Annotated in this window: 195 protein-coding genes, 3 tRNA genes and 5 pseudogenes (1 of these 203 cut by a window edge); 70 read left to right on the top strand and 133 right to left on the bottom strand. The window is 73.3% G+C overall.

Features of this window, described 5'->3' with window-relative positions; translation table 11 throughout:
• From AB0F58_RS17935 to truB, 5 genes are all read right to left on the bottom strand, one after another.
• Positions 1 to 507, bottom strand: partial view of a pitrilysin family protein gene (locus AB0F58_RS17935; RefSeq protein WP_357143658.1) — the 5' portion only. Its footprint begins 903 nt before the window's first position; the window shows 507 of its 1,410 coding nt (coding positions 1–507); it begins with the start codon at positions 505 to 507; its stop codon lies off the left edge, out of view.
• A gap of 162 nt (positions 508 to 669) precedes the next feature.
• On the bottom strand, positions 670 to 3,030 hold the full coding sequence (locus AB0F58_RS17930; protein ID WP_357143655.1) for a polyribonucleotide nucleotidyltransferase: 2,361 nt from the start codon (positions 3,028 to 3,030) through the stop codon (positions 670 to 672).
• Between the two features lie 228 nt (positions 3,031 to 3,258).
• A complete protein-coding gene (rpsO, locus tag AB0F58_RS17925; RefSeq protein WP_043962418.1) occupies positions 3,259 to 3,528 on the bottom strand; it encodes a 30S ribosomal protein S15 in 270 nt (89 codons plus the stop codon).
• 190 nt (positions 3,529 to 3,718) lie between these two features.
• On the bottom strand, positions 3,719 to 4,648 hold the full coding sequence (locus AB0F58_RS17920; RefSeq protein ID WP_357143653.1) for a bifunctional riboflavin kinase/FAD synthetase: 930 nt from the start codon (positions 4,646 to 4,648) through the stop codon (positions 3,719 to 3,721).
• A 76-nt stretch (positions 4,649 to 4,724) separates the two neighbouring features.
• On the bottom strand, positions 4,725 to 5,609 hold the full coding sequence (truB, locus tag AB0F58_RS17915; RefSeq protein ID WP_357143651.1) for a tRNA pseudouridine(55) synthase TruB: 885 nt from the start codon (positions 5,607 to 5,609) through the stop codon (positions 4,725 to 4,727).
• Between the two features lie 234 nt (positions 5,610 to 5,843).
• On the opposite strand from truB, the gene AB0F58_RS17910 reads away from it, so the two are divergent.
• Positions 5,844 to 6,161 (top strand): hypothetical protein, encoded by a 318-nt coding sequence (locus AB0F58_RS17910; protein ID WP_357143649.1) that lies wholly within the window; start codon positions 5,844 to 5,846, stop codon positions 6,159 to 6,161.
• A gap of 39 nt (positions 6,162 to 6,200) precedes the next feature.
• Here AB0F58_RS17910 and AB0F58_RS17905 read toward each other — a convergent pair whose 3' ends face one another.
• The 10 genes from AB0F58_RS17905 to rimP form a co-directional block, all read right to left on the bottom strand.
• Positions 6,201 to 7,523, bottom strand: a complete 1,323-nt coding sequence (locus AB0F58_RS17905) for an MATE family efflux transporter (RefSeq protein WP_357143647.1) — start codon at positions 7,521 to 7,523, stop codon at positions 6,201 to 6,203.
• Positions 7,524 to 7,975: 452 nt separating this feature from the next.
• Entirely contained in the window at positions 7,976 to 8,185 is a 210-nt protein-coding gene (locus tag AB0F58_RS17900; RefSeq protein WP_357143806.1) for a DUF6186 family protein, read from the bottom strand.
• The gene (locus AB0F58_RS17895) at positions 8,185 to 8,592 is read right to left on the bottom strand and encodes a hypothetical protein (RefSeq protein WP_357143645.1); all 408 of its coding nucleotides are present in this window, start codon (positions 8,590 to 8,592) and stop codon (positions 8,185 to 8,187) included. The genes AB0F58_RS17900 and AB0F58_RS17895 overlap by 1 nt, the downstream gene beginning before the upstream one ends.
• Before the next feature lie 54 nt (positions 8,593 to 8,646).
• Entirely contained in the window at positions 8,647 to 9,720 is a 1,074-nt protein-coding gene (locus AB0F58_RS17890) for a bifunctional oligoribonuclease/PAP phosphatase NrnA (RefSeq protein ID WP_357143643.1), read from the bottom strand.
• Positions 9,717 to 10,199, bottom strand: coding sequence for a 30S ribosome-binding factor RbfA (gene rbfA, locus AB0F58_RS17885; RefSeq protein WP_357143641.1), 483 nt, complete (start codon positions 10,197 to 10,199; stop codon positions 9,717 to 9,719). The genes AB0F58_RS17890 and rbfA overlap by 4 nt, the downstream gene beginning before the upstream one ends.
• 147 nt (positions 10,200 to 10,346) lie before the next feature.
• Complete coding sequence (locus AB0F58_RS17880) at positions 10,347 to 10,640, bottom strand: DUF503 domain-containing protein (protein WP_357143639.1); 294 nt, start codon at positions 10,638 to 10,640, stop codon at positions 10,347 to 10,349.
• 87 nt (positions 10,641 to 10,727) lie between these two features.
• Positions 10,728 to 13,736, bottom strand: coding sequence for a translation initiation factor IF-2 (gene infB, locus AB0F58_RS17875; RefSeq protein ID WP_357143637.1), 3,009 nt, complete (start codon positions 13,734 to 13,736; stop codon positions 10,728 to 10,730).
• Positions 13,737 to 13,829: 93 nt separating this feature from the next.
• Positions 13,830 to 14,162 (bottom strand): YlxR family protein, encoded by a 333-nt coding sequence (locus AB0F58_RS17870; RefSeq protein WP_357143635.1) that lies wholly within the window; start codon positions 14,160 to 14,162, stop codon positions 13,830 to 13,832.
• A gap of 15 nt (positions 14,163 to 14,177) precedes the next feature.
• Positions 14,178 to 15,221 (bottom strand): transcription termination factor NusA, encoded by a 1,044-nt coding sequence (gene nusA / locus AB0F58_RS17865; RefSeq protein ID WP_357143632.1) that lies wholly within the window; start codon positions 15,219 to 15,221, stop codon positions 14,178 to 14,180.
• On the bottom strand, positions 15,218 to 15,886 hold the full coding sequence (gene rimP / locus AB0F58_RS17860) for a ribosome maturation factor RimP (protein ID WP_357143630.1): 669 nt from the start codon (positions 15,884 to 15,886) through the stop codon (positions 15,218 to 15,220). The genes nusA and rimP overlap by 4 nt, the downstream gene beginning before the upstream one ends.
• A 156-nt stretch (positions 15,887 to 16,042) precedes the next feature.
• Here rimP and AB0F58_RS17855 point away from each other — a divergent pair, with 156 nt between their 5' ends.
• The 4 genes from AB0F58_RS17855 to AB0F58_RS17840 are packed head-to-tail and all read left to right on the top strand — an operon-like array spanning position 16,043 to position 18,272.
• Positions 16,043 to 16,564 carry a hypothetical protein gene (locus tag AB0F58_RS17855; RefSeq protein WP_357143628.1) on the top strand — a complete coding sequence of 174 codons (522 nt, stop codon included), beginning with the start codon at positions 16,043 to 16,045 and terminating at the stop codon, positions 16,562 to 16,564.
• On the top strand, positions 16,561 to 16,989 hold the full coding sequence (locus AB0F58_RS17850; RefSeq protein ID WP_357143626.1) for a ferritin-like domain-containing protein: 429 nt from the start codon (positions 16,561 to 16,563) through the stop codon (positions 16,987 to 16,989). Before AB0F58_RS17855 ends, AB0F58_RS17850 begins: the two co-directional genes overlap by 4 nt.
• Positions 16,990 to 17,021: 32 nt before the next feature.
• On the top strand, positions 17,022 to 17,522 hold the full coding sequence (locus AB0F58_RS17845; RefSeq protein WP_357143624.1) for a nitroreductase/quinone reductase family protein: 501 nt from the start codon (positions 17,022 to 17,024) through the stop codon (positions 17,520 to 17,522).
• 42 nt (positions 17,523 to 17,564) lie between these two features.
• Positions 17,565 to 18,272: a nucleotidyltransferase domain-containing protein gene (locus AB0F58_RS17840; protein ID WP_357143622.1), complete on the top strand. Its 708-nt coding sequence runs from the start codon at positions 17,565 to 17,567 to the stop codon at positions 18,270 to 18,272.
• A gap of 33 nt (positions 18,273 to 18,305) precedes the next feature.
• Here AB0F58_RS17840 and AB0F58_RS17835 read toward each other — a convergent pair whose 3' ends face one another.
• Both AB0F58_RS17835 and map read right to left on the bottom strand, forming a co-directional pair.
• Complete coding sequence (locus tag AB0F58_RS17835; RefSeq protein ID WP_357143620.1) at positions 18,306 to 19,022, bottom strand: VIT1/CCC1 transporter family protein; 717 nt, start codon at positions 19,020 to 19,022, stop codon at positions 18,306 to 18,308.
• The gene (gene map / locus AB0F58_RS17830) at positions 19,019 to 19,876 is read right to left on the bottom strand and encodes a type I methionyl aminopeptidase (RefSeq protein WP_357143617.1); all 858 of its coding nucleotides are present in this window, start codon (positions 19,874 to 19,876) and stop codon (positions 19,019 to 19,021) included. Before map ends, AB0F58_RS17835 begins: the two co-directional genes overlap by 4 nt.
• A gap of 101 nt (positions 19,877 to 19,977) precedes the next feature.
• Between map and AB0F58_RS17825 the strand changes: the two genes are divergently transcribed.
• Positions 19,978 to 20,292 carry an STAS domain-containing protein gene (locus tag AB0F58_RS17825; RefSeq protein ID WP_357143615.1) on the top strand — a complete coding sequence of 105 codons (315 nt, stop codon included), beginning with the start codon at positions 19,978 to 19,980 and terminating at the stop codon, positions 20,290 to 20,292.
• Positions 20,293 to 20,314: 22 nt separating this feature from the next.
• Here the strand turns inward: AB0F58_RS17825 and AB0F58_RS17820 are convergent, their stop codons facing one another.
• The 3 genes from AB0F58_RS17820 to pcaF form a co-directional block, all read right to left on the bottom strand.
• Positions 20,315 to 23,974, bottom strand: a complete 3,660-nt coding sequence (locus AB0F58_RS17820; RefSeq protein ID WP_357143613.1) for a SpoIIE family protein phosphatase — start codon at positions 23,972 to 23,974, stop codon at positions 20,315 to 20,317.
• Positions 23,975 to 24,203: 229 nt separating this feature from the next.
• On the bottom strand, positions 24,204 to 24,755 hold the full coding sequence (locus AB0F58_RS17815; RefSeq protein WP_357143610.1) for a pyridoxamine 5'-phosphate oxidase family protein: 552 nt from the start codon (positions 24,753 to 24,755) through the stop codon (positions 24,204 to 24,206).
• A gap of 349 nt (positions 24,756 to 25,104) precedes the next feature.
• Positions 25,105 to 26,310 carry a 3-oxoadipyl-CoA thiolase gene (gene pcaF, locus AB0F58_RS17810; RefSeq protein ID WP_357143608.1) on the bottom strand — a complete coding sequence of 402 codons (1,206 nt, stop codon included), beginning with the start codon at positions 26,308 to 26,310 and terminating at the stop codon, positions 25,105 to 25,107.
• A gap of 250 nt (positions 26,311 to 26,560) precedes the next feature.
• Here pcaF and AB0F58_RS17805 point away from each other — a divergent pair, with 250 nt between their 5' ends.
• The 3 genes from AB0F58_RS17805 (at position 26,561) to AB0F58_RS17795 (ending at position 29,960) form a co-directional block, all read left to right on the top strand.
• Positions 26,561 to 27,193, top strand: a complete 633-nt coding sequence (locus AB0F58_RS17805) for a DUF998 domain-containing protein (protein WP_357143606.1) — start codon at positions 26,561 to 26,563, stop codon at positions 27,191 to 27,193.
• A 236-nt stretch (positions 27,194 to 27,429) separates the two neighbouring features.
• Positions 27,430 to 28,746 (top strand): dicarboxylate/amino acid:cation symporter, encoded by a 1,317-nt coding sequence (locus AB0F58_RS17800; RefSeq protein WP_357143803.1) that lies wholly within the window; start codon positions 27,430 to 27,432, stop codon positions 28,744 to 28,746.
• A 146-nt stretch (positions 28,747 to 28,892) separates the two neighbouring features.
• On the top strand, positions 28,893 to 29,960 hold the full coding sequence (locus AB0F58_RS17795) for an NADH:flavin oxidoreductase/NADH oxidase (RefSeq protein ID WP_357143604.1): 1,068 nt from the start codon (positions 28,893 to 28,895) through the stop codon (positions 29,958 to 29,960).
• An 82-nt stretch (positions 29,961 to 30,042) separates the two neighbouring features.
• On the opposite strand, the gene AB0F58_RS17790 is transcribed toward AB0F58_RS17795, so the two are convergent.
• From AB0F58_RS17790 to AB0F58_RS17760, 7 genes are all read right to left on the bottom strand, one after another.
• Complete coding sequence (locus tag AB0F58_RS17790; protein ID WP_357143602.1) at positions 30,043 to 33,603, bottom strand: ABC transporter ATP-binding protein; 3,561 nt, start codon at positions 33,601 to 33,603, stop codon at positions 30,043 to 30,045.
• A 100-nt stretch (positions 33,604 to 33,703) separates the two neighbouring features.
• The gene (locus tag AB0F58_RS17785; protein ID WP_357143600.1) at positions 33,704 to 34,543 is read right to left on the bottom strand and encodes a GNAT family N-acetyltransferase; all 840 of its coding nucleotides are present in this window, start codon (positions 34,541 to 34,543) and stop codon (positions 33,704 to 33,706) included.
• A 113-nt stretch (positions 34,544 to 34,656) separates the two neighbouring features.
• Complete coding sequence (gene ispG / locus AB0F58_RS17780) at positions 34,657 to 35,829, bottom strand: flavodoxin-dependent (E)-4-hydroxy-3-methylbut-2-enyl-diphosphate synthase (protein ID WP_357143598.1); 1,173 nt, start codon at positions 35,827 to 35,829, stop codon at positions 34,657 to 34,659.
• A gap of 9 nt (positions 35,830 to 35,838) precedes the next feature.
• Positions 35,839 to 37,089: a site-2 protease family protein gene (locus AB0F58_RS17775; protein ID WP_357143596.1), complete on the bottom strand. Its 1,251-nt coding sequence runs from the start codon at positions 37,087 to 37,089 to the stop codon at positions 35,839 to 35,841.
• Positions 37,089 to 38,300 (bottom strand): 1-deoxy-D-xylulose-5-phosphate reductoisomerase, encoded by a 1,212-nt coding sequence (gene dxr / locus AB0F58_RS17770; protein ID WP_357143593.1) that lies wholly within the window; start codon positions 38,298 to 38,300, stop codon positions 37,089 to 37,091. Before dxr ends, AB0F58_RS17775 begins: the two co-directional genes overlap by 1 nt.
• A gap of 161 nt (positions 38,301 to 38,461) precedes the next feature.
• Positions 38,462 to 38,800, bottom strand: a complete 339-nt coding sequence (locus AB0F58_RS17765; protein ID WP_357143591.1) for a hypothetical protein — start codon at positions 38,798 to 38,800, stop codon at positions 38,462 to 38,464.
• Between the two features lie 298 nt (positions 38,801 to 39,098).
• The gene (locus tag AB0F58_RS17760; protein WP_357143589.1) at positions 39,099 to 39,650 is read right to left on the bottom strand and encodes a GNAT family N-acetyltransferase; all 552 of its coding nucleotides are present in this window, start codon (positions 39,648 to 39,650) and stop codon (positions 39,099 to 39,101) included.
• Between the two features lie 51 nt (positions 39,651 to 39,701).
• Between AB0F58_RS17760 and AB0F58_RS17755 the strand changes: the two genes are divergently transcribed.
• The gene (locus tag AB0F58_RS17755) at positions 39,702 to 40,655 is read left to right on the top strand and encodes a YhjD/YihY/BrkB family envelope integrity protein (protein ID WP_357143587.1); all 954 of its coding nucleotides are present in this window, start codon (positions 39,702 to 39,704) and stop codon (positions 40,653 to 40,655) included.
• A 60-nt stretch (positions 40,656 to 40,715) separates the two neighbouring features.
• Here AB0F58_RS17755 and AB0F58_RS17750 read toward each other — a convergent pair whose 3' ends face one another.
• Positions 40,716 to 41,882 (bottom strand): alkaline phosphatase PhoX, encoded by a 1,167-nt coding sequence (locus AB0F58_RS17750; RefSeq protein WP_357143585.1) that lies wholly within the window; start codon positions 41,880 to 41,882, stop codon positions 40,716 to 40,718.
• 68 nt (positions 41,883 to 41,950) lie between these two features.
• A complete protein-coding gene (locus tag AB0F58_RS17745) occupies positions 41,951 to 44,176 on the bottom strand; it encodes an MMPL family transporter (protein ID WP_357143583.1) in 2,226 nt (741 codons plus the stop codon).
• A 61-nt stretch (positions 44,177 to 44,237) separates the two neighbouring features.
• Between AB0F58_RS17745 and AB0F58_RS17740 the strand changes: the two genes are divergently transcribed.
• Positions 44,238 to 45,047, top strand: a complete 810-nt coding sequence (locus tag AB0F58_RS17740; RefSeq protein WP_357143580.1) for a TetR/AcrR family transcriptional regulator — start codon at positions 44,238 to 44,240, stop codon at positions 45,045 to 45,047.
• 11 nt (positions 45,048 to 45,058) lie between these two features.
• A pseudogene (locus AB0F58_RS17735) lies at positions 45,059 to 46,662 on the top strand (NAD(P)/FAD-dependent oxidoreductase).
• Between the two features lie 94 nt (positions 46,663 to 46,756).
• Here the strand turns inward: AB0F58_RS17735 and AB0F58_RS17730 are convergent.
• A complete protein-coding gene (locus tag AB0F58_RS17730; protein WP_357143578.1) occupies positions 46,757 to 48,331 on the bottom strand; it encodes a Rieske 2Fe-2S domain-containing protein in 1,575 nt (524 codons plus the stop codon).
• A gap of 269 nt (positions 48,332 to 48,600) precedes the next feature.
• On the opposite strand from AB0F58_RS17730, the gene AB0F58_RS17725 reads away from it, so the two are divergent.
• A complete protein-coding gene (locus AB0F58_RS17725) occupies positions 48,601 to 48,822 on the top strand; it encodes a DUF2631 domain-containing protein (RefSeq protein WP_357143576.1) in 222 nt (73 codons plus the stop codon).
• A gap of 120 nt (positions 48,823 to 48,942) precedes the next feature.
• Here AB0F58_RS17725 and AB0F58_RS17720 read toward each other — a convergent pair whose 3' ends face one another.
• The 8 genes from AB0F58_RS17720 to AB0F58_RS17685 form a co-directional block, all read right to left on the bottom strand.
• The gene (locus tag AB0F58_RS17720; protein ID WP_357143574.1) at positions 48,943 to 50,490 is read right to left on the bottom strand and encodes a DivIVA domain-containing protein; all 1,548 of its coding nucleotides are present in this window, start codon (positions 50,488 to 50,490) and stop codon (positions 48,943 to 48,945) included.
• Positions 50,491 to 50,521: 31 nt separating this feature from the next.
• Positions 50,522 to 51,658: a 23S rRNA (adenine(2503)-C(2))-methyltransferase RlmN gene (rlmN, locus tag AB0F58_RS17715; protein WP_357143572.1), complete on the bottom strand. Its 1,137-nt coding sequence runs from the start codon at positions 51,656 to 51,658 to the stop codon at positions 50,522 to 50,524.
• A 104-nt stretch (positions 51,659 to 51,762) separates the two neighbouring features.
• A complete protein-coding gene (locus tag AB0F58_RS17710; RefSeq protein WP_357143571.1) occupies positions 51,763 to 53,055 on the bottom strand; it encodes a phosphatidate cytidylyltransferase in 1,293 nt (430 codons plus the stop codon).
• Positions 53,056 to 53,392: 337 nt separating this feature from the next.
• Positions 53,393 to 53,950, bottom strand: coding sequence for a ribosome recycling factor (gene frr, locus AB0F58_RS17705; protein WP_357143569.1), 558 nt, complete (start codon positions 53,948 to 53,950; stop codon positions 53,393 to 53,395).
• Between the two features lie 55 nt (positions 53,951 to 54,005).
• Positions 54,006 to 54,773 carry a UMP kinase gene (gene pyrH, locus AB0F58_RS17700; protein WP_091463267.1) on the bottom strand — a complete coding sequence of 256 codons (768 nt, stop codon included), beginning with the start codon at positions 54,771 to 54,773 and terminating at the stop codon, positions 54,006 to 54,008.
• A gap of 161 nt (positions 54,774 to 54,934) precedes the next feature.
• The gene (gene tsf, locus AB0F58_RS17695; RefSeq protein ID WP_357143567.1) at positions 54,935 to 55,762 is read right to left on the bottom strand and encodes a translation elongation factor Ts; all 828 of its coding nucleotides are present in this window, start codon (positions 55,760 to 55,762) and stop codon (positions 54,935 to 54,937) included.
• Between the two features lie 128 nt (positions 55,763 to 55,890).
• Entirely contained in the window at positions 55,891 to 56,778 is an 888-nt protein-coding gene (gene rpsB / locus AB0F58_RS17690) for a 30S ribosomal protein S2 (RefSeq protein WP_357143565.1), read from the bottom strand.
• Between the two features lie 390 nt (positions 56,779 to 57,168).
• Positions 57,169 to 58,431, bottom strand: a complete 1,263-nt coding sequence (locus tag AB0F58_RS17685; protein ID WP_357143801.1) for a hypothetical protein — start codon at positions 58,429 to 58,431, stop codon at positions 57,169 to 57,171.
• A 227-nt stretch (positions 58,432 to 58,658) separates the two neighbouring features.
• Here AB0F58_RS17685 and AB0F58_RS17680 point away from each other — a divergent pair, with 227 nt between their 5' ends.
• The 3 genes and pseudogenes from AB0F58_RS17680 to dprA form a co-directional block, all read left to right on the top strand.
• Complete coding sequence (locus AB0F58_RS17680; protein ID WP_357143563.1) at positions 58,659 to 59,018, top strand: YraN family protein; 360 nt, start codon at positions 58,659 to 58,661, stop codon at positions 59,016 to 59,018.
• 15 nt (positions 59,019 to 59,033) lie between these two features.
• On the top strand, positions 59,034 to 60,554 hold the full coding sequence (locus AB0F58_RS17675) for a YifB family Mg chelatase-like AAA ATPase (RefSeq protein WP_357143560.1): 1,521 nt from the start codon (positions 59,034 to 59,036) through the stop codon (positions 60,552 to 60,554).
• Positions 60,551 to 61,708 (top strand): annotated as a pseudogene (gene dprA / locus AB0F58_RS17670) (DNA-processing protein DprA); the annotation flags it as partial. The gene AB0F58_RS17675 and the pseudogene dprA, both read left to right, overlap by 4 nt.
• Before the next feature lie 160 nt (positions 61,709 to 61,868).
• On the opposite strand, the gene AB0F58_RS17665 reads toward dprA, so the two are convergent.
• Positions 61,869 to 62,210, bottom strand: a complete 342-nt coding sequence (locus AB0F58_RS17665) for a hypothetical protein (protein ID WP_357143558.1) — start codon at positions 62,208 to 62,210, stop codon at positions 61,869 to 61,871.
• A gap of 427 nt (positions 62,211 to 62,637) precedes the next feature.
• Between AB0F58_RS17665 and AB0F58_RS17660 the strand changes: the two genes are divergently transcribed.
• Together AB0F58_RS17660 and AB0F58_RS17655 are read left to right on the top strand one after the other, a co-directional pair.
• On the top strand, positions 62,638 to 63,768 hold the full coding sequence (locus tag AB0F58_RS17660; RefSeq protein ID WP_357143556.1) for a tyrosine recombinase XerC: 1,131 nt from the start codon (positions 62,638 to 62,640) through the stop codon (positions 63,766 to 63,768).
• Between the two features lie 234 nt (positions 63,769 to 64,002).
• A complete protein-coding gene (locus AB0F58_RS17655; protein WP_357143554.1) occupies positions 64,003 to 65,184 on the top strand; it encodes an aminotransferase class V-fold PLP-dependent enzyme in 1,182 nt (393 codons plus the stop codon).
• A 127-nt stretch (positions 65,185 to 65,311) separates the two neighbouring features.
• Here the strand turns inward: AB0F58_RS17655 and AB0F58_RS17650 are convergent.
• Positions 65,312 to 65,806, bottom strand: a pseudogene (locus AB0F58_RS17650) (M23 family metallopeptidase); the annotation flags it as partial.
• Positions 65,807 to 66,033: 227 nt separating this feature from the next.
• Between AB0F58_RS17650 and AB0F58_RS17645 the strand changes: the two are divergent.
• Positions 66,034 to 66,663 carry an SAM-dependent methyltransferase gene (locus AB0F58_RS17645; RefSeq protein WP_357143552.1) on the top strand — a complete coding sequence of 210 codons (630 nt, stop codon included), beginning with the start codon at positions 66,034 to 66,036 and terminating at the stop codon, positions 66,661 to 66,663.
• Positions 66,664 to 66,841: 178 nt separating this feature from the next.
• Here AB0F58_RS17645 and AB0F58_RS17640 read toward each other — a convergent pair whose 3' ends face one another.
• The 12 genes from AB0F58_RS17640 to proS all read right to left on the bottom strand — a co-directional run bounded on the left by AB0F58_RS17640 (position 66,842) and on the right by proS (position 75,127).
• Positions 66,842 to 67,165: a DUF2469 domain-containing protein gene (locus AB0F58_RS17640; protein ID WP_007075222.1), complete on the bottom strand. Its 324-nt coding sequence runs from the start codon at positions 67,163 to 67,165 to the stop codon at positions 66,842 to 66,844.
• Positions 67,162 to 67,974 (bottom strand): ribonuclease HII, encoded by an 813-nt coding sequence (locus AB0F58_RS17635; protein WP_357143550.1) that lies wholly within the window; start codon positions 67,972 to 67,974, stop codon positions 67,162 to 67,164. Before AB0F58_RS17635 ends, AB0F58_RS17640 begins: the two co-directional genes overlap by 4 nt.
• Positions 67,968 to 68,435 carry an NUDIX domain-containing protein gene (locus AB0F58_RS17630; RefSeq protein WP_357143548.1) on the bottom strand — a complete coding sequence of 156 codons (468 nt, stop codon included), beginning with the start codon at positions 68,433 to 68,435 and terminating at the stop codon, positions 67,968 to 67,970. The genes AB0F58_RS17635 and AB0F58_RS17630 overlap by 7 nt, the downstream gene beginning before the upstream one ends.
• A gap of 73 nt (positions 68,436 to 68,508) precedes the next feature.
• Positions 68,509 to 69,141 (bottom strand): signal peptidase I, encoded by a 633-nt coding sequence (lepB, locus tag AB0F58_RS17625; protein WP_357143546.1) that lies wholly within the window; start codon positions 69,139 to 69,141, stop codon positions 68,509 to 68,511.
• The gene (lepB, locus tag AB0F58_RS17620) at positions 69,138 to 70,010 is read right to left on the bottom strand and encodes a signal peptidase I (protein WP_357143544.1); all 873 of its coding nucleotides are present in this window, start codon (positions 70,008 to 70,010) and stop codon (positions 69,138 to 69,140) included. The genes lepB (AB0F58_RS17625) and lepB (AB0F58_RS17620) overlap by 4 nt, the downstream gene beginning before the upstream one ends.
• A 157-nt stretch (positions 70,011 to 70,167) precedes the next feature.
• The gene (gene rplS, locus AB0F58_RS17615) at positions 70,168 to 70,524 is read right to left on the bottom strand and encodes a 50S ribosomal protein L19 (RefSeq protein WP_357143542.1); all 357 of its coding nucleotides are present in this window, start codon (positions 70,522 to 70,524) and stop codon (positions 70,168 to 70,170) included.
• Positions 70,525 to 70,667: 143 nt separating this feature from the next.
• Positions 70,668 to 71,438, bottom strand: coding sequence for a tRNA (guanosine(37)-N1)-methyltransferase TrmD (gene trmD, locus AB0F58_RS17610; protein WP_357143540.1), 771 nt, complete (start codon positions 71,436 to 71,438; stop codon positions 70,668 to 70,670).
• Positions 71,439 to 71,479: 41 nt separating this feature from the next.
• On the bottom strand, positions 71,480 to 72,034 hold the full coding sequence (rimM, locus tag AB0F58_RS17605) for a ribosome maturation factor RimM (protein ID WP_357143538.1): 555 nt from the start codon (positions 72,032 to 72,034) through the stop codon (positions 71,480 to 71,482).
• The gene (locus AB0F58_RS17600) at positions 72,034 to 72,294 is read right to left on the bottom strand and encodes an RNA-binding protein (protein WP_357143536.1); all 261 of its coding nucleotides are present in this window, start codon (positions 72,292 to 72,294) and stop codon (positions 72,034 to 72,036) included. The genes rimM and AB0F58_RS17600 overlap by 1 nt, the downstream gene beginning before the upstream one ends.
• Positions 72,269 to 72,718, bottom strand: a complete 450-nt coding sequence (gene rpsP, locus AB0F58_RS17595; RefSeq protein WP_357143534.1) for a 30S ribosomal protein S16 — start codon at positions 72,716 to 72,718, stop codon at positions 72,269 to 72,271. The genes AB0F58_RS17600 and rpsP overlap by 26 nt, the downstream gene beginning before the upstream one ends.
• A gap of 274 nt (positions 72,719 to 72,992) precedes the next feature.
• The gene (locus tag AB0F58_RS17590) at positions 72,993 to 73,643 is read right to left on the bottom strand and encodes a DUF402 domain-containing protein (RefSeq protein WP_357143799.1); all 651 of its coding nucleotides are present in this window, start codon (positions 73,641 to 73,643) and stop codon (positions 72,993 to 72,995) included.
• A 77-nt stretch (positions 73,644 to 73,720) separates the two neighbouring features.
• Positions 73,721 to 75,127, bottom strand: a complete 1,407-nt coding sequence (gene proS, locus AB0F58_RS17585) for a proline--tRNA ligase (RefSeq protein ID WP_357143532.1) — start codon at positions 75,125 to 75,127, stop codon at positions 73,721 to 73,723.
• A 195-nt stretch (positions 75,128 to 75,322) separates the two neighbouring features.
• Here proS and AB0F58_RS17580 point away from each other — a divergent pair, with 195 nt between their 5' ends.
• Positions 75,323 to 76,498, top strand: coding sequence for a PP2C family protein-serine/threonine phosphatase (locus AB0F58_RS17580; RefSeq protein WP_357143530.1), 1,176 nt, complete (start codon positions 75,323 to 75,325; stop codon positions 76,496 to 76,498).
• A 78-nt stretch (positions 76,499 to 76,576) separates the two neighbouring features.
• Entirely contained in the window at positions 76,577 to 77,227 is a 651-nt protein-coding gene (locus AB0F58_RS17575; RefSeq protein WP_357143528.1) for a TetR family transcriptional regulator, read from the top strand.
• Positions 77,228 to 77,421: 194 nt separating this feature from the next.
• Here AB0F58_RS17575 and AB0F58_RS17570 read toward each other — a convergent pair whose 3' ends face one another.
• Positions 77,422 to 78,501 carry an amidohydrolase family protein gene (locus tag AB0F58_RS17570; RefSeq protein WP_357143525.1) on the bottom strand — a complete coding sequence of 360 codons (1,080 nt, stop codon included), beginning with the start codon at positions 78,499 to 78,501 and terminating at the stop codon, positions 77,422 to 77,424.
• A gap of 354 nt (positions 78,502 to 78,855) precedes the next feature.
• Between AB0F58_RS17570 and AB0F58_RS17565 the strand changes: the two genes are divergently transcribed.
• Complete coding sequence (locus AB0F58_RS17565; RefSeq protein ID WP_357143523.1) at positions 78,856 to 82,401, top strand: S8 family serine peptidase; 3,546 nt, start codon at positions 78,856 to 78,858, stop codon at positions 82,399 to 82,401.
• Positions 82,402 to 82,469: 68 nt separating this feature from the next.
• On the opposite strand, the gene ffh is transcribed toward AB0F58_RS17565, so the two are convergent.
• From ffh to AB0F58_RS17545, 4 genes are all read right to left on the bottom strand, one after another.
• Positions 82,470 to 84,032, bottom strand: a complete 1,563-nt coding sequence (gene ffh / locus AB0F58_RS17560; RefSeq protein ID WP_357143521.1) for a signal recognition particle protein — start codon at positions 84,030 to 84,032, stop codon at positions 82,470 to 82,472.
• Between the two features lie 216 nt (positions 84,033 to 84,248).
• On the bottom strand, positions 84,249 to 86,618 hold the full coding sequence (locus AB0F58_RS17555) for a [protein-PII] uridylyltransferase (RefSeq protein WP_357143797.1): 2,370 nt from the start codon (positions 86,616 to 86,618) through the stop codon (positions 84,249 to 84,251).
• An 88-nt stretch (positions 86,619 to 86,706) separates the two neighbouring features.
• Positions 86,707 to 87,045: a P-II family nitrogen regulator gene (locus AB0F58_RS17550; RefSeq protein WP_172900363.1), complete on the bottom strand. Its 339-nt coding sequence runs from the start codon at positions 87,043 to 87,045 to the stop codon at positions 86,707 to 86,709.
• A gap of 25 nt (positions 87,046 to 87,070) precedes the next feature.
• On the bottom strand, positions 87,071 to 88,441 hold the full coding sequence (locus AB0F58_RS17545; RefSeq protein WP_357143519.1) for an ammonium transporter: 1,371 nt from the start codon (positions 88,439 to 88,441) through the stop codon (positions 87,071 to 87,073).
• A gap of 237 nt (positions 88,442 to 88,678) precedes the next feature.
• On the opposite strand from AB0F58_RS17545, the gene AB0F58_RS17540 reads away from it, so the two are divergent.
• On the top strand, positions 88,679 to 89,395 hold the full coding sequence (locus AB0F58_RS17540; RefSeq protein ID WP_357143517.1) for a hypothetical protein: 717 nt from the start codon (positions 88,679 to 88,681) through the stop codon (positions 89,393 to 89,395).
• Between the two features lie 107 nt (positions 89,396 to 89,502).
• On the opposite strand, the gene AB0F58_RS17535 is transcribed toward AB0F58_RS17540, so the two are convergent.
• Entirely contained in the window at positions 89,503 to 90,291 is a 789-nt protein-coding gene (locus AB0F58_RS17535; RefSeq protein WP_357143515.1) for an aminoglycoside phosphotransferase family protein, read from the bottom strand.
• A gap of 80 nt (positions 90,292 to 90,371) precedes the next feature.
• Positions 90,372 to 91,568: a signal recognition particle-docking protein FtsY gene (ftsY, locus tag AB0F58_RS17530; RefSeq protein WP_357143513.1), complete on the bottom strand. Its 1,197-nt coding sequence runs from the start codon at positions 91,566 to 91,568 to the stop codon at positions 90,372 to 90,374.
• A gap of 148 nt (positions 91,569 to 91,716) precedes the next feature.
• Between ftsY and AB0F58_RS17525 the strand changes: the two genes are divergently transcribed.
• The 5 genes from AB0F58_RS17525 to AB0F58_RS17505 all read left to right on the top strand — a co-directional run bounded on the left by AB0F58_RS17525 (position 91,717) and on the right by AB0F58_RS17505 (position 96,807).
• Positions 91,717 to 93,426 carry an alkaline phosphatase D family protein gene (locus AB0F58_RS17525; RefSeq protein ID WP_357143511.1) on the top strand — a complete coding sequence of 570 codons (1,710 nt, stop codon included), beginning with the start codon at positions 91,717 to 91,719 and terminating at the stop codon, positions 93,424 to 93,426.
• 24 nt (positions 93,427 to 93,450) lie between these two features.
• Positions 93,451 to 93,903 (top strand): MarR family transcriptional regulator, encoded by a 453-nt coding sequence (locus AB0F58_RS17520; protein WP_357143509.1) that lies wholly within the window; start codon positions 93,451 to 93,453, stop codon positions 93,901 to 93,903.
• A gap of 107 nt (positions 93,904 to 94,010) precedes the next feature.
• Complete coding sequence (locus AB0F58_RS17515; RefSeq protein WP_357143507.1) at positions 94,011 to 95,630, top strand: MDR family MFS transporter; 1,620 nt, start codon at positions 94,011 to 94,013, stop codon at positions 95,628 to 95,630.
• 11 nt (positions 95,631 to 95,641) lie between these two features.
• Complete coding sequence (locus AB0F58_RS17510) at positions 95,642 to 96,136, top strand: universal stress protein (protein ID WP_357143505.1); 495 nt, start codon at positions 95,642 to 95,644, stop codon at positions 96,134 to 96,136.
• 155 nt (positions 96,137 to 96,291) lie between these two features.
• Positions 96,292 to 96,807 (top strand): DinB family protein, encoded by a 516-nt coding sequence (locus tag AB0F58_RS17505; protein ID WP_357143503.1) that lies wholly within the window; start codon positions 96,292 to 96,294, stop codon positions 96,805 to 96,807.
• 33 nt (positions 96,808 to 96,840) lie between these two features.
• Here the strand turns inward: AB0F58_RS17505 and AB0F58_RS17500 are convergent, their stop codons facing one another.
• The 3 genes from AB0F58_RS17500 to AB0F58_RS17490 all read right to left on the bottom strand — a co-directional run bounded on the left by AB0F58_RS17500 (position 96,841) and on the right by AB0F58_RS17490 (position 101,512).
• Positions 96,841 to 97,461 carry an HAD-IA family hydrolase gene (locus tag AB0F58_RS17500; RefSeq protein ID WP_357143501.1) on the bottom strand — a complete coding sequence of 207 codons (621 nt, stop codon included), beginning with the start codon at positions 97,459 to 97,461 and terminating at the stop codon, positions 96,841 to 96,843.
• Positions 97,461 to 101,060, bottom strand: a complete 3,600-nt coding sequence (gene smc, locus AB0F58_RS17495; RefSeq protein WP_357143499.1) for a chromosome segregation protein SMC — start codon at positions 101,058 to 101,060, stop codon at positions 97,461 to 97,463. Before smc ends, AB0F58_RS17500 begins: the two co-directional genes overlap by 1 nt.
• 257 nt (positions 101,061 to 101,317) lie before the next feature.
• Positions 101,318 to 101,512, bottom strand: a complete 195-nt coding sequence (locus tag AB0F58_RS17490) for a hypothetical protein (protein ID WP_357143497.1) — start codon at positions 101,510 to 101,512, stop codon at positions 101,318 to 101,320.
• A 391-nt stretch (positions 101,513 to 101,903) separates the two neighbouring features.
• Between AB0F58_RS17490 and AB0F58_RS17485 the strand changes: the two genes are divergently transcribed.
• A complete protein-coding gene (locus AB0F58_RS17485) occupies positions 101,904 to 102,941 on the top strand; it encodes a CAP domain-containing protein (RefSeq protein ID WP_357143495.1) in 1,038 nt (345 codons plus the stop codon).
• A 65-nt stretch (positions 102,942 to 103,006) separates the two neighbouring features.
• Here the strand turns inward: AB0F58_RS17485 and mutM are convergent, their stop codons facing one another.
• The 8 genes from mutM to rsmD all read right to left on the bottom strand — a co-directional run bounded on the left by mutM (position 103,007) and on the right by rsmD (position 108,416).
• Entirely contained in the window at positions 103,007 to 103,864 is an 858-nt protein-coding gene (gene mutM / locus AB0F58_RS17480) for a bifunctional DNA-formamidopyrimidine glycosylase/DNA-(apurinic or apyrimidinic site) lyase (RefSeq protein ID WP_357143493.1), read from the bottom strand.
• Positions 103,857 to 104,768, bottom strand: coding sequence for a ribonuclease III (gene rnc / locus AB0F58_RS17475; RefSeq protein ID WP_357143491.1), 912 nt, complete (start codon positions 104,766 to 104,768; stop codon positions 103,857 to 103,859). The genes mutM and rnc overlap by 8 nt, the downstream gene beginning before the upstream one ends.
• Entirely contained in the window at positions 104,765 to 105,751 is a 987-nt protein-coding gene (locus tag AB0F58_RS17470) for a phosphate acyltransferase PlsX (protein WP_357143489.1), read from the bottom strand. Before AB0F58_RS17470 ends, rnc begins: the two co-directional genes overlap by 4 nt.
• A 114-nt stretch (positions 105,752 to 105,865) precedes the next feature.
• A complete protein-coding gene (gene rpmF, locus AB0F58_RS17465) occupies positions 105,866 to 106,039 on the bottom strand; it encodes a 50S ribosomal protein L32 (RefSeq protein ID WP_088963525.1) in 174 nt (57 codons plus the stop codon).
• Between the two features lie 5 nt (positions 106,040 to 106,044).
• On the bottom strand, positions 106,045 to 106,608 hold the full coding sequence (locus AB0F58_RS17460; RefSeq protein ID WP_357143487.1) for a YceD family protein: 564 nt from the start codon (positions 106,606 to 106,608) through the stop codon (positions 106,045 to 106,047).
• A 112-nt stretch (positions 106,609 to 106,720) separates the two neighbouring features.
• Positions 106,721 to 107,218, bottom strand: coding sequence for a hypothetical protein (locus AB0F58_RS17455; protein ID WP_357143485.1), 498 nt, complete (start codon positions 107,216 to 107,218; stop codon positions 106,721 to 106,723).
• Positions 107,219 to 107,367: 149 nt separating this feature from the next.
• Positions 107,368 to 107,856, bottom strand: a complete 489-nt coding sequence (gene coaD, locus AB0F58_RS17450) for a pantetheine-phosphate adenylyltransferase (protein ID WP_357143483.1) — start codon at positions 107,854 to 107,856, stop codon at positions 107,368 to 107,370.
• Positions 107,853 to 108,416, bottom strand: a complete 564-nt coding sequence (gene rsmD / locus AB0F58_RS17445; RefSeq protein ID WP_357143481.1) for a 16S rRNA (guanine(966)-N(2))-methyltransferase RsmD — start codon at positions 108,414 to 108,416, stop codon at positions 107,853 to 107,855. Before rsmD ends, coaD begins: the two co-directional genes overlap by 4 nt.
• Before the next feature lie 337 nt (positions 108,417 to 108,753).
• Between rsmD and AB0F58_RS17440 the strand changes: the two genes are divergently transcribed.
• Positions 108,754 to 110,022 (top strand): cell wall anchor protein, encoded by a 1,269-nt coding sequence (locus AB0F58_RS17440; RefSeq protein ID WP_357143479.1) that lies wholly within the window; start codon positions 108,754 to 108,756, stop codon positions 110,020 to 110,022.
• A 145-nt stretch (positions 110,023 to 110,167) separates the two neighbouring features.
• On the opposite strand, the gene recG is transcribed toward AB0F58_RS17440, so the two are convergent.
• Entirely contained in the window at positions 110,168 to 112,366 is a 2,199-nt protein-coding gene (recG, locus tag AB0F58_RS17435) for an ATP-dependent DNA helicase RecG (RefSeq protein ID WP_357143477.1), read from the bottom strand.
• Complete coding sequence (locus AB0F58_RS17430) at positions 112,363 to 113,988, bottom strand: DAK2 domain-containing protein (RefSeq protein WP_357143475.1); 1,626 nt, start codon at positions 113,986 to 113,988, stop codon at positions 112,363 to 112,365. The genes recG and AB0F58_RS17430 overlap by 4 nt, the downstream gene beginning before the upstream one ends.
• Positions 113,989 to 114,223: 235 nt before the next feature.
• On the opposite strand from AB0F58_RS17430, the gene rpmB reads away from it, so the two are divergent.
• Both rpmB and AB0F58_RS17420 read left to right on the top strand, forming a co-directional pair.
• Positions 114,224 to 114,415 carry a 50S ribosomal protein L28 gene (rpmB, locus tag AB0F58_RS17425; protein ID WP_011905179.1) on the top strand — a complete coding sequence of 64 codons (192 nt, stop codon included), beginning with the start codon at positions 114,224 to 114,226 and terminating at the stop codon, positions 114,413 to 114,415.
• A gap of 185 nt (positions 114,416 to 114,600) precedes the next feature.
• Positions 114,601 to 115,854 (top strand): ATP-grasp domain-containing protein, encoded by a 1,254-nt coding sequence (locus AB0F58_RS17420; protein ID WP_357143472.1) that lies wholly within the window; start codon positions 114,601 to 114,603, stop codon positions 115,852 to 115,854.
• A gap of 155 nt (positions 115,855 to 116,009) precedes the next feature.
• Here AB0F58_RS17420 and AB0F58_RS17415 read toward each other — a convergent pair whose 3' ends face one another.
• Both AB0F58_RS17415 and AB0F58_RS17410 read right to left on the bottom strand, forming a co-directional pair.
• Positions 116,010 to 116,477, bottom strand: a complete 468-nt coding sequence (locus tag AB0F58_RS17415; protein WP_357143470.1) for a GNAT family N-acetyltransferase — start codon at positions 116,475 to 116,477, stop codon at positions 116,010 to 116,012.
• A 96-nt stretch (positions 116,478 to 116,573) separates the two neighbouring features.
• A complete protein-coding gene (locus AB0F58_RS17410; RefSeq protein ID WP_357143794.1) occupies positions 116,574 to 117,545 on the bottom strand; it encodes a thiamine-phosphate kinase in 972 nt (323 codons plus the stop codon).
• A 113-nt stretch (positions 117,546 to 117,658) separates the two neighbouring features.
• On the opposite strand from AB0F58_RS17410, the gene AB0F58_RS17405 reads away from it, so the two are divergent.
• Both AB0F58_RS17405 and AB0F58_RS17400 read left to right on the top strand, forming a co-directional pair.
• On the top strand, positions 117,659 to 117,892 hold the full coding sequence (locus AB0F58_RS17405; RefSeq protein WP_088980226.1) for an Lrp/AsnC ligand binding domain-containing protein: 234 nt from the start codon (positions 117,659 to 117,661) through the stop codon (positions 117,890 to 117,892).
• A 135-nt stretch (positions 117,893 to 118,027) separates the two neighbouring features.
• A complete protein-coding gene (locus tag AB0F58_RS17400; protein WP_357143792.1) occupies positions 118,028 to 118,615 on the top strand; it encodes a DUF3515 family protein in 588 nt (195 codons plus the stop codon).
• Positions 118,616 to 118,665: 50 nt separating this feature from the next.
• On the opposite strand, the gene AB0F58_RS17395 is transcribed toward AB0F58_RS17400, so the two are convergent.
• On the bottom strand, positions 118,666 to 119,760 hold the full coding sequence (locus AB0F58_RS17395; RefSeq protein WP_357143468.1) for a D-alanine--D-alanine ligase family protein: 1,095 nt from the start codon (positions 119,758 to 119,760) through the stop codon (positions 118,666 to 118,668).
• A 206-nt stretch (positions 119,761 to 119,966) separates the two neighbouring features.
• On the opposite strand from AB0F58_RS17395, the gene AB0F58_RS17390 reads away from it, so the two are divergent.
• The gene (locus AB0F58_RS17390) at positions 119,967 to 121,259 is read left to right on the top strand and encodes an ATP-binding protein (RefSeq protein ID WP_357143466.1); all 1,293 of its coding nucleotides are present in this window, start codon (positions 119,967 to 119,969) and stop codon (positions 121,257 to 121,259) included.
• A 40-nt stretch (positions 121,260 to 121,299) separates the two neighbouring features.
• Here the strand turns inward: AB0F58_RS17390 and AB0F58_RS17385 are convergent, their stop codons facing one another.
• Entirely contained in the window at positions 121,300 to 121,518 is a 219-nt protein-coding gene (locus tag AB0F58_RS17385; protein WP_357143464.1) for a hypothetical protein, read from the bottom strand.
• A gap of 616 nt (positions 121,519 to 122,134) precedes the next feature.
• Between AB0F58_RS17385 and AB0F58_RS17380 the strand changes: the two genes are divergently transcribed.
• Both AB0F58_RS17380 and AB0F58_RS17375 read left to right on the top strand, forming a co-directional pair.
• Entirely contained in the window at positions 122,135 to 122,986 is an 852-nt protein-coding gene (locus AB0F58_RS17380; protein WP_357143462.1) for a helix-turn-helix transcriptional regulator, read from the top strand.
• Positions 122,983 to 123,273, top strand: a complete 291-nt coding sequence (locus AB0F58_RS17375) for a DUF397 domain-containing protein (protein WP_357143460.1) — start codon at positions 122,983 to 122,985, stop codon at positions 123,271 to 123,273. Before AB0F58_RS17380 ends, AB0F58_RS17375 begins: the two co-directional genes overlap by 4 nt.
• Before the next feature lie 29 nt (positions 123,274 to 123,302).
• On the opposite strand, the gene AB0F58_RS17370 is transcribed toward AB0F58_RS17375, so the two are convergent.
• The 4 genes from AB0F58_RS17370 to AB0F58_RS17355 form a co-directional block, all read right to left on the bottom strand.
• Positions 123,303 to 124,109 carry a putative protein N(5)-glutamine methyltransferase gene (locus AB0F58_RS17370; RefSeq protein WP_357143458.1) on the bottom strand — a complete coding sequence of 269 codons (807 nt, stop codon included), beginning with the start codon at positions 124,107 to 124,109 and terminating at the stop codon, positions 123,303 to 123,305.
• Positions 124,110 to 124,267: 158 nt separating this feature from the next.
• Positions 124,268 to 125,446: a cystathionine gamma-lyase gene (locus AB0F58_RS17365; protein ID WP_357143456.1), complete on the bottom strand. Its 1,179-nt coding sequence runs from the start codon at positions 125,444 to 125,446 to the stop codon at positions 124,268 to 124,270.
• Between the two features lie 14 nt (positions 125,447 to 125,460).
• Positions 125,461 to 126,459, bottom strand: coding sequence for an NAD(P)H-dependent glycerol-3-phosphate dehydrogenase (locus AB0F58_RS17360; RefSeq protein WP_357143454.1), 999 nt, complete (start codon positions 126,457 to 126,459; stop codon positions 125,461 to 125,463).
• Positions 126,460 to 126,482: 23 nt separating this feature from the next.
• The gene (locus AB0F58_RS17355; RefSeq protein WP_357143452.1) at positions 126,483 to 127,238 is read right to left on the bottom strand and encodes a lysophospholipid acyltransferase family protein; all 756 of its coding nucleotides are present in this window, start codon (positions 127,236 to 127,238) and stop codon (positions 126,483 to 126,485) included.
• Between the two features lie 123 nt (positions 127,239 to 127,361).
• Between AB0F58_RS17355 and cofC the strand changes: the two genes are divergently transcribed.
• The 5 genes from cofC (at position 127,362) to AB0F58_RS17330 (ending at position 133,050) form a co-directional block, all read left to right on the top strand.
• Entirely contained in the window at positions 127,362 to 128,003 is a 642-nt protein-coding gene (gene cofC, locus AB0F58_RS17350) for a 2-phospho-L-lactate guanylyltransferase (RefSeq protein ID WP_357143450.1), read from the top strand.
• A gap of 27 nt (positions 128,004 to 128,030) precedes the next feature.
• The gene (locus tag AB0F58_RS17345; RefSeq protein ID WP_357143448.1) at positions 128,031 to 128,228 is read left to right on the top strand and encodes a cold-shock protein; all 198 of its coding nucleotides are present in this window, start codon (positions 128,031 to 128,033) and stop codon (positions 128,226 to 128,228) included.
• A gap of 201 nt (positions 128,229 to 128,429) precedes the next feature.
• Positions 128,430 to 130,622 carry an RNA degradosome polyphosphate kinase gene (locus AB0F58_RS17340; protein WP_357143790.1) on the top strand — a complete coding sequence of 731 codons (2,193 nt, stop codon included), beginning with the start codon at positions 128,430 to 128,432 and terminating at the stop codon, positions 130,620 to 130,622.
• 26 nt (positions 130,623 to 130,648) lie between these two features.
• Positions 130,649 to 132,184, top strand: coding sequence for a CYTH and CHAD domain-containing protein (locus AB0F58_RS17335; RefSeq protein ID WP_357143446.1), 1,536 nt, complete (start codon positions 130,649 to 130,651; stop codon positions 132,182 to 132,184).
• Positions 132,181 to 133,050, top strand: coding sequence for a bifunctional NUDIX hydrolase/histidine phosphatase family protein (locus AB0F58_RS17330; RefSeq protein WP_357143444.1), 870 nt, complete (start codon positions 132,181 to 132,183; stop codon positions 133,048 to 133,050). The genes AB0F58_RS17335 and AB0F58_RS17330 overlap by 4 nt, the downstream gene beginning before the upstream one ends.
• A 151-nt stretch (positions 133,051 to 133,201) precedes the next feature.
• Here the strand turns inward: AB0F58_RS17330 and AB0F58_RS17325 are convergent, their stop codons facing one another.
• The 3 genes from AB0F58_RS17325 to leuC all read right to left on the bottom strand — a co-directional run bounded on the left by AB0F58_RS17325 (position 133,202) and on the right by leuC (position 136,213).
• Positions 133,202 to 133,990, bottom strand: a complete 789-nt coding sequence (locus tag AB0F58_RS17325; protein WP_357143788.1) for an HU family DNA-binding protein — start codon at positions 133,988 to 133,990, stop codon at positions 133,202 to 133,204.
• 173 nt (positions 133,991 to 134,163) lie between these two features.
• A complete protein-coding gene (gene leuD / locus AB0F58_RS17320; RefSeq protein ID WP_357143442.1) occupies positions 134,164 to 134,751 on the bottom strand; it encodes a 3-isopropylmalate dehydratase small subunit in 588 nt (195 codons plus the stop codon).
• Positions 134,752 to 134,767: 16 nt separating this feature from the next.
• The gene (leuC, locus tag AB0F58_RS17315; RefSeq protein ID WP_357143440.1) at positions 134,768 to 136,213 is read right to left on the bottom strand and encodes a 3-isopropylmalate dehydratase large subunit; all 1,446 of its coding nucleotides are present in this window, start codon (positions 136,211 to 136,213) and stop codon (positions 134,768 to 134,770) included.
• 49 nt (positions 136,214 to 136,262) lie between these two features.
• Between leuC and AB0F58_RS17310 the strand changes: the two genes are divergently transcribed.
• Positions 136,263 to 136,949 (top strand): IclR family transcriptional regulator, encoded by a 687-nt coding sequence (locus tag AB0F58_RS17310; RefSeq protein ID WP_357143786.1) that lies wholly within the window; start codon positions 136,263 to 136,265, stop codon positions 136,947 to 136,949.
• Positions 136,950 to 137,187: 238 nt separating this feature from the next.
• Here the strand turns inward: AB0F58_RS17310 and AB0F58_RS17305 are convergent.
• The 4 genes from AB0F58_RS17305 to AB0F58_RS17290 all read right to left on the bottom strand — a co-directional run bounded on the left by AB0F58_RS17305 (position 137,188) and on the right by AB0F58_RS17290 (position 138,633).
• Positions 137,188 to 137,263 (bottom strand) — tRNA-Glu (locus AB0F58_RS17305).
• A 155-nt stretch (positions 137,264 to 137,418) separates the two neighbouring features.
• A tRNA-Glu gene (locus tag AB0F58_RS17300) sits at positions 137,419 to 137,491 on the bottom strand.
• 140 nt (positions 137,492 to 137,631) lie between these two features.
• Positions 137,632 to 137,703: transfer RNA gene (locus AB0F58_RS17295), tRNA-Gln, on the bottom strand.
• 126 nt (positions 137,704 to 137,829) lie between these two features.
• Complete coding sequence (locus AB0F58_RS17290; protein WP_357143438.1) at positions 137,830 to 138,633, bottom strand: fumarylacetoacetate hydrolase family protein; 804 nt, start codon at positions 138,631 to 138,633, stop codon at positions 137,830 to 137,832.
• Positions 138,634 to 138,785: 152 nt separating this feature from the next.
• Between AB0F58_RS17290 and AB0F58_RS17285 the strand changes: the two genes are divergently transcribed.
• The 7 genes and pseudogenes from AB0F58_RS17285 (at position 138,786) to AB0F58_RS17255 (ending at position 145,081) form a co-directional block, all read left to right on the top strand.
• Positions 138,786 to 140,132 (top strand): hypothetical protein, encoded by a 1,347-nt coding sequence (locus tag AB0F58_RS17285; RefSeq protein WP_357143436.1) that lies wholly within the window; start codon positions 138,786 to 138,788, stop codon positions 140,130 to 140,132.
• A gap of 109 nt (positions 140,133 to 140,241) precedes the next feature.
• Positions 140,242 to 141,167, top strand: a pseudogene (locus tag AB0F58_RS17280) (3-methyladenine DNA glycosylase).
• A gap of 301 nt (positions 141,168 to 141,468) precedes the next feature.
• Complete coding sequence (locus AB0F58_RS17275; protein ID WP_357143435.1) at positions 141,469 to 141,615, top strand: hypothetical protein; 147 nt, start codon at positions 141,469 to 141,471, stop codon at positions 141,613 to 141,615.
• The gene (locus AB0F58_RS17270; RefSeq protein ID WP_357143433.1) at positions 141,616 to 142,158 is read left to right on the top strand and encodes a MauE/DoxX family redox-associated membrane protein; all 543 of its coding nucleotides are present in this window, start codon (positions 141,616 to 141,618) and stop codon (positions 142,156 to 142,158) included.
• Positions 142,158 to 142,733 carry a TlpA disulfide reductase family protein gene (locus AB0F58_RS17265; protein WP_357143431.1) on the top strand — a complete coding sequence of 192 codons (576 nt, stop codon included), beginning with the start codon at positions 142,158 to 142,160 and terminating at the stop codon, positions 142,731 to 142,733. Before AB0F58_RS17270 ends, AB0F58_RS17265 begins: the two co-directional genes overlap by 1 nt.
• A 6-nt stretch (positions 142,734 to 142,739) precedes the next feature.
• On the top strand, positions 142,740 to 144,587 hold the full coding sequence (locus tag AB0F58_RS17260; protein WP_357143429.1) for an ABC transporter ATP-binding protein: 1,848 nt from the start codon (positions 142,740 to 142,742) through the stop codon (positions 144,585 to 144,587).
• Positions 144,584 to 145,081: a S26 family signal peptidase gene (locus tag AB0F58_RS17255; protein ID WP_357143427.1), complete on the top strand. Its 498-nt coding sequence runs from the start codon at positions 144,584 to 144,586 to the stop codon at positions 145,079 to 145,081. The genes AB0F58_RS17260 and AB0F58_RS17255 overlap by 4 nt, the downstream gene beginning before the upstream one ends.
• A 174-nt stretch (positions 145,082 to 145,255) precedes the next feature.
• Here AB0F58_RS17255 and AB0F58_RS17250 read toward each other — a convergent pair whose 3' ends face one another.
• From AB0F58_RS17250 to AB0F58_RS17215, 8 genes are all read right to left on the bottom strand, one after another.
• Positions 145,256 to 146,374, bottom strand: a complete 1,119-nt coding sequence (locus tag AB0F58_RS17250) for a cellulose binding domain-containing protein (RefSeq protein ID WP_357143425.1) — start codon at positions 146,372 to 146,374, stop codon at positions 145,256 to 145,258.
• Positions 146,375 to 146,462: 88 nt separating this feature from the next.
• A complete protein-coding gene (locus AB0F58_RS17245; protein WP_357143423.1) occupies positions 146,463 to 147,077 on the bottom strand; it encodes a GNAT family protein in 615 nt (204 codons plus the stop codon).
• Positions 147,078 to 147,125: 48 nt separating this feature from the next.
• Entirely contained in the window at positions 147,126 to 147,551 is a 426-nt protein-coding gene (gene arfB, locus AB0F58_RS17240) for an alternative ribosome rescue aminoacyl-tRNA hydrolase ArfB (RefSeq protein WP_357143421.1), read from the bottom strand.
• 143 nt (positions 147,552 to 147,694) lie between these two features.
• Positions 147,695 to 148,561: a trypsin-like peptidase domain-containing protein gene (locus AB0F58_RS17235; RefSeq protein ID WP_357143419.1), complete on the bottom strand. Its 867-nt coding sequence runs from the start codon at positions 148,559 to 148,561 to the stop codon at positions 147,695 to 147,697.
• A gap of 215 nt (positions 148,562 to 148,776) precedes the next feature.
• The gene (locus tag AB0F58_RS17230; protein WP_357143417.1) at positions 148,777 to 149,736 is read right to left on the bottom strand and encodes a VWA domain-containing protein; all 960 of its coding nucleotides are present in this window, start codon (positions 149,734 to 149,736) and stop codon (positions 148,777 to 148,779) included.
• Positions 149,733 to 150,800, bottom strand: coding sequence for a DUF58 domain-containing protein (locus tag AB0F58_RS17225; protein WP_357143415.1), 1,068 nt, complete (start codon positions 150,798 to 150,800; stop codon positions 149,733 to 149,735). Before AB0F58_RS17225 ends, AB0F58_RS17230 begins: the two co-directional genes overlap by 4 nt.
• 17 nt (positions 150,801 to 150,817) lie before the next feature.
• Positions 150,818 to 151,867, bottom strand: coding sequence for a MoxR family ATPase (locus AB0F58_RS17220; protein WP_357143413.1), 1,050 nt, complete (start codon positions 151,865 to 151,867; stop codon positions 150,818 to 150,820).
• A gap of 186 nt (positions 151,868 to 152,053) precedes the next feature.
• The gene (locus AB0F58_RS17215) at positions 152,054 to 152,554 is read right to left on the bottom strand and encodes a hypothetical protein (protein ID WP_357143411.1); all 501 of its coding nucleotides are present in this window, start codon (positions 152,552 to 152,554) and stop codon (positions 152,054 to 152,056) included.
• A gap of 387 nt (positions 152,555 to 152,941) precedes the next feature.
• On the opposite strand from AB0F58_RS17215, the gene AB0F58_RS17210 reads away from it, so the two are divergent.
• Positions 152,942 to 153,883, top strand: a complete 942-nt coding sequence (locus AB0F58_RS17210) for an endonuclease/exonuclease/phosphatase family protein (RefSeq protein WP_357143784.1) — start codon at positions 152,942 to 152,944, stop codon at positions 153,881 to 153,883.
• Between the two features lie 105 nt (positions 153,884 to 153,988).
• Here the strand turns inward: AB0F58_RS17210 and cimA are convergent, their stop codons facing one another.
• A complete protein-coding gene (gene cimA, locus AB0F58_RS17205) occupies positions 153,989 to 155,569 on the bottom strand; it encodes a citramalate synthase (RefSeq protein ID WP_357143409.1) in 1,581 nt (526 codons plus the stop codon).
• Between the two features lie 340 nt (positions 155,570 to 155,909).
• Here cimA and AB0F58_RS17200 point away from each other — a divergent pair, with 340 nt between their 5' ends.
• The 4 genes from AB0F58_RS17200 (at position 155,910) to AB0F58_RS17185 (ending at position 158,436) form a co-directional block, all read left to right on the top strand.
• Positions 155,910 to 156,464, top strand: coding sequence for a peroxiredoxin (locus AB0F58_RS17200; protein WP_357143407.1), 555 nt, complete (start codon positions 155,910 to 155,912; stop codon positions 156,462 to 156,464).
• Between the two features lie 3 nt (positions 156,465 to 156,467).
• Positions 156,468 to 156,998 carry a carboxymuconolactone decarboxylase family protein gene (locus AB0F58_RS17195; RefSeq protein ID WP_357143405.1) on the top strand — a complete coding sequence of 177 codons (531 nt, stop codon included), beginning with the start codon at positions 156,468 to 156,470 and terminating at the stop codon, positions 156,996 to 156,998.
• A 185-nt stretch (positions 156,999 to 157,183) separates the two neighbouring features.
• Positions 157,184 to 157,642, top strand: a complete 459-nt coding sequence (locus tag AB0F58_RS17190; RefSeq protein ID WP_357143403.1) for a PRC-barrel domain containing protein — start codon at positions 157,184 to 157,186, stop codon at positions 157,640 to 157,642.
• Between the two features lie 53 nt (positions 157,643 to 157,695).
• The gene (locus AB0F58_RS17185; RefSeq protein ID WP_357143401.1) at positions 157,696 to 158,436 is read left to right on the top strand and encodes a tyrosine-protein phosphatase; all 741 of its coding nucleotides are present in this window, start codon (positions 157,696 to 157,698) and stop codon (positions 158,434 to 158,436) included.
• Positions 158,437 to 158,496: 60 nt separating this feature from the next.
• Here AB0F58_RS17185 and AB0F58_RS17180 read toward each other — a convergent pair whose 3' ends face one another.
• The 5 genes from AB0F58_RS17180 to AB0F58_RS17160 form a co-directional block, all read right to left on the bottom strand.
• Complete coding sequence (locus tag AB0F58_RS17180; protein WP_357143399.1) at positions 158,497 to 159,969, bottom strand: hypothetical protein; 1,473 nt, start codon at positions 159,967 to 159,969, stop codon at positions 158,497 to 158,499.
• Entirely contained in the window at positions 159,969 to 160,412 is a 444-nt protein-coding gene (locus AB0F58_RS17175) for a hypothetical protein (RefSeq protein WP_357143397.1), read from the bottom strand. Before AB0F58_RS17175 ends, AB0F58_RS17180 begins: the two co-directional genes overlap by 1 nt.
• Positions 160,413 to 160,473: 61 nt before the next feature.
• Entirely contained in the window at positions 160,474 to 170,247 is a 9,774-nt protein-coding gene (locus AB0F58_RS17170; RefSeq protein WP_357143395.1) for an RHS repeat-associated core domain-containing protein, read from the bottom strand.
• A gap of 193 nt (positions 170,248 to 170,440) precedes the next feature.
• Entirely contained in the window at positions 170,441 to 171,538 is a 1,098-nt protein-coding gene (locus AB0F58_RS17165; protein ID WP_357143393.1) for a branched-chain amino acid aminotransferase, read from the bottom strand.
• 149 nt (positions 171,539 to 171,687) lie between these two features.
• Positions 171,688 to 172,719: a 3-isopropylmalate dehydrogenase gene (locus AB0F58_RS17160; RefSeq protein WP_357143391.1), complete on the bottom strand. Its 1,032-nt coding sequence runs from the start codon at positions 172,717 to 172,719 to the stop codon at positions 171,688 to 171,690.
• A 220-nt stretch (positions 172,720 to 172,939) separates the two neighbouring features.
• Here AB0F58_RS17160 and AB0F58_RS17155 point away from each other — a divergent pair, with 220 nt between their 5' ends.
• Positions 172,940 to 173,779, top strand: a complete 840-nt coding sequence (locus tag AB0F58_RS17155) for an FAD:protein FMN transferase (RefSeq protein WP_357143389.1) — start codon at positions 172,940 to 172,942, stop codon at positions 173,777 to 173,779.
• A 581-nt stretch (positions 173,780 to 174,360) separates the two neighbouring features.
• Positions 174,361 to 174,762 carry a hypothetical protein gene (locus AB0F58_RS17150; RefSeq protein WP_357143387.1) on the top strand — a complete coding sequence of 134 codons (402 nt, stop codon included), beginning with the start codon at positions 174,361 to 174,363 and terminating at the stop codon, positions 174,760 to 174,762.
• Positions 174,763 to 174,904: 142 nt separating this feature from the next.
• Here AB0F58_RS17150 and serA read toward each other — a convergent pair whose 3' ends face one another.
• The 5 genes from serA to AB0F58_RS17125 all read right to left on the bottom strand — a co-directional run bounded on the left by serA (position 174,905) and on the right by AB0F58_RS17125 (position 183,157).
• Positions 174,905 to 176,500, bottom strand: coding sequence for a phosphoglycerate dehydrogenase (gene serA, locus AB0F58_RS17145; protein ID WP_357143385.1), 1,596 nt, complete (start codon positions 176,498 to 176,500; stop codon positions 174,905 to 174,907).
• A gap of 405 nt (positions 176,501 to 176,905) precedes the next feature.
• Positions 176,906 to 177,919 carry a ketol-acid reductoisomerase gene (gene ilvC, locus AB0F58_RS17140; protein ID WP_357143383.1) on the bottom strand — a complete coding sequence of 338 codons (1,014 nt, stop codon included), beginning with the start codon at positions 177,917 to 177,919 and terminating at the stop codon, positions 176,906 to 176,908.
• Positions 177,920 to 178,041: 122 nt separating this feature from the next.
• Positions 178,042 to 178,557, bottom strand: coding sequence for an acetolactate synthase small subunit (ilvN, locus tag AB0F58_RS17135; RefSeq protein WP_357143381.1), 516 nt, complete (start codon positions 178,555 to 178,557; stop codon positions 178,042 to 178,044).
• Positions 178,558 to 178,639: 82 nt separating this feature from the next.
• Positions 178,640 to 180,496: an acetolactate synthase large subunit gene (locus AB0F58_RS17130; protein WP_357143378.1), complete on the bottom strand. Its 1,857-nt coding sequence runs from the start codon at positions 180,494 to 180,496 to the stop codon at positions 178,640 to 178,642.
• 231 nt (positions 180,497 to 180,727) lie between these two features.
• On the bottom strand, positions 180,728 to 183,157 hold the full coding sequence (locus tag AB0F58_RS17125) for a bifunctional diguanylate cyclase/phosphodiesterase (protein ID WP_357143782.1): 2,430 nt from the start codon (positions 183,155 to 183,157) through the stop codon (positions 180,728 to 180,730).
• A gap of 129 nt (positions 183,158 to 183,286) precedes the next feature.
• Between AB0F58_RS17125 and ilvD the strand changes: the two genes are divergently transcribed.
• Positions 183,287 to 185,134 carry a dihydroxy-acid dehydratase gene (gene ilvD / locus AB0F58_RS17120; protein ID WP_357143376.1) on the top strand — a complete coding sequence of 616 codons (1,848 nt, stop codon included), beginning with the start codon at positions 183,287 to 183,289 and terminating at the stop codon, positions 185,132 to 185,134.
• Here ilvD and AB0F58_RS17115 read toward each other — a convergent pair.
• Positions 185,113 to 185,583, bottom strand: a complete 471-nt coding sequence (locus tag AB0F58_RS17115) for an ABA4-like family protein (RefSeq protein ID WP_357143374.1) — start codon at positions 185,581 to 185,583, stop codon at positions 185,113 to 185,115. The genes ilvD and AB0F58_RS17115 overlap by 22 nt on opposite strands.
• Entirely contained in the window at positions 185,580 to 186,566 is a 987-nt protein-coding gene (locus AB0F58_RS17110) for a hypothetical protein (protein WP_357143372.1), read from the bottom strand. Before AB0F58_RS17110 ends, AB0F58_RS17115 begins: the two co-directional genes overlap by 4 nt.
• A gap of 94 nt (positions 186,567 to 186,660) precedes the next feature.
• Between AB0F58_RS17110 and AB0F58_RS17105 the strand changes: the two genes are divergently transcribed.
• From AB0F58_RS17105 to AB0F58_RS17095, 3 genes are all read left to right on the top strand, one after another.
• Entirely contained in the window at positions 186,661 to 187,386 is a 726-nt protein-coding gene (locus AB0F58_RS17105) for a TetR/AcrR family transcriptional regulator (RefSeq protein WP_357143370.1), read from the top strand.
• A gap of 201 nt (positions 187,387 to 187,587) precedes the next feature.
• Positions 187,588 to 188,523: an HNH endonuclease gene (locus AB0F58_RS17100; RefSeq protein ID WP_357143368.1), complete on the top strand. Its 936-nt coding sequence runs from the start codon at positions 187,588 to 187,590 to the stop codon at positions 188,521 to 188,523.
• A gap of 13 nt (positions 188,524 to 188,536) precedes the next feature.
• A complete protein-coding gene (locus tag AB0F58_RS17095; RefSeq protein ID WP_357143366.1) occupies positions 188,537 to 189,061 on the top strand; it encodes a GNAT family N-acetyltransferase in 525 nt (174 codons plus the stop codon).
• A gap of 56 nt (positions 189,062 to 189,117) precedes the next feature.
• Here the strand turns inward: AB0F58_RS17095 and AB0F58_RS17090 are convergent, their stop codons facing one another.
• Positions 189,118 to 189,477, bottom strand: a complete 360-nt coding sequence (locus tag AB0F58_RS17090) for a nucleotide pyrophosphohydrolase (RefSeq protein ID WP_357143780.1) — start codon at positions 189,475 to 189,477, stop codon at positions 189,118 to 189,120.
• A gap of 207 nt (positions 189,478 to 189,684) precedes the next feature.
• Between AB0F58_RS17090 and AB0F58_RS17085 the strand changes: the two genes are divergently transcribed.
• A complete protein-coding gene (locus AB0F58_RS17085; protein WP_357143364.1) occupies positions 189,685 to 190,188 on the top strand; it encodes a flagellar protein FlhE in 504 nt (167 codons plus the stop codon).
• A 103-nt stretch (positions 190,189 to 190,291) separates the two neighbouring features.
• Here AB0F58_RS17085 and AB0F58_RS17080 read toward each other — a convergent pair whose 3' ends face one another.
• The 5 genes from AB0F58_RS17080 to AB0F58_RS17060 form a co-directional block, all read right to left on the bottom strand.
• Entirely contained in the window at positions 190,292 to 192,301 is a 2,010-nt protein-coding gene (locus AB0F58_RS17080) for an FAD-dependent oxidoreductase (RefSeq protein WP_357143362.1), read from the bottom strand.
• 128 nt (positions 192,302 to 192,429) lie between these two features.
• On the bottom strand, positions 192,430 to 195,039 hold the full coding sequence (locus tag AB0F58_RS17075; protein ID WP_357143360.1) for a glycoside hydrolase family 2 protein: 2,610 nt from the start codon (positions 195,037 to 195,039) through the stop codon (positions 192,430 to 192,432).
• Positions 195,036 to 195,917 carry a carbohydrate ABC transporter permease gene (locus AB0F58_RS17070; RefSeq protein WP_357143358.1) on the bottom strand — a complete coding sequence of 294 codons (882 nt, stop codon included), beginning with the start codon at positions 195,915 to 195,917 and terminating at the stop codon, positions 195,036 to 195,038. The genes AB0F58_RS17075 and AB0F58_RS17070 overlap by 4 nt, the downstream gene beginning before the upstream one ends.
• Positions 195,914 to 196,918, bottom strand: a complete 1,005-nt coding sequence (locus AB0F58_RS17065) for a sugar ABC transporter permease (RefSeq protein WP_357143356.1) — start codon at positions 196,916 to 196,918, stop codon at positions 195,914 to 195,916. Before AB0F58_RS17065 ends, AB0F58_RS17070 begins: the two co-directional genes overlap by 4 nt.
• A 96-nt stretch (positions 196,919 to 197,014) precedes the next feature.
• Positions 197,015 to 198,301 (bottom strand): extracellular solute-binding protein, encoded by a 1,287-nt coding sequence (locus AB0F58_RS17060; protein ID WP_357143354.1) that lies wholly within the window; start codon positions 198,299 to 198,301, stop codon positions 197,015 to 197,017.
• 348 nt (positions 198,302 to 198,649) lie between these two features.
• On the opposite strand from AB0F58_RS17060, the gene AB0F58_RS17055 reads away from it, so the two are divergent.
• Positions 198,650 to 199,681, top strand: a complete 1,032-nt coding sequence (locus tag AB0F58_RS17055; protein WP_357143352.1) for a LacI family DNA-binding transcriptional regulator — start codon at positions 198,650 to 198,652, stop codon at positions 199,679 to 199,681.
• Here the strand turns inward: AB0F58_RS17055 and AB0F58_RS17050 are convergent.
• Positions 199,661 to 201,181: a GGDEF domain-containing protein gene (locus tag AB0F58_RS17050; RefSeq protein WP_357143350.1), complete on the bottom strand. Its 1,521-nt coding sequence runs from the start codon at positions 201,179 to 201,181 to the stop codon at positions 199,661 to 199,663. The two genes, AB0F58_RS17055 and AB0F58_RS17050, sit on opposite strands and share 21 nt — an antisense overlap.
• A gap of 181 nt (positions 201,182 to 201,362) precedes the next feature.
• Between AB0F58_RS17050 and AB0F58_RS17045 the strand changes: the two genes are divergently transcribed.
• Positions 201,363 to 201,743, top strand: coding sequence for a PH domain-containing protein (locus AB0F58_RS17045; RefSeq protein WP_357143348.1), 381 nt, complete (start codon positions 201,363 to 201,365; stop codon positions 201,741 to 201,743).
• A 138-nt stretch (positions 201,744 to 201,881) separates the two neighbouring features.
• Here AB0F58_RS17045 and AB0F58_RS17040 read toward each other — a convergent pair whose 3' ends face one another.
• Positions 201,882 to 202,805: a 2-hydroxyacid dehydrogenase gene (locus AB0F58_RS17040; protein ID WP_357143346.1), complete on the bottom strand. Its 924-nt coding sequence runs from the start codon at positions 202,803 to 202,805 to the stop codon at positions 201,882 to 201,884.
• Between the two features lie 18 nt (positions 202,806 to 202,823).
• Positions 202,824 to 204,461: a hypothetical protein gene (locus AB0F58_RS17035; RefSeq protein ID WP_357143344.1), complete on the bottom strand. Its 1,638-nt coding sequence runs from the start codon at positions 204,459 to 204,461 to the stop codon at positions 202,824 to 202,826.
• Positions 204,462 to 204,584: 123 nt separating this feature from the next.
• On the opposite strand from AB0F58_RS17035, the gene AB0F58_RS17030 reads away from it, so the two are divergent.
• Together AB0F58_RS17030 and AB0F58_RS17025 are read left to right on the top strand one after the other, a co-directional pair.
• Entirely contained in the window at positions 204,585 to 205,757 is a 1,173-nt protein-coding gene (locus AB0F58_RS17030; RefSeq protein WP_357143342.1) for a PQQ-dependent sugar dehydrogenase, read from the top strand.
• 84 nt (positions 205,758 to 205,841) lie between these two features.
• On the top strand, positions 205,842 to 207,374 hold the full coding sequence (locus AB0F58_RS17025) for a metallophosphoesterase (protein WP_357143340.1): 1,533 nt from the start codon (positions 205,842 to 205,844) through the stop codon (positions 207,372 to 207,374).
• A 100-nt stretch (positions 207,375 to 207,474) separates the two neighbouring features.
• On the opposite strand, the gene AB0F58_RS17020 is transcribed toward AB0F58_RS17025, so the two are convergent.
• From AB0F58_RS17020 to ligA, 8 genes are all read right to left on the bottom strand, one after another.
• Positions 207,475 to 209,850, bottom strand: a complete 2,376-nt coding sequence (locus tag AB0F58_RS17020) for a pyruvate dehydrogenase (protein ID WP_357143338.1) — start codon at positions 209,848 to 209,850, stop codon at positions 207,475 to 207,477.
• 104 nt (positions 209,851 to 209,954) lie between these two features.
• Positions 209,955 to 211,451 carry an Asp-tRNA(Asn)/Glu-tRNA(Gln) amidotransferase subunit GatB gene (gene gatB, locus AB0F58_RS17015; protein WP_357143336.1) on the bottom strand — a complete coding sequence of 499 codons (1,497 nt, stop codon included), beginning with the start codon at positions 211,449 to 211,451 and terminating at the stop codon, positions 209,955 to 209,957.
• Between the two features lie 162 nt (positions 211,452 to 211,613).
• The gene (locus AB0F58_RS17010) at positions 211,614 to 212,246 is read right to left on the bottom strand and encodes a DUF4276 family protein (protein WP_357143334.1); all 633 of its coding nucleotides are present in this window, start codon (positions 212,244 to 212,246) and stop codon (positions 211,614 to 211,616) included.
• The gene (locus AB0F58_RS17005; RefSeq protein WP_357143332.1) at positions 212,246 to 213,637 is read right to left on the bottom strand and encodes an AAA family ATPase; all 1,392 of its coding nucleotides are present in this window, start codon (positions 213,635 to 213,637) and stop codon (positions 212,246 to 212,248) included. Before AB0F58_RS17005 ends, AB0F58_RS17010 begins: the two co-directional genes overlap by 1 nt.
• 26 nt (positions 213,638 to 213,663) lie before the next feature.
• Entirely contained in the window at positions 213,664 to 215,139 is a 1,476-nt protein-coding gene (gene gatA, locus AB0F58_RS17000) for an Asp-tRNA(Asn)/Glu-tRNA(Gln) amidotransferase subunit GatA (RefSeq protein WP_357143330.1), read from the bottom strand.
• Between the two features lie 67 nt (positions 215,140 to 215,206).
• Positions 215,207 to 215,512, bottom strand: a complete 306-nt coding sequence (gatC, locus tag AB0F58_RS16995; RefSeq protein WP_357143328.1) for an Asp-tRNA(Asn)/Glu-tRNA(Gln) amidotransferase subunit GatC — start codon at positions 215,510 to 215,512, stop codon at positions 215,207 to 215,209.
• 222 nt (positions 215,513 to 215,734) lie between these two features.
• Positions 215,735 to 218,176 (bottom strand): bifunctional diguanylate cyclase/phosphodiesterase, encoded by a 2,442-nt coding sequence (locus AB0F58_RS16990; RefSeq protein WP_357143326.1) that lies wholly within the window; start codon positions 218,174 to 218,176, stop codon positions 215,735 to 215,737.
• A gap of 190 nt (positions 218,177 to 218,366) precedes the next feature.
• The gene (ligA, locus tag AB0F58_RS16985; protein WP_357143324.1) at positions 218,367 to 220,502 is read right to left on the bottom strand and encodes an NAD-dependent DNA ligase LigA; all 2,136 of its coding nucleotides are present in this window, start codon (positions 220,500 to 220,502) and stop codon (positions 218,367 to 218,369) included.
• A 136-nt stretch (positions 220,503 to 220,638) separates the two neighbouring features.
• On the opposite strand from ligA, the gene AB0F58_RS16980 reads away from it, so the two are divergent.
• Positions 220,639 to 221,127, top strand: coding sequence for a type II toxin-antitoxin system PemK/MazF family toxin (locus tag AB0F58_RS16980; RefSeq protein ID WP_357143322.1), 489 nt, complete (start codon positions 220,639 to 220,641; stop codon positions 221,125 to 221,127).
• Positions 221,128 to 221,277: 150 nt separating this feature from the next.
• Complete coding sequence (locus AB0F58_RS16975) at positions 221,278 to 222,090, top strand: hypothetical protein (RefSeq protein ID WP_357143320.1); 813 nt, start codon at positions 221,278 to 221,280, stop codon at positions 222,088 to 222,090.
• 99 nt (positions 222,091 to 222,189) lie between these two features.
• Here the strand turns inward: AB0F58_RS16975 and AB0F58_RS16970 are convergent, their stop codons facing one another.
• The 7 genes from AB0F58_RS16970 to AB0F58_RS16940 form a co-directional block, all read right to left on the bottom strand.
• Positions 222,190 to 223,191 carry an ADP-ribosylglycohydrolase family protein gene (locus tag AB0F58_RS16970; RefSeq protein ID WP_357143318.1) on the bottom strand — a complete coding sequence of 334 codons (1,002 nt, stop codon included), beginning with the start codon at positions 223,189 to 223,191 and terminating at the stop codon, positions 222,190 to 222,192.
• A gap of 139 nt (positions 223,192 to 223,330) precedes the next feature.
• Entirely contained in the window at positions 223,331 to 223,696 is a 366-nt protein-coding gene (locus AB0F58_RS16965) for a VOC family protein (RefSeq protein ID WP_357143316.1), read from the bottom strand.
• 148 nt (positions 223,697 to 223,844) lie between these two features.
• Entirely contained in the window at positions 223,845 to 224,849 is a 1,005-nt protein-coding gene (locus AB0F58_RS16960) for a methionine synthase (protein ID WP_357143314.1), read from the bottom strand.
• Positions 224,850 to 224,922: 73 nt separating this feature from the next.
• Positions 224,923 to 225,996: a tRNA 2-thiouridine(34) synthase MnmA gene (gene mnmA, locus AB0F58_RS16955; RefSeq protein ID WP_357143312.1), complete on the bottom strand. Its 1,074-nt coding sequence runs from the start codon at positions 225,994 to 225,996 to the stop codon at positions 224,923 to 224,925.
• A 149-nt stretch (positions 225,997 to 226,145) separates the two neighbouring features.
• On the bottom strand, positions 226,146 to 227,318 hold the full coding sequence (locus AB0F58_RS16950; protein WP_357143310.1) for a cysteine desulfurase family protein: 1,173 nt from the start codon (positions 227,316 to 227,318) through the stop codon (positions 226,146 to 226,148).
• 60 nt (positions 227,319 to 227,378) lie between these two features.
• On the bottom strand, positions 227,379 to 228,047 hold the full coding sequence (locus AB0F58_RS16945) for a class F sortase (protein WP_357143308.1): 669 nt from the start codon (positions 228,045 to 228,047) through the stop codon (positions 227,379 to 227,381).
• Positions 228,044 to 228,874: a DUF4397 domain-containing protein gene (locus AB0F58_RS16940; RefSeq protein ID WP_357143306.1), complete on the bottom strand. Its 831-nt coding sequence runs from the start codon at positions 228,872 to 228,874 to the stop codon at positions 228,044 to 228,046. The genes AB0F58_RS16945 and AB0F58_RS16940 overlap by 4 nt, the downstream gene beginning before the upstream one ends.
• Before the next feature lie 267 nt (positions 228,875 to 229,141).
• On the opposite strand from AB0F58_RS16940, the gene AB0F58_RS16935 reads away from it, so the two are divergent.
• Both AB0F58_RS16935 and AB0F58_RS16930 read left to right on the top strand, forming a co-directional pair.
• Positions 229,142 to 229,744 carry a sigma-70 family RNA polymerase sigma factor gene (locus AB0F58_RS16935; RefSeq protein WP_357143304.1) on the top strand — a complete coding sequence of 201 codons (603 nt, stop codon included), beginning with the start codon at positions 229,142 to 229,144 and terminating at the stop codon, positions 229,742 to 229,744.
• Complete coding sequence (locus AB0F58_RS16930) at positions 229,698 to 230,444, top strand: anti-sigma factor (protein WP_357143302.1); 747 nt, start codon at positions 229,698 to 229,700, stop codon at positions 230,442 to 230,444. The genes AB0F58_RS16935 and AB0F58_RS16930 overlap by 47 nt, the downstream gene beginning before the upstream one ends.
• 103 nt (positions 230,445 to 230,547) lie before the next feature.
• On the opposite strand, the pseudogene AB0F58_RS16925 reads toward AB0F58_RS16930, so the two are convergent.
• Positions 230,548 to 230,686 (bottom strand): annotated as a pseudogene (locus tag AB0F58_RS16925) (electron transfer flavoprotein subunit alpha/FixB family protein); the annotation flags it as partial.

Here is a 230,686-nt window from a genome sequence, read left to right as displayed (position 1 = left end):
GCCGCGCTCGGTCTCCACGTCCGCCGGCTCCAGCAGCGAGTCGGCGACCAGGTCGCACATCACGTCGATGGCCAGCGGCAGGTCCTCGTCAAGGACCCGGGCGTAGTAGCAGGTGTACTCCTTGGTGGTGAAGGCGTTCGTCTCACCACCCACCGCCTCGATCTCGGCGGAGATGTCCAGCGCGGTCCGCTTCCGGGTGCCCTTGAAGAGCAGGTGCTCCAGGAAGTGCGCGGCCCCGGACTGCGGGCCGGTCTCGTCCCGGGAGCCGACCGCCACCCAGATGCCGAACGAGACGCTGCGCATCGCGGGGATCGCCTCGGTGAGGACGCGCAGCCCGCTGGGGAGCACGGTACGGCGTACCGTGCCGCCCAGCGGGTCCTCGCTCAGCGTCCGGGTCACCGCCCGGGAGGACCCGGGCCGGTCGGGCTGGGTGGCTCCGGCGGCGCGGGCGCGGTGACCCGCTCCCCACCGGCCCGGGACGAACGGTGCGTGGTCGGCCCGACTCACAGGTACCTGACTCCTAGGACGAGGAAGGGATGGTCACCCGCCCTCCGACGGGACCAGCCCGGCTCGGCGAGCCGGGCTGGTCGACGGATCAGACGGATTGGTCGTGCCGAGCGGCGGGACCGACAGGACGGTCACGCCGTCGGCGTGGTCGGAGGGTACGGGTCAGCTGTGCCGGGTCCGACGACGCGGACGGTCGCCGCCCTCGCCACCCTCGCCGCGACGCGGGCGCTCGCCGCCCTCGCCGCCCTCGCTCCGGTCGCCACCACGGTCACCGCGCGGGCCCCGGTCACTGCGCTCCCGGGCCGGCGGACGCTCGCCGCCCTCGGGGGCGGCCGGCGCCTCGGTGCCCTCCGGGCGGACCTTGTCCAGGTAGATCTTGCCGCGGGCGTCGATGTCCGCGATCTCCACCTCGACCTTGTCGCCGACGTTGAGGAAGTCCTCGACCCGCTCCACCCGCTTGCCGTCGCCGACCTTGGAGATGTGCAGCAGGCCGTCCCGGCCGGGCAGCAGCGACACGAACGCGCCGAACGCGGCGGTCTTGACCACCGTGCCGAGGAACCGCTCCCCCGCCTTCGGCAGGGTCGGGTTGGCGATGCCGTTGATCCGGTCGACCGCCGCCTGGGCGGAGGGGCCGTTGGTGGCACCGACGTAGATCGTGCCGTCGTCCTCGATCGAGATCTCGGCGCCGGTCTCGTCCTGGATGGCGTTGATGGTCTGGCCCTTCGGGCCGATCACCATGCCGATCTTGTCGACCGGGATCTTGACGGTGGTCACCCGGGGCGCGTACTCCGACATCGTGGCCGGGGCCTCGATCGCCGCCTGCATCACGTCCAGGATGGTCTGCCGGGCCTCGTGCGCCTGCTGGAGCGCGGCGGCCAGCACGTCCGACGGGATGCCGTCGAGCTTGGTGTCGAGCTGGAGCGCGGTGACGAAGTCCCGGGTGCCGGCGACCTTGAAGTCCATGTCGCCGAAAGCGTCCTCGGCGCCGAGGATGTCGGTCAGCGTCACGTACTCGGTCTTGCCGTCCACCTCGTCGGAGATCAGCCCCATCGCGATCCCGGCGACCGGGGCCTTCAGCGGCACACCCGCCGAGAGCAGACCCAGGGTGGAGGCGCAGACCGACCCCATCGAGGTCGAGCCGTTCGAGCCGAGCGCCTCGGAGACCTGCCGGATGGCGTACGGGAACTCCTCGCGCGACGGCAGCACCGGGATCAGCGCCCGCTCGGCCAGCGCGCCGTGGCCGATCTCGCGCCGCTTCGGCGAGCCGACCCGGCCGGTCTCCCCGGTGGAGTACGGCGGGAAGTTGTAGTTGTGCATGTAGCGCTTGCGGGTCTCGGGAGCGAGGGTGTCCAGCATCTGCTCCATGCGCAGCATGTTCAGCGTGGTGACGCCGAGGATCTGCGTCTCGCCCCGCTCGAACAGCGCCGAGCCGTGCACCCGGGGCAGCACCCCGACCTCGGCGGTCAGCGGACGGATGTCGCGCGGACCCCGGCCGTCCATCCGGACCTGCTCGCGCAGCACCCGGTTGCGGACCTCGGACTTGCTCAGCGACCGGAACGCGGCGCTGAGCTCCTTCTCCCGGCCCTCGAAGCGCGGGCCGAGCTCCTCGACGACCTTGGCCTTGACCCGGTCCAGGGCCTCCTCGCGGTCGGCCTTGCCGGCGATCTTGAGGGCCTCGGCGACCTCGCCGCGGACCAGCTCGGCCACCGCGCCGAAGACGTCGTCCTGGTAGTCCAGGAAGACCGGGAACTCGGCGACCGGCTTGGCGGCCACCTCGGCCAGCTCGCTCTGCGCCCGGCACAGCTCACGGATGGCCGGCTTGGCGGCCTCCAGGCCGCTGGCGACGACCTCCTCGGTCGGGGCGGGCGCGCCGCCGGCGACCAGCGCCACGGTGTGCTCGGTGGCCTCGGCCTCGACCATCATGATCGCGACGTCGCCGTCGGCCAGCGCCCGGCCGGCGACGACCATGTCGAAGGTGGCCCGGCCCAGCTCCTCACGGGTCGGGAAGGCGACCCACTGGCCGTCGACGTGCGCCATCCGGGTCGCCCCGATCGGGCCGGAGAACGGCAGGCCGGAGAGCTTGGTCGACATCGAGGCGGCGTTGATCGCCACCACGTCGTACGGGTGCTGCGGGTCGAGCGCGAGGATGGTCTCGACGACCTGGACCTCGTTGCGCAGGCCCTTGACGAACGACGGGCGCAGCGGCCGGTCGATCAGTCGGCAGGTGAGGACGGCGTCCTCGCTGGGACGGCCCTCGCGGCGGAAGAACGAGCCGGGGATCCGGCCCGCCGCGTACATCCGCTCCTCGACGTCGACGGTCAGCGGGAAGAAGTCGAACTGCTCCTTCGGCTGCTTGCCGGCCGTGGTGGCGGAGAGGACGACCGTCTCGCCGAGCTGGGCGACGACGGAGCCGGCGGCCTGCCGGGCCAGCCGGCCGGTGGAGAAGGTGACCTCGCGGGTGCCGAGGGCACCGTTGTCGATCACGGCGGTACGGGATTCGGTGCCGAGTCGGTTCTCGGTCATGGGTGGGTCAAACTCCTCACGTCGGGGGGCCCACGACGCTCGGGAGCTGCTCAGACGGCCGGTCTTCGATCGAAGCGCCCGGGGCGGCGGATTCTCGCCGGTGATCCCGGGGGCCACTACCGGAGACCGGTACGCTGACCGGCCCCGTCTCGGGTGGTCGCGCGGCCCTGGATTGTGGTCTGGTGACGCCGAGCGGGGGAACGGCCGATGGGCCGTTCCCCCGTCACGTCATCGGCGCAGGCCGAGCCGCTCGATGAGCGACCGGTAGCGGTTGATGTCCTTCTTCTGGACGTAGTTGAGCAGCCGACGGCGACGGCCGACCAGCAGCAGCAGCCCACGACGGCTGTGGTGGTCGTGCTTGTGCACCTTCAGGTGCTCGGTGAGCTCGGCGATCCGCTTGGTGAGCACCGCGACCTGCACCTCCGGGGAACCGGTGTCCCCCTCGGCGGTCGCGTACTCCGCGCGGATCTTGGCCTTGGCTTCCTGGTCGAGCGCCATTTTCTCCCTGTTTCGATGGGTTGTTCGTCAGGCTCCGTCCGTCCCGTCCGGGACAGGAAGCGGAGGCGAACCTCGCACCCGCGGCGTCGAGCAGGCGCGCGAGGCCCCACGTCGTTGAACGACGTCTTCGCCAGACTACCAGCCTCCGGGGAAACCGCTCGTCGGAGGGCCGCCGGGCGCGTCCGGGCGGTCAGCCCAGCGCGGCACGGGTCCGGGCGACGTCCTCGTTCATCTGCGCGACGAGCGGCTCGATGGAGTCGTACCGGCGCTGCTCGCGCAGGTGCGCCACGAAGTCCAGGGCGAGCCGCTCCCCGTAGAGGTCCCCGGTGAAGTCCAGCGCGTACGCCTCGACCCGGCGCTCCCGGCCGGAGAAGGTCGGGTTGGTGCCGATGGAGACCGCCGCCGCGAGCGGCTCCGCCCCACCCCGCCGGATCAGCCGGGCGGCGTAGATGCCGTCGGCGGGCACCGCCGCGTACCGGTGGCAGAGCAGGTTGGCGGTGGGGAAGCCCAGTTCCCGACCGCGCTGGTCGCCCCGGACCACCACCCCCTCCAGCCGGTGCGGACGGCCGAGCGCCACCGCGGCGGCCGCGACGTCCCCGGCGTCGACGCAGGCCCGGATGTACGTCGAGGAGAAGACCGTGCCGTCTGCGGCGACCAGGGGGGCGCCCTCGACACCGAAGCCGAAGGTCCGACCGAGCCGCTCCAGCAGCGCCACGTCACCGGCGGCCCGGCGCCCGAAGCGGAAGTTCTCGCCGACCACCACCAGCGCGGCGTGCAGGTTCTCGACCAGGATGTCGTGCACGAACTCCTCGGCGGGCAGCCGGGAGAACTCGGGCGTGAAGGGCACCACGCAGAGCACGTCCACCCCGAGCGCCTCGACCAGCTCGGCCTTGCGCGCCGGCTCGGTGAGCACCGCCGGATGGGAGCCGGGGCGGACCACCTCGGCCGGGTGCGGGTCGAAGGTCACCACCACCGACCGGACGTCCAGCTCCCGGGCCCGGGCCACGGCGTGACCGATGGTGGCCTGGTGCCCGCGGTGCACCCCGTCGAAGACGCCGATGGTGACCACCGAACGCCCCCACCCACCGGGCACCGCCTCGTAACCCCGCCAGCGCTGCATCTCTCTCCTCCACCACCACCATGCCAGCAGTTGACTACCCCTCGCACCGCCCCCCGGGCCGGCGCGGTCCCCGGTGTCAGGCCGGGGCGAGCACGATCTCCGCGCGGGCCCGGCCGTCCCGTTCGCTGACGATGGCGAGCAGGTTCCCGGCGGGGCCGAAGACCGCGTAGGGGCCGACGATGCCGGTCGGCGCCAGCGGGCCCCCGTGCGAGAGCACCCGGGCCTCGTCGGGGGTGGCCTCCCGGCGCGGGAAGAACCGGTCGGCCGCCGCCGCGAGCGGTAGGGAGAGCACGTCGGGGGCCCGCTCCTCCAGCTCCGGCAGGGTCGCCGCCTCGGCCAGGGTGAACCCGCCCACCGCGGTCCGGCGCAGGGCGGTGAGGTGGCCGCCGACCCCGAGCGCGAGACCGGCGTCGCGGGCGATGGCCCGGATGTACGTACCGGAGGAGCAGGTGACGTCGACGTCCACGTCGACCAGGTCCGGCGTCTCCCGGCGGACGGCGAGCACGGCCAGCCGGGAGACGGTGACCCGACGCGCGGCCAGGGCCACGGTCTCGCCGTCGCGGACCCGCTTGTAGGCCCGTTGACCGTCGACCTTGATGGCGCTGACCGCGCTGGGCACCTGGTCGATCTCACCGGTGAGCGCGGCCAGGGCGACCCGGACCGCCTCGTCGGTCACCGCGGCAGCCGGGATGGTGGCGGTGACCTCCCCCTCGGCGTCGTCGGTGACCGTGGTCTGTCCGAGCCGGATGGTGGCGGTGTAGCTCTTCTCCGCACCGATCACGTACGTCAGCAGCCGGGTGGCCCGGTTGACCCCGATGACCAGCACGCCGGTCGCCATCGGGTCGAGCGTGCCGCCGTGTCCCACCCGGCGGGTACGGGCCAGTCGCCGGATCCGTGCCACCACGTCGTGCGACGTCATGCCGCCGGGCTTGTCGACCACGATCAGACCGTCTGCGCTCACGTCGGCCAAGCCTGCCAGACCGCCCGGGGCGGGTCCGCGCCGGACCGCCCACCCCGGCCACGATGCCCGGGTGACGTGGGGCACAGCCGGCGTCCCGTGTCGCCGGGCGTCCGGTTCCCCGGCTGGCCCGCCGGGGCGAGGCGGAAAAGGGGCAGCGTCGACGGGGGCGCGGTGCCATGATCAACCGCCCGTTCCCACCGGCGACGGGGACCGAACCGACCCTCGAGGAGCCCGATGCCCGGCAGGCACGACACCGACACCCGCGGTCCGCACGTGACGGTACGACCCGAGCCCCCCGCACAGCCGTCGTTGCTGCCCGACTGGATGCGTAATCCGCCGCCGCCCCGGGTCACCCTCGGCGACCGGGTCACCGCCACGCTGCTCCGGGTGCCGGGAGCACCCGGGATCCGGCGCGCCTGGTGGACGTGGCGGGACCGGCAACGGCTGCACGAGCGCTTCCCGAACTCCTTCAAGATCGTGGCGTTCTTCGTCTCCTGGACGCTCGCCCTGGTCCTGCTGCTCGGCGCGTACGGCCTCGTCGCGCTGCTCTGACGCCGGTCGGCCTGTCCCGCTCTCCTGCGCCGGGCGGGGTCAGCGGACGCCGGTGACCACCCAGCGTCCGGAGCGCAGCCGTAGCGCCAGCGCGACCAGCCGGATCACGACGAAGAGGGTGAGGCCCGCCCAGATGCCGCCGAGACCCAGGTCGAACGCGTAGGTGAGCCAGATCGCCGGCAGGAACCCACCGAGGCCGGCGCCGATGGCGACATTGCGCAGGTAGCGGACGTCGCCCGCGCCGATCAGCACCCCGTCGAGGGCGAACACGACGCCGCCGAGCGGCTGGATCACCACGAACCACGGCCAGATCGCCGCCGCCTGCTCGCGTACCTCGGGGTCGCCGCTGAACAGGGCCGGGACCAGGTTGGCGCCGACGGCGACGACCAGGGCGAACGCCAGCCCGCAGACGCCACCGAGCAGGGCGATCCGGCGGGCCAGCGCGCGGGCACCGGCCTCGTCCCCGGCGCCGAGCGCCGCCCCGACCAACGCCTGGGCGGCGATGGCGAGCGCGTCGAGCAGCAGCACGGTGAAGAACCAGAGCTGCACGACGATCTGGTGCGCGCCGACGGCCGCGACACCGAACCGCGCGGCGACGGCCGTCGCGGAGAGGAAGCTGGCCTGGAAGGCGACACCCCGGAGCAGCAGGTCCCGGCTGACCGCCAACTGGTTGCGGATGATCTGCGGACGGGGCCGCAGCGACACCCGCTCGGTGACCAACGCCGCGACGAACAGGACACCGCAGAGGGTCTGCGCGACGACGTTGGCGACCGCCGAGCCGACCAGCCCCATCCCGACCGGGTAGACCAGCAGTGGACAGAGCAGCGCGGAGAGCAGATTCGGGCCGAGCACGTACCACACCGGTCGCCGGGTGTCCTGGACGCCGCGCAGCCAGCCGTTGCCCGCGGCGGCCAGCAGCAGGCCGGGCGCGCCGAGGGCCGCGATCCGCAGCCACTGGGCGGCTGCGTCGGCCACCTCGCCCGTCGAGCCGGCCAGGGTACGCGCCAGCGGTCCGGCCAGCACCTGCATGCCGAGCGCGACGACCAGCCCGCCGGTGAGGGCGAGCCAGGACGACTGGACGCCCTCGGCCACCGCGGCGGCCCGGTCACCCGCGCCGAAGCGACGGGCCGACCGGCCGGTGGTGCCGTAGGCCAGGACGCTGCCGAGCCAGACGATCAGGGTGAGCACCGTCCCGCCGATCGCGACGGCGGCCAACGGCACCCGGCCGAGGTGGCCGACCACGGCGGTGTCGACCAGGACGTAGAGGGGTTCGGCGGCGAGCACGACCAACGCCGGCAGGGCCAGCCCGGCGATCCGCCGCGCCGACGCCACCGGCGCCGCGGGCACGGCAGGGGAGGTCACGGCCCGATCCTGACACGCCTTGCGTAATGATTACAACCCCGAACACCCCTTACCGCCGCCGGGACGGGGCGGATGGGTCACTGGCGGGTGTCCATGGAGGTCTGGAGGGCACGACGGGCCTGCTCGCGAGCCTCGTCGACGGTCTCGGGCTGGGGCTTGGTCGGCATGGCGGTTCCCTTCCAAGGCGGGCACGCGTCGGCGACGCGGCACACGTGGGTGTTCCTGCTGCACGCCCCGCCAGCGTCCGGGGGTGACCGGCTCGGCTGGCCCTGGGCAGCGTGGACCCGGGTCGGTTCGACCCTGGAGGGGAGGCGGTGTCCGGTGGGACCCACCACCAGTGGGCGGCGCCAGCAGTTCGCGCCGGCCCTCACCCAAGCTATCGTTAAGTTCCACATGGTGCCCGCTGTTCCCACCACGTGGGCACCCTCACGCGACGACGAGGGGCCGGCCGGTCACCGGGCGAAGAAGTGCCAGCCGAGCCACCACCAGAAGCCGAACAGGCCGATCCGCCCCACCGGCACCGAGCCGACCTCGTACTGCATGACGTACGCGCAGACGTCACCGAACGACGGCACCCGCGAGCCCTCCCGGCGGGCCGCCCACTCGACGACGGCGAACAGCACCAGCGAGGCCAGGAAGCCGCTGATCGCGAGGGTCCTCATCATCGCCGCACCAGCCCCCAGAACGCCGCCAGCCAGGCGAACCAGGCCGCCGCCCGGACCAGCGAGTCCTCCAGCAGGGGATCGGCCAGGCGGGAGAAGGTGGGGAAGTCGTCGCCGGCCGCCATGACGAAGGTGGCCCCCTCGAACACCCCGAAGATCACCACCGGCAGTACCCACCAGACCGTGCCGGGAGGCAACCGCTCCGGCGCGGGGCGACGCGGCACCCGGTGGCTCAGCCCGAGCCAGACCAGTACCCCGCCGGTGCCGATGGTGTAGAGGTTCGCCGACGTCGAGAAGGAGGGCAACTGACCGCCGACCAGGGAGAGAAGGGCCAGTACGGGCACGGCGACCACCGGACGGTCCCACGTCCGGGGCGCCTCGGCGGCAATCTCGTGGGGCTGCTCCATGCCGCGATTGTCTCCTTCCGTCACGGAGCGCGGGAAGGCCGACACTCCTCGCGGTCAGTCCCGGTCCACCGTCCGGATCAGCGCCGTGTCCAGTTCGGCCCGGATCCGGGCCACCACGTCCTGCGCGGTGCCCCGCCCGGTGAACCCGGCCGCGAAGCGGTGCCCGCCGCCGCCCAGGGCCACCGCGACCCGGCTGACGTCCACCGCGCCCTTGCTGCGCAGGGAGACCGCCCAGCCGTCCTCGGCGATCTGCTTGAGCACACCGCTGACGTCCGCCTCGGCGGTGCAGCGCACCGAGTCGATCAACGGTTCCAGCACGTACGGCCGCTGGTCGTGGCGGGCCAGGTCGGCCAGGGTGGCGTAGGTCCAGACGAAACCGTGCCCGCCCGCCGCCGCCGGTTCCAGCCGGGTCCGGGCGAGCACGTCGCCGTAGAGGCGGACCGCGCCGAACGGACGGGTGTCGAAGATCCGGCGGGAGATCTCCCCCGGCCGGATGCCGGTCGCGAGCAGCCGGGCCGCCATCCGGTGCACCTCCGGCGTGGTGGCGTCGAACCGGAACGAGCCGGTGTCGGTGGCCAGTGCGACGTACAGACACTCGGCGATCGCCGCGTCGAGCGGCACGTCGAGACGGGTCAGCAACTCCTCGGCCACCACCGAGGTCGCCGCGGCGCGCGGGTCGACCAGGTGGATGTCGCCGAACCCGGTGTGCGAGGCGTGGTGGTCGAGGACCACCGTCGGGGCCGTGACCGCCAGCCGGTCGACCAGCTCGCCCAGCCGGGACTCGCTGGCCGCGTCGAAGCAGAGGACCAGATCCGGGTCCGGGTACGCCTCGGCGGCCGGCACCAGCAGGTCGAGGCCGGGTAGGCCCCGGAAGGGTTCGGGCACCTCCGGCGGGCCGGGGAAGGTCGCCTGCACCCCGCGCAGCCCGAGGGTGCGCAGTCCCAGCCCGAAACCGAGCATGCTGCCCAGCGCGTCCCCGTCCGGGTTGACGTGACAGATCAGCAGCACCCGGGCGTCCGGGGTGAGCCGGCGCACCGCGTCGACGGCGGCGGCCCAGTCGGCGGCGGCCGGTCCGGACGGCTCACCGCCGAGTGCGTCGCCGGCCGGGGAGTCCGGATCGTCGGTCACCGCTGTTCCCGGGCGGCCGACGGCACGTCGTCGGCCCCGGTGTCGTCCCCGTCCTCGTCGTCCTCCTCGTCCACCCGGTACGGCTGGGCGTCCCCGGCGTACTGCGCCCCGGCGGCGATCCGCTGCACCTCGGCGTCGGCGTTGCGGGCCTGGGCGAGCAGGTCGTCGATGTGCTTGACGTGGTCCTGGACGTTGTCCAGGACGAAGGTCAGGGTCGGCGAGTGCCGCAGCCCGAGCGCCTTGCCGACCGTGCTGCGCAGCATGCCCTTGGCGCTCTCCAGCGCGGCGGCGGTGCCCGCCTGCTCGGCGGCGTCCCCGAGCACGGTGTAGAAGACCGTGGCATCGCGCAGGTCGGCGGTGATCCGGGCGTCGGTGATGGTGATCATGCCGAGGCGGGGATCCTTGATCTGGCGCACCACCGACGCGACCAGTTCACGCACCCGTTCGGCGTGCCGGCGTACCTTGGCCGGATCCGTCATCTCCGCCACCTCCACGGCATCGACGTCCCGGTCCGGACCGGGGCGCGAACGCCACCGGTGACCGGACCGGCCGATAATTCGAACACTACCCGCGCGACAATACGGTCACGCCCGAGCACCGGCGGCCTCGGCCACCGGCATCCGCCGTCAGTCGTCCACGCCGTGCAGACGCCGACGGACCGACAGCAGTTCCACCTCCGGGCGGCCCGCCACCAGACGCTCGCACGAGTCGAGCACCTCGCGGACGTGTGCCGCCTCCGCGGCCACCACGGCCACGGCAATCTCGGCTCGACCGTGCAGGTCGAGCGCTCCCACCTCGGCGGCCGACACCTCGAAGCGGCGCAGCGCCGCCACGATCGGCCGTACGTATGATCTCTTGATCTTGAGCGACCGGGAATCACCCGGCAGCAGCAGGTCGAAGACCGCGGTTCCGGTGAACATCGCCTCGGACGATACCCGCTCACCCGCCCCCATGATCAAGGGGTTTACGCCGGACCGGCGTAAACCCCTTGACCTGGTGTCCGAGCGTCAGCTACGAACCTTCTCGCGCATCTCGAAGGTCTCGATGATGTCGCCGACCTGGACGTTGTTGTAACCACCCAGGGTCAGACCACACTCGAAGCCCTCACGCACCTCGGTCGCGTCGTCCTTGAACCGCTTGAGCGAGCTGATCGTGAGGTTGTCCGCCACGACCGCACCGTCGCGCAACAGTCGCGCCTTGGCGTTCCGCCGCATGATGCCCGACCGGACGATGCAACCGGAGATGTTGCCGACCTTGGACGAACGGAACACGTCGCGGATCTCCGCGGTGCCCAGCTCGACCTCCTCGTACTCCGGCTTGAGCAGGCCCTTGAGCGCCGCCTCGATCTCCTCGATGGCCTGGTAGATGACGGTGTAGTACCGGATCTCCACGCCCTCGCGGTCGGCGATCTCGCGGACCTTGTTGGCGGCCCGCACGTTGAAGCCGATGATCGTGACCGCCTCGGACGAGGCGCTCGCGAGCATGACGTCGCTCTCGGTGATCGCGCCCACGCCCCGGTGGATGATCCGGAGCTGGACCTCCTCCGGGATGTCCAGGTTGAACAGCGCGTCCTCGAGCGCCTCCACGGAACCGGAGACGTCGCCCTTGAGCACCAGGTTGAGCGAGGTCTTCTCGCCCTCCTTGAGCTGCTCCATGAGCGTCTCGAGGGTGGCCCGGCCACGGGAGTTGGCGAAGGACGCCGCCCGCCGCCGTGCCTGCCGCTGCTCGGCGATCTGCCGAACGGTGCGGTCGTCCTCGGCTGCCAGGAAGGTGTCACCCGCACCCGGCACCGCGGTCAGACCGAGCACCAGCACCGGACGCGCCGGACCGGCCTCGACGACCTGGTTGCCGTTCTCGTCGAGCATCGCCCGGACCCGGCCGTGCGCCCCACCGGCGACGATCGAGTCGCCCGCCCGCAGGGTGCCCTTCTGCACCAGCACGGTCGCCACCGCACCACGGCCCTTGTCGAGGTGCGCCTCGATCGCCACACCCTGCGCCGGCCCGTCGATCGGCGCGGTCAGCGTCAGCGACGCGTCGGCGGTCAGCAGGACGGCCTCGAGCAGTTCCTCGATGCCGATGCCCGGCTTGGCCGCCACGTTGACGAACATCGTGTCGCCGCCGTACTCCTCGGCGACCAGGCCGTACTCGGTCAGCTGCTGGCGGACCTTGTCCGGGTTCGCCTCCGGCTTGTCGACCTTGTTGACCGCGACCACGATCGGCACGTCCGCCGCCTTGGCGTGGTTGAGTGCCTCGATCGTCTGCGGCATCACGCCGTCGTCGGCCGCGACCACCAGCACCACGATGTCGGTGACCTGGGCACCACGGGCACGCATGGCGGTGAACGCCTCGTGACCCGGGGTGTCGATGAAGGTCACCGCCCGGTCCTCGCCCTCGTGCGGGACGTGGACCTGGTAGGCGCCGATGTGCTGGGTGATGCCACCCGCCTCGCCGGCCACGACGTTCGCCTTGCGGATCGCGTCGAGCAGCTTGGTCTTACCGTGGTCGACGTGACCCATGACGGTCACCACCGGCGCACGGGTGACCAGGCGGTCCTCCGCGACCTCGGCGTCGAGGTCGATGTTGAACTGCGCGAGCAGCTCGCGGTCCTCGTCCTCCGGGCTGACGATCTGCACGTTGAAGCCGAGGTGCTCACCCAGCAGCAGCAGGGTGTCGTCAGAGCAGGACTGGGTCGCGGTGACCATCTCGCCCAGGTTGAACATCTCCTGGACCAGCGAACCCGGGTTGGCGTTGATCCTGTCGGCGAAGTCCGACAGCGAGGCGCCACGGGACAGCCGGACGACCTGACCCTGACCCCGGGGCGCGCCCGAGCTCATGGTCGGGGCCGACAGGTTGTCGAACTCCTGTCTGCGCTGCTTCTTGGACTTGCGGCCACGGGTCGGCCGGCCACCCGGACGCCCGAAGGCACCCGCGGCACCGCCGCCACGGCCACGACCGCCGCCACCGGGACGACCGCCGCCACCGGCCGGCGCACCGGGGCGGAACCCGCCACCTGCACCGGCACCGGCACCGCCGCCACCACCGGGACCGCCACGGAAGCCACCGCCACCGCCGCCACCACCGGGACCGCCACGGAAGCCACCGCCACCGCCGCCACCACCGGGGCCACCGCGGAAGCCGCCGCCACCGCCGCCACCACCGGGACGACCCGCGCCACCGCCGGGACGACCCGCGCCGCCACCCGGACCACCGGGACGACCGGGACGCTGGCTCGGCATCGAGGCCGGGCTGGGCCGGGGCGGCATGGAGGCCGGACTCGGCCGGGGCGGCATCGAGGCCGGACTCGGCCGGGGGCCGCCGGCGCTGTTCGCCGGCGGGCGCGGCTGGCCGCCGCCCTGGATACCGAACGGGTTGTTGCCCGCGCCACGGGCCGGCGGACGACCACCGGGGCCGGGACGGCCCGGAGCCGGGGCGCCGGTACGACCGGCAGCCGGCGAACCCGGGCGGGGCGGCATCGCACCCGGACCCGGCCGGGGGCCGGGACGGGTACCGCCGTCCGTCGGGGGCTCCCGACGGACGTTGTCACGCTGCTGCTGCCGGGCGGCCTGGGCGGCCTTGACCGCGGCCTCCTGGTCAGCCTTCAGCTGGGCGGCACGCGCCTCGGCGGCGGCCACCTCGATGTCGTGGGCACTCGCCGGCTTGGCGACCGGAGTCGCCGGGGGCGGCGGGCCGGGGACCGGCCCCTTCGGCTTCGGACCGGGCACCGCCGGCCGCCGGGGCGGCATCGGCTTGGCCGAGATCCGGGAATCGCCAGGGGTCGGCGGCGGGGTCGGGGTGGGCCTCGGGGCCGGGTTCGGGGTTGCCGCCGCCGGAGCGGACGGCGCCGAGCTCTCGGCCGACGCGACGAATGCGCCCCGCAGTCGTCGGGCGACGGGCGCCTCGACGGTGCTGGACGCGGACTTCACGAACTCGCCCATTTCCTTCAACTTGGCGAGAACTGTCTTACTCTCGACCCCGAGCTCCTTTGCCAGCTCGTGTACGCGGGCCTTACCTGCCACTGCACTCCTCACTCCGAGGTCGTGCGGGCAGCACCCGCAGCGACCTCACTCCTGCACTTGAAGCCTGGTCATTTCAGGGACTTCATCGTGTGCTCATGTCGGTCGTCCTACCTTGCTAGTGACTCCCGTCCGGTCGGGCTGACCGGACGCGGAGCTTGGCGCGTCGACACACTTCGCCAGCTCACTGTGATCGGGAACCCCGGCGACACGCAACGCACGCCCGAAGGCGCGGCGTCGTACCGCCAGCGCGAAGCAGGCCGGATCCGGGTGCAGGTTCGCTCCCCGACCCGGCAGCCTGCGGGCCGGATCGGCTCGGAGGCTGTGACCAGCCTCGTCGTCAATCGCGACGATCCGCAGGAGTTCACTGGCCGGCGCCCGTTTCCGGCAGCCCACACAGGTGCGCTCCGGCTGCGTGCGTCGTACCACTGAGGAAGTCTACCCCTAGCTGCTCGAGATCGCTCCGCCCGGCTCCGGGACGTGATCAGCACCGCGTCGTCCGGCCGGGGCAGACTGCTCGGCATCGGACCGAATGTCGATTCGCCAACCGGTCAGTCGGGCAGCAAGCCGGGCATTCTGCCCCTCTCGGCCGATCGCCAGCGAGAGTTGGAAGTCGGGCACGGTGACCCGCGCCGTCCGGGTGGCCAGGTCGACCACCTCGACCCGGAGCGCCCTGGCCGGTGACAGCGCGTTGCCGACGAAGGTCGCCGGGTCGTCCGACCAGTCGATGATGTCGATCTTTTCGCCGTGCAGTTCGCTCATCACCGCGCGGACCCGCTGCCCCATCGGTCCGATGCAGGCGCCCTTGGCGTTCACCCCGGGCATGGTGGAGCGGACCGCGATCTTCGTCCGGTGACCCGCCTCACGCGCGATGGCGCTGATCTCGACCGTGCCGTCGGCGATCTCCGGTACCTCCAGGGCGAAGAGCTTCTTCACCAGTCCCGGGTGGGACCGGGAGAGGGTGATCTGCGGACCCCGCATGCCCTTGGCCACGTGCACCACCACGCAGCGGATCCGCTCGCCGTGGGTGTACCGCTCACCGGGCACCTGCTCGGACTGGGGCAGCACGCCCTCCAGCTTGCCCAGGTCGACGCTGACGATGCCCTTCTCGGACCGGGCCTCGTGCGCCTGGACCACGCCGGTGACCAGGTCCCCGTCGCGTCCCACGTACTCGCCGAAGTGCACCTCGTCGGTGGCCTCCCGCAGCCGCTGGAGGATCACCTGCTTGGCGGTCATCGCGGCGATCCGGCCGAAGTCGTGCGGGGTGTCGTCGACCTCCCGCACCACGGTGCCGTCGGAGTCCAGCTCCTGGGCGTACACCAGGGCCTGACCGTTCTTGCGGTCGATCTCCACCCGGGCGTGCGACTGGGCACCCTCGGTGTGCCGGTAGGCGGTCAGCAACGCGGTCTCGATCGCCGCGAGGATCGTGTCGAACGGAATCTCCCGCTCACGCTCCAGTGCGCGCAGCGCCGCGAGGTCGATGTTCACCTCTCCTCGTCCTCCACATCATCTTCGTCGTCGATGTCGTCGATGTCGTCGCCGTCCTCGTCGGTGGCGTCGAACTCGTCCGCCTCGTCGATCTCGTCGAGGCGGTTGAACTCCACCTGTACCCGACCCGGGCCGAGTTCGGCGTAGGTCCACTCCGCGCGCTCGCCGTCCACGTCGAGCGCCACCCGCTCGTCGTCCGCCGCCAGCACCCGGCCGGTGACCTGACGGTCCCCCGGCTGTCCGGCGCGTTGTTCCGGCACGGTCATCCGGGCCGTCACCCGCACCAGCCGGCCCACGTTGCGGCGCCAGTGCCGGGGCAGGGTGAGCGGGCGGTCCACGCCCGGAGAGCTCACCTCGAGCTGGTACTCCCCCGCGACGATGTCGCCGCTCGCCTCCTCCGCCGCGTCCAGCGCCGCCGAGACCGCCCGGGAGACGTCGGCCACCGCGTCCAGGCTCACGCCCCGGTCACCGTCGACGATCACCCGGACCACGTGCCGGCGGCCGGCCCGCGAGACGGAGAGGTCCTCCAGGTCGTACCCGGCGGCCACCACCACCGGCTCGATCACGGCCCGCAGCCGGGACCGGCGGGCGGCGAGATCCCCGCGCGGCGCACCGGCGGGACGGGGTCTCCCCGTCGACCCGGTGGCACGGCCACGCTGCGTCATCTGGCGCACCCCTCTCAGCTCGACGGCACCCGGTCGGGCCGCCACGGCGGCACGCCACCGGCGCGATCCGCCTCCGGTGGCTGTGCAGAGCGTAACGCGCCGTCGGCCGGAGCGACCGGGCGGCGCACCGACGCCGTTGCCCGCGAACGGTAGCGGATGGTGTTGACTTGTCCGGTGGCGATCGGCAGAGCAACACAGCGCGACGGAACGGCCGGACATACCCGGCGGAAGGTACTTCGTACCGGAGCACTCCTGGCCCTCGGCGGAGCCACCGCGTCGGCGGCCGGCTGCGGACTCCTCGACCGGGACGGCCCCCCGCCACCGCCCGACCCGCTGACCCCCCTGGTCGACGGCGCGCTCGCCCTGGCGGCCCGGTACCAGGCCGCGATCGACGCCGACCCGGCACTCGCCGGGCGGCTGACCCCGATCGCCGAGGCGCACCGGGCGCACGCGACCGAGCTGGCCGCAGCGATCGGGGTGGCACTCCCGTCGGCCAGCCCGTCCGCGCCGGCCGGCGCTCCCACCGGGACCGCCGCGGTCCTGGCCGACCTGCGCGCGGCCGAGGACCGCGCACGCGCCGAGGCGGCGACGTTCTGCGCGGAGGCCCCCGCGGACCGGGCCGCCCTGGTCGGGTCGATCGCCGCGGCGCGCGCCACCCACGTGGAGGTGCTCCGGTGACCGCCGGGGAGGCGCTCGGCGCGGCGCTGACCGCCGAGTACGCGGCGATCTTCGCGTACGGCCCGATCGGGGTACGGCTCACCGGCGCCGCCCGGCGGGCCGCCCGGGAGGCCGAGGCCGCGCACCGACGCCGTCGCGACGACCTGGTGCTGCGGCTGAGCACCGGCAGTGGCGCCGTCCCGGCCGACCGGGCCGGCTACGCGCTGCCCTATCCGGTGACCGACGCCGCGAGCGCGCTGCGCCTGGCGGTCGAGGTGGAGGAACGCACCGCCGCGTACTGGCGGGCGGCGCTGGCGGCCACCACCGGGACGGAACGCGCCGGGGCCCTGACGGCGCTGACCGACTGTGCGTTGCGGGCGACCCGCTGGCGGAAGACCGCCGGCGTGACACCGGCGACCGTCCCGTTCCCCGGCCGCCCCTCCTGACACGGCCGGCGGTGGACGGCAGACTGGGCGGCGTGTCCGTACTGCGAAGTCTCGCCCGTCGTCTCGGGCACCGACGCTGGTTCGCCGCGGCCGGTCGCCTGCTCGTCCCCGCCGACCGGCTGGTCGGGCGGCTCACCCGGGGACGGGTGGTGGCGCTCGGGCTGATCCCGTCCCTGCTCCTCACCACCACCGGCCGCCGCTCCGGCCGGCCCCGCAGCAACCCGCTGCTGTACGTGCCGGACGGGGAGGCGTACGTGGTGGTCGGGTCGAACTGGGGGCAGCCGAGGCAGCCGGCCTGGACGTCGAACCTGCTCGCCGAGCCGACCGCCGGGGTGACCCTCCGGGGACGCCGGATCCCGGTGCGGGCCGACCTGGCCACCGGCACCGAACGGGAGCGGCTCTGGCGGCTGCTGGTCACCGAGTGGCCGGCCTACCGCACGTACGCCCAGCGGGCCGGTGACCGGGAGATCCGGGTCTTCCGGCTCGTTCCCACGGGCGCGCCGTCGACCGAGGAGGTCACCTCCGCCGGCTAGGGTGGGCCGGGACCGCGACGCACGCAGTGAGGTGATGGGCGGGTGGACCCGTACGACGACCCCCGGTGGCGGGTGGCGGAACGGGTGGCCGACGCGCTGAACCGTCGCTTCCCCGCCGACGTGCTCGCCGTGGCGGTGCACGGTCCCCTCGCGCACACCGACGACGACGGTGGCGGGACGGACGAGGTGGGCCTGCTGGTGGCCACCTACCGGCCCGACTCCGGTCCCCGGTCGACCAGCCGACGGGTCGACGGGGTGCTGGTGGAGCTGACCGTCACCGGGTCGGAGGAGTACCTGCGCGAGGCGCGGACCCTGTCGCCCCGCTGGCCGCTGACCGCCGACCGGTACGTCACCACCCGGGCGCTGCACGACCCGACCGGCTGGCTGCCGAAGCTGCGCGACGAGCACCTGGGGCGGCTGGCCCGGGCCCGGCCGGCCGAGTTCAGCGCCGCCGCCCGGCAGGCCTGGTACCGGGGTTCGGCGGCGCACGCCCGGGCCGCCCGGCTGGCCGAGTGGCACGAGACCGACCAGGCTCTGCTCATGCTCGCCGAGGCGCGGCTCGCCGCGGCCACCGTGTCCGGGCTGCTGAGCCGGACGTACTTCCGGGACGCCGGGGACGCGGTCCGCCGCACCGGTCTCGCCGGGGCGGACATGATCGAGGTGGGCACGGTGCTGCGTCGGCAGTCCGGCGAGCTGGCCGCCCGGGGACGGCCGGTGGACGGCACCGTCGACGACCTGCTCGACGGCTGAACCGCTGCCCCCGCCGACCCGTCGCCGGCAGGGTCAGCCGATCCCGCCCTGGACCCCGATCAGCGCCCCGATCAGGTACGTCGCCGCGGCAGCCGCCGCACCGAGGAGAAGCTGCCGCAGCCCGCTGGTCCACCACGGCCGGTAGGTGAACCGGGCGACGATCGCCCCGGCGGCGAAGAGCCCCGCCCCGCCCACCACGAGGGCCAGCCAGAGACTGGTGAACCCGACCAGGTAGGTCAGGAGCGGGACCAGCGCGCCGATCGAGAAGAAGACGAACGACGAGAACGCCGCCGTCCACGGGCTCGGCCGTTCGTCCGGGTCGACCCCCAACTCCTCCCGGACGTGCACCCGCAACGCCTCCTCCGGGTTGCGCCGGATCGCCTCGGCGACCTCCCTGGCCAGGTCGTACGGGAGACCGCGGGCGGCCCAGGCGTCGGCCAGTTCCCGGGCCTCCGCCTCGGGGTGCCGTTCCAGCTCCCGCCGTTCCTTGGCGACCTCGGCGGCCACCTGCTCGTTGGCGGAGCGGACGCTGGTGTACTCGCCGAGCCCCATGGAGATCGCGCCGGCCACCAGCCCGGCGGTGCCGGTGAGCACGACGGCACGGGGCGAGACCCCGCCACCGCCCACGCCCGCGATCAGGGCGATGTTGGTGACCAGGCCGTCCATCGCGCCGAAGACCGCCGGGCGCAACCAACCACCGGAGACGTCCGCGTGGTGCCCCTCGTGCAGGGCGGCGGGTGTGTCGGTCACGGCAGGGTCAGGATCTCGTGGCCGCTCTCGGTGACCACGATGGTGTGCTCGAACTGGGCCGTCCACTTCCGGTCCTTGGTGACCACGGTCCAGCCGTCGTCCCACATGTCGTACTGGTACGTGCCGAGAGTGATCATCGGCTCGATGGTGAAGGTCATCCCGGGCTCCATCACGTCGGTGGGGCGCGGGCTGTCGTAGTGCGGCACGTACAGGCCGCTGTGGAACGCCTCCCCGATACCGTGACCGGTGAAGTCGCGGACGACGCCGTAGCCGAACCGCCGGGCGTACGACTCGATGACCCGGCCGATGACGTTGATCTGGCGGCCGGGGGCGACCGCGCGGATGCCCCGCATCATCGCCTCGTGGGTCCGCTCGACCAGCAGCCGGACCTCCTCGCCCGCCTCCCCGACGCAGAAGGTGGCGTTGGTGTCGCCGTGCACCCCGCCGATGAAGGCGGTGACGTCGACGTTGACGATGTCCCCGTCGTGCAGCACGGTGGAGTCCGGGATCCCGTGGCAGATCACCTCGTTGAGGCTGGTGCAACAGGACTTGGGGAAGCCCCGGTAGCCCAGGGTGGACGGGTAGGCGCCCTGGTCGACGAGGAACTCGTGGACCACCCGGTCGATCTCGTCCGTGGTCACGCCGGGCTTGCAGTGCTCACCGGCGAGCTGCACCGCGCGGGCGGCGATCCGCCCGGCGACCCGCATCCGCTCGACGGTCTCCGGGGTCTGCACGTGCGAGCCGCGCCACTGCTGGGGCCGCTTCTTGCCCACGTACTCCGGTCGGCGGATGTGCGACGGCACCGGTCGCCACGGAGAGAGCGTTCCTGGGGTCAACGGCGCACGGGCGGTCATCCGTCAAGCCTATCGCCGCCTCCGGAGAGCCGACACGCAGCGGGCCGGGCACCGGCGGGCGGTTGTTGCCCCGGTCCGGGCACTGTGCCATGGTGGCAGGCGTGGATCAAGGAGGAAACGCTCCCGTCTTCACGGCCAGCGCGCAGGTCGACGGCGGCAACCTCCGGGTCGTCGTGACCGGTGAGGTCGACATGGCGACCGCCGGGACGATGCTCCAGACCGCGCTCCGGGAGCCGGCCGGGACGTTGACCCTGGACCTGCGGGCGGTCACCTTCTTCGACTCCGCCGCCATCCACGCCGTCGTCCAGCTCGCCCGGCGCTTCCCCGGCACGCTGACCGTGCTGCCGTCCCGCCAGGTGCACCGGGTGCTCGAGATCGCCGGTCTCGCCGGTCAGGACTGGTTCGACCGAAGCTGACCCGCCCGCCCGGCGCGCCGGGTCAGTCCGACAACCGCCGGCGCAGGGTCAGCTCGGTACCCGTCGCGGTACGGCTGACCGAGAGATCGCCGAGCGCGCGGATCAGGGAGAGCCCCCGGCCCCGGAACTCCGACCCGGAGGACTGCCGCCACTGACCGCTGTCCCGGACGGTGACGCTCACCGTCCGGTCCTCGATGGTCACCTCCACGTCGATCACCGGCTCCACCGGTGCCACCGGATGCTCGATCGCGTTCGCCGCCGCCTCGGAGACCGCCACGGTCAGGTCGAACAGGTCCGTCTCGCCGACGTCGTGGGCGACGAGGAAGTCCTCCACCCGCTTGCGCAGCGTGCTCAACCGGGTCGGGTCGGCGGGCAGCCGCAGCGCGAAGCGGTCCTGCTCGGTCGCCTCCAGCGCGAGCACCGCCACGTCGTCGCGGCGAGGGCTCTCCACGACCCGCCCGACGACGGTGTCCACCAGGTCGGCGACGTGCCCCTCGAAACCCGCCACGTCCGACCGGAGCTGCGCCAACCCGACGTCGATGCCGAGGTGCCGGTCCTCCACCAGACCGTCGGTGTAGAGGAGCAGCCGGCAACCCGGATCCAGCGTTCCGGTCTCGGTCCGGTACGACGTGTCCGGGATGGCGCCGACCGGCGGGCCCAGGGCGCGGTCGTGCAGGAACGCCACGTCGCCTCCTCTGATCAGCAGCGGGGACGGGTGGCCTGCGCTGGCGTACCGCAGCCGCCCGGTTCGGGGATTGAAACAGAGACAGACGACAGTGGCGAACGAGCGTCGCTCGACGGAGCCGACCAACCGGTTGAGCCGGGTCAGCGACTCGCCCGGGTCGAAGCCCTCCAACGCGTACGCGCGCAGCGCGTTGCGGAGCTGCCCCATGGCCGCGGCGGCCTGCACGCCCTTGCCCACCACGTCCCCGATGGCCAGCACCACTTCGTCACCGACCTCGACGACGTCGTACCAGTCGCCGCCGACCTCGACGTCACCGCTGCCGGGCAGGTAGCGGCTGGCCACCACCGCACCGGCCAGCTGCGGCAGGGTTCGGGGCAGCAGACTGTGCTGGAGGGTGGTGGCGATCCGGTGCTCGGCCTCGTAGAGCTGGGCGTTCTCCAGCCGTACACCGACCAGCCGGGCCAGTTCGGTCAGCGCGGCCCGATCGGCGTCCGCGCGGTCCCCGTCACGACGCCAGATCCGCAGCTCGCCGAGGGGTTCGCCGACGGTGCCGGCCAACGGCAGGACGACCGAGGGCTCCCCGGACGAGTCGCCGCCACCGTCCGCCTCGTACCGGGCCCCGGAGGCGGTGACCACGGCCCGCGCCGCGTCGACCAGGGAGAGCGCGTGCCGGGCGGCGACGGCGACCACGTCGGCGGTGGAACGGGCGGTGTTGACCGCCACCGCCGCGTCGGCCAGGGCCCGCAGTCGCCGGATGATCTGCCCGCGCAGCTGCCCGAGTTCGACGTTCGACCGGACCCGGGCGATCAGTTCCTGCCCGGAGATGGGCTTGGTCAGATAGTCGTCGGCGCCGACGGCGAGCCCGGCGACCGCCTCGGCCGAGCCGGCCCGGGCGGAGAGCAGCACGATCGGCACGTGCCGGGTACGCGGATCCGCCCGCAGGGCGGTGACCAGGCCGAAGCCGTCCAGCCTCGGCATCATCACGTCGGTCAGCACCAGGTCGAACAGGTCGCCCTCGATCGCCTCCAGGGCGGCCACGCCGTCGGCGACCGCGACGACCTCCCAGGAGGAGGAGAGCAGCCGGGTGACGTGCTCCCGCAGGTCGGCGTTGTCGTCGACGACCAGGATCCGGCCCGCCCGGCCGCGACCGGTCGTGCCCCCCGACGGGGCCGGCTGGGTGGACCAGAGCGCGGCTTCGGTGACGTACAACCGGGCCTGCCCGGAGTCGGGGAGCGGGACGGGAACGTCGACGATCCGGTCGGGCGGCAGGTGCGCGGAACCGAACGGCAGCGTGACGGCGAAGGTGCTTCCCCCGCCCACCCGGCTGGTCACGCCCACCTCGCCGCCGTGCATGTCCACCAGCTCGCGGACCAGGGCCAGGCCGATCCCGGTCCCCTCGTGGGTGCGGGAGCGGGCCCCGTACACCCGGTGGAACCGCTCGAAGACGTGCGGGAGCTCGTCGCCGGAGATGCCGACACCGGTGTCGGTCACCTCCAGCCGCGCACCGCCCGCCACCTCCCGGACCCGGACCCGGATCTCCCCGTCGAAGGTGAACTTCACCGCGTTGGAGACCAGGTTGAACACGACCTTCTCCCACATGTCCCGGTCGACGAAGACCGGCGCGGGCAGCGGCGGACAGTCCACGGTCAGCCGCAGCCCGGTCCGCTCGGTGGCGGAGCGGAAGGTGCTGGCCAGCCGGCTGGTGTAGTCGGCCAGGTCGGTGGGGCGGAAGTCGGCGGTGAGCCGTCCGGACTCCAGTCGGGCGAAGTCCAGGACGGTGTTGACCAGCTTGAGCAGGCGCAGCGCGTTGCGGTGCATCACGGTGAGCCGCTCGGTGTGGGCGGCCGGCAGGTCCGGGTCGGCGAGCATGTCCTCCAGCGGCCCGAGCACCAGCGTCAACGGGGTACGGAACTCGTGGCTGACGTTGGCGAAGAAGTTGGTCTTCGCCCGGTCGAGCGCGGCCAGTTCGGCGGCCCGGGTCCGCTCCTGCTCGCACGCCCGCTGCCGGGCGACGGCCCGGGAGACCTGTGCCGCGACGAGGTCGAGGAAGGTGCGGTACTCGGTGGTCAGCGGGAACCGCGTGGCGGTGCCGAGGACGAGTGCCCCGACGACCTCGGTGGCGGCGACGACCGGAAGGACCAGGGCCCGCGGGGCCGTCCCGGCCGGTACCGGGACGACCAGGTCGACGACGTCGACGGACCGGGCCTCGGCGCCGGCGAGCACCGCCCGGACCGCCTCCGGCAGCGCCTCGGCCGACGCCACCCGGTCGGGGTCCGTGCCGCCGCACCCGACCAGGGTGACCCGACCGGTCGGGTCGGTCAGGTAGAGCAGCCCCAGCGGGACGTCCGCCCGGTGCGCGTCGAGCACCTCGGCCGTGGCGCGGCCCAGGTCGGTGCCGTTCTCCACGTCGGTGAGCCGGGAGCCGAAGTCGGCCAGGGCCCGCAGGCGGCGTTCCCCGAGCACCCGGCCGGTGGTCTCGTTGACGATGCAGTACACCCCGCTGATCGAGCCGTCGTCGACGCGGATCGGATCGTAGGTGACGTCGAAGTAGACCTCTTCCAGGAAGCCGTGCCGGCGCAGCAGGAAGGGACGGTCCTCGGCCCGGTAGGACTCGCCGGTGCGGCGCACGCCGTCCAGCAGCGGTCCGAGATCGGGCCAGGTCTCGGTCCAGTGTTCCCGGGCGGGCTGGCCGAGGGCGTAGGGGTGCTTGGTGCCGATGGTCGGCAGGTAGGCGTCGTTGTAGAGGGCCCGGTGGTCCGCCCCCCAGAACATCACGATCTGGGCCTTGGAGGTGAGCATCATGGTGACCGCGTTGGCCAGCGCCGAGGGCCACTGCTCCGGACGGCCCAACGGGCTGTCGGCCCAGTCGAGGTCACGGATCCGGGCACCCATCTCGCCGCCGGCCGCGAAGGCGGCCGTCAGCTGGGGAGGCACTCCCCCGCCGGTGGTACCCCTCGACGGGCCACGCTCGTCCACGCCCCCCTGGGCCGAGCTCATGCTGCCTCCCGCTCCGGCCGTGTCCCGCGCGCCCCTGATTTCGTCACCCACCCGTGCCCCGCCTTGTACCCAGGCGGACCAGCAACGTAACGCATCGGCTTTCCGCGACGCTGGTTACCCGCACTCCGTCCCGACGTGACCGGCCGACCACGGATCGCCAGCCACCCCGGACGCTGCGCGAGCGCCCGGTCGGGACGTCACCCCGCCGGGTGGGCGGCGGACGGGACGGTCAGAAGACCGGCAGGCCGTCGATGCTGGCGGCGTTCTTCGTCGCCCGGTAGACCACCAGGTCCTCGGTCGTCCGCCGGGAGTGGTTGGCGAGCAGCATCTCCCGGTCGCCCTGGTACTCCATCAGGGGCACGGAGAACCCGCAGGAGTCGGAGACCCGGTCGACCTCGACGATCACGACCGCCCGGACGGCGTGCAGGTCCGGCGGGTCGGGAAAATCGGCGAGCCGGGCGGCGAAGTCGGGCGCCTCCACCGCGACGGTGCTGCCCCGCCCGTGCAGCCGCACGACCTTGGGCGGTCCGGCGAAGGCACAGAACATCACCGTGATCCGGCCGTTGTCCCTCAGGTGGGCGATGGTCTCCGCACCGCTGCCGTGGTAGTCGAGGTAGGCCACCCGGTGCGGTCCGAGGACCACGAAGGTGCCCCGCATGCCCTTCGGCGACACGTTGACGTGCCCGTCCACGGAGGTGGGGGCGGTCGCCACGAAGAAGACCGGCTGTGCCTCGATGAACGCGCGCAGCCGTCCGTCGATCTCGGGGTAGACCTTGCCCATGTCGTCCATGGTCCCACTGGTGCGCCGGCACCGGTGTCCCGTGCCCGCCGGGCGGGACCCGGGCACCCCCGCGTCGCCCTAATTGCCTTGCCGACCGATTGACACCGGGCGCATGATTGTCCTCGTGACCAGGCCCGATCCGGGCCACCGCCGGGCACTCGGACCCCGGCACCGCGGCGGCGCGGGGCGTCGGTCACCTCTCTCTCACCGGTACGGCGATGCGCCGTACCCGACAACCGCCCCGCGCCCCGCCCGGTCGGTGTGGGCCATCTCACCGGGCACCGCGCAGTCGGGCGGTGCTGTCAGTCGGCCGGCACCGGAGGACCGACGGGCCCAGGCGGTGCCGGCTCTAGGCCGCTGACTCCAGGATCAGGGAGATCCCCTGCCCGACGCCGACGCACATGGTGGCCAGGGCCCGCCGGGCCCCCCGGTGCCGCAGCTCCAACGCGGCGGTCAGGGCGAGCCGGGCTCCGCTGGCGCCGAGCGGGTGACCGAGCGCGATCGCCCCGCCGTTGGGGTTGACGTGCTCGGCGTCGGCCGGCAGGCCCAGCTCGCGCAGGACCGCGACGGACTGTGCGGCGAACGCCTCGTTCAGCTCGATCACGTCCACGTCGGCCAACTGGAGGCCGAGCCGGTCGAGCAGCCGGTGGGTCGCCGGCACCGGACCGATGCCCATGATCCGGGGCGGCACCCCGGCGGACGCGGCCCCGACGACGCGCGCCAGCGGGGTCAGCCCGTACCGGGCGACGGCCCTCTCACCGGCCACCAGCAGCGCCACCGCGCCGTCGTTGACGCCGGAGGAGTTGCCCGCGGTCACCGTTCCCCCCTCGCGGAACGGGGTGGGCAGGGCGGCCAGCTTCTCCAGGGAGGTTTCCCGGGGGTGCTCGTCGGTGTCGACCAGCCGGGTGCCCCGACGCCCCTCGGGGACCGTCACCGGCACGATCTCCTCGGCGAACCGTCCGGCCGCCTGGGCCCTCGCGGCGCGCTGCTGGGAACGGAACGCGAAGGCGTCCTGCTCGGCCCGGTCGATGCCGAACTCGGCGGCGACGTTCTCCGCCGTCTCCGGCATCGAGTCGATGCCCCACTCGCGCCGCATCAGCGGGTTGACCAGCCGCCAGCCGATCGTGGTGTCGTACACCTCGGCGGTACGGGAGTACGGGGTGGCCGCCTTCGGCATGACGAACGGCGCCCGGGTCATGCTCTCCACCCCACCGGCGACCACCAGTTCGGCCTCGCCGGCCAGCACGGCGCGCGCGGCGATGGCGAGCGCGTCCAGCCCCGAGCCGCAGAGCCGGTTGACGGTGCTGCCGGGGACGGTCGCCGGCAGACCGCCGAGCAGCGCGGCCATCCGGGCCACGTTCCGGTTGTCCTCCCCGGCCTGGTTGGCGCAGCCGAGCACGACGTCGTCCACCCGCTCCCAGTCCACCGTGGGGTGCCGGGCGACCAGCTCGCGGAGCACGTGTGCGGCCAGGTCGTCGGGGCGGACCCCGGCCAGCGCGCCGGCGTACCGGCCGATCGGGGTGCGGACTCCGGCCACCAGGTATGCCACGCTCATCGCTGCTGTCCTTCGGGGGTGGGAAGGGACGGGAAGGGTGCCGGGACGGGTCGCGGCGGCACCCGGCCAGGATATCGGCCCCGCGACCGGGGGCGGAGACCACGGAACCGGTGCCGGAGGGCCGGGAACGGAGCGCGGGACCGGCCGCCGGAACGGGTTAGATTGACCGCATGGGCCACGCCGTGACGACCACCGTGGGCCGCCGCCTGCCATCCGGCCCCCGGCCCCGGACCGTCGGGCCCGTCGAGGCGTGACCGAACTCACCCGACGGATGGCCGCCGCAGGCGCGGCCGGCGGCATGCTCGGCGGCACGGTCGCGGTCGTCGTCGCCGTGGCCGCCGGGCCCGGACCGGGCCTCACCGGGTACGTCAGCGAGGCGGGCATCGCCGACAGCGGGTACGCCCCGACGTACCGGATCGGTGTGTTCGCCCTCTCCGCCGCCCTGCTGCTGCTCGCCGTGGCGCTGGCGGCGGCGGCCCGGCCAGCCGCCGTGCTGCTGGCCGCCGGAAGCTTCTGCACGATGCTCTCCGGGGCGGTCACGTGCAGCGACGGCTGCCCATTGCCCCCGTTCGAGCGGGCCACCACCGCCGACCTGGTGCACGGCGGAGCGAGCGTGGTCGCGGTGGCCTCGGTGGTCTTCGCCATGCTGGCGGTCGTGCTGTGCTCCGCCGCCGGGCCGCTCCTGCGCCGGGTGGCCGCCGTCGGTGCGCTGGTCGCCCTGCCGCTGGCTGCCGCCGTCGGACTGGCGATGCTGGTCGTGGGGCGGGGCGCGACGGTCGGCGTGCTGGAACGGCTGCTGCTGGCGGAGATCGTCGGCTGGGGCCTGGCCACGGCCGCCCTCCTCACCCTCCCGCCTGCGGGTCGACGGGCCGCTGCGCGGTAGCAGGTATCCCCGGCAACCACCCCGGACGCAGGCGTGTAAGGAGCCTCACCGAGGCAGCTCCTTTCGCGGGCGGGTCGGGGCGGCGTATCGTCGCCAGGCGATGACCAACGTCTGGCACCTCACCGTCCGCCTGTACGTCGACCTCCGACGGCAGGCCAGCGGTGTCTGTCCGGCGCGGCTGCTCCCCTGACGCCGCTGCCGTTCCCCGACCCCTTGGACATCCCGTGCCTTCCTTCCTGCGCAAGTTTCCCTTCTCCCTGCAGATCCTGCTCGGCCTCGTCGTCGGCGTCCTGCTCGGCCTGGTGGCCCGCGCCAACGACCTGAGCTGGTTGACCAGCACCCTCGACACCGTCGGCGGGCTCTTCGTCCAGCTGCTCAAGCTGGCCGTGCCGCCCCTGGTCTTCACGGCCATCGTGGTCAGCGTGGTGAGCCTGCGCGGCGTCGCCAACGCGGCCCGGCTGGCGCTGCGGACCCTGCTCTGGTTCGGCGTCACCGCCCTGGCCGCGGTGGGCGTCGGCATCGGCCTCGGCCTGCTCACCAACCCCGGCCGGGGCGTCACCCTGGACGTCGCCGGAGCGACCGCCCCGGAGCGGACCGGTTCCTGGACCGACTTCCTCGCCGGGATCGTCCCGACCAATCCGGTCGGCGCGTTCGTCGAGGGCAACGTCCTCCAGATCGTCTTCCTCGCCCTGGTGGTCGGGGCGGCGGCACTGCTGGTCGGCCCGGCCGCCGAACCGTTCGTGGCGGTCAACCGGGCGCTGTTGGAGATCGTGCAGAAGGCCCTCTGGTGGGTGATCCGGCTCGCCCCGCTCGGCACCCTCGGCCTGATCGGCAACGCGGTCGCCTCGTACGGCTGGGACCTGCTCGCCCCGCTCGCCCGCTTCACCACCGCCGTCTACGTCGGCTGCGCGATCGTCCTGTTCGTGGTGTACCCGCTGGTGCTGGTCACCGCCGGCCGGCTCAACCCGCTGCGCTTCTACGCCGGCGCCTGGCCGGCCGTGCAGCTCGCCTTCGTCTCCCGGTCCTCGGTCGGCACGATGCCGGTGACCCAGCGTTCCGTCGAGCGCCTCGGCGTGCCCCGCGAGTACGCGTCCTTCGCCGTGCCGTTCGGCGCGACCACCAAGATGGACGGCTGCGCGGCGATCTACCCGGCGCTGGCCGCGATCTTCGTGGCCCAGGTCTTCGGCGTGGACCTCGCCGTCACCGACTACCTGCTGATCGCCTTCGTCTCGGTGGTCGGCTCGGCCGCCACGGCTGGCCTGACCGGCGCGATCGTCATGCTGACCCTGACCCTGAGCACGCTCGGCCTGCCCCTGGCCGGGGTGGGGCTGCTGCTCGCCATCGACCCGATCCTGGACATGATCCGCACCGCCACCAACGTGGCCGGGCAGGCCTTGGTGCCGACGGTCGTCGCCGCTCGTGAGGGCATCCTCGACCGGGACGCGTACGACTCCGCCGGGTGGCGGGACAGTGTGGACCCGGCCCGTCCGGACCGTCCCACCCGGGCGTCCGTCGACCGCCCGGCCGGCGACCTGGCCCCCACCCCCGCCTGACCACACCGCCTCGCCCAGACGGTCGCCACCGGCCCGCCGCCCCAGCCCCGACGGTCACCGCTGCGGCCGCCGGTCGCCGGGGCCCCGCAACGCAGAATGCGGTGACCGGGGACCCCCGCGACCACCCTCCCCCGAGAGGAACCGAGATGAGCGCTCTGTTCACCCCGCTGCCGCTGCGCGGCGTCACGCTGTCCAACCGGGTGGCTCTGGCGCCGATGTGCCAGTACCGCGCCGACGCCGACGGCCGGCCGAACGACTGGCACCGGGTGCACCTCGGCGCCCGCGCCGTGGGCGGCGCCGGCCTGGTGCTGACCGAGGCCACCGCCGTGGTGCCGGAGGGTCGGATCAGCCCGCAGGACACCGGCATCTGGTCCGGCGCGCAGGTCGACGCGTGGCGGCCGATCACCGCCTTCGTCACCCGGCAGGGCTCGGTGCCGGCCGTCCAACTCGCGCACGCCGGGTTCAAGGCCTCCACGTACCGGCCCTGGGCGCCGCGACGGGGCGGGGTGCCCGACGCCGACGGCGGCTGGACGCCGGTCGGCCCCGGCGCGGAACCCTTCGTGCCCGGCTACCGGACTCCCACCGCCCTGGACGCCGCCGGTGTCGAGGCGGTGGTCGGCGCGTTCGGCGCGGCGGCGGCACGGGCCGTGGACGCCGGCTTCGCGGCGGTGGAGATCCACGCCGCACACGGCTACCTGCTGCACGAGTTCCTCTCGCCACTGACCAACCGTCGTACCGACGGCTACGGCGGTGACCGGGCCGGTCGGATGCGCCTCGCCGTCGAGGTGGCCCGGACGGTACGCGCGGCGGTCGGCGAGGAGGTCCCCGTCCTGGCCCGGATCTCCGTCACCGACTGGGTCGACGGGGGCTGGACGGTCGACGACAGCGTGGTGCTGGCCGGGGAACTGGCCGCCGCCGGGGTGGATCTCGTCGACTGTTCCTCCGGTGGGGCCTCGCCGGACGCCCGGATCCCGGTCGGGCCGGGCTACCAGGTGCCGCTGGCCGCCCGGGTCCGCCGTGACGCGGGCGTGCCGACCGGCGCGGTCGGACTGATCGTCGAACCGGAGCAGGCGGAGCGGATCGTCGCCGACGGCGAGGCCGATCTGGTGCTGCTCGGCCGGGAACTGCTGCGCGACCCGTACTGGCCGCGGCGGGCGGCGACGAAGCTCGGCGCCGATCCGGGGTGGCCCGACCCGTACGCCCGCGCCTGCTGACCGCCCGGACCCGACCCGTACGCCCGCGCCTGCTGACTGCCCGGACCCGTGCCGGCCCGCCGTGGAGCGGGCCGGCACCGGGTCAGCCGGCCAGGTGGGACCACCGGTCGGCCAGGTCGTGCCAGGGGCCCTGGGCGGCCACCCGTCCGCCGATCAGCACCACCACGTGATCGGCCTGGACCAGGGCGGCCCGCTTGGACGTCGACCCGACCACGGTCACCCCGGACGCGCGCAGCGCCGACCAGAGCGCCAGCTCGGTGGTGACGTCCAGGGCGGAGGAGACGTCGTCGGCGATCAGCAGCTCGGTCCGGGGTGCCAGCGCGCGGGCCAGCGCGAGGCGCTGCAACTGCCCGCCGGAGAGCCGGGTGCCCTTGTGTCCGATCAGCAGCCCGAGGCCGCCACCGGCCGCCGCCAGGTCGTGATCGAGCTGTGCGGTGGAGACGGCGCCGGCCGCGTCCACCTCGTGCCCGAGCGTGATGTTGTCGGCCACCGTGCCGGAGAGCACCCGGGGCAGCTGACCGACGTAGCCGACCTGGTTGGGCCGCAGGAAGATCTCGGGTTCGGTGACCGGGTCCCCGTTCCAGGTCAGGCCGCCGGTGTGGTGCACGATGCCGGCCAGCGCCCGCAGCAGCGACGACTTGCCCGCCCCCACCGGCCCGACGACGAGCACCAGCTGACCCCGGCGCACGGTCAGGTCGACGTCGCGGACCGCGACCAGGCCGTCCTCGTGCACCGCCGAGAACCCGGTGAGCGTCAGCTCGCGCAACGGGTGTCGGGGGGCCGGCTCCGGCGCGGGCGCGGTGCCGGCGGACAGGTCGAGCCCGGGAACCGCCGTCGAGTACGCCGTCATGCCGGTCATCGCCGCCGTCCGTTTCGTCCAGACCCGGGCTGACGGGTACTGGGAGATCAGCGAGGCGGTGGTCCAGGCGAACCAGCGGGCGGCGCCCAGCGTGGAGACGGCCACCAGGGTCGCGCCCGCCGACAGCCCACCGGCGAGGAAGAGCGCCCACGCGCCGACCGGCAGCAGGCCGCTCATCACCGACGGCGTCGACCGGGACCACACCTGCACCTTGATCTCCCGCCGCTGCCGGTCGCTGCGGAGGGTGTCCAGGGTGGCGAGGTGATCGAGCACCGGGCCGGTGGCTCCGGCGAGCTTCACCGTCCGGGCCGCCGACAGCGACGACACCAGGGCGGTGGCGAAGGCCGCGCGGGCCGCCACGGTGGCCCGCGCGGAACGCTCCAACCGGGGCCCGAACAGCGTGGCCGCGAGCGCCGAGACCACCATCGTGCCGAGGAAGAACAGTCCCGGTACGACGCTGCCGGAGACCGCCGTCATCGCCACCACGAGCACCAGGCTGGTGGCGTTGTCCATCACGTTGTCGGCGAGCTGCACCACCCGTTCGGTGTCGCCGCCCTGGGCCACCACCTCGGCGGGGGTGTGCCCGCTGACCCGGCGCGCGCCGATCTGCCCGTACAGCAGCCGGGCGCTGATCCGCAGGCTCTGCCGGACCCACCACTGCGGGAACCACAGGTTGGTCAGGTACGGCACCGGCAGGGTGACCAGGAGCGCGGCGACGATGCCGAGGGCCGGCAGCCAGAGCGTGCCGACGTCGTCCACCACGCCCGCCCAGAGCCAGGGCAGCACCGCGCCGTCCAGCCCGAGGATCGAGGAGAAGGTGAACAGCGCCAGCGCGATCATGCCGTACCGGCCGTCGTTGACGACCAGGCGGAGGATCTCCCGTACGGTGCGGGCCGGTGGGGTCGCCGGCGCGGGTGGCGCGTCGGCCCTCGACACCGGCTCTCCGGCCGGCGTCGGGCGTTCCGCCACGGCCACCGCCGACCGGGAGGTGCCCTCTTCCCGACCCCGGGATCCGCCCCCGTCGGCCGTCGGGTCGCGCCGGCCGTCCGGACCGCCCCCGGCCGGGACCAGCACCCGTTCGCCGCCGCCGGTCGCGGCCGGCGGATCGTCGTACGTGCTGGTGTGGCTGGCGGCCAGCAGCCGGGCGAAGCGCTCCGACTCGTGCAGCGGCCCGGCCTCCACCACCGCGCCGTCGGAGAGCACCACCACCTCGTCGCATCGCCGGACCGAGGAGAGCCGGTGCGCGATGACGATGCCGATCCGGTCGGCGAGCAGGCGTTCGGTGGCCCGTTGCACCCGGGTCTCGGTGACCGGGTCGAGCCGGGCGGTCGCCTCGTCGAGGATCACCACGTGCGGGTCGCGGACCAGGATCCGGGCGAACGCGACGAGCTGCTCCTGGCCGGCGGAGAGGACGTACCCACCCTCGCCGAGCCGGGTCTGCACACCGTCGGGCAGCTCCGCGACCCAACCGTCGAGCCCCAACTCGTGCAGCGCGCGGCTGGCGGCGTCGAGCAGGTCCGGGTCGAAGAGGGCGACGTTCTCGGCGAGCGTGCCGGCGAGGATCTCGGTGCGCTGGGGCACCACGGCGACGAACCGGCGCAGCTGCTCGACGTCCAGGTCGAGCAGGTCCACACCGGCGAGGTGGACCGTCCCCCGGGGCAGCTCCACGGCCCGGGAGAGCACCTTGGCCAGCGTCGACTTGCCCGAGCCGGTGCGCCCGACCACCGCGTACGACCGTCCGGGGACGAAGGTGAGCCGCACGTCGCGCAGGGCCGGGCCGCGCGCGCCGTCCGTGGTCGGGTAGCGGAACGTCAGGTCCCGGATCTCCAGCCGGCCCGGGACCGGCGACCCTCCCCCGGTCGGCTCCTGCCGGGAGCCGGCGAGCAGCTGGACCCGGGCCCACGCGCCGAGGGCGGCCTGGAGCTGCGGCACCATCCGGGTGACCTGCTCGACGGTGCCGCCGAAGGCGAGGACGAGCAGCCAGATGGCGGTCAGCCGGGCGCCGTCGACGCGACCGTCCAGCAGGGCCCACCCGCCGGCGAGGACCACGCCGGCGATGCCGAACCGGGTGATCACGGTGGCCGTCGTGCTGACCTGGGCAGTGAGCCGCCACACCCGCTCGCCCTTGCGCAGCACCTGGGACGCCCGCTGGGCGAAGAGCCGCAGCACGTACGGGCGGGCCAGGGTGGTCCGGACGTCGTCCTGGCCGTGGATGGCCTCCTCCAGCACGGCGGCCAGATCGGACCAGGCCTCCTCCTCGGCCATCCGGGCCGGGGCGATCCGCGCGGTCGGGCGGCGCAGCATGAGCACCAGCAGCACGGTCAGCACCAGCATGCCGGTGCCGGCCGGCCACCAGACCAGCAGGGCGACCCCGGTGGAGAGCAGGCCGGTGGCCAGCGCCTGGGTGAGCCGGACGCCGACGTGGCGCACCTCCGCGCCGACCTGGTAGACGTCGCCGTCGATCCGGTCGAGCAGCTCGCCGACCGGGGTGCCCTCCAGGGTCGGCAGGTCCTGGCCGAACGCGACCCGGCACAACCGCCGCCGCACGTCGGCCGTCCAGTCGGCGGTCAGCCCCGCCATCACCAGGCTGATCACCAGGTCGGCGAGGACCACGGCGACCAGCGCGGCGGCGAGAAGCGTGAAGAGCGGACCGGAGCGGTGCACCAGCACCGGTCCGGCGAGTGCGGCGGCGGCCGCCTGGCCGGCGGCGCCGAGGACGATCAGAACGGCCACGAACGTCACCCGGCGGGGCGAGGTGACCCACAGGTCGCGGAGCAGGCGCATGGAAGGAGATCCTCCGGTCCCGGGTGGCGGAAGGTCCAGCCTCTCCGGCGGCGGGCGCCGGTTCAACGCATTTACGCCACCGGCAGAGGGCAGGCCCGGCTCAGAACAGCACGGTGGCGAGGGTGCCGACGGGCCGGAAGCCGCACCGCTGGTACACCCGGCGTGCGGGCAGGTTGAAGTCGTTGACGTACAGGCTCACCGTCGGCGCGACCCGGAGCAGGGCGTCGCGCACCACGGCCGCCATCGCGCCGGCGGCGATCCCCCGCCCGCGCCACTGCGGGTCGACCCAGACCCCCTGCACCTGGGCGGTGCGCCGGGTCACCACGGCCAGTTCGGCCTTGAACACCACCCGGCCGTCGACGAACCGGGCGTACGCCCGACCGGCGCGGACCAGTTCGGTCACCCGCCGCCGGTAGCTGCGACCGCCGTCGTCCACCAGGGGCGACACCCCGACCTCCTCGGTGTACATCGCCACCGCCGCCGGGAAGAGGAGTTCGACCTCACCGACGCGGACCTGGCGTACCTCCCGGTCCACCGGTACGCCGGGCAGCGCGTCCGTGGCCAGCAGGGGCTGGTTCGGGCGGACGTCCCGGGCCGGTCCCCAGGAGGCGGAGAGCCGGTCCCAGAGGCCGAGGACCGCGTCCGCCCGCCCGACGATCGACGAGCAGATCCGCTCCTCGCCGCCGAGCAGGTCGGCGAAGGCGGCGACGGCGGTCCGGTCGGCCAGCACCGGCGTCAGGTTCCCGCCCAGCCAGCAGATCGACTCCACGTGGCGGCGTGGGCCGTACCCGAGGATCCGCCCCTCGGCCCGCCACCAGGCCAGCCCACGGGCGGCGACCCGCTCGGCCACCTGCGCGCCCGCGTAGGGGTCGCGGTCGAGCAGCCGCTCGACCGAACGACGCTCCGACTCGCCCAACTGCCGCACCGGCACCGTCAGCACGGATACCAGCCTGCCAGATGCGGCCGTTGCCGCGCCGGTCGAGTGGGCGAGCCCGCCCGGACGTGGGGCGACCCGGCGGCGGTGGCCACCGGGCCGCTGCGGGTGGTCGTGGTTCAGTGGACGGTGACCGTCGCGCCGCCGACCAGGTCGCGCAGGTCGTCCGGCAGCTCCGCGCCCATCTCGTCGGCGATCCGGAGCGCCTCTTCGATCAGCGTCTCCACGATCTGCGCCTCGGGCACCGTCTTGACGACCTTGCCCTTGACGAAGATCTGCCCCTTGCCGTTGCCGGACGCGACGCCGAGGTCGGCCTCGCGCGCCTCACCCGGGCCGTTGACGACGCAGCCCATCACGGCCACCCGCAGCGGGACGGGCAGCCCCTCCAGGCCGGCGGTGACCTCCTCGGCGAGCTTGTAGACGTCCACCTGGGCCCGGCCGCAGGACGGGCAGGAGACGATCTCCAGGCCGCGCTCGCGCAGGCCGAGCGACTCCAGGATCTGGTTGCCGACCTTGATCTCCTCGACCGGCGGGGCGGAGAGCGAGACCCGGATGGTGTCGCCGATCCCCTCGGCGAGCAGCGCGCCGAAGGCGACGGCCGACTTGATGGTGCCCTGGAACGCCGGGCCGGCCTCGGTCACGCCCAGGTGCAGCGGGTAGTCGCAGCGCTCGGCGAGCTGCCGGTAGGCCCGGATCATCACCACCGGGTCGTTGTGCTTGACCGAGATCTTGATGTCCCGGAAGCCGTGCTCCTCGAAGAGCGAGCACTCCCAGAGCGCCGACTCGACCAGCGCCTCGGCGGTCGCCTTGCCGTACTTGGCGAGGAGCCGCTTGTCCAGCGAGCCGGCGTTCACGCCGATCCGGATCGGCACGCCCGCGTCGCCGGCCGCCTTGGCGATCTCCTTGACCTTGTCGTCGAACTGGCGGATGTTGCCCGGGTTGACCCGGACCGCCGCGCAGCCGGCGTCGATCGCGGCGAAGACGTACTTCGGCTGGAAGTGGATGTCGGCGATCACCGGGAGCTGCGACTTCCGCGCGATGGCCGGCAGCGCCTCCACGTCGTCCTGGCTGGGCACCGCCACCCGGACGATCTGGCAGCCGGCCGCGGTCAGCTCGGCGATCTGCTGCAACGTCGCGTTGACGTCGGAGGTGAGGGTGGTGGTCATCGACTGCACGGAAACCGGGGCGCCGCCGCCGACGGGCACCGGCCCGACCATGATCTGCCGGCTGGCGCGGCGGGGCGCCAGGGCCGGGGGTGGCACGACGGGCATACCGAGACTGACAGCGGTCACTTCAGGCACTCACCTTGAGAAGAGCGTGATCGGATTGACGACGTCCGCCGTGACGGTCAGCAGCGTGAACACGCCACCGACCAGGATCACCGCGTACGTGACGGGCATGAGCTTGAGGTAGTCGACGCGGCCCGGGTCGGCCCGGCCGAACCGGGCGTAGAGCCAGGACCGGACGCGCTCGAACCAGGCGATCGCGATGTGGCCGCCGTCCAGCGGCAGCAACGGCAGCAGGTTGAACACGCCGACGAAGAAGTTCAGCGAGATGAAGAGCAGGACGAACAGCTCCCAGGCGTCGTTGGCGACCGCCTCGCCACCGAGCCGGCTCGCGCCGACCACGCTGATCGGGGTGTCCATGTCCCGCTCGCCGCCGGTGATCGCCTCCCAGAGGGCGGGCACCTTCTCCGGGATGCGCTTCATCGCCTCGTACGTGCCGACGGCCATGTTGCCGGTGTACTCGGCGGTCGCCCCGAACGCGTCGACCGGGCCGTAGGTGACCATGTTCGGGGTGCTGGGGCGCAGGCCGACGCCGAGCGCGGCGACCGGCCCGACCGGACCGTCCGTGTCGTCCAGCGGCGGGCGCTGGGTGGTGGCGAGGGTGGCCCGGGTGGTGGCCGGCTGGCCGTCGCGGAGGTAGCCGATCTCGGCGGTGCTGCCCGGGGCGGCGGCCCGCAACGCGACGAGCAGCTGCCCGTAGTTGTCGATCGGGGCGCCGTTGAGCGAGGTGATCCGGTCGCCGCTGCGCAGTTGGGCCTGCGCGGCGGGGCTGGCCGGGTCGGCGGGGGTGCAGGCGCGGACGGCGTTCTCCGGCACCACGCACTCACCGAGCGCGATCACCGCCGGTTCCTGCCGGGCCTGCTCCTCGGTGGTCGGGAAGTCCGGGTTCGGCAGGCCCATGAAGACGGCCGCCAGCCAGAGCGCGACGACGGCGAGCGCGAAGTGGGTCGCCGACCCGGCGCTCATCACGATGGTCCGCTTCCAGACCGGGTACCGCCACATCACCCGCGGCTCGTCGGCCGGGTCGACGTCGTCGTCCTGCGGGGTCATTCCGACGATCTTGCAGAAGCCACCCAGCGGGATGCCCTTGATGCCGTACTCGGTCTCACCCCGCTTGACCGACCAGAGCGTGGGGCCGAACCCGACGAAGTAGCGGGTGACCTTCATCCCGAACGCCTTGGCGGTGACCATGTGCCCTGCTTCGTGCAGGCTGACCGAGACGAGGATGGCCAGCGCGAACAGGACCACCCCGAGCAGGTACGCCATCAAGCTCCTTCCACCGACGCCGCGATGATCTGCTGCGCGTGCGCGCGCGCCCAGGACTCCGCGCCGAGCACGTCCTCGACGGTACCTGGTTCGTCGAAGTCGGGAGCCTCCTCCAGCACCCGCTCCAGGGTGTCGACGATGCCCAGGAAGGGCAGTCGACCGGCGACGAAGGCGGCCACGCACTCCTCGTTCGCCGCGTTGTAGACGGCCGGGCGGCAGCGCCCCGTCTCGCCGGCCGCCTTGGCCAGCCGGACCGCCGGGAACGCCTCGTCGTCGAGCGGGGCGAACTCCCAGGTGTGGGCGGTGGTCCAGTCGACCGCCGACGCGGCGTCCGGCACCCGGTCGGGCCAGCCGATGCCGAGCGCGATCGGCAGCCGCATGTCCGGCGGGCTGGCCTGGGCGATCGTCGAGCCGTCGACGAACTCGACCATCGAGTGGATCACCGACTGCGGGTGCACCATCACGGTGATGTCGGCGTACGGCACGTCGAACAGCTCGTGCGCCTCGATCACCTCCAGCGCCTTGTTGACCATCGTCGCCGAGTTGATGGTGACCACCGGCCCCATGTTCCAGGTGGGGTGGGCGAGCGCCTGCTCGGGCGTGACCGTGGTCAGCTCGTCGCGCCGCTTGCCCCGGAACGGGCCGCCGCTGGCGGTGACGACCAGCCGCCGCACCTCGCCCCGCGTTCCGGACCGCAGGCACTGGGCCAGCGCCGAGTGCTCCGAGTCCACCGGCACGATCTGCCCCGGCCGGGTCACCGCGGCCCTGACCAGGGGGCCGCCGGCGACCAGCGACTCCTTGTTGGCGAGCGCGAGGGTACGCCCGGCGCGCAGCGCGGCGAGGGTCGGCGCGAGCCCGAGCGAACCGACCACCCCGTTGAGGACGACGTCACAGCGCCACTGCGCCAGGTCGGTCATCGCGTCCGGTCCGGCCACGATCTTCGGCAGCTTGAAGTCGCCGGTGGCCCAACCGCGCCGGCTCGCCTCGGCGTAGAAGGCGAGTTGGAGATCCTGGGCGGCGGACGCCTTGGCCACCCCCACCGCCTCCACGCCCAGTTCGAGCGCCTGGGCGGCGAGCAGGGCGACGTTGCCGCCGCCCGCACCGAGCGCCACCACCCGGAACCGGTCCGGGTTGCGCCGCACGAGGTCGATGGCCTGGGTGCCGATGGAACCGGTGGAACCGAGCAGGACGAGGTCCCGGGGAGAAGTCACCCGGCCATTGTTCCCCAGCCGCGCGAACCGCTTGCCGGGAGCCTCAGCCCTCCGGGTCGACCTGTTCCTCCGGGTTCTCCCCGTTCTCCTCCAGTGCCTCCTCGTCGAGGAGATCAGCCGGATCGACGGCGAACGCGAAGGGCCTCGTCATGGTGAAGGTACTACCGGCCGCCGCCGGAGGACCGGAGCACGGCGACATCGGGGATGAACAGGTCCCTGCCCGAGACCACGTTGATCTCGGGATAGACCCACAGGCCGGCCCGGCGGGCAGCACGGTGCAGGAGACAGGGCAGTTCACGTTCGACCGACTGGTGGTCGATTCCGGCGTGGGGTGTCACGACCACACTTCCGCTCAGGACCTCAACCTTGGGGCCGTTGGTCTCCGGCAACAGGTCGAGGGCGAGCTGGGCGGTCCACGGCTCGTCCCACCACCGCAGCACGTCGAACGACGGCTCGGTGGGCTGCGGGGCCGGCTCGGGCGCGAAGGCTGCCTGGGCCATCCGGGCTCACCCCCTCAGCGGACCATCCTGCCCACCCCAGCCTAGTCCTCGCAGCCCTCGCCACACCCTGTCGCACAGCGTGTCCGACCTGCGGCGGACGTGGCAGCCGGGACCGCCTCCTCGACCGTCACGCGGCGGCTGGGCATCCCGCCGCGAATCCTGGACGTGCCAACTCCCGGTTCAGGACCGGCAACCTCTTGCGGCGCTTCGTCGGCCGGGCGCGGGCACGGTGAGCGGCACCTGCCGGCGCGGCCCCACGCGTGCGGTCGGCCGACGCGACGCTCGTCGGCGCGGCCGGTCAGTGCGTCGTCGGGCGGTGCAGGACGAAGGCGTCGACCTCTTCGCCGCCGTACCAGTCGGTGCGCCGGCCGAGGTAGCTCATGCCGAGCCGGCGGGTGACCGCCTTCGACGCCTCGTTGCCCGGATCGGTCACCGCGTAGACCTGCGCGGTCGCGGTGTGCGCCCACTCCCGGTCGATCAGCGCCCGGGCCGCCTCGGTGGCGTAGCCGTTGCCCCAGTGGTCGGGGTGCAGGTGCCAACCCACCTCGATGTCGTCGGTCAGCGTCCGGTCGTCCGGGCCGGGCAGTTGCTTGATCATGGTCGTGCCGACCACCTGCCCGGTGCCGCGCCGTTCGACCGCCCAGATGTCGTACCAGCCGTCCCGGGAGCCCCGGAGCGCCCAGCGCCGCAGCACCTCGACCGCCTGCTCCGGGGCGCTCAGCGGCACCATGTTGCCGAACCAGCGCACCACCTCGGGCCGGGAGTACATGTCGTAGATGCTCGCCAGGTCGGCCGGCTCCCGCGTCCAGGAGCGGACCAGCAGGCGTTCCGTCTCGATGATCACCGCCATGACGGGGCAGCGTAATGCGTGCGGCGGCCGGCTGCGGGGAATTAGCCGGCGATGGGCAGCGGATGGCAGCGCGCGACACGGATCACCCGGGCGGCCTTCCGGCCGGTACGGGGGCGGGACCTGTCGCTGCACGCTGCCGCGATCACGTTCTACGGGGCGATCGCGGTGGTGCCGGTGGCGCTGCTGGCGATCTGGTTGACCGGGCTGGCCTTCGGGGCGGACCGGGTGCGCCGGCTCACCTCGTACGCGGTGGAGACCCTGCCCACCGAGATCGGCGCGAACCGGGCGGTTGCCGCGCTGGTCGACGGCGGCCTGGAGCTGACACCGATCTTCGCGCTCGCCTCCCTGCTGCCCGCGTCGCTGTACGGCGAGGGTCTGCGCCGGGCGTTCGTCTCGGTCGCCACCCCGCCCGACCCGGACGAGTCCATGGTCGGCTGGCGCGGCCGGCTCCTGCTGCTGCCGCTGCTCGCCCCGGCGCCCGCCCTGCTGCTGTCGATCCTGGTGGCGCTGCCGCTGACCACCCGGCTGGTCCGGCAGGGCGGGTGGGCCGGCGTGCTCGGCGTGGTGCTGTCGTTCCTGTCGGTGTGGCTGGTGCTCACGCCGGTGTTGCTCTGGGTGTTCCGGGTGGTCGGGCCGGCCACCCCGGACTGGCTCTCCGCGCTGGGGGTCGGCTCGTTCACCGCGGCGAACCTCTCCGGCTTCGTGCACGGTTTCGTGCTGTTCTGCTCGCTCCCCCTGGACCTCGGGGTGCCGTTCGGCGGGTTCGACCCGGTCGGCGCGGGCGTCGCCGTGCTGCTCTGGCTCTACCTCTTCCACGTGATCGTGCTCGCCGGCTACTCGGCCACCCTCGCCCTCTCCCGCTGGCGCACCGGCCGCTCGCGCCCCGACGGCCGTGCCATGCCCGGTGACGACGGCCGTGCCTCCTCCGCTGACGACGACCGTGCCCTGCCCGGTGACGACGACCGTGCCCTGCCCGGTGACGACGGTCGTGCCGCCCCCCGGTGACCAGGCCGGGCCGCAGGTGGCCTGGGCCGAGCGCCGACCACCGGAGGGCGTCGGCGGGGGTCAGGGGCGGAAGGGGCCGGTGACCTCGTAGGTGATGCCGTCGGTGCCGGCGATGCCGCCACCGGGGCCGCGCTGGGAGGAGAAGTAGAGGCGGCGGCCGTCCGGGGAGAAGGCCGGGCCGGTGATCTCCGACTCGGACTGTCCCGGCAGGCGCAGGAACGGGGCGACGATCCCGTTCGGCGTGATGACGTTGATCTCCATGTTGCCGCCGTCCTCGGCCACGTAGAGGTCACCGCCCCGGCTGCCGGTGATGTTGTCGACGTTGGTCAGCGTGGCGGTGCCGGGCGGCACCAGCGAGTCGTCGTACGACAGGTCGAGGCGCTGGTTGACCGCGTCGTACGCCCAGACCCGACCGTCGCCCTTGGTGGTGAAGTAGCAGACGCCCCGGTCGTACCAGCAGCCCTCGCCCCCGGCGAAGTGCTTCGCCGCGCCGACCTGCCGGCGGGTGGGGGTGGGGATGCCGTCCCGGTCGGGGACGTCGGCCCAGGTGACCGGGCCGGTGACCTGGTCGGCCGGGGCGCAGAGCACCTGGACCCGGCCGGTACGCAGGTCGCCCCAGGCGTCCGGCACGAACCGGTAGAAGCAGCCGTCCGACTCGTCCTCGGTCAGGTAGACCACCCTGCGGTCGGGGTCGCAGGCGGCGGCCTCGTGCTTGAACCGGCCCATCCGGCTGCGCTCCTCGGCCTCGCGGCTGCCGTCCGGCCAGGTCTCGTAGACCAGGCCGAGCGGCGTCTCCTCGCAGGAGAGCCAGGTGCCCCACGGGGTCGCCCCGCCGGCACAGTTGATGTTGGTGCCGGAGAGGATCCGGTACGCCGAGGCGATCGACCCGTCGGCCCGGAAGCGCACCGCCGACGCGCCGCCGAGCAGCGGGATCTCCGAGTTGGAGACGTAGATCCAACCGTCGGCGGTCGGGAAGCAGGCGCCGCCGTCCGGCGCCGGGTGCCACAGGTAGCCGGTGCCGGCCACGGCCCGGCCGGAGCGGCCGATGATCCGGCTGGTGAAGCCGGCGGGCAGTTCGACCCCGTTGGCGTCGACCGGGAGCAGGTCGCCGTACGGGCTGGGACCGGGCTGGGCGACGGCGGCGAAGGCCTGCTGCCAGAGGGCCCCGGCGAAGGTGGCGGTGCCCGCGCCGAGGACGGCGGCGCGCAGGACGGTACGACGCTCCACGGTTACCTCCAGAGATAAACGTCAATGCCCCGACGACACTACGGCCGTCGGGGCATTGATCGCAGTCCCTATCGGGTGAACGCCGCGTGACGATCACCGGTTGCGGCGGGCACGTCGTCCCCGGGCTCCGACTCGCGGATGCCGTAGCGGCGGTAGACCCGGCCGAGCGGGCCGGGGGCCCACCAGTTCCACCGCCCGAGCAGGCGCATGCTCGCCGGCACCAGCAGCGCCCGGACCAGCGTGGCGTCCACCACGATCGCCACGATCATGCCGATGCCGACCAGCTTGATGTAGGCCATCCCGCCGGTGGCGAACCCGGCCACCACGACGATCAGCAGCAGCGCGGCGGCGGTGATGATCCGCCCGGTGTACTGGAGCCCGGCCGCGACCGAGGCGGTGTTGTCGCCGGTCCGGTCCCACTCCTCGCGGACCCGGGACAGCAGGAAGACCTCGTAGTCGGTGGCGAGGCCGAAGAGGACCGCCAGCATGAAGATCGGGTTGCTCGGTTCCACGAAACCGGTCGGGGTGAAGCCGAGCAGGTCGGCGAAGTGCCCGTCCTGGAAGATCCAGACCACCACGCCGAAGGACGCGCCGATCGAGACCAGGTTCATCAGCACCGCCTTGATCGGCAGCACCACCGAGCCGAAGGCGAGGAAGAGCACCACCAGCGTGGCCACCGCCATCAGCAGCGCCATCCAGGGCAGTCCGGCGGAGAGGCTGTCCAGCAGGTCCCGGTCGGCGGCGGGGCGGCCACCGACGAGGACCTCCGCGCCGTCCGGTGCGGGCAGGTCCCGGATCGCCCGGACGGCGTCCTGGGCGACGTCGCCGGTCGGCTCTCCGGCGTAGGTGACGCTGAGCAGGGTCGAGGCACCCCGGTTGGCGGCGACGGTGACCCCGGTGATGCCGTCCACCCCGGCCACCCGGTCGGCGAAGGGCTGGACCTGCTCGGCCGGGGCGCCGGAGACCAGCACGTCGATCGGGGCGACCGTACCGCCCGGGAAGTCCTCGCTGATCCGGTCGGCGACCACCCGCGGCTCGGAGCCGATCGGCAGCACCCGCTCGTCGAAGCCGCCGAACTCCATCCGCAGCGACGGCACCGCGAGCACCGCCAGCAGCGCCACGACCCCGAGCAGGTAGGGCACCGGGCGGCGCATCACGCTGCGCGCGATCCGGGCCCAGGCGCCGCCGGCCACCGCCGGTCGGCCACGCCGCCGTCCCGGCAGCGGTACGCGCAGCGCGTTGATCCGCGGGCCGAGCACCACGAGCAGGGCCGGCAGCACGGTCAACGAGGCGAGCATCGCGATCAGGACGGCGGCCACCCCGCCGAGGGCCATGGAACGCAGGAACGCCATCGGGAAGATCAGCAGGCTGGACATGGCCAGTGCGATGATCACCCCGGAGACGAGCACGGTCCGGCCGGCGGTGGCCATGGTCCGGGCGATGGCCGATCCGACGTCGCGGCCGGCGTCCAGCTCCTCCCGGAACCGGCTGACCACGAAGAGCGCGTAGTCGATCGCCATGCCGAGGCCGATCAGCGTGATCACGTTGATCGCGAAGATCGAAACCTCGGTGACCATGTTCAGCAGGCGCACCGCGATGAACGCCCCGAGGATGGCCAGGCCGCCGACGAGCAGCGGGGTGAGCGCGGCGACCAGGCCCCGGAAGATCAGGATGAGCAGCACCAGCAGCACCGGCATGGAGAGGATCTCGGCCTTGGTGATGTCCTCGGTGGTCTGCTCGTTCGCCACGTGCAGGAACGGAACCGTGCCGCCGGTCTCGGCACGCACCCCGGGCGTCGCGAAGGCCGGGACGAGGTCGGCGTACGCGGCGGTCTTGTCGTCCTCGTCGGTGGCACGCAGCTGCACCAGGGCGTACGTGGCCCGCCGGTCGTCGCTGACCAGGGTGGGCGCCTGGGTTTCGTACCAGCTGGTGACCTGGCGCACCTCGGGGTGCTCGCGCAGCCGGGTGAGGGTCGCCGCGACCGGGTCCCGGAAGGCCGGCTGGTCGACGGTGGTCGCGTCGTCGGAGAAGAGGACGATCACGTCGGCGCCCTGCGGGCCCAGCTCCTCGGTGATCCGGGTCAGCGCGCGACTGGACTCGCTGGCCGGATCGTCGAAGCCACCCCCGGTCAACTGACCGAAGACCGCCGCCCCCCAGGTCGCGCCGACCACGACCAGGGCCAGCGCGGCGGCGAGCACCGCCCAGCGAAGCCGCACCACCATCCGCCCCCACCAGGCGAACATCGCGTCCCCCTCCACCGACCCGTCAGGTCGTACGATGTGATTGTCGATCATTCGAGTGAACGGCGTTAACTTACGCAACGGCGTTCTCGTCCGTCAAGGAGCCCTGCCCCGAATGACCCCACCGAGTCGGCGTGAACGCCTCCGCACGGCAACCGTCTCCGAGATCAAGGACGGGGCACGGCGGTTGTTGGTGACGGGAGGACTCGACGCCGTCTCGCTCCGGGCCATCGCGCGGGACATGGGCATGACCGCGCCCGCGATCTACCGCTACTTCCCCAGCCTGGAGGCGCTCATCGCCGGCCTGGCCGCGGACTTCTACGACGAACTGCGGCAGACCGTCGAGGCGGCCCGGGACACCGCCGGCGACGACCCCCTCGACCAGCTGCTCGCCATGAGCCGGGCGTTCCGCCGCTGGGGGGTCGGCAACCGCGCCGAGTTCACGCTGATCTTCGGCAACCCGGTGCCGGGGCTGGAGGAGTTCACCGACGCCTGCGGCGACGAGGACCACCCCGGCGCGCGGCTCGGCACGGTGTTCGTCCGCCCGCTGGCCACCCTCGCCGCGCACGCCGGCCTGCGGACCCCGCCCCGGGAGTTCCTGGAGGAGCACCTCGGTGACCGGCTCGCCCCGCTGCGACGCAGCCACGGCGACCTGTCCCTGGAGGTCGCATACGCCTTCCTCAGCGGCTGGACCCGGATCTACGGGCTGATCGCCATGGAGGTCTTCGACCACCTGCGCTGGGCGGTCACCGAGCCGGAGGCGCTCTTCGAGACCGAGCTGGCCGCCTTCGTCGCGCAGCTCAGCCCGGCCCCGGAGCAGCAGCTCGGTGCCGGGGGCGGGCAGCAGCTCGGCGCCGCCCCGGAGCGGTCCGGTGCGGCCGGGGCGACGGTCCGGGTCACCCCGCCGCGGGCCGGATCGCACTAGGCTGCCCGAGCATGACAACCGCGCTGCCGTCCCGAGCCGACGTCGTGATCGTCGGAGCCGGGCACAACGGTCTGGTCTCCGCCGTCCTGCTGGCCCGCGCCGGCCTGCGCGTGGTGGTGCTGGAGGCCGCCGACGTGATCGGCGGGGCCGCCCGGACGGAGAACCCGTTCCCGAAGGTTCCCGGCCTGCGGCACTCCACCGGCTCGTACCTGCTCGGGCTGATGCCGCCCGAACTGCTCGCCACCCTCGACGTCCGCATCCCGGTGCTGCGCCGCGACCCGCACTACTTCCTGCCCACCCCCGGCGGCCCCGGCTCGCCGTACCTGCTGATGGGGAGCGACCGGGCAGCCACCCGGGCACAGCTCACCGAGTTCTTCTCCCCCGCCGACGTGGCCGCCGACGACGCCATGCAGGCCGAGTTGGCCGCGCTCCGCGAGGATCTCGCCCCGGCCTGGCTCGCCGAGCCGCTGGCGGTGGAGGAGACTGCCGAACGGTACGTCCGCCCGGCCCTGCGGGAGACCTTCGTCGCCCTGGTGCGCGGTTCCGTCGCCGACTACCTGGCCCGGTTCGGCTTCCGCTCCGAACTGCTGGTCAGCATGTACGCGGTCACCGACGGGCTGTCCGGGCTGAACGCCGGTCCGGACGACCCGGGCACCGGGCACAACTTCCTGGTGCACAACATGTGCCGGCTCCCCGGCGCGGACGGCACCTGGATGATCGCCGAGGGCGGGATGGGCACCGTCTCCCGGACCTTCGCCGAGGCCGCCCGCGCCGCCGGGGCCAGCATCCACACCGGTACGCCGTCGCCGCCGTCCTCCTCGACGGCGGCGCGGTGGCGGGCGTCGCCCTCGCCGACGGCCGGACGGTCAGCGCGCCCGTGGTGCTGGGTGCCTGCGACCCGTACCGGCTGATGGGGCTGGTGCCCGACGGCGCGTTGCCGGCTCCGCTCACCGAGCGGATGACGGCGGTCCGCCGCACCGGCAGCACGCTGAAGGTGAACCTGGCGCTGACCGGGCTGCCCCGCTTCTCCTGCCTGCCGGCGGACGCGCCGAGCCCGTTCGGCTCCACCATCCACCTGCTCCCCGGGTCGGCCTCCCTGGTCGGCGGGGACGCCACCGCACCGATGACCGCGCTGCGCGGGATGTGGGCGGACGTACGGGCCGGGCGGCTGCCGGCGGAGCCCACCGTCGAGTGGTACCTGCACACCACCGTCGACCCGTCGTTGCGCGACGACGCCGGACACCACTCGTCGGCGCTCTTCGTCCAGTCCGTGCCGTACGAACTGGCCGGCACCACCTGGGACGACGCGCTTCCCGGCTACGTGGCGCACCTGGTCGCGCTCTGCGAGCGGTACGCCCCGGGCACCGGTGACCTGATCGCCGACGCGGTGCCGCTCGCCCCGCCCGGCATCGAGGCGCACTTCGGGATCACCGGCGGGCACATCCACCACGTCGACAACACGGTCTCGTTCACCGACCGGATGCCGTACGCCACCGGCATCGACGGCCTGTACGCCGGCAGCGCCGGCTGTCACCCGGCGGGCAGCGTGATCGGCGCGGCCGGCCACAACGCGGCCCGCCGCATCCTCAGCGACCTCGCCCCCTCGTCCGCCTGAGTCCCACGCCGACGGTCAGGACGTCGGCGGCGGTGCCGGGCACCGCGGTCGCCGTCCTGACCGCCTCCGGGAGCGGGAGCCGGTCGGGCGGCGGTCAGGCCGGAGTGGTCGGGGCGGTGTCGGCGCGGTGGGCGCGGATCTTGTGGCCGACGCTGGTCAGGCAACGTCCGCTGGCGAGGTCGAACTTCCAGCCGTGCAGCTGGCAGGTGAGCTGGTCGCCGTCGACCACGCCGAACCGGGTCAGGTCCGCCTTCAGGTGCGGGCAGCGCCGCTGCACCACCCAGTCACCGAGGGTGATGTCCTCGGCGTCGCTGCTGCGCTCGTGCTCGTCGTACCAGCCCTCGGCGTACTGCTGGCGCTCCCGGGAGAGGCACTTGAAGAACGAGTAGACGAACTCGTTGTACTGGCCGATCCGGGCGGCCGAGAAGCGGCAGGAGAGGAAGAGCGAGTTGACCCAGTCCACCTCGCCGATGTGCAACAGGTGCTCGACCAGGGCACGCTCGGTACGGAACCGGTACCGCACCTTCTCGTCCGCGTACGGGCGCACCTCCTTGCCGGGGAAGTCCACCACGATGGATTCAATGGTCTCGCCGCCCGAGCTGTCAGTGCCCACCAGGTCGAAGCGGACCGGGCCGCCGACCCCCTTGGCCAGGTAGACCGACTCCTCCAGCAGCGGCTCGACGCGCCGCTTCATCTCCTTCAACACGTCGATCTCCGGGTGCCGCCAGGACGCCTTCTCCGCCTCGATGACCGGGCGCTTGCGCTCCCGCATCTCCTCCAGGTGCGCGACCTTGTTCGCGAAGAACTCGTCGACCGGCACCGGATGGCTGGTCTCGCAGCTCTCCGCGGTGACCTCGGCGACGCTGCCCGGCAGCAGCACCACACCGTTGGTGCCGCCGACCTTGGCGTACTCGGAGAGGAAGACCGACTGGTCGGGGAAGATGTTCCCCTCGTCGCCGTGGATGTCGTTGAACTGCCACAGCTCGTCGTCGAGGAAGCAGGGCGGACCGGCGATCGGGAAGACGTGGTCGGCCTTCAGGTCGTCGATGTAGCGCCAGGTGCGGTCGAACTGCCGGTCGCGCTTCTGCTTGCCGAAGGCGGTCTTGGCGGCCTGCGGCAGTTCGTAGACCATCGGGTACCAGATCGCCCCGGAGAACTGGAGCAGGTGCGCGTGCACGTGCCCCAGCTCGGTGAAGAGACTCAGGTCGGTCGGGCGGGCGTCGTTCTGGTTGAGCAGGCGGACGCCGTCGTACTCGACCCAGAGCGAGGAGTCACCGATCGGCCCGTCGGTCGGGCTGGTCAGCGACTGGATCATGATCTTCAACCCGCCGTCGAGTTCGTGCACCTCCTCGTTGCGGGTCCGCAGGAAGCTGGTGAAGCCCAGCTCGCGCAGCTCGTCCTCCATCTCGGAGGTGGGGAACGCCGGCAGCAGCACGGTCGCCTTCTTCGACACGAACCGCTTCAGGTGCGCCGCGTCGAAGTGGTCCCGGTGCAGGTGCGAGACGTAGAGGTAGTCGACCTGGCCGAGAGTCTCCCAGTCGAGCTGGGAATTGTCCGGGAACGGGAACCACGAGGCGAAGTAGGCCGGGTTGACCCAGGGGTCGCAGAGGATGCTGCCCGCAGCCGTGTCGATTCGCATGCTGGCATGCCCCGTACCGGTCACTCGCACCGTACAGTCCCCCTCAAAACGACAACCAAGGTGTACGACAAGACGCTACCGGAGTGACTGTGGCCCCCGAACCGCGACGCCGGTAGTGCCCTTCCCCGGTCGCCGGGGTCCTTCGGGGCACCCGGAGCGTCTTCGTTCGGCAGGCTGACCGGCGTGGACCGACCGGGCGGCCGGGACGGGCGGGGGCGCCACCGGCCGGACCCTGCGCCGGGCCCGGTGCGGGGCGTGCCAGACTAACCGGAGATCCGATCGCGAGGGAAGGACCGACAGTGGCAGGAAGCGAGCCGGTAACGTCGCCAGACCAGCACAAGCCGGGGCACCGCAAGGCCGGTCAGATCGGCGCGGTCCTCACCGCGCTGGCGCTGCTGGCGATGATCTGCGGCAACCACGAGGGCAGGGTCGAGGACATCTTCCTGATCGTCGGTGCGGTGTTGCTGCTGCTGGTGGTCATCGGCGACGTGGTGCTGCGCCGCAACGGCCTGCGTTCCTGACCCACCGGCCCGGCGACCCACCGCCGGACGACGCGTGTCGAGGGCCCGCTCCCCTATCGGGGTGCGGGCCCTCGGTCGTTCCCGGGATGGCCTGCCCGACCGCGTCGACGGCCGACCGCGTCAACGGCCGAGCAGGATGTCCTGGACGTCCTTCAGTGCCGCGTCGACCTCCGCCTCGAAGTAACCGCCCGGAACGAGCGGGAAGCGCATGCTGTCGAGATCCTTCGGGTTGACCGGCATGGGGCCCCGGCCCGACATGCCGCCGAGCAGGCTGTCGAAGAACCGGTCCACCTGCTCCGGGTCGTACCCGCTGCCGAACCGCCGCGCCTGGAACCCGCGGCGGATCTGGTCCACCCGGTGCAGGTCACTCCCGGGGGGACCGGCCATCGGCGGCGGACCGCCCATCGGGGGGCCACCGGCCGGCTGGGCCGGCAGTGCCGGGGGCATTCCGGGCGGCGGGCCGGCCGGACCACGTCCACGCAGCTCCCGATCGGGCATCCGGATCTCGGCCGTCATGTCCGCCCGAGCCCGCCGTCCGGCCTCGAACCCGTCGAACCGCTCCTCGGACCCGTACCCGCCGGGGCCGGGGGGAAGGGCACGGGGCGGAGGGCCGGTGTGACCGGGCGGCGGGCCGGTGTGACCACGGGGCGCGTCGTAGTCCTCCCGGGGCGCGTCGAAGCCGCCCGGGAAGGCACCGGTCTGCTCGTCGTACCGGCCGTACCGGTCGGCCGGGTTCGGCTGGGCGGGCATCGACCGGGGCGGTAGCGGCGGTGGGACGACCCGCCCCCGCTCGTCGCGCATCGGCGGAGCCATGGGATCCGGCGGACCCATCCGGTCAGGCGGAGACAGCCGGTCGGGCGGACCCATCCGATCCGGCGGACCCATCCGGTCGGGCGGACCCATCCGATCCGGCGGACCCATCCGGTCGGGCGGACCCATCCGATCCGGCGGGCCACCCCGGTCAGGCGGGCCCATCCGATCCGGCGGACCCATCCGGTCCGGGGGTGCCATCCGGTGCTCGGGCGGACCCAGCCGGTCGGGCGGACCCATGCGATCCGGCGGACCCAGCCGGTCAGGCGGAGACAGCCGATCCGGCGGTCCCAGCCGGTCCGGGGGACCCATCCGATCGGGCGGACCCATCCGGTCCGGGGGTGCCATCCGGTGCTCAGGCGGACCCAGCCGATCCGGCGGTCCCATCCGGTGCTCAGGCGGACCCAGCCGATCCGGCGGACCCATCCGGTGCTCAGGCGGACCCATCCGGTGCTCGGGCGGACCCATCCGATCCGGGGGACCCATGCGATCGGGCGGACCCAGCCGATCCGGGGGACCCATCCGGTGCTCGGGCGGACCCATCCGATCCGGGGGACCCAGGCGGTCGAGGGGGCCCATCCGGTCACCGGCTCGGGCGGGGACGGCGCCGCCGCCGCGCTCCTCCAGCTCGGCGAGCTGCCGCTCGACCCGGTCCAGGTGGAGGTCGACCTGCCACTCGTCGTACCCGTTGAAGCGGACCCGGAAGACGACGTCGTGCACCTCCTGGGAGGCAACGGGCGCGCCGACGGGCTCACCGGCGAGGGTCGCCTCGACCCGGTCCAGGAAGGCGTCCACCTCGTCGACCTTGTAGCCCCGGCGGAGCGCCTTTCGCCGGAAACGCTGACCCTGACTCGCCACTATGTCTCCTGGTTCAGTTCGCTACGCCCCGTCACGCCGGCGCCCCGTTCTCCCCCTCGGCCGCGGCCAACTGCCCACACGCGCCGTCGATCTCGCGCCCGCGCGTGTCGCGCACGGTGGTGGAGACCCCGGCTTCGCGCAGCCTCCGGACGAACTCCCGCTCGACCGGTTTGGGACTGGCGTCCCACCGGCTGCCGGGGGTCGGGTTGAGCGGGATGAGGTTCACGTGCGTCAGCCTGCCGGCCAGCAACCGGCCGAGCAGATCCGCCCGCCAGGGCTGGTCGTTGACGTCCCTGATCATCGCGTACTCGATCGACACCCGACGCCCCGTCCGGGCCGCGTAGTCCCACGCGGCGTCCAGCACCTCGGCGACCTTCCAGCGCTGGTTGACCGGCACGAGCTCGTCGCGAAGCTCATCATCGGGCGCGTGCAGGGAGAGCGCAAGGGTCACCGAGAGGTCTTCGCTGGCCAGACGGCGGATGGCGGGCACCAGACCGACCGTGGAGACGGTGATGTGCCGCTGTGACAGCCCCAGCCCCTCGGGCGCCGGCGCGGTCAGTCGACGGATCGCCGCGACCACCCGGGAGTAGTTCGCCAGCGGCTCGCCCATGCCCATGAACACCACGTGCGACAGTCGGGCCGGTGAGCCGGAGACCACCCCGGAGGCGGCCACCCCGGCCAGGTAGACGGCCTGGTCGACGATCTCCGCGGTGGAGAGGTTCCGGGTGAGACCGGCCTGACCGGTCGCGCAGAACGGGCAGGCCATGCCGCAGCCGGCCTGGCTGGAGATGCAGACCGTGACGCGGTCCTGGTAGCCCATCAGGACACTCTCGACCAGGGAACCGTCGTGCAGCCGCCAGAGCGCCTTACGGGTCGCCCCGTCGTCGCAGGCCAGCTCGCGGACGGGGGTGAGCAGCCTCGGCAGCACGGCGTCGGCCAGCCGCGCACGGGTCGCGGCGGGCAGGTCGGTCATCCGTTCCGGGTCCCGGACCAGTCGCCCGAAGTAGTGGGTGGAGATCTGTCTGGCCCGGAAGGCCGGCTCCCCCAGCTCGGCGACGAGGGCCTTCCGACCCTCGAGGTCGAGGTCGGCGAGGTGACGTGGGGGCAGCGAGGCCCGGCGGGCAGCGGCGGCGTCCGGGTCGACCGGGATCATGGGAAGGCTCGTCATGGCTTGTCCAGTCTTCCACGCCCGCGCCGCTGCCGACCCGTCCGCCGGTGTCCGGCCGCCGTCTCGATCCCCGACCGGGACGGCAACCCGCCGTGATCCATGCCTCAGCTCACCATCGGCACGAAGACCGCGAGCAGCAGGTACGCCGTGGGCACGGCGAAGAGGATCGAGTCCAGCCGGTCCATCAGGCCGCCGTGACCGGGAAGCAGGTTGCTCATGTCCTTGATGCCGAGATCACGCTTGATCATGGACTCGGCGAGGTCCCCGAGGACCGCCGCGACCGACACGGCCACCCCGAACAGCGCTCCCCACCAGGGCGCCACGTCGAAGAGCGACCAGAGCAGCAGGGCGCTGCCGAGGGCCGCCGCGCCGACCGAGCCGTAGAAGCCCTCCCAGGACTTGCTCGGGCTGATCGTGGGGGCCATCGGGCGCTTGCCGAAGTTGGCACCGGCCGCGTAACCGCCGGTGTCGGAGAGCACCACCGCGGCCAGGGTGACCAGCACCCGCAGGTGACCGTCATCGGGCGCGGCGGCGAGCAGCGCGGCGAACCCGGCGAGGAACGGCACGTAGACGGCGATCAGGGTGGCTGCGGTCAGGTCGCGGCCCAGGCCGGTCTTGCCCTCGGCGAGCCGCCACACCAGGGTGGCCGCCACGGTGACCAGCAGTCCCAGGATCAGCGCGTCGGGCCCGGACCACCAGGCCAGTCCGACGGTGAGCACGCCACCGGCGATCAGCGGCACCATCGGCGGCCGGGCGTTGGCGCGGTGTACCGCCCGGCCCATCTCCCACATGCCGATCGCCACCGCGGCCACCAGCACGACGAGGAACGCCTCGATCACCGTGAACAGCGGCACCAGGATCAGTACGCCGAGGGCGAGCCCCACCCCGATGGCGGCGGGTAGGTTGCGGCCGGCCCGGCTGGAGCGGCCGTGCCCGGCGGCGGATCCGCCGCCCCGGATCGGGCGTCGCCGGCCGCGCCAGCGGCGGGGGCGTTCCGGCGCGGACGCCGGCCCTACCGGGACGGCGGGGCGGAACGGATCCTGCGCCGACGGGTCCGGATCCGGTTCCGGTCCGGAGGACGGGTCCGGCCCCGGCCCCGGGTGCGGGTCGGGCTCGGACGCTCCGCCGGGGTGGGACGGATCGGGGCCACCGGTCGGGGCCGGCCCGGTCGCCCAGGCCCGCTCGAAGTCCGGGTGGCCGGGCACGAGGGTGGGCTGGTCGTCCTGGCGCGTCTCGTCGCACTCCTCGGGAGTCCAGGTCACGACGGGCTGGTCGGCGTACGCGTGCCGGACCCCGCTACCGGGTTCCAGACCGCGTTCCGGCCACGGGAGGGCGGGACGGGCCACGCGGTCCCTGCCGCGGGGCTCGATGCTGCCGTAGGAGTCGAGGTGGGACATCACACGCCGAACGGGTGCGACACGAGTTCCACCACAAGACGCAAGACCAAGACCATCCCCTGCACGCGACTGTTCTCCGTCCGGTACTCCCGCCCGACGGCCGGGAGATCCCCACTGTTCACGCTCCGGCAGTGGCGAATCGAGCCGAGCCTACTGCACCTACGGGCCGCGCACTTCCGCAGACGAGGCCCGCCGCACTCCGGGTGCGGCCCCGACGTGGGCGGAGCAGACCCACCGGTGCCGGACAGCCGACGGCACCGGCGTCCCGCCGCCGGCAGGGCGGACGGCACACCGGTGCCGGACAGCGCGGACGGCCAACTGGCCGTCCCGGCGCCGATCAGACCTCGAGCAGCTCGGCTTCCTTGTGCTTGACCAGCTCGTCGACGGTGGCGACGTACCGCTGGGTGACGTCGTCGAGCTCCTTCTCGGCACGGCGACCGTCGTCCTCGCCGGCCTCGCCGTCCTTGACGATCCGGTCCAGCTCCTCCTTGCCCCGGCGGCGCACGTTACGGATCGCCACCTTGGCCTCCTCACCCTTCTGCCGGGCGACCTTGATCATGTCGCGTCGGCGCTCCTCGGTCATCTGCGGGAGCAGGATGCGCAGCTGGTTGCCCTCGTTGTTGGGGTTGACGCCCAGGTCGGAGTCCCGGATCGCCTTCTCCATCGCGTTGAGCTGGGAGTTGTCGTACGGCTTGATGATCGCCATCCGCGGCTCCGGAACGGCGATCGAGGCCATCTGGGTCAGCGGCGTGGGGGTGCCGTAGTAGTCGATGATGACCTTGGAGAACATGTTCGGAGTGGCCCGCCCGGTGCGGATCGCGCCGAACTCCTCCTTGGCGTGCTCGATGGCACGCTCCATCTTCTCCTCGGCCTCGAGGAGGGTGTCGTCGATCACCTGTCCCCTCGCCTCCTTCTTGTGCTCGTTGTGGGCCTGTCGTGTCGGTGGCCGGTCAGGCGGTGATCAGAGTGCCGATCCGTTCGCCGGCCACCGCACGGATGATGGTGTCCTCACCCTGGGCACCGAAAACCAGCATCGGCAGACCGTTCTCCATGCAGAGACTGAACGCGGCGGCGTCGGCCACCCGGAGGTTGCGGCGCAGCGCCTCGGAGAAGGTGATCGAGTCGATCTTGCTGGCGGTGGGGTCGAGGTTCGGGTCGGCGGTGTAGACGCCGTCCACGCCGTTCTTGCTCATCAGCACCACGTCGGCGCGAATCTCCAGCGCCCGCTGGGCGGCCACCGTGTCGGTGGAGAAGTACGGCATGCCCGCGCCGGCGCCGAAGATGACCACCCGGCCCTTCTCCAGGTGCCGGATCGCCCGCAGCGGGATGTAGGGCTCGGCGACCTGGGCCATCGTGATCGCGGACTGCACCCGCGTCTCGATGCCCTCCTTCTCCAGGAAGTCCTGCAACGCGAGGCAGTTCATCACGGTGCCCAGCATGCCCATGTAGTCGGCGCGGGCGCGGTCCATGCCACGCTTCTGCAACTCCGCGCCCCGGAAGAAGTTACCGCCGCCGATCACCACGGAGACCTGTACGCCTCGGCGGACCACGGTGGCGATCTGCCGGGCGATGGCCTGTACGACGTCCGGGTCGACGCCGATCGCGCCACCGCCGAAGACCTCGCCGGAGAGCTTGAGCACGACCCGCCGGGCCCGGCCGGGTGGCGGTGCCGTCGGATCGTCCTCCGCCCGGGTCCGGTCACTCACAACCTGCGTCATCCGACCGCCCTTCCCCTCGCGCACGTGCCGCGCGCCGCGTCCTGCGAACCTGCCCGATGTCGACCCTATGTGACGAGGAGGCCGCGGTGCCTGTGACGTACACCTGCGACCTCCTCCTCGACGTTCCTGCCCACCGGGCGCGGTCGCGCCCGGTGACCGGCTCAGGCCTGGCCGACCTCGAACCGCAGGAAGCGGGTCACCTCGATGCCGGCCTCGGCCAGCACCTGCTTGACCGTCTTCTTGTTGTCGGCGACCGACGCCTGCTCGACGAGGACGAAGTCCTTGAAGAAGGCGTTCACCCGGCCCTCGACGATCTTCGGCAGCGCGGCCTCGGGCTTGTTCTCCTCGCGGGCGGTCTGCTCGGCGATGCGCCGCTCCGACTCGACGACCTCGGCGGGCACCTCGTCCCGGGTGAGGTACTTCGGCCGCATCGCGGCGATCTGCATGGCGACGGCGCGGGCGTCCGACTCGGCGGCCTCGTCGGTCTTGCCGGAGTACTCGACGAGGACACCGACGGCCGGCGGCAGGTCCTGGCTCTTGCGGTGCAGGTAGACGGCGGTGCTGCCGTCCAGCTTGGCGAAGCGGTTCAGCACCAGCTTCTCACCGATCTTGGCGGACTGCTCCTGAACCAGGTCGGCGACGTTCTTGCCGTCGATGGTGCTGGCCAGCAGTTCCTCGGCGGTGGCGACGTCGCTGCGCTCGCCGTGCTCGACGAGCTGCTGGGCCAGGGCGACGAAGGCGTCGTTCTTGGCGACGAAGTCGGTCTCGCAGTTGAGTTCCAGCAGCGCCTTGCCGGAGTGCGCGACCAGGCCGTTGGCGGCGGTCCGGCCGGCCCGCTTGCCGACGTCCTTGGCACCCTTGACACGCAGGATCTCGATGGCCTTGTCGAAGTCGCCCTCGGCCTCGGTCAGCGCCTTCTTGGAGTCCATCATGCCGGCGCCGGTGAGGTCGCGGAGCTTCTTGACGTCCGCGGCGGTGAAGTTGGACATGGCTCTCTCTTCGGTGTTGAGGCTCGGTGGGATGGTCTGGGTCGCCGGTCGTCCGGACGCGGCGCCGGCGCGGCCGGCGGATCCGCCGCTCCGCCCGCCGGTACCCGGCGGGCGGAGCGGCGGCGTGGTCACTCCGCGGCGGCGGCGGCCGGCTGCTGCTCGGTGGCGGCCGGCTGCTCGGTGGCGGCGGGCTGCTGCTCGGCGGCGGGCTGCGACTCGTCGGCCTTCTTCGGCTCCTCGAGCAGCTCACGCTCCCACTCCGGCAGCGGCTCGTCCGCGCCGACGGTGCCCGCCTCGGGCTTCTCGTCCGCGCCCCGACGCCGGCCGGAGCGGGCGATCAGGCCGTCGGCGACGGCGGCGGCCACGACCTTGGTCAGCAGCTCGGCCGAGCGGATCGCGTCGTCGTTGCCCGGGATCGGGAAGTCGACCTCGTCCGGGTCGCAGTTGGTGTCGAGCACCGCGATGACCGGGATGTTCAGCTTCCGCGCCTCGTCGACCGCGATGTGCTCCTTCTTGGTGTCGACCACCCAGATGGCGGCCGGGAGCTTCTGCATGTCCCGCAGACCACCGAGGGTGCGGGTCAGCTTGATCTTCTCGCGGGAGAGCTGAAGGGTCTCCTTCTTCGTGTACCCGGCGGCGGTGCCGCTGAGGTCACCGAGGGCCTCGAGCTCCTTCATCCGCTGGAGCCGCTTGTACACGGTCTGGAAGTTGGTCAGCATGCCACCGAGCCAGCGGTGGTTGACGTACGGCTGGCCGACCCGGGTCGCCTGCTCGGCGATGGCCTCCTGGGCCTGCTTCTTGGTGCCGACGAAGAGGATGCTGCCACCCTCGGCGACCGTGTTGCGCACGAAGTCGTACGCCTTCTCGATGTAGTCGAGGGTCTGGCGCAGGTCGATGATGTAGATGCCGTTGCGCTCGGTCATGATGAAGCGCTTCATCTTGGGGTTCCAGCGCCGGGTCTGGTGCCCGAAGTGGACACCGCTTTCCAGCAGCTGGCGCATGGTCACGACGGCCATGGTGGGGTACTCCTCTAAAAGGTCCCTGGTTGACACGCCCGGCCGGCGGCCGGACGTCCTGGCGCCTGGTCGCCGGTCATGGTGGGCCCGATCGGCATCGGGACCAGGGGACCGTCGCTCCACGGGACGACCGTGGAGAGGACGCGCGAAGTCGACCGCGCGAGGCGGTCGCCAGTCGACAAGTGTACGCCCCCACCCACCCCCCTACCCCCGGGGTGTACGGAACGGGGCCGGTGGGGCCGTGTCGGCGACCGGCCCCGGCCGAGAGCGGTCAGCCGGGGCCGGACGCACGTGGGCGGGGCCGGGGACGCGCGCACCGCGGACGAGCCGGGGACGCGCGCACCGCGGACCAGCCGGGGACGCGCCGGGCAGGAGAGCCGGCGGGAGCGCTCAGCGGGCGGCGAGCGCGGCCGCGACGAAGAGCACCAACCCGACGGTCAGGTACGCGGTGGGCGGGCGAAGCCAGCCCCGGCTCCCGTCGGCCAGCGCCAACCCGCCGGTACGCAGCCCGTACAGACCCGCGCCGAAGATCGGCAGACCGCCGACCAGGAAGATCCCCACGACGACGTGGGACACCGGGGCCGGGTCGGCGGTCAGCCCGTGCAGCAGCACCCGCAGGGCGGGCACCTCGAAGGCCAGCACCACCAGGGAGATGAGGATCGCGAGCGCCGGGCGCCGGGTCCGGTAGACGCCGTCCCCGGCGACGGGACCGGGTCGACCGAGCGCTCCCACCGGGGGGTAGCCCAGCGGATCCGCGCCCGGCGGCAGGTCCGACCGGGGGACGACCGGCGGCATCGGGCCGGTCGGCATCTCCAGGGGGTGTGGCTGCTCGGCGGCCGGCCCCACCTCGACACCCCGGTCCAGGTCCAGCCCCCGACCGACGTCGGCGCTCCGGCCCACGTCCACACCGCGGCCGACGTCCACGCTCCGGCCCACGTCGGCACCGCGGCTGACGTCCACGCTCCGGTCCAGGTCGGCACCCCGGGCGGCGTCCACGTCACGGTCCAGGTCGGCGGGCCGACGGTCGAGGTCGATCCCGCGCCCGAGGTCGGCCCCGCGTGCGGCATCGACGTTGCGACCCGGATCCGGGCTCCGGCCGGTGTCGACCGACCGGCCCGGCTCGGCGACCCGACTCACCTCTCCGCTGCGGGACGGGTCGATGACCGGATAGCCGCCGAACGGGGACTGGCGCGTCGGATCCGGGACCCGAACCCGATCCGGTGTCTCGACGTCGTCGCGGAAGGAGTCGACGTCCTCCCGGAATGCCAGCTCGTCCCCGGCGGATCGGGCCTCACGGGAGCGGCGGGAGGCCCGTTCGCCCCGTAGGTCACTCCCGGTGACTCCGCCGTCGGTGGAGTCGGCGCGCCGGGAACGGGACGAACGGTAACTCTCCGCGTCCGGACGATCCACCCCCAGTGGGTCGTCCTCGTGGTACCGGCCCGGCTCGGCATACCGACCGGCCGGGGGGTCGGTCAGGTCGCCGTACCGTCGCTCACCGGTGTCACCACGCTGCTCAGGCGTCCGGAAGTCATCACCCCGGTAGCGATCATCGCCGCCGGCGTGCCACTCGGACTCGCCGTAGCCACGGTCACCGGAGTACCAACGCGAATCCTGATCTTCGGGAAAGCTCCGTCGTCCGTCCACGACCGGCACGGTATGTGACACGGGCCATCCCGCGCCATTCGCCGCTCCGAGATCACCTTCGCCTACCCCCACCGTCACCCGGAGTACAGATTCACCGGCTAGCCACCCGGGCTGACCGCCGGCTCGCCATAGCACGGCGGGGGCATGATCGTCCGGCTGTCCACAGCCGCCTCCGTCGTCCACAGGCGGGCCGGCCGGAGCTGCGGGAGCGCCCACGTCCGGGGCACCGTGCCGGCATGACGAGACGAAGCCAGGCGGTCGGCGCGTACGGCGAACGGTGCGCCGTCCGACACCTGATCGAGGCGGGGCTGCGCCCGGTCGCCCGCAACTGGCGCTGCCCGGAGGGCGAGATCGACATCATCGCCTGGGACGGCGACGTTCTCGCCTTCTGCGAGGTCAAGACCCGCCGCGACGACAGCTTCGGCAGCCCCGCCGAGGCGGTCGTGCCCACGAAGGCCCGTCGGTTGCGGGGGCTCGCGGTGCGGTGGCTGACCGAGACCGGGACGCGCGCGGACGACCTGCGATTCGACGTGCTCTCGGTGCACCTGTCCGCCGCCGGGGCCGCCCGCGTCGAGCACCTCAAGGGCGCGTTCTGAGATGGGTGGCCACCGATGAGCTACGCCAGGGTGCTCTGCGTCGGTCTGGTCGGGATGACCGGGCAGCTGGTGGAGGTGGAGGCCGACCTGGCTCCCGGACTCCCCGCCCTCGCGATCAGCGGACTGCCGGACACCGCCCTGCACGAGGCCCGCGACCGGGTCCGGGCGGCGATCGCCAACTCCGGCGAGACCTGGCCCAACCGCCGGATCACCCTCAACCTGCTACCGGCGACGCTGCCGAAGTACGGTTCGTCCTTCGACCTGGCCATCGCGGCGGCCCTGCTCGGCAGCGCCGGTCAGCTTCCGTTGCTGCCCCTGGAGGGGGTGGTACTCCTCGGCGAGTTGGGGCTCGACGGCGCGGTACGGCCGGTCCGGGGCGTCCTGCCGATGGTCGCCGCCGCGGCCCGCGCCGGCGTGACCCGGGTGATCGTGCCGGCGCCGAACGCCGCCGAGGCCGCCGTGGTCCCCGGGGTGCGGGTCCGCGCGGCCGACAGCCTGCACCGGCTGGTGGCCTTCGTCCGGGACGGCACCCCGCTGTCCGAACCGCCGCCCGCCGTGGCGACCACCACCTCGACCGGCCCCGACCTCGCCGACGTGGCCGGCCAGGGGTACGCCCGCCGGGCGCTGGAGGTGACCGCGGCCGGAGGCCACCACCTGGCGCTGCTCGGGCCGCCCGGTACCGGCAAGACCATGCTCGCCGAGCGACTCCCGTCGATCCTGCCGGCGCTGGACGACGAGGCTGCCCTGGAGGTCACCGCCCTGCACTCGATCGCCGGTCTGCTGCCACCCGGCGGCGAGCTGCTGCGCCGGCCGCCGTTCCAGGCTCCGCACCACACCGCGACCGTGCCGGCGCTGGTCGGGGGCGGTGCGGGACTGGCCCGGCCGGGCGCGGTCTCGCTGGCGCACCGTGGGGTCCTCTTCCTCGACGAGGCTCCGGAGTTCAGCCGGGGAGCGCTGGAGGCGCTACGGCAGCCACTGGAGGACGGGCGCGTCCAGCTCGCCCGCGCCCGGGGTGCCACCGAATATCCGGCGCGGATCCAGTTGGTGCTGGCGGCCAACCCCTGCCCGTGCGCCCGGCCGGTGGGGGACACCGCCTGCGAGTGCAGTCCGCTGGCCCGACGTCGCTACCTCGGCCGCCTCTCCGGCCCGTTGCGGGACCGGATCGACGTCCAGGTGACCGTGCCGCCGCTGCGCGCCGCGCAGCTGATGGGGACCGGCGAGGTGGCCGAGCCGTCGGCGGTGGTGGCGGCCCGGGTGGCGGCGGCCCGCGCGGCGGCCGCCGAGCGGTGGGCGGGCGCTGGTCACCGCCTCAACGCGGAGCTGCCCGGTCCGGTGCTGCGCCGCCCGCCGTTCCGGCTGCCGGCCCGGGACACCGCCGAGCTGCGCCGACGGCTGGACAGCGGATCGCTCTCCGCCCGGGGCTTCGACCGGGTCATCCGGCTGGCCTGGACCATCGCCGACCTGGACGGCCGGACCCGTCCGGGTCGGGACGACGTGTGGGAGGCGATCGGCCTCCGGACGGGAGACGAGACATGACCGACCACGACCGCCGGGACCGGCTGGCCCGGATCGCGCTGACCTGGCTCGTCGAGCCGGGCAGCTGGGCGGTGCACCGGCTGGTCGCCGACCTCGGTCCGGCCGCCACGCTCGACCTGTTGCTCGACGGGGGCGCACCGGACGACCGACTGCGGCAGGCCGTGACCGCCCGGGTCGGGTCCGCCGATCCCCGCGCGGTGTCGGCGGAGGCCCTGGCACGAAGTGAGCGGCTGGGGGCGCGCCTGGTCACCCCGGCCGACGCCGAGTGGCCGAACCGGGTCGGTGACCTGAGCCGGCTGGTGCTCTCCGGTGCCACCCGGCGGGTGGACACCGAGACGGCCCCGCCGCTGTGCCTCTGGGTGCGCGGCGGGTGGCCGCTCGACGAGGTGCTGGACCGGTCGGTGGCGGTGGTCGGGGCACGGGCCGCCACCTCGTACGGGGTCCACGTGGCCACCGAACTCGGGTACGGGCTCGCCGAGCGGGAGTGGACGGTGGTCTCCGGTGGGGCCTTCGGCATCGACGCCGCCGCGCACCGGGGGGCGCTGAACGCCGGTGGCGTCACGGTGGCGGTGCTCGCCTGCGGGGTGGACCGCCCGTACCCGATGGGCAACAGCGCCCTCTTCGACCGGATCGCCGAGACCGGCCTGCTGGTCAGCGAATGGATGCCGGGTGCCGAGCCGCTGCGTCCCCGGTTCCTGATCCGCAACCGGGTCATCGCCGGGGCCACCCGGGGCAGCGTGCTGGTGGAGGCGTCGGCCCGCAGCGGGGCGACGCAGACCCTGCGGCGGGCGCTCGCCCTCGGCCGCCCGGCGATGGTGGTGCCCGGTCCGGTCACCTCGGCCATGTCGGTCGGCGCGCACGAGCTGCTCCGGGACCACGAGACGGCCCGGCTGGTCACCGGTGTGCCGCACGTGCTGGAGGAGGTCGGGCGGATCGGTGCCGACCTCGCACCCCCGGCCCGGGGGCCGCATCGTCCCGGCGACCTGCTCGACGACGAGGCGGCGTTGCTGCGGGAGTCGCTGCCCCGCCGGGGTGTGCTGGGCCCCGACCGGCTCGCCGCCCGCGCCGGGCTGGACGTGAGGACGGCGCTGCGCAAGCTCTCCCTGCTCGAGGAGTTGGGCCTGGCCGTGCGTCGTGACGGCGGCTACGCGATCCCCCCGCGCCGCAGTGCGCCGGCGGTCCCCCGGGCCCACGCGGATGCCGCACTGGAGCCGGGTGGCCGCCCTGATCAGCCCGTCCCCGACCACCGGGGCGAGCGGGCGCCCGAGGGCCGGTCCGCGCACCCGCCGCCCGCGACCGGCTCGGAGCCGACGGTCAGTCCCCCTCCAGCCTGATCTCCACGTCGCGGCCCCGCATACACCGGCGGGTGAGCGCCGCCAGGCTCCGGATCCGGGCCATCTCCGCCGGGGAGGCGGCCACCTGGGCGAGGCAACGCAGCTCGGCCAGGAGCCGGGGCGCCTCCGGGGCACGCACGACGAGTTCCCCGGCGGGCTCGAAGCGGTCCAGCAGGGGCGTGCGTCCGCCACCGCGGGCCCGGACGAGCAGCCGCAGCAACACGTCGTCGGAGTCGTCCACCACCTCGACCGGCACGTACGAGGAACCGCGGGCCGATCCGGCGGACCGGACCACCCGGTAGAGCACGACATCCAGACCCATCCGGCCGCCTCCGCCCGTCGACGTCTGCCTGACCCGTACCGGACCGGCTCATTTCGACGAGCGGTCGGCACGACGACCACGTCACCGGCGAGCCGGAACGGCCCCACGACCCGGGACGCCGCTGTCGGCGACACCGAACGGTCGGGGCCGGCGGGTCCGCCGCGCTGCCACCCGCCTCCTGTCGACCGTAAGCTGAACCGGTGCAGGGGGACAACCACATCCCAGCGTGGTCGGCGCGCCGGTCTTCCGGCCCGGTGGTCGAGCCCGGCCACGACGGTGTGATCCCCGGGCGGCCGGTGACCGACGGTGCGATCCCCCGGCGGCCGGTGACCGACGGTCCGATCCCCCGGCGGTCGGTGACCGACGGTCCGATCCCCCGGCGGCCGGTAACCGACGGTGGCGTTCCCCGGCGGCCGGTGGCCGGACGGTGAGTCGCGCCGACGACGGCACCCGCGCCCTGCACGAGGCGCTGCCCCCAGCACTGCGCGACGTGGTGGACGAGTTCGCCGGGCACCTGTCCCAGGTGCGCGACCGCTCGCCGCACACCGTGCGGGCGTACGTCGCCGACCTGGTCTCGTTGCTCGACCACACCGTCCGGATGGGCGGTCGCGTCCCCGCCGACGTGGACCTCACGGTGCTGCGCAGCTGGCTGGCGAAGCAGCGGACCATGGGGGCGGCGCGCAGCTCACTGGCCCGCCGTGCCGCGTCGGCGCGGACGTTCAGCGCCTGGGCGCACCGGTCCGGGCTGCTGCCGGCCGACGTGGCGGCCACGTTGGCCAGTCCCCGGGCCCGACGGGAGCTGCCCACCGTGCTCCGCGTCGACCAGGCCGCCGCGCTGCTCGACGCGGCCCGCCGCACCCGTCCCGACCGGGAACCGGACGGCACCCCCATCGACGCGCCGGACGCCGTCACCCCCGCGCCCGAGCCGGCACACCCACCCACGCCGGCCGCCGACGTTCCCGCGCCCGAGCCGGCACACCCACCCGCACCGGCGTCCGGGCCGGCGGAGACGCCAGCCGGAGTCGCCGGCCAGTGGTCCGACGGGGACGACGAGGCCGTGCTGCTGCGGGATCAGGCCCTGCTGGAACTCCTCTACGCCACCGGGGTACGGATCAGCGAGGCGTGTGGGCTGGACACCGGGGACGTCGACCACGGTCGCCGGCTGATCCGGGTCCTCGGCAAGGGAGGTCGGGAACGGGCCGTGCCGTACGGACTTCCGGCTCAGCGCGCCATCGACGAGTGGCTGGGCCGGGGGCGGCCGGCCCTGGCCCGTCCCGGCTGCGGAGACGCCCTGCTGCTCGGCGCGCGGGGTGGACGGCTGCATCCCACCACCGCCCGCCGGATCGTCGCCGGGCACGCCGACGCCGCCGGGCTGCCCCACACCAGCCCGCACGACCTGCGGCACTCGGCGGCCACGCACCTGCTGGAGGGCGGTGCGGACCTGCGGGCGGTGCAGGAACTCCTGGGCCACTCCTCCCTGGCGAGCACGCAGATCTACACGCACGTGTCGGTGGAGCGGCTGCGGGCCGCCTACCGGCAGGCCCACCCACGCGCCTGACCGGCCGGCGCGGACACCGCCCGACGCGGCTGCCGACGGGCACGTCTCGGGTACCCGGCCCGCGTCGACCGGCACGTCGGCGGTGCTCCAGCAGAATGACCGGCACGACGTGACCGGCACGACGGCGGCGGTGGTCCAGCAGAAGTACGCCAAGGTTCAGGCGAACCGCACCGGCCGTCCCCGCCCTCGCCGCGAACCCGGAATCCCGGACCGGGCGCGGGCTACGATCACCGGGTGACCGTCCCGCAGCCCCCCGCCCCGCTGCCCGGCGCCCGGATGCTGTTCTCCCTCGACCCGGCGGTCTGCCACCTGAACCACGGTGCGTTCGGCACCGTCCCGCTCCCGGTGCAACGGGCCCAGCAGCGACTGCGGGACGAGATGGAGGCGAATCCGCACCGCTTCTTCTCCCGCGGGCTGGTCGAGCGGGTCGCACACGCCCGACGGCACGTCGCCGGCTTCCTCGGTGCCGACCCGGAGGGCAGCGCGCTGGTCGGCAACACCACCACCGGGGTGGCCGTGGTGCTCCAGTCGCTCGGCCTGCGTCCCGGCGACGAGGTGCTGGTCACCGACCACTGCTACGGCGCGGTGCTGCTCTCGGTGCACCGGGAGTGCCGACGGACCGGGGCGTCGTCCCGGGTCCTCCCGGTGCCGCTCGGCGCCACCGCCGAGGAGGTCGTGGAGACCCTCCGCGCGGGACTGCGGCCGGGGCGGACCCGGTTGCTCCTGATCGACCAGCTCAGCTCGGCCACCGCCCGGCTGTTCCCGGTCGCCGCCATCGTCGGCGTCGCCCGCGAGCAGGGGGTGCCGGTGCTGGTCGACGCCGCGCACGTGCCCGGCATGCTGCCGGTCGGCGTGGAGAGCATCGGTGCCGACTTCTGGGTCGGCAACCTGCACAAGTGGGGGTACGCCCCACGCGGTACCGCCCTGCTGGTGGTACGCCCGGCGTGGCGGGAACGGATCGAGCCCCTGACCGTCTCCTGGGAGCAGGAGACCGGCTACCCGGCGCGGGTCGAGTGGCAGGCGACCCTGGACTACACCAGTTGGCTCGCCGCGCCGGCCGGGCTCTACACGCTGCGCAGCCTCGGCGTCGAGCGGGTGCGCGAGCACAACGCCGCGCTCGCGGCGTACGGTCAGCGGGTGGTCGGGGACGCCCTCGGCGTGCCGCCGGTCCAGCTGCCGGACCCGGGCGGGCCCGGGGTGGCGATGCGACTCGTCCCGCTGCCGCCCGGGACGGCCACCACCGCCGAGGCGGCCAAGGCGCTGCGGGACCGGATCGCCGACCGGCTGGCCATCGAGGTCGCCGTGGCGGCGTGGGGCGGTAGCGGCTGGTTGCGCCTCTGCGGGCAGGTCTACAACAGCCCCGAGGAGTACGAGCGCCTCGCGGTACGCCTGCCGCCCCTGCTCGCCCAGCGCTGACCCCTGTCGCCCCACCCGGCCCGCCGGCCCACCCGCCCCACCGGCCCACCCGCCCCACCGGCCCACCCGCCCCGCCGGGAGAACGGGCCACCGGGAGCACGGAGCCCGGGGCCGGCGGGTCGACGCGGGGTAGCAGCCGCACCGGGACCGGCCCCAGCAGGGCGAGCGGGTCGAGGTACTCCTCGCCCCGGCGCAGACCCCAGTGCAGGCAGGCCGACGCCGGACATCCGGGGTGCCCCGGTGCCAGCTCTCCCAGCGGGGTGCCGGCGGTGACCCGGGCACCGGCCCGCACCGACGGCCGGACCGGCTCGTAGGTGGTGCGCAGCCCCTCGGTGTGCCCCACCGTGACCACGGGTCGACCGGCGACCATGCCCGCGAAGAGCACCACCCCGGTGCCCGCCGAGCGGACCCGGGCGCCCGGCGGGGCGGCCAGGTCGACGCCCCGGTGGCCGGGCAACCAGGGCCGGGGCGGCGGGTCGAAGTCGCGGACCGGAGGGGCCGGGCCGCCCAGCGGCCACCGGAAGACCGCTCCCGCGAGGGGTCGCGACGGACCGGGCACCGGCGGCGGTACGGGCTGACCGGAGGCCGTGGTCCGGACGACCGGGCCGGCCGCCGGGAGCATCGTCAGCACCAGCATCGCGGCCACCAGGGTGACCCGGGTCCGCGCCGGTTCGCGTCGCGTCAGATCCGTCACACCGGGCAGCGTGCCCGACGCGGAGGGTCGACACCAGCGGCAAGTGGTCGCCTGTGGATGGTCCGCTGCCCTGTGGACGAACACCCACGCCGTCCGACGATCTGCTATGCCGACCGCCGGAGCGCGGGGGACCCCGGCTCTTCTAGGCTGGTCGGATGGACCGCGACTGGTACGCCTGGCACGCCGACTACGACGACCCGGCCTCCCCGCTCTCCCGTCGCCTCGCCGAGGTACGGCGGCTGGTCGGCGCGGCCCTCGACCACGCGCCCGCCGGGCCGCTGCGGGCGGTCAGCCTCTGCGCCGGGCAGGGGCGGGATCTGATCCCCGTCCTGGCGGAGCATCCGCGCGGCGCCGACGTCACGGCCCGGCTGGTCGAGTTGGACCCGCGCAACGCCGAGCTGGCGGCCGGAGCCGTCCGGGCCACCGGGCTCACCCGGGTCGAGGTGGTATGCGACGACGCCGCGCGCACCGACAGCTGGGCGGATCTCGTGCCCGCCGAGATCGTCCTGGTCTGCGGCCTCTTCGGCAACATGAGCGACGCCGACGTCCGAGCCGTGGTCCGGCACTGCCGGCAGCTCTGCGCGACCGGCGGTACCGTCGTCTGGACCCGGCACCGGGACGCGCCGGACCTGGTCCCGACGATCTGCGACTGGTTCGCCGAGGAGGACTTCGCGCTGCTCTCCCTCACCGGGCCGGCGATCTCCAGCGCGGTGGGGGCGCACCGCCTCACCGGGCCGTCCCGCCCGCTGCCGTCCGGGGTGACCATGTTCGAGTTCAACCGGTGACCTGACCGGCGCCGGGGTGCGCCGGCCGACGCGCCGGGAGCGGTCACCCGACCACTGTGGAGCGGCGCTCCGGACCACGGCACCGGACTGCGGCACGCCCGGCGGCCACACCGGACGGGTCGGCCGGTGGTGGAGGGCGGGTGGGCCGGGGATCGGCCGGCGGGCCGGACGGGTGGCGTCAGCCGCCGAAGCCGGAGTCAGCGGGGAGGGAGATGTCCGGCTTCTCCAGTTCCTCGACGTTGACGTCCTTGAACGTCATCACCCGGACGTTCTTGACGAACCGGGCGGGGCGGTACATGTCCCACACCCAGGCGTCGTGCATCTCAACCTCGAAGTAGACCTCGCCGTCGGAGTTGCGCACGTGCAGATCGACCTGGTTGGCCAGGTAGAACCGGCGTTCGGTCTCCACCACGTAGGAGAACTGGCGGACAATGTCGCGGTACTCCCGGTAGAGCTGAAGCTCCATCTCGGTCTCGTACTTCTCGAGATCTTCCGCGCTCATCGCACTCCGCCCTCCATGACCACATCTTCCCCCACCGGTACCGGCGGTCGAGGCTGCTCGCCCAACGCCACGCCGACGGTACCCTCTGACCGCCCTGAACGCTCCATCGGCTCGTGGCCGTCGGCGACGACCGGCCGGCGGGAACGGGGTGGGCGCCCGTCCCGGCCGGACACCGCCGCCACGTTGACGTACGAGAAACGGTGCTCGGCGCACGGCCCGTGTTCCCGCAGCGCGGCGGTGTGCTCGGCGGTGATGTACCCCTTGTGGTCGGCGAAGCCGTACCCCGGGTGCCGCGCGTCCAGCTCCACCATGAGCCGGTCCCGGGTGACCTTGGCGAGCACACTCGCCGCCGCGACGCACGCCGCGACCCGGTCGCCCTTCCAGACCGCCAGTCCCGGCACGTCCAGGCCGTCGACGGGGAAGCCGTCGGTCAGCACGTACTCCGGCCGGGTGGCGAGCGAGGCGAGGGCCCGACGCATGGCGGCCAGGTTGCACACGTGCAGGCCCCGGGCGTCGACCTCGTCGGCCGGGATCACCACCACGGCGTACGCCAGGGCCCGGGTGACCACCTCCTGGTACACCCGTTCCCGGCTGGCCGGGGTGAGCAGCTTGGAGTCGGCCAGCCCGTCGATCTCGCCCCGTCGACCCTCCGGCAGCACCGCCGCGGCGGCCACCAGCGGCCCGGCACAGGCCCCCCGACCGGCCTCGTCCGCGCCCGCGACGTGCCGGAAGCCCCGGCGTTGCAGGGCCCGTTCGAGGGCATAGAGGCCGCCGTCGCGACGGACGACCGTACGTGGTGGCGTCAGCACGTCGTCTCACCTCCCAACACCCGGCTCAGCAGCGCCGGCAGGTCCGACGGGTAGTACCGCTCGGTGGTGGCTGTCAGCGCGTCCCGGGACCACCAGCGGTGCCCGGTGACGCTGGCCCGTTCGACGGCGTCGAACCCCGTGGTGTCCACCTCCCAGGTGGGCACCCGCACCAGGAAGAAGTCCTGCTCCTGGCGGTACCACGTGCCGTCGAACGGGAACTCGATCGTCTCCCGCCACACCGACGACCCCAGCTCTTCGGGAGCCAGCCGCAGCCCGGTCTCCTCGGCCAGTTCCCGGGCCGCACCGGCGGCGGGCTCCTCACCGGCGTCCAGCCCGCCACCCGGGGTGAACCAGTACCGGAAGTCGGGACGGGCCGGGTCGCTCCCCGCGAAGAGCAGGACCCGCCCGGCCGCGTCGACCAGCAGGACGCGTGCCGCGCGCCGGGGGGTGGGGACAGTCACCTCTCCAGCCTGCCAGACCGGCTGCGCCCCGCCTGCGGCCACCCTCGGTCCCGCCCGGACGACGCGGCGGACGTCAGGGGTTCGGGACGTCCTCGAAGCCGCTCGGCACGGAGAGCCAGGTAGCCCTGTTCACCGGCCAGAAGACGGTGAAGGCCCGCCCCACCACGTCGTCGACGGGGATGGTGGACTGGTCGATGTCCTGGAGCCGCTCCCAGTGCTCCAGCGAGTCGCCGGAGGCCGCCCGGTGGTCACCCATCACCCAGAGCCGGCCCTTCGGGATGGTGACGTCGAACTCCTGGTCCGCCGGCTTGTCCCGCCGTCCGTCCACCGAGTAGACGTACGGCTCGTCCAGCGACCTGCCGTTGATCATCAGCCGGTCCTGGTCGTCACAGCAGACCACCCGGTCGCCCCCGACGCCGATGACGCGCTTGATGTAGTCCTCGCCGTCCGGGTTGCCGCTCCACTCGGTCGGCGCCTTGAAGACGATCACCTCGCCGCGCTCCGGGGAGCGGAAGTCGTAGACCAACTTGTTGACCAGCACCCGGTCGTCGATCTGGAGAGTGTTCTCCATCGACGGCGACGGGATGAAGAAGGTCTGTAGCACAAAGGCGCGGACCAGCACCGCGACCAGGATCGCCACACCCAGGAGGACCGGCAGCTCCTTCCAGAAGGAACTGCGAGGCTTGTCGGTCTGCTCGTCTATCACGAGTGGAGCCTACGTCGCCCGACGCGCATCGATCGACCGGAACGCGCGACAACCGTACCCGCGCCCACCAGCGGGGCGAACGGCAGCAGCTGGCCGACCGGATCCGGCCCGGCCGGCGCGGGCGCGGCCACCACGGCGTCGACCTCGGCGAAGGTCTCCGGCACCGGTAGCGACGACCAGCGGGCGGACGGCCAGACCACCAGGAACGCCCGGCCCACCACGTTGTCGATCGGCACCGGCCCCTGGCAGCGGGCGTCCTGCGAGACCAGCCGATGGTCGCCCAGCACGAAGATCTGCCCCGGTGGGACGACCACCTCGTCGAACCGGCGGGACCGGCACTCCCGGGGGTTGGGCGGCAGGTCCAGCGGCGAGTCGCGCAGCACGTACGACTCGTCGAGCGCGACGCCGTTCACGGTCACCCGGCCCTGCGGGTCACAGCAGGCGACCCGGTCCCCCGGGACGCCGATCACCCGCTTGATGAAGTCCTTCTCGCCGGGACGGCTCACCCCGACCAGGTCGCCGAGGGTCTGACCGAGCTTGGCCAGGAACCCCGGCTCCGGCACCCCGTCCACCTGCGGCGCCCACCGGTCGGTGCCCCGGAACACCACCACCTCGCCGCGGGCCGGTTCGCGGAGGTCGTAGACGACCTTGTTGACCAGGACCCGGTCCCCGACCAGGAGGGTGTCCTCCATCGAGCCGGACGGGATGAAGAACGCCTGGAGCAGGAACGTCCGGATCAGCACGGCGAGGCAGAAGGCGACGATCAGCAGCAGTGGCAGCTCCTGCCAGAGCGGCATCTGCCGGCGGGACCGCCGGGACCGGCGCCGCCACGGCTCGACCGCGCCGTCCTCGTCCACCGATTGCACCACGTCCACTCCCCGCATCACGCCCAAAAAGGGACCGCCCGGGAACCTCGTCGAGGCTCCACGGGCGGTGGGGGTCCGTCAGCGCCGCTGCGCCCGCCCGACCAGCGTAGTGCTCGCGGGTCAGGGGACGTTCGGCGTGCCGGTCGGTGTGGCGGCGAGATCAGCTGGTCTGCTTCTCGCGCTTCTCCTTGATCTTGGCCTTCTTGCCCCGCAGCTCGCGCAGGTAGTAGAGCTTGGCCCGACGGACGTCACCACGGGTCACGATCTCGATCCGGTCGATCGCCGGGCTGTTGATCGGGTACGTCCGCTCGACGCCGACACCGAAGCTGATCTTGCGGACGGAGAAGGTCTCCCGCAGACCGTCACCCTGCCGGCGGATGACCACGCCCTGGAAGATCTGCACACGGGACCGGTTACCCTCGACGACCCGCGCGTGCACCTTGACGGTGTCACCGGCGCGGAAGTCGGGGAGGTCGGTCCGCTTGGACTGGGCGTCAAGGGCGTCCAGGATGTTCATCGCTGCAACCTCGTGAGGCTCACGGCGCACCGGTACTCGGCACGCGAACGGGTGATTCTGATCCTCGGGTGGTGGCCGGTGGAGACGACCCCGGTCGGGGATCCTCGTAGCCGCCCACGGCGCGAGCGGATACGGCAACCCCCCTACTCTGCCATATGCCCTCGTATGGCAGAGAACCCGGCCCGGTCGAGCGCAGCCCGGTCCTTCTCGTCCAGCTGGTCGACGACGGGGGCGAGCAGGTCCGGACGGCGTCGGGCGGTCCGGCGCAGCGCCTCGTCCCGGCGCCAGCGGGCGATCCGGCCGTGGTCGCCGGAGCGGAGGATCTCCGGCACCTCGTGGCCGCGCCAGCTCGGCGGCTTGGTGTAGACCGGCGCCTCCAGCAGCCCGTGCGCGTGGGACTCCTCGTCCAGCGAGCCGGCGTTGCCGAGCACCCCGGGCAGCAGCCGGGTGACCGCCTCCAGGATCACCAGCACCGCCACCTCGCCGCCGAAGAGGACGTAGTCGCCGAGGGAGACCTCGGTCACCGGCATCCGGGTGGCGGCGTGGTCCAGTACCCGCTGGTCGATGCCCTCGTACCGGCCGCAGGCGAAGAGGAGGTGCTCCTCGGCGGCCAGCTCGTGCGCCATGGCCTGAGTGAACCGGACCCCGGCCGGGGAGGGGACCAGCAGCCGGGGCGGCGGGGCCTGCGCCGGGGCGAGCGCGTCGAGCGCCTCGCCCCACGGCTCCGGCCGCATCACCATGCCCGGTCCGCCGCCGTAGGGCGTGTCGTCGACCGTGCGGTGCACGTCGTGGGTCCAGGTCCGCAGGTCGTGTACGGCCAGGTCGAGCATCCCCCGGGCGCGGGCCCTGCCGATCAGCGACAGGTCGAGCGGGGTGAGGTACTCGGGGAAGATCGACACGACGTCGACGCGCATGGCGGGGGTCGCTCCTGCGGGTGTCACGGGTGGCGCCGGCGTCACAGGTCGAGCAGTCCGCCCGGCGGGTCGACGACGACGCGCCCACCGGCCAGGTCGACCTCCGGCACGATCGCCCGGACGAACGGGATGAGCGCGCTACGCCCCTCGGGGCGACGCACGACCAGCAGATCGGAGGCGGGCGCGTGGTCGATGCGGGTCACCTCGCCCAGGTGCTCGCCGTCCGGGGTGACCACGGCCAGCCCGACGAGCTGGTGGTCGTGGAACTCCTCCGGGTCCTCCGGTGGCGCGATCCCGGCGCTGTCCACGACGAGCAGCGTGCCCCGCAGCGCCTCGGCGACGTCCCGGTCGAGCACGCCCTCGAAGACGACCAGCAGGTGTCCCTGGTGCCAGCGGACGGACTCGATGGTCAGCCGGTCGGGCACCTGGTATGGCACGCCGGGACCGGGCGCGGGGTTGGCGGGCCTCGCCCCCGGCTCGGTGGTCAACACCGAGCCGGGGACGAATCGCGATTCCGGCTCGTCGGTCCGCACCTCCACGGTGACCTCACCGCGGACGCCGTGCGGCTTACCGATCCTGCCGATGACGAGAAGCATCAGTACGAGTCGACGATGTCGACGCGTACTCCGCGCCCGCCGATGGAGCCGATCACCTGGCGCAGCGCCTTGGCGGTCCGGCCGGACCGCCCGATCACCGTGCCGAGGTCCTCCGGGTGCACGCGGACCTCGAGCCGCTTGCCCCGACGGGAGTCCACCAACCGGACACGCACGTCATCCGGGTGGTCGACGATCCCCTTGACCAGGTGCTCCAGGGCCGGACGGATTGCCACGTCAGGCCTGCTCGCCGGAGTCCGCACCGGCCGGCGCCTCAGTCTTCGGCGCCTCGACCTTTTCGGCCTTCTCGGCCTTCTTGGCCGGCTTGGCCGGAGCGTCGGTCAGACCGGCCGCGGCCTTCGCCTCGGCCTCGTACGCCTCCTGGCGGTTGACCCGCTCGGCGGCGACCTTCAGCGGCGGCGGGGCCGGCAGGCCCTTGAACTTCTGCCAGTCGCCGGTCAGCTCCAGCAGACGCTGCACTGCCTCGCTCGGCTGCGCGCCGACGGACAGCCAGTACTGGACCCGCTCCGACTTGACCTCGATGACCGAAGGGTCCTCCTTCGGCTGGTAGATCCCGACGAACTCGATCGCGCGGCCGTCACGCTTGGTGCGCGAGTCGGCGACGACGATGCGGTACTGCGGGTTGCGGATCTTGCCCATCCGCAGGAGCCGGATCTTTACGGCCACAGTCTTTTCGCTCCTGTTGCGATTCTCACCGGCCCGAACGGGCGGTGCGGCGGGTGAGAGCCGACCGGCACAGTGGGGATGGGCCGGGGACTGCTCGGTGGACTGGCGGCATGCCCGGGTTAGAGGGCGCCGGACACGCGCCGGATACCAGCCAGCCATTCTGCCAGATTCCGCGCCGCTCCCTCGCACCGGGTCGACGACCGTCCGCCGGGCGGTCCCGGCAGCGGGCGGTCCCGGGCACCATGAGGTCCGCGCGGAGCCGCACGTACCGGGGTCAGCGGACGGGCGGGCGGTCCCAACCCGGTGGCAGGGCCGGCGGGGGGAGCCACTCCGGCGCCGGGGTGAAGTCGCACCAGGTGCCGTCGAAGGGGAACGTCCCCGCCTCGGCGAGCGCGATCACCCGCCGCCCCTCGGCGCGGACCGCGGCCTCGTCGGCCACCCAGTAGTGCTCGGCGAGGGCGAGCCGCTCGGCGAACTCCTCCTCGTCCTTCCACCGCCAGCTCAGGTCCGGCCGCACGACCACGTCGAGATCCTGGTCGACCATGTCCACCCCGGCGAGGTCGCCGTCGTCCCAGCGGACGCCCGGTTCCTCCAGGTTGACGTACCAGTTGGCGAAACGCCCCTCGTCGTCGGCGAACCACCAGACCGAGTGGGCCGCCCCGGAGGGTAGGAACTTCAGCAGCGGCGGGCCGTCCCAGCGGCTCTGTGCCAGCCCGTACGACGGGGAGGTCACCCACTCGGCGAACGGCATCGTCCGCATGCCCCGCCCGTCGGCGGCGACCTCGCTGGCCACCGGAGTGTCCCGGGCGATCCAGAGCAGCAGGCCGCGCTCGTCGTCACTGACCACGCGGGCCGGCCGGACCCAGCCGATCCGACCCCGCCGCACGTTCCGGTGCACGATCAGCCGCCCCGGCTCGAACCGCACCCGCGCCTCCCCCATCAGGGCGCCGGGGACCCTGCTCCGCACGAGGCGGTAGCCGGCGTCCCCGGCAACCGCCTCCGTCAGTACGCCCGCGCCAGCACGGCGACCAGGTCGGGCTCGTCCTCCGAGTCGGGCACGGAACCGTCTGCCCGCAGCAGGCAGCGCACCGTCACGCCCTGGGCGTTGGCCTCGGTCTCGCCCGCGGCACCCACCGCCGACCACGGCACCCGGGCCCAGCCGGTGGCGGCGGCCTCGATCGCCTCGGCCAGGGTGGCCACCTCCCGGGTACGGGACTCGCGGTGGGCGACTGCCTGGTCGTACAGCGACTGCTGGTCGGCGGTGAGCGCGGCGAGCACCGCGTCGACCACGTCGGCCACCGGCACCGGGGTCTTCGAGCCGTCCGTCCGGCGGACCAGCACCGCGTTGCCGGCCGCCAGGTCGCGGGGGCCGACCTCGACGCGTACCGGATAGCCGCGCAGCTCGGCATCGACGGCCCGGCGGCCGAACGGGGTGTCGACGCGGTCGTCGAGGGTGACCCGGACCCCGGCGTCGCGCAGCGCGTCGCGGAGCTTGCCGGCCGCCTCGCCGACGCCCTCGCCGTCCTTGACCACCATCACGTACGCCTGGATGGGCGCCAGCTTCGGCGGCACCCGCAGGCCGTTGTCGTCGCCGTGGCACATGATCAGGCCACCGAGCATCCGGGTCGAGGTGCCCCAGGAGGTCGTCCAGGCGTGCTCCCGGCCGCCCTCGGCGGAGGAGTAGGTGATGTCGAACGCCTTGGCGAAGTTCTGCCCCAGCTCGTGACTGGTGCCCAGCTGGAGGGCCTTGCCGTCGCCCATCATGCCCTCGAGCGTGTAGGTGGCGGTCGCCCCGGCGAACCGCTCCCGGGCGGTCTTCAGACCCACCTGCACCGGGATGGCCAGGACGTTGACCATCAGGTCCTCGTACGCCTCGTGCAGGATCCGGCGGGCGTAGGCGCGGGCGTCGGAGCGGGTCGCGTGCGCGGTGTGCCCCTCCTGCCAGAGGAACTCGCTGGTGCGCAGGAAGATCCGGGGGCGCAGCTCCCAGCGGACCACGTTGGCCCACTGGTTGAGCAGCAGCGGGAGGTCCCGGTAGGAGTCCACCCACTTGGCCATGAACTCGCCGATGACCGTCTCGCTGGTGGGCCGCACCACCACCGGCTCGGCGAGCTGCTTGCCGCCGCCGTGGGTGACCACCGCCAGCTCGGGCGAGAAGCCCTCGACGTGCTCGGCCTCCCGCTTGAGGTAGCTCTCCGGGATGAAGAGCGGGAAGTACGCGTTCTCCGCGCCGGCGTCCTTGATCCGGGCGTCCATCTCGGCCTGCATCCGTTCCCAGATGGCGTAGCCGGCCGGTCGGATGACCATGGTGCCCCGCACCGGCCCGTTGTCGGCGAGCTTCGCCTTGGCGATCAGGTCCTGGTACCAGCGGGGGAAGTCCTCCGCGCGGGGAGTGAGCACGCGTGCCATGACCGGACATCCTATGCGCCCCGTCGGCGGTGGCCGCGACCGGACGCGGCGGGTCCCGTGCTCCGGGCGACCGGCGGACGGCTCTGCCATCATGAGGACGTCCGTTCCGGGGTCGCCGGAGGGGGACTGCCGGTCGCCCGACGTCCGGGCCGAGCGACCCGGGACGCACGCCCCGGAGAACGGAGAGGGCGGACGGTGGACCTCGCCGAGACCCTGCGCCGGGTGCTGCACGCGTCGCACCGCACCCGCCCGGAGGACCTGCCGGAGCTGGCGATGCGGGTCGCGCCGCTGCTGGACGCCGACGCGGTGCTGCTCTACCTCGTCGACCACCAACAGCGGTGGCTGGTGCCGCTCACCGGCACGCTCCCCCCGGCCCGCCAACCGGTGTCGATCGCCGGCACGATCCCCGGACGCACGTTCAGCACGCTGGCCGACCACCAGGTCCCCGGCCCGGACGGGGTGTCGCTCTGGATACCCCTGCTCGACGGCGCCGAACGACTCGGGGTGCTGGAGGTGGTCGGTAGCGGCGGCTACGACGAGAAGCGCCACGACGACCTGCGGGTCTTCGCCACCCTCATGGCCGAACTGGTGGTCACCCGGGGTCTGTACGGCGACACCCTGGAGCTGCTCCGGCGGCGGGCGCCGATGCAGCTTCCCGCCGAGCTGCTGCGCGCCCAGCTGCCGCCGCTGACCTTCGCCACCGAACGGTTGGTGATCAGCGGACTGCTGGAGCCCTGCTACGAGGTGGGTGGGGACGCCTTCGACTACGCGGTCAACGGCGACCTCGCCCATCTGGCGCTCTTCGACGCGGTCGGCCACGGCACGCAGGGCGGCCTGCGGGCGGCCGTGCTCGCCTCGATCGCGCTGGCCGCGTACCGCAACGCCCGGCGGGGCGCGCTGACGCTGGTCGAGACGTACCACCACATCGACCGGGCGGTACGGTCCTACGACCGGTCCGGGATGATCACGGCGGTCCTGGCCGAGTTGGACCAGGGCACCGGGCGGCTGCGGGTGATCTCGGCCGGGCATCCGAGCGGCCTGGTGTTGCGCGGCGGCCGGGTGGTACGCGTCCTGCCGACGCCGACCGCGCTGCCGATGACCCTGGGCGACCTGCGTCCGCCGAGGGTGATCGAGGAGGACCTGCAACCCGGGGACGACGTGCTGCTCTACACCGACGGGATCATCGAGGCACGGTCACCCGACGGTGAGCCGTTCGGGGTGGACCGGCTGGTCGACTTCGCCGTCCGGGCCCTGGCCGACGGTCTGCCCGCGCCGGAGACCACCCGCCGGCTGGTGCACGCCATCCTCGATTACCAGAACGACCAGCTGGCCGACGACGCCACCCTGCTCATGGCCCGCTGGCTCGGCTGACCCCGCCGCGTACCCCGCGCCCCGGCGCGCCCCCGAAGGCGACGACCCGGCCGGTGCGCGACCGTAGACTTCCGCCGGATGGACGGGATCCGGGACACCGCGCGGCAGCGGCTGCGGGACACGATCGTCGACGCCGCCCGCGCGCAGGCCGTCGCCGTCGGGTGGGACGGCGTCCGCATGGGCGGCGTGGCACGGGCGGCCGGGGTCAGCCGGCAGACCGTCTACAACGAGTTCGCCAACAAGGCGGGGCTGGCCGAGGCGCTCGCCCGGCGGGAGGTCGACCGGTTCGTCGCGGACGTCCGGGCGGTGCTGCGCCGCCACGGTGACGACGTCCGGGCCGGGGCGTACGCGGCGATCGCGCACACGCTCACCGAGGCGGCCGGCAACCCGTTGATCAAGGCGATCCTGACCAGTGCCCGGGGTGGCTCCGACGCGCTGCTGCCCTACCTGACCACGCGCGCCGAGCTGGTGCTGGACGAGGCGACGGGTGCGCTGCTGGAGTGGGCCGGTCACCGGCTGCCGGAGGCCGACCCGGCGGCCCTGGCCTTCGCCGCCGACGCGGTCGTCCGCCTGGTGGTCAGCCACATCGTGCTGCCGCAGGCGCCCCCCGACCGGACCGCGCAGCACCTGACGAACCTGGCCCTGCACCTGCTCTCCGCCACCACCCCACCGGGCGGTCACGACGTCACCGGCGGCCGGGCCCGGCGGGCCGCTCCGCCGACGTCCTGACCGGCGGGCCGCTCCGTTGACGTCCTGACCGGCGGGTCGCTCCGCCGACGTCCTGACCGCCGGAGCGCCCCGGGGCCGACGACGTCCCCTCTGGCCGGCCGGGCAACCCCGCCCGGAGCGCCCCGGGCCCCGGCCGACGTGCTGCCGTCGATGGCGACCGGTGGCCCGGGTCGGCACCCGGCCGGCGGGCCGCGTCAGCCGAGCGGGCGACCGCGCAGGACGATCCGGCTGGGGGCCCGCACGACGCGCAGGTCACGGCGCGGGTCCTCGGGGTAGACGACCAGGTCGGCGGGGCCGCCCTCGGTGAGCCCGCCGAAGCCGAGCCAGGAGCGTCCGCCCCAGGAGGCGGCGGCGAGCACGTCCGCCGGGGTCATGCCGGCCCGCTCGTGCAACAGCAGCATCTCGTCGGCGGCCAGCCCGTGATCGATGCCGCCGCCCGCGTCGGTGCCGACGTAGATCGGCACACCTGCCTCGTGGGCCGCCCGGACCACGTCGGGGAAGCCGTCCCGGAGGGCGAGCATGTGGTCGGCGTACCCGGGGAACTTCTCCCGGGCCTGGTCGGCGATCCGGCCGAAGGTCTGGATGTTGATCATGGTGGGCACCAGGGCGGTCCCCCGGCGGGCCATCTCGTCGACCAGGTCGAGGCTGAGGCCGGTGCCGTGCTCGACCGAGTCCACCCCGGCCCGCACCATGATCGCCACGGCCTCCTCGGAGAAGGTGTGCACCGCGGCGCGCACCCCGGCGGCGTGGGCGGCCTCGACCGCCGCGGTCATGGTGGCCGCGTCCCAGGCCGGCGCGAGGTCCCCGACACCCCGGTCGATCCAGTCGCCGACCAGCTTGACCCAGCCGTTGCCGGCACGGGCCTGCGCGGCCACGGTCGCGGCGACCTCGGTCGCGGGCACCTCCACCCCGATGTCGCGCAGGTAGCGCCGGGGTGGGGCGATGTGCCGGCCGGCGCGGGCCAGCCGCGGCAGGTCGGGGTCGTCGTCGAGTTCCGGGTACGGATACGGCGACCCGGCGTCGCGGATGGCCAGCACCCCGGCGTCCCGGTCGACGATGGCCAGTTCCCGCGCCTGCTCCAGCGAGCCGACCGGCGCGCCACCCCGGGCGATGCCGATGTGGCAGTGCGCGTCGACCAGGCCGGGCAGGATCCACCCGCCGTCGACGATGGTCTCCGCGCCGGCCACCGGCTCGAACGTCACCCGGTCCCCCACCAACCACAGGTCGCGCTCCTCGTCGTCCGGGAGCACCACGCCGCGTACGTGCCAGGCCATTCGTCCTCCGTGTGAGTCGGGAGCGGGCGGTCGGTGGCCATTCTTCCCCGACGCGTCCGCGCGGCCCGGGACGGGCCGGACGCGACAGCCGGTCCGGCCGGACGGAGTCCGACACGAGCCGGCACACACCCGTCAGGATCGATGGTGCGGAGCGCCCCACGAACCCCTGCGGATCCTGTAACGGAACCAACACGTAGAGCAACACGAACGGTTGATTGACAGATTTATTTATTTACGCCTGTCTTGCTGCCGGGAACGGGCGGGCTCAAGATGCTCCGATGGGTCCGGGGCACCCGGGCTCTTCCGCTCGCCTCACGAAGGAGCGTCACAACCGTGTCACCACGAAGATGGCGTGTGGCAGCGCTCGGCCTCGCGGTCGGCCTGACCATCCCCGTCGGCGCCGTCGGGCACCCCGCCTCGGCCGCGCCGGACCAGGCCGCCGCCGCGCGGGCGGTCGCCGCCAAGGTGGACAAGAAGGTCACCAGCCGGCTCGCCAGCACCGGCAAGTCGTCCTTCTGGGTCTTCCTCGACAGCAGCGCCGACCTGACCAGCAGCGCGAGACTGCGCACCAAGGCGGAGAAGGGCGCCGCCGTGCTGCGGGCCAAGACCGCCCACGCCGAGCGCAGCCAGGCCGGACTCCGTAGCCTGCTGACCGAGCGGGGGGCCGAGTTCACGCCCTTCTGGCTGGTCAACACCATCAAGGTCACCGGCGACGCCAAGCTCCTCGAGGAACTGGCCACCCGGGGTGAGGTCCGCGAGATCGTCGCCGACGACCCGGTGAGCATCCCCGAGCCGCTCCCCGGCCAGACCGTCGCCACGGTGAACGGCGTCGAGTGGAACATCGACCGGATCAACGCTCCCCGGGTCTGGAACGAGCTGGGTGTCCGGGGCGAGGGCGTCGTCATCGGTGGCATCGACACCGGCGTCAACTACCTGCACCCCGCCCTCAACGCCAGCTACCGGGGCCGTCAGGCCGACGGCAGCTACGACCACGACTACAACTGGTACGACCCGTCCGGCGCGTGCAGCGCCGACGAGCCCTGCGACAACAACGACCACGGCAGTCACACCATGGGCAGCATGGTCGGCCTGGACGGCGAGAACGTCGTGGGCGTGGCCCCGAACGCGAAGTGGATCGCCGCCAAGGGCTGCGAGTCCGGCTCCTGTTCCCGGACCTCGCTGCTGGCCTCCGGGCAGTGGATGCTGGCCCCCACCGACATCAACGGTGCGAACCCCCGCCCGGACCTCGCGCCGGACGTCATCAACAACTCGTGGGGCAACACCACCTACGACCCGTGGTACGCCGAGACCGTCTCGGCGTGGGTGGCCGCCGGCATCTTCCCGGCGTTCTCCAACGGCAACAGCGGACCCGGCTGCAACACCTCGGGCAGCCCCGGCATGTACTCGATCAGCTACAGCTCCGGCGCGTTCGACGTGAACAACGCGATCGCCAGCTTCTCCAGCCGGGGCACCGGTGAGAACGGCGAGATCAAGCCGAACATCGCCGCCCCGGGGTCGAACGTCCGCTCATCCACCCGCACCGGCTACGGCTCGTTCAGCGGCACCTCGATGGCCTCGCCGCACACCGCCGCCACGGTGGCGCTGATGTGGTCGGCCTCCCCCGCCATCCACGGCGACGTCGCGGCCACCCGGGCCATCCTGGACCAGACCGCCATCGACGTGAACGCCCTCACCTGCGGCGGCACCGTCGAGAAGAACAACGTCTTCGGTGAGGGCCGGCTCGACGCGTACGCGGCGGTCGACGCCACCCCGCGCGGCGCGCTCGGTACCGTGGACGGCCACGTCACCTCCGGCGGAGCGCCGCTCGCCGGGGCCACCGTTGCCGTGACCGGCCCGATGACCCGCACCGGCACCACCGCCGCCGACGGCTCGTACGGCTTCGACCGGCTGATGGTCGGCGACTACACCGTCACGGTCAGCAAGTTCGGCTACGTCACCGCCACCGGCCAGCTGACGGTCACCGAGAACCAGACGGTCACCAAGGACCTGGTCGTCGAGCAGGCGCCCTCCGCCACGCTCAGCGGCACGGTGAGCACCTCCGCCGGACCGGCCGCCGGCGCGACCGTCTCCGTGCTGGACACCCCGCTCACCGCCACCGCCGACGCCCAGGGCAACTACTCGGTCACCGTGCCGCAGGGCAGCTACGAGGTGCGCTTCACGCACGCGTACCGGTGCGCGGACGCGGTCACCCGGCCGGCGACGGTCAGCGGCGACACGGACCTGGACGTCACCCTGCCCGACCGGGTGGACGCCTTCGGGTACGCCTGCGGCGCGGCCGGTGGCTCGTTCGTCCCCGGCACCAACCTGCTGGACATCACCGGCGACGACAAGACCGTGGCCGTCGCCCTGCCGTTCCGGGTGCCGCTGTACGGCAAGTCGTACAAGGACGCCTGGGTCAGCACCAACGGTGTGCTGGGCTTCGGCGCCGCCACCACCAACCGGCTCAACACCACGATCCCGACCGCAGCCACCCCGAACCTCGGCCTCTTCCCGTTCTGGGACGACCTCTACGTCGAGGCCGACTCGGGGATCTACACCACGGTCGGCGGCAGCGCCCCGCGCCGGACCTTCACGGTGGAGTGGCGCAACGTGGCGATCTACGCCAACCGCGCCCAGCGGGTGACGTTCAGCGCCACGATCGGCGAGGACGGCTCGGTCGTCTACCGGTACCAGGACGTCGACGGCACCGGCGACGAGACCGGCACCGGGGCGACCATCGGCCTGGAGAACGAGAACGGCACCGCCGGCTTCCTGTACTCGTTCAACACCGGGGCGGTCGCCGACGGCACCGCCATCGCGTTCCGCACCACCCGCACCGGCGTCCTCTCCGGCGTGCTGACCGACGCCAACGACGGGCTGCCGCTGGCCGGGGCGACGGTCACCGCCACGGTCGGCGACGCCACGGTCAGCGACACCTCGGACGCCAGCGGCCGGTACCTGATCCAGGCCCCCGCCGGCGCGGTCCGGTTGAGCCTTGCCGCGCCGAACTACGAGACCGCCACCGCCACGACCACCCTGGCCGCCGGCGCGCTGGAGACCCGGTCGGCGGCGCTGCGCACCGCCCGGATCGGCGCCAACACCGGCAGCCTCACGGTGACCGCTCCGGCCGGGCAGACCCGCGGCCGGTCGATCGCCCTGAGCAACACCGGGGCGCTCGGCACCGACGTCACCGTCACCGAACTGGACGCCGACGGCTTCCCGGCGGATCTCGGCTGGCTGGAGCTGTCCGGCACCACCGCCACGGTGGCGGCCGGCGGCCGGCACACGGTCGGCGTGACGATCCGCACCACCGGGCTGGCCCCCGGCAGCCACCACCAGGCGAAGGTGAAGATCAGCTCGACCAGCGGCCGGAAGCCGGTGATCGTGCTGCCGGTGACGCTGGTCGTGCCGAGCTACGCGTTGGCCATCGACGCCGGCGGCACCGCCGGTCGGACCGACGTCGAGGGGCAGACCTGGTCGCCGGACCAGGCGTACTCCGCCGGCAAGGCCGGCTACCTCGGCACCTCGAGCCGCCGGTCCACCACCACGACGATCACCGGAACGAACGACCCGGCCCGCTTCGCCACCCAGCGCGAGGGGATGTACGAGTACCGGGTCGACGGGCTCGCCGACGGCTGGTACACCGTCGAGCTCGACTTCGCCGAGGTCAAGCAGCAGCGGCCGGACCGGCGCGTCTTCGACGTGCTGCTGGAGGGCCAGGAGGTGCTGTCGTCGCTCGACGTGGCCGGTGAGGTCGGCAGCTACGCCGCGCTGAACCGCACGTACACCGTCCAGGTGACCGACGGGCAGCTCAACGTCCGGTTCGTCACGCACGCCGGCTACGGCCAGCCGATCGTCAACGCCCTCCGGGTGACCAACCGCCCGGACCTCGGCGTCTGACCGAGCGCACCGCGTGGGGCCCGGCCGTTCCCGGCCGGGCCCCACGTCGTCGTACGCGGACCAGGCTGTCAGCCCTGCTGGCCGCCGCCCTTGCCGAACTTGTTGAAATCGATCTTCGGCAGCTTGAAGCCCGGCGGGAGTCCCTGCCCGGCGGCCAGGTCGTTCGGGTTCATCCCCGGCGGGAGCTGCGGCATGCCGCCCGGGAAGCCGCCCGGCACACCGGCCCCGGCTCCCGCTCCGGTACGCGGCCGACCGCCGCCCTTGGTGCCCTTGCGCTTGTTCTTCGGGCTCTTGGTGGCCTTGCGCCGGCCCCCGCCGGGCAGCCCCATCATGCCGCCCATCTGCTTCATCATCTTCTGCGCGTCGGTGAAGCGGTTGAGCAGCTGGTTGACGTCCATGACGGTGACCCCGGAACCGTTGGCGATCCGGGCCCGCCGGGAGCCGTTGATGATCTTCGGGTTGGTGCGCTCGGCCGGGGTCATCGACCGGATGATCGCGGTGACCCGGTCGAAGTGCTTGTCGTCCAGCTCGGCGAGCTGGTCCTTCATCTGCCCCATGCCGGGCATCATGGCCAGCACGTTGGCGATCGGGCCCATCCGGCGCACCGCGATGAGCTGGTCGAGGAAGTCCTCCAGGGTGAACTGCTCGCCGCCCATCAGCTTGGCGGTCATCTTCTCCTTCTGATCGGCGTCGAAGGCCTGCTCGGCCTGCTCGATCAGAGTGAGGACGTCGCCCATGCCGAGGATCCGGCTGGCCATCCGGTCGGGGTGGAAGACGTCGAAGTCCTCCAACTTCTCGCCGGTGGAGGCGAAGAGGATCGGCTGCCCGGTGACCTGCCGGACCGACAGCGCGGCACCACCCCGGGCGTCGCCGTCGAGCTTCGACAGCACCACACCGGTGATGCCGACGCCGTCCCGGAACGCCTCGGCGGTGCGGACGGCGTCCTGACCGACCATCGCGTCGATGACGAAGATGACCTCGTCGGGGTCGACGGCGTCGCGGATGTCGGCGGCCTGCTGCATCATCTCGGCGTCGATGCCGAGCCGGCCGGCGGTGTCGACGATGACGACGTCCCGGGCGGCCCGCCGGGCGTGCTCGATCGAGGCCCGCGCCACCTGCACCGGGTCACCGGTGCCGTTGCCGGGCTCCGGGGCGTACACCTCGACGCCGGCCCGGCCGCCGAGCACCTGGAGCTGCCCCACGGCGTTGGGACGCTGGAGGTCGGCGGCGACCAGCAGCGGCTGGTGCCCCTGGGCCTTGAGCCACCGGGCCAGCTTGCCGGCGAGGGTGGTCTTGCCGGAACCCTGGAGGCCGGCCAGCATGATCACCGTCGGCGGCTGCTTGGCGAACTGGAGCCGCCGCCCCTCGCCACCGAGGACGGTGACCAGCTCCTCGTTGACGATCTTGACGATCTGCTGGGCCGGGTTGAGCGCCTGGGAGACCTCGACGCCGCGCGCCCGCTCCTTGACGTTCGCGATGAAGCCCTTGACCACCGGCAGCGCGACGTCCGCCTCCAGCAGCGCCAGCCGGATCTCGCGCGCGGTGGCGTCGATGTCGGCGTCGGTGAGCCGACCCTTGCCGCGGAGCTTGGTGAAGATCCCGGAGAGGCGGTCACTCAAGGTGTCAAACACGCGAACATCCCGTTTGTCGGTGTTACGGCGGGCACAACGCGACCGGGGAACAAGAGCCGGCCACCGTTCAGGGTAGCCCGCCGCCCGTACCCCCCGCTCCCGGCCGGGCCGGGGCAGCCCGCGCCGGGGTGGTCGCAGGGGCCTCCTTCCTCGTCGGAACGCGGTGACCGGGGCCCTGCCACCGCCCGTCCCCCGCGTCCAGCACCGGGCGGCGGTTCAGACGGCGGCGAGCACGGTGGTTTCGAGGCGGGCGCGGGTCTCGTCGTCCGGGCCGCTGCCGACCAGGTAGAACGCGTCCACCACGTCCCCGCCGAGGGTGGAGATCCGGGCCGCCCGCACCTCGACGCCGGCCGCGTCCAGCGCACTGGTCACCCGGTGGAGCAGTCCGGCCGCGTCGGCCGCCCGCAACTCCAGCACCACGGCGTCGGTGGCGGCGTCCCGGTGCCAGACCACCCGGGGGGCGGCACCGTCGGTCCGGGCGGCCAGGGCCCGGCCCCGCAGCCGCTGGATGACCGAGACGTCGCCGGCCAGGGCGCGGCGCAGGTCGGCGGCGAGCGCGACCGGGTCCGGCGGCAAGCCGTAGCGGGGCTGGACCCGGCAGGTCACCAGGGCCCGCCCGTCGACCGTGGCGGCGTCGGCGGCGACCACCTCCAGCCGGTGCAGCGCCAGGCAGCCGGCCACCGTGGCGAGCAGGCCGCGCCGGTCCGCCGCGGCCACCGCCACCGTGTCGGGGGTCAGGTGGACGACCGGCAGCGGCTCCGCCAGCAGCGCCGGGTCCGGCTCGGGTGGCGCGGGCAGGGCACCGGTGTCCAGGGCGGTGCGGACCCGGCCGACGAGGTCGGCGACGAGTCGGCCTTTCCAGTCCGACCAGGCGGCCGGCCCGGTGGCCGCCGCGTCCGCCCGGACCAGGGCATGCAGGAGGTCGAGGGTGGCCAGGTCGCCGACCGCCTCGGCGACCCGGGTGATGGTCACCGGGTCGTCCAGGTCCCGCCGGGTGGCCACGTCGGGCAGGAGCAGGTGCAGCCGGACCAGCGTGCCGATCAGCGCCACCTCGGCCGGGGGCAGCCCGACCCGGGTCGCCACCGCCTCGGCCAGTGGCGCGCCGAGCACGCTGTGGTCGGCGACGGCGGGGTGCCCACCGGCGGTGCCGTCGCCGGGCAGCCCCTTGCCGATGTCGTGCAGGAAGGCGCCGAGCACCAGCAGGTCGGGGCGCTCCACCTCGCGGGCGAACCGGCTCGCCTCGGCGGCGGCCTGCACCAGGTGCCGGTCGACGGTGTACCGGTGCACCGGGTTGTGCTGCGGCAGGCTGCGCAGCCGGGGCCATTCGGGTAGCCAGGCGTCGACCAGTCCGTACCGGTCGCAGGTCTCCCAGGCGGCGACCAGGCCCGGACCGGCCCCGAGCAGGGTGACCAGCGCGGCGCGGGCCTCCGCCGGCCAGGGCGAGGGCAGCGGCGGACAGTACGCCGCGAGCCACTCGCAGGTGGCGCGGGCGATGGGCAGCCGGGTGGTCGCCGCCGCGGCGGCGACCCGGAGGGAGAGGGCCGGATCGGGGCGGGCCCCGATGGCGGTACGGGCGAGCACCAGCTCCCCGTCGTGTTCGACCACGTCCCGGGCGACCGGTCGGCGCACCAGCCGGCCGTCGGCGCCCCGTCGCCGCCGGGCGCGTAGCCGGTCGGCGGCCCGCCAGGCGTCGTCGAGCGCGTGGCTGACCGTGCGGGCGTCCCCGGCGACCCGACGCAGCAGGGCGTCCCCGTCGCCGACGACGTTCCCCGGCTCCGGCACGGTGGCCGACGGTCGCCGGGCGCCCGGCTCCGACCCGCCACCGGGCGGGAGCTGCGGAGCGGCGTCGGGCGGGAGCTGCGGGCCGCCGGTTCCCGGTGGCGCGGCGGAGCCGCCGGCCGAGGGCTGGCGCAGGCCGAGCAGGGCGGCGACCCCCGCGCGTTCCTGCGCGAGCAGCCGGTCGACCCGCCGGCCGACCTGCTGGTGCAGCGCGTCGCGGGTGTCCAGCAGACGCAGGTGGGCGGCCCGGACCGCCGGGCGCAACGCGTCGGTGAGCCCGGCGGTCGCGATGGCCCGCAGGATCCCCACGTCGCGCAGCCCGCCGGCCGCCTCCTTGAGGTCCCCCTCCAGCAGGAAGGCCAGCTCGCCGTGGGTCCGCCAACGACTCTCGGTGGTCTCCCGCAGCGCGGGGAGCTGGCGGACGGCGGTGCGCCGCCACTGGTCGGCGGCGGTGCGCACCAGTTCCTCGGCGACGGCCCGGTCCCCGGCGACGTACCGGGCGTCGAGCAGGCCGAGGGAGACCTTGACGTCGTCCAGGGCCACCGAGAGCGCCTCGCCGACGGTGCGTACCGAGTGGTCCAGTTGGAGCCGGGCGTCCCAGATCGGGTACCAGACGGAGGCGGCCAGGTCGTCGATGCCGGGCACACCGGTGTGCACGAGCACCAGATCCAGGTCGCCGTGGGGCGCGCACTGCCGGCGGCCGAGGCCGCCGACGGCGACCAGCGCCACGCCCGCCCGTTCGGGCAGCAGGGTACGCAGCCACCGGTCGTGGCGCTCGGCCCGGTCCTGCCGGGCGGTCGCGCCGATGCCGGTGACCCCGCCGGCCGCCTGAACCGGGCCGCCACAGGTGGCGGTCGGGTCCGGGGCGGTCGACGGGGTCATCGTGGGTCGGCGATCAGAGGGCGTCGAGGCCGCGCTCGCCGGTACGGACCCGGACGACCTCCTCGACGGCGGTCACCCAGACCTTGCCGTCGCCGATCTTGCCGGTCCGGGCGGCGCCGACGATGGCGTCCACGACCTTGTCGACGTCGATCTCGTCGGTGAGTACCTCGACCCGGATCTTGGGCAGGAACTCCACCGTGTACTCGGCACCCCGGTAGACCTCGGTGTGCCCCTTCTGCCGGCCGTAGCCCTGGACCTCGCTGACGGTCAGCCCGGCCACGCCGAGGGCGTGCAGGGCCTCCTTCACCGCGTCCAGCTGGTACGGCTTGATGACCGCGGTCACCAGCTTCATGTCCAACCCTTCCATCGCAGAGACGTTAGCCGGCGACCTTCTCGCTGACTCCGGTGGTGCGCTCGGGCTCGACCGTCGGCGGCGTCGTCGCCGTCGGGGTGCCGATCCCGGCCATCGCGAACGCGCCACCGGCGCTGCCACCCGAGGGCGAGAGGTCGTAGCCGCTCTCGGCGTGCTCGGTGATGTCGATGCCGTTGACCTCGTCCTCGGCCGAGACCCGGAAGCCGATGGTCTTCTGGATCACGAAGCCGAGTGCGAAGGCGACCGCGAAGGAGTAGACCGTGACGATCAGGGCACTGAGGGCCTGTACGCCGAGCTGGGTGACCCCGCCGCCGTAGAAGAGGCCCTCGTCGGCGACGAGCGAGCTGACCGAGCTGGTGCCGAAGAGGCCGATCCAGAGGCAGCCGATCCAGCCGCCGACGAAGTGCACGCCGACCACGTCGAGGGAGTCGTCGTAGCCGAGCCGGTACTTCAGGCCGACGGCGAGGGCGCAGACCGCACCGGCGACGACGCCGAGCAGGACCGCCGCCCACGGGGCGACGAAGGCGCAGGCCGGGGTGATGGCGACCAGGCCGGCGATGGCGCCGGAGGAGGCGCCGACCAGGGTGGGCCGACCGTCGCGGATCTTCTCCACCACCAGCCAGCCGAGGACGGCGGCGGCGGTGCAGACCTGGGTGTTGAGGAAGGCGATCGCGGTGGTCGCGTCGGCGGTCAGCTCGGAACCGGCGTTGAAGCCGAACCAGCCGAACCAGAGCAGACCGGTGCCGAGCGCCACCATCGGGACGTTGTGCGGCTTCATGGCCTCCTTGGGCCAGCCGAGCCGCCGGCCGAGCACCAGCACCAGGGCGAGCGCGGCGGCACCGGCGTTGATGTGCACCGCCGTGCCACCGGCGAAGTCCAGCGCGCCGAGCTTGGCCCCGATGAAGCCGCCGCCCCAGACCCAGTGCGCGACCGGGAAGTAGACCAGGGTGGCCCAGCCGAAGGCGAAGAGCAGCCAGCCGGAGAACTTGGCCCGGTCGGAGATGGCCCCGCTGATCAGGGCGACCGTGATGATGGCGAACATCATCTGGAAGGCCATGAAGACGTAGAGCGGGATGCCGGTCTCGCCCCAGAGGTCGGTCTCGGCCATGAACGTCTTGGTGCCGAGGTACTGACCGACGTCACCGATGACGCCGCCCTGGTCGGTACCGAAGGCCATGCTGAAGCCGTAGAAAAGCCAGAGGACACTGACGAGTCCCATGGCCGAGAAGCTCATCATGATCATGTTGAGCACGCCCTTGGACCGGTTCAGACCGCCGTAGAACAGCGCCAGACCCGGCGTCATGAGCAGCACGATCGCACTCGATATCAGCAACCACGCGGTGTTGCCGGTATCGATCGTCGGTGCTTCAGGCACGCTGGCCTCCTAAAGGTGAGGTTCCCTCCTTCACGGCTTCCGGGGCAGCGTCGCCCGTACGCCGGATGCGCGAAAGACTCCGCCCCGGCTGTTTCACCTTTGGTCCCAGCCCGGTTTCCGGTCCGTCACGGGTTGTTTCGGACGTGTGAAGAAGCCCGCGCCCAGGCGTGTCCGGTGGACCAGCGCGAGCCGGGGCGACGGCGGGGTCCGCCGCAGGCCGCGCTCTAGACTGCATAGATGGGAATGAGGTCGTGGGTGCGGCGTCGGCGGGTGCTGCGGGCGTTCAGGCCCTGGACGCGGCCGAGGTCGATGGCCGGCGACAAGGCTGAACGGGGCATCGAACTGCTGACCCGCACCCTCGGCCCCTGGCACCCCGGCACCGTGGAGGCCCGGAGGAAGCTGCGGTTCTGGCTACAGGAGGAGGGCGACCGGGCCGCCGCGATCCGCCTCGCCCGGACGGAGGTCGCCGACCGGACGGCGGCACTCGGCGCGGACCACCCCGACACCCTGGCCGCCCGCTGGGAAATGATCTCCCTCGCCTCGAAGACTCTCGACTGGCCCATGGTGATCGCCGAGACACGGCGTCTCGCCGATGACCGGGCCCGGGTGCTCGGCCCGTTCCATCGCGACACGCTCAGCACGCGGCACTTCGTCGGCTACTACCTGAGGGACAGCGGGGCGACCGCCGAGGCGGTGCAGGTGTTCACCGATGTCCTCGCCGACCTGGAGGCTCTGGAGCGTCCCCCGGAGAAGGAACTGCGGGGAGCCTGGGTGGGCCTGGCCTACGCGCTGGAGCGGCACGGCGACGTCGAACGGGCCCTCCGCTACGTGGAGAAGGAACTCGCCGCCGAGCGGGTCACCGTCTACCCCGAGGACGAGAACATCGGACAGCACCACCTGACGATGCTGCTCGAATGGCGCGACCGGCTCCGCGGCAAGCGGGCCGCGCGCTAGCGTCCGGAGTCCTCGATCCGTTCCCCGGTCGCCGCCGCCGCCGACCGGCTTCGCCGTGCCGTTGCGCGCCTGACACCGGACCGACAGGAAACCGCCGACTCAGGACACTAGCGCAGCGCCCACTCCAGGGCGTGCCGTTCGTAGTCGAGCAGCCGCAGGTCGCGCATCGGGCGACGGAGGTGACCCTTGTGCACGATCCGGACGAACGCCGGGTCCCCGGCGGCGGCCATCCGGCGGATGCCCTCGACGTGGTCGACGATCCGCTTGCGGACGGTGCGGATCAGCCGGTGCCGGTCCCGGGGGATCAGCCCGTAAGCGTCGGCGAAGAGGCGCAGCCGGCGCGGCCGGTCCGGGCGCTTCCAGCCGAGGGTGTAGGAGTCCCGGTCGGAGAAGATCGGCACCCAGGTCCAGGCCGCGTACGCGACGTCGTAGATCCGCGCACCGGGCGAGGCGAGGTCGAAGTCGATCAGCCCGAGGGTGCCGTCCGGCCGCCAGATCACGTTGTGCGGGGCGGCGTCGTGGTGGCAGATGACCTCGGTGTCCGGCGGGGGCGGGCCGAACGAGCGCCACACCGCGCCGGGCGGCGGGACGAAGCCGTACTGGGCGTCGTGGAACATCCGCAGCATGGTCGCCACGGTCACCAACGCCTCGTCGGTGACCCAGTGCGGGGCGAGCGGGTACTCCCCGCACTCCCCCTCCAGGTACGACAGGACCTCCCGGTTGCGCTCGTCCATCCCGTACGCCCGGGGTGCGCCGGTGAAGCCGACGTACTCCAGGTGGCGCAGGAGGGCGTGCACCGCCGGGGTCCACGGTCCGGCGTTGCGCCGGACGGTGTCGCCCACCCGGACGACGGTGCTGACGTTCCCGCCGTGCAGCGGGATCTCCTGTGCGGTCACGTACGGTCTCCCGAGGCCCGGTGCCGGCTGGTGGTGCTCACGCCCTCCGGTGGAGGGGTGTTCGTCGGTGGCCACCGAGGTTACGCGTCCCGGGCGAGCGGCTCGGTGCCGAGCAGCGCGTCGACGAACTGGGTCGGCTCGAAGGGGGCCAGGTCGTCCTTGCCCTCCCCCAGGCCCACCAGCTTGACCGGAATGCCGAGCTTGCGCTGGACGGCGATGACGATGCCCCCCTTGGCGGTGCCGTCCAGCTTGGTCAGCACCACGCCGGTGACGTTGACCACCTCGGTGAAGACCCGGGCCTGCTCCAGGCCGTTCTGGCCGGTGGTGGCGTCCAGGATGAGCAGCGTCTCGTCGATCGGGCCGTGCTTCTCCACCACCCGCTTGACCTTGCCCAGCTCGTCCATCAGACCGATCTTGTTCTGGAGCCGGCCGGCGGTGTCGATCAGGACGGTGTCCACCCCGGTGGCGATGCCCCGCTTCACCGCGTCGAAGGCGACACTGGCCGGGTCGGCCGCCTCCGGCCCGCGCACGGTCTCCGCGCCGACCCGGCCGCCCCAGGTCTCCAGCTGGTCGGCGGCGGCGGCCCGGAACGTGTCGGCCGCCCCGAGGAGCACGCTGCGGCCGTCCGCGACCAGTACCCGCGCGATCTTGCCGCAGGTGGTCGTCTTGCCCGCGCCGTTGACCCCGACCACCAGCAGCACCGCGGGCGTGCCCTCCTTCGGCGCGGTGCGCAGCGTCCGGTCCAGCGTCGGGTCGAGCGCGTTGACCAGCTCGGCGGCGAGCAGGGCGCGCAGTTCGGTGACGGAGCGCGTGCCGAGCACCCGGGTCCGCTCGCGGAGCCGGTCGACGATCTCGCGGGTGGCGTCGATCCCCACGTCGGCGGTGATCAGGCTGTCCTCGAGCTCCTCCCAGGCGTCCTCGTCGAGGTGGTCCCGGCTGAGCAGGCCGAGCAGACCCTTGCCGAAGACGTTCTGCGAGCGGGACAGGCGGGAGCGCAGCCGGACCAGCCGCCCGGCGGTCGGCTCGGGCACGTCCAGCGGCGGGACCTCGATCACCGGCGGGACCTCGACCACGGGGGGCTCGACCACGATCCCGGTGGTGGGTTCGGCGGGTGCCTCGACCGGTGGGACGACGGGCCGCTCCTCGACCCGGGTGGGTGCCTGCGTCTGCGGCAGCCGGGGCTCCGGCCGCCGCCGCAGCTTCGGCACGACCAGCCCCACGACCGACAGGAGCAGCACACCGAGCAGGACGAGTGCGACTACGAGGTATTCCGCCATGCCCGAAATCCTGTCAGATGGCGTCGCCGTCGGCTCAGCCACCGCGCCCGACATCCGGGAGAGCTGCGGCGACGTCCGACGTGAGGCGTGGGTGTCCGGGCCGGCGACAAGGTAGAAATGGTGAGCCCATTTCGTTCCGGAGGTCTTCATGCCCAGTCCCCGCCTGCTCATCGGCCCGTTGCTGCGACGGGTCGTCGGCACGCAGGCCACCGTCTGGGTGGAGACCAGCGCCCCCGCCGTGGTCCGGGTCCGCACCGCCGACGGGGCCGAGGGCAGCGCGTCCACCTTCAGCGCGTACGACCACCACTACGCGCTGGTCGTCGTGGCGGGGCTCACCCCGGACAGCACGTCGACGTACGAGGTGCTGGTCGACGACGAGGTGGCCTGGCCGGAGCCGCGCAGCCCGTTCCCGCCGAGCGTGATCCGCACCCGGGCCGCCGACGACCGGGACCAGCCGGTCCGTCTGGTCTTCGGCTCGTGCCGGGAGACCACCCAGCACGCCACCACGCGCAAGCTGCCCCCGGACGCGCTGGACGCGTACGCCCGGCGGCTGATGGCCGACGGCGGCGAGCCCGAGCGACCCGACCTGCTGGTCCTCCTCGGCGACCAGGTCTACGCCGACGTGACCTCGCCCACGGTGCGGCGGCTGCTGCGGCGACGGCGCCGCCGGCCGGCGGGCGCGCCGACCGACCAGGTGGTCAGCTTCGACGAGTACACCAAGCTCTACCTGGAGTCGTGGCGCGACCCGGAGATCCGCTGGCTGCTCTCCACCGTGCCGAGCGTGATGATCTTCGACGACCACGAGATCATCGACGACTGGAACACCTCCGCCGCCTGGCGGGCCGACATGCGCGAACAGCCCTGGTGGGCCGAGCGGATCGGCAGCGGCCTCGCCTCGTACTGGGTCTACCAGCACCTGGGCAACCTCTCCCCGGACGAGATCGCCGCCGACCCGCTTTACACCGAGGTCACCGCCGCCAGGGACGCCACCGAGGTGCTGCGCGAGTTCGGCCGCCGGGTGGACACCGAGTCCGACCTGGCGCACGACACCGAGCGGTGGCGCGCGGTGCAGTACCAGTGGAGTTACGCGCTGGACGTCGGCCGGACCCGGCTGGTGATGCTGGACAACCGGTGCAGCCGGGTGCTGGACCCGGCCCACCGGGCGATGCTCCCGCCCGGCGAGTGGGCCTGGTTCGTCGACCAGGCGCACGGGGTCTACGACCACCTGGTGGTCGGCTCGTCGCTGCCGTGGCTGCTGCCCCCCGGCATCCACCACGTGGAGGCCTGGAACGAGCGGTTGGCCTCCTCCCGCCGGCCCTGGGTGGCGGCTGCCTCCGAGAAGCTGCGCCGGGCGTTGGACCTGGAGCACTGGGCCGCCTTCCAGCGTTCCTTCGACGCGCTCGGGGCGCTCTTCGCCCGGATCGGCAGCGGGTCGCCCGGCAGGCCCGGTGACCGGGTCGGGGCCGGGCCGGCGTACGCACCACCGGCCTCGATCAGCGTGCTCGGCGGGGACGTGCACCACTCGTACGTGGCGCGGGCGCGCTTCGGCACCGGCATGGTGACCCCGGTGCACCAGCTGACCTGCTCGCCGATCCACAACCAGGTGCCGGCCGGGATGCGTCCGCTGATGCGTCTCGGCTGGGCGGCGGCGCCGTCGGCGGCGGTCCGTGCGCTGGCCCGCTCGGCCGGGGTGCGCCGTCCGACGGTGCGCTGGCGCAAGCTCGGCGGCCCGTACTTCGGCAACGCGGTCGGCACGCTGCTGCACCGGGAACGGCACGCCGAGGTGACCATCGAGGGCACCACCAGCGACGGCCGGCTGCGGACGGTGGCGCACCGGCCACTGACCACCGGCGGCTGATCCGGGCACCGTAGTCTCGGTGCCGTGGACGATCAGCTGCCGGAGCCGCTGCGGACGGTGGAGCAGGAGTTGACCACCCTGCTGCGCCGGGGCCGGACGGTCTCCTGGGGGCTGGTCAAGGAGGTGCACCCGCACCTGGAACCGAACAGCTACGGCCTCCTGCTCTGGCTGCGCCGCAGCGGGTCGACCCGGTTGACCGACCTCTCCACCCGGCTCGGCGTCGGTAAGGGGACGCTCAGCCGGCAGATCCGGGGGCTGGAGGCGCTCGGGCTGGTCCGCCGGGAGCCGGATCCGGTGGACCGGCGGGCCGCCCAGCTCAGCCTGACCGAGGAGGGGCAGCGTCGCTTCGACGCGGCCCGCGGGACGCGCCTCGACGAGTTGGAGAGCGCCCTGGCGGACTGGCCGGTGGAGGACCTGGGGGAGTTCGCCCGGCTGCTGCGCCGGTTCAACGCGAGCTGGGTCCCGGACCGGGGCTGAGGCACGCCTCACACCGGGAACAGGAGCGCCGTCCGGACAAGTTGTTGCTTCAGGCAACCAAAGCTACGGTTGCTCCGAGCAACTTCTCGACACCGGAGGAAGTCACGATGACCCAGGCCGCCGCGCCACCTCGGACGCCCCCCGTCGAGATGACCCACCGCCAGGTGCTGGAGGCCCTCTCCGGCCTGCTGCTGGGCCTGTTCGTGGCGATCCTCTCGTCCACGGTCGTCTCGAACGCGCTGCCCCGGATCATCACCGAGCTGCGCGGCGGGCAGTCCGCGTACACCTGGGTGGTCACCTCGACGCTGCTCGCCACCACCGCGACCACCCCGCTCTGGGGCAAGCTCGCCGACCTGATGAGCAAGAAGGCGCTGGTCCAGGTCTCGCTGGTGATCTACGTCCTCGGCTCGGTACTGGCCGGGCTCTCCCAGTCCACCGGGCAGCTGATCGCCTGCCGGGTGGTGCAGGGCGTCGGAGCGGGCGGCCTCACCGCGCTGGCTCAGGTGATCATGGCCACGATGATCGCGCCCCGGGAGCGGGGCCGGTACAGCGGCTACCTCGGCGCGGTGATGGCGGTCGGCACCATCGGTGGCCCGCTCATCGGTGGCGTGATCGTCGACACCTCCTGGCTCGGCTGGCGCTGGTGCTTCTACGTCGGGGTGCCGTTCGCGATCGCCGCCCTCGTGGTGCTCCAGAAGACCCTGCGCCTGCCCGTGGTCCGCCGCAAGGCGAAGATCGACTGGTGGGGCGCGACCCTGATCACCGCCGCCGTCTCGCTGCTGCTGGTCTGGGTCTCCCTCGCCGGCGACCGGTACGCCTGGGCATCCTGGCAGACCGCCGCGATGGTGGGCGGGGCGCTGCTGCTCGGCGCGCTGGCGATCCGGGTCGAGACCCGGGTGGCCGAGCCGGTCATCCCACCGCGCCTGTTCCGCAACCGCACCATCACCCTGGCGACGGTGGCCAGCGTCGCGGTCGGTGTCGGCATGTTCGGCGCGTCGGTCTTCCTCGGCCAGTACTTCCAGATCAGCCGGGGCCAGAGCCCGACCATGTCCGGCCTGATGACCCTGCCGATGATCCTCGGTCTGCTGGTCTCCTCCACCCTGACCGGCCGGATCATCACCCGGACCGGCCGCTGGAAGCGGTACCTGGTCGCCGGTTCGGCGCTGCTCACCCTCGGCTTCGCGCTGATGGGCACGGTCCGCTACGACACGAACTTCTGGCTGCTCAGCGTCTACATGGCCGTGATCGGGGTCGGCGTGGGCATGACCATGCAGAACCTGGTGCTGGCGGTGCAGAACACCGTGGGCGCGCACGAACTGGGCGCGGCCAGCTCGGTGGTGGCCTTCTTCCGCAGCCTCGGCGGTGCGGTCGGCGTCTCCGCGCTCGGCGCGCTGCTCGGCCACCGGGTGCAGGGTTACCTCGCCGACGGCCTGGCCCGGCTCGGCATCCCGACCGGCGGCGCGGCCGGTGGCGGGACCCTGCCGGACGTGCACACCCTGCCCGGCCCGGTACGCACCGTGGTGGAGAGCGCCTACGGCCACGGCGCCGGGGACATCTTCCTGGTCGCCGCCCCGTTCGCCCTGATCGCGCTGATCGCGGTCTGCTTCATCCGGGAGGTGCCGCTGCGCCGGCACAACGAGCCGCTGGCCGACGAGGTCGAGCGGGAGTCGACGGTGGCCGCCGGGGCCGGTGCGTCGGTGGTCCGCGTCCCGGGTGAGCGGGACTGAGGGGTCGGGGCATGAGCGTCGGCGCGCCGGACCGGGAGGAGTACGGCCCCCGGTCCCGGCCACTGCCGTTCGAACGCGGCACGGACGGGCCCCGGGTGGTGCTCGTCGGCGTGGACGGCACCCGGACGTCGCTGCGGGCCGCCTCGTACGCGGCCGGGCTCGCCCGGCGGCAGGGCTCGGCCCTCGTCGTGGTCCTCGTCCACTCCCCCGCCCTCTACACCGCGCTGGCCGACGGCGTGGTGGCCGGGGCGGTGCAGCGCACCCACGACGACCTCGCCGCCGACCTGCGTGCGGAGTGCCGCCGCGAGGCGGAGAGCCTGGGCCTGCCGGTCATCTTCCTGTCCCGGCGCGGCGACCCCTACGCCGAGCTCTCCGCCGCCGCCGACGAGACGCTCGCCGACCTGGTCGTGGTCGGCGCCTCCGAGCGGGCCGGACGCCGGCTGGTCGGCTCCGTCGCCACCCGCCTGGTCCGCGCCGGGCGCTGGCCGGTCGTGGTGGTGCCCTGACCCGGACCACCGCCGCCCGTGCCCCCGTGCGGGAGCAGGAGCCGGCGCGCCCCCGTGCGGGAGCAGGTGCCGGCGCGGCCCCGTGCGGGAGCAGGAGCCGGCGCGGGCCGCCAAATCCGATCGCCTGTCGTCACCCGACCGACCAGGATGGCCGGATGACCTGGAGAGCACCGCAGATCACCCGTACCCCCGAACCCCTGGTCGGCGACGAGCGCACCATGCTGGAGGGCTGGCTCGACTACCACCGGCAGACGTTGCTGCTCAAGTGCGCCGGCCTGACCGCCGAGCAGCTCCGCACGCCCAGCGTGGAACCGTCCGGGTTGACCCTGCTCGGCCTGGTACGGCACATGGCCGAGGTGGAGGCCTGGTGGTTCCGGGAAAACGCCGCCGGCCAGACCGTCGACTACCCGTACTTCACCGACGAGAACCCGGACGCCGACTTCGACGTGACCGACGCCGACGCCGAGGCCGACCTGGCCGTCTTCGGGCAGCAGGTCGAGCTGGCGCGGGCCGCCGCCGTGGGGCGGTCCCTCGACCAGACCTTCACCGACCGGCGCGGCCGGGAGCGCAACCTGCGCTGGGTGTACGTGCACATGATCGAGGAGTACGCCCGGCACAACGGCCACGCCGACCTGCTCCGGGAACGCGTCGACGGGGTCACCGGCGACTGACCCGCCACCACTGACGCCGGTGGGCCCGACGGGTCAGTACGCCAGCGCGGCCCGGACGTACCGCAGCCCCTCTACCCCGCTCCACCGGTACGCCGGCAGCCCGGCGACCCGGGCACCGCTGACCATCCGGTCGTCGTCGTCGACGAAGAGCACCCGGTCCGGCGGGGTGCGCAACGCCTCGCAGGCCGCCCGGAAGTACTCCTTGGCCGGCTTGTGCACCCCGAGGGCCGAGGAGTTGACCACGGCGTCCAGCTCGTCGGTCAGGCCGAGGGCCGCGAGGTCGGCGTCGAGCAGGTCGGTGGCGTTGGTGGCCAGCCCGACCGGGATCCCGGCGGCCCGCACCTCGCGGACGAGGGCGAGCACGTCCGGGTCCACCTCACCCCGGTACTCCTGCCACTCGGCCACCGCCGCGCGGGCCTGCTCCGGTTCCACCGCCTGACCGGCCAGCGCGTCGGCCACGCTGGTCATCCAGTCGGCGTGGCTGACCCGCCCCACCAGCACCGGCTGGAGCAGCCCCCACTGCAAGGCGATGTCGCCGAGTACCCCCGGGGTCAGGCCGTAGCGTCGTTCCACCCCGGCCGCCACGGCCGGATCCCAGCGCCGCAGGACGCCGTCGAAGTCCACCAGGAGCGCCGTCGCGCGTTCCCGAACCACTACTGATTCTCCTCGCTGCCGCGGAGCGGCTGGTCCTTGAGTCGTTGGCTGATCACCTGGGTCACCCCGTTGCGCATGGTCACCCCGTACAGCGCGTCGGCGACCTCCATCGTCCGTTTCTGGTGGGTGATGACGATCAGCTGGCTCTTCTCCCGCAACTGTGCCATCAGGGTGATCAGCCGGCCCAGGTTGACGTCGTCGAGGGCCGCCTCGACCTCGTCCATGATGTAGAACGGGCTGGGCCGGGCCCGGAAGATCGCCACCAGCATGGCCACCGCGGTCAGCGACCGCTCCCCGCCGGAGAGCAGCGAGAGCCGCTTGATCCTCTTGCCGGGCGGCCGGGCCTCCACCTCCACGCCGGTGGTGAGCAGGTCGTCCGGCTCGGTGAGCACCAGCCGCCCCTCGCCACCGGGGAAGAGCACCGTGAAGACCTGCTGGAACTCCCGCGCGGTGTCCTCGAAGGCGCTGGCGAAGACCTCCAGGATCCGCTCGTCGACGTCCTTGACCACGGTGAGCAGGTCCCGACGGGTGGCCTTGAGGTCCTCCAGCTGCTCGGAGAGGAACCTGTACCGCTCCTCCAGCGCGGCGAACTCCTCCAGGGCGAGCGGATTGACCTTGCCGAGCAGGGTCAGCTCCCGTTCCGCCTTGGCGGCCCGCTTCTCCTGCACCGCCCGCTCGTAGCGGACCGGCTCGGGCACCGGCGTCCCGTCCCGCTCGGCGGCGGCCACGTCCGCCTGGGTGGGCGGCACCGGCTGGTCCGGGCCGTACTCGCCGATCAGGGCGGCAACGTCCAGCCCGAAGTCCTCGGCCGCCTTCGCCTCCAACTGCTCGATGCGGAGCCGCTGCTCGGCGCGGGCCACCTCGTCCCGGTGCACCTGGCTGGTGAGCCGCTCCAGCTCCGCGCCGAGCCGCTTGGCCGCGCCGCGCACCTCGGACAGTTCGGCCTCCCGGCCGGCGCGTTCGGCCGCCACCGCGTCGCGGTGCTCCTCGGCCCGGGTGATCGAGGTGGACAACCGGGTCAGCGTCTCGCGGGCGCCACCGGCCACCGCGCGGGCGATGGCCGCTCCCCGGGTCCGCGCCGCCCGGCGGGCCGCCGCGCGTTCCCGGGCGGCCCGTTCGGCACCGGCCTGCCGGAGCAGGGAGTCGGCCCGGCCGGCGATCGAGGACACCCGTTCCTCGGCGGTCCGCACCGCGAGCCGGACCTCCATCTCGTTCTGCCGGGCCCGGGGCACCAGCGCGGCCAGCTGGTCGCGTTCCTCGGTGGACGGTTCCGCGTCGATCGGGGTGGCCTCGGCCAGCCGGAGCCGCTCGGCCAGCTCGGCGAGGGTCGTCAGGTCCCGCTCGCGGGCCGCCTGCGCCCGGGCCAGGGACTCCCCGAGCCGGTCGGTCTCCCCCCTGGCGCTGCGGGCGGCGGCCCCGAGTTCGGCCAGCCGGCGGGCGGCGGCGTTACGGTGGCTCTCCGCCTCCCGTTTGGCGGCGGCGGCGTGCTGCACCGCCTCCTTCGCGCCGGCCACCTCGGCCCGCGCGTCGACGAGTTGGTCGCGTAGCTCGGCGCTGGTCCGCTCGGCGGCGAGCCGGTTCGACCGGGCCTCCTCGACAGCCGCGGTCACCTCGATGAAGCTGGGTGCCTTCGCCGAGCCGCCGGCTGCCGCGTACGCCCCGACCACGTCGCCGTCCGGGGTGACCGCCCGAAGCTCCGGGTTGGCGGCGACCGCCTCGGCGGCGGCGGCGAGGTCGTCGACGAGCACCACGTCCCGTAGCGCCCGGTGCACCGCCGGACGGAGGTGCGCCGCGCACTCGACCAGGTCGGGGGCCCAGCGGGCGTGGTCGGGCAGTTTCGGGCGCAGCGCCTCGGCGGAACCGTCCATGCCGGGGCCGGCGGGGCTGCCGACCAGCAGCCCGGCCCGGCCCGCGTCGGCGATCTTCAGCAGCCGCATCGCCTCGACCGCCTCGTCGACGCCGGTGACCGCGACCGCGTCGGCCAGTCCGCCGAGCGCGGCGGCGAGGGCCGCCTCGTGACCGGGGGCGACGGTGAGCAGCCCGGCCAGGCTGCCGAGCAGGCCGGGCACCTCGCCGGCGCGGGCGAGCAGCGCACCCGCCCCGTCCTTGCGGCGCAGGCCGAGGGCGAGCGCCTCCTCCCGGGCCTTCCAGGTGGCGGCGTCCTTCTCCGCCGTCCGCTCGGCGTCGGTCAGCGTCCGGACGCCGGCCTGCGCCCGTTCGTGGGCGGCGACCGCCTCGGCGTGCCGGGCGTCCAGGTCGGCGTTGTCCCGGTCCGCCTCGGTGGACTGCTCGGCCACCGCGTCCAGCTCGGCCTGGGCCTGGTCGGCGCGGGCGAGGGCGTCGGCGTGCGCGGCGGCGAGCCGTTCGATCTCCTCCCCGGCGCTGGTGGTCCGGGCCCGGGCGGAGTTGACCTGGCCGGTGAGGCGGGCCAGGCCCTCGCGCCGGTCCGCGATGGCCTTCGCCGCGGCGACCAGTTCCCGTTCGGCGGCGGCGAGCTGCCGTTCCAGCTCCTGCCGGTGCTCGACCGCCTCGGCGAGCCGGATCTGGTCCTCGGTGAGGGCGGCGCGCAGGTCCTCCTCCTGCTCGCGGACCCGCTCCGCCTCCGCTTCCAACTGGTCCGGGTCGCGGCCGGGACGCTCGTCGTCCCCGGCGGCGCTGAGGTGCCGCAGCCGCTCCCGGGCGAGCTGCTCGATCGACCGGAACCGCTCGGAGAGCGCGGAGAGCTTGTACCAGGTGTCCTGGGCGGCGGCGAGCAGCGGCGCGTCCTCGGCCAGCGCCGCCTCCAGCTCGCCGAGACGCTCCTGCACCTGGCTGTGCTCGGCCTCCACCTGCTCCCGGCGGTCCCGCAGCGCGGCCTCGTCGGCGATCTCCCGGTCGAGGGTGGCCCGGAGGGTGGCCAGGTCGTCGGCGAGCAGCCGCAGTCGGGCGTCGCGCAGGTTGGCCTGGATGGCGGCGGCCCGGCGGGCCACCTCGGCCTGCCGGCCCAGCGGTTTGAGCTGGCGACGCAGTTCGGCGGTGAGGTCGGTGAGCCGGTTGAGGTTGGTCTGCATCGCGTCCAGCTTCCGCAGCGCCTTCTCCTTGCGCTTGCGGTGCTTCAGGACGCCCGCCGCCTCCTCGATGAAGGCCCGCCGGTCCTCGGGCTTGGCGTGCAGCATGCCGTCGAGCCGGCCCTGGCCGACGATGATGTGCATCTCCCGGCCGATGCCGGAGTCCGACAGCAGTTCCTGGATGTCGAGCAGGCGGCAGGAGTCGCCGTTGATCTCGTACTCGCTCTCACCGGAGCGGAACATCCGGCGGGTGATGGAGACCTCGGTGTACTCGATCGGCAGGGCGCCGTCGGTGTTGTCGATGGTGAGGGTCACCTCGGCCCGGCCGAGCGGGGCGCGGCCGGCGGTGCCGGCGAAGATGACGTCCTCCATCTTGCCGCCGCGCAACGCCTTGGCACCCTGTTCGCCCAGCACCCAGGCGATGGCGTCGACGACGTTGGACTTGCCGGAGCCGTTCGGCCCCACCACGCAGGTGATGCCCGGTTCCAGCTTCAGCGTCGTGGTGGAGGCGAAGGACTTGAACCCCTTCACCGTCAGGCTCTTGAGATGCACCTTCTCGATCCTCGTCCGGTGGCCGCCGTACCCTCGCGGGCTGCCGCGCCGGGCTCGGTTGCCGTGCCGTGGTGGGCCGCGCGGACCTGGTCAACCCGCAGAGTAACCCGCTGCCGGGCGGGCCCCGGTACGCGACCCACCACACGGGGAGCCGGAGACAGGGGCGGGAACGAGCGGTGCACAGAGCTGCGCGCCGGCACATACGTGTCGGCGCGCGATGTGTTTCTACTGCGATTCAGTTTTCCGGTGACCGGAGATCAGGTCAGCGCGGGCTCGGCCAGCCGGAGCAGGTCGTCCGCCTCCGACGCCGCCGCCGCGAGCCGATCGTTCTCGGCCCGTACACGCGTGATCTCGAACTCCAGTGCCTGAACCCTGGCACGCAGCCGGGTGACCTCGTCGAGCAGGCGCCGGTCGGACGCCGCACCAACGTGGCCGTACAGGGCCTTCGCCATTTTGACTCCTCGATATGCGCTGCCGGAACGGCCGGCCAACGCGCGCCCACTGGTTCGCGGCTGCCATGCCGAGGAAATTCGGGCACGACTGGGCGCGACTGGCGACACTTCTATATTGGGCCGCCAACCCCTGTTTCGTCAAGTTCCCGCAGGCCGTGGATCATCACCGTGTCAATCCGAACGTCACTCGGATCACCCTCGGGCACGGACGGGCGCCGTCCGGACCGCACCACTGTAACTCCGCAGGGTGTCGAAGCGGTCACCCCGCGAACCCGTTTCGCCTTAACTCTTTCTTAGTGGCATTGCCGCTGCTCAGAACCACCACGTAGCGTCACCCCGGCCCGTGAACCCGACCCGTGGAGGCACCGGAGTGTACGGCTGGACCGACCCGATGGAACCGGACAGCGCCGGCCGGCGCCCCGAGCCGCCGACGGAGGGGTCGCCATACCTGGACAACGGTCGCCCGATGCCCCGTTCGGCGTACCTCTTCGGAGACGAGCCGGAGGAGCCGACCGCCGGCTGGCCCGACGGGCCGCACGCCGGTCGCCAGCACGGCGGGCGGCCGACCGGGTACGCGTGGACCGGCCAGACCCACCACGCCCCACCGCCGGTGGACCCGGGACGGACCGGACCCGGCACGGACGCCCCGGTCCACCGTCGGCCCGCCAGCATGCCGGTCGGCGACGGCCGTCACCGGTCGCGTCGCCGCTTCCCCCGGCCGTTCCTGGTCGTGGGCACCGCTGCGGCGGCCACACTCGTGGTGGCCGTCGGCGTCGGCGCGGTACTGCTGCCCGAGGACGCCCCGCCCGCCGCGGTGACCGCCGAGGAGCTGCCGATGGCCCCGCCCCTGCCCGGCACCGGCCTGTCCCCCTCGGCGTCGGCCAGCGCCAGCCCCTCCCTCCGGACGGCCAGCCCGACCCCCTCGCCGAGCCGGAGCATCACGCCGACGCCGGCCCCGAGCCGCACCACCGCCCCCTCGCGGCGCACCGTCGAGCGGACCAAGACCCCGACCGCCCGCGCCACGACCGCCGCCGCGCCGGCCACCGGAGGCACCGAGCAGGCCCAGGTCGTCGCCCTGGTCAACGCCGAACGGGCCAGGGCCGGCTGTGGCGCGGTGAGCGTCGACACCAAGCTGACCACCGCCGCGCAGCGGCACAGCGACGACCAGGCCGCCAACCGGAAGATGTCGCACACCGGCAGCGACGGCAGCAACGTCGGCGACCGCCTCGACCGCGTCGGCTACGACTGGCGCGGTTACGGCGAGAACGTCGCCTGGAACCAGCAGACCCCGGCTGCGGTGATGTCCGCCTGGATGAACAGCTCCGGCCACCGGGCCAACATCCTGAACTGCGCGTTCACCGAGATCGGGGTCGGCGTGGCCCGCAGCAACGGTCCGTACTGGACGCAGGTCTTCGGTACCCCGGGCTGACCGTCGCCGGATCCGGCTCCGGCGACGTCCCTCGGCGTCGGGGCCGGGCGTCGCGCGGTGGTCGGTCAGACGCGCGACGCCGTACGGGGCCGGGGCTGGCACCGGGGGCAGCTGTACGACGACCGGTTCATGAACGGCTCCCGTCGGATCGGCGCGCCGCACCGCCGACACGGCTCACCCTCGCGGCCGTAGACGTTCAGGGACCGGTCGAAGTAGCCGCTCTCCCCGTTCACGTTGACGTAGAGCGCGTCGAAGCTCGTCCCGCCCGAGGTGATCGCCTCGCCCAGCACGTCCCGGACGTGGCCGAGCAGCCGCGTCGCGGCCGGACCGGTCATCGCGTCGGTGGGGCGGGCACCGTGCAGCCCGGACCGCCAGAGCGCCTCGTCGGCGTAGATGTTGCCCACCCCGGAGATCAGGGTCTGGTCGAGCAGGGCGCGCTTGACCTCGGTACGCCGCCGCCGCAGCGCGCCGACGAACCCGGCGTCGGAGAAGGCCGGGTCCATCGGGTCCCGGGCGATGTGCGCGATCTCGGCGGGTAACTCCGCCCCACCGGCGGAGACGGCGAGACCGCCGAACGTCCGCTGGTCGACGAAGCGCAGCTCCGGCCCGCCGTCGGCGAAGGTGAACCGGACCCGCAGGTGCAGTTCGTCGGGGGCCTCGGCGGGCTGGACGAGGAGCTGCCCGGACATGCCGAGGTGTCCGACCAGCGCGTCCCCGCTGTCGAGCGGGAGCCAGAGGTACTTCCCGCGCCGCCGGGCGTCCCGGATCGTCCGGCCACCGAGCACGTCGGTGAAGTGCGTCGCGCCGGGCAGGTGCCGGCGTACCGCCCGGGGGTGGCGGACCTGCACCGCGTCGATCCGCCGCCCGGACACCCAGCGGGCCAGGCCCTGCCGGACGGTCTCCACCTCGGGCAGTTCAGGCACGGCCGGCCTCCGGACGGGCGTCGGGGGTCACGTCCGCGGGAACCCGGCCGTCGGGCAGGTCGACCACGACCATTTCGGCGACGGCCACGGAGCGGTCGGCGGCGGGGGCACCAGCCGGGGCGGACGCGTCAGGGGCGACAGCCTCGGGAGCCGCCTCGGCGGGGGCGGCCTCGGGAGCTGCGGCGTCGGCCTCGGCCTGCTCGGTGAGGGTCCGCCAGGCCGACTCGGCCGCCCGCTGCTCGGCCTCCTTCTTGCTGCGCCCCTCCGCGCCGCCGTACCGGTTGCCGGCGACCACCACCCAGGCGGTGAAGGTCTTCAGGTGGTCCGGTCCGGCCCCCTCGATGCGGTACTCCGGCACGCCCAGGCCGAGCGCCGCGGTCAGCTCCTGGAGGCTGGTCTTCCAGTCCAGCGCCGCCCCCCGGCCGGCCGACTCGGCCATCAGCGGGTCGAAGAGCCGGTGGATGACCTCCGCCGCGATGTCCAGGCCGTACTGGAGGTAGATCGCGCCGAGCAGCGCCTCCAGGGTGTCGGCCAGGATGCTGGCCTTGTTCCGGCCGCCGGTCGCCTCCTCGCCCTTGCCGAGGAGGAGGTACTGGCCGAGGCCCTCCGGACCCAGTCCCCGGGCCACCTCGGCCAACGCGCGCATGTTGACCACGCTGGCCCGCAGCTTCGCCAGCTGCCCCTCCGGGAGATCCGGGTGGTTACGGAAGAGCGCGGTCGTGATCACCACTCCGAGCACCGAGTCGCCGAGGAACTCCAGCCGCTCGTTGGTGGGCAGGCCACCGTTCTCGTACGCGAACGAGCGGTGGGTCAGCGCGCGTTCCAGCAGCTCCGGGTCCAGCGACACGCCGAAGGCCGCCTCCAGATGGCCCACCGGGGCACGGCGACGCTTGTCGTTGTTCATGGGATCACCTCGGTGTGCGTGGTGCGGTCGGAAGTGTCGGCGGGGCGACCGGCGGCGAGCAGGGAGGCGACCCGGGCCGTGGCGTCGCAGCGCCACAGGTGGGCGGCGAGCGCGATACCGGAGGCGACGTCCTCCCCGTCCGCGGCGCCGTGGCACACGACCACCGTCCCGGCCACGCCGAGCAGGGCCGCGGCCCGGGGGACGCCGCCGCCCTCCGGCGGCCCGCCGGCCATCGCGTACGCGCCCTCGATCGCCTTGAGCAGCACGTTACCGGTGAAGCCGTCGGTCACCACCACGTCGGCACGCTCGCCGAGCGCGACGTCGTAGCCCTCGACGAGGCCGACGTACCGACCGCCGCAGGGCAGCGACAGCGCGGCCAGCAGCGGGTCGGCGGCCCGGCGGAGCCGGTCGCCCTTGCCGGGCTCGGTGCCGACCGAGAGGAGGCCGACCCGGGGGGCGGTGACCGTGTGGGCGACCGCGGCGTACGCCGACCCGAGCACGGCGTGCCGGGCGAGCGTGGTGCTCCGGGGTTCCAGGTTGCCGCCGACGTCGAGCAGCACCACCGGACCGGCGACCGCCGGGAGGGTGGCGACCAGGGCCGGGCGGCGCACGTCCGGCCAGCGGCCGAGGCCGAGCGCGGCGGCGGTGACCGTGGCGCCGGTCGACCCGGCGGAGACGACCGCGTCCGCGGTGCCCTCGGCCACCGCGGCGACCGCCGCCCGGACGGTCGTCGCGGCCCGGGGCGCGCGGATGGGCTGGTCGGCCATGGTGACGGCGTGCCGGACCTGGCGCACGGTCACCCGGCTGCGCTGTTCCGGAGTGAGCACGCCAACGAGCCCGCCGGCCACCTCGGTGGGGCCGACGAGCAGCAGATGCAGGTCCGGGTCGGCGCGCAGGGCTCGCAGAGCGCCGTCAACCACGACGGCGGGTGCGTGGTCCCCGCCGAGGAGGTCAACGGCGATCCGCGCGGTGCCCGGCTCCACCGGAACACCGGTCGGGACGTCCCGACCGGCGACGGAGGAAGCCGGCACACCGGGCGATCGCCACGACGTGCGCGCCACCCGACCCGAGGTCGGAGGCGTCACCCGGCGTCCAGGTCAGACCTCGAGGACCTGGCGGCCGTTGTAGGTGCCGCAGACGGAGCAGGCGGCGTGCGGCAGCTTGGCCGACTTGCACTGCGGGCAGGCCACGGTCGCGACCACGGCCGCCTTCCAGTTCGCCCGGCGGGACCGGGTGTTGCTGCGCGACATCTTGCGCTTCGGGACGGCCACGGTTCTTACTCCTCTTTACGGGTCAGTTGCGACAGGCCCGCCCAACGCGGGTCGATCTGCTGGTGACTGTGGTCGGCCGGCAGATCGTCCCAATGCACCCCGCACTCGGGGCACAGTCCTGGGCAGTCCTCCCGGCAGCGCGGGTTGGTCGGCAGCGTGAGCACCACCGCGTCCCGCAGTGCCGGTTCCAGGTCGATCAGATCGCCCTGCATCCGGCCCACCTCGTCCTCCTCGGTCGTGGCGTCCGTGGTGCTGTTCGCGTAGGCGTACAGCTCCTGGATCGTCACGGCCACGGAATCGTTGATCTCCCGGAGGCACCGGCCGCACTCGCCCCGCACGGGACCGGAGACCCGCCCCGAGACGAGCACGCCCTCGGACACCGACTCCAACCTCAGATCGAGGTCGAGGTCCGCGCCCTCCGGCACGCTGATCAACTCCACGCCGAGGTCCGCCGGTGCCGGGACCACCCGCTTGACCGTACGCAGAGCGCCAGGTCGGCGCGGTAGCTCCCTCGTGTCGAGGACCAGCGGCGACCTGGGGTCGAGGTGCGATGGCGAGTGCTTGGGCATAGTTAGACTCCGGCCGTGGACAGGCCGACACAAGAGGTTACCTGGACCGCCGCCCCACCGTCGAACCGGGGGCGACCGCCAGCGGCACCCCGGCCGGCCGCTGAGATGCCGCTCAGAAGGTTAGCGGGCGCTCCGAGTCGTCGCCCCCGAAGGTGCCGATCTCGCGCAACGCGTGCATCTTGTCCCGGCCGCGCTCGATCGAGGCGAGGGCGCGGGTCAGGAACTGCTCGAAGTTGGCCAGCGCGGTGTCGACGTAGTCGTCGACCTCCTCGCGCAGCCGCTGGGCCTCGGCCCGCGCCTCGGCGATGATCCGGGCGCCCTCGTGCTCGGCGGAGACGGTGATCTCGTTGACCGAGACCAGCCGGGCGTGCTCGGCCTCACCCTCGCTGATGATCCGGTCGGCCTCCCGCTTACCGGCCTCCATGATCTTGTCCCGCTCCCCCAGGAGCACCGCGGCCCGACGCAGGTCGGCGGGGAGTTCGGCGCGCAGCTCGTCGAGCGCGGCGATCATCTCGCCCCGGTCGACCATGCAGTTGTTCCGGGACATCGGGACGGAACGGGCCGTATCCACCATGGCGATCAGTTCGTCGATGCGGTCGAGCGGGTCCACCGGTGTACCTCACTCCTGTCGTCGTCGGCCGACCTCCATGATGCGGGGTGCGGCCGGGTTCCTGCTGCACCCATCATGCGGGGTGCGGACGAGAGCCGGACCATCCCGCCCACCCGGCGCGTCGCCACGCCGACCGCCCCCGGGACGGGTCAGCTCCGCCGCTGGGCGGTCAGCCGGGTCCGCAGCTGTTCCCGGACCAGGTCGGGCACGTGCGGCGAGACGTCGCCACCCCACTTCGCGACGTCCTTGACCAGGCTGGAGGAGAGGAACGAGTAGAGCGGGTTGGTCGGCATGAAGAGTGTCTCCACGCCGGCCAGGCCGATGTTCATCTGGGCCATCTGGAGCTCGTAGTCGAAGTCGCTGACCGCCCGCAGCCCCTTGACCAGGACACTCGCCTGCTGCTCCCGGCAGAAGTCGACCAGCAGGCCCTGGAAGGAGGCCACCCGGACGTTGTCGTAGGAGGCGGTCACCTCCCGCAGCATGGCGAGCCGCTCGTCGACGGTGAACAGGCCACTCTTGGACTGGTTGATCAGCACGCCGACGATCACCTCGTCGAAGAGCCGGCTGGCCCGGCCGATGATGTCGAGGTGACCGTTGGTGACCGGGTCGAACGAGCCGGGACAGACCGCACGTCTCATGATCGGCGACCGTACCAAAGAGTGGTCTCGCCGTAGCGCCGACTGCGCTCGGCGGTGACCCCGTCCACCCATTCGACCGGCCCGGACCGGCTCGCCCGCTCGACGACCACCAGGGCGTCCCGGGCCAGCCAGCCGCCGTCGACCAGCGCCGCCAGGACCGCGCTGACCTCCCGGCCGGACACCGCGTACGGCGGGTCGGCGAAGACCAGGTCGTACGGTCCACCCCCCGGGCCGGCGGCGAGCACGGTGGACACCTTCCCGGTCACCAGCCGGGCGGCCGGAGCGGCCCGGAGCAGGGCGATGTTCTCCCGTACCACCCGGGCGGCACGCGGGTCGGACTCGACCAGCAGCACGTGCCCCGCGCCCCGGGAGACCGCCTCCAGCCCGACCGCGCCGGAGCCGGCGTAGAGGTCGGCCACCCGTGCCCCGGCCAGGTCGAGGCTCGCCTCGACCGCGCTGAACAGCGCCTCGCGGACCCGGTCGGAGGTGGGTCGGGTGCCGGCGCCGGGCGGCGCGGCGATCCGCCGCCCGCCGAGCGTCCCGGCCACGATCCGGGTCACCGTCTCTCCCTGCCCAAGGCCCAGCTCTCCCTGCCCATGGCCCAGACGCTACGCGACGTACCGGGCACGGCGACGACACGGTACGCGGCCGGCGGACATCGACCGGGTGACCGTCCGTACATCGATGATTGCACCTTCATAACATCGTCGCCGACGGTGGGGGTGCGCTGCGCCGGGCGGGGCGGTATCGCTAGGGTCCTCCCGGTGTCGGCGGTTTCTCCCCGCCGACCGACGGTGCCGGGGAGGCCCGTCACGGGACACGCGCCGACCACCGGCAGCGACCGTCCGCCGCCGCCCCGTGCCGTACCCATGACGTTCCCTGACCCCGGGAGTACGTGTGATCCGTCCCAAGCTGTCGCTGCGGCGGCCGTTCACCGTGGCCGCCGCCGGACTGGCCGGCCTCGCCACGACGTTCGCGGTCGTCACGCCGGTGACCGCCGCCAACCCCACGCCCACGCCGACCGCCTCGCCGACCGGGTCCCCGGCGTCCTCCTGCGTGCGCGCCGAGCAGGCGCGCTACACCCACACCTTCGACGGGCCGAAGGGGGAGGCCAGCATCACCCTGACCAACGGACCGCTCTGCGCGGGCGAGAAGCAGGAGTTCGCGCTCGTCTCGTACATCGCCCCGTCGGCGACGTTCGCCGTGCCGCAGTACGTCTTCGACACGTCGGTGAAGGCCTTCACCAGCGTCGCCGAGGGCGCGATCGGTGCGGTCACCAAGCTGGAGTTCGCAGTCGAGGTGCCGGCCTGTTTCACCCAGGTCGACTTCGTCTTCGGCAGTGCCGTCATCGACCCGATCACCGAGAAGGGCGACCGGTACGGCGACCGCAAGGTCGGCAGCTCCACCGGCATCGGCGCCCGCTCCACGGGTGACCGGGCCTTCTTCGACGGTCGCAGCGACGACGCCTGGTACAACGGCGGCGCGGGCACCTGCGTGCAGGCTCCGGCCGTCGAGGCCAAGTCGGACTGCACCGGCGGCGTCGAGCTGGTCCTGACCAACCGGGGCAACGTGCCGGCGACCTTCACGCTGCGCGGCAGCGGAGACTTCGCGGAGAAGGTCACCGTTCCCGCCGGCGGGAACGTGACGAAGAAGCTCACCGCCGAGCAGGGCAAGGAGATCACGGCCGAGGCCCGGGGCATGGAGACCTGGAAGGGCGGCTGGGAGAAGCCGGCCGACTGCCAGGAGCCGACGGTCGGGGAGCCGAAGACCTCCTACGACAGCACCTGCAAGGAGCTGACCCTCCAGGTCACCAACCCGGCGGACGGGATCAGCCTCACCTCCACCTTCACCCCGAGCGTGGGCGAGCCGAAGACGGTCACCTTCGCCCCGGGCACCAAGAAGGAGGTGACCTTCCCCGCCGCCGAGGGGTTGACCGTGGTCGTCACCGGCGACCTGGCCTCGGAGAAGCCGATCGCCTGGACCGCCCCGAAGGGTGGCTGCGCCGGCGGCGGTGACGGTGGCACCGGTGGCGGCGACCAGGAGGGTGGCCTGCCGGTGACCGGCGCGGCGGCCGGCGGCATCGCGGCCGGTGCGGCGGCCCTGCTCGCGCTCGGCGCGGTGCTCTTCGTCGTCGCCCGGCGTCGGCGGATCCGCTTCACCGCCTGAGCCGACCTGAGTTGAGCGTCCGAGGGGACGCCGTCGACCTCCCCGGTCGACGGCATCCCCTCGGTCCGCTCGGTCCGCTCGTGGCCGCGGTCCGCTCGTGGCCGTGGTGGTGCGCAGAGGGCCCGTCGGGGCGCCACCGCAGCCCTCAGCCCTTCTCCAGGTACTCCGCCCGCTCCTCGTCCACCAGGGCCGCCACGGACGCGGCCAGCGCCGGGTGCCGGCTCAGCTCCGGGTCCTCCGTCACCAGGGTGACCGCCTCGGAACGGGCGTCGCGGATCAGGTCCGCGTCCCGGAGCAGGGAGAGCAGCCGCAGGTGGGAACGGCGACCGGACTGGGCCGCGCCGAGCACGTCCCCCTCCCGACGCTGCTCCAGGTCGAGTTCGGCGAGCTTGAAGCCGTCGGTGGTGGAGGCGACCGCGTCCAGCCGCTCCCGGGCCGGGGTGCCCTCGGTCGCCTCGGTGACCAGCAGGCAGAGCCCGGCGGCCGAGCCCCGCCCGACCCGGCCGCGCAACTGGTGCAGCTGGGACACGCCGAACCGGTCCGCGTCCAGGACGATCATCACGGTGGCGTTCGGGACGTTCACCCCCACCTCGACGACCGTGGTGGCGACCAGCACGTCCAGCCCACCGTCGGCGAAGGAGCGCATCACCGCGTCCTTCTCGTCGGCGGGCAGCTTCCCGTGCAGCACCCCGATCCGCAGCCCGTGCAGGGGGCCCTCGGCCAGCAGCGGGGCCACCTCGGTCACCGCCAGCGGTGGCCGCCGGCCGGTGTCGTCCTCCTTCGGGGCCTCCTCCTCCGCGGTCAGTCCCTCGCCGATCCGGGGGCAGACCACGTACGCCTGGTGGCCGGCCGACACCTCCTCACGCAGCCGACGCCAGGCCCGGTCCAGGTAGGCCGGCTTCTCGGCGGCCGGCACCACGTGCGAGGCGATCGGCGACCGGCCGCGCGGCAACTGGGCCAAAGTGGAGATCTCCAGGTCGCCGTAGACGGTCATGGCGACCGTCCGGGGGATCGGGGTGGCGGTCATCACCAGCACGTGCGGCGGCTGGTCGGCCTTGGCCCGCAGGGCGTCGCGCTGCTCGACCCCGAAGCGGTGCTGCTCGTCCACCACCACCAGCCCCAGGTCGGCGAAGTCGACGCCCTCGTAGAGCAGGGCGTGGGTGCCGAGCACGATGCCGGCCCGTCCCTCCGCCACCTCGGCGAGCGCCCGCCGCCGGGCCGCCGCACCGAGCGAACCGGTGACCAGTTCGACCCGGGTGGCGTGCTCGGCGGCGCCCAGCTCACCGGCGCGCGCCAGCGGGCCGAGCAGCTCCTGGATCCCCCGGTGGTGCTGGGCGGCGAGCACCTCGGTCGGGGCGAGCAGCGCCGCCTGGCCACCGGCGTCGACCACCTGGAGCATCGCCCGCAACGCGACGAGGGTCTTGCCCGAGCCGACCTCGCCCTGCAACAGCCGGTGCATCGGATGCCCGGTGGCCAGGTCGGCGGCGATCTCCCGGCCGACGTCCCGCTGGCCGCCGGTCAGCTCGTACGGCAGGCCGGCGTCGAAGGCGGCGAGCAGCCCGTCCGGCTGCGGCGGCCGGGGTCGCGCCGGCCGGTCGGCGGCCCGGTGCTTGCGCTGCACCAGCGTCACCTGGACGGCGAACGCCTCGTCCCACTTCAGCCGCCGCCGGGCCCGGTAGAGGGCCTCCTTGGTGGACGGTCGGTGGATCTCCCGCAGGGCCGGGTCGAGGCCGACCAGGTTGCGGGCGGCCCGGAGGGTGCCCGGCAGCGGGTCCTCCGGGGAGGTGAAGGTGTCCAGCACCGTCCGGACGCACTTGGCGATCACCCAGGTGGGCACCGCCGCCGCGGCCGGGTACACCGGGATCAACGCCCCGGCGAACTCCTCGACCTCCTCGCTGGCCGCCGCCTCGCCCTCGCCCCCCTCGCCGAGCAGCACGTACTCCGGCCCGTTGAGCTGGCGTCGCCCCCGGAACTCGGTGACCTTGCCGGCGAACAGGCCCCACCGACCGGGCCGCAGCTCCCGTTCCCGCCACGCCTGGTTACCGAAGAAGGTGAGGGTGAGGGTGCCGCCGGAGCCGTCCCCGACGGTCACCTCCAGCAGGTTGCCCCGGCGCTGCCGCATCGGGCGCACCGCCGTGCGCTGCACCTGGGCCAGGACGGTCACCTGCTCGCCGACGTCCAGCGACCGGATGTCGGTGTGCTCGCCGCGCTCGTCGTACCGGCGCGGGAAGTGGTAGACCAGGTCGCCGGCGGTGTGCAGGTCGAGATGGCCGGCGAGGGCCTTCGCGGTCTTCTCCCCGACCAGGTTCTTCAGCGGTGTGTCCACCGTGGACGACTCGGTCATTCGACCCCCACCAGGAGCGGATAGTGCGGCTGGCCCCCGGCGTACGCCTGGACCTCGACGAACGGCCAGCGGCGCTCGACGTGCGCCCGGACGGCGTCGACCAGCCCGGTCGGCGCGTCCGCCCCCGCGAGCAGGGTGACCAGCTCCCCGCCGCCGCCGAGCATCCGGTCCAGCAGCGCGGTGCAGGTGTCGAGCAGGTCGGCGCCGATCAGGTGCACCTCCCCCTCGACCAGGGCCAGCACGTCGCCCCGCCGGCACGGACCGGCGACGGTGAGCGCCTCCCGGCCGGCGTGGCAGACCTCGGCGTACCGGCAGGCCCCGGCGGCCTCGGCCATCGCGATGACGTCGTCCTCGAACGACCGCGACGGGTCCCGGACGGCGAGGGCGGCGAGCGCCTGCACCGACGAGCGGGTCGGCACCACGCTCACCTTCACCCCGAACGGTTGCGCCTGGCGGACCACCTCCCCGGCGACCGCCGCGGTGGCGGAGTCGTCCGGCAGCACCACCACCCTGGCCGCCCCGGTCGCCCGGACCGCGTCGAGCAGTTCCCCGATCGAGGGGTTGGCGGGGACCACGGCCGCGCCCTCCCGGGAGAAGATCGCGGCGAGGCCCGCGCCGGGGGCGACCACCACCGCGGCGCGGGCCGCGCCGTCCGGCTTCGGCGGCCCGGCGGGCGCCGGCTGGTCGGCGAAGCGGGTCACCGAGATCCGGTACGGCCGCCCGGCCTCCACCCCGGCCTCGACCGCCGCGCCGACGTCGTTGACGTGGACGTGGACGTTCCAGGTGCCGGGCTCCCCCGGCGGCGGGTCGTCGCCGACCACCACCAGCGAGTCGCCGAGCGCGTCGAGGGTGGCACGCATCCGGGCCACCGCCGCCGGCTCGGCGTCGAGCAGGAACTGCACCTCGTAGGCGTACGCGTCGGAGCCGCTCTCACGGGCGGCGGTGGTCGGCGGGCGGACCGGACGGCGCGGCGGGGCCGGCCGGGCGGGCACGTCCCCGGTGACCACCTCGACCAGGGCGTCCAGCAGCAGGCAGAGGCCCCGCCCACCGGCGTCGACCACGCCGGCGCGGGCCAGCTCCGGCAACTGCTCCGGAGTACGCTCCAACGCCCGGCTCGCCGCGCCGGCCGCCGCCCGGGTCACCGCGCGGAGATCGTCGCTGGCCACCTCCGCCGCCCCGTCCGCCGCGGCGGCGGCCACGGTGAGCAGCGTCCCCTCGACCGGGTGGGCGACCGCGCGCCGGGCGGCGACGGAGGCGGCCCGCAACGCCTCGGCCAGGGCCCGGCCCCGGATCGCCGGGACGGGGGCGAGGGTGTCGGCCAGACCGCGCAGGATCTGCGCGAGGATCACCCCGGAGTTGCCCCGGGCGCCGAGCAGCGCCCCCCGCGCCATCAGCCGCCACACGTGGCCGTGCGGGCCGGTCCCGCCCTCCGGCGAGGTGTCGAGGTCCATCCCCAGGGCCTGCTGGGCGGAGGTGAGGGTGAGTACCAGGTTGGTGCCGGTGTCACCGTCGGGCACCGGATAGACGTTCAGGTCGTCGATCTCGCCCTGATGGCGTCGCAACGCCGCGAGCCCGATGGCGCACCAGCGACGCACCGCGGCGGCGTCCAGGGTGTCCAGCACGGCGGAAAGCCTACTGGCGGGCACCGACACCCGCCGGACAACAGGCTCCCGACGCCGCGTCGGACGGCTCCGGGCAGCGCCGTGACGCCCCGGCCGAGAGCTGTTCCGGAGGCCCTGGGGCGGGGCGGCCGGGAGCCGGTTGGCTGGTCTGCGGGGGCATCGGGTAACCTGACCAGGTTGCCCGGGCAGCACCTGCCGGCGACCCTCGTGAACGAACAAATCCCAGGAGTATCCCGTGGCTAGCGTGTGCGACGTCTGTGGCAAGGGGCCGGGCTTCGGCCACAACGTGTCCCACTCGCACCGGCGGACCAACCGCCGCTGGAACCCGAACATCCAGTCGGTGCGTACCCCGGCCGGTGGCGGCAACACCAAGAAGCTCAAGGTCTGCACCTCGTGCATCAAGGCCGGCAAGGTCACCCGCGCCTGACGCGGTAACGCCGCGCCCTACCGTCGTCATTGCCGGCGGACCCTAGAGGTCCGTCGGCACTGTCGTGTACGCCCACGACACCGTCGTGGCCGGCCAATGCTCCCACGCAGCGCGGACAGCGCCCCTCCCCGCCCCGCGCGGGGCCGACCTTCCCCGCGTACCGAACCACCCCGGAGGGCCGACCCGTGGCGCTGCACCTCACCCGAGACGAGATGATCATCGTCGGGGTGCCGCCGGGCGTACTCGGCGTCCTGGGTGAGCTGCTCCCCGTCGGCAGTGCCGTGATCGTCGAGGATCCCGAGCTGATCCGTCGCCGTGACCTGCACGGGACGCTGGCCGGGCTGCCGTTCGTCTCCCGGGTGGTGCCGGCCGCGTACCAACGGGACGCCCTCGACGTCGACGCGCTGCTGGCGGCCGAGCCGGCGCTCGCCACCGCCCGGCTGGTCATGCCCGGCGTGGAGTATGCGGTCACCGCCGCCGCGCGGCTGGCCGAACGGCTCGGCCTGCCCGGTGCCGGGGTGACCGCCGCCGAGACCTTCACCGACAAGCACCGCCTGCGCCGGCTCGCCGCCGACCACGGCCTGCCCAATCCGGAGTACGCGCTGGTCCGCACGCCGGCCGAGGCGGAGGCGTTCGTCCAGCGGGTGGGTGGACGGTGCGTGCTCAAGCCGACCCGGCGCGCGGGCAGCCTGGGGGTGCAGTTCCTCGACGGCCCGGACGCCGTGGCCGCCGCCTGGGTCGCCACCACGGACCCGCCCGGCGGCGAGGAGGAGGTTGGGATGCCCACCGAGGTGCTGGCCGAGGCGGCGCTGGCCGGTTCGGAGCACAGCGTCGAACTGCTGGTCGCCGAGGGTGAGGTGCTCTTCGGCAACGTCACCGACAAGCGGGTGCTGCCCGGTCGGCACCCGGTGGAGACCGGACACACCGTCCCGTCCGGGTTACCCGGGGCGGACTGCCGGGCCCTGCTCGACGTCGCCGGCCGGCTGGCCCGGGCGGCCGGCTTCCGCACCGGCGTGCTGCACAGTGAGTGGATTCTCGCGGACGGGGTGCCGACCCTGGTGGAGTGCGCCGCCCGGCTCCCCGGCGACCTGATCGCCGCGCTGATCGCGGTGGCGTACGAGGCGTCGTTCGTCGAGGCGTACCTGCGGGTGCTCCTCGGGGAACGCCCGGTGCTGCCGGCCCACGCGGTCGCGGCGGCGGCGGTGGAGTTCCTGATCGCCCCGCCGGGCACGGTCACCGCGATCGAGGACGTCCGCCAGGCCGGCCAGGTGCCCGGTCTGCTCGACCTGCGCCTGGACGTGGCGGTCGGCGACCGGGTGACCGAGGTGGTCTCCTCCCGGCAGCGCAGCGGTCACGTGCTGGTCTGGGGTGCCGACCCGACAGCGGCGGCACACGCGGCACGGCGCGCCGTCGGGCTGATCCGTTTCGCGGTGGCCTGACCCCGACGACACGACCGGCGTCGACCACGCGGTCGGGACGACACGACCGGCGTCGACCACGCGGTCGGGACGACACGACCGGCAGGGGCCCGGCCCCGGGGCGGCCGTCGGAGGGTACGGCCGGACGTCGCGTCCCGCCGGACCCGCGTCCGGCGTCAGAGGGTACGGCCGAAGGAGACGCAGCCCGGCGCGTCCCGGTAGTAGCCGAAGTTCGGGATCCGCTCGTAGCCGGCCGCCTCGTACATGGCGATCGCCTCGGGCTGCCGGTCCCCGCACTCCAGGACGATCCGCTTGCGGCCCCGCTCCCGCGCCGAGCGCTCCACCGCCGCCAGCACCGCCCGCGCAACGCCTCTGCCCCGGGCGGCCGGGGCGGTGTACATCCGCTTCACCTCCGCCACCTCGCCGGTGTCGCCGTGGCTGCGCCAGCCTCCGCAGCCGACCGGCTCGCCGTCCCGGTAGGCCACCAGGAACGCGCCCTGCGGCGGCTCGAACTCGGCCGCGTCGACCGGGGTCTCGTCGCCGCTGCCGCCGTACCGGGCGCCCAGATCGGCCAGGGCCGCCCGGACCAGTTGCTGCGCCACCTCGGAGTCGAAGCGCAGCACGCGGATCTCGATGTCGCTCACCCCCGCAGGGTACGACCGCCAACGGCCCAGGTCCGGGCCGGCCGGCCCGGACCTGTCGTACGTCACGTCCCGGCCGCCCCGGCCGGGGAACGCGGGTCAGCGGAAGTGATCCCAGCCGGCCGGACCGTCCCAGGGCTGGCCGTCGACGGTGACCCCGCTCCCCTCGGTCACCCGGCCGATCGCCCGCCACGGGGGCGGCAACGCCACCGCCGGTGGGAAGGTCGCGGCCAGGGCGTGATCGTCGCCGCCGCCGAGGATCCAGCGGTACGGGTCGACGCCGAGCGCCTGGGCGGCGTCGGCCATCTGCCGGGGCACCTCGAACGCGTCGCGCCGGACGTCGACGGCGACCCCGCTGGCTCGGGCCACGTGCCCGAGGTCGGCCACCAGCCCGTCCGATACGTCGATCATGGTGGTGGCGCCGAGGCGGGCGGCGTACGGCCCGGCCGGGTACGGCACCTCCGGCCGTCGGTACGCCTCGACCAGCAGCTTCGGCGTCCGGAAGCCCCGGGACAGCACGGTGTAGCCGGCCGCCGCGTACCCGATCCGGCCGGCCAGGGCGACCACGTCGCCGGGGCGGGCACCGGAGCGGAGCACCGGTGCCCGGCCCCCCAGGTCGCCGAGGGCGGTCACCGCGACGGTCAGCGTGGGGCTGGCGGACATGTCGCCCCCGACCACGCCCGCCCCGACCTTGGCGGCCTCGGCGGCCAGCCCGTCGGCGAGCCCCTCCGCCCAGCTCACGTCGATCTCCGGCGGCAGGCAGAGGGCGACCAGCAGGGCGGTCGGGCTGGCCCCCATGGCCGCGATGTCGGCGAGGTTGGCCGCCGCCGCCCGGTGCCCGACGTCCACCGCGGCGGACCAGTCCCGCCGGAAGTGCCGCCCCTCCACCAGCACGTCGGTGGAGGCGACCACCCGCCCGTCCGGGGCGGCCACCACGGCCGCGTCGTCGCCGGGGCCGAGCAGGCAGGCCGACCCGTACGACAGCCGGGCGGTCACCCGGTCGATCAGTCCGAACTCTCCGCTGCCCACGACGCTCCTGTCGTTGCCGGCGTCACCGTTGCCGCGCTCCACGCCGCTCTGCTCGCTCACCGCTTCTCCTTGACCACCGATCGGGGTCGGGCCTGGTGGGTAGGGTAGTTTCACTCCTCGGGCCGCCCCTGGTGGCGACGGACGGAGGTCGAGTCGTGGTACAGGCGTACATCCTCATCCAGACCGAGGTCGGCCGGGCACGTGACGTGGCCGGTGTGATCGCGGATCTTGCCGGCGTGGTACGGGTCGACGCCGTCACCGGGCCGTACGACGTGGTGGTGCTCACCGAGGCGAACAACGTCGACGAGCTCGGCAAACTGATTGTCAGCAAGGTGCAGATGGTGCCCGGCATCACCCGCACCCTGACCTGTTCGGTGGTGCGACTGTAAGTGGACGACGAGAAGACTCCCCCGACCGGCTCCACGGAGGCCACGGCGGCCACCGGCGCGGAGCCGACCGGCCGGGCGAGCACCGGTACGGAGCCGACCACCCCGGCGGCCACCGCCGCCGAGCCGACCCGCCCGGTGAAGCGGCGCGGCGGCTGGGACCGGTCGACGCGCACTGCGGCCCTGGTCGCCGCACTGGTCGCCCTGCCGGTCACCGTGGCCGTGGCCGGTCTCACCTTCACGGCGCTCGCACCGGACGAGCCGGCCGCCGGGCCGAGCCCGAGCGAGAGCGTGCAGGCCCTCGGGCCGAAGTCCACCGTCCCGGTGGAGATGGCCGCGCCGCCGCTGGCCGAGCGTCCGGCGACGGTCTGCCGGGCGCTGCTGTCGAAGCTCCCGTCGAGCGTCCGGGACCTGCCGCAGCGGCCGGTCACCGCCGGCCCCGAGCAGAACGCGGCGTACGGCGACCCGGCGCTCACCGTGTCCTGCGGCGTTCCCGAGCCGGCCATCCCGCTGACCGACACGGTCTGGGTGGTCGAGCAGGTCTGCTGGCACGCCAGCGAGCAGAGCGACGTCACCGTGCTCACCACCGTCGACCGGGAGGCTGCGGTCCGGGTGACGGTGCCGAAGGGGTACGAGCAGCCGTTGCAGTGGGTCAGCCCCATCTCGGAGGCGATCGTCGCCTCCATCCTCACCGCCGGGCCGGTGCCGTCCGGCTGCCGGGGCTGAGGCGTCACCGACCACGGCGGTGGCCCCACCGGGGCCACCGCCACAGCGGGTCAGGCGCGCCGCAACGCGGTCCGGATCAGCCGGTTCACCAGCTTCGGGTACTCCAGCCCGGAGGCCGCCCACATCCGGGGGAACATCGACGACGGGGTGAAGCCCGGCATCGTGTTCACCTCGTTGAGGTAGACCTCCAGCTCGGGGGTGACGAAGAAGTCGACCCGGGCCAGGCCGGCGCAGTCCAGGGCGGTGAAGGCGCGGGTGGCGTACTCGCGCACCCGCCGGGTGACGTGCTCGGGCAGGTCGGCCGGGACGTCGTACTCGCAGACCTCGTCGGCGTCGATGTACTTCGCCTCGAAGTCGTAGAAGTCGTGGTCGCCGACGACCCGCACCTCGGCGAGGACGGACGCCTCGGGCGCGCCGCCCGCCTCCCCCTCCAGCACCCCGCACTCGATCTCCCGGCCGACGACGGCCGCCTCCACCAGCACCTTGGAGTCGATCTGACGGGCCGTGGCGACCGCCGCGTCGAGCTGGGACCAGTCGGTGACCTTGCTGATGCCGAAGGACGAGCCGGCCCGGGAGGGCTTGACGAAGACCGGCAGGCCGAGGCGCTCCTTCTCCCCCTCGGTGAGGGTCGCGCCGCTGCGCAGCACCGCGTACGCGCCGACCGGGATGCCCTCGACGGCGCAGAGCTTCTTGGTGAACTCCTTGTCCATCGCGGCGGCGGAGGCGAAGACGTTCGCCCCGACGTACGGGATGCCGGCCATCTCCAGCATGCCCTGGATCGTGCCGTCCTCCCCGTACGCGCCGTGCAGCACCGGGAAGACCACGTCCACCCCGGCCAGCGCCCGGGGCCCCTCGGTCGGGTGGAGCACGATCAGGCCACCGCTGGTCGGGTCCGCCCGGAGCACCACCTCCGCCCCGGTGGCCGTGGTGATCTCCGGCAACCGGCGGTCGGCGATGGCCAGACGGGACGGGTCCCCGTCGGCCAGTACCCACTGCCCGGCGCGGGTGATGCCGACCGGCACCACCTCGAACTCGTCCGGGTCCAGCGCGCCGAGCACGCTCCCGGCGCTCACGCAGGAGATGCCGTGTTCGGGGCTACGGCCGCCGAAGACGATGGCGACGCGGGTCTTGCCTGGGGTGGTCACTGGCTTCATCTCCGGTTCGCGACTGCGGTGGCCCGCGAGCCCACTGACGGCGCTCACCCGACCGACCTTACTGTGGGTGGCGGCGGGTCGGTGCCGATACCCGGACCGGCCGACACCCTCTCCGCAATCGGTCAGCGCGCCCTATACGGTACGTGACCGGATCGGCGCGGCTGGGCGGGTGGTACGACGGGCACTACCCTGCCCTGGTGACCAGTGCCGACCCGTTGATCGCCAGTCTCACCGCCGCTGTCGACGCCCGCCCGGACGACCTGCCGCTGCGTCTGCACCTGGCCGGCCTGCTGCTCGACGCCGGGCGTACCGGGGAGGCGATCGCGCACCTCGGACAGGCGCTGACCCGCGATCCGGGCAACACCGGAGCGCAGGCCCTGATGCAGCGCGCGCTGGGCACGCCCCCGGCCGGCACCGTTCCCCCGGACGCGGGCGGCACCCCGGGCGGGACCGTCACCCCGGGCGCAGGCGACGCCCTGGCGTCGTCCGGGTCCCCGGACTCCCCGGGCGATCCGCTCGCCGCGTACGAACGGGAGCTGGCGGACGTCGTACCGCCCCGCTTCGTCCGGTCCGGGGACGAACCGGAGCCGGTGACCGGCCACGCGGACCGGGCCTACGACGTGGAGGCCTCGACGGTGCGGCTGGCCGACGTCGGCGGCATGGAGGCGGTGAAGGAGCGGTTGGAGCTGGCTTTCCTCGGCCCGCTGCGCAATCCCGAGCTGCGCCGGATGTACGGCAAGAGCCTGCGCGGCGGCCTGATGCTCTACGGCCCGCCCGGCTGCGGCAAGACGTTCCTGGCCCGCGCGGTCGCCGGGGAGATGGGCGCGAAGTTCCTCTCCCTGTCCATCGTGGACGTGCTGGACATGTGGATGGGCAACTCGGAGCGGAACCTGCACGAGCTGTTCCAGGCGGCCCGACGCAACGCCCCCTGTGTGCTCTTCCTCGACGAGGTGGACGCGCTGGGGCACAAGCGGTCCAAGGTCACCTCCAGCTCGATGCGGACGGTCGGCAACCAGCTCCTGGCCGAACTGGACGGCATGGAGGGCAGCAACGAGGGCGTCTTCGTGCTGGCCGCCACCAACACCCCGTGGGACGTGGACGCGGCGCTGCGCCGGCCGGGGCGGCTGGACCGGATGGTGCTGGTGCTGCCGCCGGACCCGGAGGCCCGCCGGGCCATCCTGGAGTACCACCTGCGGGACCGACCGATCGCCGGGATCGACCTGCGGAAGGTGGTGGCCGCGACCGAGGACTTCTCCGGCGCGGACCTGGCCCACCTCTGTGAGACCGCCGCCGAGTTCGCGATGGCCGACTCGGTACGCCGGGGCGAGGTGCGGATGATCGGTCAGGGCGACCTCGACCGGGCGTTGAAGGAGGTCCGGCCGTCGACGCGTCCGTGGCTGGCGACCGCCCGCAACGTGGCCATGTTCGCCAACGAGGGCGGCGTCTACGACGACCTGGTCGCCTACCTCAAGCGGCGCCGGCTGCTCTGAGTCGGGTGCTCCGGCGACCGGCGCGGGGCGTGGGGGTGGATCAACAGCCGCCGTAGCGACGCCCCACGGCGATCACCTTGACCCGCTGCCGGCCGGCCCGCACCATGCCGAGCGCCATGAAGGCGCTGGCGATCCGGTCGGCGGCGGCCCGGCTGCTCGCGCCGACCACCTGCCGCCGCCGCTCGGGCATGGTCCGCTCGTTGCGGAGCGTGCCGTCGAGCGGGCGGACGTCGGTGAGCACGACCAGGAACCGGGTCATCGGGGATCACCGCCGCACCGCCCGGATCCCGGCACGCTCCGGGCCGGCCCCGGTGGAGTGGACCCGTCGATGTCGTACGGTGCGTGCCGCGCCACGCCACCCCTCGCGTGACGCGGCACGCCGAACCGGACGGCCGCTCCCGTCGTCCGGTCGTTTCCCGCGCGTCGCGCGATCTCCTGCCCGGGCCGGCAGGAGTGTCGCGGACACCCGGGGTCAGGAGGCACGGCGCACCTCCTCGGGTTCTGCCGTGGTGGCGGCGAGGCCACCGGAGGAGTCACGGCAGACGTACGCGAGGTCGGCGTGGATCCAGGTGCCCTCGTTGTCCCGTAGCACCGGGCGTGCGCACCAGCGGCAACGCGACACCCGAGGCCAGCAACCGGTGGTCATCCTGATCCCTTCCGGTGCGCCGTGGTCCGGGACACGTGGTGGTCGGGTGGGGGAGTAGGAACCCGACCACCACGCGTCTCATTTCCCCTCCGTCGCTCACCACCACCGTCGCCACGACCACTGGCGGTGAGGACTCGATGACACCCTGACATGTCGAACGACGTGAATGCAACTCTCATCCCCTCTCTCTCATGCACGCATTCCCATGAATCTGTGCGACGATCGACCCATGGCACCGAAGACCGCCCGGGCCCGTCGGCTCGGCATCGCGCTGCGCAGTCACCGGGAGGCGGCCGGCCTGACCCTCGAGGCCGCCGCAGACGAGATCAACAGCACCCGCAGCACCCTGTCCCGCTACGAGAACGCCCAGACCCTGGTCAGCCCGGCCACCGTCCGGGCGCTGCTCACCCTCTACGGCGTCGGCGCGGAGGACGTCGACGCCGCCGTCGCGCTGGCCAAGGACGCCCGCAAACCCGGTTGGTGGGTGTCCTACTCGTACGTCCTCGACAAACGGACCATCGACTTCATCGCGCTGGAGGCCGAGGCGAGCGCCATCGCCAACTTCGAGCCGTCGGTGGTGCCGGGCCTGCTCCAGACCGCCGACTACATCCGGGCGGTCATGCGGGGCGGCCCGCACACGCTCACCGACGAGGGGGTCGAGCAGCGGGTGAAGGCCCGGCTGGACCGGCAGCAACGGCTGACCGGACCGGAACCGCCCATCTTCGACGCGATCATCGACGAGGGGGCACTGATCCGCCCGGTCGGCAACCAGGCGGTGATGGCGACGCAGCTCGACCACCTGCTCAAGATGATCGACCTGCCCAACATCACGGTTCAGGTCATCCCGCTGGTTGCCGGCTACCACCGGGGCACCCGGGGCTCCCTGCACATCCTGGAGTTCCCCGACCCGGAGGACCCGATCATCGCCTCGGTGGAGACGGTGGCCGGCCAGATGGTCCTCGACCGCCCCGGTGACCTGCGCACCTGCACCAAGATCATGGAACACCTCCGGAGCGTCGCGCTCAGCCCGGCGGCGAGCCGCGACCAGCTCGTCCGACTCCTGAAGGGACGGCAGACATGACACCGACGACCCACCCAGCGCTGGCCACGGCCCGGTGGCGCAAGAGCAGCCACAGTGGAGACGAGGGCGCCTGCGTGGAGATGGCAGTCGTCACGGACGCCGTCGCGACCCGCGACTCCGCCGGCACCGTCGCGATCCGCGACTCCACCAGCACCGTCGCGATCCGCGACTCCACCGGCACCGTCGCGATCCGCGACTCGAAGGACCCGACCGGGCCGGTGCTTCTCTTCCCGCCGGCCGCCTGGGCTTCCTTCGCCGACGCTCCGCCCGCACGACCGACGGCCTGACCCGACGGTTGCAGGGGCACCTTCCGTGACTATGCGGTGGGAAGGGGCCCCTGCGACCCCCGCAGGCGGGCGGTGACCGCCGTGGCGTCGAGTTCCGCCGAACGGCTCACCGTGGGTTCCAGCCCACCCCGGGCCAGCTCCACGCAGAGCGCGTCGACCTGGCTCGCACCGACCTCCACCACCAGATGCCCGCCCGGGGCGAGCCACCGCACGGCGTCCCCGGCAAGCCGGCGCAGCACGGCGAGCCCGTCCGATCCGCCGTCCAGCGCCACGGTCGGCTCGTGCAGGCGGGCCTCGGGCGGCATCAACTCCACCGCCGCCGTCGGCACGTACGGCGCGTTGGCCACCACCAGGTCCAGCCGGCCCCGCCAGCGGACCGGCAGCGGGTCGAACAGGTCGCCCTCGTACACCGGCACGTCCAGCCCGGCCAGGTTGCGCCGGGCACAGCCGACGGCGGTCGGGTCGACGTCGGCGGCGGCCTGCCAGCGGGGCCGCAGCCGCCGCGCCAGCAGCAGCGAGACGGCCCCGGACCCGCAGCAGAGTTCCACCACCGCCGGCTCCGGCCCGGCCACCGCCTCGGCGGCGGCGACCAGCAACGCGGTCCGTCGACGGGGCACGAACACCCCCGGTGCGACGGACACCCGCAGGCCGCCGAACTCGGCCCAGCCGAGCACGTGCTCCAGGGGATCGCCGGCGACCCGGCGGTCGGCCAGCGCCGCCAGTGCGGCGGGTGACGCGGCGGCGGCGATGAGCAGGTCCGCCTCGTCCTCGGCGAAGACACAGCCGGCGGCGCGGAGCCGACGGACGAGGGCGGGGCGGGAGTGGGACGACGCCATGGTGGGGCCTCTCGAAGACGCTCGTCGGCGCTCCCACCGGTCACCTAGCGTGGCGACGGCACCGGGAGGGAACGCCGGTCCTGCTGTTGGGGGATCGGACTCACCTCCTCCGGTCAGGGCCTGCTCGCAGGCCGGGAACACGGTAACCCACCGGGCGGTCACTCCGGGCGCACGGCGTCCAGGGCTGCGGTCAGGTCGGCCACCAGGTCGACGGTGTCCTCCACCCCGCAGGAGAGCCGGACGAAGCCCGGCGGGGTGTCGTCGCCCCACTGGGCCCGCCGGTCGGCGGTGGTGTGCAGCCCGCCGAACGAGGTGGCGGCGGCGACCAGCCGGGACGCCGCCACGAACCGGGCGACCCGCCCGGCGTCGCCGAGGTCGAACGAGACGATCCCCGGCAGCCGGCGCATCTGCACCGACGCCACCGGGTGCGCCGGGTCGTCGGGCAGCCCCGGCCAGCGCACCCCGGTCACGTCGGGGCGGCCGGCGAGCAGCCGGGCCACCGCCGCCGCGTTCGCCGACTGCCGGGCCAGGCGAAGGTCCAGGGTGGCCAGCGAGCGGTGGGCCAGCCAGGCGTCGAACGCGCCGGGCACCGCGCCGGTGGTGGTACGCCAGGCGGTCACCGTCTCCAGGAGGTCGGCCGACCGACTGGCGACGTAGCCGAGGAGCAGGTCGGAGTGGCCGGTCAGGGCCTTGGTGCCGGAGGCGACCACCAGGTCCGCGCCGAGGTCCAGCGGCTGCTGCCCGAGCGGGGTCGCGGTGGTGTTGTCCACCGCGAGCAGCGCCCCGGCCGCGTGCGCCCGCTCCGCCAGCGCGGCGATGTCACAGACGTCCAGGCCGGGGTTGGCCGGGGTCTCCACCAGCACCAGACGTACGCCGTCCAGCGCCGGGTACGGCCCGGCGGTCGGGGCGAAGCGGACCTCCACCCCCATCCCGGCCAGGGTCTGCGTGGCGAACGCCCGGACCGGGAAGTACCCGTCGGCGGGGAGCAGGACGGTGTCCCCGGGACGCAGCACGGCCAGCAGCAGGCCGGTGATCGCGGCCTGCCCGCTGGCGAAGACCCGGCAGTCGCCCCCCTCCAGCTCCCCGATCGCCGCCTCCAGCAGCCGACGGGTGGGGTTGTCCGGTCGGCCGTAGCCGTTCGGGCTGGCCGCCGGCCCCTGCCACGGGTCGAGGTGGTACGGCGCGGCGAAGACCGGGCCGGGCAGGAACGGCTGGCCGGGGGCCGGCTCGGGCAGCCCCGCGTGCACACACCGGGTGCCGTCCGCCCAGTCCGCCGGGCTCCCGCCCGGGGGCCCGCCGGCCCGGTCCGCCGGTGTCCCGCCCGTCCGCTCCCCCACGTGGCGTCCCCGTCCTACTCGGGCTTGGTGGTCCGGCTCATCAGGGCCCGCACCGCGAGGCGCGGGTCGACGCCCTCGTGGCAGACCCGTTCGACCTGCTCGGTGATGGGCATCTCCACCCCGTGCGCGCGGGCCAGGTCGCGGATCGCCAGGCAGCTCTTGACCCCCTCGGCGGTCTGCCGGGTGGCCACCTGCGCCTGTTCCAGGGTCTCTCCCCGGCCCAGGTGCTCGCCGAAGGTGCGGTTGCGCGACAGCGGCGACGAGCAGGTGCCGACCAGGTCACCCATGCCGGCCAGCCCGGCGAAGGTCAGCGGGTCCGCGCCGAGTGCCACGCCCAGCCGGGCGGTCTCGGCCAGCCCACGGGTGATCAGCATGGCGCGGGTGTTGTCCCCGAAGCCCATCGCGGTGGCGATACCGTAGGACAGGGCGATCACGTTCTTGACCGCACCACCCAGCTCGCAGCCGATCACGTCGTCGTTGGTGTACGGCCGGAAGTAGGGCGTGGTGACCGAGCGCTGCACCAACGTGGCCCGCCCGACGTCGGTGCCGGCGACCACGGTGGCGGCCGGCTGCCCGGCCGCGATCTCGGGGGCCAGGTTCGGACCGGAGACCACCACCACCCGGTCCGCCGCCACCTTGGCGGTCTCCACGATCACCTCGCTCATCCGCTTGGTGGTGCCCAGCTCGATCCCCTTCATCAGGGAGACCAGCGTGGCGTCCGGCTCCAGGTGGCCGGCCCACTCGGCGAGGTTGCCGCGCAGCGTCTGGGACGGCACGGCCAGCACCACCACCTCGGCTCCGGAGACGGCCTCGACCGCCTCGGCGGTGGCCGTCACCCGCTCCGGCAGGTGCAGGTCGGGCAGGTACTCCGGGTTCCGCCCCCGGAACCGGATCTCCTCGGCGACCGGTCGGCGCCGCGCCCAGATCGCCACCTCCCGGCCGGCGTCGGCGAGGATCTTGGCGAACGCGGTGCCCCAGGACCCGGCCCCGAGCACCGCCACGTGGCCCTTCATCGCACCCGGATCGCGCCGCGCCCTCACCCTGCACCCCCGGGTCGCTCGACGCCGTCCCGGCCCGACCCGAGGGCGTCCGGCCGTCCCGGTCGCTCCCAGAGTGGTGGGGGTGTGCCGCCCCGGATCCCGGCCAGCAGGTCGCGGATCCCGAGCATGATCTCGTCGGTCATCTCTTCCAGGGTCGCCTTCGTCGGAGGGGCGTCCGTCCAGCGGGCCAGGTCGACCGGGGGGCCGGCGGCCACCGTGACCGGGATACGCGGGCGCAGGTTCGGCCGGTTGGTCCGGGGGTCGATGATCCGCTCCGGCCCCCACATCGCCACCGGGACCACCGGCGCGCCGGTGGCCAGGGCGAGCCGGGCCGCGCCGGTCTTACCGCGCATCGGCCACAGCGCCGGCTCCCGGGTGAGGGTGCCCTCCGGATAGACGACCACCGCGCCGCCCTCGCCGAGCACGGCGACCAGGGTGTCGAGGGAGCGGGCCGCGTCCACGGTCCCCCGCTCCACCGGGATCTGCCGGCAGCGGCGCAGGATCGACCCCACCACCGGCACCCGGAAGACGCTGGCCTTGCCGAGGAAGCGCGGCCACCGGCCGGCGTCGTAGACGAAGTGCGCGGAAACCAGCGGATCGGCGTACGAGAGGTGGTTCGGCACGATGATCACCCCACCGTCGCGCGGGATGTGCTCCATACCGATCCAGGTACGGCGGGTCCAGACGGTCATCACGGGCTTGACGACCACCACGGCGAACCACTGCCAGAATCCCAGCCTGCGCCGCGCCACCCTGCCTCCTCGTTGCACCGCCCGCGATCGCGTCCACCGGTGACGCCCGCAGCGAAATCATGCCTGCTCTCCGCGGCTGGGGCCAGCGAGGGTGCCGCGCCCCGGCTGGGGCAGGATGAGCGGGTGAGCGAGCCGAGCTGGACCGTCGTGGTACCGGTGAAGCGCCTTGACGTGGCGAAGAGCAGACTACGCGGCGCGCTGCCGGGCGTACCGCACGAGTCCCTGGCCCTGGCGCTCGCCCTCGACACGGTCCGGGCGGTGCTCGGCTGCGACGCGGTGGCCGACCTGCTGGTGGTGACCGACGACCGCCGGGTCGCCACGGCGGTCCGCGCGGCGGGCGCCCGGGTGCTGCCGGACGCCCCCGACGCCGGGCTCAACGCCGCGTTGCGGCACGGCGCGCGGGCCGCCGGCGGTCCGGTGGCCGGGCTCACCGCCGACCTGCCCGCCCTGCTCCCGGCCGACCTGGCCGCAGCGCTGCGGGCCACCGCCGACAACCCGGGGGTACGTCACTTCGTGGCCGACGCCCCGGGCGACGGCACCGTGCTGCTCGCCGCACCGGCCGGCGTACCGCTGGACCCGCGCTTCGGGGTGGGCTCGGCCGCCGCGCACGCCGCCAGCGGAGCGCTCCCCCTGGCCGGCGGCTGGCCGACCCTGCGCCGGGACGTGGACACCTCGGCCGACCTGGCGGAGGCGGTCCGGCTCGGGCTGGGCCCGCACACCGCCGCGCTGGCCCTCCCCCGCTGCCCGGCCACCGCCCCCGGCTGACCCCGGCGGGGGTGTACGGTGCGGGGCATGCAGGGCACGGTGGCCACCTTCGACGGCACGACACGCACCGGCACGCTGCTCCTCGACGACGGCAGCGAGCTGTCCTTCCCGGCGGGTGCCTTCGACGCCTCCGGGCTGCGCCTGCTCCGCCTCGGCCAACGGGTCCGCGTCGACCGGGACGCCGCCGGCGAGATCGTCAGGGTGACCTTGCCGACGATGGACTGACCTGGCCTGGGCAAGTTCATTTCGCGTTCACCCTCGTCGGGTCATGATGGCGGGGTGAGCACCCCTCCGCGCCGCCGACCGGTCCGCCCGCGCCGCACCCCGGAGCCGCCCGCCCCGGTCGCCGACGGCACACCGGCGGACGTCGCTCCCACCCGGCCGGGCAGCGCCCTGGGTGGCGGGGACGGGACGACCGCGAGCGACGTGGACGGCCGGATCAACGACGGCCAGCCGGAACAGGGTGCCGGGGGTGCCGCCTCCGCCGGGCTGGAGGAGGTCACCGACCCGGGGCCGGACCTGCCCGGCCCGGCCGGGGACGGGCCCGCCCGGGAACCGCTGCCCGAGGACCGCTTCCTCAACCGCGAGCTCTCCTGGCTCGACTTCAACGCCCGGGTGCTCACCCTGGCCGAGGACCCGCGCACCCCGCTGCTGGAACGGGCGAAGTTCCTGGCCATCTTCGCCAGCAACCTCGACGAGTTCTACATGGTCCGGGTCGCCGGGCTGAAGCGACGCCTCCAGGCCGGCCTGCCGGTACGCGGGGGCGACCGGATGCCGCTGCGGACCCAGCTCGACCTGATCACGGGGAAGACCGCCGGCCTGGTCGCCCGGCACGCCGGCTGTTTCGTCGACGACGTCCAGCCGAAGCTCGCCGCCGAGGACATCCACCTGCTCAACTGGTCCGACCTGGGTGACCCCGAGCGGGAGCGGCTGCGCACCTACTTCCGCGAGCAGATCTTCCCGGTGCTGACCCCGCTGGCCGTCGACCCGGCGCACCCGTTCCCGTACATCTCGGGGCGGTCGCTCAACCTCGCGGTGACGGTCCGCGACCCGCACGGCGGGGCGGAGCTGTTCGCCCGGGTCAAGGTGCCGAACAACGTCCCCCGGTTCGTCCGGGTCTGCCGGGACCTGCCCGGCGTGCGGTTCCTCCCGGTCGAGGAGCTGATCTCGGTGCACCTGGGGCAGCTCTTCTCCGGCATGGACGTGGTCGAGTGCCACCTGTTCCGGGTCACCCGCAACGCGGAACTCGAGGTCGACGAGGACCGCGACGAGGATCTGCTCCAGGCCCTGGAACGGGAGCTGGCCCGACGCCGGTTCGGCCCGCCGGTCCGGCTGGAGGTGGCCGCCTCCATCTCCGACCACATGCTGGAGCTGCTCGTCCGGGAACTGGACATGGACGCCTCCGACGTACTGCGCGTGCGGGGCCTGCTGGACCTCTCGGCGCTCTGGCAGCTCTACGGCGAGGCGGACCGCCCGGACCTGAAGGATCCACCGTTCGTCCCCGCCACCCATCCCCGACTGACCGAGGGGGAGGTGCCGCGCAGCGTCTTCGCCACCCTGCGGGACGGGGACGTGCTGGTGCACCACCCGTACCACTCGTTCGCGACCAGCGTGCAGCGCTTCGTCGAGCAGGCCGCCGCGGACCCGCACGTGCTGGCCATCAAGCAGACCCTCTACCGCACCAGCGGCGACTCCCCGATCGTCGACGCGCTGGTCGACGCGGCCGAGGCCGGCAAGCAGGTGGTGGTGCTGGTCGAGCTGAAGGCCCGCTTCGACGAGGTGGCGAACATCGGCTGGGCCCGCACCCTGGAACGGGCCGGCTGCCACGTCGTCTACGGCCTGGTGGGACTGAAGACGCACTGCAAGACCGCCCTGGTGGTCCGGCAGGAGGGCAACCAGATCCGCCGCTACTGCCACATCGGCACCGGCAACTACCACCCGAAGACCGCCCGGCTCTACGAGGACTTCGGCATGCTCACCGCCGACCCGGAGATCGGCGCGGACCTGACCGACCTGTTCAACGTGCTCACCGGCTACAGCCGGCAGACCACGTACCGGCGGCTGCTGGTCGCCCCGCAGGGCATCCGCCGGGGCCTGGTCGAGCGGATCGACCGGGAGATCGCGCACACCCGGCTCGGCGCGCCCGGCCTGGTGCAGATCAAGGTGAACTCGCTGGTCGACGAGGAGATCACCGACGCTCTCTACCGGGCGTCCCGGGCCGGGGTGCACGTCGACCTGCTCATCCGGGGCATGTGCACGCTGCGGCCGGGCGTACCGGGCCTGTCGGAGAACATCCGGGTCCGGTCGATCCTCGGCCGGTTCCTGGAGCACTCCCGGATCTTCCGGTTCGGCAACGACGGCGCGGCGGAGTTCTGGATGGGCTCGGCCGACCTGATGCACCGCAACCTGGACCGCCGGGTGGAGGCGCTGGTGCAGGTCAGCGACCCGGTCGCCCGCGCCGAGCTGGACCACGTGCTGACCGCCGCGATGAGCCCCGGGGTGGACGCGTTCGACCTGGCCGCCGACGGCACCTGGACCCGCCGGGAGAGCAGCCCGGACACGCCGTCGCAGCATCTCCAGGAGCTGCTGCTGCGCCGGGTCGGTGGCACCGCCGGTTGACCCGGCGTCCGACATAGTCTGGGGCGATGGTCGAACAGGAACGCAAGTACGTGGTACCGGCCGCCTTCCGGCTGCCGGACCTGTCGCCCGCCCTGCCGCCGGGGGGTCGGGTGGACAGTCCCGCACCGGTGACCCTGGTCGCCACCTACTTCGACACCGCCGACCTGCGGCTGGCCCGCGCCGGGGTTTCGCTGCGCCACCGGGAGGGCGACGAGCGGCCCTGGACGGTGAAGCTGCCCGCCGGCTCCCCCGGGGTCCGGCACGAGATCTCCCGTCCGGGGTCGGCCGACGCGATGCCGACCGAGCTGGCCGAGCTGGTCACCGTGTACCACCGGGGTGCGCCGCTGGCCGCGGTCGCCCTGATCAGCACGGTCCGCGAGCGCCGCGACCTGCGCGACGCCGACGGTGAACTGCTCGCCGAGGTGGTCGAGGACCGGGTGACCTCGCTGGCCGCCGAGGGCTCGGACCGCACGGTCGACCTCAGCTTCCGGGAGGTGGAGGTCGAACGCGGCAGCGCGGACGAGGACCTGCTCGACCGGGTGGACGCGCTGCTCGCCACGGCGGGCGCCCGGCTGGCGGAGTTCGTCCCCAAGCACGTCAAGGCGCTCGGCGCCGCCGCGCGGAAGGCTCCGGACCTGGCCGCCCCCGGCGACCTGCCGGGGAAGCCGACCGCCGGCGACGTGGTCACCGCGGCGATCCGGCGCGGCGTGCGCCGCATCCTCCGCTACGACCCGCTGGTACGCCTCGGCGAGGAGGCCGGCGACGTCGAGGCGGTCCGGAAGATGCGGGTCGGCACCCGACGGCTCCGCAGCGACCTGCGCACCTTCGCCCGCCTGCTCGACGCCGCCTGGGCGGATCCGCTCGCCGACGAACTGCGGTGGCTCGGCGGGGTGCTCGGCGAGGCCCGGGACGTCGAGGTGCTCCGCGACCGGCTGCGGCGTACCGCCGGGGCCGATCCGGTCAGTCCGCTCGACGCGGGCGCGGTGGAGCGCCTGGACGCCGCGCTCGCCGCCCGGCAGCGGCAGGCTGCCACCGCCGTGGCCGACGCGCTGCGTTCGCCCCGCTACCTCGCCCTGGTCGAGTCCCTGGTCGCGGCGGACCGCGCCCCCGGGCTGACGTCGAAGGCGGACACCCCGGCGGGGAAGGCGCTGCCCCGACTGGTCCGCAAGCCGTGGCGCAGGCTGGCGCAGGGCAACGCACGGCACGGCGGCGTGCCCGCGCTCGACCCGCTCGGGCCCGACGAGCAGTGGCACGACGTCCGCAAGGCGGCCAAGCGGGCCCGGTACGCGCTGGAGGCGGTCGCCCCGGTGCTCGGTACCGGCGCGACGAAGCTCGCCCAGGCCGTCCGGGAGAGCCAGACGCTGCTCGGCGCACACCAGGACGCCGCGGTGGCCGCCGAGACCTGGACGGCACTGGCGCTGGCGCACCCCGACGACCCGGCCCTGGCGGTGACCGCCGGCCGGCTGGCCGAGCGGGAGCGCGCCGAGGTCCGCCGGGCCCGTGCCGACTTCCCGGACACCTGGCGTCGGGCGGTCCGCCGCCGGAAGGGCTGGCGGGGATGAGCGTCATCCGGGCGGCGGGCGGGGTGGCGTGGCGTCCCGCCCCGGCCGGCGGGACCGAGGTCTGCCTGGTGCACCGGCCCCGGTACGGGGACTGGTCGCTGCCGAAGGGCAAGTTGGAGCCGGGGGAACACCCGCTGCTCGCCGCGATCCGTGAGGTCGCCGAGGAGAGTGACGTCCAGGGGGTGCCGCAGGCCCGCCTGCCGAGCGTCTCGTACCGCAGCGAGGGCCGCCCGAAGGTGGTCGACTACTGGTCGCTGCGGGCCGTGGCGCGGGGTGGCTTCCAGGCGGACACCGAGGTCGACGAGGTGCGTTGGCTGCCGGCGGCGGCGGCGCTGGAGCTGGTGAGCTACCCCCACGACGCCGAGGTGCTGCGCGCGTTCGTCGCCCTGCCGCCGGTCACCGGGACGGTGGCGCTGGTCCGGCACGCCCGCGCCGGCAACCGGGGCACCTGGTCCGGACCGGACACCGCCCGGCCGCTCGACGTCACCGGGTGGGAGCAGGCGCGGACGCTCGCCCGGCTGGTGGCCGCGATCCGCCCGGTACGCCTCGTCTCCGCCGCGCCCCGTCGTTGCGTGCAGACCCTCGGCCCGCTGGCCGAGCTACTGGACCTGCCCATCGAGGTGGACCGTGACCTGGACGAGCCGGATCCGGGCCAGCAGCCGGTGGAGCGGGCCCTGGCCGCCGCGGCCCGGCTCACCGCGCTGGCCGCCTCGGGTGGACCGGTCGCGGTGTGCAGCCAGGGCAAGGTGATCCCACCGGCCCTGGAGCGGCTGACCGGCCGGACGAACGACTTCACCACCGCCAAGGGGACCGGCTGGCTGCTGGCGTTCACCGCCGACGGACTGCTCCCGCCCGACCCGCTCTGAGTCCCGACCGCGCTGGACCCGGCCGGTTCCGAGCCCCGCCCGGCACCGGTCCACTCGGAAAGGTAGGCGGGCAGGGCCGACACGACGAGGCCGGGTGGGGGCACGACCAGGGGCGCCCACCTGTGGTGGACGCCCCTCGGCCGGTCCGCGATCAGCGGGTGGCGGTCTTCTTCGCCGACGCTTTGCGGGCCGGCGACTTCTTCGCCGCAGTGCTCTTGGCCGTGGTGCTCTTGGCCGTGGTGCCGGCCTTCTTCGCAGTGGCCGTCTTCGTGGCCGCGGTCGTCTTCTTCGCCGCCGTGGCCTTGGTGGTGGCGCTCTTCTTTGCCGGAGCGGCCTTCGCGCCGGCCGCCTTGGTGCCGGTCGCCTTGGTGGTCGCCTTCGTCGCGGCCCTGGTGGCCGTCGCCGGGGCAGCCTTGGCCGTGGCGGTGGCCTTCTTCGTGCCGGTCGCCTTCGTGCCGGTCGCCTTGGCGCTGGTGGCCTTGGCCCCGGTCGCCTTGGTGCTGGTCGCCTTCGTGCCGGTGGCCTTCGCGCCGGTGGCCTTGGCCCCGGTCGCCTTCGCGCTGGTCGCCTTCGCGCCGGTGGCCTTGGCCCCAGTCGCCTTGGCTGCCGCCGTCGTCTTCGCGGCGGCCGTGGTCTTCTTCGCGGCGGTCGTGGCCTTCGGCGCCTTGCCGCTGGCCACCATCTCCTTGAACCCGGCGCCCGGACGGAAGGTCGGCACGGATGTCTTCTTGACCTTCACCGCCTCTCCGGTGCGAGGGTTGCGGGCTGTTCGGGCCGCCCGTACGCGCTTCTCGAATGCTCCGAAACCGGTGATGGACACCTTCTCGCCCGTCGCCACCGCCGCCTGGACCTCAGCGAGGACTGCGTCGAGCGCCGCAGTCGCCGACTTCCTGTCCCCCAGGCGAGCGGCGAGCGCCTCGATGAGCTCGGCCTTGTTCACGACTTCCTCCCGATTGTGCAACTGACTCGACGCGAGCCATTCTGCGCGCACGGTATGCCCTCTGCTGCCTGGACACAAACATTCGGTGGAAAAAAGCCCTTGTGTCGTAACGGATTCGCCCCCGCCGGTGAGCCGGCGGGGGCGAAAACCCAAGGCGCGGGTGGACCTTCCGGCTAGCCCAGGATGGGCAGGAACGGCGACCGCCGGCTCTCGTAGGCGCTGATCTCCGCCTCGTGGCGGAGGGTCAGTCCAATGTCGTCCAAGCCTTCCATGAGCCGCCAACGGCTGAAGTCGTCCATGGGGAAGGACCAGGTGTCCGCCCCGACCCGGACCTCCCGGGCGGCCAGGTCGACGGTGACCGCAGTGGTCGGGTCGGCGTCGAGCCGATCCCACAGCGCCTCGACCGTCTTCAATTCCAGCTCGACCGGGAGGAGCCCCTCCTTCAACGCGTTGCCACGGAAGATGTCACCGAAGCGGGATGAGATCACCGCTCGGAAGCCCCAGTCCCGCAGCGCCCACACGGCGTGCTCGCGGGATGACCCGGTGCCGAAGTCCGGACCGGCTACGAGAATCGATGCCCCGGAATACGAGGAATCGTTCAGCACGAATCGCGGGTCCTCCCGCCACGCGCTGAAGAGGCCGTCGGCGAAACCGGTGCGGGTCACCCGCTTGAGGTACACCGCAGGAATGATCTGATCCGTGTCCACATTGGAGCGCCGCAATGGCACGGCGGTGCCGGTGTGCGTGGTGAACCTGTCCATCGTCCCCGTCATCCCTTCACAGATCGGCCGGCGCGGCCAGCCGGCCGGCCACGGCGGTGGCGGCGGCGACCGGGGGCGACACCAGATGGGTACGCCCGCCCCGGCCCTGCCGGCCCTCGAAGTTGCGGTTGGAGGTGGAGGCGGAACGCTGCCCCGGCGAGAGGGTGTCCGGGTTCATGCCCAGGCACATGGAACAGCCGGCGAAGCGCCACTCCGCCCCGGCGTCGGTGAAGATCTTGTCCAGCCCCTCCGCCTCGGCGGCCTGGCGGACCGCGGCGGAGCCGGGCACGACCAGCATCCGTACCCCGTCGGCTACCCGCCGGTCGCGCAGCACGTCGGCCGCCGAGCGGAGGTCCTCCAGCCGGCCGTTGGTGCAGGAGCCGACGAAGACCACGTCCACGGTGAGGTCGCGCAGCGGCGTGCCGGGCCGCAGGTCCATGTACTCCAGGGCACGGTGGGCGGCGGCCCGCTCGGCCTCGTTGTCGAACCCGTCCGGGTCGGGCACCCGCGCGGCCAGCGGCGCGCCCTGACCCGGGTTGGTGCCCCAGGTGACGAAGGGGGTCACCCGGGAGGCGTCCAGGGTGACCTCGGCGTCGAAGACGGCCCCCTCGTCGGTGGGGAGCGACCGCCAGTAGGCCTCCGCGGCGTCCCAGTCGGCTCCCTGCGGCGCGTTCGGCCGCCCCTTGAGGTACCCGAAGGTCGTCTCGTCGGGGGCGATCATGCCGGCCTTCGCGCCCCACTCGATGGACATGTTGGCGATGGTCATCCGCCCCTCCATGGACAGTGACCGGATCGCCTCCCCCCGGTACTCCACGATGTGACCGCGACCACCGCCGGTGCCCACCTGGGTGATCAGCGCGAGCACCAGGTCCTTGGCGGTCACCCCGGGGCCGAGCTGGCCGATCACGTTCACCGCCATGGTCCGCGGACGCGCCTGCGGCAGCGTCTGGGTCGCCAGGACGTGCTCCACCTCACTGGTGCCGATGCCGAAGGCCAGCGCGCCGAAGGCGCCGTGGGTGGCGGTGTGCGAGTCGCCGCAGACGATGGTCATGCCGGGTTGGGTCAGGCCGAGCTGGGGACCGATGACGTGGACGATGCCCTGGTTCTCGTCGCCCAGCGGGTGCAGCCGGACGCCGAACTCGGCGCAGTTGCGGCGCAACGTCTCGATCTGGGTGCGGGAGGTCGGGTCGGCGATCGTGAGCAGGTCGCCCCGGCGCTGGCGGAACGCGGGATCGGCGTACCCGGTCGGGGTGTTGTGGTCCTCGGTCGCGATGGTCAGCTCGGTCCGGCGCACCCGGCGTCCGGTCAGGCGAAGGCCGTCGAACGCCTGCGGGCTGGTGACCTCGTGCAGCAGATGCAAATCGATGTAGAGCAGGTCGGGCTCGCCCTCGGCGGATCGCACGACGTGCGCGTCCCAGACCTTCTCGGCCAAGGTCTTTGGCTTCGGAGTGACTCCCACCATCTGGACATCCTAAATTCTGGGAGGTAAATTTCGGTTCGTGGGACACAGTATGAGCGGTGTCGGCGTTCTCGACAAGGCGGTGGTCATCCTGGCCGCCTGTGTCGACGGCGCCAGCCTGGCCGAACTCGTTGATCGCACCAAGCTGCCGAGGGCCACGGCCCATCGGCTCGCGCAGGCGCTGGAGATCCACCGGCTGCTCGTCCGGGACACACAGGGGCGGTGGCGACCCGGCCCGCGCCTCGGTGAGCTGGCCAACGCCGCGCCGGACGTGCTGCTGACCGCGGCGGAGCCGCTGCTGGCCGCCCTGCGCGACGCCACCGGGGAGAGCGCCCAGCTCTACCTCAGGCGGGCCGACGAGCGGGTCTGCGTGGCCGCCGCCGAGCGGGCCAGCGGACTGCGGGACACCGTCCCGGTCGGCTCGGTGCTGCCGATGACCGCCGGTTCGGCCGCGCAGATCCTGCTGGCCTGGGAGCCGCCCGAGGCGGTGATGCCGCTCCTGCCCCGTTCGAAGTTCACCGGCCGCACCCTGGCCGAGGTACGCCGACGCGGCTGGGCGCAGAGCGTCGCGGAACGGGAGGCGGGTGTGGCGAGCGTCTCGGCCCCGATCCGCGACCGCACCGGTCGGGTGATCGCCGCGGTCAGCATCTCCGGCCCGATCGAACGCCTCGGTCGCCGTCCCGGCGAACGTCACGCCATGGCCGTGGTCCGCGCCGGGCAACGCCTCTCCGGCCTCTGAGCCCTCTCCCCGCACGCTGACGATGGAGTTGGCGGTGTCTCCGCCGGATCGGAGGCACCGCCAACCTCCCGCACCGATCGCCGCGCGGGAGCCCCGGTGGGATCCGGACGCCGCGGGGGGCCGGACCCGAGGGTCCGGCGGTCGGTGGTGGCACTCCCGGCCGGGACAGGATCGAGGGCTCGCGTCCGGAGCCGGGCAACGGAAAAGGCCCGTCTCGGGTGGACGAGACGGGCCTGCGTGGTAGCCCCGACCGGATTCGAACCGGCGCTACCGCCTTGAGAGGGCGGCGTCCTGGGCCGCTAGACGACGGGGCCAAGACTTTTCCTGTGCTTCACCACCCTGCCGGGCGGTGCCGCCGTAGTCTAACCATGTCCCCCGGACCGGGTGTCGGCCGGGTGGAACCGGGTAGATCCGGCAGAAGCGAAACAATCCGTCCCGCTGACGCACACGGGACGGACCGGTGACGCTGTAGCCCCGACCGGATTCGAACCGGCGCTACCGCCTTGAGAGGGCGGCGTCCTGGGCCGCTAGACGACGGGGCCAGAACTTCTCGTTGCACCACCACCCTCGCGGGCGGTGATGCTGCACTCTAACAGAGATCGAATTCCCGCCTCCGCGTGGAGGCGGGAGGTGAACTCCGCCAGAATCCAGCGTTCCGGGGCTCTCTCGAACCTCGGTTGCGCTGGGGTACCAGGACTCGAACCTAGACTAACTGAACCAGAATCAGTCGGGCTGCCAATTACCCCATACCCCATTGGTGCCTCGCGGCACCGGTTCGGCGCCTTCCGGCACCGGGGAGAAACTTTACTCCACCGGTGCCGACAGGCCAAATCGGGTTACCGAAACCGCGCTTGAGCTGCGATGTCACCCTCCGCACGGGTCATCCGAGCGGGACCACCGGGTTCGAGAGTTCCCCGATCCCCTCGATACGCACCGTGACGGTATCCCCGTCCAGGAGCGGACTAACCCCGGCCGGGGTACCGGTCAGCACGACGTCCCCGGGCAGCAGCGTCATCACGTGCGAGACGTACGACACCAGGGACGGCACGTCGAAGACCATGTCCCTGGTCCGGCCCAGCTGACGGACCTCCATCTCCTCCGGGTCGCGACCGACCTCGCAGCGGATCTCCAGGTCCCGGACGTCCAGCCCGGTGGCGATCCACGGCCCGAGCGGACAGAACGAGTCGAAGCCCTTGGCCCGGGTCCACTGCCCGTCGCTGCGTTGCAGGTCCCGGGCGGTCACGTCGTTGGCGCAGGTGTAGCCGAAGATGGCCCGCTCCGCGGCGGCCCGGTCGGCACGTCGGGCCCCGGGCGGCCCGATCACCACGGCCAACTCCGCCTCGTGCTCGACCTGCCGGGAGAAGACCGGCAGCCGGATCGCGTCCCGTGGCCCGATGACGCTGGTGGAGGGTTTGAGGAAGAGCAGCGGCTCCTTCGGTACCTCGCTGCCGTGTTCGGCGGCGTGGTCGGCGTAGTTGCGGCCGACGCAGACCACCTTGCTGGGCAGGATCGGCGAGAGCAGGCGGACGTCCGACAGCGCCCACCGGGCACCGCTGAACTGGATCTGCCCGAACGGGTGCCCCTCGATCTCGGCGATGGTGAGACCCTGCGGTCCCGCCCCCGACTCCCCCTCGACGGCACCGAACGACATTCCCTTGGCATGAGCGAAACGAGCGATACGCACGCCGCCAATCTAGCCCCGCCGCCCAGGCCACGGGCACCTCGCCACGGATGACGCAGGGTACCGGCGCCGCTGGTCGGGCGGCCCCGGTTCGACACTTCCCACCCGGGCGGGACGGCCGCCCCCCTAGCGTTCGGCCCGGGAGGTGCGTTCGTATGCCTGCATCGACACGGCCCCACCGGACCCTCGCGGTGCTCGTCCACTGCCTCGGTCTCCTCGCCGCGCTACCGGCGCTGTCGACGCCCGACCCGCCGCGCGCGGCGGCCACACCGGCGGTCACGCCCGCGTCGCCACCGGCCCGCACGGCGCATCCGGCGCCGCCGCCCACGGCCGGCGCACCCACGCCGAGCACCCGGGTCACGCCGGGCGCGCGTCGCGGAGCGGACCGGGGGGCACCGCCGGCGGTCCGGGTCAGCGTCGCGCCCGCCGGCACGCCGGCCCCGGCCTACCGGATCGAGGTACGCAACGACGGCGACGCCCCGGTCGACACCACGGTCCGCCAGGAGCTGCCGCAGGGCGCGTCGACGGCCAGGGTCACCGCCGGGGGCCGGACCACCCGGTCGGCCGGCCGGGCCGATTCGGCCGAGGTGACCTGGCGGCTCACCCTGCCGGCGCACAGCACCACGACGCTGAACACCGCGCTGACCGCCACGGTGGACCGCCCGCTGACCGCGCCGGCCTGTGCCTTCGACGACACCGGCGACCGGCCGTACGACTGCGCGACGGCGACCTGGCAGCAGGCCGCGGCGTCCGGGGACGGGGCCGGGGCCACGCCGCTGTGGCGGCGCTCCACCACCGCGCTGGCCGCCGGCCTGGCGCTGCTGCCGGTGCTGGCCGGTACGGGTTGGTGGCTGCGCCGACGCCGCCGGCCGACCGAGGCGGGCGCCGGACGATCCGACGGCGCCCCCGGCGACACCGGTCACCCCGTCGACCGGGGCACGGTGTACCCGCGCGCGGCGGTGCCGTCGCCCGCGTACCGTCGCCGCCGGCCGCCGGTCTGGCTGGTGGTCGGGGTGGCCCTGACGGTCCTGGTGGGGGTGGTCGGCGCGGCGGGCTGGACCGCGACCACCCGGGTCGCCGCGATGAACTCCGGTGCGCAGCCCACCAGCGGCGCGTGGACCGGGCAGGGGCGGGCCGGCGCGCTCGGGACGCCCCTGCGGGAGGCGGCGTTCGAGTTCACCGTCTACCGGCTGGCCTGTGACCCGGCGGCGGACCGACGGCGCTGCCAGGCGACGGTCGGGGTGCGCAACCTCACCTCGCAGCAGCAGGTCTGGCACGGGGAACTCCAGCGGGCCTACCTGCCGGACGGCCGGTGGGTCACCGCCGACGAGCCGGCCACCCGGGCGGCCAACCGGGGACGGGACGTCTTCGCCGAACCCGTGGCGGCCGACCAGCGGATGGTGGTGCCCCTGGTCTTCACGGTCGGTGGGCCGGAGCCGCCGCGACAGGTGGAACTGCGCAGCGGGGTGTTCTCCGCCGGGGTGCGGGTGGACGTGCCCTGACCGCCGTCGGTGCGCGCACGGGCGGTTCGGTGCCCGCGCCGCGACGCGGGGCGGCGGTCGTACCCTGGGATCCGTGACCGCCGCCCTCGCCACCGTGCTCGACGCGCCGATCTGGCGGGCCCGTCGCCGGGGTCGAGACCAGTGACTCGCCTACCTGCCTCCACCTGGGCGGCCCTCTCACGGACACACGAGGAGCGCGCCGACTCCCTCACCGCCGGACATCGCGCCCGCAAGGCCACGAGGCAACGCCACGCGATCGATGATTTTCTGTACGACTACTACGGCACCAGGCCCTCCGTGCTCCGCCGGTGGCACCCGGGCATCGGCGTCTCCCTGGAGCCCGGAACGAACGGCTCTGCCCCACACCAGAAGTGGCGTTGGTATGCCAGGAACGCGGACGGGGTCGTGAGCCTCGACGTCGCGGCGTTCCTCGCCGACCGGGCCGAGTCGGTGCGTTTCATCCATCGACTGCTGTCCGCGATCGCATCACGACCAGCCTTTACTGGCTGCTTCGGCCTGCACGAGTGGGCAATGGTGTACCGCCAACCCGAGCATCGACACGCACTTCCCTTGCGCCTCGGGCAGAAGGGCACGGACGCGGTAGTCGAGTCTCACCAGATCCGCTGCACACACTTCGATGCGTTCCGGTTCTTCACTCCCGACGCGGTCAGCCTCAACCGCCTGCAACCCACGAGGGAGAGCCAGGTCGAGTTCGACCAGCCGGGCTGCTTGCACGCCTCGATGGACTGCCACAAGTGGGCGACCAAGCTGGGCCCCACGGTTCCGGGGGACCTGGCGCTGGACTGCTTCGAGTTGGCGAGGGACATCCGGCTGCTCGACATGCAGGCGTCCCCGTACGACTTCTCCTCCTACGGGGAACCGGCGGTGGCCATCGAGACACTCGAGGGCAAGGCCGAGTACGTCGCTCGTCAACGCGAGTTCTCGCAGCGCGCGGGCCAACTACGCGCTCGGTTGATCAAGGTGTGTGTGGCGCTGCTCGAGGGAGCGGAGCCACCGGCGAGGGTGCGGGACTGACCTCCCGAGACACCCTCCCCTATTCCATTTGATCAGGGTGCACTTCTTCGTTGGCGGATGATCGCCAGCCGCCCGCGTCACGCCATATGCCTATCCGCACCAGAAGCCGCAGGCATTTTTGGTGACGATTCTATTGACCTCGCACTTCCACCGGCGGGTATTCTGTCTAATCGATGCGGCTCTATGATCTACATAGATTGCCGCCATCTTGCGGGTGTGCATCGGCACATCCGGTGTCCGACTCTGAGGAGGATTCATGATCCGTGCAGTCACCCGACTCGCAGACAGTCTGGTAGGTGCGGTGGCACCCAGGGCCACCGCGCAGGCAGCGCAGATCCGGGCCTGCCACGAAGTGTCGTGCTACTGCCGTGGCATCGACCTGTACAAGAAGCAGTGCTGCGACTTCGAGCCCTGTGGCAGCTGCTACTACGTCGGCCCCGGCTGCTGAATGCCGCACCTGGTCGTAGCGTGTCAGGGCCTGCTCGCCGTAGTGCTGCTCGTCTCCGCGACGAGCAAGCTGCGCAGCGGGCAGGCCCTGCGCGCCCTTGCGGATTCGCTGGTCGCGATGCGTCTGGTCCGCTCTCGATGGGCAGTACGGATCACGGCCGCGCTCGCCGTCGCGGAGGCGGTGGTCGCGGTGCTGCTGCTGGTCCCGGCCACCCGGCGGGCCGGGTTCGCCGCCGCCGCCGTGCTGCTCGCCGTGCTCGCCGGGGGCGTGGCCCGGGTTCTCGCTCGCGGCACCGCACAACCGTGCCGCTGCTTCGGCGCGTCGGCACTTCCACTGAGTCGTCGGCACCTGGCCCGCAACGTGCTGCTCGGCACAGCGGCGCTCCCCGGCCTCGTCGCCGCGCCGCCCGCACCGGCCCTGGCCGGCACGCTTCTCGCGCTGCTCACCGGCGCCCTGGCCGGTCTGCTCGTCACCGCCTTGGACGACATCGTCACGCTCTTCGCCCCGACGTCCCGCACCGACCACTCGAAGGAGGCCTTCTGATGGCGTACCTGGCCGCGGCCGCTGTTCTCGTCGGACTGATCGCGACGGTCAATCTGCTGCTCACCATCGGCGTCGTTCGGCGGCTGCGTGAGCACACCACCGAGCTGGCGGAGTTGCGCAACCGCAGCGGCACCGGCGGTGGTGTTTCCGGCATGCCCGTCGCGCTGCCGATCGATGCCCGGGTCGGCGAATTCACCGCCACGACGGTCGACGAGCGGTCGGTCAGTCTGGCCGAACTCGGTGAACGTCCTCTGGTCGGCTTCTTCTCGCCGGGCTGCCAGCCGTGCAAGGACCGGATGCCCGGCTTCCTGAAGTACGCGGCCACCAGGGCCGGTGGGCGGGAGAACGTCCTCGCCGTGGTCGCCGGGACGCCCCAGGAGACCGCCGAGACGGTCGAACAGCTCCGACAGGTCGCGACCGTCGTGGTGGAGCCGGACCAGGGCCCCGTGCAGAAGGCGTTCGGGGTCAAGGGCTTCCCCGCCTTCCTGCTGGTCGAGAAGGGTGTGGTGGCCGCATCCGACTTCGAACTCGGCACCGTCACCGGGCGCGACAGCGCTCCGCTCGTCTCGATCTGAGCACCGATGCCGTCACTGCGCACGCTCGGGCGGGCGGCCGCGCTCGCCCGGCATGCCGCCCCGCTCCCGGTGGCGGCCTACCTCGGACTGAGCCTGGCCGGCGGCTTCACGCCGTTGGCGGCGGCCTGGCTGACCAAACTGGTGGTCGACCGCCTGGTGGATGGTCGGGTGGCATGGCGCGATCTGGTCGGACTCGCCCTCGCGCTGGCCGCCACCGGGGTCGCCGCCGCGCTCCTTCCGCCCACCGCACGCTATCTGCGTCGGGAGACGGAACGCCGGATACGCCTGTTCGCCACAGCCCGGCTGTACGGGGCCGTGGACCGTTTCGTGGGACTGCGCCGGTTCGAGGACCCTGCCTTCCTCGACCGCATGCAGATCAGCCGCACCAGCGGCGTCAACGCTCCCGGAATGTTGGTCGACCACGGCCTCGGGATCATCCGCGCGACGATCACGATCGCCGGCTTCGGTGGCAGTCTCTTCCTGCTCGGTCCATGGGTGGCCGCAGTGGTACTCGTCGCCGCCGTCCCGGCGTTCCTGGCCGAACTGGCACTGAGCCGTCGCCGCGCCTCGGTGGTGGCCGAGGTGGGTCAGGCGGAGCGACGAGAGATCTTCTACGCCGGCCTGCTCACCAACAGCCAGGCCGCGAAGGAGATCCGGATCTTCGGCGCGGGTCCGTACCTGTGGGCGAAGATGTCCACCGAACTACACGGCATCAACGAGGGATACCGCCGGCTCGACCGGCGGGAGCTGGTGACGCAGAGCGCTCTGGCGCTGCTGGGCGCCGGCGTCGCCGCCGGACTCCTGCTGTGGACGGTCCGCTCGGTCACCGTCGGCGTGCTCACGGTCGGCGACGTGTCACTCGTCATCGCGGCGGTCGCCGCGGTCCAGAGTGCGCTCTCCAGCCTGGTGACGGATGCCGCCGGCGTCCACCAGGCACGTCTGCTGTTCGACCACTACCTGACGGTGGTCGACGCCGAGTCGGATCTGCCGGTACGGCCCGAGCCGCTGGACGCACCGCCCCTGCGTGCCGGAATCGAGCTGCGCGACGTGTGGTTCCGCTACGCCGAGGACGCTCCCTGGGTGCTGCGCGGCGTGAACCTGCGCATCCCCGCCGGCCGCAGCACCGCCGTCGTCGGGCTCAACGGTGCCGGGAAGAGCACTCTCATCAAGTTGCTGTGCCGGCTGTACGACCCCACCCGGGGACACGTGCTCTGGGACGGAGTCGACGTACGCGACCTCGACCCGGCGCGGTTACGGAACCGGATCCGTGCGGTCTTCCAGGATGCCACCGCGTACGACCTCACCGCCCGGGAGAACGTCGCTCTGGGCGATCTGAGCGCCCTGCACGACCCGGTCCGCGTCGAGCGGGCCGCCCGTCGAGCCGGCGCACACGACCTGATCACACGACTGCCCCACGGTTACGAGACACCCCTGACCAGAATCTTCTTCTCCCCAGGCGACGCCGGAGACGCAAGCACCGGAGTTGTCCTGTCCGGCGGAGAGTGGCAGCGCCTGTCGATCGCCCGCAGCCTGGTGCTCGACCGGGCCGATCTACTCGTCCTCGACGAGCCGAGTTCGGCCCTGGATGCCGAGGCCGAGTACCAGGTGCACGCCACACTGCGGGAACACCGGCGTGACCGGACCAGTCTGCTGGTGTCCCACCGGTTGGGTGTGGTGCGGGAGGCCGACCTGATCGTCGTGTTGGACGAGGGACGGATCGTCGAATCTGGCGGCCACGACGACCTGGTCGCAGCCGGTGGGGCATACGCGCGGCTCTTCACGCTCCAGGCCGCCAGCTACCGACCCACTGGTCTCGACGACCAACCGGTACCGGCGACGAAGGGGGTTGGATGAGGCTGTTGCTGCCGGCTGCCGTCGTGCTGTTGGCTCTCGTCACGGCGGCTGTGGCGCTGGTGCGTCGTCGGATCGTCGTCGTGGGGATCAGCGGGCTGAGCATGGCACCGACCCTGGGCCACGGTGACCTCGTGCTGGTCCGCAGGCGGCGCGGCCGGGTGCCGCGCCGGGGTCAGGTGATCCTGATCGAGGTCCCCGAGCCGTGCCGTCCCGGTGAGCGCCCGGAGCGCCCCGCACACACCTGGGTGGTCAAACGCGTCGTGGCGCTACCGGGCGATCCCGCGCCCAGGTTCCTGCCCGGCTGGGCGTGCGATCCGGCTGGCCGGGTGCCCGCCGGGCACGTGGTGCTGCTCGGCGACAACCCCGAGGTGAGCCGGGACTCCCGGCACTTCGGGCCCGTCCCCCTCGATCGGGTGCTCGGGGTTGCCGTGCGCCGGCTCAACAGCTGGCGACCGGCCTTGGCGGACACCGGCAACCGGACGGCCGCCCACTGACCGTTCCCCGGACGGCCGCCCACTGACCGTTCGCCGGGCGTCCGCTCGTGCCGGTCGCCGTGGCGCGCGGCGGCCCCGGGCCCCGCCTGCTCACCCCAGGGCGGCGAGCAGGCGGGGCCCGGCCGGACGCACGGAGACCGGGCGGCCCGCCGCCGGTGGCGGGGCCCGGTGCGCTCAGGTCGCCGTGCAGGTCACCGCAGGTACGGCCGGCGTGCCGGTGGCACCGCCCAGGAAGCCGAAGGTCGCCTCGGCACCGGGGGCGAGCGCGCCGTTCCAGCCCACGTTGCGGGCGGTGACCGTCGCGCCGGTCCGGGTCAGCTCGGCGTTCCACGCCTGGTCGATCCGCTGGCCGTCGGGGAGGGTGAAGCTCACCGTCCAGCCCCGGCTGGCGACGGACCCGGTGTTGCGGACCGTCACCTCACCCTGGAAACCGCCCTGCCACTGCCCGACGATCCGGTAGACCGCGACGCAGCCGGTGCCCGAGGTCGGCGTCGGGGTCGGTGGGCCGGTCGGCGTCGGCGTACCCGTCGGCGTCGGCGTACCGGTCGGCGTCGCGGTGGGGGTGACGTCGGAGAGGGCGGCGGCCAGCGCCGGGTACCAGCGGTCGGACATCTTCCGGTCGCCGGCGGCGTTGGGGTGCACTCCGTCGTAGGTGTCCGTGGCCGTGTCGAAGCCCGTCCACTGGTCGACCACCACGATCGGGGAGCGCGCCGTGGTCTTCCCCGCCGCCCAGCCGTCGATCGCGGCGTTGAGGGCCACCGTCCGCTGTCCGCACTCGGCGCAGGTCGGCGGCTCCACCGGAATGATCTTCGCGACCAGCACCCGCATCGCCGGGTTGCTCTCCCGCATCTGGTCGACCAGCCGGGAGTACGCGGCCAGGATGGTCGCCGGCGGGATGTTGCTCCACACGTCGTTGGTGCCGAAGTGCATCAGCACGATGTCGGGGCGGGTGGCCGCGAGCCAGCCGGGCAGCAGGTTCTGGTTGGCGACATTGGTCACCAGGTAGCCGCCGTGGCCCTCGTTGTCGCCGTCGTACGGCTGTCCGCAACCCTGCGGACCGAGGGTGCCGACGAAGTCCACGTCGGTGTGACCGGTGGACTGGAGGCGGTTCCAGAGGTTGGCCCGCCAGCAGCCGGGCGAGCCCGTGATCGAGTCGCCGAGGGGCATGACGCGCACCGGTGACGCGGCGACCGCCGGATGGGCGGGCGCCCCGGCGACCAGGCCGAGCAGTAGGGCGAGCGGGACGGCCGTGAGGGCCGCGAGCAGGGTCGGAAGGAAGGGCCTTCGGGGCATGGTGGAGGGACTCCTGTCACGTGACGAGAAACGTACGGTGACGGCCCTGGTGCTCCCGGCAGCATTCCATCAGAAACCTCTCCGCCACTCAACGCCCGATCCGCTCCGGGTGGCCCCGGTGCACCGTCCACTCGGGGGCCAGGATGGACATGACCGTCGCGTCCACCCAGTGATCCCCGTCCCGCAACGCGTCCCGTAGCACGCCCTCGGCGACGAACCCGACCTTCTCGTACACCCGGCGGGCCCGAGGGTTGAGGTGGTAGACCTCCAGCGATATCCGGTGCAGGCCGAGTCGCTCGAAGCCGTGCCCGACGACGAGGCGTACCGCCTCGGTGCCGAGGCCACGGTCCCGGCCAGCGGGACCGATCAGGGTGCGGAAATTGCAGCTGCGATTGTGCGCGTCCCACTGGTTGAGCACCACCTCGCCGACACACGCTCCGGTCGCGCGGTCCACCACCGCCAGGTCGAGCCGGTCGGTCTGCGCGTTGCGGCCGGCGTACCACCGGCGCAGCCCCTCCTCGTCGTGCGCGACGCCGGTGCTGCCGGTCAGCCGGACCACCTCCGGATCGGCCAGCGCCGTCCGCAGCGCGGGCAGGTCGTCGTCGAGGAAGGGGCGCAGCAGCACGCGCTCCCCGGTCAGGGTGGGCTTGGCGGCGAAGTCGGGGCGACGCTCGGGCGCGGCGGACGCTGGATCAATCTGCATCCGCTGATCCTCGCCGCCCCCGTACCGCCGGCCAACCAGGTTTCCCGGTCAGTCGCCGTCGACCCGGCGGTTGCGTTTGGTCTGCGAGCGGCGCTTCTTCTCGTCCAGGCGGCGCTGCTTCGCCCCCCGCGACGGGCGGGTCGGTCGGCGGGGCGGCGGCGGCGCGGCGACCGCCTCGCGCAGCAGCGCCGCCATCCGTTCCCGGGCCGCCTCGCGGTTGGCCAGTTGCGCCCGGTGTTCGCTGGCGGCGACGGTGAGGACCCCGTCGACCAGCCGACCGGCGAGCCGTTGGAGGGCCCGCTCACGCAGGTGCGACGGGAGACTCGGCGAGGCGGCGAGGTCGAAGCTCAACTCGACCCGGGAGTCCGTGGTGTTGACGCCCTGGCCGCCCGGCCCGGACGACCGGGAGAACCGTTCCCGCAGCTCCCCGCCGGGCACCGTCAGCCGGTCCGTCACCCGTAGTCCGTCGTCCATGCCCCGAGGCTAGTCGTCGGGCCGGCGGGACCGCCCGCCAGTTTCGGGTCGGCCCTGCCCGGCCGGCCACCCGCTCCACCCGGCGACGACCGCCGCTGGCGGTGGCCGTGCGACCTGTCGCGCGGCCTGTCGCGCGGCCACGGTCAGCCGCCCCGGCCGATGATCGTGTCGGCGGTCTGCTGGACCTGGTCGATCGGGATGGCGAAACCGATGCCGATCGAGCCGTTGCCGTCGATGGTGGCGATCGCGGTGTTCACCCCGACCACCTCGCCCCGGGCGTTGACCAGCGGTCCGCCCGAGTTCCCCGGGTTGATCGAGGCGTCGGTCTGCACCGCCGTGTGCCGGTTCTCGCCCAGCTGCACCTGGCGGTCCAGGGCGCTGACGATGCCGGCGGTGACGGTGCCGGAGAGGCCGAGCGGAGAGCCGACGGCCAGCACCGGCTCGCCGACCCGGGTCGAGCCCGGTTTCGCCAGCGGCAACGGGGCCAACCCGGCCGACGCCGGCACCCGGAGCACCGCCAGGTCGCTGCGCGGCTCCCGGCCGACCACCTCGGCCGGGACGCGACGGCCGTCGGGCAGTTCCACGGCCACCGTCGTCCCGCCGCCCCGGGCCAGGATGTGATCGTTGGTGATGATGTGCTGCTGGTCGTCCACGGCGAACCCCGAGCCGGTCGCACCCCGGCCCCGACCGTTGCCGACCAGGACCGACACCACGCCCGGCACGGTGCGCTCGGCGGCGGTGACCAGTTCCGCCGGGACCGGCGCGGCCGAGGCCGCCGACGGCTCGGTCAACTCGTCCAGGTTGGCCACCCAGCCGCCGGCCACCGCGCCGGCCGCGGTGGAGAGGGCCACCACCGCCGCCGCGGCGACGAGCAGCCGTCCCGGGCCGAGCGGGCCGGGACGGTCCGGACCGGCCGCCGGTACGTCACCACGGCCCCGCCCGTCCGGGTCCAGTTCGGGTGAGACGAACCAGGGTCCGCGCGGCTCGCCGAGTCCGGTCTGCACCGCCATACGTCCGCTCCTCACGTGAAGTCCGCTCCTGCCGTCCGTCCGCCCACCGGCCGCCCGCCGTGGGTGCCGCCCGCTTCCACCCGCCGGCGCTTCCACCCGCCGGCGCTTCCACCCGCCGGCGCTTCCACCCGCCGGCGCTTCCACCCGCCGGCGCTGCCGCCGCCGGTGCCACCCGGTCCTCCGGTCCGGGCGCTGCCGCCGGGGATGCCGCCCGGTCAGGGCAGGCGGGAGAACCACCGCATCGACCCGGCCGCCGCGCCCATGGCGAGGAGCAGCCCGAACCCGATGAACCGTGCCGACACGTCCTGTCGCACCGTCCGGTACCCGACCGAGGTGCCGATGTCCTCGTAGACGGCGCGCAGCTCGTCACTCGTGGTCGCCTCGTGGAAGCCGCCGCCGGTCTCCTCGGCGACCGCCCGCAGGGTCTGCCCGTCGACCGGCACCTGGATCGGCCGTCCGCCCCGGTCCACGAACCCACTCGGGGTGCCGAACGAGATGGTGTGCACCGGCACCTTGGCGGACACCGCGTCGCCGGCCGCCTCGATCGGGTCCTTGCCCGAGGTGTTCGCCCCGTCGGAGAGGAGGATGATCCGGGCCGGCGGCGGGTCCTTCGCCGCCTGGCTGTCCAGCGCCCGGACCGCGCCGAGGGAGGTGTTGATCGCCTCACCGATGGCGGTGCCCTGGACCCCGGTGGCCCCCTCGACCAGCCGTTCGATCCCCTCGTGCAGGGCCTCCCGGTCGATGCTCGGCGGAACCAGCACGGCGGCGCTGCCGGCGAAGGCGACCAGCCCGACGTTGAACTCGTCGGGCAGACCGTCGACGAAGCGCCGGGCCGCCTGCTTCGCGGCGGTCAACCGGTCCGGGTCGACGTCCGTGGCGAGCATCGAGGTGGACACGTCCACCGCCACCATCACGGTGGCCCGTTCCCGGGGCACCCGGACCTCGGCGGTCGGCCGGGCGAATCCGACCACCAGCAGCGCCAGCATGACCAGGAAGAGCCCGGCCGGCAGGTGCCGCCGCCAGGTCGGCCGCTGCGGCGCGACCCGGTCGAGCAGGCGAAGGTTCGTGAACCGTACGGCGTAGCGGCTGTGCCGGCGCTGCGCCAGCAGGTACGCCGCCAGCAGCCCGAGCACGCCGAGCAGCAGCCAGAGCCGGACCGGGGACTGCCAGATCACGCGCCACCTCCCCGGATCGGGACACCGCGACCGGCCGGGGCGAGAGCCAGCCGACGCTGGGCGTGCACGTGCCGGACGATGTCCGCGACCCAGTCCCGGTCGGTCCGCAGCGCCAGGTGCGCCGCCCCGCACCGACGCAGTACCCGGCGCACCTGCTCCCGTTGGGCGGTCGCCGCCCGGGCGAACCGGTCCCGCAGCACCGGGTCGCCCGTCCACACCTCGCGACGCCGACCGGTTTCCGGGTCCACCAGGGTGATCAGCCCGACGTCCGGGAGTTCCAGCTCACGCGGGTCGGTCACCTCGACGGCGAGCACCTGGTGTCGGACGGCGAGCCGGCGCAGCTGCGGTTCCCACCCGGCCTCGGCCCACGGGTCGTCGGGGAGGGCGTCGAGGAAGTCGGAGACGACCACGACCAGCCCCCGACGCGGGGCGAGGCGGTGCACCGTGGCCAGCGCCCCGGCCAGCGACGGCGGGTCGTCCGCCGCCGGGACGACCGGCAGCCCGGTGACGAGGTCCCCGGCAGCGGCCGGGGCGCCGGCCGGGACCGGCTCGTCGTCCCGGTCGCCGCGCGGGGCGGTGAGCAGGGTGCGGAGCAGGTTCACCAGGTGTTGACGTCCGCTCCGGGCGGGAAACCGGCGCACCCCGTCCCGGGTGAGCACCTGGGCGCCGAGCCGGTTGCCGGAGCCGGCGGTGAGGAAGCCGACCGCCGCGACGGCCGCCACCGCCAGTTCCCGCTTGTCCAGGTCGGCGGTGCCGAAGTCCATGCTCGGACTGGCGTCCACCAGCAGCCAGGTGGTCAGTTCCCGGTCGGCGTCGACCTCCCGTACGTGCGGCACGGCGGTGCGGGCGGTGACCGCCCAGTCCATCCGGCGTACCTCGTCCTCGCCGGGCCGGTACTCCCGGCTGCCGGCGGCCTCGCTGCCCGGTCCGGGAAGCAGGCCCCGGTGCTGGCCGTGCAGCAGTCCGTCGAGCCGGCGGGTGACGGTCAGTTCCAGCTGGCGCAGTCGCTGGTCCGGGGTCAGGTCGGCCAGTCCCGGGTCGCGCTGCGCGGGATGCGCCGGCATCGGCGGGCGGCGGACCCTCATGCCGCCGCCAGGTCGGGCGTGACCGGTCGCCGGCCGGGGGCGATCCGGGGCGGGGGTACGGCCTCGACGAGCCGGTGGACCAGCGCCTCGGCGGACACCCCGTCGGCGACCGCGTCGAAGGAGAGCACCAGCCGGTGAGCGAGCACGTCCACCGCCAGTTCTCGGACGTCCTCGGGGATGACGTACTCGCGACCGCGCAGCAGGGCCTGGGCCCGAGCGGCGGCGACCAGTCCGAGGGTGGCGCGGGGGCTCGCGCCGTAGGCGAGCATGGGGGCGAGTCCGGCCAGGCCGAAACGCCCCGGATCGCGGGTGGCGAGGATGAGCCGGACCACGTACTCGGCGAGGGCGTGGTGCACGTAGACGTCCCGGGCCCGTGCCTGGAGGGCGCGCAGCCGACGCGGGTCCAGCACCCGGCGGGGACGGGGCCGGTCGGTGCTCATCCGGTAGAGGATGGCCAGCTCCTCGGCGGCGTCCGGGTAGTCGACCACCACCTTCATCAGGAAGCGGTCCCGCTGCGCCTCGGGGAGCGGGTACACGCCCTCGGACTCGATCGGGTTCTGGGTGGCGAGCACCAGGAACGGATCGGGTACCCGGAAGCTGCGTCCGCCGATGGACACCTGCCGCTCGGCCATCGCCTCCAACAGCGCCGACTGCACCTTGGCCGGCGCCCGGTTGATCTCGTCGGCGAGGACCAGGTTGGCCATGATCGGGCCCGGTTCGACGTCGAAGGTCTCCTGGGAGGCCCGGTAGATCCGGGTGCCGACGATGTCCGAGGGGACCAGGTCGGGCGTGAACTGGATCCGGGAGAAGGTGCCGCCGACCACGGTGGCGAGGGTCTGCGCGGCGAGGGTCTTGGCCACGCCGGGCACGCCCTCGAGCAGGCAGTGTCCCCCCGCCACGAGGGCGGTGAGCAGGCGCTCGACGAGTCGGTCCTGCCCGACGATCACACGTTTGACCTCGTGGAGGATCTGTTCCCACTCGACGTCGGGCGCGCCGGGATCGTCCGGGGTGGGCACGCTGGCCAAGGTGTCCGAGATGTCCGTCACGGTGCTTGCTTCCCGGAGCACCACCACGACAAACGTCGGAATTTCAGCCGCTAACCCACCCTTTCCCGCCGCAACGGGACGCCTTCCGTCCCGCCGCGTCCGATCCCCGGCGGCTGGCGGGGTCGCCCCGGGCGACGACGCCGGTCGGGTGGCCGGTTCACCGACCACCCGACGACGCCACGCGGGTCAGCCCGCCACGTGCAGGTGGAAGGGGCGGTCGGCGGCGGTGCCGCTGTAGGTACGGGTCTGGATGAAGACCCCGTTCGGGGTGTCCAGCCGGGGCGCCACCGAGATCAGCCCACTCGGCGGGATGCAGCAGTTGCCGGAGTCGCCGATGGTGGCGATGTAGGCGCCGCGCGAGACGACCCGGTTGAAGATCACCTCGTACTGCCCGGCGCCGTACCGCCGCACCAGGGCCACGTCCTGCCCCCTGGCCAGCACCCCGTTCGAGTGGACGACGGCGAAGGAGACGGTGGTGGCGAGGGCTCCGGTGTCCTGCTTCAGCGCCTCCCGCGCCACCCGGGCCGACTCCGGCGCCAGCGGCGGCTGACCGCCCTGCCGAACCGCCGTCGGCTGACCGCCGGTGGCCTCGGTCGGCTGGGCGGCGGCGATCCCCCCTCCGGCCAGGGTCAGCCCCAACACGGCGAGAGTCACCGCGACCGCCTTACGTGAGAACAGTGTGGCCATGACAGATCTCCCTTGCTTCGAGCGAGGAGAGTGGAACCGCTCCGCTATTTACGGAACGGATTGTTGCCGGATCAGCAGGCCGGAGAAAATGCCGTCAGGCATTCCGACTGAGCAAAATTCCTCGATTTTGCACCCGTGCTGAGCTGGCCAAACTACGGAGAGTGTCGGCTATAACCACACAGGAAAGTAGCACCAAAGAATGTGCTGAGTCAATGCTTGATCACAGTTTACGGAACTTCCAGTCCACTCCCGTCAGCGCAGCCGGCGAATCGAAGAATCATTCACGAAGACCTGCGGCGGCGGGCCCCGGACCGGGACGGCTAGCGTGTCGGGGTGACCGTACGCGTCGAGGACCCACCGACGACCGGGGCGCGACGCCACCGCACCGTGCTCTGCTGGCTCGCCGTCGCGCCGGGGCTCGCCTTCGCCGCCGTCCGCCTGGCCGGCCTGGAACGGGGCGCGCTGGTGCAGGCGGTGGCCTTCACGCCGTACGTGGCGGGCTGGGCCGTGCTGCCCCTGGTGCTGGCGCTCGCCCTGCGGCGGCGCGGCCCCGCCCTGGTCGCGGCCCTGACCGCGCTGGCCCTGGTGGCCGTGGTCGCGCCCCGGGCCATCCCCACCGACCAGCCGGCCGCCGACGGGCCGACCCTGCGGGTGCTCACCGCCAACCTGCTGGCCGGCGCGGGCGACGCCGGGCGGCTGGTCGACCTGGTCCGGGCCGAGCGGGTGGACCTGCTGGCGGTGCAGGAGTTCACCCCCGACGCACAGGCCGAACTCGACCGGCTCGGCCTGGCCGGGCTGCTGCCGTACCGGCAGCTCAACCCCGAGGTGGGCACCACCGGCTCCGGGCTCTACGCGCGCTTCCCGCTCACCCTCGTCGGGATCCGGCGCAACGTCGGCTTCGGCTTCAGCCAGGCGTACGGGACCCTCGTCGTGCCCGGCGCGCCCCCGGTACGGGTCGAGTCGGCGCACCCGGCGGCCCCGCACTCCCCGTCGGTGGTGCCGGACTGGCGGACCGACCTCGCGGCCCAGCCCCCGGCCACCCCGGACGGGCAGTTGTCCGTCCTCGCCGGGGACTTCAACGCCACCCTGGACCACGCCCTCCTGCGGGATCTCCTCGCCACCGGGTACGTCGACGCGGCGGACGCGGTCGGGGCCGGGCTGACCGGCACCTGGGGGCCGTACGACGGCGACCCGATCCCGCCGGTCACCATCGACCACGTGCTGGTCGACCGGCGGATCGCGGTCCACGCGGTGACGGTGCGCGCGCTGCCGGGCAGCGACCACCGCACCGTCCTGGCCGAACTCCGCCTGCCCAGCCGCACCACGTGACCCGACGCACCGCCCCCTGTGGGCGCAGCGCACCGCCCCCGGCCCGCGCCTGGCGCGTGCGGCTCGCGGGCCAGGGCGAGGGCGTGCGCGGCGGGACGGGACGGGTCAGACGTGGGCGCGGTCGAGGCCGTAGGTGAGGGCGTCGACCAGGGCGTGCCAGCTCGCCTCGACGACGTTCGGGTGCACGCCGACGGTGGTCCAGTCCCGACCCGCGCCGGCGGTCTCCACCAGCACCCGGGTGACCGCGCCGGTGCCCTGGCTCCCCTCCAGGATGCGGACCTTGTAGTCGGCCAGCCCGAAGCCGCGCAGCTCCGGGTAGTGCCGGGTCAGCCCGACCCGCAGCGCCTCGTCCAGGGCGTTCACCGGGCCGTTCCCCTCGGCCGTGGCGATCACCCGCTCGCCGCGTACCCGGATCTTCACGGTCGCCTCGGAGACCACCGCGCCGTCCTCCCGGTGCTCCACGATCACCCGGTACGACTCCAGAGCGAACGGCTTCGCCGGGGCGCGGTCGGGCAGCTCGGAACGGACCAGCAGCTCGAAGGAGGCGTCCGCGGCCTCGAACGACCAGCCGCCGGCCTCCAGTTCCTTGACCCGGTTGGTGACCCGGGACAGCGTCTCCGGACGGCCGGCCAGGTCGAGCCCGAGCTCACGGCTCTTGAGTTCGATGCTGGCCCGGCCGGCCATCTCGGTGACCAGGATCCGCATGTCGTTCCCCACCACTGCGGGGTCCACGTGGTTGTAGAGCAGCGGATCCACCTTGATCGCGCTCGCGTGCAGCCCCGCCTTGTGGGCGAAGGCCGCGGCCCCGACGTACGCCTGGTGGGTGTCGGGGGCGATGTTGGCGATCTCGGCGATGGCGTGCGAGACGCGCACCATCTGCTCGAGGCACCCGTCCGGTAGGACGGGGATCCCGAGCTTGAGCTGGAGGTTGGCGACGACCGCGAAGAGGTCGGCGTTGCCGGGGCGCTCGCCGTAGCCGTTGGCGGTGCCCTGGAAGTGGCGCACCCCGGCCTCGACGGCGGCGACGGTGTTGGCGACCGCGCAGGCGGTGTCGTTCTGGCAGTGGATGCCGAGCCGCTCCGGGCCGACGCCGGTGCGCGCGGTCAGGTCGGTGATGGCGGCGGTCACCTGGGAGGGGAGCATGCCGCCGTTGGTGTCGCAGAGCACCATCACCTCGGCTCCGGCGCCGAGCGCGGTCTCCACCACCGCCGCCCCGTACGCCGGGTCTGAGCGGTAGCCGTCGAAGAAGTGCTCGCCGTCCACGAAGACCCGACGGCCCTCGGCGACCAGGTGGGCCACCGTGTCCCGGATCATGGCGAGGTTCTCGGCCGGGGTGGTCCGCAGCGCCCGCTCGACGTGCCGCAGGTCCGCCTTGGCCACCAGCGCGATCGCCGGGGTCTCGGCGTCGAGCAGGGCGCGCACCTGCGGGTCGTCGGCGACCGCGACCCCGGCCCGGCGGGTGGCGCCGAACGCGACCAGCAGCGCGTGGCGCAGGGCGAGTTCGCTACCGGCCCGGCGGAAGAACTCGGTGTCCTTGGGCACCGCGCCCGGCCAGCCACCCTCGATGAAGCCGACACCGAACTCGTCGAGCAGCCGGGCCACGGCGAGCTTGTCCACCACCGAGTAGCTGATTCCCTCGCGCTGGGCACCGTCGCGCAACGTCGTGTCGTAGACCTGGTACGTCATGGGAGACCTTTCCGGCACCAACAAAAAGACCCCCCGCGGGGTGCGGGAGGTCTGCGCGCTCGGCGGAGGGTTGCCGGCGCGCTAGGTGCCAATAATCAGGGCGGTGCTGGTCACGATCCGTACTGTGCCACCCGCGACCCGGATATGGGAGGCAAAATCCACATCATGGGAAGCCCGGTGGCGGAGTGTCACGTGGCACACCACCGGCCGGAGCGGGGCCGGAACGCCCATTCGGTGATCAACTTCACAACCCACCCGGCCACCATCCACCCCTCGCGACGCTGCGGCATATCTTGAACCAGTCCAGTTACGGCCTCGTGCCGCTCGTCAAGGAGGACCTGTGCTCACCGTCGGTGACAGCTTCCCGGAGTACGAACTCACCGCCTGCGTCTCCCTGGAGGCGGACAAGGCGTTCGAGACGATCCACCACAAGTCGTACCAGGGCCAGTGGCGGGTCGTGTTCTTCTGGCCGAAGGACTTCACCTTCATCTGCCCCACCGAGATCGCCGAGTTCGGCCGACTGAACGGTGAGTTCGCCGACCGCGACGCCCAGGTCCTCGGCGTCTCCATCGACAACGAGTTCGTCCACTACGCCTGGCGCAAGGACCACCCGGACCTGCGCGAGCTGCCCTTCCCGATGCTCAGTGACATCAAGCGCGAGCTGACCGAGGCCTGCGGTGTGCTCGGCGAGGACGGCGTCGCCCAGCGCGCCACCTTCATCGTCGACCCGAACAACGAGATCCAGTTCGCCATGGTCACCGCCGGCTCCGTGGGCCGGAACGTCTCCGAGGTGCTGCGGGTGCTCGACGCCCTGCAGACCGACGAGCTCTGCCCGTGCAACTGGAACAAGGGCGGCGACACCCTGGACGCCACCAGGTTGATGGCCGGAGCCTGACCGATGGGCCTCGACGTGATCAAGGCGGCTCTGCCCGAGTACGCCAAGGACATCAAGCTCAACCTCGGGTCGACCGTCGGCACCTCGACGCTGAGCCCGGTCCAGGTCTGGGGCACCGCGCTGGCCTGCGCGGTGGCCGCCCGGAACCCGGTGGTGCTGCGGGAGATCGCGGCCGGGGCGACCGACCACCTCAAGCCCGAGGCGGTCGAGGCGGCCAAGGGCGCGGCCACCATCATGGCGATGAACAACATCTACTACCGGTCCAAGCACCTGATCGGCGACGAGTCGTACGGCTCGATGCCGGCCCGGCTGCGGATGCAGATCATCGCCCGGCCCGGGGTGGACAAGGGCGACTTCGAACTCTGGTGCCTGGCGGTCTCGGCGATCACCGGGTGCGGGGTGTGCCTGGAGTCGCACGAGAAGACCCTGCGCGGAGCCGGGTTCACCCGCGAGCAGGTGCACGAGGGACTGCGGATCGCCGCCGTGGTGCACGCCGCCGCGGTGGCCCTCGACGCCGAGGCCGCGCTGGCCTGACGCCGCACCCGCCGGCGGACCACGACCGGGGCCGTCCGACCGACGGCCCCGGTCGCGTCGCACCGGGGCACCCGGCCGACCACGACCGGCCTCCGGTCAGGTGTGCGACCGCGACCGGAGGGTACGAAGAGCCCTGACGGGACAGCATCCCCGATACGACGCAGTCGAGGCAGGAGGGCGGTCCGATGGACAGGCTCGATCCGGGCGCGGCGCACGCCTCGCCGAAGCCCGTGACCGACGACGGGCAGGGCGGTTTCGCGGGCGGCGCGCCCGCCGGCACCTTCGACCCCTGGCGCTACCGGGACGAGGCCGGAGTCACCGACGCCGACCTGACCGGCTACCGGGTCGAGGCGACCGACGGTTCGATCGGGAAGATCGACGAGGCGAGCCACGAGGTCAACGCCAGCTACCTGGTGGTGGACACCGGCCCGTGGATCTTCGGCCGGAAGGTGATGCTCCCGGCCGGCACGGTCAACCACGTCGAGCACGACGCCCGCACGGTCTTCGTCGACCGGACCCGCGACCAGGTCAAGGCCGCCCCGGAGTACGACGAGGCCGACACCGACCCGGCGTACCGGGACCGGCTGGGCGGCTACTACGACGACACGTACGCCCCCGTGCCACCGGGCACCGCCGGTCGGTGACCACGACGTGACGGCCGGTGGGGTTCCGCCCCGCCGGCCGTTACCGTGTCCGGGTGGACACCCCTGGAGCGAATCGACGCATCCCGTTCTCCGCGATGTTCAACTTCCGCGACGTCGGTGGCTACCGGGGCCACGACGGACGCACCGTCCGGTGGGGACGGCTCTACCGTTCCGACTCCCTGCACCGGGTCGACCGGACCGACCGGGCGGCGTTCGCCGCGCTCGGCGTCCGGACGGTGATCGACCTGCGGCGGCCGTCCGAGGTGACCCGCGACGGCCGGGTACCGGCGTACGACGGGCTCAGCTACCGCAACATCCATCCGGAACACCGGTCCTGGGCCGAGCAGATGTACGACCCGACGACCAGCCTGGCCCACTTCCTGGTGAACCGGTACGTCGAACTGGCCACCACCGGCGCGGCCGGGCTGGGTGAGGCGGTCGGACTGATCGCCGACGCCGAGAACGCCCCGGTCGTGGTGCACTGCGTGGCCGGCAAGGACCGCACCGGCATCGTCTGCGCGCTGACCCTGTCGGCGCTCGGGGTGAGCGACGCGGACATCGCGGCGGACTACGCGCTGAGCACCGAGGCGTCGGCCCGGTTCAGCGCCTGGCTCGTGGCGAGCACGCCGGAGGCGGCCGACCCGCCCGCGCCGTTCCTCGCCTCGCCGACCGAGGTGATGCCGCTCTTCCTCGACGAGTTGCGCGCACGGCACGGGTCGGTCGAGGGGTACCTCCGGCACGCCGGGCTGACCGACGCGCAGCTGGCGGCGCTCCGGGCCCACCTGCTCGGCTGAGCCGGCGCGGCCCCCGGTGTCGGGAGGGGACGCTCCTGCGGAAGGTCCCCTCCCGGCACCTCAGCGGGCCAGTTCGACCAGCGGGAAGGCCCGGTGCCGGCGGGGCGGGACGAGGAAGTTCTGCCGTCGGGTGCAGGTGAGGAACCGCTCCAGCCCGTTGTCCTGCTCGGCGACCCGGTGCTTGCGGGCCAGGTCCACCGACGCCTGGCTGCGCCGCATGCCGGCGAAGAAGTCGGCGGTCGGGACGAAGACGCTGAAGTGCAGCTTCGGCTGGCTGCTGCCGTCCGGCACGTCCATCGCGTCGAAGCCGGGGCCGTCGATGCGCAGGTGCATCGGTGTGCCGTCGGCCGCCCGCGAGGTGCGTTGCAGGGTCGACAGGTGGCCCATCCGACGCTCGCCGGCCGGCAGGCCGATCCCCCGGGCGGTGCGCTCGGCGTAGTCCGGACCCCGGTTCTCCGCCGGCAGGAAGGACGGGCCACCGCCGTCGGTGAGCTGGTCGGCGTTGCCGGGGTGCACCGCCGGGGCGTGGAACATGTACTGCACCCGCTTGACGAAGCTGCCGTTCTCGCTGGGCGGCGTGGTCGCCGTCGCCATGTCGTAGAACTGGAGCATGTCGAGGATGACGTGCGAGAGGTGCTGGACGCTGCCGTTGTCCAGGTAGTCGCCCGGCGTGGCGGTGGTCAGCCGGGCCGCGTCGGTGCCGGCGAAGGTGCAGATCGCCGGCGGCCCGGAGGCGTTGGTCTGCTGGTCGGAGAAGCCCATCCACATCGGTGAGTCGCGCTGGATGAACCGGGCGTACGGGAGCTGGTTCTGCTCGGCGACCGAGCGGGGCAGGCCGACCTGGGTGAACATGTGCCGGGTCGAGGTGACCGTCAGCAGCCCGGCGAAGGCCGGCGACGGCACCGGCTCCCCCGCCAGCTTCCCGCTGCCGCCGAACCAGGCCAGCACGTCCTGGATGGTGGTGGCCCGGTCGCTGCGGAAGGTGAAGAGCAGGTCGTTCGTCTCGATCCGGACCGGCACGGTGAACCGCTGCTTGGTGACGCCGGGGTGGTCGGGGTGCACGTCGGTGGGGCCGGGCACCGCCTCCTCCAGCACCGACCGGGTCGGGTCGGCGAGCAGCCGGGGCAGGTGCGCGCCGACCAGGTCGCCGGGCAGCCGCCGGAAGTAGGGCAGCCCGTACGAGACGAACGTCATCAGGCCGGCCGCGCCGAACTCGTACCGCGACTCCAGTTCGTCGAGGACCCGGGCCAGTTCCCGCTGGTCGGCCGGGCCGGGCGGGCGGCTCAGCGCGGCGGTGAGGTAGACGGTGTGCACCGGCGGCATGGTGAACGGGCCGCCGGTCGGCGACGACTGCTCCGGCGCGCTGTACCGGGCCACGTCGAACTGGATGTCCGGCAGGGTCGACCCTCGCGGGGTCGCCGGTCGGTCCGGGGTACGGGCCACCGAGGAGCAGGCGGCGAGGGCGGTGGCCGCCGCCGCCAACGCCCCGCCACCGAGCAGCGCCCGCCGGCGCACCGCCGGGTGGTCGGGCATCAGGTGCTCCGGGCCAGTGCGGTCCGCAGCGCCGCCCCCAGCGCGGCCGAATCGGGCGCGGTCAGCCGGACGGCCTGCTCGGGCAGCCCGACGAAACCCTCCCGGGAGCCGCCGTTACGGGTGGGGGTCAGGACGACCGTGTCGTCGTCGGCCTCGACGTCGACGTGCCGGGTGCCCTTCAGAAAGGTCGAGTAGCTGCGCAGACCCAGCGTGGCCAGCATCGGGTCGAACGGGGACGGTCCGCCACTGTGGGGCGGGTTGGGTACGCCGGTGCGCGACGCGGCGAGTACCCGACGCAGAGTCTCGCCCAGCTTCTCGTCGTCCACGCTTTCGTCGAGGACCTCGTGGGTGCCGTTGGCGACCCAATAGCCGTCGACGACGAGGGAGGAGGACCAGGCCAGGTAGCGGCCCCGGCGCAGGTCGAGCGCGGCGGAGGTGGTCATCGGTTGTTCCTCGGCTCTCGAAGGGGCGTCCCGCACGAGCCTAGCGGGACGCCCCGGTGACTCACCGTATGGGAATGATCCGGACGGTCACGCCCTTGGACGCGCCGTACTGGACGATGTCGTTGAGGGCGCGTTGCTGGGCGGCGCTGCCGCCGCCACGCGGCACGGCGAGGTCCAACGCCCGTCCGGTGACCGGGTTCCCTGGTCCGCCGACCTTCATGCCGGCGTGGGTCACCGAACTCCCGTTCGGTGCGAAGCCGGCCACCTTGTCCACGTAGCCCTTGCCCACGCTGGCGACGCGGCTCGCGTTCTGATACGACTTCGCCCCCAGGTCCATGCTCTTGATGCTGGTGGCGACACCGTTGGCGAACTTGTCGATGGTGGGGAAGTTCTTGAAGGCCCCCGCCCCGCCACCGAGCGAGTTCTCGATCGCCCGACCCCGGGCGAACTGGTTGAGCCTCCAGACACTGCCGGCACCCCGTAGCGCGGCCCCGAGACCGCCGGTCAGCCCGCCGATCGCCGCGCCGATGGCGAAGTCCCGCAGGCCGTCGCCGAGGCTGTACTTGCGTCCGCTCAGCGCCGCCCCGGCGGCCCCCATACCGACCCCCATCGCGCCACCCATCAACGCTCCGATCAGGATCGGTACGCAGATCGGGCAGTCGCCGTTGGGGTCGGAGAGGTTGACCGGGTCGTTCAGGGCGTACGGGTAGAGGTTGACGCTGCCGCCGCCGAACCCGGCCGGGTCCTCGCTGATGAACCGGCCGGTCTCCGGGCTGTGGTAGCGGGCCCGGTTGTACAGCAGCCCGGTGTCGGCGTCGTACTCCCGGCCGGTGAACTGCTGGGTGTTGCCGCTGGCCGCCCCGCTGGCGGTGACCGCGCCGAACGGGTCGTAGGAGTACCGGGTGGTGATCGTGCCGTCGCCGGCGTCGACCAGACCGAGGACGCTGCCCAGCGCGTCGGTGACCGGCACCCGGCTGCCACCGGGGTCGGTGCGGACCAGGGTCTGGTCCAGGCCGGCGACGAGCCGGTCGGCGGTCACCCTACCGCCGACCTTCTCCTGCACCAGGTTCGCCTCGTCGTAGAGGAACGTGGTGGTCGTGGGGCCGGCGGTCCGGCTGGTCCGCCGGCCGTTCGCGTCGTAGCCGAACGCGGCGGTCACTCCGGGACCGGTCACCCCGGTCAGCTCGCCCCGGGCGTTCCAGGTGTAGCCGAGTACGCCGTCGCCGGTGAGGTTCCCTTCGGCGTCGTACGTGAAGCTCCGGCCGCCCCGGCTGGTCAGCCGGTTCGCCGCGTCGTACGCGCTGGTCGGGGCGGTGCCCGGGACGGTGACCGAGGCGAGGCTGCCGGTCTGGTCGACCACCCGCCCGTTGCCGTCGTACCGGTAGCCGAGTTGGCCGACCGGAACCCCGCCGCTGGTCTGGTACGCCATGCTGACCAGTTGCGAGGCGGCGTCGTAGCCGTAGCGGGCGGTGACCCCGGCCTGGTCCACCCGCTCGACCCGGCCGGCGGCGTCCCGGTGCCAGCGCACCTGACGGCCGCCCTGGGTGATCGTCTCGACCAGCCCGGCCGGGTCGTACGTGTAGGCGACGGCCGGCTGCCCCGGCACGGTCATCCCGGTCCGCTGGCCGGCGTCGTCGTACGAGTATCCGACCGTGCCGGTGGGGCCGGCGACGCTGGTCACCCGGTCCCGGTCGTCGTAGCCGAGGGTGAGGGTGCCACCGGCCGAGTCCACGATCGAGGCGAGCCGGTCGGCGCTGTCGTACGTGAAGCCCTTGGTGCTCTCGTACTGGTTGCCGGCGGTGGCGCCGTACCCGACGAGGGTGGTCCGGCCGAGCAGGTCGTAGCTGGTGACGGTCGTCTTCCCACGCCGGTCGGTGTGCGAGACGATCCGGTCGAGCACGTCGTACGTCTGCTGCGCGGTCGCGCCCAACGGGTCGGTGACCTTCACCGCCCGGTCGAGGTTGTCGTACTCGATCCGGGTGCTGTTGCCCCGGGCGTCGGTGACCTTGGTGAGGTTGCCGTTCCCGTCGTACTCGTAGGCGGTGGTCCGGCCGAGACCGTCCACGTCGGAGAGCACGTGGTTGTCCGGGTCGTACTGGATCCGGGTGAGCACCCCGGTCGGGTCGGTGGTGGCGACCGTCCGCCCGGCCGCGTCGACGAAGCTGCGGGTGGTCCGGCCGAGCGGGTCGGTCACCGCGACCAGGTCCCCCTGGTCGTACGTGTACCGGGTGGTGTTGCCGAGCGGGTCGGCGACCGAGGTGACCTGCCCCGCCTCGTTGTAGGTGTAGCGCGTGGTGCGACCGGCCGGGTCGGTCACCGCGACCGTGTTGCCCCGGTCGTCGTGCGTGAGGGAGGTGACCCGGCCCTGCGCGTCGGTGACCGTGCGGATCTGCCGGTACGGGCCACCGGCGGTCACCGTGGCGGTCTGCGCGGCGGCGGTGCCCGCGTCGGCGGTCAGCGAGGTCAGCTCGCCGGTCGGCCCGTACGCCAGTTCGGTGCGCTTGCCGTGCGGGTCGACCAGGGCGGTCGGCAGCCCGGTGGACGGGTCCCGGACGGTGCTGGCGGTTCGCTCCTGCGCCGTGCCGACCAGGCTGGTCTCGGCGACCACCCGCCGGTTGGCGTCGAAGCTGGTGGACCGGAGCGTGCCGTCCGGCTCGGTGACGGTGGTCCTGGTGATCCGCCCGTCGGTGTCGGTGGTGTACGCGAACTGGTACGTCACCCCGCCGGGCATGACCTGGCTGGCCACCCGTCCGGCGCTGTCGTACGTGTTGGTCAGGTAGGTGATGCCCCGGGCGTCGGTGACCGAGGTCATCCGGTGCGCGCTGTCGTAGGTGTACGAGGTGGTCCGGCCGCCCGGCGTGGTCACCCCGGTCAGTCGCCCGCCGGTGTCGTACGCGTAGGTCACCGCCCGGCCGGCGTTGTCCTGCGCCCGACTGATCCGGCCACCGGTGTAGGACAGCTTGATCCAGCGCCCGTTCGGCGAGGTGATCTGGGTGATGTCGCCGGCCTGCCCGCCGCTCGCGCGGGTCAGCGTGATCTGGTTGCCGTGCCGGTCCCGGATCGACTGGAGCGGGGTGTTCTCACCGAACACCCAGGTCATACCGTCGGTGCGGACCAGGTCCCAGCCGTCGCCGTTCCAGCTCATCAGCGCGTCCCGGAACGGGCCGGTGGTGCCGACGGCCTTGAACACCGCGTCGGTGTAGCCGGTGCCGGGGCTGATCCGCTCCAGGTGCACCTTGCCGCTGTCCGGGAGGATCAGGTCGGCCTCGACGTACTCCTGTCGCGAGTGGACGAACACCCCGTAGGAGAAGTTGGTCCCGATGCCGAACTCGCGCATCTGGGTGTCGTTCTGCCGGTAGCTGCGGGTGATCGAGATAGGCAGGACGTCGTCGACCACCAGGTCGGTGTGGGTGTCGACGAACAGGCCGCTGCCCAGGTCGACCGGGTCGCCGCCCTCGTCGCCGTCCTCACCGGGGCCGCTGCCGGCGGGCCGCTTGCCGCTGCCGTTGAACATCGCCCCGGTGAACTCCCAGACCCGCACGTCCGGGTCGGGCACGATCTGCTTCCCGTCGGCGCTGACCGTGCCCCGGCCGTAGATGTACCAGCCGGCCTCCGCGCCGGTCACCGCGCAGACGGCGGGGACCTTCGCCGGGGCGCTGGCCTTGCGTGGGTACGACTTCACCGGCGTCGGCGTGCACGGCGCGCGGGTCGGGTCGTAGTCCCAGAAGTCCAGCCGGGCGCCCGGGGCGAGGCCCTGGGTGTTCGGGTAGATGATCTGAGCCCCCTCGGGCAGGACCACCGACCCGCCGGGCTGCACGGTGAAGTAGACCGGGGTGCGGACCCCGGCCGGCAGCGGGAACGGCGGCTGGTCCACCGGCAGGGCGGTGATCGACAGCTCCCGCACCGGCTTGCCGGCCCGGTCCTTCACCACCGTCCCGGCCGGCAGGTGCACCTCGAAGCCGGGGATGACCGGCGTGGTGACCACCGTCTTCTTCCGGGTCGGCGAGGCGATCCGGACCTTGTGGTCGCTGTCCAACCGGGTCATCCAGATCGGGTACGACAGTTCGGTGGTCTCGCCGGCGGTCAGGTCGACTCCGGTCTCGAACCGGCCGAACTCCCGTCCCGGACGGCTCGCGGTGGCCCCTTCGATCACCAGCACGTGGTGTCCGGCGGTGAGACCGGTGAGCAGGAACCGCCCGGTCGCGTCGGTCCGGGTGCTCCGCCGCCCCACGGTGAGCGTGACGTCGGCCAGCGGCCTGCCGTTGAGCAGCAGGGCCTGCCCGGTGAGCGCGGTCGTCCCGGCGGGAGCGCGCAGGCCCGGCTCCCGGTTGGCCTCCGGGTCGCCCCGGTGGCTCTCCCAGTCCTCGCCGGCCAGGTTGAACCGGTCCGGCCGCCAACTCTCGGTCGGGTCGGCCGGGGCCCGTGTCGCCGGCCGGGTGGTGGTCGCCGCCCCGGTCCCGGTGGCAGCCCCGGTGCCGGCGGCTGCCGCCGGCAGCCGCACCTCGACGGTGAGCGTACCGGTGTAGGTGGTCTCCGGGTTGACGAAGACGGTGTACGTCCCGGTGGTGGCCAGGGTCAGCGAGCTGAACGTGCAGGAGCCGCCGCAGTAGCTGCTGCTGGTCTGGTTGGTGCCGTCCGGCCGGCGCACGACGGCCGTGGCGTTGTACGTGCCGTACGTGCCGGCGGTCGCCGCGACGGTGACGACCTGCCCGGCGGTCCCGGCGAATGTCACCGAGGAGTTCTGCCCCGGCACGGTGGTGGCGACGGTGACCGCCGCCCCGCCCGGCGTGGTGCTCGCGGTGGCGTCCGCCGGCACGTCGTACACCCGCACGGTGAGCGCGCCCCGGTAGGTGGTCTCCGGGTTGACCAGGACGGTGTACGTGCCGGTGACCGGCGCGGGCACCTGGTCGAAGAAGCAGGAGCCGCCGCAGTACGCGCTGCCGGTCAGGTTCGTGCCGTCCGGCTTCCGCACGATCCCCGAGGCGTTGTACGTGCCGTACGTGCCGCCGCTGCCCTGCACGGAGATCCGCTGACCGGCGGTGGCCGGGAACGAGACGACCGCGTTCTGGCCGGGCACGGTGGTGGTCACGGTCACCGCCGACCCGCCCGGCGTGGTGGACGCGGTGGCGTCCGCCGGCACGTCGTGGACCGTCACCGTCACCGCGCCGGTGTAGGCGCCGTCCGGGTTCACCGCCAGCGTGTACGTGCCGGCGACCGGCAGCGTCACCACGTCGAAGAAGCACGACCCGCCGCAGTAGGCGCTGCCGGTCAGGTTCGTGCCGTCCGGCTTCCGCACGATCCCCGACGCGTTGTACGTGCCGTACGTGCCACCGGTCACCTCGACGGAGATCCGCTGGCCGGTGGTGCCGGTGAAGGTGACCGAGGAGTTCTGCCCCGGCACGGTGGTGCCCACGGTGACCGCCGCCCCGCCCGGCGTGGTGCTCGCGGTGGCGTCCGCCGGCACGTCGTACACCCGCAGGTTGACCGTGCCGACCTTCGCGGCGGCCGGGTTGACGGCGATGGTGTACGTGCCGTCGACCGGCAGCACGGTGGTGTCGACCAGACACGACGCGCCGCAGTAGACGCTGCCGCCCAGGTTCGTGCCGTCCGGCTTGCGCAGTTGCGCCGACGCGTCGTACGTGCCGTAGGTGCCGCCGGCGCCCTGTACCAGCACCCGCTGGCCGGCGGTGCCGGCGAACGACACCACCGCGTTCTGGCCGGGCACGGTGGTGGTCACGGTCACCGCCGCCCCACCGGGGGTCGCGGTGACGGTGGCGTCGGCCGGCACGTCGTACACCTGGGCGGTGATCGCGCCGGTGTAGGTGCCGCTGGGATCCAGCAGGATCGTGTACGTCCCGTCGACCGGCAGCACGGTGGTGTCGAAGAGGCAGGACGCGCCGCAGTACTGGCTGCCGGTCAGGTTGGTGCCGTCCGGCTTCCGCACGATCCCCGAGGCGTTGTACGTGCCGTACGTGCCGCCGGTGAGGTTCACCAGCACCCGCTGGCCGGCGGTGCCGGGGAACGAGATCACCGCGTTCTGGCCCGGCACGGTGGTGGTCACGGTCACCGCCGGCCCGCCCGGCGTGGTGGACACGGTCGCGTCCACCGGCACGTCGTAGACCTGTACGCCGATGCTGCCGACCGCCACCCCGGCGGGGTTGACGTGGACGCTGTGCGTGCCGGTGGCGGTGAGCCGGATCGAGCTGAACGAGCAGCCCGCCGCGCAGGAGGAGTTGCTGGCCAGGGTGGTGCCGTCCGGGGCGCGCAGCGAGACGGTCGCCCCGGCCGAGCCGAAGGTGCCGTTGGCGAGGGTGACGGTGACCGCCTGCCCGGCGGTGCCCGGGAAGGACACCACCGCGTTCTGGCCGGGCACGGTGGTGGTCACGGTGACCGCCGCCCCACCCGGGGTGGTGGACGCGGCGGCGTCGGCCGGCACGTCGTACACCCGGGCGGTGATGGTGCCGATCGCCGTGTCCTTCGGGTCGACCAGGATGGTGTACGTGCCGCCGACCGGCAGGGACGCCACCTCGAGCAGGCAGGAGGCGCCGCAGCCGGTGTTCTGGACGACCGTGGTGCCGTCCGGCCGACGCAACGTCACCGTCGCCTCGTTCGCGCCGTACGTGCCGGCGCTGAGCTGCACCGCGATCCGCTGGCCGGCGGTGCCGGCGAGGGAGACCACGCCGTTCTGGCCGGGCACGGTGGTGGTCACCGACACCGCCGCCCCACCCGGGGTGGCGGTCACCGCGGCGTCCGCCGGCACCGCGTTGACCTTCGCGGTGATCGTTCCGGTGACGGTGCCCTTCGGGTCGACCAGGATGGTGTACGTGCCGTCCACCGGCAGGGTCACCGCGTCGAGGAAACAGGAGGCGCCGCAGCCGGTGTTCGAGACGATCGTCGTGCCGTCCGGCCGACGCAACGTCACCGTCGCCTCGTTCGCGCCGTACGTGCCTCCGGTCAGCTGCGCCGAGACGCGCTGGCCGGCGGTGGCCGGGAACGAGACGATCCCGTTCTGGCCGGGCACCGTGGTGGTCACCGACACCGCCGCGCCGCCGGGGGTGGTGCTCGCCAGGGCGTCACCCGGCACGTCGTACACCTGGGCGGTGATCGCGCCGACCTTCGTGCCGGCCGGGTTGACCAGCACCGTGTACGTGCCGGTCGCCGGCAGCGGCACCGACGTGAACGAGCAGGACGTGCCGCAGGAGGTGTTGCTGACGACGGTGCTGCCGTCCGGGGCGCGCAGCGACACCGTCGCGTCGTAGGTGCCGTAGGTGCCGTTGGTGAGCTGGACGGTGACCGCCTGCCCGGCGGTACCGGGGAACGACAGCACCCCGTTCTGGCCGGGGACCGTGGTGGTCAGGGTGCGCGCCGCGCCGCCCGGGGTGGTGGCGGCCGCGGCGTCGGCCGGGACGTCGTGGACCCGGACCGACACGCCGCCGGTGTAGGTGGTGTCCGGGTTGACCGGGATGGAGTACGTCCCGTCGACCGGCAACGTGACCGTGTCGAAGAAGCACGACCCGCCGCAGTACGCGCTGCCGGTCAGGTTGGTGCCGTCCGGCTTCCGCACGATCCCCGACGCGTTGTACGTGCCGTACGTGCCACCGCTGAACTCGACGGAGATCCGCTGCCCGGCGGTGCCGGCGAAGGAGACCACGCCGTTCTGGCCGGGCACGGTGGTGGTGACGGTGACCGCCGCGCCGCCCGGGGTGGCGGTCACCGCGTGGTCCGCCGGCACCGCGTGCACCTGCACGGTGACCTTTCCGACGTAGGTGCTGTCCGGGTTCAGGGCGAGGGTGTACGTGCCGTCGACGGGCAGTACCACGGCGTCGAAGAAGCACGAGCCGCCGCAGTACAGGCTGCTGGTCAGGTTCGTCCCGTCCGGCTTCCGCACGATCCCCGACGCGTTGTACGTCCCGTACGTCCCACCGGTCACCTGCACCGACACCCGCTGACCCGCCACGCCCGCGAACGTCACCGACGAGTTCTGCCCCGGCACCGTCGTCGTCACCGTCACCGGCACACCCCCCGGCGTCACCGACGCCGTCGGATCCGCCGGCACCTCGTGCACCTGCACGGTGACCGCGCCGGTGTAGGTGGCGTCCGGGTTCAGGGCGAGGGTGTACGTGCCGGCCACCGGGAGGGTGACCGCGTCGAAGAAGCACGAGGCGCCGCAGTACAGGCTGCCGGTCAGGTTCGTCCCGTCCGGCTTCCGCACGATCCCCGACGCGTTGTACGTCCCGTACGTCCCACCGGTCACCTGCACCGACACCCGCTGACCCGCGCCACCGGCAAAACTGACCGACGAGTTCTGCCCCGGCACCGTCGTCGTCACCGTCACCGGCACACCCCCCGGCGTCACCGACGCCGTCGGATCCGCCGGCACCTCGTGCACCCGGACGGTCAGCTTGCCGGTCCTCGCCAGTTCGGGGTCGATGTGGACGGTCCAGGTGCCCTCGGTGGACAGCACGGTCGTGTCGAAGTAGCAGGACGTACCGCAGGAACTGTTCGAGGTCACGGTGCCCCCGCCGGGCCGGCGCAGTGAGACCGTCGCGTCGTACGTGCCGTAGGTGCCGTCGTTGACCTGGACGGAGACCCGCTGCCCGGTGCTGCCCGGGAAGGTGACCGTGGCGTTCTGGCCCGGCACGGTGGTGGTCACGGTGACCGCGTCCCCGCCCGGCGTGGTGCTCGCGGTGGCGTCCGCCGGCACCTCCGTGACGGTCGCCGCGATCGATCCGGTGCTCGCCCCGGCCGCGGCCAGCACCAGCGTGTACGTGCCGGCACTGCGGGCCCGGACGGTGTCCAGGAACCCGGTCGCGCCGACGCAGCCCAGCGAAGCGACGGTCCGCCCGAACGGGTCGAGCACCTTCGCGCTGGAGATGCCGCACGAGCCGAACGTGCCGTCGGCCAGGTTCACGCTGGCCTGCTGGCCCTCGGCCAGGTCGAAGAGGAGCAGCCCGAGGTCGCCGCCGGTCGGGATGGTGACGGTCGTCGCCACCCCGAGCGCGGCCCGACCGGTGTAGGCGACGTCCGTGGCGGCGAACGGGGGCGGGGCCACGAAGAGGTCCGCGCCGCTGGACACGCTGCCGTACCGGGTGCGGACGGTGACCCGGCCCGAGGCGGCCCCGGTCGGCGTCTCCAGGGTCAGGCTGCCGGTGGCGGCCGTGGAGACGGCGACCCGGGTGCGGTTGACGGTCAGGCCGTTGTCGGCCACGGCGGTGGCGAAGCCGGTGCCGGTGACGGCGACCGGGGTGCCGGGCGTGACGACGGTCGGGGACACCCCGGTGATGGTGGGCGCGGAGGTGTCCGGGCCGGCGACCACGAAGCTCTGCGAACTGGCGGCGGTGTCCTCGCCGACCTGCACGGTCACCGGGCCGGTGGTCGCGCCGGTGGGGACGGCGACCGTCAGGCGGCGTCCGCTGGCCTCGGTGACGGTGGCCGGCACGCCGTTGAACCGCACCGTGTTCTCGGCGGGCACGTCGGAGAAGCAGCCCCCCTCGACGGTGACCGTCGCGCCGACCGGGGCGGTGACCGGCACGAACGACAGCACGGCCAGGTCCGGGGTGCCCTCGTTGGTGACCGAGGTGGGGTTGCCGACCGCGTCGTAGGCGTACCGGGCCGTCCGGTTGGCCTGGTCCTGCACGCCGACCAGCTGCCCGGCGGCGTCGTACGCCCAGCCGATCCCGTCGCAGGAGACCGAGGCGGGGGTCAGCGCCGGCAGGTCCGCCCGGACGGCGAGCGGCAGCAGCACCACGAGGGCCACGGCGACGGAGGTGAGCCGGAGCCGGGGGCCGGCCCAGAACCTGGAGCGGATCGTGCGGTGGCCGAGCGGTCCCGACATGCTGACTCCCTATGACGCAGCAGCTCTGCGTCAGGAAGGTAGGGCAGCATCGATGGCCGGAGATAGATCGGCCGTTCGGACACCCTTCGTGATCGCCGCCTCTACCGGCTGAAACGAAAACCGCCCCGCCGGCACTGTCGGCAATCGGACAGCAGCGGCGGGGCGATTAGTCGGAAAGGTCAGCGCAGCAGGGTCAGAGCACCCGCCGGACCCAGCCGTACGGGTCGGCGGCGACGCCGCGCTGGAGGTCGACGAGCTGCTGGCGCAGCCCCATCGTGACCCGGCCGGGTTCCCCCGCCCCGACGGCGAACTCGCCGTCCGGGAAGCGGACGTGCCCGATCGGCGTGATCACGGCGGCCGTGCCGCAGGCGAAGACCTCGCGCAGCCGCCCGCTCGCCGCGTCGGCCTGCCAGTCGGCGAAGCTGACCGGCCGCTCCTGCACGGTCAGTCCGGCCTCGGCGGCGAGGGTCAGCACCGACTCCCGGGTGATCCCGGGCAGGATCGTGCCGGTCAGCGGCGGGGTGACCAGCGTGTCGCCGTCGTAGACGAAGAAGACGTTCATGCCGCCCAGTTCGTCGACGAAGCGCTGCTCCACCGCGTCCAGGAAGACCACCTGCTCACAGCCGTGCTGGATCGCCTCGGCCTGCGCGGCCAGCGAGGCCGCGTAGTTCCCGCCGCACTTCGCCGCGCCGGTGCCGCCCGGCGCGGCGCGGGTGTAGTCCGGGGAGACCCAGACCTTGACCGGCCGCACCCCACTGGCGAAGTACGCCCCCACCGGCGCGGCGATCAGGACGTAGAGGTACTCCCGGGCCGGCCGGACGCCGAGGAAGACCTCGCTGGCGAACATGAACGGCCGCAGGTAGAGGCTGCCGTCCTCGCCGGCCGGGATCCACTCCCGGTCGACCTCGATCAGCTGGTGCAGCGACTCGAGGAACGCCTCCGGCGGCAGCGGGGGCATCGCCAGCCGCTCGGCCGAGGCGACGAACCGGTCGGCGTTGGCCTCCGGCCGGAAGAGCGTCACGCCGCCGTCGGCGGTCCGGTACGCCTTGAGCCCCTCGAAGATCTCCTGCGCGTAGTGCAGCACGGCGCTGGCCGGGTCCATGGGGATCGGGGCACGGGCCTCGACCCGGGCGTCGTACCAGCCCTTCCCCTCCGCATAGCGGATCGTGACCATGTGGTCGGTGAAGACCCGGCCGAACCCGGGGTCCACCAGCAGGGCGGTCCGGTCGGCGGCGGATACGGGCGCGGGGTTCCGACGGATCTCGAATTCGAGCTTGTCACCACCGCTCATCGCGCTGACCTCCCTGGGACGGCACGGCATGCCAAAGCGCACGCCGAAGGACTGGTGCTGTGGAACTTACCCCGAACGGCCGTTCAGCGGGAGGGCCGGCGCTACGTACCGTGACGCCCGGTCGCCCGGGTGGTGGACTGACCGGGCAGTCAGACGGCGGCGTACTCGGCCAGGCGGTCGCCGACCTCGTCGGTGCGCAGCGGTACGCCGGGCGTCCGGTTCGCCAACTCGTGAGCGACCGCCTCGGTCACCCGGTGGGCGGCGTCGGGATGGCCGAGCTGCTCCAGCAGCAGCGCGGCGGAGAGCACCGCGGCCACCGGGTCGGCGATCCCCTTGCCGGCGATGTCCGGGGCCGAGCCGTGTACCGGCTCGAACATCGAGGGGTAGCGCCCCTCGGGGTTGATGCAGCCGCTGGCGGCCAGCCCGATGCCACCGGTGACGGCGGCGGCGATGTCGGTCAGGATGTCGCCGAAGAGGTTGTCGGTGACCACCACGTCGTAGCGCTGCGGCTGGGTGACCAGGAACATCGCGGCGGCATCCACGTGCTGGTACTCGGTGGCGACGTCGGGGTGCTCGGCGGCGACCGCCGCGAAGGCGCGGGCCCAGAGGGACCCGGCGTGGGTGAGCACGTTGGTCTTGTGCACCAGGGTCACCTTGCGCCGCTCGCGGCGGGCGGCGCGGGCGAACGCGTCCCGGATCACCCGCTCCACGCCGTGCCGGGTGTTGAGGCTCTCCTCGGTGGCCACCTCGGCGGGGGTGTCCCGGTGCAGCGAGCCGCCCGCGCCGGCGTAGAGCCCCTCGGTACCCTCGCGGACCACCACCAGGTCGACCTCGCCCGGCTTGACGGTGGCGAGCGGCCCGGTGACGCCGGGCCAGAGCCGGGACGGACGGAGGTTGACGTACTGGTCGAAGGCGAAGCGGAGCCGGAGCAGCAGGCCGCGCTCCAGCACGCCCGGCGGGACGGTCGGGTCGCCGACCGCGCCGAGCAGGATCGCGTCGTGGCCGGCCAGCTCGGTCAGGACCGAGTCCGGCAGTACCTCGCCGGTGCGGTGGTAACGGGCGGCGCCGAGGTCGTACCCGGTGGCCTCCACGCCGGGGAGGACAGCGTCGATGACCTTGCGGGCCTGCGCGACCACCTCGGGTCCGATCCCGTCCCCGGCCACCACCGCGATCCGCGTCACGTTCCACCCCTCAGCTCACCGTTGAACTCGTACGGTACGACGCCGTCCCGCCTCCCGGTACGTTGCGCTCAGAATATGGGAAATAGGAATGCACAGCAGCTTTCCAGGTGACATTCATGGTCCAGTCACCTCGACCCCCTAGGGTGGGGTTCGCACGGGTCACGGGGGCTCGTGACGGAGGGTCGGCGACAGCGCGGCACCATCCGGAGGGAGCAGGCACATGCGGATCGAGGTACCTACCCGGACCCGGTGGGTGGATCAGCCCGCCCATGCCAGCCGCCGTCCCGACCTGCGCCTCGGCGGTCGCGGCCTGCTCGACCGCTGGGGTGGGGTCGCCACCGACCGGCTCACCGCCACGCACACCGTGCGCACCTCCACCGCCGAGTACACCCTGGTCCTGAACGCCCCCGAGTGGCTCGGGCGACGCGGGGTCGGCGACGCGCTGCGCGACGCCGTCGCGGAACTGCGCGCCATCGACCTGACCTACGGCCCCGCCCGACCGCAGAGCCTCGTCTCCCGGCTGCGCCGGGGCGAGATCACCTCCGACTCCTACGCCCCCCTGGCCGACCTGGTCGACCGCTGCGCCGCCATGCGGGCGGCCACCGACGGCTGGTTCGACGCCTGGTCGGTGCCCGGTGGTTTCGACCCGGGCGGCCTGCTCGGCGGGTGGGCGGTGGAGCAGGCCGCCGCCCGGCTGCGGGCCGGCGGGGTGCACGACTACGCCGTGGTCGCCGGTGCCGACCTGGTCGTCCGGGGCCACGCCCCGCACGGCGGGCCGTGGCGGGTGGCCGTGCACCACCCGGACGGCGACCGCGCCCCGCTGGTGCTGGAGATGACCGCCGGCGCGATCGGCACCTCGGGGGTCAGCGGACGACGCGACCACGTGGTGGACCCGCACACCGGCGAACCGGCCCGCCAGATGACCGCCGCCACGGTGGTGGGGCCGGACCTGTCCGTCGCCGACGCCTACGCCACCGCTCTCTACGCCGCCGGACCGGCGGGACTGGCCTGGTTCGGCGACGGGTCGAGCTACCGGCCGCTCTTCGCCCACCGGGACTGACCTGCCCGCACGCCGACCTGCGGGCGGAACCGAGGGCGTGGCGGCGACCGGACCCCCGTGGGTGGTGGACGGCGACCGGACCCCCGTGGGCCGGTGGACGGCGGCCGGATGACGCACGGGTGGGTGGCGACGACCTCGGCAGGACACCGGGGACGGTCCGGAGTGGGCGGTTGGTGCCCACCGGTGACGCCCGCCGGAGCGGCACGGTGACGAGCACGGACCAGAGAGGGCGCGGTGCGGACGCGCATCGGAGCCGCACGGTGGCGGACGCAGACCAGCCGGGACCGCGATCGGCTCCCACGGTCGCGGCAACGACCGTGGGAGCCGGTAGCGACGAGTGCGCGTGGCTTGCGCATCCGAGGGGTGCGGAACCAACCGGCCGGACGCCGGACACCGCCACCCGAAGACGGGTCGACACCGCAAGTTCGGTCAGTAACCGCACGGACACGCTAGCGAACCACGGCACGCCGCCGCAAGGGTCTCCACAGCAGACCGTCCCGGTATGACGCTGCGGGTTCCTCTCCGGACCGTCCACGGGGTCCGGTGACGCGCCGATTCGCCCGGATGGCACGCTGTCCGCCGTGAGTTTCGATCTGAGCGTGTGGGCCCTACCGGAAGGGGCCACCCCCGCGGACGTGCGGGCGGCCGTGCTGCGGTGTCGACAGGGACAGCACGTCGAGAGCTACCCCGACCCCCGGGTGGTCGCCTTCTATCGGGCGATCACCGCCAGCTACCCGGACCGCCCCGGGCCGGGATCGCCGTGGGAGGTGACGCCGTTGCACGCCGCCGCCGACCACGTGGCGATGAGCCTCTACCCGACCTGTGAGGACCAGGTGCTCCTGGACATCGAACGGCTCGCCGCCGAGAACAACCTGATGCTCTTCGACCCGCAGGACGGCTCCGTCTACCCGCCACCGGCGGCCGTCCCCCTCCCCGCCCACCACGCGACCGCCCCCGCCCACCACTCCGCCCACGCCCGCTAGGACGACGGTCCTCCCGGCCGACGGACGCCGGGAGCCCGGGGGACGCCCCGGCGGCGGCCCGGACGACGGGCGCGAGCCCCGACAGCACACCGGGGCCCGGCCACCACTGGCCGGGCCCCGGTGTCGTACGGGGAGGTCGGGACTACTCGTCGCGCAGGTCGGCGGCGGAGGCCGAGGTGGCGCCGATCGACTCGGCGGCCGAGGTGAGCAGGTCCGCGCCGAGCGCCTGGTCGACGGTGAGCGTCATCAGCGTCTCGCCACCGGCCTCGCGGCGGGCCACCTGCATCGCCGCGATGTTGACGCCGGACTCGCCGAGCAGCGTACCGACGGTACCGACCACGCCGGGACGGTCGACGTAGCGGAGGAAGAGCAGGATGCCCTCCGCACCGATCTCCACGTCGAAGCCGTCGACCTCGGTCAACTTGATGACCTCCCGGCCGGCGCTACCGGTGACGGTGCCCGAGACGCTGACCGTACGCCCGTCGGGCAGCGCGCCCCGGACGGAGACCAGGGTCGGCTGCTCCGCCTCCGGCTGGCTGGTCAGCGTGACCTCGACGCCGCGCTCGGCGGCGAGGTGCGGGGCGTTGACGTAGGTGACCTGCTCCTCGACGACCGAGCTGAACAGCCCCTTGGTCGCGGCGAGCTTGAGCACCGAGACGTCGTGGTTGGCGATCTCGCCACGCACCTCGACGGTGACGCTGGCGGCCACCCCGCCGGCCACGGCGGTGAAGGCCCGACCGAGCTTCTCGGCCAGCGGCAGCAGCGGCCGGACGTCCTCGGCGACGACACCGCCGGCCTGGACGTTCACCGCGTCCGGTACGAACTCGCCCTGGAGGGCCAGCTTGACGCTCTTCGCCACGGCGAGACCGGCCTTGTCCTGCGCCTCGTGCGTGGAGGCGCCCAGGTGCGGGGTGGCCACCACGTTGTCGAAGGCGAAGAGCGGCGAGGAGGTGCACGGCTCCTTGGCGTACACGTCGACGCCGGCCCCGGCCACCCGGCCCTCGGCGATGGCGTCGGCGAGCGCCTGCTCGTCGACCAGCCCGCCCCGGGCGGCGTTGACGATCCGCACGCCCGGCTTGACGATCGCCAGTTCCTTCTCGCCGATCAGGCCGACCGTCTCGGGGGTCTTCGGCAGGTGGATCGAGATGAAGTCGCTCTCCCGCAGCAGCTCCTCGAGCCCCACCAGGCGGACCCCGAGCTGGGCCGCGCGGGCCGGCTGGATGTAGGGGTCGTACGCGATCAGCCGGGTGCCGAAGGCGGCGATCCGCTGGGCGAACAGCACGCCGATCCGGCCGAGACCGACCACCCCGACGGTCTTGCCCTGGATCTCCACCCCGGTGTACCTGGACCGCTTCCACTCCCCCGCCTTGAGCGCCGCGCTGGCGCTGGCGGTGTTCCGCGCGACGGCGAGCAGCAGGGCCACGGCCTGCTCGGCGGCGGAGACGATGTTCGAGGTGGGGGCGTTGACCACCATCACGCCCCGGGCGGTGGCGGCGGGCACCTCGACGTTGTCCAGACCGACGCCCGCCCGGGCGACCACCTTCAGTCGGGGCGCGGCGGCCACGGCCTCCGCGTCGATCTGGGTGGCACTGCGCACGATCACCGCGTCGGCCTCGGCGAGGGCGGAGAGCAGCGCCGGGCGGTCGGTGCCGTCGACGTGGCGTACGTCGAAGTCGTGGGCGAGCACCTCGATGGCGGCGGGAGCGAGTTCTTCGGCGATCAGTACGACAGGATTCATCGGTCCTCGTAGATATCGTCAGGGTGGTGGGCGGCTGTCGACGGGACGCCGCGCTGCGCCCTGTGCTTGACCGGGGCCATGGGCCGTGCGGGTGCCGGGAGCACCTACCGCGGTGGCGTGCGGTGCCGGGAACACCTACCCGCGATGGTAGGCCGCCGCCCACCACGGCTGTCCCAGGTACCGGGGTGAGGGCCCTCACACACCAGCCGGGCATCCCACGACCCTCGATCTGTCCTCCAGATCCGGCGCCTACCCGGAAACGCGCAGGTGGCGCACCCCGATGCCGGACCGGGCATCGGGGTGCGCCACCGGACGCACAGGGCTCGCCGGAGCACCGGCGGGCCGTCGGGTCCGGTCGCCGGTGACCGGGCTCTCCCGGTCACCGGCGACCGGGAGGGTCGGCGGTCAGGCGGTCTCGGTGATCGGCCGGTCGACCCAGCTCATCATGCCGCGCAGCTTCTGACCGGTCTCCTCGATCGGGTGTGCCGCGCCCTCGGTCCGCCACTTGCCGAAGTTCGGTCGGCCCGCCTCGTCCTCGGCCACCCACTCGCGGGCGAACTCGCCGGACTGGACCTCGGAGAGGATCTTGCGCATCTCCTCCTTGACCCGCGAGTCGATCACCCGCGGCCCCCGGGACAGGTCGCCGTACTCGGCGGTGTCGGAGATGCTGTAGCGCATCTTGGCGATGCCGCCCTCGTACATCAGGTCGACGATCAGCTTCAGCTCGTGCAGGCACTCGAAGTAGGCCACCTCGGGCGCGTAGCCGGCCTCGGTGAGCACCTCGAACCCGGTCTGCACCAGCGCGGACGCGCCACCGCAGAGCACCGCCTGCTCGCCGAAGAGGTCGGTCTCGGTCTCCTCCTTGAAGGTGGTCCTGATCACGCCGGCCCGGCTGCCGCCGATGCCCTTCGCGTACGACAGGGCCAGGGCGAGCGCGTTGCCCGAGGCGTCCTGCTCGACAGCGACCAGGCAGGGCACACCCTTGCCGTCGACGTACTGGCGGCGGACCAGGTGGCCGGGGCCCTTCGGGGCGACCATCGCCACGTCCACGTCGGCCGGGGGCGTGATCAGCCCGTACCGGATGTTGAAGCCGTGGCCGAAGAAGAGCGCCTTGCCGGCGCTCAGGTGCGGGGCGATCGACTCGGTGTAGAGCTTGCGCTGCGCGGTGTCCGGGGCCAGGATCATGATCACGTCGGACTCGGCGGACGCCTCCGCCGGGGTGAGCACCCGCAGCCCCTGCTCCTCGGCCTTGGCCCGGCTCTTCGAGCCCTCGGGCAGACCGATCACCACGTCGACGCCGGAGTCGCGCAGCGACAGCGCGTGGGCGTGGCCCTGGCTGCCGTAGCCGATCACCGCGACCTTCCGGCCCTGGATCAGGCCCAGGTCGGCGTCGTCGTCGTAGAACACCTCAACGCTCATGAGAACTTCCCTTTCGTACGACGGCCCGGGGCGGCCGGTCGTGGTCTGGTGCGGCTGGTTTCCGGCGACCCGCGACGCCGGCCCGGTCGGGTTCCGGCGGCGCGCGACGCGTCTGGTCGGGGTCAGGCGGCCCGGAGGGACGGACCGGCGGTGATCGAGCGCGAGCCGCGCCCGATCGCCACGGTGCCCGACTGGACCATCTCCTTGATGCCGAAGGGTTCGAGGTCACGCAGAAGGGCGTCCAGCTTGTCGGGGGTGCCGGTCGCCTCGATGGTCAGCGTCTCCGGGGCCACGTCGACCACCCGGGCGCGGAAGAGGTTCACCGTCTCCAGCACCTGACTCCGGGCGGACCGGTCGGCCCGGACCTTGACCAGCAGGAGTTCCCGGGCGACCGAGACCTGCGGGTCCAGCTCGACGATCTTGAGCACGTTGACCAGCTTGTTGAGCTGCTTGGTGACCTGCTCCAGCGGCGAGGACTCGGCGTTCACCACGATGGTGATCCGGGAGACGTCCGGGTTCTCCGTCTCGCCGACGGCGAGGCTGTCGATGTTGAACCCCCGTCGGGAGAAGAGCCCGGAGACCCGGGCCAGCACGCCCGGCTTGTTCTCCACCAGAACCGACAACGTGTGCAGGTTCATGCCACGGCCTCGCTTCGTTCGGTCGCGCCGTCGCGCGACAGGTGACTGCGCTTGCTGGTTCGTTCGCTCCGGCCGCCCATGGTCAGACGTCGTCCTCGTCGAAGACCGGGCGGACGCCCCGGGCGAACATGATCTCGTCGTTGCTGGTGCCGGCGGCGACCATCGGCCAGACCATCGCGTCCTTGCCGACCACGAAGTCGATCACCACCGGGGCGTCGTCGATCGTCATCGCGGCCTCGATGGTCTTGTCCACGTCGGCGGCGTTCTCACACCGCAGACCGACGCAGCCGAGCGCCTCGGCGAGCTTGACGAAATCCGGGATCCGGTGCTTGTGGGTGCCCAGCTCGGTGTTGGAGTAACGCTCCCCGTAGAACAGGGTCTGCCACTGCCGGACCATGCCCAGGTTGCCGTTGTTGATGATCGCGATCTTGACCGGGATGCCCTCCAGGGCGCAGGTGGCCAGTTCCTGGTTGGTCATCTGGAAGCAGCCGTCGCCGTCCACCGCCCAGACCACCGTGTCCGGCTGGCCGACCTTCGCGCCCATCGCGGCCGGGACCGCGTACCCCATCGTGCCGGCCCCGCCGGAGTTCAACCAGGTGTGCGGCTTCTCGTACGAGATGAACTGGGCCGCCCACATCTGGTGCTGCCCGACGCCGGCCACGTAGATCGCGTCCGGGCCGACGATCTCGCCGAGCCGCCTGATCACGTACTGCGGGGCGAGGGTGCCGTCGGCGGGCTCGTCGTAGCCGAGCGGGTAGCGCTCGCGCAGGTCGGCGAGCTGCCCCCACCAGTCGGTCAGGTCGGTCGTCCGGCCCGCGGCATGCTCGACGGTGACCGCGCCGATCAGCTCGTCGATGACGTGTCGGGCGTCACCGACGATCGGCACGTCCGCCGTCCGGTTCTTGCCGATCTCGGCCGGGTCGATGTCGGCGTGCACCACGGCCGCCCCGGGGGCGAAGGAGTCCAGCCGGCCGGTCACCCGGTCGTCGAAGCGCGCCCCGAGTGCCACGATCAGGTCCGACTTCTGCAACGCGTACACCGCGGCGACCGTGCCGTGCATGCCGGGCATGCCCAGGTGCTGCTCGTGCGAGTCGGGGAACGCCCCGCGCGCCATCAGCGTGGTGACCACCGGGATGCCGGTCAGTTCGGCGAGCCGGCGCAGCCCCTCGGTGGCCCCGGCCTTGAGCACGCCGCCGCCGACGTAGAGCACCGGTCGCCGGGCGCCGGTCATCAGCCGGGCCGCCTCCCGGATCTGCTTGCCGTGCGGGTGCAGGGTCGGCCGGTAGCCGGGCAGGTCGAGGGTGGGCGGCCAGCTGAAGCTGGTCTGCGCCTGGAGGACGTCCTTGGGGATGTCGACCAGCACCGGCCCGGGACGCCCGGTGGCGGCCAGGTGGAACGCCTCGGCCAGGACCTGCGGGATCTCCTCGGGCGTCTGCACCAGGAAGTTGTGCTTGGTGATCGGCAGCGTGATGCCCTGGATGTCCGCCTCCTGGAAGGCGTCCGTGCCGATCGCCGGGCGCGGCACCTGGCCGGTGATCGCCACCAGCGGCACCGAGTCCATGTACGCGTCGGCGATCGGGGTGACCAGGTTCGTCGCGCCGGGGCCGGAGGTCGCCATGCAGACCCCGACCCGACCGGTGGCCTGCGCGTACCCGGTCGCCGCGTGCCCCGCGCCCTGCTCGTGCCGGACCAGGATGTGCCGGACCCGGGAGTCGTAGAGCGGGTCGTACGCCGGCAGGATCGCCCCGCCGGGGATGCCGAAGACCACGTCGACGCCGAGTGCCTCGAGCGAGCGCACCAGCGAACCGGCACCGGAGACCTGGAGCGGGGCGGCCGGGGCGGGTACCGCCGGAGCGGCGGGGCGGTCGGCGGCGGGCTCGGTGTTGGTCCGGGCTCGCCGGGCGGAGTGGGCGAGGGTCTCTGGCGTGGGTCTCGTCATGACGGTTCTGGCCTTCGGCTCGGGTGAGTGGCTCGTCAAGCGGTGCAACGCGGGCGGGGCCCGCCCCGACGGGTCCAACGGCAATAAAAACGGCCCTCGTGCAACGCACGGGGCCAGCGCACTCTCACGAGGGGAGAGTGCGCTCAGGTAAGTACTCGCGGGAAGCGGATCGACGGCATGGGGACAGCCTGACGCATCTCACGCGATGAGTCAACTGATCTCACATGTTGGTCAACGGTGTACCGCGCCACCGCGCACGCCCCGCCCCACACCCGGCCTGAGCTGCGTCGATGCCGCCTGGTCAGGGACCCGCTCGGACGGGTCCTCCCGCTCGGTCCGCACCGCCGAGGGGGCAGCGCGTGGGGTCGGGGGCTCGGTGGCGACCGGGACGGGCGCTCCGCTCTCCGCCGGGTCGCCGTCGGCGGCCGGGGCCGGTCGTGGGCCCACCGAGGTCGCGGCGTCGAGCAGCGCCTCCAGGTGCTCCGCCGGCACGCCCCACCCGAAGAGCGCGCCCTGCCCGAACCGGCAGCCGGCGGCGACCACCGCGGCCAGCTCGGTCGGGGAGGTCACCCCCTCGGCGATCACCTCCAGCCCGAGCTGGTGGCCCAGCCGCATCACGATGTCGACCATCGGGGCGAACGCCGGCCCCTCCCGGTCCACCGGGTGGACCGGCTCGTGCTCGGCGACCAGACTGTGGTCGATCTTCAGGATGTCGATCGGCAGCCGGCGGAGCTGCCCCAGGGACGAGTAACCGGCGCCGAAGTCGTCCAGCGCGATCCGCACCCCGGTCCGCCGCAGCGCGGTCAACCGCCGGATCAACGCGTCGACGTCGGTCGCCACCGTGTGCTCGGTCACCTCCAGCACCAGCCGCTGTGGCGGCACCCCGTGCGCCCGCAGCGCCTCGGCGACCTGGCCGACGTACTCCTCGGCGTGCAGTTCCCGGGGGGAGACGTTCACCGACACCCAGACGTCGTGGCCGTCGGCCAGCCAGCGGGAGAGCTGGAGGCAGGCCTGGTCGAGCACCCAGGCGCCGAGCGCGGCGATCATCCCGCACTCCTCGGCGAGCGGGATGAACTCGTCCGGCCCGACCGTGCCCAGCTCCGGGTGGCGCCACCGCAGCAGCGCCTCCGCCCCCACCGGGCGCACCGAGGGCAGGGAGGCCACCGGCTGGAACGCCAGCCGAAGCTCACCGCGCCCGATCGCCCCGCGCAGCTCGTGCTCCACGGTCGTGCGGCGGCGCAGCATCCGCTCGTACGTGGCGTCGTACCGCTCGACCCGGTTCTTGCCCTGCTGCTTGGCGTGCCGCAGCGCCAGGTCGGCGTGGCGCAGCAACACCTCGACGTCCGACTCGTCGACGTGCCGCGATCCGGCCGCGCCGTCCGGGTCGCCCCGTCCGGCGACGCCGACGCTCACCGAGAGGAAGACCGGTCCGTCCGGCTGCTCGTACGCCTCACCGAGCGCGTGCAGCAGTGCCTGGGCGAGCCGGTCGGCGTCCTGCGGACCGCGGTGGGTCAACACCGCGAACTCGTCCCCGCCGAGCCGGGCGGGAAGGTCGTCGGAGCCCTGCTCGGCGCGCAGCCGCCGCCCCACCTCGGCGAGCACCGCGTCGCCGACGTCGTGCCCCCGCATGTCGTTGACGTGCTTGAAGCCGTCCAGGTCGAGGCCGAGCAGCACCACCGGCTCGCGGCCGGCGACGGCGGACGCCAGCGCCCGCATCAGGCCCCGCCGGTTCGCCAGCCCGGTCAGCGGGTCGGTGTGGGCCAGCTCACGGAAATGCGCCTCCCGCTCGGCCAGCCGGGCGGCGTACCCGCGCATGTCGTGCAGGGTGAGGTACTGCCGGGTCACCAGCGCGAAGCCCTCGATGCTGCCGGCGGTGATGGCCAGGGCGTCGAATCGGCCGTCCTGGAGGAGGTGGTACGTCGCCGAGGCGGCCATGGCGACCATCGGGATGAAGGCGTACTCGCTGTCCCGACGGATCAGGTCGGCGTCGACCTGGCCGGGCGGACGGGTGGTGTGCACGGCGAGCCCGGCGGAGAGCAGCCCGACGGCGAGCACCGCCCCACCGGTCAGGGCCAGCCAGGCCAGGCCCTCGCAGAGTCCACCGGCCACCCCCAGCCCGCCGCAGACCGTGTTGGTGACGCCGCAGCAGAGGCCGGCCAGCCGGGCCCGGGGGCGGGGCGCGCGGGCGGCGACGACCGCGTTCAGCCCGGCGGCGAGGGCGGCGCTGACCGTGGCGAGCAGGATCGGCGGGCAGGCCAGGTGGGTGGTCTCCCCGAGCAGCCGGGTGGGCTCGGAGAACAGCACCCAGCCGACGAACCAGAACGCCGCCGCCACGCTCACCCCGTCGAGCAGCAGCCGGAGCGCGCCGGACGGCGAACCGACCACCCCGGGCATCCGGAGCAGCCCGGCGCACCCGAGGAAGCCGCTGACCGCGATGCCGATCGCCACCACGGTCGCCCAGTGTGTTCGTTCCCCCTGGTGGTGCCCCTGGGTGGCGACGGCGGTCAGCCCGGTGGCCAGGCTGAGCGTCGCGACCGTGGCGCCTGCGACCAGCAGCAGGTGGGCCTGCCGGTATCCGCCGCTGCGGTGCCGGACCGAGATGACCAGCAGACCGGTGGCCACCGTCGCTCCGAGCCCGCTCAGCACCGCGACTGCGATCATGACCGGGGAGAACTGCACGGCGTCAACTCTGCCGGACGCCGTGCGACCGCGGGGGGCGGGGTGTGCATCTGTTGGGACACGGTGTGATCGCCGGGAACGGTCCGGGCCGGTGGTGCCACACTTGACCCCATGCCTGAGCTGCGGTCGAGGACTTCCACACACGGTCGGACGATGGCCGGCGCCCGGGCCCTGTGGCGGGCCACCGGGATGACCGACGACGACTTCGGCAAGCCGATCGTCGCCATCGCCAACAGTTTCACCCAGTTCGTACCCGGACACGTCCATCTCAAGGACCTCGGCGGCCTGGTCGCCGACGCGGTGGCCGAGGCCGGTGGGGTGGGACGGGAGTTCAACACGATCGCGGTGGACGACGGCATCGCCATGGGGCACGGCGGGATGCTCTATTCGCTGCCCAGCCGTGAGTTGATCGCCGACGCGGTCGAGTACATGGTCAACGCGCACTGCGCGGACGCCCTGGTCTGCATCTCGAACTGCGACAAGATCACACCGGGCATGCTGCTGGCCGCCTTGCGGCTGAACATCCCGACCGTCTTCGTCTCCGGCGGCCCGATGGAGGCCGGCAAGACGGTGGCGATCGAGGGGGTCGTGCACTCCAAGATCGACCTGATCGACGCGATGATCGCGTCCTCCAACGAGGCGGTCACCGACGACCAGCTCGGCGAGATCGAACGCTCCGCCTGCCCGACCTGCGGCTCCTGCTCCGGCATGTTCACCGCCAACTCGATGAACTGCCTCACCGAGGCGATCGGGCTGGCGCTGCCGGGCAACGGTTCGACCCTGGCCACCCACGCCGCACGCCGGTCGCTCTTCGTCGAGGCCGGCCGCACCGTCGTGGAGATCGCCAAGCGCTGGTACGACGGGGACGACGCCTCGGTGCTGCCCCGGGCGATCGCCAACCGGTCCGCGTTCGAGAACGCCGTCGCCCTGGACGTGGCGATGGGCGGCTCGACCAACACGATCCTGCACCTGCTCGCCGCCGCCCGCGAGGCGGAACTCGCCTTCGACGTCGCCGACATCGACGCGATCTCCCGGCGGGTGCCCTGCCTGGCCAAGGTCGCCCCGAACTCGCCCCAGTACCACATGGAGGACGTGCACCGGGCCGGCGGCATCCCGGCCATCCTCGGCGAGCTGGACCGGGCCGGCCTGCTGCACCGGGACGTGACGTCGGTGCACTCCCCCTCGCTGGGGCAGTGGCTCGCCGACTGGGACGTCCGGAGCGGCTCGCCGACGCCGGAGGCGGTCGAACTCTTCCACGCCGCCCCCGGCGGGGTACGCACCACCGAGCCGTTCTCCACCGACAACCGCTGGTCCACGCTGGACACCGACGCGGCCGGTGGGTGCATCCGGGACCACGAGCACGCGTACTCGGCCGACGGCGGGCTGGCCATCCTGCACGGCAACCTCGCCCCGGACGGCTGTGTGGTGAAGACCGCCGGGGTGCCCGAGGAGTGCCTCACCTTCCGGGGTCCGGCCAAGGTCTACGAGTCCCAGGACGACGCGGTCACCGCGATCCTCGCCAAGGAGGTCGTCGCCGGGGACGTGGTGGTGATCCGGTACGAGGGCCCCCGGGGCGGACCGGGCATGCAGGAGATGCTCTACCCCACCTCGTTCCTCAAGGGACGCGGGCTCGGGCGGTCCTGTGCGCTGCTCACCGACGGCCGGTTCTCCGGCGGCACCTCGGGGCTCTCCATCGGGCACGTCTCCCCCGAGGCCGCCTCCGGTGGGCTGATCGCCCTGGTCGAGCCGGGCGACGAGATCGTCATCGACATCCCGAACCGGTCGATCTCACTCGACGTGCCCGAGGAGGTGCTGGCGGCCCGGCGGATCGAGCAGGAGAAGCGGGACCGCCCGTACACCCCGGTCGACCGGGAGCGGCCGGTCTCCGCCGCCCTGCGCGCGTACGCTTCGATGGCCACCTCCGCCAGCGACGGCGCCTACCGTCGCGTGCCGGAGTAACCGACGGCTCCGCCGGCCGGGACCCCGGCCGGCGGACGCCCGGCCACCCTCCGCAGGGCCAGGTGGACGAGGAGGCCCACCGGGGAGAGCAGGACGGTCAGCGCCAGGACCGGCCCGGTCACCAGCGGATGCATCCCCCGATCCCGCCCGTCCAGGAACATCCACCGACCGACGAAGAGGTCGAAGGCGATCACGTGCGCCCAGAGCGTGGCCGCGCCGGCCGGGGTGCCGAGGAACTCCGACAGCCCGGCCAACGAGGGTCTGCTCACCACCGGCCAGAGCCGATCGAACTCCGCGACGGCGAGGACCAGGTAGCCGGCCAGCGGCGGCACCACGACCAGCGGCGAGCCGACGATCCGCCGGGTCCACGACCAGCCGGGCAGCAGGATCATCAGAGCCCAGAAGGGTACGACCAGCGGGAAGGTCAGGTCGAAGATCCGCTCGGTCACCGCGTACCGCCGACGAGCGCCGGGGTGGCGGCGGGCAGCGGAGTCCGCGCGGTGGCGAGCACGGCGGCGGCCGACCCGACGGTCAGCACCAGCAGCACGGCGGCTGCGCCGAGGGTGACCGTGTCCGGGGCGGTCAGCGGCTGCCCGCGCAGCGCCTGCCAGGTGACCAGGGCGACCAGCCCGGCGTACCCGGCGGCGACGGTGCGGACCAGGTTCCGGCGGGTACCGTCGTCGCGCAGCCGGGGCAGCCGACGGCCGAACCGGAGCAGTACCAGGCCGACCAGGGGCAGCACCTGGAGTCCGTGCATCCCGACGAAGTGGGGGATGCGCAGGTCGCCGCCGGTGGTGCTCCAGCCGGTCAGCGGCAGGCCCGATCCGCCGTCCGGGACGCCGACGCTGTGTGCGCCGACCACGGTGGCCACCCCCTCGCGCAGGCTGGCGGTCTGCTCCGGGGTGGGACCGGTCATCAGGAAGCCGAGCGCCATCCCGGCCACCGCCAGGGCCAGCCCGAGGCGGACGGCCGACGAGGTGGCCCGGTCGGCGATCCGCTCCCGGAGCAGGAGGACGGCGACCACGAGGTTGGCCGCCCAGAGCACCCCGATGCTGATCCCCATGACCGTCCAGAGGGCCGCGTCGAACGCGGTGAGCACGTTGTAGTGGCTCTGCCGGCCCCGAAGCACCTGCCCCACGATGACCACCATCTCGACGGTGGCGGTGACGGCGACGACCGTGCCGGCCCGCCGCCCGGCGGTGTGGTGCCGGCGGAGCAGGGAGAGGAGCCAGGCCAGCGTCGGCCCGTACAGGAGGAAGGAGAGGGCGAACTTGAGCGGCTTGGCCCAGATCGGCGCGCCGACCAGGGTGCGGTCGTCCACGACCAGGCCGACGACGCCGGCCACTGCCAGGACGGCCATCGCGGCGCTGAAGGCCATCAGTGGTCGGTGCAGGTGGTAGAGGGAGGCGGGGCGGAGTGGACCGGTGGTCATGACGTCCTCCAGGAAACTTTGCCTGATAGTGTCAGGCAGAGCGAACATCGTCAGGCTAGGAGTGTTTGTTGAACACTGTCAAGGAGGATGAGCAGTGTCAGTCGTGAAGCCGTCGGCCAGCTTGCGCGAACGCCGCCGGGCCGCCACCATCGACGAGATCGTCACCGTGGCGCTGCGGCACCTCGCCGAGCACGGCGTCCACGAACTGTCCCTGCGCGCCGTGGCCCGCGAGGTCGGCATGACCGTGCAGGCGCTCTACCACTACTTCGACAGCCGGGACGCGCTGCTCACCGCACTGATCGCGCACGGGCAGAACGCGCTCGCCGACACCCTCCAGGCCACCGCCGACACCCACCGCGACGCCGGGTACGTCGAGCGGTGCGTCGCGGTGAGCCTGGCGTACCGCGACTGGGCGCACCGCAACAAGCCCCTCTTCCTGCTGCTCTACGGCAACCCGGTGCCCGGCTACGCCGCTCCCGAGGACGGACCGACCATGGTGGCCGGTCGCCGGGTCGCGGGCGTCTTCGCCGAGGTGGTCTTCGCCGGCTGGACCGCCGAGCAGATCGCCGCGGTACCCGTACCGGCGGGGGACCCGGCACTGGCCGCGCAGCTCACCGGGGCGACGCAGGCCATGGCGCCGCACCTCTCCCCCGGCGCGATCGCCCAGTTCCTCGGCGCCTGGGCGCAACTGCACGGGCTGGTCATGCTCGACCTGCTCAACCACATGCGGTGGCTGGACGGCGACACGGCGACCGAGTACCACCGGGCCATGCTCACCCAGCTCGGCGACCGACTGGCCGCCCTACGCGACGGCGCCTGACCAGCAACGACACGCCTGGCCAGGGGCGCTCGGCACACTCCAGAGCCAGCTGTTCCAACCCTCCGGAGGAGAGCGTCGCGGCCACGGATGCAACGGGCTGCGGTACCCAGGCGCAACAACGGCCCAGCGCCAGCCCTCGCGGCGGCCGGTTTGCCGTTACCTGACTGTCGGATCGGCCAGCCGGAGTGCAAGATAGCTGCCGTGAAGGCGTACGTCGGAGTGACCGATGGGGACTGGTACCGCTTCCTCGCCGATCGGCCGATGCTGACGGAAGTCAACTTCTGGCGGCCTGCCGGATCCCGTGCCTTCCGGGCGCTCGCCCCGGGCGAGCCCTTCTTCTTCAAGACACACCATCCGCACAACCGCGTGGTCGGCGGTGGGTTCTTCAGCGGATTCGCGCAGTTGCGAATTTCCGAGGCGTGGGCGCTGTTCGGCGAGGGCAACGGTGTACCGAGCCTGCCCGAGATGCGACGGATCGTGGGGCGGTACCGGCGGGAGCCCATTGCCCCGGAAGACGATCCGATGATCGGCTGCGTCATGGTCCGAGAACCGGTCTTCTTCCCCACCGACCAGCCGTCCGAGCCGCCTCCCGAGTTCGCGTCGAACATCGTTCAGGGCAAGGGGTACGACGTGACCGACCGGAACTCGGCCGGCTACTTCGAGGTGCTGATCGGTCGGCTGCTCGGCGCATCCGTGGAAGTCGACACCAGCCAGCCGTGGCACCGGTCGGGCCCGGTGTACAGCGATCCTCGGCTCACCCGACACCGGCTGGGTCAACAGTCGTTCAAGGCCGTCGTTCTCAGCGCTTACGGGAGGCGATGTGCGATCACGGGCGACCGCATCCAACCGGTGCTCCAGGCCGCGCACATCAGACCTCTACCCGCTGGTGGTGAGCACCGCATCGACAACGGGCTGCTCCTCAGGTCCGACGTGCACACTCTCTACGACCACGGCTACCTGGCGGTCGACCCGAAGCACCGGCTCATGGTCAGCCCTCGGCTCAGAGCAGAGTTCGGCAACGGTGAACAGTTCTACTCCAGGGCCGGATCCCAGATCGCCCTACCGGCAACGGTTCGAGAACGTCCGCACCGGGAGTTCCTCGAGTGGCACCTCGACGTGGTCTTCCGAGCAGCCTGAGTATCGTCGCCGGATGCCCGAACTGATCGCACCCACCGTCCGCCTGCACGCTGCCTGGCGTGAGGCGCGGGACGACTGGGGTCCCGGCGTCCACGAGGACGGCTTCGGGTTGCGGCCGGAAGACGAGGTGGACTCGCCGGCCGGGTTCGCTGCCTGGGTGGCCCGGCTGACCGATGCCGCCGATCCGGCGACACCGCTGCCTGCCGACCGGGCGCGCTGTACGTACCGGTGGATCGTCGACGACGACCGGGTGCTCGGCGGAATCGCGTTGCGACACGGGCTCGACGAGGTCGTGCAGCGGCTCGGCCACATTGGCTACGGCATCCGGCCGTCGGCGCGCCGGCAAGGGCTGGCCACCTGGGCGCTGGGCCGGATGCTGGACGAGGCACGACGGCTCGGACTGGACCGGGTACTGACCGTCTGCGCGGTGGACAACCTCGCCTCGGCGAAGACGATCGAGCGCAACGGCGGCGTCCTGGAGGACGTCCGGGAGACCGAACTCGGCGCGGTACGGCGTTACTGGATCGCGTTCCGGTAGGCCCCGCCGTGTGGGATACCGGTGACCGGGATCCTCCGTCCAGATGGCCGTTTCGCTCAGGCTCCGGGTGCCTTGGCCGCCGAGCCCCGGGCGCGTTCCACCGGGTAGCGCCGCGCCGAGTCGGCCAGCTTGTCGGTGGCCGCCTCGACCAGGTCGACACCGAGGGCGTCGGCCAGCCGGACCAGGTAGATCATCACGTCGCCGATCTCGGCGCGGACCCGTCCGCCGGCCTCCGGGTCGGTCATCACCCGGGCCGACTCCTCCGGGGTCAGCCACTGCAACTCGGCGAGCAGCTCCCCCACCTCACCGGCGAGCGCCATGGCCAGGTTCTTCGGCGTGTGGAACTGCCCCCAGTCCCGCTCGTCGGCGAACCGCCGCAGGGCGTGGACCAGGCCGTCGATCCCAGGGTCGCTGATGCTCGTCACAGGGAGCGACCCTAACGCCAGGTGAGTCCGACAGACCGCCCGTCAACGGAGAGCACGACCACGCTGGACTGGCTGAGGGGATGCTCGCCCTCGATCGCCATCCTGCTGACGGGTGGCGAGCAATGAATGATCACCCTCTGCGATTGAGGCGGCACGCAAGGCTAGGTTGGTGGCCTTCCCACACATGGAGGTCCACCTGTGACCACCGTCCAAAGGCTCGGCATCGTGATCGCCGCCGTGATCGCCGTCCTGCTGCCCACCTCCGCCGCGCACGCCTCCGACGCCGCCTACGTCGTCAACCCCACCGGCACGGTGCTCCACCAGACGAACTGGTGGTACTCCAGCACCACGGTCAACGCACCGACCGGCACGCCTGCCGCGTCGTCGATCGACACGATCTACTGGACCTACTCCATCTCCAACCAGGCCAACGTGATCGCCCAGCTCTGCAACCCGGACGGGCCGGGACAGCTGCTCTGCCTCGACCTGCCCAACGGCTGGGCCACCGGCAACACCACCGCCTGGGCGGGGCTGTCGGCGCAGCGCGGCTGGCTGTTCCGGCTGGCCGTCCTCGACCCGGTGACGAAGATCCTCAGCCCCTACCGGTACGGCGGCCAGCACCAGGTGATCGTGAACTGGAGCTACACCACGCCGTCCCCGGCCCGTACCCACAGCTCGCCCCTCCGCCTCGTCTCCCGCTGACCCGCCCCTGTCGGGCACCGCTCGCCGTTCTGGCGATATCGCGGCATCGCTGGAAAGGGATGCCGCGATATCGCCGAAGCGGAGTCGACCCAGGTGGGGTGGATCAGGCCGGGACGAAGCGGGCGGCGTCGGCGACGACGTAGCCGTCCGTGCCCTCGGTGCGGATCAGGACGCTGCCGGCCGTCCCGGCCGCGAAGACGTACGTCCCGAGGGACACCCACTGCCCGCCGGATCCGCGCTGGTCGACGGTACGGGTGGTGACGCCGCCGCCGTGCACCACGTCCACCGGCACATTGCTGGCCCGGTTGGGGTCGGCGGTCCAGCGCAGGCTGACCGCGTAACTGCGGGCGACCGGCAGGGCCGGGGTGAAGCGCAGCCGGTTGACGCCCTTGCCGGTGTTGTCGTCGTGCTCATAGTCGACGCCCCAGTACCCGCCGACGTGGCTGCTGCTCAGCCAGGTGCCGGCCCGGGTCACCGAGGCCGAGGCGTTGTCGACGACGATCTCACCGTCGACGGCCGGGGGCCACTGGAGGTGCTGGCCGTCCTGCCGGAGTCGGGCCTGGAGGGCGGCGACGCTCACCTGCTGCACCGGCACCCCTGCGGCGAGGGCGAGTGTCGCCGCCGTGGCGGCGGACTGGGCGAGGATCATGAACACCGGTTCCATCCGGACCGAGCCGTACGCGATGTGGCTGGCCGAGAGGCAGACCGGCACGAACAGGTTGGCGCACTGCGCCTCGGTGGGCACGATCGCGCGGTAGCTGATCGGGTACGGGCCGGGCACCCCGACCTGCACGTCGCCCTCGTTCTTGACCACGCCGTCGACCACGACGCGCTGGCAGTTGTGCGAGTCCATGGTGTAGCTGGCCAGTCCGACCGAGTCGGCGACCCGCACCCTGCCCCGGCAGTCCCGCTCGGTCACCACGTACGCCGAGACCATCCGGCGGGCCTCCCGGACGTACAGCTGGGGTGGCCAGCCGCCGGTGGCGGTGAACTCGTCGGCGGCCAAGCCCCACGCGGCGGTCGAGGTCCGGATCGTCGCCGGCAGCCGGGGATCGTTGGCCAGGAACCACATCAGGCCCTGCTGGTAGGTGCGGTGGTCGGCGACGATGCTCTCCCGCACCACCGGGCTGGCGGTCGGATAGGTGTAACTGGCGCCGATGAAGTCGGTGGAGAACGCGCCGTGGTTGTTGGAGTCGGTCTTGCCGTTGCCGACGCCCTGGGTGGTGAAGAACGGCCCGGTGAAGCCCGCCCGGACGTAGCGGAGCAGGAGTTCGTAGTCGGCCGGGTCGTAGCCGGCGGGCTTCGGGAACGGAACCCGGTCGGCCGCCTTCGTCAGGCACATCCGGAAGTTGTACGCCTGGATCAGCCCGTCGCCGGTGCCGTTGGGTGCGACGGGCGCGCCGGAGATACCGGGGAGCAGGCCGCTGGCCGGGACGCCCGGTGTCACGTACGGGTCGACCGGCCGGGTGAACTGGTGACCGGTACGCAGTTGCACCCCGTTGATCGTCTCGCCGTACACCGTGTTGGCCTCGCGCCCGAGGGCGTACGACACACCGGCCTTCGCCATCAGGTCGCCCTCGTACGTCGCGTCGACGAACATCGGGCCGGCGAAGGTCTGACCGTTGTCGGTGCCGAGCGAGGTGATCCGGTTGCCGACGCGGACCACCTGGGCGAGCCGCACGCCGAGGTAGACCGGCACCCCGTGCTCGGCGAGCAGGTCGTCGAAGACCTCGGCGGCGACGTGCGGCTCGAAGACCAGCCGCATCGGCGAGTCGGGGGTGACGGTGTTGCCGTGGTACTTCGCGTGCACCCGCCGGTAGAACTCCGCGGCGATGCCGCCGATGGAGCCGCTGGTGCCGCTGTCGGTGTAGCCGAGTCCGCCGGTGGTGAGTCCGCCGACGTGCTGGCCCGGTTCGAGGATCAACGCGGTACGCCCCATCCGGCGCATCTGCACGGCGGCCACGATGCCGGCCGAGGTGGCGCCGTACACGACCAGGTCGGCGGTGACGGTGTTGGCGGCCAGGGCGGGCAGGCCGATGCCGGTGGAGCCGGCGACGACCAGGGTGGCACCACCGAGGCGCAGCAGGTGACGGCGATTGAGCACAGGCGACATGGCGGCTGCCTTCCGGGCAAGGGCCTTCGAGTGGAGGGAGCGCGCCGCCGCACCCTGGATTCAATCGACTTTTGTCCATCGGTTGCGTCATGTCAAGAGCCGGAGCGGGGGGGCGCGCAGCGCCCCTGTTACCCGTTCACCGCCCGCAGCACCGGACGCGAGGTGAGGGCGGCGGGGTCGAGCGAGAGTCGGGTGTGGACGGTGAAGGTGGTCGACTCGCCGGGCAGGAGCGTGACCAGGGCCCGGTCGACGTCGGCGGACGGGTCGAGGCGGTCGGGGTAGAGGGTCAGGTCGCGGAGAACGGTGCGCGCGGTGACGTGCACCCGCACGCCGCCCTCGACCGGCTCGGCGGTGGCGTCGTAGGTCGCCGCCGGCCAGGGGATGTCCTTGTCCTCGGCGAAGAACCACAGGGCCCGCTCGGCGCTCTCCCCCGCCTCGGCGACCAGCAGTTCACCGCAGGCCTCCTCGGGGCGCGCCAGCTCCGTGGGCAGGGGCAGGGTCACCGTGGCGCCGGGCGGTACGTCGAGGTCGTACGACGTCTTGGCGCGGGGTTCGCCGGCCAGGGTGTGCCGGGTGACGGTGGCGGTGGCCCGCCAGGGCTGCCCGCCGTCGTTGACCGCCACCAGGGCGAGCCCACCGCCGCCCGCCTGGCCACCGTCGCCGGCCGGGTCGCCACCGCCACCGCCACCGTCGCCGTCGCCGGTGAGCCCACCGGCACGGGGCTGGACGGTGAGCAGCCGGTCGGCGTACGCGTGGCGCAGCGCGTACCAGAGCGGTTTGCGGCGGCCGTCGCCGTCCACCGCCGACCAGGAGGTCACCGGCCAGCAGTCGTTGAGCTGCCAGACGATGGTGCCCATGCAGACGCCCCGGTGCGAGCGGAAGTGTTCCACCCCGCAGGCGATGGCACGGGCCTGGTTGACCTGGGTCAGGTGGTGCCACTCGTCGAAGTCGGCCGGGGCGGGCAGGTGGGCGTCCAGTCCGCGCCGCAGCTTGAGGTCGCCGTCGATCGCCTTCTGGTGGTGCGCCATGCCGGGCGAGTCCGGGGCGAGCGGGTCGTCCGAGAGCGCCCGGCGCAGCGTCGCGTACGCGGGCGGGGCCTGGTAGCCGAACTCGGCCACGAACCGGGGCACGTACTCGCGGTACTTCAGGTAGTCGTCGGTGTTCCAGACGTCCCAGATATGCGTGGTGCCGTGCGCCGGGTCGTTCGGGTGGATCTCCTCGCGGCCGGACCACGGGCTGCCCGGCCAGTACGGTCGGGTCGGGTCCAGTTCGGCGACGATCGTCGGCAGCAGGTCGAGGTAGTAGCCCCGGCCCCAGGTCCGCCCGGCGAGCGGCTCCTGCCAGTCCCAGTCGTGCCAGCCCCAGATGTTCTCGTTGTTACCGGTCCAGAGCACCAGGGACGGGTGGACGGCCAGCCGGGTGACCTGCTCGCGCGCCTCGGCCTCGACCTCGGAACGGAACGGCTCCTCCTCCGGGTACGCAGCGCAGGCGAAGAGGAAGTCCTGCTGGACGAGGAGTCCGAGCGAGTCGGCGAGGTCGTAGAAGTCGGTCGACTCGTACCGGCCGCCGCCCCAGACACGCAGCAGGTTGACGTTCGCGCCGATCGCCTGGTCGAAGCGGTGGGCCAGCCGGTCCCGGGTCACCCGGTTGGGGAAGACGTCGTCGGGGATCCAGTTGACGCCCCGGACGAAGACCGGCTTCCCGTTGACCACCAGGGTGAACGCGCTGCCGTGCGCGTCGGGGGTGGTGTCGAGACGCACCGAACGGAAACCGATCCGCCGGGTCCAGTCGTCCAGTGCGGTGCCGTCGAGGGTGGTCAGGGTGACGGTCAGCGGGTACCGGTGCGGGTCGCCGTACCCCCGGGGCCACCAGAGCCGGGGGTCGCGGACGGTGAGGTCGAGCACGGCCGTGCGCTCCCCGGCCGGGACCACCGTCTCGACGGCCGCCCCGGCGACCGTGGCCCGCACGACCAGCGGGACGTCGGTGGCGCGTTCGACCTCGACGTGCACCGCGACCGTGCCGACGCCGTCGGCGACGGTGACCAGGGGACGGACCTCCGCGAGCCGGGCGGTGGACCAGCTGTGCAGGCCGATCTCCTGCCAGATCCCGGCGGTGACCAGCGTCGGTCCCCAGTCCCAGCCGAAGTTGCAGGCCGTCTTCCGGATGAAGTGGAACGGCTCCGGGTACGCGTTCGGCCGGTCGCCGAGCCGGTCCCGGTGCGCCTCGGCGTACCGGTAGGCGGAGTCGAACCGGACGACGAGCTGGTTGTCCCGGTCGCGCAGCAGCGCCCGCACGTCGAACCGGTGGCTGCGGTGCATGTTCTCGGTCCGGCCGACCGGGACGCCGTTGAGGGTGAGCGCGGCGACCGTGTCGAGGCCGGCGCAGACCAGGTCGATCCGGTCCGCGTCACCCGACGGCCGGTCGAACGTCGTCTCGTACACCCAGTCGGTCCGGCCGATCCAGGCGAGCGCCGTCTCGTTGTCGTCGAGGTAGGGGTCGGGGATCAGCCCGGCGGCGAGCAGGTCGGTGTGCACGCAGCCGGGCACGGTGGCGGGGATCGCCCGGCCGTCGATCTCCACCGGGATCGCCCGGCCGGCGATGCCGGCAGGGACCGTAGCCCCGCCGGTCTGGTCGGTCCCGGGGGCCTCGGCGGTGACCTGCGGGCCGGGCAGCGCCCGCAGGGTCCAGCCGTCGTGCAGGGCGTGCCGGGTCGGGCCACCCCCGTGCGCCTCGCTCACGATTTCACCGCACCTTCCATGATTCCGCGGACGATCTGCCGGCCGCCGATGACGAGCATCACCAGCAGCGGCAGGGTGGCGACCAGGGCACCGGCCAGTACCCGCCGGTACAGGACGTAGTTGCCGCTGGCCAGGTCGGAGAGGGCGACCATCGAGGTCGGGTAGTCGGTGCCGCCCAGGGTGATCAGCGGCCACTGGAACTCGTTCCAGGTGGCCACGAAGGTGAGCAGGCCGAGCACCGCCATCGCGGGACGGACCGCCGGCAGCACCACGCTCCAGAAGATCCGCATGGTGCTCGCCCCGTCGATCCGGCCCGCCTCGACCAGTTCGTCGGGGACCGCGTCGAGGATGAACTGTCGCATGTAGAACACGCCGAACGCGGTCACCAGTCCGGGGGCGATCACCGCGAGCAGGGTGCCGTTCCAGCCCCCCTCGCCGGGCATGTGACCCATCAGGATGTAGAGGGCGACCACGCCGAGCTGGTTCGGCACGGTCATGGTGAGGATCACCATGACCATCAGCGCGTTCCGCCCCTTGAACCGCAGCTTGGCGAAGGCGAAGCCGGCCAGCGAGCAGAAGAAGAGCACCGAGGCGGTCACCACGGACGAGACGATCACGCTGTTGCCGAGCGCCTGGAGGAAGAAGACGTCCTGCATCGAGAAGACCTCGCGCAGGTTGGTGGTGAGCTGCCCGCCGGGCAGCACCTGCGGGGGGATCTTCGCCAGCGCCTCGTCGGTGTTCGTGGCGATGACGAACATCCAGTACAGCGGGAACGCCGAGAACGCGATGACGATGCTGAGGAAGAGGTAGCTCCAGACGCTGCCGGGGGTGTGCTGTGGGGCCCGCCCCACCAGCGCCGGCCGCCGCGAGGCCTTCACCGCTTACCTCCGCCCAGACGGTTGGTGATCAGGGCGTTGACGGCCGCGACGAGCAGGATGACCAGGAAGAGCGCCCAGGACATCGCCGCCGCGTAGCCGAGGTTGAGGTCGCGCCAGCCGACCTTGTAGACGAGTTGGGCGATGGTCTGCCACTGGTGGTCGTCGCCGCCGTTGCCGAGCGCCGGATTGGTGTCGAAGAGCATCGGCTCGGTGAACAGTTGCAGGCCGCCGATGGTGGAGAGCACCACCGTGAAGATCACCACAGGTCGGATCATCGGTACGGTGATCCGCCAGAGCTGCCGCCACGGACCGGCGCCGTCGACCGCCGCGGCCTCGTAGACGTCACGCGGGATGGCCTGCATCGCGGCCAGGTAGAGCAGCGCGTTGTAGCCGATCCACTTCCAGTTGACCATGGTGGAGATGGCGACCCAGGAGGCCCACTTCGACGCCCGCCAGTCGATCGGCTCGGTCTCGCCGATGCCGAGCAGCGACAAGGCCCAGTTCGCGATGCCGGTGTCCCGCGCGAACACCACCGAGAAGATCAGGGTGGAGGCGGTCACCGGGGTGATGTACGGCAGCAGCACGCCCACCCGGAACCAGGTCTGCGCCCGCAGCTTCCGGTTGAGCAGCGAGGCGACGATCAGCGCCAGCAGGAGCTGCGGCACGGTGGAGAGCAGGAAGATGCCGAAGGTGTTGGAGAGGGCGTTCCAGAAGTCACCGTCGTCGAGCAGGCGACGGAAGTTGTCCAGGCCGGCCCAGCCGTCCCGGGTCGGGTCGTCGAGCCGCCAGGTGCGCAGCGCCACGACCCCGTTGAAGACGATCGGGAAGAGCCCGAAGACCGCGAAGAGCAGGAAGAACGGTGCGATCAACAGGTACGGCAGGTAGCGCACGTCGAACCGGTACAGCCGGTCGCGCCACCGTGAGGGCCGGCGTCCGTCGGGCTCGGGATGGGCGTCGGGGCCGCGGCGGGGCGCCGTGGCCGCGGCAGGGGTGGGGGGCATCGGGGGACCTCCGGGTTCGCCACCGGCGGTGGGCCGGAACGGTGGGACGCGCTCGTCGCGCGAGGACGTCCCACCGGCCGCCCGACCCGCGTACGGTCAGGACTTCGCGGCCTTCTCGGCTTCCTTGACCGCCTCGGTCCAGGCCTGGTCGGGCTTGCCCTTCAGGTTGCCGGTGGCCAGGCGGTTCAGCACGTTCTCCACGGCCACCCGGGTCGGGCCGTTCTTCCTGCCCAGGTACTGCGGGGTCAGGTTCTCCGCCGTCTTCGAGAAGATCTGCCCGACGGGCGCGTTGTTGAAGAACGGGTTGGCGAAGTCCCGGATCGCCGGGTCCTGGTAGAGCGCCGGCTGGGACGGCAGGTTGCCGACCTTCTTGAAGATCTCGATCTGCTGTGCCGGCTGGACCAGCCACTCCAGGAACCGGTACGCCTCGTCGACGTTCTTGCCCTGCTTGGGGATGGTGAGGAAGGAGCCACCCCAGTTCCCGCCCCCACCGGGGATCGCGGCCACGTCCCACTTCCCCTCGGTCTGCGGGGCGGTGTTCTTGATGTGTCCCTGCATCCAGGCCGGGCAGGCCAGCACGGCGAAGTTGCCCTTGACGAACCCGGCGTTCCACTCGGGCGAGAAGGCGGCGAGGTTGGCGGACAGGCCGGCGGCGATGGTCTTCGCGGCCACGTCGAAGGCGACCTTCGGGCCGCCTTCCATCGTCAACTGCTCGCTCTCGTCGTAGAAGCCGACCGGCTGCTGCCCGAGGACCGGGTTGAAGACGTTGGTGCCGGAGTCGATGAACTTCTTGCCGCTCCTGGCGGTGTACCGCTGGCCGGTCTCGACGAACCGGTCCCAGGTGGGCCAGAGCGCGGAGACCTGGTCCCGCTCGGTGGGCAGGCCGGCGGCGGCGAAGAGGTCGGTGCGGTAGCACATGGCCAGGCCGCCGACGTCGGTGCCGAGGCCGATCTGGGTCCTGCCGTCGGGGGTGAGGGTCTGCTGCCACTTCCAGGGCAGGTACTTCTGCTGGTACTGGCCGGCCCCCTTGTCGAGGAGGTTGACGAACTTGTCGGCCTGGCCGCGGAACTGGATGACGAAGCCCTCGTCGATGGCGGCGATGTCGGGCGCACCGCTGCCGGCGATCAGCTTCTTCTGGAGGTCCTCGTGCTGGGCGTTGTACTCCCCGGTGTTCAGCACGATCCTGACGTTCGGGTTGGCCGACTCGTACGTCGACTTCAGCTCGTCGAGACCGAAGTCGCCCCAAAAATTGATCTTGAGTGTGACGGTGCCGCCGGGGCCGGAGTCGCCACCACCGCTGTTGCCGCTGCATGCCGCGACCATGGCCAGGCTGACCACACCCGCCGCGACCAGTCGGGCCCATCGGGACCAGGACCGTGCCATGTCACCCCTCCACGTGGGAACGCTCCCGCCATCGAGAGACGTTGACTGAACCGGATAAGCTCCGCCACCGTACGAGCCCTCCTCCACCCTGTCAACGATCGAGGATGATCGACATCTCTGCCCGGGGGAGCGACGCGCATCGGAGCGCGCCCGCGAGGGTGGCAACCGGGGCCGGGTGCAGGGGACCACTCGGCACCGACGATCACTTAACCGGGCAAGTGAGGTCGCTCGCGCCGGCCGGGTGCGGCGTGCAGTAGCGTGGGTGCGCCGGGGCCGGTCGGGCATGATCAGCCCGAGGGTCCGAGCGGAACCGCCGCGCGGGTGACCGGGAAGTGGAGGGACGCGCCGGTGAAGCGGCCGACCATCGCCGACGTCGCCCGACGGGCCGGGGTCTCCAAGGGAGCGGTGTCGTACGCGCTCAACGGGCAGCCCGGCGTGTCCGAGGCCACCCGGCAGCGCATCGTCGCCATCGCCGAGGAGATCGGCTTCAGCCCGAGCAGCGCCGCCCGCGCCCTCTCCGGGGCCACCGCCGCGGCGGTCGGGCTGGCCCTGTGCCGTCCGGCCCGGATCCTCGGCATCGAACCGTTCTTCATGGAACTGATCAGCGGCGTCGAGGCCGTACTCTCCGCCCGGTCGTACGCGCTGACCCTCCAGGTCGTCGCCGACCAGGACGCGGAGATCGCGGTCTACCGGCGCTGGTGGGGGGAACGACGGGTCGACGGGGTGCTCATCTGCGACCTGCGGGTGGACGACCGCCGGGTGCCGGTGCTGGAGGAGTTGCGCCTGCCCGCGGTGGTGATCGGCGGGCCGGGGCACACCGGCGCGCTGCCCAGCGTCTGGTGTGACGACGCCGCCGCGCTCGTCGAGGCGGTGGAGTACCTGGTCGCCCTCGGGCACCGCCGGATCGCCCGGGTCGGCGGGCTGCCCGACCTGCTGCACACCCGGACCCGCACCGAGGCGTTCGAGCGGGTGTGCCGGGAACTCGGCCTGGTCGACGCGGTGACCGTTCCCTCCGACTACACCGGGGAGGAGGGCACCCGGGCGACCCGGCGACTGCTCAGCTCCCCGGGCCGGCCCACCGCCGTCATCTACGACAACGACGTGATGGCCGTCGCCGGGCTCGCGGTCGCTCAGGAGATGGGGCTCGCCGTCCCCGGTGACCTCTCCATCGTGGCGTGGGACGACTCCCCGCTCTGCCGGCTGGTCCACCCGCCGCTGACCGCGCTCGGCCGGGACATCCCCGCGTACGGTGCGCACGCCGCCCGGAACCTGCTGACGGCGATCGCCGGGGAGCCGGTCGGCGCGTTCCAGGACGAGACGGCGCACCTGACCCCGCGCGGCAGCACCGCACCGCCCCGGTCAGGCGAACGGGTCAGGTGACGGGTACTCCTCCAGGAACGCCTCCACCCGCTCGGCGGTCGCCGGGCGGGACAGCGCGAAGCCCTGCCCGTACCGGCAGCCGGCCCGGTACGCCCGGTCGACCTGACCGGCCCGCTCCAGCTCCCGCGCCACGATCTCCAGCCCGAGCCGCCGGCCCAGGTTCACCACCGCGTCGATCAGGGGCTGTTCCGGCTCACCGCCGCCGACCGCCCTCGGGTCGACCTTGACCAGGTCGATCGGCAACTCCCGTAACCGTCGCAGCGAGGCGTGCCCGGCCCGGAAGTCGTCCAGCGCGGTCCGCACGCCGAGGGAGCGCAGCCCGGCCAGCCGCGCCACCACGGTCGGCAGGTCGACGTCGAGCCCGGCCTCGCCGACCTCGACCACCAGCCGGTCGGCCGGCACCCCGTACCGGGCGAGGGTGCCCGCCACCCGGGTGACGAAGTCCGGCGCGGTCAGCTCGGCCGGGGTCACGTTGACCGCCATCCAGAGCATCGGGTGTGTCGCCGACCAGGCGGCGAGCTGCCGGCAGGCCCGGTCCCGCACCCACTGCCCCACCTCGTCGAGCAGACCCAGGTCGGCGGCGACCGGGATCAGCTCGGCGGGGAGCACGGTACCCAGCAGGGGGCTGCGCCAGCGCAGCAGCGCCTCGGTGCCGACCGGCGTCCGGTCGGCCAGCCCGTGCACCGGCTGGTAGACCAGGTCCAGCTCGCCCCGGGCCAGCGCGCCGGCCAGTTCCCGCTCCAGGTCCAGCCGGCGGACCAGCTGCTCCTCGAGGAAGATGTCGTACCACTCGATCCGGTTGCGGCCGAGCTGGCTGGCCCGCCGTCGGGCCAGGTCCGCCTGCCGGAGCACGTCGTCGGCACTACCGGCGGCGGCGTCGGCGAGCCCGATGCTCACCTCCAGCCGCACCTGCGACCCGGGCAGCCGGTACGGCTCGGTGAGCGCGCCGAGCAGCCGGACGGCGAGCCCGTAGGCGGGCACCGAGCCGCTCTCTACGACCACCGCGAACTCGTCCCCGGCCAGCCGGGTGACCAGGTCGTCGGGGCCGGCGACGGCCCGTAGCCGTCGGGTCACCTCGACGAGCAGCTGGTCGCCCGCAGCCGGCCCGCTGCCGTCGTCGACCTCGCAGAGGCCGTGCAGGTCCAGCACGAGCAGCGTGGCGGGTTCCCCCGTCTCGGCTCGCCGGCCGGTCAGCGCCCGGCGCAGCTCGCGCCGGCTCACCAGCCCGGTGGCGGCGAGGGGATGCACCGTGCGCTCCACGCGGTCGGCGGCCGGCAGGGGCGCGCGCTGGGGCAGCAGGAGCATCCCGAGGGTGTGCAGCAGGGCGACGGCGGCGAGCCCGACGGTGGCCACCGCGGCCCGGTCGGCCGGGGTGACCAACGACAGTCCGGCGGCACAGATCGTGGCCACGGCGGCCGCGCCGTCGAGCAGCAGCACGGCCACGACGCCGACGGTCTCCGGCAACGGTACGAGGGCCGGTGGTGGCGGTGCGAGGGACACGGTCGGTCACCTCCGTGGACGGGGCCCGGGGCGGCCGGACATGAGATCAGTACGCCTCTGCTCGCAGCAACGACCCCGGCCGGCATCGGTTACGCTGCGCCGACCGTGACCCCGGTCACCGTCGCGCCGGTGTGGGCCGCCCGACGCCGGGGCCCCGCCCGCGAGGTGGAATCATCGGGGGGTGAGTCGCACCGACACTCTCCGTTTCCGGCACAGCCAGGCCATCCTGGCCGCAGCGGTGGTCGCCTTCATCGGCGCCCTGCCGATCGCCGACGCCCGCTGGTACCTCCTCCCGGTGCTGCTCGTCCCGCTGGTGGTCGCCGTCTGGGCGTGGCGGGCGGGCACCGACGCCGATCCCCGGGAGGTCCGGGTCCGCGCGCTGTTCGGGCAACGTCGACTGCCCTGGGCGCGGATCGCGGAGCTGGCCGCCGACCCGAGGGGACGGGCGGTCGCCCGGCTCGACGACGGCGAGCGGGTCGCCCTGCCGGCGGTGCGCGGTGCCGACCTGCCCCGGCTCGTCGCGGTCACCGGTCAGGCATCCCCGGCCGACACCGACGACTGATCCGCCGGCCGGTGCCTCGACGGCCCGCCGGCCGACGCCGACGACTGGACCGCCGGCCGTGACGGTCGACGACGCGCCGACCGGCACCGGCACCGGCACCGGCCGCCGGAGTACCGGATCCGGTCACCCGGGCCGGGGTCAGTAGCCGTCGGTGACCACGTTCTCCAGCGGCCGACCGGCGACCAGCCGGCGCAGCTGCTCCGCCACCAGTCGGTAGGCCCGGGGCAGCAGGCCGCGTACCGAGCCGGCGACGTGCGGGGTGAGCAGCACGTTGGGCAGCGCCCAGAGCGGGTGGTCGGCCGGCAACGGCTCCGGGTCGGTGACATCCAGGGCGGCGGCGATCCGGCCGGCGGTCAGCTCGGCCACCAGCGCCGGGGTGTGCACCACCGGCCCGCGGGCCGCGTTGACCAGCAGGGCCCCGTCGGGCATCGCGGCGAGGAAGGCCGCGTCGACCAGGCCCCGGGTCGCCCCGGTCAGGGGCACCAGCAGCACGACGACGTCCGCCGCCGGCAGCAGCGCGGGCAGCTCGTCGACGCCGTGCACGCTCTCGTCGGGGCGGGCGGTCCGGGCGACCAGGGTGAGGTCCACCTCGAAGGGCGCCAGCCGGGCCCGCACCGCCGCGCCGATCGACCCGGCGCCGACGATCAGCACCCGCTTGCCGGCCAGCTCGTCGGTCGGGGCCACCGCGTCGTACGCCCACTCGCGCCGGCCCTGGGCGCGGGCGAGCGTGTCGAACCCGCGCAGCCGGGACAGGATCGCGGTGACCACCCACTCGGCGGTGGCGGAGTCGTGCACCCCCCGGGCGTCGCAGAGGGTCACCCCGGCCGGCAGCCGGCCGACCCAGGCGTCCGCCCCGGCGCTGAGCAGCTGCACGACCTCCAGGTCGGGCAACTCGCCGGCCAGCTCGATGACGCCGCCGGCGCTGAGGAACGGTGGCACCCAGAAGCGCACCCCGGCCGGATCGCCCGGCAGCCGGTCCGGGCTCTCGGCGACCTCGACGGTGACGCCGGGCAGCTCGTCGACGAGAGCCCGGCCCTGCTCGTGCGGGATCCATACCTTCACGCTCGCCGACCCTAGCCGTCAGTCCAGCGGCAGGCCCACCGGGGCGGCGGGCAGGTGGATGTCGTACCCGGGCACGCTCGTCCGGGTCACCGGCGTGCCGGTGGTGGCCAGGTGGTCGGCGACCGCCCGGCCCAGCGTGGTGCCGGTGGGCAGCACGTACGCCACCCGGTCGGCTCGGGCCACCCGCGCCGGGTACACCGGATACCGGTCCCAGCCGGCGCGCAGGTCGTCCCCGATGACCCCGCAAGCCAGCCGCTCCCGGGTGGCGAAGACGACCGGGTAGCAGGTCCAGTAGTCGGCGTAGAAGTCCCGGACCCCGAGCCGGTCGAGGGCGACGACGAGGTTTCGCCGTCGCTCGTCGGCGCGGGTCAGGGTGTCCGCCTCGGCGACCACCGTGCCGGTGGCCAGCAGCGCACCGCCGGCCACCGCCGCCAGGCCGGCGCGGGCCGCGAGCCGTGGACCGGCGGGGAGCAGACGGCTGCCGGCCGCCGCCCAGAGCGGCCAGAGCAGCGCCGGCAGGGAGATGAGCAGGCAGGACAGGTAGCGGGAACTCTCCACCGGCGTGTCGCCGGCGGCGGCGCTGGCGGCGTACGCGCCCAGGCTCACCGCCGCCGCCCCGACCAGCGCCAGTCGGCCGCCCTGCCGGATCCGCGCCGCCCGGAGCGCGTCGTCGCGTCCGGGTCCCGCCGGACGCAGGATCCACAGTGCCCGGAGGGCGAGCAGCCCGGCCACCACCAGCAGCAGCGGAGCGACCACCCCCCACCAGAGCTGCCCGCCCGCGCAGCGGCCGGGCGGGCAGAGGCCGGTGCCCATCGGCAGCCCGAACAGCACGCCGCCGTGCAGCCGGTCGGCCCAGTCGCCGGGCGCACCCCCGCCGAGCTGGCGGTAGACGGCGATCGAACGGTGCTCCGGAGCGGCGGTGAGGTTGTGCGCCACGATCGGCAGCAGCCCGACGGCGAGCCCGGCGGCCAGGGCCGCTCCACAGCGTCCGGCCAGCTCCCGGCCGGCACCGGCGAGCAGCAGCGCTCCGGCGGCGGCCACGTACGGCAGGACCAGCCAGTCGTCCCAGAGGGTGAGGCCGGCGACCAGACCGAAGACGGCGAAGGCGGTCGCGCGGCGGCGGACCGCGCCGAGGCCCAGCAGTACCGCGAGCAGGACGAGCAGCGCCCCGGCCGGGTTCATCTCCGGATAGCCGCCACCGGCGATCAACTGGTTCTTGAGGATCCGGTCCGAGCCGAGGGCGAGCAGGCCGACCACGGCGGTGGCGAACCACGGGTGGTAGAGCCGGCGGGTGAGCTGCCACACCAGGACGAGGAAGAGGGCGTAGAGCACCAGGTTCGGCAGCCGCAACGGGACCACGCCCGGACCGGCGAGCGCGAACAGCGGGGCGGCGAGGTACGCCTCCAGCGCACCCATGTAGTGCTGGCCGTAGAAGAAGAGCGGGAACCCGAGTCCCTGGGCGACGTGCATGGCGACCAGGCCGGTGACCGCCTCGTCGCTGTTGGTCGGGGGCAGACCGGCCAGGAGCGCCGCCAGCCGGTAGCCGACCCCGACCGCTCCGAGTGCGAGGGCCGTACGGCCGGGCGAGACCAGCGGACGCCGGGCCGGCACGCCGACCGGTACGGGGTCCTGCGCCGGCCGGTCGATGATCACCACGGCTGACAGTGTCGCAAGTTCGGGGCTTACCAGCTGACATATCAGTCTTTGTCGGCGCGTTTCCCGGGACGCCCCCGGATCACGGCCCGGAACGCCCTGCGGTGAGCGGCTAGTCTGGTCCGGGTGAGCGCTCGTCTCCCGTACCCCCGCATCGGTCGCCTGCGCGCGACGGTGGCGGCGTCCTGCGCGGTGCTGCTGCTGACCACCGCCGGGTGCAGCCTCGGCGAGCCGGAACCCGACCCGGCCGGGGAACCGCCGACCTTCCCGACGCCGTCGGCCACCGCCGCCGAGGAGGGCGGGCAGGAGGTGGTGGCCACGGTGCTGGCCAAGGGGCTGCGGGTGCCGTGGGCGATCGCCTTCCTGCCGGACGGCGGGGCCCTGGTGACCGAGCGCGACAACGGCCGGATCCTCCAGGTCGGGCCGGAGTCCGGGCCGGACGGGCTGAAGGTCACCCCGGTGCAGACCATCGCCGGCGTCGAGGCGTCCAGCGAGGGCGGCCTGCTCGGTATCGCCGTCTCCCCCGACTACGCCACCGACCGGACGGTCTTCGCGTACCACTCCACCGGGCAGGACAACCGGATCGTCCGGTTCACCCTCGGCGGGACGCCCACGCCGATCCTCACCGGCATTCCGGTCGCCGGCATCCACAACGGCGGCGGCCTCGCCTTCGGCCCGGACGGTTTCCTCTACGCCAGTACCGGCGACGGCGGCGACCGTCCGCTCTCGCAGGACGCCAAGAGCCTCGGTGGCAAGATCCTCCGGATCACCCCCGACGGGAAGCCGGCCCCCGGCAACCCCTACCCGAACTCGCCGGTCTGGTCGCTCGGTCACCGCAACGTGCAGGGCATCACCTGGGACGCCGGCAAACGGATGTACGCCGTGGAGTTCGGGCAGAACACCTGGGACGAGGTCAACCTGATCACCAAGGGCGGCAACTACGGCTGGCCGCAGGTCGAGGGGAAGGCCGGCGACCGCCGTTACCGGGATCCGATCGTGCAGTGGCGCACCGGCGACGCGTCCTGCTCCGGCGCGGCGGTGGTGGAGCGGCTGCTGGCCACCGCCTGCCTGCGCGGGGAGCGGCTCTGGCTGGTCGAACTGACCGACACCGGCACCGTGCTCGGCCAGCCCCGGGAACTGCTCACCGGTCGGTACGGCCGGCTGCGGGCGGTGGCCGCCGCTCCGGACGGCTCGCTCTGGGTGAGCACCTCCAACCACGACGGTCGGGGCGACCCGGCCCCGGAGGACGACCGCCTGCTCCGGCTGGTCTTCGCCGGCGGCGGAGGCGGTCGTAGCTGACCTGGGGAGACAGCTACGGGCCACGGCAGGCCGGCAACCCCCGGGTTTACCAAGATCCCCTCTGGGGCAGGTCAGAATCTCACCATGGACGGGCACGACGAGAACACGCGGCAGCGCACCGGGGACGGTCGTCCCCCCGGGCGGGGATGGGTCGGCGCCCTGCGGCGGCTCGGGGTGTGGCTGGCGGTCCTGGCGATCAGCCTGACCGGCACCGCACTCGGCGTCCTCGCCGGTGGTCAGGTCGACACCGACATCGGGCCGTTCCGGGCCCGGATGGCGTTGAGCCCGACGCTCAGCGGCGGCACCACCGTCGACATCCCGCCGCTGGGTGCCCTCCTGTTGGACAGCCACGACGGACCGGCCCACCTCGACGTCGAGCTGGGGGCGCTCGACCAGGGACGGGTCCAGGCGCTGATCGACGATCCGGCGAGCATCAACCGGGCCAGCCAGTCCGCCGTGGCGGACGTCCGCGACGGCGCGTTCCGCCTCGGCCTGCGGACGGTCGGCGCCGCCGTCCTGGTCACCCTGGTCCTGGCCGGACTGGCCTTCCGGGACACCCGTCGTACGGCCTGGGCCGGTGGGCTGGCGCTGGTGGTCACCGCCGGCAGCCTCGGCGTCGCCGCGTCCACCCTCCGGCCGCAGTCGATCGAGGAACCCCGGTACGAGGGGCTGCTGGTCAACGCGCCCGCCATCATCGGCGACGCCCGCCAGATCGCCGACGACTACACCAAGTACGCCGAGCAGCTCAAACGGATCGTCGGCAACGTCAGCCAGCTCTACACCACCGTCTCGGCGCTGCCGGTGTACGAGCCGGACCCGAACACCACCCGGGTGCTGCACGTCTCCGACATGCACCTCAACCCGACCGGCTGGCAGCTGATCCGCACCGTGGTGGAGCAGTTCGACATCGACGTGGTGATCGACACCGGCGACATCACCGACTGGGGCAGCGAGCCGGAGGCGAACTACGTCGCCTCGATCAGCCTGCTCAAGAAGCCGTACGTCTACATCCGGGGCAACCACGACTCGGGGCGGACCGCCGCCGCCGTGGCCCGCCAGTCGAACGCGATCGTGCTGGACAACGCGACCACGACGGTGGCCGGGCTGACCATCGCCGGCATCGGCGACCCGCGCTTCACCCCGGACAAGAGCACCGCCCCGGCCGCCGGCGGCCTCGACCAGCCCACCGCCGACCAGGTGATCACCGTGGGCGAGAAGCTGGCCACCACCGTCCGGGAGTCACCGAAACCGGTGAACATCGCCCTGGTGCACGACCCGGCCTCGGCCGGCCCGCTCTCCGGCACCTGCCCGCTGGTGCTCTCCGGGCACACCCACAACCGGCAGGTCTCGAAGCTCCCCCCGCAGGAGGGGAAGCCGTCGACCCAGCTCATGGTGCAGGGCTCCACCGGCGGAGCCGGGCTGCGCGGGCTGGAGGGCGAGGAGCCGACCCCGCTGTCGATGAGCGTGCTCTACTTCGACGAGAACAAGCTGCTCCAGGCGTACGACGACATCACCGTCGGCGGCACCGGCCAGGCACAGGTCAACCTGGAGCGACGGGTGGTCCGGGACCCGCAGGCCGGCGCGGACGTGCCGGTCACCCCCACCCCCACCCGCTGATCACGGTCCGTAACGCTGGGTGCAGGATGCCAGCGCCGCCCCGACCGGTCACCCTCCGTCACCAGCAGTCGAGCTGATCCGGGTGGGCGACCTCAGCCGGTCAGCGCAGGGAGAGGGCGGCCAGGGCGGCGTTGACGATGCTGCCGGGCAGCAGGTCGTGCAGCTCGTACAGCTCGTGGACGGTGCCGGACTGGCCGAACTCGTCCACCCCGAGCGGCACCGCCGGCACCCCGAGCGCCGAGCCGAGCCAGGCCATCGCGTGCGAGGCCGCGTCGTGCACGGTGACCACCGGGGCCCGGTCGCCGAACGCCGCCCGCAGCACGCCCGGCACGCTCGGCACGCTCGCCGTCCGGACGCCCTGCCGGAGGGTGCGTTGCCAGGCCCGGTAGAGCCGGTCCAGCGAGGTCACGTCGACCACGTGCGCGGCGATGCCCTCCTCGGCCAGTTCGGCCGCGGCGGCGAGCACCTCCGGCAGCACCGCGCCGGAGGCGGCCAGGTGCACCACCGGGGCGTCGGCCAGCTCCGGGTGCGCGTGGTGCGCGTCGACCAGCCGGTACGCCCCGGCGACCGCCTGCCGGCGCAGCACCGCGTCGCCGATCCGGGTCCGGGCCGCCTCGAAGGGCGCCTGGTCGATCGGGCGGGTGCTGAGCCGGAAGTAGTACGCCCCGTCCTCGGTCGGCGCCGCGGTGGTGGTCGGCGTACCACCCCGGGCGATCTGGCCGAGGGCGTCGCAGAGCAGCCAGTCGAGGGTGGTCGCGTAGGCCGGCTCGACGAAGGTGACCCCGGGCAGCTCCAGCCCGACCGAGGCGGTGATGGTCGACTGGTGCGCCCCGCCCTCCGGGGCGAGGGTGACCCCGGACGGGGTGCCCGCCACCACGAACCGGGAACCGGAGTAGGTGCCGTAGAGAAAGGCGTCCAGTCCGCGCAGCACGAACGGGTCGTAGACCGTGCCGACCGGTAGCAGCGGCTGGCCGGAGAGGTCCCAGGCCAACCCGAGCTGACCGAGCAGCAGGAACAGGTTCATCTCGGAGATGCCCAGCTCGATGTGCTGCCCGGCGGGGTGCTGCTCCCAGCGCAGCATCCGGTCCTCGGACCAGGACCGCTGCTTCGTCGGGGCGAACACCCCGGTCCGGTTGATGAACCCGGCGAGGTTGGTCGAGGTGGCCACGTCCGGGGCGGTGGTGACCAGGTAACGGCCCACCTCCTCGTGCCGGGCCAGGTCCACCAGGACCCGCCCGAAGACCTCCTGGGTGGAGATCGGCTTGTTCGCGCGTACCCGGGTGGCCTCCGGGACGGTGACCGGCAGCGCCCGCTCGCGCGGCGGACGGGACAGCGCCTCCCGGCGGGCGTTGGCCCAGATCCCGGCCTTCGAGGCCGGGTCGAGGCGGTCCCACTCGGTCGCGGCGTCCAGCCCGTGCGCGGTGCGCAGGGCGTCGACCTGCTCGGTGCTGAGCAGCGCGGAGTGGTTGCGCGGGTTGCCGGCGATCGGCAGCCCCCAACCCTTCACCGTGTACGCGAAGATCACGCTCGGCCGGTCGGTCACCGCGTCGCACTGGGCGTAGGCGTCGAGCATGGCGGCCAGGTCGTGCCCGCCGAGGTCGGTGACGAGCGGTCCGAGGTCGTCGTCGGAGATGTCGGCGATCAACGCCCCGATGCCGTCGGGCGCGCCGTCGAGGAAGCGGGTACGCAGTGCCTCCCCGGCCAGCCCGAACAGCGACTGGTACTGCTCGTTGGGCATCGCGTCGATCCAGTCGCGCAACGCCGCGCCGCCGGGTCGGGCGTACGCCTCGGCGAGCCGCCGACCGTACTTGACCTCGACGACGTGCCAGCCGGCCGCCTCGAACTGGCCGCGCCACTGGTTGATCCGTACGCCGGGAACCACCCGGTCCAGCGACTGGCGGTTGAAGTCCACCAGCCAGGTCACGTTCCCGAGCGCGGTGGTGGCCGGGTCGGCGACCGCCTCCCAGATGTTCCCCTCGTCCAGCTCGGCGTCGCCGATCAGCGCGACGAAACGGGAGTGCGGACGGGGACCGAAGTGCGCGTCCACGTACCGCCGGGTGACCGCCGCGAACAGCGGTGCCGCCGCGCCGAGGCCGACCGAACCGGTGGAGAAGTCCACCTCGTCCGGGTCCTTGGTGCGCGACGGGTACGACTGGAGCCCACCCCGGGCCCGCAGCTTCGGCAGGTACGACCGGTCCAGGTTGCCCAACAGGTACTGGATGGCGTGGAACACCGGCGAGGCGTGCGGCTTCACCGCGACCCGGTCGGCGGCGTCCAGGTGGGCGAACCAGAGCGCGGTCATCGCGGTCACCAGCGACGCGCTGGACGCCTGGTGCCCGCCGACCTTCACCCCGTCCCCGGTGCGCCGGTCATGGTTGGCGGCGTCCACGATCCGGGTGGCGAGCCAGAGCACCCGCCGCTGGATCTCGTCGAGCACGTCGAGGTCGACATCGGGTGGGGAGGGGTGGACGTTCACCGTTGAACTCCTACCGAGGGGGGTGGGGGTGCGATCAGGGGCCCCGGTTACCGCATGTCGAACAGGGGCCCCTGCTCGCCCGAAACGAGGGCGACCGGCGCCGGCTAGGAGACGCCGAGGCGCTCCAGGACCAGCTCCCGGACGGTCTTGGCGTCGGCCTGGCCACGGGTGGTCTTCATGACCGCGCCGACCAGGGCGCCCGCGGCGGCGACCTTGCCGCTGCGGACCTTCTCCGCGATGTCCGGGTTGGCGGCGATCGCCTCGTCGACGGCGGCGGTGAGCGCGCCGGTGTCCGAGACGACCCCCAGGTTGCGGTTGGTCATGATCTCGGTGGGGCTGCCCTCACCGGCCACCACACCCTCCAGGACCACCCGGGCCAGCTTGTCGTTGAGCTTGCCCGCGTCGACCAGCCCCTGGAGCTCCGCGACCTGGGTCGGGGTGGCGCCGACGTCGGCCAGCTCCACACCGGCCTCGTTGGCCCGCCGGGACAGCTCGCCCAGCCACCACTTGCGGGCGGCGGCCGGGGTGGCCCCGGCGGCCACGGTGGCCTCGATCAGCTCGACCGCGCCGGCGTTGAGCACCGACTGCATGTCGTGGTCGGAGAGGCCCCAGTCCTGCTGGAGCCGCCGGCGGTGCAGGCGGGGCAGCTCCGGCAGGGCGGCCTTCAGCTCGGCCACCCAGGCCGTGTCCGGGGCGAGCGGGACGAGATCCGGCTCGGGGAAGTACCGGTAGTCGGTCGCGGTCTCCTTCGACCGGCCCGAGGTGGTGTCACCGGTGTCCTCGTGGAAGTGCCGGGTCTCCTGGACGATCCGGCCGCCCGAGTCGAGCACCATCGCCTGGCGCAGCATCTCCGAGCGGACCGCCCGCTCCACCGAACGCAGCGAGTTGACGTTCTTGGTCTCGGTGCGGGTGCCCCACTCGGTCGAGCCGGCCGGGTGCAGGGAGGTGTTGACGTCGCAGCGCAGCGAACCCTCCTCCATCCGCACGTCGGAGACGCCGAGGGAGCGGATCACGTCACGCAGCTCGGTCACGTACGCCCGGGCCACCTCCGGGGCGAGCGCCCCGGTGCCGTCGACCGGCTTGGTGACGATCTCGACCAGCGGGATGCCGGCCCGGTTGTAGTCGACCAACGACTCGGTGGCCCCGTGGATCCGGCCGGAGCCCCCCACGTGCAGGCTCTTGCCGGTGTCCTCCTCCAGGTGCACCCGCTCGATGCCGATCCGGACCAGATCGCCGTTCACCTCGACGTCCAGGTAGCCGTCGACGCAGAGCGGCTCGTCGTACTGGCTGATCTGGAAGTTCTTCGGCATGTCCGGATAGAAGTAGTTCTTCCGGGCGAACCGGCACCAGGAGGCGATGGAGCAGTTCAGCGCGAGGCCGATCCGGATGGTCGCCTCGATGGCCGCCTTGTTGGCCACCGGCAGCGAACCGGGCAGGCCCAGGCACACCGGGCAGACCCGGGTGTTCGGCTCGCCGCCGAAGTCGGTCGGGCAGGCGCAGAACATCTTGGTGTTCGTGCCCAGCTCGACGTGGGTCTCCAGGCCGATCACCGGTTCGTAGCGCGCGACGACGTCGTCGTACGCGGGCAGGGTCGTGGTCATCTGAGCTCCAGGCGCGATCCGGACAGAACCTGTCCAGCCTAATCGGGTTACCCGACCGTCCCTCCCCCGGGTTTCGTGGTCTCGTGCTCTGGCCCGCTGAGGTACGGCAACCGCACCGGAGGGTCTTCGTGCAGCCGGCCGGGCTTGAGAGCCTCGACACGTTCAGGCCCGACGGTAGCCGAGACGGGTCAATGCCTGGCGGGTGTCGTCCCACCACCGTCGGTACGCCGGCACCTGGTACAGCCGATCCAGCGAGACAAGCTCGCCCAACTGCACGAAGTGGTCCTCCCGGGAACGGCTGACTCGCTGCGTCAGATCACTCAGCACCCGTTTCGGGTCGGCCAGGTCTTCGACCTGCGCTGGTCTGGCCGGCAGTCCCATGAAACCGTCCGTCCAGCTAGGCACACCGAGCGCGTTGCGCAGCGCGTCGCCATCCGCGAGCAGCCATGCCTCGGTCTCACGCACCGGAATTACTGCGACCAACTGCTCAGCCCGCTCGCCCCACAACTCCCTCAACGGTTGGATCCACTCCCGCTCCACCCGTCTGGGATCCGTGCCCTGGTCACGGTGAAAGAAGATCAGCGAGAAGGCGGCCCGGTTGAGCTCGACAACCTTGATCACGTCTTGGACCGACGACGGACCCTTCCGGTCGCGCAGTACCTGCACGTCCGCCACGTCGACAGCATCTTCGAACTCAGTCATGCAGAGGTATGTGAGCGCTCGGCCGAGCAGCCTCGGCAAAAATTGATCGTCGGTGGGCCCTTCAGAGACCAACGCGGAGGTGAGGTACCGCATCAGTCGCCCAGCTCCGCCTGTACCTCGAACTCGACGATCTCGCTCGGGCTCACCACGTCGGCTACATCCAGCGCCTCATCGAGCGTGAGCTGCTGAGCGCCGGCGATCGCCCGCCAACGGCTGACCCGACTCATCGCATGACCGCGCTGCACGCGACTCACCACGTCCATGAACACGGCATCGGGACGCCGACGGGTCTGGGCCGGCTCCAGTGCGCGGAGGATGGCCGGCGAGTGGCTGCTGAGGATCAACTGGGTGAGGGCCGCACCATCGGACGGGCTGTTCAACGCCCTTTCGACCAGGTTCCTCAGGTAGCGAACGAACTGCGCCAGACGCTGCGGAAAGATGCCGTTCTCCGGCTCCTCGAAGCAGATCAGGCCGGCGCCACGCGGATCGTAGAGCGCCGCCAGCAGGGCGATCGCCCGCAACGTGCCGTCCGAGGCTACCCGCGCGGAGAAGGGCGCCTCGTCCCGAGTAATCACGACCACCTGCCGCTGTCGCCGGGCGTCGTCCTCGCTCAGCTGAACCCGGGTCACCCCGGGAATGACGGCGGCCAAATCTGCCGAAAGGTCGTTGAGAACGCCGTCGGGCCGGTCCTCCGTGCCCGTCTCGTCCGCGAGCCGGCGCAGGGTATTGGCGAGGTGACCGCCGTTCGGAGCCAGGCTGTCTGGATCGTCGTAGGAGTCGGGTGCCCGGAGCGCGCTGGGATCCAGGTGCAGCAACCGCCAGGACTGCATCTCCCGCTTGAGCGCGTACAGCAGCGGAAAGTCCGTGGCGGTGGTCAGGCTGGACAGGACGGTCGCGGTGGCGGCGCTCGCCGGCAGCTTTCGCTTGCGCCCCTGGTTTCCCTGCTGCCTGATGCTGAAGACCGGCCGGCCGAGATCGTCCGTCTCAGTCTCCAAGGGGTCCGCGCCGGACCGGTAGGCTGCCAGCCGCTTCCGCTGCTCAACGGTGCGGTGCTCCATCCAGTCGTCGTCCGCTCGCCGGATCCGGCGGACCACTTCCCGCACCACGTACGGTCGCTGTGACCCGCTCGGGCCGGTCGGCCGCCGCTCGATCGTCAGCTCGTACCGAAGGCGGGAGTGATGGATCTCGGCGGTGTCACCGAAGGCGTCGGTGACCGTACGGCCGAGCAGCACCTCCGCCGCGAACGACATGGTCTCGACGGAGTTGCCGTCAGTGTGCCGGTGGAACAGATCGACGACATCGCCGCGCATGTGCTGGGCGGCCTCCAGCACCGGGTCACCGGCCAGCCGGCTGAGGAACTGGATCGCGTCGAACAGGTTCGACTTGCCGGCCGCATTCCTTCCGATGATGACGAGGAAGGGCGGGATGTCCAGCGCGAAGTCCCGAAACGACTTAAATCCGTCAATCTCGATACGCGTCAGCATCCCGCCCCCTCACAGTCCTGTCCGCTTCACAGTGCCGGTGGGGTGAACGTGCCGACGGCCGACTCCAGCGCGGCGGCGACCCGGTACATCCGGTCGTCGGCCATGGTCGGGGCCATCACCTGAAGCCCCACCGGCAGCCCTTCGGAGAGCCCGCAGGGCACCGAGATGCCCGGCCCGCCGTAGAGGTTGGACGGGATGGTGAACAGGTCCGCCAGGTACATCTGGTACGGGTCGGACATCCGCGCGCCCATCGGGAACGCCACGAACGGGGTGGTCGGCGAGATCAGCGCGTCGACCTGCTCGAAGGCGGCGGTGAAGTCCCGGGTGATCAGCGTCCGGACCTTCTGCGCCTGCCCGTAGTAGGCGTCGTAGTAGCCGGACGACAGGGCGTACGTGCCGAGCATGATCCGGCGCTTGACCTCGGGACCGAAGCCGGCGTCCCGGGTCAGCGACATGACCTCCTCCAGCGAGCGGTTGCCGTCGTCGCCCACCCGCAGGCCGAACCGGACCCCGTCGAAGCGGGCCAGGTTGGAGGAGCACTCGCTCGGCGCGATCAGGTAGTACGCCGGCAGCGCGTAGCGGAAGTGCGGGCAGGAGACCTCGACGATCTCCGCGCCGAGCTTGGTCAGCGCCTCGACCGCGTCCCGGAAGGCGGCGAGCACGCCCGGCTCGGCCCCCTCGCCGGAGAACTCGGTGACCACGCCGAGCTTCACGCCGGTCAGGTCGCCGCTCGCGCCGAGGCGCGCGGCGGCCACCACGTCCGGCACCGGCTGTGGGATGGAGGTGGAGTCGCGCGGGTCGTGGCCGCCGATCACCGCGTGCAGCAGCGCCGCGTCGAGCACGGTACGGGCGCACGGGCCCGGGGTGTCCAACGAGGAGGAGAAGGCGACCAGGCCGTACCGGGAGGTGCCGCCGTAGGTGGGCTTCGCGCCGACGGTGCCGGTGACCGCGCCCGGCTGGCGGATCGAGCCGCCGGTGTCCGAGCCGATCGAGAGCGGAGCCTCGTACGCGGCGAGCGCGGCGGCGCTGCCGCCACCGGAGCCGCCCGGGATCCGCTCCAGGTCCCACGGGTTGCGGGTCGGGCCGTACGCGGAGTACTCGGTCGAGGAGCCCATGGCGAACTCGTCCATGTTGGTCTTGCCGAGCATCACCGTACCGGCGGCACGGAGCCGCTCGACGATGGTCGAGTCGTACGGCGGGCGCCAGCCTTCGAGGATCTTCGAGCCGACGGTGGTCGGCACACCCTTCGTGGTGAGCACGTCCTTGACCGCGACCGGCACGCCGGCCAACGGGCCCAGCTCCTCGCCGGCGGCCCGACGCTCGTCCACCGTACGGGCGGCGGCGAGCGCGCCCTCGGTGTCGACGTGCAGGAAGGCGTGGACCTGCTCGTCGACGGCGGCGATCCGGTCCAGGTGCGCCCGGGTCACCTCGACGGCGGAGGTCTCACCGCTGGCCACCAGGCCGGCCAGGTCGGCGGCGGTCATCCGGGTCAGGTCGCTCATGCCGCCGCCTCGCTCCGCTCACCGGCGCCCTGAGCGCCTGGCATACCGGTCCTGCTGATTCGCTCGCTCATGAAGCCACATCCTCGTCCAGGATCCGCGGGACGCGGAACCGCTGCTCCTCGGCGTCGGGCGCGCCCGACAGCGCCTCGGCCGGGGTCAGGCCGGGCCGGACGACGTCCTCCCGCAGGACGTTCGTCAGCGGCACCGAGTGGGAGGTCGGCGGGATGTCCACGGCGGCGACCTCGCCGACCTGGGCGACGGCCTGGAGGATCACGTCGAGCTGGCCGGCGAAGGTGTCCAACTCCTCCTCCGTGACGGCGAGCCGCGACAGGCGCGCCAGGTGCGCGACCTCCTCGCGGGAGATGGCGGCCATCGGTGCCCCCTTCGTGGTGGTGCTGCTGATTCGGGCGGTACGCCGACCGCGGGTTCGAGTGCCCGCGCGGTGACCTGAGCGAGTCTATTGGCTGGCACGTCAGCCGTGCCCCCGACTCCCCCCGCACGCCGCCCGGCGGCACCTGCGGGCCGACGCGCTGACGGGTCGCCGGACCATCCGTGCGGGTGGTTCACCGCTGCCGGTCGGGCCGTCCGTCGCCCGTCAGCCGCTCGGGCGGGAACGGCTGCCGGCGACGCCGGTCGGCCGGACCGGTCGGTGCCGGGCGAGCCACGCGGTCAGCTCGTCGGCCGGCATCGGGCGGGCGAAGAACCAGCCCTGAGCCAGGTCGCAGCCGGCCGCGTGGAGCAACCGCCAGGTCCGCTCGTCCTCCACGCCCTCGGCGACCACCCGCAGGCCGAGCGCCCCGGCCAGTTCGATCATCGAGCGGACGATCGCGGCGTCGTCGGGGTCCTCGGCCATGCCGAGGACGAACGAGCGGTCCACCTTCACCTCGGACAGCGGCAGCCGCCGCAGGTGCTGGAGGGAGGAGTAGCCGGTGCCGAAGTCGTCCAGCGCGATGGCCACCCCGATCCGGTGCAGCCGGGAGATCGTGTCGAGCACCCGTCGGGGGTCGGCCATCAACGCGCCCTCGGTGATCTCCAGTTGCAGCCGGTCCGGGCGGATCGCGTGCCGGGCGAGCAGGTCACCGATCTGGTCGGCGATCTCTCCGGTGTGCAGGTCCCGGACGCTGACGTTGAGCGCGGCCCGCAGGGTGCTGCCCGCCGCCGACCAGCGGGCCAACTGTCCCACCACGTCGTCGACCACCCGGCGGGTCAGCAGCCGCATCACCGCGCTCTGCTCGGCGACCCGGATCAGCTCCTCCGGGTCGACCATGCCCCGCCGGGGGTGCCGCCAGCGCAGCAGCGCCTCCACCCCGACCACCTCGCCGGTGGCGATCCGGACCTGGGGCTGGTAGTACATCGTGATCCCGCCCGGCTCGCCCACCTCGACCCGGACGTCGGTGCCGCCGGCCGCCCCGGACCCGACGGTCCCGACGGTCCCGGCCGGCGGCGTCCACTCCCCGGTCGGGACCGACTCGGCCGGGACCGGCTCGGGCGGAACCGACTCGGGCGGGCGCGGGGACGGGGTGTCGCCGGCCCGCCCGGCCCGGCGACGGACCGGGTCCGCGCCGGTGAGGATCTGGTTGATCAGCTCGTCGGAGTGCGGGGCGGGCCGGCCGCGCCGGCCACCCCACCGGCGTGGCCCCGGGCGGCCGGGGGTGTCGTCCCCGCCGGGCAGGGCGGCCCCGTCACCGCCCCGGGCGGCCCCGGTCGCGGTGGGCAGGGCCGGATCGGTCGTCCCGGCCTCCAGCACCCGGCGCAGGTCGGCCAGGAGACCGAGCCGCTCGGCGGAGTTGTGGTCCGACTCGGCGGCGTACACGGCGACCGTGTCGTTGCGGTGCTTGGCGTCGTACATCGCCACGTCGGCGTGGCGCATCAGGGTGGCGAAGTCCTCCCCGTGCTCGGGAAAGAGCGCGATGCCGATCGACCCACCGACGTCCAGTGGCAGCCCGTCCAGCGGCACCGGCTCGGCGAGGGCGCGGGCCACCCGGTCGGCGACCCGCCGGGCGTCGTCCACCCCGGACAGCCCGGTGGAGACGACGGCGAACTCGTCGCCGCCGAGCCGGGCCACCATGTCCCGGGAACCGAGGGCCGAGGTGAGCCGCTCGCTCACCGCCACCAGCAGCCGGTCGCCGACGGCGTGGCCGAGCGCGTCGTTGACGTTCTTGAACCGGTCCAGGTCGATCAGGAGCAGCGCGAGGTGCGCGTCGGGCACCCCCTGGGCACCCCGTTCGGCGTGCCGGCGGACCTGTTCGGCGACCTCGGTGAGCAGCGCCTTGCGGTTGGGTAGCCCGGTCAGCGGAACGAGCGCGGCGAGGTGCTCCTGGTCGGCGGAGAGCCGGGCCATCCGGTACACGGCGAAGAGCGGCACCAGCACCAGCGGGATCAGCGCCGCGCTGGCCCGCGCCGCCGCCACCAGCACCGGGGCGAGCAGCAGCAGCGAACCGGTGGCGAGCAGCTCGAAGCCGAGCCCGCGCCGCACGGTGGGCCACCACGGATCGCCGAAGCGCAGCCGTACCGCCGTGCTGACCAGGCCGTAGCTCACCACGAACCAGGCGACCGCCGCTCCGGCCAGCGCCACCGCGTCGGTCCAGTGCAGGCGGTCGTCGGCGAATGCCGAGCCGGGGCCGAGCTGGATCACCTCGTCCGCGGCGGCCAGGGCGCAGGCGTACTGGGCGGCGTTGAACACGGTCCGCCAGGCGACGTGCCCGAGCCGCCAGCCGGAGACGACCACGGCGGCGGTCTGCACCGCCACCGCCGCACCGGGCCCCCAGGCGACCAGGATCGCGAAGGTGAAGCAGATCGACGGGAAGACCGCCGAGGTGTGCCGCTGGCCGGGCGGTACGAAGGGTCGGGCGTCGCAGACGACGGCGAGGGCCGCCATGATCCAGAAGGCACCGGGCAGCGTGCCGAGGTCACCGGGGAGCGCGGCCAGCGGACCGGCGGTGAGCCCGACGGCCAGTACGACGGTGGCGCCGACGAATCCGAAGAACGGCCCCAGCCGGGCAGGCGGCACGGCGTTCCGCAGGTCGGCGGCCTCCATCGCACCTCCCGAGGTGTCCGGTCCGGATCGCACGGCCTGACCTGATGCCACGCCGTGCTCCCCATCAAACGCCTTTGGCCGGGGGTTTCACGGTAGGACAGCCACGAATCGGTCGTAGTCGTAATTAAGTTGGTATACGCGGCCAGTTGCCCGCAAGCCGTGCCGACCCGGCCCGGTCACCGGCCCCGGTTCACTCCTCGCGCCGGGCCACCTCCCGCGCCGCGTCCGGGCCGGCCTCGAGCAGCACCCGGAAGCCCGCCTCGTCGAGGACCGGCAGCTTGAGGGCGGTGGCCTTCTCCGCCTTGGAGCCGGGGTTGTCCCCCACCACCACGAAGCCGGTCTTCTTGGAGACCGATCCACTGACCTTGCCGCCCCGGGACTGGATCGCCTCGGCGGCCTGGTCCCGGGAGAACCCGGCGAGGGTGCCGGTGACCACCACGCTGATCCCCTCCAGCGGGCGCGGCCCCTCGTCCACGGCCTCCTCCGCCATCCGGACCCCGTCCGCGGCCCACTTGTCGACCACCGCGCGGTGCCAGTCGACGGTGAACCACTCGGTCAGGCTCGCCGCGATGGTCGGCCCGACCCCCTCCACCGAGGAGAGCTCCTCCTCGGTCGCCGCCCGGATCTTCTCGACCGAGCCGAAGTGGCGGGCCAGGGCCTGCGCGGCGGTGGGGCCGACGTGCCGGATCGACAGCGCCACCAGCAGCCGCCAGAGCGGCCGTTGCCGAGCCTCGTCCAGGCTGGTCAGGAAGCGGGCCGCGTTGCTACCCAGACTGCCGTCCTTGTTGACGAAGAACGGCACCCGGGCCAGCTTCTCCGCGTCCAGGGAGAACAAGTCACCCTCGTCGACGAAGACGTCCGACTCGAGCAGCGCCGCCGCGGCCTTCTCGCCCAGCACCTCGATGTCCAGCGCACGCCGGCCGGCGAGGTAGGTGAGCCGTTCCCGCAGCTGCCCGGGACAGGTCCGCGAGTTCGGGCAGCGGATGTCGACGTCACCCTCCTTCGCCGGGGCGAGCGGGGAGCCGCAGGCGGGGCAGTGGGTGGGCATGACGAAGGGACGGGCGTCCGGCGGGCGAAGCTCGACCACCGGGCCGAGCACCTCGGGGATCACGTCACCGGCCTTGCGCAGCACCACCGTGTCGCCGATCAGCACCCCCTTGCGTTCCACCTCGCGGGCGTTGTGCAGGGTCGCCAGCGCCACCGTCGAGCCGGCCACCCGGACCGGTTCGAGCACCGCGAACGGGGTGACCCGACCGGTGCGCCCGACGTCGACCTGGATGTCGAGGAGCTTGGTGTTGACCTCCTCGGGCGGGTACTTGAAGGCGATCGCCCAGCGCGGGGCGCGGCTGGTCGAGCCGAGCCGGCCCTGGATGGAAACCGGGTCGACCTTCACCACCACACCGTCGATCTCGTGCTCGACGTCGTGCCGGTGGGCGGCGTAGTGGGCGACGTACCCGGCCACACCGGCCAGGTCGGGCACCACCCGCCAGCGGTCGCTGGTCGGCAGCCCCCACGCCTTCAGCGCCGCGTACGCCTCGGACTGGGCGGTGGGCCGGAACCCCCGCCGGGCGCCGATGCCGTGCACCACCAGCCGCAGCGGCCGGGACGCGGTGATCCGTGGGTCCTTCTGCCGCAGGCTGCCCGCGGCGGCGTTGCGGGGGTTGGCGAAGGGCGCCTTGCCCTGCTCCACGAGGGAGGCGTTGAGGTCGGCGAAGGCGGCGACCGGGAAGTAGACCTCGCCCCGCACCTCCAGCAGTTCCGGGGCCGGCCCGAACTCCTCGGAGCGGGTCAGCTCGGCCGGCACGCCCCGGATGCTGCGGACGTTGGCGGTGACGTCCTCGCCGGTGCGGCCGTCTCCCCGGGTCGCGGCCCGGACCAGCCGGCCCCGCTCGTAGGTGAGGTTGATCGCGAGCCCGTCGACCTTCAGCTCGCAGAGGTACGGCACCTCACCACCCGCGTCACGGACCACCCGCTCGGCCCAGGCGGCGAGTTCCTCGTCGGCGAAGGCGTTGTCCAGCGAGAGCATCCGCTCGGCGTGGGTCACCGGGGCGAAGTCGGTGGAGAAGGTGCCGCCGACCCGCTGGGTGGGTGAGTCCGGGGTGCGCAGCGCCGGGTACTCCGCCTCCAGCGCCTCCAGCTCGCGCAGCAGCGTGTCGAACTCGGCGTCGCTGACGGTCGGGGCGTCCAGCACGTAGTAGCGGTACTGGTGGTCGGTCAGCTCCTGGCTGAGGGTGGCGTGTCGGTCCCTGACCCCGGCCGGCGGCTCCGCTCCGGCTGCCGCTGCCTGCTCCGGGCTGATGTGCTGCGGGATGGCTTCCTCGGACACCGTGCGACCCTCCACGCCCTGAGGTCGCGGACACCCCGCGAGCTCGCTGATCACGCTACCCCGGCACCGTATCGGGCGGGTGGGACAATCGACCGGTCGCCCGGCGCGGGGTCGGGTGTGGGGAGACGGGGGACGCATGCCGGAGTGGCTGCCCTGGGCCGCGGCGGTGCTGCTGGCGGTCGCCGCCGGCTGGGCGTGGAGCAGCTGGCGGGACCGGCCGGCGCCACCGTCGCGTCCGGCGGGACGGAACCGGCCGCCGCGCCGGACCGACCGACCGACCCGGCCGCCGCGCCCGCGCGACCGCCGTGCCACGACCCGTACGCCCCGACCCGGCGAGATCTGGTGGGCGGAGGTGCCGTACGCCGACGGCACCGGGTCGAAGGTGCGGCCCTGCCTGGTCCTGCGCGCCGACCGGCGGGGCGCGGACGTGCTCAAGATCACCAGTCAGGACAAGAGCGACCGCGACGACCACGTCCGCATCCCGACCCGCGGCTGGGACGCCGACGCCGACCACGACAGCTTCGTCGACCTCGGTACGACGATCCGGGTCGACGCCGACGCCTTCGGCAACCGCGCCGGCACCTGCGATCCCGCCCTCTGGCGCCGCCTCCAGTCCCACCCCTGAGGCGGCGGGACGAGGCCCCGGCCGCTCCGGCGGGGCTCTCGGGTCGCCATCCGCAGCACCCGGTCCACCACCACCGCGCCCCGGCACCAGTGTCGCTATTTCTGTTATGCCAATTGACACAACACTTCCCGGACCCCTACGGTTCCCGACATGGACGAGGCGAGACGTTCCGGACGGCCCCGCAAGACGCCCGGTCAGCTGGCCCGGTGGACTCCACCGGAGGGCTGGTCGCGGCTTGTCGCCTGGATCTCGCCGGAGGAGAAGAAGGCGCTCAAGCACGTCGCCGTCGAGGCCGACGTCGCCGTGGCCGATCTGGTCCGTGCGCTGGCCAGCGGCCTGGCCGGCGGGCTGATCACCGCCGAGGAGCTGATCGGGCACGTCAGGAAGGGAATGCAGGTCATGGAGAAGATTCCCACCTTGTTCGAACGTGACGACCACTTCCAGGTCGTCGACCGCCCGCGGCCCGAGTGCGCCTGGGTGTTCGACGGCGAGGGGACTCCCACCGAGAAGCTCGACGGCACCAACGTACGGCTCACCGTCCGCTCCGGACAGCTCGTGCGGGTGGAGAAGCGACGCAACCCCAGCAGGGCGCAGAAGCAGCAGGGCATCATCGACGGGTGGTACGTGGACACCGACGACCACGGCCCGGAGGACAAGTGGATCCTGGTCGCCGCCCGCAACACCGACGTGTCGGGCTGGCCCGACGGCGAGCACCCCTGCGAGACGCTCGGCCCCCGGGTCCAGGGCAACCCGCTGGGCCTGGAAGAGCACACCTGTGTGCCGTTCAACCTGCACGCGCCCGCCCTGCCGGACGCGCCGCGCAGCTACACCGGGCTACGGGAGTACCTGGCCGGGCTGGAGAGCCGGTTCGCCCCCGGTCACCTGGCCGAGGGCATCGTGTTCCACCACCCGGACGGCCGCCGCGCCAAGATCAAGCGTAGGGACTTCCCCCGCAGCGCGTGACCTCGTCCCGCCCTGCCGTGGGACGCCCCGCCCCGTGCCGCCGCGCCGACACCGCCATCCGGCCGGCGCGCTGGGCGGGGCGGGGACGGGGTGGGAGGGTCAGTCGAGCGGGGCGGAGAGGGTGCGGAGCTGGTCGGCGTACTCGATGCGGGCGGCCCAGTCGGCGGGCCAGGCGGCCATGCCGTAGGCGGCACCGACGAACGCGCCGGCCAGCGCGGCGATCGAGTCCGAGTCGCCGGCGGTGGTCGCCCCCCGGGCCAGTGCGCCGACCGGGTCGTCGGCGTGCCTGACGGCGCAGAGCAGGGCGGTGGCCAGCGCCTCCTCGGCCACCCAGCCCTCTCCGGTCGCCCGGCACGGGTCACCACCGTCGTCGGGGCGGGCCAGCGCCGCGGTCAGCCGCGCGAGCACCTCCAGGCACTCGTCCCAGCCCCGGGCGATGAAGTCGGCCGGGTCGGTCACGCCCGGCTGCTGCCAGAGGTCGCCCAGCCACTCGTGCCGGTAGACCCGGCGATGCCGGCGGGCGTGCCCGACGAGCACGTCGGGCAGGTCGGGCAGGGTCGCCCCGTCGCGCAGTGCCCGGACCGCGTACGCGGTCAACTCGCTGGCGGCCAGGCCGGTCGGATGCCCGTGGGTCAGCCCGGCCTGGAGCTGGGACAACCCGGCGAGGGTGTCCAGGTCGACGTCGAGCAGGCCGACCGGGGTGACCCGCATGTTCGCCCCGCAGCCCTTCGAGCCGGCCTGGGTCGCCTCCTGCCAGCGCACCCCCCGGGCCAGTTCGGCGCAGGCCCGGAGGCAGGTCATGCCGGGAGCCCGGTTGTTCTCCGGGCTGACCGACCAGTCGACGAAGCGTCGCCGCAGCAGCGGCTCGACCGCCTCCGGGGTCAGCGTCGGGGTCTCCCGCAGCGCCCAGGCGACCGCCAGGGCCATCTGGGTGTCGTCGGTGACCAGTGCCGGATCACCGGTCAGGGCCCGGGGACCGCCCGGACCGTACCGGCGGACGATCTCGTCGACGGTCAGGAACTCGGTCGGCGCGCCCAGGGCGTCGCCGTACGCGAGACCGAAGAACGAACCGGAGGCACGCCGCACCGAAGACTCGATCATGGCCCCCATCCTGCCCCGTCACCGCAACCACGCACACCTGCGCCCAGCCGTCGCCGGTGCGGGTGGGCGCGCGCCCGGGTGGTGGCCGGGCCCTCCGGCTACCGCTTCCTGCGCGGCAGGGGACCCCGGCAACCACGTCTCACTCGAAGACCAGGCAGAACGGGTGACCGGCCGGATCGGCGTAGACGCGGAAGTCGTCGCCCTCCCCGGGCAGCCGTCGCGCCCCGAGCGCGAGCACCCGCTGCTCGGCCGCGTCCACATCGTCCACCTGCACGTCCAGGTGGAACTGCTGAGGGCGTTCCGGATCGGGCCAGTTCGGCGCGCGCAGGTCGGGGGCCGCCTGGAAGGCGATCCGGGGGTACTGCCCGCGCGGGCCGCCGAGCACCACCCAGTCGTCGTCGGTGTCGTCCTCGGCGATCGACAGGCCGAGCAGTTCGGCGTAGAAACCGGCCAGGGCACGCGGGTCGGGGCAGTCGATCACCACGGAGCGGAGCTGTCCAATCATGACGCCATCGTGCCCGCCCGGTACGACGGAGAAACCGGCTCCCGGCAGCCGCGACCGGATGTGCCGTCCGCAGCCCGCCGATCGGACACGTGCTCCTCGGCCAACCGCGCACGGATGCCTGTTCCTCGGCGGGCCGCCGATCGGACGCCTACTCTTCCGCCATCCGCCGGCCGGCGTCGCGACAGGCGGTGAGCACCTCGCGCACGTACCGGGGATCCGCTCCGGCCAGGCCGCAGGTCGGCGTGACCACCACCTGCTCGGGCAGCCGGGCACGGGGGAAGCCGAGCCGGTCCCAGAGCTGGCGTACCCGGTCGGCGACCTGGGCGGAGGTCGGCGCGCGACCGTCCGGCGGTGGCAGCGCCGGGGCGGCCCCGGCCAGCAACCCCAGCCCGGCGTCGATCGCCTCGCCGAGCGGGTCGAGGTCGGTGACCTGGGTGAGATCCAGCGCGACGGCGACCGCGCCGGCGTTCCGGACCAGCTCCAGCGGCACGCCCGGGGCGCAGCAGTGCACGACGGTGGGCACCCCGGCCGCCTCGACGACCGTGCGCAGCGCGGTACGGGCGACCTCCTCCTCCATCGCCCGGTAGGCGCCGAGCCCGCTCTCGGTGCGGATCCGCCCGGCCAGCACCGCCGGCAACGACGGCTCGTCCAGTTGGAGCAGCACCGAGGCCCGGGGTACCCGGCGGGCGATCGCCCGGACGTGCCCGCGCACCCCTTCGGCGAGCGAGCCGGTCAGGTCCCGAACCGCGCCCGGATCACGCAGCATGCGTCCGCCGATCGGCAGTTCCAGCTCGGCGGCCAGGGTGAGCGGACCGGCCACCTGCACCTTGATCGTTCCGGCGTACTCCTCGGCCTGCTCGGCCAGCTGGTCGAGGTCCCGCTCCATCAGGTCGCGGGCGCGCCGCACGTCCCGACCGGGGCGCGGGGCGATCCGCCAGCGGCCCGCGTACAGCTCGACCGGCAGTTCGACCAGGAGCCCGGCACTGCGGCCGACCAGATCCGCGCCGGGGCCCCGCGCCGGCAGTTCGGGCAGGTGGGGCAGGTCCGGAAGTTCGCCGAGCACGACGCGTTGCGCCTCGGCGACGTCAGCACCGGGTAGGGAGCCGATGCCGGTCGCCGCGCCACGCGGCCAGGGCCAGACCTGATCAGTCACGGTCGACAGGGTAACCAATCGTCACCCCGGCCGCCGGTCGGCGGGCCCGCTCCACCCCGACCGACTGGGTGACTCAGCCGGTGATGGTCGCGGAGCCGAGCACCACGTCGCCGGCCGGGTCGGGGCGGTACGCCACGATCGCCTGACCGGCGGCGACCCCGCGCACCGGGCGACGCAGCGCGGCACGCAGGCCGTGGGCGTCGACGGTGATCGTGGCCGGCACCACGTCACCGTGGGCGCGCAGCTGCACCTCGCACTCGACCGGGTGGTCGGGACGGGGCCCGCCGGTCCAGACCGGACGCGCGGCGCCGACCTCGGTGACCTCCAGGGCTTCGACCGGCCCGACGGTGACCGTGTTGGTCGTCGGGGTGATGGAGAGCACGTACCGGGGGCGGCCGTCCGGGGCGGGACGGTCCAGGTGCAGCCCCCGCCGCTGCCCCACCGTGTAGGCGTACGCACCGGTGTGGCTGCCGACCACCGCGCCGGTCGACGCGTCGACCACGTCGCCGGGGGTCTCGCCCAGCCGACCGGCGAGGAAACCCCGGGTGTCGCCGTCGGCGATGAAGCAGATGTCGTGCGAGTCGGGCTTGTCGGCGACGGCCAGCCCGCGCCGGGCCGCCTCCACCCGCACCTGCGCCTTGGTGGAGTCGCCGAGCGGGAACATCGACCGGTCGAGCTGCGCGCGGGTGAGCACGGCCAGCACGTACGACTGGTCCTTGGCGACGTCGACGCTGCGACGCAGCAGCCCGTCGGCGCCGAGCCGGGCGTGGTGGCCGGTGACCACGGCGTCGAACCCGAGGGCCACCGCCCGGTCCAGCACCGCGGCAAACTTGATCTTCTCGTTGCAGCGCAGGCACGGGTTCGGGGTACGCCCGGCCGCGTACTCGGCGACGAAGTCGTCGACCACGTCGGCGTGGAACCGGTCGGCCATGTCCCAGACGTAGAACGGGATGCCGAGCACGTCGGCGGCACGACGGGCGTCCCGGGAGTCCTCCAGGGTGCAGCAGCCGCGCGCCCCGGTCCGGTAGGTCTGCGGGTTGCGGGCCAGCGCCAGGTGCACGCCGGTGACGTCGTGTCCCGCCTCCACCGCCCGCGCGGCGGCGACCGCCGAGTCGACCCCGCCGGACATCGCTGCCAAGACCCTCACCGACGTACCCCCTTCACCCGTCGAGGGTAGCCCCTGCCGGCGGAGCCCCTCACGCTCCCGGCGGCCGGCCGCGCCAGCCCCGACCGGCCGCGCCAGCCCCGACCGGGCGCGTCGACCCCGACCGGGCGCGTCGACCCCGACCGGGCGCGTCAGCCGCGGGCGGAGCGGATGGCGCCGGCCCGGCGGGCCCGTTCCACGGCGGCGGGGAGCGCGGCGATCAGGGCGTCCACGTCGGCCGCGGTGGAGGTGTGCCCGAGCGAGAAGCGCAGCGACGACCGGGCCCGGTCGTTGTCGGCCCCCATCGCGAGCAGCACGTGCGAGGGCTGGGCGACCCCGGCCGAGCAGGCCGACCCGGTCGAGCAGGCGATGCCCTGGGCGTCCAGGAGAAGCAGCAGCGCGTCCCCCTCGCAGCCGGGGAAGGAGAAGTGCGCGTTCCCCGGGAGCCGGTCGGTCGGGTCACCGTTGTACACCACCTCGGGCACCGCCCGCCGGACCCGCTCCACCAGGTCGTCGCGGAGGGTGGCGACCCGCGCGGCGTACGCCTGCTGGTTCTTGACCGCGCTCTCGACCGCGACGGCGAAGGCGGCGATTCCGGCGGTGTCGAGGGTGCCGGAACGGACGTCGCGCTCCTGGCCACCGCCGTGCAGCAGCGGGGTGGCCCGGACGTCCCGGCCGAGCAGCAGCGCGCCCACCCCGGTCGGCCCGCCGAGCTTGTGCCCGGTGACGGTCAGCGCGGCGACGCCACTGGCGGCGAAGTCGACGGGCACCTGCCCGACCGCCTGCACCGCGTCGGTGTGGAACGGTACGCCGTACTCGGCGGCGACCTGGGCCAGCTCGGTGACGGGCTGGACGGTGCCGACCTCGTTGTTGGCCCACATCGCCGTCACCACGGCCACCCGGTCGCCGTGCGCGGCCAGTTCGGCGCGGAGGACCTCCGGGCTGAGCCGGCCCGCCTCGTCCACCGCCAGCCAGCCCACCTGCGCACCCTCGTGGCCGCGGAGCCAGTCCACCGCGTCGAGCACGGCGTGGTGCTCGACCGCGCTGGACACGACCCGGTCCCGTCCGGCCTCCCGCCGGGACCAGAAGATCCCCTTGACCGCGAGGTTGTCGCTCTCGGTGCCTCCGCCGGTGAAGATCACTTCGGACGGACGCGCGCCCAGGGCGGCGGCCACCCGCTCCCGGGACTCCTCCACCCGACGCCGGGCACGCCGCCCCGCCGCGTGCAGTGACGACGGGTTGCCGACCTCGCGAGCGGTGGCGGTGTACGCCTCGAGTGCCTCGCCGAGCATCGGGGTCGTCGCCGCGTGATCCAGGTATGCCATCGTGGTTCAGCCTATCCGCCACCGGCGTCCCCACCCCGCCCGGAGGGAGGTGCGGACCGGTCAGCCGGGTACGGCGGTGACCACGATGTTGTCACGGTAGCGGCGGGCCGCCGCGTCGAACGGGCCACCACAGGTGATCAGGGTGAGCCGCGCCGCGCCGTCGCGGGCGAAGTAGCGGTCCAGCGGAATCCTCGTCTTGTCGTACTTCTCGCGGGCCACCACCCGGTACTCCCGGTCCCGGCCGTCGCGGCCGGTGACCGTGAGGGTGTCGCCCCGGTCCAGTTCCCGGAGCCGGTAGAACGCCCCCCGGCCCTGGGTGGCGCTGTCCACGTGCCCGGCGACGACGACCGAACCGCGTTCGGCCTCCAGGCCGGGGCCGTACCGGTACCAACCGATCCGGTCGACGCTGGGTGGCACGTCGAACTCGCCGGTCCGCGCGTCGACGCCGACCTCCTCGACCGTGGCGGTCAGGTCGATCGCCGGGATCCGCAGCCGGGCCGGCGGCACGGTGCCGGTCGTGGTGGGCAGGTTCCCGGTGGTCACCGGGACACGGCTGCCCGTCGGGCCGGTGGCCGTCACGGACGGGGCCCCGGTGGCGGCGGCGAGGCGTTCGGCGTCCGCACTGCCCACCCCCTCCGGCTGCGCGCCGCAGGCCACCACGGCCGCGACGGTGAGCGCGGCAGCGCCGGCGGCCATCGCCGCCAGCGCGCCGCGGTTGCGCACCGTCACCGGCGACCGGCCCGGACGGTCGCCACCCGCGCCCCGCCGCCGAGCAGCAGCAGCACACCGGCGCCGGCGAGCACGTACCACCAGCTCTGCGGACCGGTGTCGGCGAGTCCACCGTCACCGCTGGGCACGCCGCTCGGGGCGGAGTGCAGCCCCTTGATGGTCTGGGAGACCAGTTTCAGGCTCTTCCCCTCGGCCGAGCCGATCGCGTAGACGATCGTGGCGGTGCCCTCGGCGAGGTTCACCTTCGCCGGGCCGATCGCCACCGTCGACGTGCCGGCGAGGACCACGTCCGCCGAGACGCTGCCGGCGTCCACGTCGGCCTTGGCCTCCTTCGGGTTGGTGAGGTCCTCGAAGACCGGGGTGCCCCCGGCCCGGACGTCCACCGCCGGGGCGGCGGCGGTGTGCCGGACGATCAGCCGGGCCTTGCCCGCGCCGACCTTGGCGGTGTCGTTGACGAACGGCGTGATGGTGGGCTTGCCTCCCGCGTCGAGGTGCGCGGCGAGGCTGATGTTCGCCCCGCCCGGCACCTGCGCGTCGTCGACAGTGAGGATCGCGCTGCCGACCGGCTGGCCCGGCTTGGTCAGGGCGAGGTCGTACCGCCCCTGCTCGAGGTCGAGCGGGCCGGCGACGTCGCCGGGCTGGAAGTTGTCCAACGTCTTCTTCCCGTTGACGTAGACGTCGACCGGGGTGTCCGGGATGCCGTGCACCACGGAGACCTTCGACGTGGCGGCGTACGCGGGAGACGCGGTGACGGCGCCGATGCCGGCGAAGGCCGCCACGGCCACCGCGGTGCCCGCGGTGACCCGGCGGAAGGTCGAGACCTGCATGGGTGGTTCCTCCTGGTGGCTGGTGCCGCTCGCACTGCTGGGGAAGGTGCCGATACGCCGGGCCCGGCTGGCAGAACGGGTTACGGCGGCCTTGCCCCGGCCGGATGCGGGTCCGGGAACTTTTTCTTTTTCCGTCCCGAGCGCATCCGGGCGGCCCGGTCGCGACGAACGACCCTGGTGACGGTGTGGCGCGGCGACCGAGCGGACGGGAGTGCGATGGCTGCGGAAGCTACAGTCGGGCATGCCCCAGTTGAGGCGAGTCGCCTGGTGACAGCGGAGACGCGCGAGACCGTCCCGGTGGAGGACGACCTGGCCGAGCGGTTCCGCGCCGGGGACGAGGCGGCCCTGCGGGAGGCGTACGACCGGTACGGCCGGGCGGTCTTCCACCTGGCGACCAGCACGCTGGTCAACCGGACCGACGCCGAGGACGTCACCCAGGCCGTGTTCGTCGCGGCCTGGCTGGGGCGGCAGACCTTCGACCCGGCGCGGGGTTCCCTGGTCGGCTGGTTGCTCGGGATCACCCGCCGCAAGGTGGTGGACCGGCTGCGGGTGGTCGCCCGGGAGTCCCGGGCGGTCGAGACCGTGCGACAGTTGCCGGAACCGGAGCCGACCGGGCCGGACCCGGACCGCGTCGCCGACCGGCTGCTGGTCGCCGACGAGCTGGCCCGACTCCCCGCCGACCAGCGCCGCATGCTCGAACTGGCGTTCTTCGACGACCTGACCCACCAGCAGATAGCGACGGTGACCGGAGTGCCGCTCGGCACGGTCAAGAGCCACATCCGACGGGGCATGGCGAGCCTCAAGCGCAGATGGGAGGTGGACGGTGCAGCACCTGGCGCACGACCGGCTGGTCTTCCTGGCCCTCGGTGAGAGCGAGGCGGACACCGGCGAGAACCACCACCTCGACGGCTGCGTGCACTGCCGGGACGAGCTGGCCACCCTGCGGCACGTCGCCGGTCTCGGCACGGAGACACAGACCCTGCGGAACCTGCCCGAGCCGCCCGCGCACGTGTGGGACGCCATCGCCGCCGAGGTCGCCGCGACGCGGTCGCTCCCGTCGCTGCCGGAAGCCCGCCGGCAGCGGCAGTCGGCGGAGAACGCGGCCGGGCCGGCCGCCCGGCCGGGGCGTCGCGGGGTCTCCCGCTGGCTGCTCGGGGCGGTGACCGCCACCGCCGCCGCGCTGCTCGGCGTGGTCGGCACCCTGGCCGTGGTACGCCCCGACGCCCCGGAACCAGCACCGCAGGTGCTGGTCAGCGGCTCGTTGGCCGCGTACGGGGCGACGCCGCCGCAGGCCGCCGGGAACGCCCGGGTCTTCGCCGACGGGCGACTCCACCTGCACGTGACGAACCTGCCCGAGGTGCCCGGCTACTACCAGGTCTGGCTGATCGACCCCCGGACCATGGAGATGCTCTCGGTGGGAGTCCTCGGCGGCGGAGCGGACGCGCTGCTACCGTTGCCCCCTGGCGTCGACCTCGACCGCTACTCCGTGGTCGACGTCTCCGCCGAGCAGTACGACAACAACACCGCCCACTCCGGCGACAGTCTGCTGAGGGGCGCCCTGACGGGCTGATCGGCGGGCCGGCTCAGCTCCCCGGCCCGCCGATCAGCTCCCGTACGACACACCGGCCACGGAACCTGTCAGGTTCCGTGGCCGGAGCGGGTGACGGTGGAACTCACTTACGCTTGCGGATCTCCTCGGCGGCCTGCGGGACGATCTTGAACAGATCGCCGACCACGCCGAAATCGGCCAGCTCGAAGATCGGCGCCTCGCCGTCCTTGTTCACCGCGACGATGGTCTTCGAGGTCTGCATA

Source organism: Micromonospora sp. NPDC023956 (assembly GCF_040639195.1).
Classification (GTDB): Bacteria; Actinomycetota; Actinomycetes; order Mycobacteriales; family Micromonosporaceae; genus Micromonospora.
This window is presented reverse-complemented; position numbering and strand designations above follow the sequence as displayed.

Bases quoted from the DNA above. Each gene is read 5' to 3' on its own strand.
- AB0F58_RS17335 (WP_357143446.1), top strand. From the start codon at position 130,649: ATGGTCGAACAGGAACGCAAGTACGTGGTACCGGCCGCCTTCCGGCTG.
- rbfA (WP_357143641.1), bottom strand. From the start codon at position 10,199: ATGACGGATCCGGCCAAGGTACGCCGGCACGCCGAACGGGTGCGTGAA.
- coaD (WP_357143483.1), bottom strand. From the start codon at position 107,856: ATGAGACGTGCGGTCTGTCCCGGCTCGTTCGACCCGGTCACCAACGGT.
- rimM (WP_357143538.1), bottom strand. From the start codon at position 72,034: ATGCTTCTCGTCATCGGCAGGATCGGTAAGCCGCACGGCGTCCGCGGT.
- AB0F58_RS17510 (WP_357143505.1), top strand. From the start codon at position 95,642: ATGAGCGTCGGCGCGCCGGACCGGGAGGAGTACGGCCCCCGGTCCCGG.
- rnc (WP_357143491.1), bottom strand. From the start codon at position 104,768: ATGAACAACGACAAGCGTCGCCGTGCCCCGGTGGGCCATCTGGAGGCG.
- AB0F58_RS17490 (WP_357143497.1), bottom strand. From the start codon at position 101,512: ATGGCGAAGGCCCTGTACGGCCACGTTGGTGCGGCGTCCGACCGGCGC.
- AB0F58_RS17330 (WP_357143444.1), top strand. From the start codon at position 132,181: ATGAGCGTCATCCGGGCGGCGGGCGGGGTGGCGTGGCGTCCCGCCCCG.
- cimA (WP_357143409.1), bottom strand. From the start codon at position 155,569: ATGACGTACCAGGTCTACGACACGACGTTGCGCGACGGTGCCCAGCGC.
- AB0F58_RS17640 (WP_007075222.1), bottom strand. From the start codon at position 67,165: ATGAGCGCGGAAGATCTCGAGAAGTACGAGACCGAGATGGAGCTTCAG.
- AB0F58_RS17190 (WP_357143403.1), top strand. From the start codon at position 157,184: ATGGACAGGCTCGATCCGGGCGCGGCGCACGCCTCGCCGAAGCCCGTG.
- AB0F58_RS17550 (WP_172900363.1), bottom strand. From the start codon at position 87,045: ATGAAGCTGGTGACCGCGGTCATCAAGCCGTACCAGCTGGACGCGGTG.
- AB0F58_RS17285 (WP_357143436.1), top strand. From the start codon at position 138,786: ATGCCTGCATCGACACGGCCCCACCGGACCCTCGCGGTGCTCGTCCAC.
- AB0F58_RS16975 (WP_357143320.1), top strand. From the start codon at position 221,278: ATGGACGAGGCGAGACGTTCCGGACGGCCCCGCAAGACGCCCGGTCAG.
- AB0F58_RS17125 (WP_357143782.1), bottom strand. From the start codon at position 183,157: ATGATCGCAGTCGCGGTGCTGAGCGGGCTCGGAGCGACGGTGGCCACC.
- AB0F58_RS16990 (WP_357143326.1), bottom strand. From the start codon at position 218,176: ATGGAGGCCGCCGACCTGCGGAACGCCGTGCCGCCTGCCCGGCTGGGG.
- pyrH (WP_091463267.1), bottom strand. From the start codon at position 54,773: ATGACGCAGGTTGTGAGTGACCGGACCCGGGCGGAGGACGATCCGACG.
- AB0F58_RS17910 (WP_357143649.1), top strand. From the start codon at position 5,844: ATGCCCGGCAGGCACGACACCGACACCCGCGGTCCGCACGTGACGGTA.
- ilvC (WP_357143383.1), bottom strand. From the start codon at position 177,919: ATGAGCGTTGAGGTGTTCTACGACGACGACGCCGACCTGGGCCTGATC.
- AB0F58_RS17260 (WP_357143429.1), top strand. From the start codon at position 142,740: ATGCCGTCACTGCGCACGCTCGGGCGGGCGGCCGCGCTCGCCCGGCAT.
- AB0F58_RS17745 (WP_357143583.1), bottom strand. From the start codon at position 44,176: ATGATCGACAATCACATCGTACGACCTGACGGGTCGGTGGAGGGGGAC.
- AB0F58_RS17515 (WP_357143507.1), top strand. From the start codon at position 94,011: ATGACCCAGGCCGCCGCGCCACCTCGGACGCCCCCCGTCGAGATGACC.
- AB0F58_RS17235 (WP_357143419.1), bottom strand. From the start codon at position 148,561: ATGGCGGTGCAGACCGGACTCGGCGAGCCGCGCGGACCCTGGTTCGTC.
- AB0F58_RS17370 (WP_357143458.1), bottom strand. From the start codon at position 124,109: ATGGCGTCGTCCCACTCCCGCCCCGCCCTCGTCCGTCGGCTCCGCGCC.
- AB0F58_RS17380 (WP_357143462.1), top strand. From the start codon at position 122,135: ATGGCACCGAAGACCGCCCGGGCCCGTCGGCTCGGCATCGCGCTGCGC.
- recG (WP_357143477.1), bottom strand. From the start codon at position 112,366: ATGACCGAGTCGTCCACGGTGGACACACCGCTGAAGAACCTGGTCGGG.
- AB0F58_RS17855 (WP_357143628.1), top strand. From the start codon at position 16,043: ATGGTGTTGACTTGTCCGGTGGCGATCGGCAGAGCAACACAGCGCGAC.
- pcaF (WP_357143608.1), bottom strand. From the start codon at position 26,310: ATGAGCGTGGCATACCTGGTGGCCGGAGTCCGCACCCCGATCGGCCGG.
- AB0F58_RS17575 (WP_357143528.1), top strand. From the start codon at position 76,577: ATGGACGGGATCCGGGACACCGCGCGGCAGCGGCTGCGGGACACGATC.
- ilvN (WP_357143381.1), bottom strand. From the start codon at position 178,557: ATGAACCTGCACACGTTGTCGGTTCTGGTGGAGAACAAGCCGGGCGTG.
- AB0F58_RS17525 (WP_357143511.1), top strand. From the start codon at position 91,717: ATGCCCAGTCCCCGCCTGCTCATCGGCCCGTTGCTGCGACGGGTCGTC.
- rplS (WP_357143542.1), bottom strand. From the start codon at position 70,524: ATGAACATCCTGGACGCCCTTGACGCCCAGTCCAAGCGGACCGACCTC.
- rlmN (WP_357143572.1), bottom strand. From the start codon at position 51,658: ATGACGAGCCTTCCCATGATCCCGGTCGACCCGGACGCCGCCGCTGCC.
- proS (WP_357143532.1), bottom strand. From the start codon at position 75,127: ATGGCACGCGTGCTCACTCCCCGCGCGGAGGACTTCCCCCGCTGGTAC.
- ilvD (WP_357143376.1), top strand. From the start codon at position 183,287: ATGCCTGAGCTGCGGTCGAGGACTTCCACACACGGTCGGACGATGGCC.
- gatA (WP_357143330.1), bottom strand. From the start codon at position 215,139: ATGAGCGACCTGACCCGGATGACCGCCGCCGACCTGGCCGGCCTGGTG.
- AB0F58_RS17005 (WP_357143332.1), bottom strand. From the start codon at position 213,637: ATGCTGACGCGTATCGAGATTGACGGATTTAAGTCGTTTCGGGACTTC.
- leuC (WP_357143440.1), bottom strand. From the start codon at position 136,213: ATGGTGGGAGTCACTCCGAAGCCAAAGACCTTGGCCGAGAAGGTCTGG.
- AB0F58_RS17225 (WP_357143415.1), bottom strand. From the start codon at position 150,800: ATGCCGGCGCATCCCGCGCAGCGCGACCCGGGACTGGCCGACCTGACC.
- AB0F58_RS17310 (WP_357143786.1), top strand. From the start codon at position 136,263: ATGAGCGGTGTCGGCGTTCTCGACAAGGCGGTGGTCATCCTGGCCGCC.
- AB0F58_RS17180 (WP_357143399.1), bottom strand. From the start codon at position 159,969: ATGCCCGACCACCCGGCGGTGCGCCGGCGGGCGCTGCTCGGTGGCGGG.
- AB0F58_RS17920 (WP_357143653.1), bottom strand. From the start codon at position 4,648: ATGCAGCGCTGGCGGGGTTACGAGGCGGTGCCCGGTGGGTGGGGGCGT.
- leuD (WP_357143442.1), bottom strand. From the start codon at position 134,751: ATGGACAGGTTCACCACGCACACCGGCACCGCCGTGCCATTGCGGCGC.
- AB0F58_RS17255 (WP_357143427.1), top strand. From the start codon at position 144,584: ATGAGGCTGTTGCTGCCGGCTGCCGTCGTGCTGTTGGCTCTCGTCACG.
- AB0F58_RS16965 (WP_357143316.1), bottom strand. From the start codon at position 223,696: ATGATTGGACAGCTCCGCTCCGTGGTGATCGACTGCCCCGACCCGCGT.
- AB0F58_RS17485 (WP_357143495.1), top strand. From the start codon at position 101,904: ATGGAACCGGACAGCGCCGGCCGGCGCCCCGAGCCGCCGACGGAGGGG.
- arfB (WP_357143421.1), bottom strand. From the start codon at position 147,551: ATGGACGACGGACTACGGGTGACGGACCGGCTGACGGTGCCCGGCGGG.
- AB0F58_RS17820 (WP_357143613.1), bottom strand. From the start codon at position 23,974: ATGAGCTCGGCCCAGGGGGGCGTGGACGAGCGTGGCCCGTCGAGGGGT.
- AB0F58_RS16940 (WP_357143306.1), bottom strand. From the start codon at position 228,874: ATGCAGGTCTCGACCTTCCGCCGGGTCACCGCGGGCACCGCGGTGGCC.
- AB0F58_RS17060 (WP_357143354.1), bottom strand. From the start codon at position 198,301: ATGGCACGGTCCTGGTCCCGATGGGCCCGACTGGTCGCGGCGGGTGTG.
- AB0F58_RS17540 (WP_357143517.1), top strand. From the start codon at position 88,679: ATGGGAATGAGGTCGTGGGTGCGGCGTCGGCGGGTGCTGCGGGCGTTC.
- rpsB (WP_357143565.1), bottom strand. From the start codon at position 56,778: ATGGCCGTCGTGACCATGCGCCAGCTGCTGGAAAGCGGTGTCCACTTC.
- AB0F58_RS17215 (WP_357143411.1), bottom strand. From the start codon at position 152,554: ATGGCCACACTGTTCTCACGTAAGGCGGTCGCGGTGACTCTCGCCGTG.
- AB0F58_RS17195 (WP_357143405.1), top strand. From the start codon at position 156,468: ATGGGCCTCGACGTGATCAAGGCGGCTCTGCCCGAGTACGCCAAGGAC.
- rpsO (WP_043962418.1), bottom strand. From the start codon at position 3,528: ATGGCGCTCGACCAGGAAGCCAAGGCCAAGATCCGCGCGGAGTACGCG.
- AB0F58_RS16970 (WP_357143318.1), bottom strand. From the start codon at position 223,191: ATGATCGAGTCTTCGGTGCGGCGTGCCTCCGGTTCGTTCTTCGGTCTC.
- AB0F58_RS17170 (WP_357143395.1), bottom strand. From the start codon at position 170,247: ATGTCGGGACCGCTCGGCCACCGCACGATCCGCTCCAGGTTCTGGGCC.
- AB0F58_RS17360 (WP_357143454.1), bottom strand. From the start codon at position 126,459: ATGAAGGGCCACGTGGCGGTGCTCGGGGCCGGGTCCTGGGGCACCGCG.
- AB0F58_RS17110 (WP_357143372.1), bottom strand. From the start codon at position 186,566: ATGACCACCGGTCCACTCCGCCCCGCCTCCCTCTACCACCTGCACCGA.
- AB0F58_RS17095 (WP_357143366.1), top strand. From the start codon at position 188,537: ATGCCCGAACTGATCGCACCCACCGTCCGCCTGCACGCTGCCTGGCGT.
- AB0F58_RS17080 (WP_357143362.1), bottom strand. From the start codon at position 192,301: ATGTCGCCTGTGCTCAATCGCCGTCACCTGCTGCGCCTCGGTGGTGCC.
- AB0F58_RS17740 (WP_357143580.1), top strand. From the start codon at position 44,238: ATGACCCCACCGAGTCGGCGTGAACGCCTCCGCACGGCAACCGTCTCC.
- AB0F58_RS17175 (WP_357143397.1), bottom strand. From the start codon at position 160,412: ATGACCACCTCCGCCGCGCTCGACCTGCGCCGGGGCCGCTACCTGGCC.
- AB0F58_RS17775 (WP_357143596.1), bottom strand. From the start codon at position 37,089: ATGGCGTACCTGCTCGGGGTGGTCCTGTTCGCGCTGGCCATCCTCGTC.
- AB0F58_RS17760 (WP_357143589.1), bottom strand. From the start codon at position 39,650: ATGGCGGTGATCATCGAGACGGAACGCCTGCTGGTCCGCTCCTGGACG.
- AB0F58_RS16950 (WP_357143310.1), bottom strand. From the start codon at position 227,318: ATGGCATACCTGGATCACGCGGCGACGACCCCGATGCTCGGCGAGGCA.
- AB0F58_RS17880 (WP_357143639.1), bottom strand. From the start codon at position 10,640: ATGTTCACCGGAACCGCGGTCTTCGACCTGCTGCTGCCGGGTGATTCC.
- AB0F58_RS17065 (WP_357143356.1), bottom strand. From the start codon at position 196,918: ATGCCCCCCACCCCTGCCGCGGCCACGGCGCCCCGCCGCGGCCCCGAC.
- AB0F58_RS17505 (WP_357143503.1), top strand. From the start codon at position 96,292: ATGACCTGGAGAGCACCGCAGATCACCCGTACCCCCGAACCCCTGGTC.
- AB0F58_RS17385 (WP_357143464.1), bottom strand. From the start codon at position 121,518: ATGACCCGGTTCCTGGTCGTGCTCACCGACGTCCGCCCGCTCGACGGC.
- AB0F58_RS17010 (WP_357143334.1), bottom strand. From the start codon at position 212,246: ATGCGGTACCTCACCTCCGCGTTGGTCTCTGAAGGGCCCACCGACGAT.
- AB0F58_RS17710 (WP_357143571.1), bottom strand. From the start codon at position 53,055: ATGTCCCACCTCGACTCCTACGGCAGCATCGAGCCCCGCGGCAGGGAC.
- tsf (WP_357143567.1), bottom strand. From the start codon at position 55,762: ATGTCCAACTTCACCGCCGCGGACGTCAAGAAGCTCCGCGACCTCACC.
- map (WP_357143617.1), bottom strand. From the start codon at position 19,876: ATGACCGCCCGTGCGCCGTTGACCCCAGGAACGCTCTCTCCGTGGCGA.
- AB0F58_RS17570 (WP_357143525.1), bottom strand. From the start codon at position 78,501: ATGGCCTGGCACGTACGCGGCGTGGTGCTCCCGGACGACGAGGAGCGC.
- AB0F58_RS17665 (WP_357143558.1), bottom strand. From the start codon at position 62,210: ATGGGTCTGGATGTCGTGCTCTACCGGGTGGTCCGGTCCGCCGGATCG.
- AB0F58_RS17815 (WP_357143610.1), bottom strand. From the start codon at position 24,755: ATGGGCAAGGTCTACCCCGAGATCGACGGACGGCTGCGCGCGTTCATC.
- AB0F58_RS17460 (WP_357143487.1), bottom strand. From the start codon at position 106,608: ATGCCCAAGCACTCGCCATCGCACCTCGACCCCAGGTCGCCGCTGGTC.
- AB0F58_RS17025 (WP_357143340.1), top strand. From the start codon at position 205,842: ATGGACGGGCACGACGAGAACACGCGGCAGCGCACCGGGGACGGTCGT.
- gatC (WP_357143328.1), bottom strand. From the start codon at position 215,512: ATGGCCGCCATCTCCCGCGAGGAGGTCGCGCACCTGGCGCGCCTGTCG.
- AB0F58_RS17250 (WP_357143425.1), bottom strand. From the start codon at position 146,374: ATGCCCCGAAGGCCCTTCCTTCCGACCCTGCTCGCGGCCCTCACGGCC.
- gatB (WP_357143336.1), bottom strand. From the start codon at position 211,451: ATGACCACGACCCTGCCCGCGTACGACGACGTCGTCGCGCGCTACGAA.
- AB0F58_RS17755 (WP_357143587.1), top strand. From the start codon at position 39,702: ATGGGCAGCGGATGGCAGCGCGCGACACGGATCACCCGGGCGGCCTTC.
- AB0F58_RS17375 (WP_357143460.1), top strand. From the start codon at position 122,983: ATGACACCGACGACCCACCCAGCGCTGGCCACGGCCCGGTGGCGCAAG.
- AB0F58_RS17265 (WP_357143431.1), top strand. From the start codon at position 142,158: ATGGCGTACCTGGCCGCGGCCGCTGTTCTCGTCGGACTGATCGCGACG.
- AB0F58_RS17900 (WP_357143806.1), bottom strand. From the start codon at position 8,185: ATGAGGACCCTCGCGATCAGCGGCTTCCTGGCCTCGCTGGTGCTGTTC.
- AB0F58_RS17795 (WP_357143604.1), top strand. From the start codon at position 28,893: ATGAGCGCTCTGTTCACCCCGCTGCCGCTGCGCGGCGTCACGCTGTCC.
- rimP (WP_357143630.1), bottom strand. From the start codon at position 15,886: ATGACGCAGCGTGGCCGTGCCACCGGGTCGACGGGGAGACCCCGTCCC.
- AB0F58_RS17155 (WP_357143389.1), top strand. From the start codon at position 172,940: ATGCGGATCGAGGTACCTACCCGGACCCGGTGGGTGGATCAGCCCGCC.
- AB0F58_RS17930 (WP_357143655.1), bottom strand. From the start codon at position 3,030: ATGACCGAGAACCGACTCGGCACCGAATCCCGTACCGCCGTGATCGAC.
- serA (WP_357143385.1), bottom strand. From the start codon at position 176,500: ATGAATCCTGTCGTACTGATCGCCGAAGAACTCGCTCCCGCCGCCATC.
- AB0F58_RS17270 (WP_357143433.1), top strand. From the start codon at position 141,616: ATGCCGCACCTGGTCGTAGCGTGTCAGGGCCTGCTCGCCGTAGTGCTG.
- AB0F58_RS17165 (WP_357143393.1), bottom strand. From the start codon at position 171,538: ATGAGCGGTGGTGACAAGCTCGAATTCGAGATCCGTCGGAACCCCGCG.
- AB0F58_RS17680 (WP_357143563.1), top strand. From the start codon at position 58,659: ATGACGAGACGAAGCCAGGCGGTCGGCGCGTACGGCGAACGGTGCGCC.
- AB0F58_RS16980 (WP_357143322.1), top strand. From the start codon at position 220,639: ATGCCGGAGTGGCTGCCCTGGGCCGCGGCGGTGCTGCTGGCGGTCGCC.
- AB0F58_RS17895 (WP_357143645.1), bottom strand. From the start codon at position 8,592: ATGGAGCAGCCCCACGAGATTGCCGCCGAGGCGCCCCGGACGTGGGAC.
- AB0F58_RS17130 (WP_357143378.1), bottom strand. From the start codon at position 180,496: ATGACGAGACCCACGCCAGAGACCCTCGCCCACTCCGCCCGGCGAGCC.
- AB0F58_RS17790 (WP_357143602.1), bottom strand. From the start codon at position 33,603: ATGCGCCTGCTCCGCGACCTGTGGGTCACCTCGCCCCGCCGGGTGACG.
- AB0F58_RS17645 (WP_357143552.1), top strand. From the start codon at position 66,034: ATGGACCGCGACTGGTACGCCTGGCACGCCGACTACGACGACCCGGCC.
- AB0F58_RS17245 (WP_357143423.1), bottom strand. From the start codon at position 147,077: ATGCAGATTGATCCAGCGTCCGCCGCGCCCGAGCGTCGCCCCGACTTC.
- trmD (WP_357143540.1), bottom strand. From the start codon at position 71,438: ATGCGCGTCGACGTCGTGTCGATCTTCCCCGAGTACCTCACCCCGCTC.
- AB0F58_RS17345 (WP_357143448.1), top strand. From the start codon at position 128,031: ATGCAGGGCACGGTGGCCACCTTCGACGGCACGACACGCACCGGCACG.
- AB0F58_RS17765 (WP_357143591.1), bottom strand. From the start codon at position 38,800: ATGGCCCAGGCAGCCTTCGCGCCCGAGCCGGCCCCGCAGCCCACCGAG.
- ftsY (WP_357143513.1), bottom strand. From the start codon at position 91,568: ATGGCGGAATACCTCGTAGTCGCACTCGTCCTGCTCGGTGTGCTGCTC.
- AB0F58_RS17675 (WP_357143560.1), top strand. From the start codon at position 59,034: ATGAGCTACGCCAGGGTGCTCTGCGTCGGTCTGGTCGGGATGACCGGG.